Origin of the sequence: Streptomyces sp. NPDC013457 (genome assembly GCF_043089925.1) — a bacterium.
In the GTDB taxonomy this organism is placed as follows: Bacteria; Actinomycetota; Actinomycetes; order Streptomycetales; family Streptomycetaceae; genus Streptomyces.
Map to the genome: position 1 here is coordinate 1 of NZ_JBICBL010000005.1, position 226737 is coordinate 226737.

Sequence of the window (226737 nt, forward strand, 5' to 3'; positions counted from 1 at the left end):
TTCTTCATCGCGGGCGTGGCGTTCTACCTCATGTACCGCTTCCGCCCGAACCTGATGCTCTTCGGCGTCGTCGCGGTCTCCTACTGCGCCTCGCTTGCACCCACCATCGACCGGTTCAAGCAGATCAGCATCCTCGAGGACCGGCCGGCCTGGCCCGTGCTCGTGCTGCTCGCGGTCTTCTTCGGACTGATGGCGCTCGTCGCCACGGGCAGGCTCTCCGGCATGCGGTGGAAGTGGCTGCCGATCGCGGGGGCGCTGACCTACCCGCTCTATCTGCTGCACGAGTTCATCGGCTGGGAGTTCTTCAAGTACTTCAGCCACGTCACGCCGCAGATCTCGCCGTGGACGCTGGTCACAGCCGTCTTCCTCGGCATGCTGGTGCTGTCGTACCTGGTGCACCGCCTGGTCGAGCAGCCGGTCGGCCGGTACCTGAAGCGCAATCTCGCCCGTATCTGACCCACCACGCGCAGAGCCCCCGCCCGGCAGTGCCGGACGGGGGCTCTTTTCGGCCATCGAGGCCGGCCGGACGGAGTCGAGTCGGACGGAGTCGAGTCGCACGGCGTGGGGCCGGACGGCGTCGGCTCAGACGGCGTCGCCCGGCTTCGGGAGCGGCTTGCCGTACCAGAGCTCGATCAGGCGGGAGGCGATCGAGATGCCGTACGGGGGCAGCACCTCGCCCGACTCGAAGCCGGCGGCCAGCTCCTCGCGCGAGAACCAGCGGGCCTCGTGGATCTCCTCGCCGTCCACGTGTATCTCCGAGGACGTGGCGTGCGCGAGGAAGCCCAGCATCAGGCTCGACGGGAAGGGCCAGGGCTGGCTGGCGACGTACTCGACCTCGCCGACCGTGACGCCCGCCTCCTCGAAGACCTCGCGCACGACCGACTGCTCGATCGACTCGCCGGGCTCGACGAAGCCCGCGAGGGTCGAGAAGCGGCCCTCCGGCCAGTGGACCTGGCGGCCCAGGAGGATGCGGTCCTCGGCGTCCGTGACGGCCATGATGACCGCCGGGTCGGTCCGCGGGTAGTGCTCCGCGCCGCAGGCCTGGCAGCGGCGGATGTGCCCGGCGGCCGCGATCACCGTGCGCTCGCCGCAGCGCGAGCAGAAGCGGTGGAGCCGCTGCCAGTTCTCCAGGGCGACGGCGTGGACCATCAGGCCCGCGTCCCGCGGCGAGAGCAGCAGGCCCGCCTCGCGCAGCCCCGCCGGCCGGGCCGACTGGTCCATGCGGCCGGGCAGGGCGTCCTTCTGGAGGGCGAAGTAGGAGACACCGTCGGCGTCCGTGCCCAGGAAGTAGCGGTGGGTCTCGGTGACGGGTGCCTCGAAGGCCGGGGTCATGACGAGTTCGGTGCGGCCGTCGGGGGTGTCGTCGATCAGCACCTGGCCCCCGGAGACCACGAAGACGCGGGTCGTGGGGTGGCTCCAGGCAGCCGCCAGCCACGCCTCGTCGAGACGGTGGTGGGCGGCGCGGTCGATACCGCTCGGGGCGGTGAGCGAGATCGGCCGGTCCGCGAACTGGCTGTTCAAGGTGGACACAGGTACTTCCAACTCCCCCGGGTCGTTGTGTGGGTTCATCGCGCGGCGGTGGGCAGGGCGGCGGGCAGGTCGCCCCACAGGTGTGCGGCGGTCTCGACGCCCTTCAGGAGGAGATCGAGCTCGATCTTCTCGTTTGGCGCGTGCCAGCCGTCGGACGGAACGGAGATGCCGAGGAACAGCACCGGCGCGCCCAGGACGTCCTGGAGGTCGGCGGCCGGGCCCGAGCCGCCCTCGCGGGTGTAGCGGATCTTGGCGCCGTCGAAGGCGCGGCTCATCGCTCCCGCGACGGCCTTGAGGGCCGGGTGGTCCAGCGGCGTGAGGCAGGGCCGGGTGGGGGCGCCGAAGACGATCTCGTACCGGATCCCGGCGGGTACGCGGGCGGCGAGCCACTCCCGTACGGCGAGCTCGATCTTCTCCGGGTCCTGGCCGGCGACCAGCCGGAAGGAGAGCTTCAGCTGGGCGGAGGCAGGAACGATCGTCTTGCCGCCGGGACCCTGGTAGCCGCCGCCGATGCCGTTGACCTCGGCGGTCGGGCGGGCCCAGACGCGCTCCAGGGTGGAGAAGCCGGCCTCGCCGAGGGTGCCGTGGGACTTGGCCGTGGTCAGCCAGGCGGCCTCGTCGAAGGGCAGCTCCGCGATCAGGGCCCGCTCGGCGTCGGAGAGCTCGGTGACGCCCTCGTAGAAGCCGGGGATGGCGACGTGCTCGTCCTCGTCGTGCAGGGCGGCCACCAGGCGACCGGCGACGGTGGCCGGGTTGGGCACGGCGCCGCCGAAGGAACCGGAGTGGATGTCCTGGTCGGGGCCGTACAGCTCGATCTCGCAGTCCGCGACGCCCCGCATGCCGGTGCAGACGGTCGGGGTGTCCTCGGACCACATCCCGGTGTCGGAGACGATCACGGCGTCGGCGGCGAGCCGGTCCGCGCGGGCCTCGACGAGGGCACGGAAGTGCGGGGAGCCGGACTCCTCCTCGCCCTCGACGATCAGCTTGAGGTTGACGGCGGGCGCGGTGCGGCCCGTCGCGGCGAGGTGGGCGCGGACCCCGAGCGTGTGGAAGAAGACCTGGCCCTTGTCGTCCGCGGCGCCGCGCGCGTACATCCGGCCGTCGGTGACGTGCGGCTCGAAGGGGTCGGTGTGCCAGCCGTCCTCGCGGGCGGCGGGCTGGACGTCGTGGTGACCGTAGACGAGGACGGTCGGGGCGTCCGGGTCGCCGGAGGGCCACTCGGCGAAGACGGCCGGCGCTCCGGCCGTCTCCCAGACCTCGACCGTGGTGAAACCGGTGCCGGTCAGCTTGTCCGCGAGCCACCGCGCACTGCGCCGGACGTCCTCGGCGTGGGCGGGCTGAGCCGACACCGAGGGGATGCGCAGCCAGTCCATGAGATCGCCGAGGAAGGCGGCACGGTGCTGCTCGATGTACGTGCGCACAGCCTGGGTACGTACGGTCTGGACGGCGCTGTCCGGGGTCTCGCTCATGCTCCTGAGCCTATCCGGCGTCCGGGGCCGGTCTGTCCGGGGTCGGTCCGCCCAGCAGCGTCGCCTCCAGCTCGGCCCGTCCGGGAAGCGCCCGGGGGCGGACGACCGCGCCCGTGCGTACATAGACGAAGGCGGCGGCGACGTCGTCGGGGTCGAGGCCGTGCTGTTCGGCCCAGGCGAGGCGGTAGATCGCCAACTGGAGCGGGTCGGCGGTGCGGAGATGGCTCGTCTTCCAGTCGACGATCTCGTACGCGCCGGTGTCCGGGTCGCGGTACACGGCGTCGATCCTGCCCCGGACGACCCGGCCCGCGAGGGTGAGGTGGACGGGGACCTCGACGCGGTACGGGGTGCGGTGGGCGTACGGGGTGAGGGCGAAGGCCTCCTTGAGCGCGTCGAGGTCCCGCTCGTCGGCGATCTCCGGTTCGCCGGCGAACTCCTCGCCGCCGGGGAGCTCGTCCGGGCCGAGCATGGGGAGCGGAAGCTCCTCGAACCGCGACTCCACCCACGCGTGGAACCGCGTCCCGCGCCGGGCGGCGGGCTGCGGCGGCCGGGGCATGGGCCGGGCCAGCTCCTGCGCGAAGCCGTCGGGGTCGGCGGCCATGCGGAGGACCTGGGAGGCGGACAGGTAGGCGGGGAGCAGGACGTCACGTGTGGTGGCGCGGGAGCGGCGGAGTTCTGTGGTGAGGGCGGACAGGTCGCGGTCCCAGGAGGCGATCGTTCTGGCCTCCTCGGGGGTGGCGACGGCCTCCGGCGCCCGGGGCGCGGGGATCTCGTCGGCGACGGAGGGCGCGTCGTCCCGGAGGAGCTCATCGTCCCGGAGGAACTCGTCGTCCCAGCGAGGCTCGTCGTCCCAGACGGGCTCCGCCTCGGGCCAGAGGTCCTCGGGGCCCTGGGGGTCCTGGGGGTCCTGGGGCTCCCGGGGGTCCTCGGGGTCCTGGGGTGCGGGCTCCTGGGCGGGCAGCGCGTTCGTGGCTGCCCACAACTGGGACCGGACCCGCTCCGCCGCCTTGCGGCGTCGGGCGAACGACTCCGGGTCCAGGGGCAGGGGCCAGGCCTCGTCGGGGCGGTTCTCGGCGAGGGCCGGGTTCTCCGCGTCCTTCTCCGGCTCGTCGGCCCACGCCTCGATCTCGCCGAAGCCCGCCGCGCAGTGGTCGTACAGGGCGTGGAGGAAGTCCGAGGGGCCGCGCGGCTTCTTCTGGGCCGGACCCCACCAGTGGGCGGAGCCGAGGAGGAGGGAGCGGGGGCGGGTGAAGGTGACGTAGCCGAGGCGGAGCTCCTCGGTGTGCTGGTGGTCGCGCATCGCCTCCTTGAAGCCCTTCAGGGCGGCGGCGTCCCAGCCGTCGATCCGCGGCAGGGTCGGGGCGTCGCCGCGCAACGCGTGCGGGAGCACCTGAGGCTGGGAGGTCCACGACTCGCGGGCCCTGGTGCTCGGGAACTGGGCGGAGACCAGGCCGGGCACCGCCACGACGTCCCACTCCAGGCCCTTGGACTTGTGCGCCGTGAGGACCTTGACCGTGTTCTCGCCGCCCGGGAGCGCGTTGTCGAGGCCCTTCTCGTACTGCGCGGCCGTGCGCAGGAAACCGAGGAAGGCCAGCAGCGTCGCCTCGCCGTCGAGGGAGGCGAAGCCGGCGGCGATGTCGAGGAAGTTGGACAGGGTCTCGCGGCGCCGGGCGGCGAGCGCGTGCGGGGAGGCGGAGAGTTCGACCTCCAGGCCTGTGGTGGCGAGGACCCGGTGGAGGACGTCCATGAGCGGGTCGGCGAGCGAGGAGCGCAGGCTGCGCAGCTCGGCGGCGAGCCGGGCGAAGCGGACCCGGGCCTCGGCCGAGAACGGCAGGCCGTCGTCCTCTCCCCCGGAGTCGAGGAAGGTGTCGAGGGCGTCGGCGAGCGAGACGACCTCGGCCGGGTCGACACCCTCGACCGCCGCGGCGAGCCGCGCGTCGGCGTCGGCGTCGTCCCCGCCCCGCTCCCGGTGGACGAGCACGCGGGCGCGGCGGCCGAGGAGGGCCAGGTCGCGGGGGCCGATGCGCCAGCGGGGGCCGGTCAGGAGGCGGACCAGGGAGGCGTTGGCCCCGGGGTCCTGGAGGACCTCGCAGACGGCGACCAGGTCGGCGACCTCGGGGAGGTGGAGCAGCCCGGAGAGGCCGACGACCTCGACCGGTACGTCACGGGCGACCAGCGCGGCCTGGATGGCGGGGAAGTCGGTCGCCGTCCGGCACAGGACGGCGATCTCGCCGGGCTCCCTGCCCGCACGGACCAGGTGGGCGAGGGAGTCCGCGAGCCAGTCGATCTCCTCGGCGTGCGTGCGCAGAAGGGCGATCCGCACCGAGCCGTCGCGCTCCGCGCCGGGCGCCGGGCGCAGCGCCTCCACGCCCTCGTGCATCGCGCGCAGGGGCTCGGCCAGGCCGTTGGCGAGGTCGAGGAGGCGGCCGCCGCTGCGCCGGTTCTCCGAGAGCGCGTAGCGGGTGGCGGGGCTGCCGTCCGCGTAGGAGAAGTGGGCGGGGAAGTCGTCCAGGTTGGCCACGGAGGCGCCACGCCAGCCGTAGATCGCCTGGCAGGGGTCGCCGACCGCGGTGACGGCGTGGCCCGTGCCTCCGCCGAACAGGCCGGAGAGCAGGAGCCGCTGGGCGACGGACGTGTCCTGGTACTCGTCGAGCAGCACCACCCGGAACTCGTCGCGCAGGAGGGCGCCGACCTCGGCGCGCGTGGTGGCGAGTTCGGCGGAGAGGGCGATCTGGTCGCCGAAGTCGAGGAGGTCGCGCGAGCGCTTGGCGGCGCGGTAGCGGACGACGAGGTCGAGCAGCTCGCGGCGAGCGGCGGCCGTCTCGGGAACCTTGCGCAGGTCGGCGTTGGTCAGTCTGGCGCGGGAGAGCGCGTCCAGGAGCTCGGAGTCGTACGCCGTCAGCTCCTCGGGGCGTACGAGGTGTTCGGCGAGCTCGGCGTCGAGGGCGAGGAGGTCGCCGACGAGGGTGGGGAAGGACTTGGTGAGCGCGGGGTAGGGCCCGGGCGCCTCTCGGAGCACGCGCGCGGCGAGCTGGTAGCGGGTGGCGTCGGCGAGGAGGCGGGAGGTGGGCTCCAGGCCGATGCGCAGGCCGTGGTCGGTCAGGAGCTGCCCGGCGAAGGCGTGGTACGTGGAGATGCGGGGCTCGCCGGGGGCATCGTCCAGGTCGTACGCGTCGGGGTCCGTGACGCCGGCGCGGACGAGGGCGGTGCGGACGCGCTCGGCGAGTTCGCCCGCGGCCTTGTTGGTGAACGTCAGGCCGAGGACCTGTTCGGGCGCGACCTGGCCCGTGCCGACCAGCCAGACCACCCGGGCGGCCATCACCGTCGTCTTGCCGGAGCCGGCTCCGGCCACGATGACCTGCGGCGCGGGCGGCGCGATGATGCAGGCCGTCTGCTCCGGGGTGAACGGGATGCCGAGGAGCTCCTTGAGCTGCTCGGGGTCGGTGATGCGTGCGGTCACCCCAGAGAGGCTAACCGGCACCACCGACAGCACCGACCGCCACGTGCGGCGGGGGCGCCGGGGGCCGCCGGCCGGACGCGGCGGTCGGGGGCCGCCGTCGGGCAGCCGGGGGCCGCCGTCCGGCCCGCCAGGGGGCGCCCGGGCGCCGTCCGGGCGCCGGAGAGCCGCCGGGGGCCCGCCGTGGGCCGCCGCCCGGCCCGCCCGAGGGTCGCGCGGGAAGCGCCGTCCGGCCGCCGGGGAATCGCCATGGGCCGCTGGGGAATCGCCATGGGCCGCCGCGGGCGCCGGAGAGCCGCCGGGGGCCCGCCCGAGGGCCGCCCGGGAGGCGCCGTCCGGGCGTCGGAGGGTCGCGCGGGAAGCACCGTCCGGCCACCGGGGAGCCGCCGTGGGCCCGCCGCCGGCCCGCCGGGGGCGCCTGGGCGCCGTCCGGCCGCCGGAGAGCCGCCGTCCGGCCCGCCCGAGGGCGCCCGGGAGGCACCGCCCGGCCGCCGGGGAGCCGCCGTCCGCTCGCCGGGGAACCGCCGTGGGCCGCCGTCGGGCCGCCGGGGGCCGCCGGGAGGAACCGTCCGGCACGCCGGGGGCCTGGGAGTCTCCGGGGGCGCCGTCCGGGCGCCGGGAGCCCCACGAGGGGGCGCCCGCTCAGGCGCTCGTGCTCTGGTCCAGCTTGGCGATGTCCACCGTCTCGTCCGCCGGCGGTACCACGACCTTGACGGGCTTGTCGTAGTCGGAGAGGACGAGCGTGCTCGGCTCCTCGCCGCCCTTTTTGACGATCTTGAGGATGTAGGGCTTGCCCTCCTGCGCGACGGAGACCGTCGTCGTCTCGCCGCCCGGCCCTCTCTTCACCAGGGTGGCGACGGGGGTCCCCTCGACCTCGGCGTCCGGCCCCCGGGTCATGCCCTTGCGGTCGTCCCTGTCGTCGCCGAGGTCACCCAGCACGGCGTCCAGGTCGCAGATCCCGCTCACATCGCTGCCGCCGGGCTGGCCTGGCGTGAGTTTCAGCCAGCGCCCCTGGACGAGCTGGATCGTCGCGTCGATCTGGGGCGGCGGCACGCCCTGGGAGGACATGGAGACCCGCCAGAACTTCGCGTCGCCCTTCAGATACGTGATCCGGTCGGCCTGGCGCAGTTCGCCGGTGCCGCCGTCCACCTTCATCAGCCCCGTGCAGTCGTTCTGGTCGTCTAGGGCGATGTCGAGGTCCAGGGGCTGCCCCTCGGACACGACCCGCCCGGCCATGCGCAGGGAGGTCGCGGACTGGGTGGCCTGGACGGCCCGGTCGGCGATCGCGTCGGGCGTGAGGTTCTCGAAGGGGTCGGGGGTGGGGGCGAGGGAGGGCGCCGTGACCGGCGGCGGCGCTGCCTGTGCCCAGGCGGCGGGGCCGGCGAACCCGGCCGTCGCGACCGCCGCAGCCGTGCAGACGGCGGCCGCCGCGGTACGGGCCCTGTGGTGGGTGGACGGCGCCATGCGAGCCTCCTCGCGGATTCCCCGTTCACCCACCAGGGTGAGCCCCGCCGCGTGTGCCCGCGACTTCGCCGGTGCGGGCGCTTCGGCTCCCACGGGGCGGGCGCGCCCCCGTGCGGGCGCTGCCGCTCTCATGGGGGCGGGCGCTACTCGACGATGTGGCGGCCCTCCGGCTGGGCGCTGCACGCGGACCGGAACGTGCAGTGGGTGCAGTGCTGGCCGGTGGTGGGGGTGAAGCGCTCGTCGAGTACACGGCCTGCCGCGGTGGCCAGGAGGTCGCCGACCCACTCCCCCGCCAGGGGCTCCTGCGCCTGGACCTTCGGGAGCGTCTCCCCGCCCTCCTTCTTGGGAGCGGGCTGGCGGAGCTGGACGAGTTCGGCGCCGCCGGGCTCGGGCCGGTGGCCGTCGAAGACCTCGTCCAGGGCTCCTTCGCGTACCGCGAGCTGGTAGACGGCGAGCTGCGGGTGGTGCGCCACCTCGTCCCTGGTGGGCGCGGACTTGCCGGTCTTGAAGTCGACGACGTAGGCGCGGCCGTGCTCGTCGGTCTCCACGCGGTCCATGGAGCCCCGGATCCGGACCTCGTACGCACCGGCTTCGAGCGTCACGTCGAAGTCGTGCTCGGTGGCGGCGGGTGTGCGGCCGCCACGGTCCATGACGTGCCAGCGCAGGAAGCGTTCGAGCGCCACGCGCGCGTGCTCCTTCTCCTGCCCGGACTTCCAGGGCGCGTCGAAGGCGAGCGCGTCCCAGACCGAGTCGAGCCGCGCCATGAGGACGTCGAGGTCGGCGGGGGTACGGCCGGAGGCGACCTCGTCGGCGAGGACGTGGACGACGTTGCCGAAGCCCTGGGCGGCCGTCGCCGGGGCGTCGGCCTTGACCTCACGGCCGAGGAACCACTGGAGGGCGCAGGTGTTGGCGAGCTGGTCGAGCGCCGAGCCGGAGAGGGCGACGGGGTGGTCCCGGTCGCGCAGCGGAACCCGGCTGCGGGTGGGCTCGAACAGGCCCCACCAGCGGTCCGGGTGGGCGGCCGGGACCAGCGGCTGGCCCTCGTCGTCGGTGAGCGCGGCCAGCTGCGCGAGGCGCTGTGCGGCGGCGGCGCGGAGCGCTTCGGAGGCGGCCGGGTCGACGGTGGTGGCACGCAGTTCGGCGACGAGCGCGGCCACCGCGAGGGGGCGGCGGGGGCGGCCGGCGACGTCCTTGGGTGCGGCGCCGAGTTCGGTGAGGAACCGGGAGGGCTGGTCGCCGTCGTCGGCGGGGGCCTTGACCGCGGTGACGACGAGCCGGTCGCGGGCGCGGGTGGCGGCGACGTAGAAGAGGCGGCGCTCCTCGGCGAGGAGGGCGCCGGGGCTGAGGGGCTCGGCGAGGCCGTCACGGCCGATGCGGTCCGCCTCCAGGAGCGAACCGCGCCGCCGCAGGTCGGGCCAGAGTCCCTCCTGGACACCGGCGACGACGACGAGGCCCCATTCGAGGCCCTTGGAGCGGTGGGCGGTCATCAGGCGGACGGCGTCGGGGCGGGACTGCCGCTTGGAGAGGGTGTCGGCGGCGATGTCCTGGGAGTCGAGCTCTTCGAGGAAGTTCAGGGCGCCGCGGCCGCCGACGCGGTCCTCGGCGCGGGCGGCGGTCTCGAAGAGCGCGCAGACGGCGTCGAGGTCGCGGTCGGCGTTGCGGCCGGCGGCGCCGCCGCGGAGTGCTGCGCGCTCCAGGCGGCCGGCCCACGGGGTGCCGTTCCAGAGCAGCCAGAGCGCCTCTTCGGCGGTGCCGCCGGCGGCGAGACGGCGACGGGCCTGCCGGAGCAGCTCCCCGAGCCGCCTGGCGCCGCGGGCGTACGACTGGTCGTGCGCGACGAGCCGCTCGGGCTCGGCGAGCGCGCGGGCGAGCAGGACGTCGGAGGGCGGCGGCACCTTGTTGCCCCCGGCCCGCTCCTCGTCCCGCAGGGCGCGCCCGAGCCGCCGCAGATCGGCGGGATCCATCCCGCCGAGCGGCGAAGCGAGCAGTGCCACCGCGACGTCGACCCCGAGCCACCCGCCATCGCCGGTGCCCGCGCCGGACGCACGGGCGTCGAGCGGCTCCGCACCGGTCCGGCCGGTCCCGGCGGGACCGTCGGCACCGACCGGGTCGGCGCCGACGGTGTCCGTGCCGGCCCCGTCCGAACCGGACCGGTCCGCGCCGGCGGCGACCGTGCCCAGTCCGTCCGCGCCGAGCTCGCCCGCGCCGGACGCATCCGGGCCGAGCGCGTCGGATTCGGGCCGCTCGGCACCGACAGGGTCCGCCCCACGTCCGTCCACGCCGGGCCGGTCCGTACCGGGCCCGTCCGTGCCGGGCCGGTCCATGCCGGGCCGGTCCGTACCGGGCCGGTCCGTACCCGGCCCGTCCGTGTCGGGCCCGGCCACGCCGGAGGCATCCGGCTCCTGGAGCCGCCCCTCGGCGTCCGACGGGGTCGCCGCCGCGCGGAGGGCGAGGAGGAGGGGGGCCACCGCCGGTTCGTGGCGGAGGGGGGTGTCCGCGGTGTCGGTCTCCAGGGGGACGCCCGCCGAGGTGAGGGCGCGTCGCAAGGCGGGGACGGAGGCCGTCGCCCGCACCAGGACAGCCATCTCGTGCCAGGGGACGCCGTCCTCCAGGTGCGCGCGGCGCAGGAGGTCGGCGATGTTGTCGGACTCCGCGGAGGCCGTGGGGTACGTGAAGACCTCCACCCGGCCTCCGCCGCGCACCGCCCCCAGGTCGCGGTGGGCACGCACCGCGTCCGCGGGCAGCCGTGTCAGCGGCATCCGCCGCGTCAGCTCGCGCGTCGCGCCGAGCAGGTTCTCTCCCGAGCGCCTGGACCGCGTCAGGACCCGGACCTTCGCCGGCCGGCCGTCCGCGCCCGGGAACGTGTCGGGGAATTCCAGGATGCCGTTCACGTCGGCACCCCGGAACGCGTAGATCGACTGGTCGGGGTCGCCGAAGGCGACCACCGTCCTTCCGCCGCCCGCCAGCGCCCTCAGCAGCCGCACCTGCGCCGGGTCCGTGTCCTGGTACTCGTCGACGAAGACCGCGTCGTAGCCGGGCAGCGTCGTCCGCTCCGACAGCAGCACCGCCCGGTGCACCAGCTCCGTGTAGTCGAGCACCCCCTGGAGGTCCAGGACGTCCAGGTACTCCGCCAGGAAGCCCGCCGCCGCCTTCCAGTCGGGCCGCCCCACCCGCTGCGCGAACTCCGCCAGCGCCCGCGGCCCGAGCCCCAGCTCCCGGGAGCGCGCGAGGACCGCCCGTACCTCGTCGGCGAAGCCGCGCGTGGTCAGGCAGGCGCGCAGCTCGTCGGGCCAGCGGATCCCCGCGAGGCCCGACTTCTCCAGGTCGAGCTGGCCCGCCAGCAGCTCTCGTACGAAGAGGTCCTGCTCGGGGCCCGACAGCAGCCGCAGCGGCTCGGCGAAGAGCTCGGCGTCCTGGTGCGCGCGGATCAGGGCGTAGCAGTACGAGTGGAAGGTGGTCGCCTGCGGCGGCCGCACGCCGCCCGCCCGTCTCCCACTGCCGCTGTCGCCATCGCCGTCGCCGTCCCCGGAACCGTCGCCGGAGACCGGCGCGCGCCCGCCGCCTCCGATGCGCGTCGCCATCCGGTCCCGCAGCTCCACCGCCGCCTTGCGGCTGAAGGTGAGGACGAGGATCCGCTCCGGGTCCGTGCCCTTCTCGATCCGGGCGGCGACCGCCTCCACCAGCGTCGTCGTCTTTCCGGTGCCAGGTCCGGCCAGCACCAGAAGCGGGCCGCCCGCGTGGTCAACCACTTCCCGCTGCGCTGCGTCAAGGACAGGGGGATCCACCCGCTCCGGGGCGGTACGCACCAGTCGGTACGCGCCCGTGGTCCGCCCCTGGTACGGCGTACGCCGGGTGGTGGAGGAGGAACTCACGTGGATCGACCGGTCCTGAGCGAAGTGTGTGTGGAGAGGCGGAGAGGTGTACGGGGCGAACGACGACGTTACGGGATACGGAGGGGGCCCGTGCCGTACTCCGTACGGGCCTCCGTACCGTCATCGGGCCGCCCGGCCCGTCCGGTCAGCGGTGGAGCTGTCACGTGTGAGTTCCCGCACGCGGCTCCGCGTCCCCGCCGCACACCTCGTCCCCGCCGCACGCCTTGTCCCCGCCGCCGCCCGCGTCGTGCGCACCGCCCGTGCCGTCCCAGCGCGCCCGCCGCATGTCGAGCTTGGGCACGTGCCCCTCGGCGGAGCGGCCGGCCTCGCGCAGGGGGGTGCCCTCGTCCCGGTAGTGACCGAGGGCGCGCAGCTCGTGGCCCGGCAGCAGCGTGCCGTCCGCGCGCACCACGCGCCACCACGGCACCGCCCCGCCGTAGAGGCCCATCACCCGGCCGACCTGGCGCGGCCCGCCCTCACCCAGCCATTCGGCCACGTCGCCGTAGGTCATCACCCGGCCGGAGGGGATCAGCTCCGCGACCTCGAGGACCCGCTCCGCGTACTCCGGAATCTCCTCCACGCTCATCCGCCCCATCCTGCCTCACCGCACCGACAGTGCCCCGTTGCCTCCGGAGACCGCCGCTTCATGCCACCATCGTCCGGGCGGTGACTGGTGATACGAGATCAAGAGCGACAAGACGAACAAGAAGAACAAGAATTCGTACAAGCCGACGAACGCGCGGTACGTACGACACGGGCAGAGACGGACATGGTGATGGGGCACGACGCTCAGCCTCCTGAGGAGGAGGCGCGCCCCGGCATGCCCGCCCACGGCACGCCCACCTCCGGGAGCGCCCCCGGGAGCGCCCCGGAAAGCGCCCCCGAGACCGTCCCCGGCGGCCGTCGGGGTCACGGGCACAGGCTCGTCCACGGCCGCGGACACGCGCACGGTCCGTCCCCCGAGCTCCTTCCCGACACCGTCACCGAGGGCGAGCCCAGCGAGCGCGTCTCCCAGGACGAGCCCCTGCTCGCCGCCCGGGTGCACCGCCCCTCCGACCTGATGCGGCTGCTCATCGGTGTCGTCGCGATCGCGCTGGTCATCGCCATCGCCGCCTTCGCCCACGGCACGACCTCCGGCCTGGAGGAGGACATCAACAAGGGCGCCGGCGGCGCCCCCGACGTCTTCGTCAAGATCGCCGGACTGGTCTCCAGCATCGCCGTGCTCCTCGTGCCGGTCGCCTTCGCCATCGAGCGGCTGATCAAACGGGACGGGCTGCGGATCGCCGACGGCGTCCTCGCCGCCGTCCTCGCCCACGGAGTCACCCTCGCCACCGACCTCTGGGTCGCCAAGGCCGCGCCTGGCACCATCCAGGACGCGCTGACCCAGCCCGCGACCGGGGGCGGGCTCACCGACCCGGTGCACAACTACCTGGCGCCGGTCATCGCGTACATGACGGCCGTCGGCATGGCCAGGCGCCCGCGCTGGCGGGTGAGCCTCTGGGCGGTGCTGCTGCTCGACGCGTTCACGATGCTGGTCGCCGGGTACACCACCGCGTTCTCGATCATCCTGACCGTGCTGATCGGCTGGACCGTCGCGTACGGAACGCTGTACGCGGTCGGCTCCCCGAACGTCCGGCCCACCGGTCAGACCCTCCTCGCCGGTCTGCGCCGGGTCGGCTTCCGGCCGGTCACGGCGCTGCGCGCCGAGGGCGCGGGCGTGCCCGACGCCGCCGACAGCGGGGACCGGGGCCGCCGGTACATCGTCACGCTGGAGGAGGGGCCGCCGCTCGATGTCACGGTGGTGGACCGCGAGCAGCAGGCGCACGGCTTCTTCTACCGGGCTTGGCGACGGCTGACCCTGCGGGCGATCACCACCCGCCGCTCGATCGTCTCGCTGCGCCAGGCGCTGGAGCAGGAGGCACTGCTCGCGTACGCGGCGATCGCCGCCGGAGCCAACGCGCCCAAGCTGATCGCCACCTCCGAACTCGGTCCGGACGCCGTGATGCTCGTCTACGAGCACCTGGGCGGCCGGACCCTGGACTCCGTGGAGGACGACGAGATCACCGACGAGCTGGTGCGCAGTGCCTGGCGCCAGGTCCGCGCGCTGCAGTCGCGCCGGATCGCGCACCGCAGGCTCGCCGGGGACGCGATTCTGGTGGATCGTTCCGGCAAGGTGATCCTGACCGATCTGCGGGGTGGCGAGATCGCCGCCGGCGACCTGATCCTGCGGATGGACATCGCGCAGCTTCTCACCACTCTCGGTCTGCGGGTGGGCGCCGAGCGCGCGGTCGCCGGAGCCGTGGAGATCCTCGGCCCGGACGCCATCGCCGACTGCCTGCCCCTCCTCCAGCCGATCGCGCTGAGCCGCTCCACGCGAGCGACGCTCAGACGGCTGGCGCGGGAGCGGTCGCAGCGGGAGCGCGAGGCCGTACTCGCGGCCTCGGAGGCGGCGAAGCGGGCCCGGGTGGAGGCCGCGGCGGCCGCGCCGGAGGCCGCGACCGCCACCGAGCTCAAGGCGGAGCGCAAGTCCGACCGGAAGCTGGAGAAGGCGGAGAAGCAGGCCGAGAAGAGGGCCATCGACGAGGCGCTCGACGACGCCCGCGAGGAGGACCTGCTGGCGCAGATCCGCCGCCAGGTGCTGCTGATCCGTCCGCAGGCTCCGGTCGAACCGGTCAGGCTGGAGCGGATCAAGCCGCGGACCCTGATCAGTCTCATCGCCGGCGCCGTCGCCGCGTACTTCCTGCTCTCGCAGATCGCCCGGACCCCGCTGTCGACGATCAGCTCCGCCGACTGGCGGTGGGTGGCGGCCGCGGTGCTGTTCTCCGCGCTGAGCTACATCGCCGCCGCGATGAGCCTGCTCGGCTTCGTACCGGAGCGGGTCGGGTTCTGGCGGACGGTGATCGCGCAGGTGGCCGGGTCGTTCGTGAAGATCGTCGCTCCGGCGGCGGTCGGCGGTGTCGCACTGAACACGCGGTTCCTCCAGCGTTCGGGTGTGCGACCGGGACTCGCGGTGGCGAGCGTCGGCGCGTCGCAGCTCTTCGGGCTCGGGGCGCACATCCTGCTGCTGCTCGCGTTCGGCTATCTGACGGGTACGGAGAAGTCGCAGTCGTTCACCCCGTCGCGGACGGTCATCGCGGGGCTGTTGACGGTGGCGGTGCTGGTGCTCGTGGTGACCGCGATCCCGTTCATGCGGAAGTTCGTCTCGACGCGGCTGCGGTCGCTGTTCGCGGGTGTCGTGCCGCGCATGCTGGACGTCCTCCAGCGGCCGATGAAGCTGCTGACGGGCATCGGCGGGATGCTGCTCCTGACCGGTGTGTTCGTGCTCTGTCTCGACGCGTCCATCCGGGCCTTCGGGCACGACAGCCAGGGGCTGAGCTACGCGAGCGTGGCGGTCGTCTTCCTGGCCGGCAACGCGCTCGGCTCGGCGGCTCCCACGCCGGGCGGTGTGGGTGCGGTCGAGGGTGCGCTGACGTTCGGTCTGGTCGCGGTCGGCCTCCCGCTGGAGGTCGCGACTCCGGCGGTGCTGCTGTACCGGCTCCTGACGCTCTGGCTGCCGGTGCTGCCGGGGTGGCTGTGCTTCAACTGGCTGACGAAGCGGGGTGCGCTCTAGCCTCCGGCCCGGGCCCTCGGCGGTCACGCCGCCGGAGGGCCGGTCGACACCCGTGTGGGTGTTCCCCCGCGCGGGGGTGGTCCGTACGGCTCACCATGGGTTCATGCCGATCTCCGCCGCGCGCCGCGCCGCCCTGCTCCTCGCGACCACCGTGCTGCTCGCCGCCGGGGCCACGGGATGTTCGGACGACGGCGGCAACGCAGGCGCGGCCTCCGACGCGCCCACGGATCTCACCGAGCTCACCACGCAGACGCTGGAATGGGCACCGTGCCCGCCCCCGTCGCCCGCCGAGGGCGGCGGCCCCGCGCCCTCGCCACTGCCCGGCGGCACCCCCTGGGAGTGCTCGTTCATGGACGCCCCGCTCGACTACTCCGAGCCGGACGGCGAGACCATCGAGCTGGCCCTGATCCGCGCCCGGGCCCGTGACCAGGCCAACCGCATCGGCTCCATGATCTACAACTTCGGCGGCCCCGGCGGCTCCGGCGTCACCGGCCTGCCGTCCTTCGCCCCGGACTACGAGAAGCTCCGCTCCCGCTACGACCTGGTCTCCTTCGACCCCCGGGGCGTCGGACGCAGCGAGCCCGTCGAGTGCCTGTCCGACAAGGAGCTGGACGCCTACTACGCCATCGACTTCACCCCGGACGACGCAGCCGAGGAGCGCACCCTCTCCGACGCGCAGAAGAGGTACGCCGCGGGCTGCGAGAGGGAGTCCGGCGAGATGCTCCCCCACGTAGGCACCGAGAACGCCGCCCGCGACATGGACCTGATGCGCCAGGTCCTGGGCGACGACAAGCTCCACTACTTCGGCATCTCGTACGGCACACAACTCGGCGGCGTCTACGCGCACCTGTTCCCCAAGAAGGTCGGCCGCGCCCTCTTCGACGCCGTCATCGACCCGAGTTCCGGCACCGAGGGGGGCGCCCTCGGCCAGGCCAGGGGCTTCCAGCTCGCCCTGGACAACTTCGCGAAGGACTGTGTGGAGCGCGGCGACGAGTGCACGCTGCCCGGCTCGACGGTCGCCGAGATCGAGGCGTACATCCTCGCCCTCCTCGCCGAGCTCGACAAGAAGCCGATCCCCGGGATCGGCGACCGTGACCTCACCCAGACGCAGGCCACCAACGGCATCGCGCAGGCGCTGTACTCCAAGGAGTTCTGGCAGTACCTGGAGCAGGGTCTCGACGCGGCCGACGGCGGCGACGGCGCACTGCTCCTCGCCCTCTCCGACTCCATGAACGGGCGGGACCAGAACGGCAGCTACAGCAACATCCAGGCGGCCAACGCAGCCGTCAACTGCGTCGACTTCAAGGAGCGCTACACCCTCGGCCAGGCCAAGGAACGGCTCCCGGAGTTCCGCGAGACCTCGCCCGTCTTCGGCGCATACATGGGCTGGGGACTGTCGAGCTGCTCCCAGTGGCCGGTCCCGGGCACCTGGGAGCACCCCGACGTCTCCGCGCCCGGCTCCGCCCCGATCCTGGTGCTCGGCACGACCGGCGACCCGGCGACGCCGTACGAGGGCACGCGCGCGATGGTGAACGCGCTCGGCAAGGGCGTCGGCGTGGAGCTCACGTACGAGGGCGAGGGCCACGGGGCGTACAACGGCGGCAACGCCTGCGTGCAGAACACCGTCAACGCCTACTTCCTGGACGGCAAGGTGCCGGTCTCCGGCACCGTCTGCAAGTAGCCCCCGCGGGCCGCCTAGGATGGCGGCTTTCCGGTACGGATCACGGGGGTTGCGCGACATGTCCACACGGATACGGGTGGCGGCACTGGCCGTCACCGGAGTGCTGGCCGCCGGGTGCGCGGGCCCCGGCGCCCCCGCCGGCCCGCCGGCCACCGACGCCGAACCGTCGCGGGGAGCCGCCGCCTCGCCCTCCGCCCGGCCCTCCGTCCCGCTCCCCGCCTCGCTCACCGGCCAGCGCCCCTCGTGGAAGCCCTGCGCGGCCCCGGAGGGCGGCGAGAAGCCCGGCGCCGACTGGCGCTGCGCCGGTGTCCGGGTCCCGCTGGACCACGCCCGGCCCGACGGCGAGACGATCGAGATCGCGCTGATCCGCAAGGAGGCCCGCGACAAGGGCGGCCGGATCGGCTCGCTGCTCTTCAACTTCGGCGGCCCGGGCGCCTCGGGCGTCGACATCCTCCCCCGTGCGGCCCGCGAGTACGACGGACTCAACCGCCGTTACGACCTCGTCGGATTCGACCCGCGCGGCGTCGCGCGGAGCTCCGGTGTGGTGTGCCGGGACGACAGGGAGCTGGCCGCGTCGGAGGGAACGGACGTCACGCCGGACACGGCGGCCGAGGAGGCCGCGTTCGTCGAGGACGGCGCCTCCTTCGGCGCGGGCTGCGCCCGCCGCTCCGGCACGGTCATCCCGCACACCACCACGAGCAACACCGCCCGTGACCTGGACCTGATCCGGCACGTCCTCGGCGACGAGAAGCTGAACTACTTCGGCATCTCCTACGGCACCCAGCTCGGCGGTGCCTACGCCCACCTCTTCCCCTCGCGTGTCGGCCGTACCGTCCTCGACGCGGTGGTCGACCCGACGGCCGACGCCACGGGACACGCCAGGAACCAGACCATCGGCTTCCAGCGGGCCCTGGACAACTACTTCAAGAGCGCCGGCGGGAGCCCCGCCGAGGGAACCGCCCGGACCGTCCGTCTCCTGGAGCGGCTGGACCGGAAGCCGATGCGCGTCGGCGACCGCACCCTGACCGAGGGCCTGGCCGTCACGGGGATCGCGATCACCCTCTACGCGGAGAGCAACTGGCCCCTGCTCACCTCCGCCCTGGAGAAGGCCGAGCGCGGCGACGGCTCGGAGCTGCTGCGCCTCGCCGACTGGTACAACGACCGGGACGAGCAGGGCCACTACGGCACCCAGTCCCACTCCCAGCGGGCGATCTCCTGCGCCGACTCCAGCGAACGCCCCACGGGCGCGCAGGCGAAGGCACTGCTCCCCGAGTTCCGCGGGCTCTCACCCGTCTTCGGCGCGTTCCTGGCCTGGGACACGGCCGGCTGGTGCGCGCGGTGGCCCGTGAAGGGCGAGCGGGCCGACCAAGACGTGAGTGCCCCCGGCGCGGGTCCGGTCCTGGTCGTCGGCACGACCGGTGACCCCGCGACGCCGTACGAGGGCGCCGAGCGGATGGCGAAGGAGCTGGGCGCGGGCGTCGGCATCCTGGTGAGCAACGAGGGCGAGGGGCACGGCGCGTACGGCACGTCCTCGTGCGTGACCAGGACGGTCGACGCCTATCTGCTCGACGGCAAGGTCCCGGCGTACGGCAAGCGCTGTTCCTGACGGCATGCGGAAGGGCCCGGACCCGATGTCGGGTCCGGGCCCTTCTCGTTCGCGTGCGCGGGTCCAGGGCGTGTGGCGAAAGTCCCGCCTGCCTAGTAGACCGGCTTCTCGGGCTCGATCTGGTGCACCCAGCCGATCACGCCGCCGCCGACGTGGACCGCGTCCGCGAAGCCCGCGGACTTGAGCACGGCGAGGACTTCCGCACTGCGGACACCCGTCTTGCAGTGCAGGACGATCCGCTTGTCCTGCGGCAGGTCCTGGAGGGCAGTGCCCATCAGGAACTCGTTCTTCGGGATCAGCCGCGCGCCCGGGATCGAGACGATCTCGTACTCGTTGACCTCGCGGACGTCGATGATGTCGATGTTCTCGCCCTCGTCGATCCACTCCTTGAGCTGCTTGGGAGTGATCGTCGAGCCGAGCGCCGCCTCCTGGGCCTCCTCGGACACGACGCCGCAGAAGGCCTCGTAGTCGATGAGCTCGGTGACGGTCGGGTTGTCGCCGCAGACCGCGCAGTTCGGGTCCTTGCGGACCTTCACCTGGCGGTACTGCATCTCCAGGGCGTCGTAGATCATCAGCCGGCCGACCAGCGGGTCGCCCACGCCGGCCAGGACCTTGATCGCCTCGGTGACCTGGATGGAGCCGATGGACGCGCAGAGCACGCCCAGGACGCCGCCCTCGGCGCAGGAGGGGACCATGCCCGGCGGCGGGGGCTCCGGGTAGAGGCAGCGGTAGCAGGGGCCGTACTCGGACCAGAAGACGGAGGCCTGGCCGTCGAAGCGGTAGATCGAGCCCCAGACGTACGGCTTGTTCAGGAGCACGCACGCGTCGTTGACGAGGTAGCGCGTGGCGAAGTTGTCCGTGCCGTCGACGATGAGGTCGTACTGGCTGAAGATGTCCATCACGTTGTCGGCCTCGAGCCGCTCTTCGTGCAGGATCACGTTCACGTACGGGTTGATGCCGAGGACCGAGTCCTTGGCCGACTCCGCCTTGGAGCGGCCGATGTCCGCCTGGCTGTGGATGATCTGGCGCTGCAGGTTCGACTCGTCGACCTCGTCGAACTCCACGATGCCGAGCGTTCCGACACCGGCCGCGGCCAGGTACATGAGGGCCGGCGAACCGAGGCCACCGGCGCCCACACAGAGCACCTTGGCGTTCTTCAGCCGCTTCTGCCCGTCCATCCCGACATCCGGGATGATCAGGTGGCGGGAGTACCTGCGGACCTCGTCTACGGTGAGCTCGGCAGCCGGCTCGACCAGGGGTGGCAGCGACACGGGGACTCCGTTGGTCGGTATGTCAGTACGGTTGTTCTCCCCGTAACACTGCCACGGCCCTCCTCATTCCGAGACACCCGGTCCAATGCGCGAGACGATTTCGTCCCAGTAGCCGGGCAGAGTCTGGAAAGCACCGGTCTGTCCGAAGCGGTCGTTGTGACCGGGATGACCCGTGTGGTCGGTGAAGAAGATCGTGCCCGCGCCCTGCCAGCGGGCGATCCGCATCGCCTCGTCGAGATGGCTGCGCGGCACCCCGTGGACGAGGTGGACGAACTTCTCCGGCGGGTACTCGGCCGTCCACTCGGCCACCTGCGACCAGCGGTAGTCGGTCCACGCGCCGGAGAAGGTGACCAACTGGTCGGCGGCCTCGGCATAGCCCGGGTACGGATGGGTGCCCTGGCTCAGGACGAGGTGCGCCTCGCCGTCGAGCACCGCCTCCAGGGTCGCCGTGACCCGCCTGACCTCGGGCAGGTCGGCACGGTCGGTGGGGGCACGGTCCAGATAGAACCCGTCGACCTTGTACCAGTCGAGGAAGCGGTGGGCCTCCGAGACGATCTCACCGAAGTCGCGCGAACCGTGGCGGAGGTCCAGGTGCCCGAGGACCTTGACGCCCGCGTTGGTGAGCCGGCCCGCCGCCTCCAGGCAGTGCGGGTCGGGCCGGTCCCCCGGCCCCTCGGAGACGTTGAGCACGGCCCAGTGCAGAGGGGTGCCGGGGCGGGTCAGTTCGGCCCATTCGACGGGCGCGAGCAGCGGATGGGCGTAGCCGGGGACGCCGACGCCCATCTCCTGCTCCTCGACGGCCCCGGCGGTCGTCGTGGGCGTGGTCAGATGCGACATGCCGCCTCCATCCAGATGTCGGCGAGCGATTCCTCGAGGTTGATCCGGGGCCGCCAGCCGAGCCGGTCGCGGGCGGTGCGCACGTCGGCCTGCTGCCAGCTGCCGCAGCCGTCGGGGTACGGGTAGGGCGCGGCGGCCAGTTGCTCGGCGATGCTCTCCGTGCGGGGCGCGCCGATGACGGGGCGCTGGGGCGGGCCGTCGAGTTCGTGCAGGGTTCCCGCGTAGCCGGCGACCCTGGCGAGAACGGCGGCGGCGTCGCGGAGCCTGACGGCGCGCCCGGTGCCGATGTTGACGACGCCCTGGGCGGCGGAGAGCGAGGCCGCGTGGACGGCGCGGGCGACGTCGCGTACGTCGACGAAGTCGCGCTGCACGCCGAGGCCGCTGAGCTTGAGCTCGCCGTCGCCGGCCTGCATGGCGCGGCGCATGGCCTCGGCGAGGCGGCCGAGCGGGGACCCGGCGGGGGTGCCGGGGCCGACCGGGGAGAAGACCCGGAGGACGACGGCGTCGAGTCCGGACCCGAGGACCAGCTCGGTCGCGGCGAGCTTGGAGACGCCGTACGGGCCGCCGGGGCGGGGCACGGCGTCCTCGGCCGTGGAGGAGCCGGGCTGGGAGGGGCCGTACTCCGAGGCACAGCCGACCTGGACGAGCCGGGCGCCGCAGCCGCTGCGGCGCAGGGCCTCGCAGACGGTGGCGACGGCGACGGTGTTGTGCCGGGTCAGGTCGCGGGCTCCGCCGCGGGTGGCACCGGCGCAGTTGACGACGACTCCGGGGTGGACGGCGTCCAGGAAGCGCGTCAGGGCGCCGGGGCTGCCCCCGGCGAGGTCGAACCGTACGTCGGCGTCGTCGCCCCGGCCGAGGGCGGTGAGATGGACGGCCGGGTCGGCGAGCAGCCGGTCGGCGACGAATCGTCCGAGGAATCCGTTGGCTCCGAGCAGCAACACCCTCATCGTGCGGCCCCTTCGTGCCGACCGGCCGTTGCTGGAAGTGGGGAGGTCATGTCTCTTTCGTCTCCTTGGGATGGGTCCTGCGTGGTGGGTGCGCCCGCGGCGTCGGCTCCGCGGGTGCGCCTGGGTTCAGGGGTGGGTGCCGCTCGGGCGGCGGCTGGGGGGCCGCGCCGGCGTGGCGGCCCCCTAGGGGGTGGCGTGGGCCGAGGCCCGGGAAAGGGTGGCGGTGGCGTGGGCGAGGAGTCCGAGTGCCGCGCCGCCGCAGACGAGGGCGGGTACGGCTCCGGGGCCCCAGGTGTCGACGAGGGAGCGGACGGGGGCGGCCAGGAGGTCGCAGCCGGGGACCCGGCCGGCGAGGACGCTCGCGAGGGCGAGCGCCTCGGCGGCGCAGGCGGCGGCCAGGCAGCTCGCCGCGGTCTCGGGGAAGCCGTGGACGGCGAGGAGCCGGGCGAGCAGGAGCAGGGTGCCCAGGGCGAGGGCGCCGGGGGCGAAGCCGGTCAGGGTCAGCAGGCCCGCGAGCACGGCGAGATGGAGGGCGACGGCGGCGAGGAGCACGGGGCGGGTGCCGGCGGCGAAGTCCTCGAGCCCGCGGCTGGCGGCGAGCCTGCGGCGGGCCCTGGTGGCGAAGAGCCGGGCGCACCAGGCGGCGGGGGCCACGGCGAGGGCGAGGCCGAGGAGCGGGCCGGGGGTGACGGGCCAGGCACCGTCGGGTCCGCCCGCGAGGGTCGCCTGGAGGAGACCGTCCCCGCCGAGCGCGTACGCGAGGAGCCAGAGGGTCCAGACGCGGGCGGCGGGGACGGTGCGGCCGGCGGCGCGCAGGGGGCCGCGCCGTACGGCGACGGCGAGCGCGGCGGCCAGGCCGAGGGCCCCGGCCGCGCCGACGGCGAGGCGCACGGGCCCTTCTGTGAGCGCGAGTCCGGTGACGGTGAGGGCGGCGACGGCGCCGGGTGCCAGGGCGGCCAGGGTCCACCCGGCCCACCCGGTGTGCGCCGCACCCTCCTGCGCGGGGCGCGCGGGCGCCCCGTTTCCACGCGGCACGCGCGCGTACAGCTCTTCGGCGAGCGAGAAGACGTCCCGGTGCCTGAACCGCGCGGCGGTCCGGTCGGTGACGCCGTGCGCTTCGAGCCCGGCGGCGATCTCCAGCGGGTCGACGGCCCGCTCGCACAGCTCCCGGTGCCGGTGCATGAGCGCCCTGACGGGGTCGGCCGGCCCCCGCCGGGCGGGCTTGGCCGAGAGGCCGGGGGCCGTGACCTCCGGGGCGGGGGGAACGGTGGCCGGCTCCTCGGCCCTGGGGCCCGGGAGCTGCGCCCCGCCCGCCCGCAGATCGAGCCCCGTCCCCTCGCCCGGGTCCGCGGCGACCGAGCCGACCGCCGGGAGCGCGGCCTCGGACGCGGGCGCCGCCGGAAGCCGCCACTCGGGGTCCCGGGGCGCGGGGGTCACCTGGCGCGGGTCCCCTGGCGCGGCGCTCTCCGCCGCACCCGTCCCCGTATTCGTACTCGTACTCGCCCTCGTATTACTGCCTGTACCCGTGCCCGCGTCCGCCGTTGCCGCGTCCGACGGGTGCGCCTCGGTGCCGTGGCCCAGCGGGCCCGGCCTCTCAGGGGCTTCCGTCGTCACGGAGACCGTCACGGCCACCGTCAGGGCCTTCGTCCCGAGGAGCGCCTCGGAGTGGGAGTCCCAGGAGCCGGGGGTCGTGGGGGCGGCGGGGCCGCGCATGGGGGTGCCTCCTTCAGGCATCGTCGTCTCCCGGTCCGCTGGTCGCGCTCACGGGCTGGTCCGCCCAGGCGCCGGGGACGTACGCCTCCGGCGGGTGCGCGAAGGGGACGCCCTCCGCGGCACGTCGGCGCACCGGCGAGTGGGAGAGGAGTTCGAGGTAGATGCCGCGGAACGCGGCCAGGTTCTGCTCGATCGTGAAGAGTTCGAGCGCGCGCGCCCGCGCCGCCGCCCCCAGCCGGTACCGGCGCTCGGGGTCGCGCAGCAGCGCCAGGCACGCGTCCGCGAGCGCCCGCGGATTGCGCGGGGGCACGACGAGTCCCGTGCCGCCGATGACCTCGACGACCGCGCCGACGTCCGTCGAGACCGTCGCCCGCGCGCAGAACATCGACTCGACCAGGCTGATCGGGAACCCCTCCACGACGCTGGAGAGGACGACGACCGCCCCCGCCGTGTACGCCTCGGCGAGCGTGGGCGCCTCCGGCCCGCCGATCTCCTCGAACGAGACCGGGTTCTCGCCGACGGCGTGCGCCCCCGGCGCCTCGTCGGGGAAGAGCTGGGCCGCGAGCGCCTTGCAGTGCGCGATGTACGCGTCCGCGCCCGGCTCGCGCACCGGCGCGGCGATGATCCGCAGCCGTACGTCCGGCTGCGCCTTGCGCACCTCCGCGAAGGCGTGCAGCAGGGCGATCAGGTCCTTGGCTGGTTCCACCCGGCCGACCCAGACGAGGGTCGCCGGGTCGCCGCTCTCCTCGTCCTCGCCGACCTCGGTGAACCGGTCGGACTCCATCCCCGGGTAGACCGTGCGCAGCTTGGCGCGGTCGGCGCCGCACCGCTCCTGCCAGCGCCGGGCGTGGGTGTTGCCGGGGGTGAGGAGCGAGGCCTGCCGGTAGACCTCGCCGGCGAGCCGGCCGTGGAAGCCGGCGAGCAGCGCGCGGACGGGCGACGGACGGGGCGCCTCGCCGGTCGCGAGGTAGTGCGCGCGCAGCTGGACGCCGTACTCGGTGACCAGCAGAGGTGTGCCGAAGAAGCGTTTGGCCAACAGGCCGGGCAGCGCCGCCGATCCGCCGGATGCGGCGTGGCAGAGGTCGACCGCGCCGAGGCCGTCGTCGCCGTACCAGTCGAGCGAGAGCGGCCGCAGGGCGCGCTCCAACTGGTCGACGGTGTCGAGGTAGTCGGGCACGGTGGCGTCGGCAACGCTCCGGCGCGCGCCGGGCGCGTGGCAAGCGGACTCCAGGGTGCGGACGGCGAGTTCGGAGCGGAGGGCCGCGTAGAGGCCGCCCCGCTCGCCGGCGAGTTCGGCCAGCCCGTGGAGTCCGTCGGCGAAGCGGTCGGCGGCGGTCGTGTCGTCCTCGGCGCAGATGCCGGTCACGAGCGCGCCGAAGTGCTCGGCGAAGCGGCGCCGTTCGCGCCGCCCGTAGGTGTGGCCGTCGTCCTCGGGGGCCCAGAGCGAGGCGGTGCGGACCCGCCGGACCTGCGGGGGCAGGTCGACCCGGCCGGTCTCCTCCTGCCGGGCGCTGCGGCTGAGGGCGTACACGTCGAACTCGTGCGACGCGAGCCCGCGCACGAGCCGGTCGCACCAGAGCCTGGACTCACCCGTGGCGTACGGGTAGCCACCCTCCGTCAGCAGTCCGATCCGCATGAGTACACCCCCGATCTCGCTTCACTCCCGGCCGCCGTGGTGACGGCGACTCTCAGCGGGATGAACGTAAGCGGATGTGCCGGTGGCGCGACGGACGGTTGTCCGTCGCGCCACCGGAAGGGGTGAATGCACGTAACTTTCGCACCCTGGTCGCGTTCCGTCGCGCTACGAGGCGATTCGCGTACGCAGAGTCAGGCCCCGGCCTGCCATGGCGCCGCCCGGGAACACCGGCCGCGGGGCGGACCGGTGGACGTCAGTTCCCGGGGTGGACCCAGGGGTTGGGACGGCACTTGATGCCGTCGATGTCCAGGGACTTGGTCTGCTGCTGCATCACGGGGGCGAGGGCGCCGGGGGTGCGGCAGCTGACATGGTTGTTGCCGAGCCGGTGCCCCACCTCGTGGTTGATGAGCATCTGGCGATAGGGGAGCATCGCCTGCGCTCCGAAGGTCTCCGAGCCCTGCGCCCAGCGGAACGCGTTGATCATGACGCGGGAGGTGGAGGCCGAGTCGCAGGAGACGTTGTCGACGGTGGTGTCCAGGTCCGACTTCGCGCACCAGACGCCGGTGGTGCCGGGGCTGGCGAGAGTGATCACGAACTCGGGGTCGCCGCTGGAGATCCGCTCGAAGGTCATGGCGCCCTTGCCGGCCCAGCTCCGCTCGTCGTTGAGGGTCTTCTGCACGGCCTCGGCGAACAGCTTCGGGTCGAGCCCGAGCCCCTTCTCCACGTCGACGCGGTACCGGATCTTGCGCCCCTTGCCCGGCGCCCTCTCGAAGCCGCCCACGGCCTCGAACTCGCCGGAGCCCTTCAGCTTGGGGTCGATGGGGAACTGGCGCGCCATCAGCTGCTCGTACGTGGCCGGCTTGGCGGGCGCCACGGGCGCCGTCCTCGGGGGTGCGGGACGCTCGTCGGAGCGCGAGGCACCGCCCTGGTCGACCGCCCGGTCCGTGGGCCCCTCCGCCGAGCGGGCGACGGCGGTACCGGCGTCCCGGTCCGCGACCTGACCGGCCACGACGACGGCGAGGACGGTGGTGACGGCGGCGGCCGCGATGCCGGTGAACGCCCGGCCCTTGCCGCCCGACTTGGCCGGCGCCTCCTCGGGCTGCTCCTCCGGCAGGTCGTCGGGCAGGTCCTCGGGCTCCCGCTCCCTGCGAGGGGCGGGGATGAAGGGGGTACGCGCGGTGGCAGCGGCGGCGGGGCCGGTCCCGTCCGAGGCGTTCCCGCGGGTGCCCGGCCGGTCGCCGTAGCCGCCGGGCGGCCTGGGCATCGTCTCGGTGTGTTCGGGGTGCCCGCCTCGTACGGCCGCGTCGGCGGGGGCGGTGTGGACCGGGGTGCCGTGCATCGGCGTGTCCCAGACGGGACGGCCGCCGCCCTGTCCGCGCGCGCCGGGCTGCGGCGCCCCGTACGCGCCGGGTCGCTGCCCGTAGGTGCTCGGGCCGTTCTCGTAGGTGCTCGGGCCGTTCCCGTAGGTGCTCGGTCCGTTTCCGTAGGTGCTCGGCGCCTGCCCGTGGGGGCCGGACCCCGGCCCGTACGGACGCGGGTTCCGCCCGTAGCCGCCCTGGCCGTTCGGATCCGGCGGGTTCGTGCCCCGCGGCTCCTCGTACCGCTCCTGCGGTCCCGTGTCCTCGACGCCCTGCGCGCGCCTTCGGCGCCCCGTCCCCTGCCCCGCGGCCTCCCGCCGCCCCGGATCAGCGGGGGGTGCGGGCGCGGGGCCCTTGCGACTATGTCGTCCCACGCCCCGGATCAGCTCCCGCCACTGTCGCCGCTGTCGCCACTGCTGCCGCGCTTCTCTGCGTTCTCTACGCGGCCTTCGCTCTGTTCGTTCAATTCGATCAGTTCCCGTACGGCCTGGGCGACCGTCTCGGGGTACTCCATCATGGCCACATGTCCGGCGTCCGGGAGCGTCAGGAGGCGCGAGCCGCGGAACGCGGCGGCCGCCCTGCGCGCCATCCGGTAGGAGACGAGCTGGTCACGGCCACCGTAGACGAGCAGCGTCGGGGCGAGCACCCGTTCCGCCTGCCGCCACAGTCCGTGTTGACCGCCCAGTGTGTACGCGTCGACGATGCCGCGCGAGGAGCGGGCCATGACGTCCCAGAAGTACGGGAGCTCCAGGCGTCGCTCCATCTCCTCCACGGCGTGCCGGAGGCCTTCGTCGGAGACCCTGGCGGGGTCTCCGTAACAGAGGGCGAGCATCCCGCGGACCCGCTGCTCCGGCGTCCAGTCCCTGGTCAGCCTCGCGAAGAGGGGCGCGACGCCGGGCATGGCCAGGATCACGGTCGGCCACGCGGTGCGCTGGGCGCGCAGCTCGGGCAGGGCCGGGGAGACGAGGGTGAGCGTGCGGACCAGGTCGGGGCGGACGGCAGCGACCCGGGTGGAGACGGCTCCGCCGAGCGAGTTGCCGATCAGGTGGACCGGGCCGCGGCCGGAGGCGTCGAGGAACCGGATGACGGCACGGGCGTGTCCGGTGACGGAGTAGTTGCCGTCGTCGGGCGGCGGGGAGTCGCCGAAGCCCGGCAGGTCGACGGCCTCACCGTCGACGAGGTCGGCGAGCAGCGGCATCAGGGCCGACCAGTTCTGGGACGAGCCGCCGAGGCCGTGGACGTAGAGCGCGGGCGCGAGTCCCGGCCGGTCGCCGGGGCGGGCCCGGACGGTGAGCGTGAGCCCGGGCAGCGAGACGGAGCGCAGCTGCTCGCCGTCGGCGACCCGTACGGCGCGGGTCCGCGACGAGGACGGTGCGGCGGCGGTCCGGGTCTCCGGCAGCTCGGTCGACGACATGGCCGCAATATTACGAGACGATCACGCGGGGGCGCGTGTGTGTGGCGTCACAGGTTCGGGTGCGCCGCGCGGAGTGTGCTCCTACGCTCATAGGTAGGGCCATCGGAGAGGACCCGCATGCTGGAAGGAATCCGCATGACTGTCGATCCGAACGAGCCGGACACATTCGCCGAGGAAGAGGACGACGTGCTCGACGAGGAGATCCCTGAGGCCGACGCGGCGGAGCAGCGCGCCGAGGTGCAGCAGCGCGAGGACGAGCCGCACACCCATGTCGAACGGGACTCCGCGAACGAGGCGGACTCGTCCGAACAGGCGCGTGTCGTCGCTCTCGACGAGGACGACTACCGCTGATTCGTTCGGTTTAATGTTGGATCGCCTATCGCCCTCGGCGTCCGGTCCGTGAAATTCTGCGTCCGCACCGCGCACAGCCGGGTTACCCAAAAGTACGATGGCGGGCGCGGCGCCACACAGCGCATGGATCGATTTTTGGGAGGCGGCGTGACAGCCATCGAGCAGACAGAGGCAGCACGCCCTCGGGGCACGCGCCTGCCGCGCCGAGCCCGAAGGAACCAGCTGCTCGGGGCGGCCCAGGAGGTGTTCGTCGCCCAGGGGTACCACTCCGCCGCGATGGACGACATCGCGGAGCGCGCGGGCGTCAGCAAGCCCGTGCTCTACCAGCACTTCCCGGGCAAGCTCGAGCTCTATCTGGCCCTGCTCGACCAGCACTGCGAGGCGCTGCTCCAGGCCGTGCGCACGGCCCTGGCGTCGACGACGGACAACAAGCTCCGGGTCGAGGCGACGATGGACGCGTACTTCGCGTACGTCGAGGACGAGGGTGGCGCGTTCCGGCTCGTCTTCGAGTCGGACCTGACCAACGAGCCCGCCGTGCGTGAGCGCGTGGACCGGGTCAGCCTGCAGTGCGCCGAGGCGATCTCGGACGTGATCGCCGAGGACACGGACCTGTCCAAGGACGAGTCCATGCTGCTCGCCGTGGGTCTCGGCGGTGTGTCGCAGGTCGTGGCGCGCTACTGGCTCTCCAGCGAGTCGACCATCCCGCGCGACAAGGCGGTGGCGCTGCTGACCTCGCTGGCGTGGCGCGGTATCGCGGGCTTCCCGCTGCACCCGACGGACGGCCAGCCGCTCGCCGACGGCCGCTGAGCCCCGGTTCGGCGCGCTTCCGGCCGCCGGGCTCCGGGGTGTTCGATCCCGGATGTTCGCTCCTGGCGTTCCGCCGGTGCGCCGTGCGGATCGCCTCACCGGGCTAATGTGTGCAGCGTACGGCGCGGTAGACGCGCAACGCTGACCGTTCGGAGGGACATAGCCGTGGAGGTCAAGATCGGCGTGCAGCACGCACCCCGGGAGATCGTTCTGGAGAGCGGGCAGTCCGCCGAGGAGGTCGAGAGCGCGGTGGCCGACGCGCTGGCCGGCAAGGCGCAGCTGCTCAGCCTCACGGACGAGAAGGGCCGCAAGGTCCTGATCCCGGCCGACAAGATCGCGTACGTGGAGATCGGCGAGCCGGCGGTGCGCCGGGTGGGCTTCGGCGCGCTCTGAGACGTACGGCGAAACAGGGGAAGGGCCCGGCGGATTCGATCCGCCGGGCCCTTCGTCCGTCCGGGTGGGCTCGGGGTCCGGTCCGGTGCGCGGACTCGGGCAGAAGGTGCAGGTGAGGCGGGCGAGGAGGATTGCGTCGGAGTCGGTTCGGGTAGGACGGCCTACGACCGAATGTCCCGCCCCGCACCGCACGCGAGGTGATCCCGTGTTCCTGGAAGCCCTCGGCTCCGCCCTGCTCGGACTCGCCCTGGCCTGGGCCGCCGTGCACCGGCTGCCCGACCGCCTCCCCGCACGTGGAGTCGTTCTCACCACGGGCACGCTCGGCGCCGTCTTCGGCGCGCTGGTGACCCATGGCGCGCTCGGCCCCGGCCACGCCCTGGCGACGCTCCTCGGGGCCGTGGCGATCGCGACGGTCCTGCTCTCCCTGCTGATCCGCCCGGCCGCGCGCCGTCTGCGCCGATCAGCGGCGGCGTGAACAGCGCCCACCCCCGGCACACCACGAACAGGCCCCCACGAACAGACGTCGGCGGCCCCGCGGCTCGATCCGCGGGGCCGCCGACGTCTGTGTCGCGCGGTGCGTGTCGCGGGTGTTACGCCGCCAGGCCCAGCGCGGCCATCCGCTTGGTGTGCGCCTCGGTGATCCGGGAGAACATCCGGCCGACCTCCGCCAGGTCGAAACCGGCGGCCATGCTGTCGACCCCGCCGACGAGCATCGTGGACAGGGCGTCGCGCTCGGCGACGACCCGCTGGGCCTGCGAGAGCGCCTCGCCCATCAGCCGGCGCGCCCAGAGCGCGAGCCGGCCGCCGACGCGCGGGTCGGCGTCGATCGCGGCGCGGACCTTCTCGACGGCGAAGTTGCCGTGGCCGGTGTCGTCGAGGACCGACAGCACGAGCCGGCGCGTGTCGGAGTCGAGCCGCGCCGCGACCTCCCGGTAGAAGTCGCTCGCGATCGAGTCGCCGACGTAGGCCTTGACGAGGCCCTCCAGCCAGTCCGAGGGCGCGGTCTGGCGGTGGAAGTCGTCGAGGGCCTTGGCGAACGGCTCCATCGCGGCCGTCGGCTCGGCGTCGACGGCGGCCAGCCGGTTGCGCAGCTGCTCGAAGTGGTGGAACTCGGCGGAGGCCATCTTCGCCAGCTCCGCCTTGTCCGCGAGGGTCGGCGCGAGCTTCGCGTCCTCGGCGAGCCGTTCGAAGGCCGCGAGCTCGCCGTAGGCCAGCGCGCCGAGCAGGTCGACGACCGCGGCGCGGTAATGCGGCTCGGCGGACGCGGTGGCCCAGTCCTGGGCGGCGATTCCGGTGAGCTCCTCGGTGGTCTCTCCGGTGGTCGCTTCCGCGTTCTCTTCGGCGGGCGTGGCGTTGTCAGGCGTCTCCATGAAGCGCACAATAGCCCGCTCCCCGACGCGCCCAGGGCGCCGGTCAGTCACTGTGACGGCGCCCTCATCATCAATTGTCCCAACACACATGCGCGAATCCGGGGTACAGTGGTAAAGCGCCTGCTGAGTATGCGGACAAGTTTTCGCACGTTCGGACGTACTCGGTGGGCCGACTCATGAATGAGGATGCCCGGTCGGTGGCCCGACTGGCTCCGACCCGACAGCCCTCCCAGCGCACCCGCAGGAGGGTCCCTCAAGCGGCACGACGCTCGAGCGACGGCAGTGGTCCCGCGCCACCCGGCTGTGATCCTTACATCGATCCGGCCGGAAGCGAATCGGCACGGTACGACCCCCAGCGTTCGCCTCGCGCCGCGTCTCACAGAAGAGGCAGCACCCTGACTACGACTTTCCGAGAGCTCGGGATCCTTCCCGAGACGGCCGAGGCGCTCGAAGCCGTCGGCATCGTGTCCCCCTTCCCCATCCAGGAGATGACCCTCCCGGTCGCCCTCTCCGGCACCGACGTCATCGGCCAGGCCAAGACCGGCACCGGCAAGACCCTCGGTTTCGGTCTGCCCCTCCTGGAGCGCGTCACCGTCCCCGCGGACGTCGAGGCCGGCCGGGCCCGGCCCGAGCAGCTGACCGACGCTCCGCAGGCCCTGGTCGTCGTCCCCACGCGCGAGCTGTGCACCCAGGTCACCAACGACCTGCTGACCGCCGGCAAGGTCCGTAACGTCCGCGTGCTCGCCATCTACGGCGGCCGGGCGTACGAGCCCCAGGTCGAGGCGCTCAAGAAGGGCGTCGACGTCATCGTCGGCACCCCGGGCCGCCTGCTCGACCTGGCCGGCCAGCGCAAGCTGGACCTGTCGCACGTGAAGGCCCTCGTCCTGGACGAGGCCGACGAGATGCTCGACCTGGGGTTCCTGCCCGACGTCGAGAAGATCATGAACATGCTTCCGGCGAAGCGTCAGACCATGCTGTTCTCGGCGACCATGCCAGGCGCCGTCATCGGTCTGGCCCGTCGCTACATGACGCAGCCGACGCACATCCGCGCCACGTCGCCCGACGGCGAGGGCGTCACCGTCGCCAACATCAAGCAGCACGTCTTCCGCGCGCACTCCATGGACAAGCCGGAGATGGTCTCCCGCATCCTGCAGGCCAACGGCCGCGGGCTTGCGATGATCTTCTGCCGTACGAAGCGCACGGCCGCCGACATCGCCGAGCAGCTGCAGCGTCGCGGCTTCGCCTCCGGCGCGGTCCACGGCGACCTCGGCCAGGGCGCGCGCGAGCAGGCCCTGCGCGCGTTCCGCAACGGCAAGGTCGACGTGCTCGTCTGCACCGACGTCGCCGCTCGCGGCATCGACGTCGAGGGCGTCACGCACGTCATCAACTACCAGTCGCCCGAGGACGAGAAGACGTTCCTCCACCGCGTGGGCCGCACCGGCCGCGCCGGCGCCAAGGGCACGGCCGTCACCCTGGTCGACTGGGACGACATCCCGCGCTGGCAGCTCATCAACAAGGCGCTCGGACTGGACTTCCACGAGCCGGTGGAGACGTACTCCAGCTCCCCGCACCTGTACGAGGAGCTGGACATCCCGGCGGGCACCAAGGGCGTCCTGCCCCGCGCCGAGCGGACCCGTGCGGGTCTGGGCGCGGAGGAGCTGGAGGACCTGGGCGAGCCCGGCGGGCGCGGTCGCAAGAAGGCCGCCGCACCGGTGGCCGAGGAGCGTCCGGAGCGTACGCGCACCCCGCGCCAGCGTCGCCGTACGCGTGGCGGCTCCACGGCCGGCGAGGCGGTGGAGACGACCACGGCTCCGACCACGGCCGCGGCTCCGGCCGCCGTCGCCGACCCGTCGGCGGAGGACGCGACGGCCACGCCGCGCACCCCGCGCCGCCGTCGCCGGACCCGCGCCACGGCCGTGTCGAACACCGCCGTGTCGAACACCGCCGTCTCCAACGCCGCCGCGCCGGCCGTCGAGGCCGCCTCCCCGGTCGTACCGGCCCCGGTCGCGGAGGCGTCCGCCCCCGTCGCCAAGGCTCGGGTCGCCAAGACCCCGGTCGCCGTGGTCGCGCAGGCCAAGCCGGTGGACGAGGCCCCGAAGGCGGCCCCGCGCCGCCGTCGTGCGCGCATCGTGCCCGAGGCCGAGACGGTCACCTTCCAGACCGTGGAGACCGCGGCCGCCGCCCTCGCTGCGGCGAAGCCGGCCGCCGAGGTCGTCGAGCCGGTGACCGAGACGGTCGAGGAGCCGAAGAAGGCGCCCCGCCGTCGCGCGGCGAAGAAGGCCGTCGCGGCCGAGGTCGTGGAGGTCGTCGAGGCGGCCCCCGCCGCCGAGGTTGCCGAGGAGCCGAAGAAGGCGCCCCGTCGCCGTACGGCCAAGAAGGCCGTCGCGGCCGAGGCCGTCGCGGTCGTCGAGGCCCCGGCCGTCGAGCCCGTCGCCGAGGAGGCCCCCAAGGCCCCGCGCCGCCGGACGACGAAGAAGGCCGTCGCCGCCGAGGCCCCGGACGCGTCCGAGCCGAAGACGGCGCCCCGCCGCCGTACGACGAAGAAGGCCGCCGCCGCTCCGGCGGAGGCCGCGGTCGGCGAGACCGCCGAGGCCCCCAAGACCCCGCGTCGTCGTACGACGAAGAAGGCCGCCGCCGCGCAGCCCGAGAGCTGACGCGCCGACGCACCCCCGTAGTGGCCCGGTCCCTCCCCAGGGGCCGGGCCACTGCGCTGTCCTGCCCCCGCTGAACAGCGGTTACAGTCCCCTTATGAGCAAGCCCCGGTCCCTGGCGCTGCCGCCGCGCACCCGTGCCTACCGGCTTCGGACCACGCGCGGCGACTTCGCCGTACTGGACACCGTGCCCGCGGGCGAGACCCGCGGCACAGTGCTGCTGCTGCCCGGCTACACCGGCAGCAAGGAGGACTTCCTCGCCCTGCTCGGCCCGCTAGGCGAGGACGGTTTCCGTGCCGTCGCCGTCGACGGGCGCGGCCAGCACGAGACCCCCGGGCCGCGCGGACGCCACGCCTACAGCCGCCGCGCCCTCGCCCTCGACGTGGTGGCGCAGGCCGCCGCGCTCGGTGACGGTCCGGTGCATCTGCTCGGCCACTCCTTCGGCGGACTGGTGGCCCGCGCCGCGGCGGAGCTCGCGCCAGCCGCGTTCCGCTCGCTGACGCTGCTCTCCTCGGGGCCCGGCCGGGTCGCCCGCCCGCAGCGGATCAGGGTCCGGGCGCTGCGCGGTGCGCTCGCCGTGCTGCCCAAGGAGCGGGTCTGGCTGGCGACGCGCTGGCTGGACAGCCGGGGCGAGGAGCCGGGGGCCACCGACCCGCCGGAGATCGTACGGTTCCTGCGGCGCCGCTGGATGGGCACCCGGATCGCCCAACTTGCGGGCGCGGGGCGGCTGTTGCTGCGCGACCCGGACGGTACGGCACGCCTCGCCGCGCTGGCGCTGCCGGTGCACATCGCGTACGGCGCGGAGGAGATGGTCTGGCCGGTGCCGGGCCTTGCCGCGGCGGCGACGAGCGTGGGCGCGCACCACACGGTGGTCGCGGGCGCGGGCCACTCCCCCAACGTCTCCCACCCGGAGGAGCTGGCGGCGCGTCTGGCGGCCTTCTGGTCGCACGTGGACGCGACCGCGGCCGGAGCGGTCGGCTAGGGCGGGGCTGGAGCCGCCGGCCAGGACCACGGCTGGAACGGGTCGCCTAGGACCGCGGCTGGAGCTGCGTCTGCAGGTGCTGCCAGAAGCCGTCGCGCAGCGCCCTGCGCAGCGCCGCGTGGCCACGGAGGGAGCGGCTGAGGAGCTTCTCCGCCTCGATGAGCAGGTCCTGGTCGACCGGTCCCGGCAGGTACGGGTGTCCCGGCAGCAGCTCGGCCATCGCGTCGCCGCCCCGTTCGGCGAGCCAGACCGCGGCGATCTGGGCGCCGACGAAACGGACCTCCTCGCGGGAGGGCGGGGGCTCGCCCTCGTTCTCGTACGTGGTGACGGGGCGTCGCGTGACGTACGGGCGGCAGAAGTCGAGGTCGAAGGTACGGCGGCTGTCGACCTCCCAGAGCAGCGGCTCGGCCTGGTTGCGCCCTTCGGCGGCCTCGATGCCCCAGAGGTGGACGCGGGCCCCGTAGCCCTGCGCGGCCTCGACGGCGGGCACGAGGTCCTCGTCGCCGCCGACGAGGGCGGCGTCGCTGATGGCACGGTGCCGGGCGAGGGACTCCAGGTCGGAACGGATGAGGGAGTCGACACCCTTCTGCTGGTTGTTGGCGTTGAGGTTGCCGAGCCGGACCTTGACGTCGGGAAGCTCGGCGATGGTCTGCTGCTCGGGCGTGTGGATGCGGCGCCGGGCGCCGTCGTACCAGTAGACCCGCAGCAGCCGGCTGTCCGCGAAGATCGTGCGGGCCTTGTCGATGAAGGCCTCGATGAGCCCCTCGGCGTCGAGGTCGAAGGAGCGCCGGTCCTCGGTGCCCGCCACAAGCAACCCGGCCGAAGCGTAGACGTAACCGGCGTCGACGAAGATGGCATGGGTCGAGGGGGTCTTCGCCACCTCGGCCAGCATCCGCCGGAGGAGCTCATTGGTGAGCTCCAGGCGGTCGCGCAGGTCGTGGACGGGGTCACCGGACGGCGTGGGGGAAAGCTCGGCGTCGTTCATACGGGCCTCATTCTGCGCCGGTCGCGGGGTTCCCGCCAACGTCCCCTACCGCTTAGTAGTTAGCCATCCAAAAAATTTCCTTAGCGTAGGGAATGTTTGCAGGATGCATCCCGTTGGATGTCTATGTAGCACGCAACACAGTTCTCCAACAGGAGGATCAACTCCAGACGAAGGGAGAAGCCCATGCGCTTCGAAATCCTGCGACTCGACGACATCGACGGCACGCCCGTCGACCGGACCGTCGTGGACGCCGCCTCCGTCAACCGGATCGTGCAGCAGGCCGCCTCGATCGGCCAGCGCATCTGGATCCGCCCGGCCGACACCTCGGCCTCATAACAGGCACCGCTGAGACGCACCGCGCCCCCGCATGGACTCCGTGGAAACGGAATCCGTACGGGGGCGCAGTGGCGTGCGGGGCCTCGCGGGTCACGCCCCCTGGATGACCTGGGTGACGCCGTTGATGATCTGCTGCACGGCGATGGCGGAGAGCATCATGCCGGCGAGCCGGGTCACGAGCACGACGCCGCCGTCCTTGATGACGCGGATGATCAGCAGCGAGTAGCGCATGGTCAGCCAGAGGACGACGTGCATGGCGACGATCGCGGCCCAGACGGAGACCTGCGCGCCGACGCCGTCGGCGTGCTGCACGGCGAGGATCACGGACACGATCGCACCGGGCCCTGCGAGCAGCGGCATGCCGAGGGGCACGAGGGCGACGTTGACGTCCTTGGTCTGCTTGGGCTCGTCGGTCTTGCCGGTGAGGAGGTCGAGCGCGATGAGCAGGAGGAGCAGACCGCCGGCGATCATCAGAGCCGGTACGGAGACGTGGAGGTAGGCGAGGATCTGCTGCCCGAGGATCCCGAAGACGGTGATGACCCCGAAGGCGACGGCGACGGCCTGCCAGGCCATGCGCCGCTGCACCTTGGCGGGGCGGCCGGAGGTGAGGCCGAGGAAGATCGGGGTGATCCCGGGCGGATCCATGATCACAAAGAGGGTCAGAAACAGCGAGCCGAATACGGCGACGTCGAACACGGTGTGCCTTGCGTGATGGGGTGTACGAGTGGGTGATGGGGTGGTGGGGGTGCGCGCACCGGGGGCCCTCGACGACTGGACCGCTCACCGGCCCGAGCCGCCCCCAACGGGAGCCGGGCCCCGCCCGGCGGCCGTGCCCGGCCGGGGACCGGCCCTTACCTGGGCCGGACGCCAGCGCGAGCCTGCCCCGGCCGAGGACGCATGCCTGCCCGGAGACCGGTGTCCGGCCCGGGCCGGACACCGGCCGGAGCCAGATCCCTGTCGAGCCGGACACCAGCGCCGAGCCGGACCCCAGCGCGGAGCCGAACCCCAGCCGGAGGCAAGCGTCTGCCGGAACCAGACCCCTGCCGGAACCGGGCCCCGGCCAAGGTCGAACCCCGCCGGAGCCAGACACCAACCGAAGCCGAACCCCTGCCGGAGCCAGACCCCCGCCGGAGCCGGACAGCAGCGCGGAGACGGACACCAGCGCGGAGGCGAACTCCGGCCGGAGGCAGGACCCGGCCGAGGACCGACCCCGGCGATGCCGGGGCCCTGTCGAGGGGCGGTCTGCTCTGGGGAGCCTGGCCCTTTCGGCGCCAGGTGGCCTGCGGGGGCTGCGCTCTGACGGGGTGCCGGGGCGCTGGAGTCGCCCGGGGCGCCGCGTCGGACACGGCGGGCGGGCGCGGGCCGGCCCCTGACGAGGCAGGTGGCGCGGTGCGCTAGCGGTGTCCTCCGCCGGCGCCGGGGACCGGGAACGCTCCCGTGGCACGGCGGGTGATCTCGCCGTAGATCTCGGGATCCGTCACGTACTCGCCGAGCCCGCACGTCTTCCGGCTGCCGTGGTAGTCGCTGGACCCGGTGGTCAGCAGTCCGAGCTCCTTCGCCAGCCCCCGCAGCCGCGCCCGCGTCGGCTCGTCGTGGTCCATGTGGTCGACCTCGATGCCGTCGAGGCCCGCCTCGGCGAGCCGCGCGATCGCGGACTCCGGGACGACCTCGCCGCGCTTGACCGCCGCCGGGTGCGCGAAGACCGTGACTCCGCCGGCCGCCTTGACCAGACGGACCGCGTCGAACGGGTCGAGCTCGTGCTTCCGCACGTAGGCCCGGCCGCCGTCCGCCAGCCACTCCGGCGTGAACGCCCCGGACACGTCCCGTACGACGCCGAGTTCGACCAGCGCCTCCGCCACGTGAGGACGGCCCACCGAGCCGTCTCCCGCGATCCGGGCGACCTGCTCCCACGTGACCGGTACGCCGAGCTCCTGGAGCTTGCCGACCATCGCCCGCGCACGCGGCACCCGGTCGTCCCGGACCAGCTCGCGCTCGGCGGCCAGCTCCGGCTCCTCGGGGTCGAAGAGGTAAGCGAGCATGTGCAGTCCGACCCCGTCCACGCGGCAGGACAGCTCCATGCCGGTGACGAGCGTCAGCCCCTCGGGCAGCGCCGCGATCGCGTCCGCGTACCCGCGCGTGGTGTCGTGGTCGGTGAGGGCGACGACGTCCAGCCCGGCGACCGCCGCGTTGCGGACGAGCTCCGCCGGGGTGTCCGTACCGTCCGACGCCGTGGAGTGGGTGTGCAGGTCGATGCGCACGACGCGATGCTCCAGGGCTCGAGGGGCGGACGAAGGGGACGCTCCAGCATAACCGGCGCACCGCGCACGCCCACCCGTGCGCGCACCCGGCCCCGCACCCCCGCGCGCACCCGCCCGCACCCCATGTCCGGGCGAGCACCCCGGCGCCGCGACGCCCCGCCCCCGCCTTACGTCAGCAGACGCGGCGTCAGCGCCCCGCACGGCAGCAGTTCCACCTCGGCGCCCGCGTCCCTCAGGTCCGTCAGCACCAGTTCGTCGTACATCAGCAGTCCCGACTGCTCCGGCCACACGATCGCCCACAGCCACAGGCCGCGCGCCTCCCCCGCGAAGACCGCACGGTCCTGCGGGGTCCCGGTCACGTGCCACAGCGGCGTCGGCCGACCCGCCGCGAGCACCTTGGTCTGGGCCGGCTTGTCGATGGCCATCCCCGCACCGGGGTCGGGCCCGTCGATCCCCGCGTACCGCGCTCCGAGTCCGACGCCCAGCTCCTCCGCCACGAGCAGCAGCTCGCCGATCCCGCCCAACGGCCCGGGACCCGAACAGGCGACGGCGGTCGCACGGCCCCCGCTGCGATCGTCACCGGCGTACGCGACCCCGGTGAAGAGCCAGCCGACCGGCAATGGCCACGGCATCCAGACCGGCACCTGAGCCCGGTGCACCACGACACCGAGGGCCTCGACGCTGGGCGGGATCACGGGCTGCAGCGGGTGCACCGAACCATGCACGTCGCACTGCCAAGAATCGGCAAAAAGACCGGGCGCCCTGACCCGGCCACCGCACTTCGGGCAACTGGGTTCGCCCCTCATAGAGCCCAACGGTCCTACCCCGCCGCGCCCGCGTCAAGGACGATCACCCGTCCGGACCGACCAGTTCACCCCGAGTGATACGCGCCACAGCGCACCCGTCAGCCCGGCACCTCTGGCATCCCCGGCACCTCCGTCATCCCCAGCGCCTCTGGCATCCCCGGCATCCCCAGCACCTCCGGCACCTCCGCACCTCCGGCAGCAGCAGGCAGCGACAGGCGGTGCGGGCATCCCCTGCGACGGGGGCCCCACCGGTCAGTCCAGCGTCACCGACCGCCGCAGCGGGTCACGCAGGTCCGTGCCGTTCGTCAGCCAGCGCTCCTGGAGCGCGTCCGCCCCGTGCACCCGCTTCCACGCCGCCTCGTTGGACGTCATCGGCAGCAGCGGCAGGAACCGGACCGGATCCATCGGGTCGTCGAGGTCCAGGTCCTCCACCAGACCTCCCGGCTCCGCGACGAGCACCGAGCTGAACGGCGCCCCGGGCCAGAGGGGTTCACCCACGTCGAGCGAGGCGCCGGCGGCCACGACGACACCCTCGACCTGCGGGGTCGAAGCGAGCACGGCGAGCGGCCGCAGCACCTTGTCGGTGTCGGCGAGCCCGGCCCGTACCGAGAGCACCAGCTCCGCGCGCGGGCCCTTCACCGGATCGGCGAGCGCGGCCGTCGGGTCGGTCATCGGGTACGCGGACATCCCGAGGGTCGCGTACCTCACGACGTCGCCGTCGATGAAGCGGAGCACCTCGATCCGGTCCGTGCCGAGAAACGTCACCGCGGCGCGCGCGTCCGGTTCACCGAGCGCCGAACGCAGCCGGGCCTCGACCAGAGCAAGAACTTCTCCCATGCGGTGAGCATAAAGCGCGTAGGAAACGGGCAATGAAAGGGATTGACCCTCTGTCGGCTGATAGTCTTGGCCGCTGGTCGGTACTCCCGACCAACTCGTCATCCCCCAAGGGGGACCGGCCGGAGGAGGTGGGGCTGCGTGGATCGAAGTCGATCGGGCAGTACCAACCGCTCTTCCGCCCCCGCACCACAGCCCGGTGCGTTCCTCCCGGTGATCTGAGGCCTTCCGCATCCGGTCCGCCCACCGTCACCCGGCATCTCGCACGACGGAAGAGCACTTCGCCTTTGCCTGTCTGTAGCGAACGCCGTCACCGCGATCCCGCGGTGCCGCCCGCTTTGTGGACGACGTAGCACCACGTCCCCATTCCGGGCTGTGCCACGCCTCGCCGACGGCTTCTCCGTGAAGGAGCATGCCAAATGTCGATGATCCGTGACCTGCGAGCCGCGGTCCGCCCCTCCCTGCGCACCTCCCTGCGCAAGCCCACCGCCGGCAGCGCCTCGCCGTACGCGAACTACGACGCGACCCGCGACCCGTCCGCCTCCAGCGCCGTCGTCGACTGCGCGGTCTACCGCGACGGACGGCGCGTGGACGACCGCGCCTGCCTCACCCCGCGCGGCGCGATGCGCCAGGTACGGGAGAGCGGCGGCTTCGCCTGGATCGGCCTGCACGAGCCGACCGAGGCCGAATTCGCCGGTATCGCGGCCGAGTTCGGGCTCCACCCGCTCGCCGTCGAGGACGCCGTCCACGCCCACCAGCGACCGAAGCTGGAGCGGTACGACGACACCATCTTCACCGTCTTCAAGACGATCCACTACGTCGAGCACGCCGAACTCACCGCCACCAGCGAGGTCGTCGAGACCGGCGAGGTGATGTGCTTCACCGGCCCCGACTTCGTCATCACCGTCCGGCACGGCGGGCAGGGCTCGCTGCGCAACCTCCGCCACCGCCTCCAGGGCGAGCCGGAGCTGCTGAGCAAGGGCCCGTCGGCTGTGCTGCACGCGATCGCCGACCATGTCGTCGACGGCTACATCGCGGTCGCCGACGCCGTCGAACTCGACATCGACCAGATCGAGATCGACGTCTTCTCGCCGCCGGCGAAGGGCTCCACGCGCGGCACGGACACCGGGCGCATCTACCAGCTCAAGCGTGAGGTACTGGAGTTCAAGCGGGCCGTCACCCCGCTGCTGCGCCCGATGGCGCTGCTGAGCGAGCGCCCGATGCGGCTGGTGGACCCCGACATCCAGAAGTACTTCCGCGACGTCGCCGACCACCTCGCGCGCGTCCAGGAACAGGTCGTCGCCTTCGACGAGCTGCTCAACTCGATCCTCCAGGCCAACCTGGCGCAGGCGACCGTCACGCAGAACGAGGACATGCGCAAGATCACCTCCTGGGCGGCCATCATCGCCGTCCCGACGGCGGTCTGCGGTGTGTACGGCATGAACTTCGAGCACATGCCCGAGCTGGAGTGGAAGTACGGCTACCCGATGGTGCTCGTCGGCATCACGGCGATCTGTTTCGCCATCCACCGCACCCTCAAGCGCAACGGCTGGCTCTAGCCGTCCGGCCGACCGGCTCTCGATAGGCTGCGGGGCATGACAGACACGCTGCTCGGCCCCGCCCTCGTCGAGGAGGCCACGAAGAAGTCCGGCCTCATCTGGGTCCGGGGGGCCCAGGGCGACGCCCCCGCCGCCCGTGCCCTCTGGCACGTCTGGCACGAGGGCGCGGCGCACGTCGTCGGCGACGGTCCGGGCGAGCAGCCGCTGCCGGGGCTCGTCGCGGGCTCCACGGCCGAGGTCACGGTCCGCAGCAAGGACAAGGGCGGCCGTGTCGTCGCCTGGACGGCCGCGGTGAGCGAACTGACTCCCGGTACGGAGGAGTGGGACGCGGCGGTCGCCGAGCTGAAGGGCAAGCGTCTGAACGCGACGGACGGCGAGGCGATGCCGCAGCGCTGGGCGCGCGAGTGCCGCGTGCTCCGGCTGGCCCCGCTGGACTCGACGACGGACCTGCCGACCGGCTCGCTCGCGGCGGTCCCGCAGCCCTCGGACGCGCTCACGCGCCGCCCGGTGCCCGCGGCGCTCCCCCGCCTGCTGTTCAAGCGCCGCAAGCGCTGACCCCGGGGCCGCGCCCGCCCGGAGGTCAGGTACGCGGCAGCTGCTTGCCGTAGTCCAGCGTCTGGCCGGGCGCCGGGGCCTCCAGCGGGAAGTCCTTGTCCCACTCGGAGAGGACGACCACGCCCGCTCCGCCGCCGCGGGCGAACTGGAGCGGGAACGGGGTGCCCTCCAGGGCGACGTCCAGCGTGCCGCCCTCGCCGTCCTCGCCGCCCTTGACCTTGACCGTACGGATGCCGCCGATCCTGTCGCGGTCGCCCTTCACGACCTCCCCGTGCAGGCCGAGGAGGCCGTCCAGGAGGAGGTCCATGTCGGTGAAGCCGCGGAGCTGCTTGTACGAGGGGTCGTCCTGCGGCACCTTGACGTACTTGTCCTGGAGCTTGTCCGCGGCCTCGCTGTCGGCCTCCGAGGGGGTCTCGGCCCCCTGGCCGCCGCCGTCGCCCGCGCCGTCACCTTCGCCGCCGCCCTCGCCGTGCGTCCAGAACGCCGCGTCGGCCTTCATGTAGAGCGCGTCGCCGACCCGCAGCAGTTCGAACGTGCTGTTCTTCGTCACGACCGAGCCGGTCGCGCCGTCGTCCTTGAGGCGCATGTTCAGCTTGAACGTGCCGCCCTTGCTGACCAGCGTCCCGGCGAGCCGGACGGCCTTCGCCGCGTCCGCCGCGGACTGCGCCTTCTCCTCGATCGCGTCCGGAGCCAGCTTCCCGATCCCGTTCGTCCCCTCGTCGGGATCCTCCGCGCAGCCGGTGAGTCCGGCCGCGAGACCGGCGCAGAGCGCCAGCGGCAGGACGGCCCTACGGATGCGCGCCCCGGGGACGCGCGCGGCGGTGGGGAGAAGGGGCACCTGCGCTGCCTCTCGTCGTCGTGGGTGGGAGAAACGGCAGACCGCAGCGTACCCGGGCGGCGCGCCGTCGCCGCAGGCAGCCGTACGGGCGCTCTGCCGGGGCGCCACGGATGGGCACGGGCTAGCCTGAACCCGGCATACCTCAGCAATGACCCGAATCGAGCGGTACCGAGGAGGCGCGTGGCATGGCGGCAGGCGCCCCCCGGATCTTCGTCTCCCACCTCGCCGGCGTGCCGGTCTTCGACCCCAACGGTGACCAGGTGGGACGGCTCCGCGACCTCGTCGCGATGCTCCGGGTGGGCCGCCGTCCGCCCCGGCTGCTCGGCATGGTCGTCGAGGTGCTCAGCCGGCGCCGGGTCTTCGTCCCGATGACCCGGATCACGGGCGTCGAGTCCGGTCAGGTCATCACCACGGGCGTGGTCAACATGCGCCGCTTCGAGCAGCGGCCCACCGAGCGGCTCGTCCTCGGCGAACTCCTCGACCGCCGGGTGCGGCTCGTCGGCACGGACGAGGACGTCACGGTGCTCGACGTGGCCATCCAGCAGCTCCCCGCCCGCCGCGAGTGGGAGATCGACAAGGTCTTCGTGCGACGTGGCAAGCCCGGCGCGCTGCGCCGCAAGGGCGAGACGCTGACCGTGGAGTGGTCCGCCGTGACCGGCTTCTCCCTGGAGGAGGAGGGTCAGGGCGCGGAGAACCTGGTCGCCACCTTCGAGCGGCTGCGCCCCGCCGACCTGGCCAACGTGCTGCACCACCTCTCCCCCAAGCGGCGCGCGGAGGTCGCCGCCGCCCTGGACGACGACCGGCTCGCCGACGTCCTGGAGGAGCTGCCGGACGACGACCAGATCGAGATCCTCGGCAAGCTCAAGGAGGAGCGCGCCGCGGACGTCCTGGAGGCGATGGACCCGGACGACGCGGCCGACCTGCTCTCCGAGCTGCCGGAGGAGGACAAGGAGCGGCTGCTCACGCTGATGCGGCCCGACGACGCGGCGGACGTCCGCCGGCTGCTGGCGTACGAGGACCGGACGGCCGGCGGTCTGATGACCACGGAGCCGATCGTGCTGCGGCCGGACGCCACGGTGGCGGACGCGCTGGCCCGCGTACGGCAGCAGGACCTGTCCCCGGCGCTGGCGGCGCAGGTGTACGTCTGCCGCCCGCCGGACGAGACGCCGACGGGCAAGTACCTGGGCACGGTCCACTTCCAGCGGCTGCTGCGTGATCCACCGTTCACCCTGGTCAGCTCGCTGGCGGACAGCGATCTGCCGCCGCTGGCCCCGGACACCCCGCTGCCCGGTGTCGCCAGCTATCTCGCCGCGTACAACATGGTCGCGGCGCCGGTGGTGGACGAGAGCGGCTCGCTGCTCGGCGCGGTCACCGTCGACGACGTGCTCGACCACCTGCTGCCGGAGGACTGGCGGGAGACCGAGTTCCACGGCGAGGAGGCCGGACATGGGGGCTGAGCGCGCGCCGGAGAGGGAGCGGGAACGGGAGCGCTCCCTGCCGCGGATCCGGCTCGATCTCCCGCGCGAGCGGCGGCCCAGGTTCCTTCCGGAGTACGACCCGGAGGCCTTCGGCCGGTTCTCGGAGCGGATCGCGCGCTTCCTGGGCACGGGCAGGTTCATCGTCTGGATGACGATCACCATCATCGTCTGGGTGCTGTGGAACATCTTCGCGCCGTCGTCGCTGAAGTTCGACGAGTACCCGTTCATCTTCCTGACGCTCGCCCTGTCGCTCCAGGCCTCGTACGCGGCGCCGCTGATCCTCCTCGCCCAGAACCGCCAGGACGACCGGGACCGGGTCAATCTCGAACAGGACCGCAAGCAGAACGAGCGGTCCATCGCCGACACCGAGTACCTGACCCGGGAGATCGCGGCGCTGCGGATGGGCCTGGGGGAGGTCGCGACCCGCGACTGGATCCGCTCGGAGCTCCAGGACCTGATCAAGGAGATGGAGGAGCGGAGCGACGGCCACCGGGGTCCTCGCGATCTATTCCCCTCCGCCGGCGATCGCGGAAGTGACGTACCCGACCGCTGACAGACTTTCCGGCGCCGGTGGTCCGCGCCGTACCATCTCCGTATGGCTACGGAAGACGCGGTGCGCGAAGCACTGGCGACGGTGAACGACCCCGAGATCAACAAACCGATCACCGAGCTCGGCATGGTCAAGTCGGTGGAGATCGGATCCGACGGCAGGGTCGCCGTCACGGTCTATCTCACCGTCTCCGGCTGCCCGATGCGCGACACGATCACGCAGCGCGTCACGGACGCGGTCGCGGAGGTGGAGGGCGTCACCGGCGTCGACGTCTCGCTGGACGTGATGAGCGACGAGCAGCGCAAGGAGCTGGCCTCGGCCCTGCGGGGCACGACGGCCGAGCGCGAGGTCCCGTTCGCCAAGCCCGGCTCGCTGACCCGGGTGTACGCGGTCGCCTCCGGCAAGGGTGGCGTGGGCAAGTCCTCCGTGACCGTGAACCTGGCCGCGGCGATGGCCGCGGACGGCCTGAAGGTCGGTGTCGTCGACGCCGACATCTACGGCCACTCGGTGCCCCGCATGCTGGGCGCGGACGGCCGGCCGACCCAGGTCGAGAACATGATCATGCCGCCGTCGGCGAACGGCGTGAAGGTCATCTCCATCGGCATGTTCACCCCGGGCAACGCCCCCGTGGTGTGGCGCGGCCCGATGCTCCACCGCGCGCTGCAGCAGTTCCTCGCGGACGTGTACTGGGGCGACCTGGACGTCCTGCTCCTCGACCTGCCCCCGGGCACGGGCGACATCGCGATCTCCGTGGCGCAGCTCGTGCCGAACGCCGAGATCCTCGTCGTCACGACCCCGCAGCAGGCGGCGGCCGAGGTCGCCGAGCGGGCCGGCTCGATCGCCGTCCAGACGCACCAGAAGATCGTCGGCGTCGTCGAGAACATGTCGGGCCTGCCGTGCCCGCACTGCGACGAGATGGTCGACGTCTTCGGTACGGGCGGCGGCCAGAAGGTCGCGGACGGCCTGACGAGGACCACGGGCGCGACGGTGCCGGTCCTGGGCTCCATCCCGATCGACGTCCGTCTGCGCGAGGGCGGCGACGAGGGCAGGCCGGTTGTCCTGAGCGACCCGGACTCCCCCGCGGGCGCGGCGCTCCGCGCCATCGCCGGCAAGCTCGGCGGCCGCGCCAGGGGCCTCTCCGGCATGAGCCTGGGCATCACCCCGCGCAACAAGTTCTGAAAGCCGAAGGGGCGCCGCTCACATCGAGCGGCGCCCCTTCGTCATGCCTCGCGCCTACGCGTACGCGTCCAGGTCCTTGACCCCCGCGAACCCCAGTCCGTACGCGCTCATGCCACGCCCGTACGCCCCGATGTGCACCTCACCCGCGGAGCCGGCCAGCACCCAGCCGAACTCGGACTCGCGGTAGTGGAACGGCACCGGCACCCCGTCCACTGGCAGCGAGAGCGTCGACCACTCCGCCCCCTCCAGGTCGTCCGCGAGCTCGAACGCCGTCTCCGTCTGCTGGTCCAGCCAGTCGTCGCGCAGCGTGTGGTCCAGCTGCGCGGGCCAGGTGTACGCCAGGAGCCCCGAGCCGGCCAGCCAGGCCGCGGAGGCGACCGTGGTCGCGTCCAGCACCCCCGTACCGTCCGCCGACCTGCGCACCGGGCTCGCCGCGACCGTCACGACGACGGCGAAGCGCTCCTTCTCGGCCCCGCTCGCGTCGGACTTTATGGACGGCTCGCCCCCGTGGCCCATCGAACCGTGCTGGACGGTCCCGTCCGCCGCCGTGCCGACCTGCATCAGCCAGCGCGGTCCGGTGAACGCGTCGTCGAGTCCGTACCAGGTGAAGGGTGCGCGCAGATAGCCTTCGGCCGTACGCCGGGCTGCGGGCACTCCCTCCACCCGACTCGTCGTCTCCATCTCGGCCGCCTCCTCGATCCGTCGTGCCCGCGTCGGCGGACAACAGAGGGAGGATATCCACCGGTTGGCGTCAGGTCGTGTCAGCCCAGGCCGTCAGGTCGCGTCGGAGTCGTACGGCGGCCGCTCGTCGGTGCCCGGCTTGTCCTGCTTCTTCAGCAGGTCCGGCGACGATCCGTTGACCGCCGCGGGGACCGGAGCGGGGGCGGCGGACGGCTCCGGCTCGCGCCCGTTCACCGCGTCCGCGACCTCGTTCATCTCCTTCTTGAGGTCGAAGCTGCTGCGCAGATCCTTCAGCTCCTTGAGGTCCTCGTTGCCGTCCAGCTGCTTGCGCAGGAACGTCTTGGGATTGAGGTCCTCGAACTCGAAGTCCTTGAACTCCGGCCCCAGCTCGGAGCGGATGTCCTGCTTCGCGCTCTCGGAGAACTCACGGATCTTCCGGATGAAGCGCGAGACGTCCTGGATGACCTTCGGCAGCTTGTCCGGGCCGAAAACGAGTACGGCGAGGACCACGAGCGTCACGAGCTCGAGTATGCCGATGTCGTTGAACACCTTTGCTGCTCCTTACACGGGGTCCGGGGCCCGCTCCACGGTACCCGCCGAAACCGCCGGGCGGGTACCTTGCGGTGTCCCCCACATGGCGTTCAGTCGCCCTGCGAGGAACCGAGCGTCAACGTCCTGGTCTGTTCCTTGCCACCGCGCATGAGCGTGAGCTCCAGCCGGTCGCCGGGGCGGTGGGCGCGGATCTTGACGATCAGCTCCTCGCCGCTGTGGACCCGCTGGCCGTCGACCTTGGTGATGACGTCACCGGCGCGGACGCCGGCCTTGGCGGCCGGGCCGCCCGGGGTGACCGAGGCGGAGCCGTCCTTGCCCTTCTCCCCGACGCGGGCGCCGTCGCCGTTGAACTGCATGTCGAGGCTCACACCGATGACGGGGTGGGTGGCCTTGCCGGTGTTGATGAGCTCCTCGGCGACCCGCTTGCCCTGGTTGATCGGGATGGCGAAGCCGAGGCCGATGGAACCGGACTGGGCGCCGCTGTCGCCGCCGGAACCGTCGCCGGCCGCACGGATCGCGCTGTTGATGCCGATGACGCGGGCCTTGGAGTCGACCAGCGGGCCGCCCGAATTACCCGGGTTTATCGGTGCGTCGGTCTGGAGGGCGTCGACATAGCTGACGTCGCTGCCGTCACCCTTCTCGCCGCCCGCCGTGATGGGGCGCTCCTTGGCGCTGATGATGCCGGAGGTGACGGTGTTCTGGAGGTCGAAGGGGGCGCCGATGGCGACGACGGGGTCGCCGACGCGGACGTTGTCCGAGTTGCCGAGCGGCAGCGGCTTGAGACCCGATACGCCGGTGACCTTGACGACGGCGAGGTCGTAGCCGCTGTCCCTGCCGACCAGCTTGGCGTCGGCGGTCTCGCCGCTGCTGAAGGTGACGGTGATCTCGCCGGAGGAGGCGGCCGCGTCGACCACGTGGTTGTTGGTGAGGATGTGGCCCTGGGTGTCCAGGACGAAGCCCGTTCCGGTGCCGGAGGAGCCCGCGCCGCTGACGTGGAGGGTGACCACGCTCGGCAGGGCGCTGGCGGCGATGCCCGCGACGCTGTCGGGTGCCCGGCCGGAGTCCTCGGCGCCCGCCTGGGGCAGCTCGACGGTCGTGATGCCGCCGTTCCGCTCGACGTACGCGCCGATCGCGCCGCCGACGACGCCGGTGAGGAGCGCGAAGACCAGCACGCCCGCGAGCACGAGCCCACGGCGGGAGCGACGGCTCTCGGCGGGCGGCACCGAGCTGACGGTCAGCGGGGCGACCTGGGCACCGGGTGCTCCCCAGGGGTCGTACTGCACCCACTGCGCGGGCGGGGCGGGGACCGGCTGCGGGGCGGGGACCGGCTGCGGGGCTTGGGGCTGCGGGGCGGTCTGCTGCTGATGCGGTACGGGAACCTCGTGGGCCGGAGTCGCCACGGGCCGCTGCACCGGCGGGGCGGGGGCCCAGGGCCCCGGCCCGCCGTACGGCGGGGTCCGGTACTCGTCGGGCTCGTGCAGGGGCTGCGGGGCCGGGCCCTCGCCCCGGCCGTGTACGTCAGCCGGCGCCTGCTGCGGCACCGCGACGGCGCCGGGCGCGGGCTCCGGCACGACGGCACCTGGAGCCGGCACCTCCGGAACGGCTGTCCCCTGGGCCCGGGCCTCCGAGGCGGCGGTCTCCGCGGCCGGGAACTCCGGCGTCCCGGTCACAGGCGTCCCGGTCACGGGCGTCGCGGTCTCAGGCGTCCGGGTCTCCGCGGTCGCGAGCGCCGGGGCCGGAGCCTCGGCCCGGTCCTGCGGCTCGGCTTGGGCCTGCTGCGGTACGGGGACGGCGGCGGGCGCGGGGTCCGGAGCCGGGGCCACCGGCGTCGCGGGCGCGGCGAGGGTGAAGTCGCCCTCGTCCGCGACCGGCGCCGCCGGTTCCGGTATGGCCGCCGGCGGCGTACTCGTCGGCCGACTCCACCACTTCGGCTTCTCGCCGGTCGGCTTCCCGTCGTTCATGCTCTCCCCGCAACAGCTGGCCTGTCCGTGCCCGCCTCGCGGCGGGCACTCGTGCCCTGGATTCAACCAGGTCCGGGGTCAGCGGTGGGAGGTGAGCGGTGTGGTCGTCGGACTCGGGGCCCCGAGCGGGGTCGGAGCCGGGGTGACTCCCGTACCGCTCAGGGCGTCGAACCCGGAGGTGAACGCCAGCCGCAGGGCCGGTCCCGTGGGCCGGACGAACGGCGAGAGCTCCAGCACCGACGGCGCGGGCGTCCCCTGGAGACCGACGGTCTCCGTGGGCGTCACGCCGCCCGGCAGCAGGGGTCCGGCGGACACCGTTCCCGTGGTCGAGCCGAAGCCGATGCGCCTGGTCGAGGAGTCGGCGGCCGCACGCTCCGCCGTACGCCCACCCCTGCCGGAGGCCGTGCCCACGGCCGTGCCCGTACCGGATCCGCTGCCCGAGCCGGTGCCGGAGAGCGAGCCCGTGAGGGAGGGGCCGCCGGAGGCCGTGGCCCTCAGCGGGGTGACGTTCGTACCCGTGCCCTCGCCGCGCGCGCCGATGTTCGGCGTCGTCTCCAGCGGAAGGGCGCCGCCGAGTGCTATCGCTGCGAACGAGACGGCACTGGCGGCCGCGATGCCGAAGCGCCGGCCACGCCAGGACGAGCGGTCCTGGTCGGGCCGCCCGCCGACGGCGTGGATGCGGAAACCGGAGTGCGGGGAGACCGCCCCGGCCGTCGCGAAGCCGTCCGACCTCACTCCGCCGAGGTCGCCGAGACCGCCGGCGCCCGGACCGGGGCCGACGGAGCCGCCCAGGGCGAAGATCTCGTCGAAGGGTCCCCCCCGACGCTCATCACCCCCCGGAGGGCCCCCGGGCAACCCCTGGAGGCGTGCGAGGAGCCCCTCCGAGGGCGGAGGGGGTGCGGTGGAGGCGAAGACGCTCTTCAGCCGACGCTGGGCGTCGGCCTCCGCCTTGCATTTGGCACAGGTCGCGAGGTGCGCGAGAACCCGCTCACGGGCGTCGTGGCCGAGCTCCCCGTCGACCAGCGCGGCGAGCCGGTCCCCGAGGTGCTGCTCCGCGGGGGTCGGGCCGGCAGGACTGCTGTTCACGCCGTTCCGCCCTCCCAACCGACGGTGGCCAGGGCACGCTCCGCCCGGGCCTCGGGGGAACGGTGCTTGAGCGCCTTGCGCAGGTGCGAGCGGCCCCGGTGGATACGGCTGCGGACCGTGCCGAGCTTCACGCCGAGCGTGGCCGCGATCTCCTCGTACGAGAGTCCTTCGATGTCACAGAGGACGACCGCGGCACGGAACTCGGGCGCGAGGGTGTCGAGGGCCTGCTGGACGTCGGCGTCGAAGTGCGTGTCGTTGAACGCCTGCTGCGGGGAGGGCTCACGGCTGGGCAGCCGCTCGGCCGCGTCGTCGCCGAGGGCGTCGAAACGGATCCGCTGCTTGCGGCGGACCATGTCGAGGAAGAGGTTCGTGGTGATGCGGTGCAGCCAGCCCTCGAAGGTGCCCGGCGTGTACGTCGACAGCGAGCGGAAGACGCGGACGAAGACCTCCTGCGTGAGGTCCTCGGCGTCGTGCTGGTTGCCGGTCAGCCGGTAGGCGAGGCGGTACACGCGGCCGCTGTGCGTGCTGACGATCTCCTCCCAGGTGGGCGGAGTCCACGCCTGCGATTCCGCATCCGATGCGAAGGTCGCGGTGGCGGGAGCGGAGTCTGCGGTGTGGATTCGGTCAGCGGTGTCGGTCACGGATTTCGGCTCACCCGCCGACCTGAGAAGACGCCGAAGCACTCCTCCCCGATCCACAGGCGCAGCCGCACCTCCCCTATCGGCTCTGGTGGTGTCCAGTGGAGCCCCTACCATAGCCACCTCGCCCGTTAGCTCCGGATAAGAATCTTTACGCGAATTTGGGGACCGGTCACCCGCCGCCCTCATCGACGTCCTGCCCTGGTGAACGCGCGGTCCCATCTGCGGGTTCCCGTGCGCAGCGGATACAGTCACCGTTGCGCCAACTACGGGGACAGGAGAGGGCCATTACCGCCAACCGGCAGACGAGCTGGGCGTTCGCCGACGCCTTTGTCGCCGAGGACGAAGCGCTGCGCTGGGCCCGCGACCGGGCCCGGGAGACAGGGCTGCCCTCGGTGTCGCCGGGCACCGGCGCCGCTCTGCGCCTGCTGGCGGCGACGGCGGACGCGAAAGCGGTGGCCGAAATCGGTACCGGGACGGGCGTGTCCGGGATCTATCTGCTGCACGGCATGCGGCCGGACGGCGTGCTGACGACCGTGGACCTGGAGCCCGAGCGCCAGCAGTTCGCGAAGACGGCCTTCCGGGCGGCGGGATTCGCCGGGAACCGGGCGCGCTTCATCCCCGGCCGCGCCCTGGACGTGCTGCCGCGGCTCGCGGACGGCGGATACGACCTGGTCTTCTGCGACGGCGACCGGCTGGAGCTCCTGGACTACCTCGCTGAATCGTTGCGCCTGCTGCGACCGGGCGGTCTTGTCTGCTTCGAGGGCGTCTTCGCGGACGGCCGCACGGTCGACTCGGCGGCGCAGCCGGCCGAGGTGCTGCGGATACGGGAGCTGCTGCGGGCGGTCCGGGAGAGCCAGGAACTGCTTCCGGCGCTGCTCCCCGTGGGAGACGGTCTGCTGTGCGCGGTGCGGCGCGGCTGACGGCACCCCCGCCGCCCCTCGAACCACCCGGCCCCGTGAACCACCCGGCCCCTCGAACCACCCGGTCCCGTGAACGGCGCCGCGTCCCACGAACCACCCCCGACACACCCCTGCCCCGGCGCGGTGGGTACCGTGCCGGGGCAGGGGCGGACAATCCTGGCTTGTCGCGTCAGCCGACTACCTGCTTCAGGGCGTCGCCGAGGGCTTCGGCCTCGTCCGGGGTCAGCTCGACGACAAGCCGACCGCCGCCTTCGAGCGGAACGCGCATGACGATGCCCCGCCCCTCCTTGGTCACCTCGAGCGGGCCGTCGCCCGTCCGCGGCTTCATGGCCGCCATGCTTGTTCCCCTTCCTGAAACCAGCTCTTCGTCAGCCGACGGCCCCTGATCGGGAGCACACGTCACCGGCATCGAACACATTGCTTCCAGGTCATTATCCCGCATCACAGGACCCGATGACCAACATCAGGTTGCATCGCTTGCGCAACGCGCTTCCGCAAAACCGCCCATTTCGGCGATCGGCCTGCGATACTTCGCCGCTCGTTCGCCACCGGGCTTTGACGCAGGTCACATGTGCGGGTCGGGTGATCTCCGTCATGCTGAGCGCATCAGGGACGCAACGACGCGAAGGGAAGCCCCGATGGCCGACACCGTGCTGTACGAAGTGACCGACGGACTCGCCACGATCACGATCAACCGGCCCGAGGCCATGAACGCGATGAACGTGGAGGCCAAGGTCGCCCTGCGGGACGCGGCGGAAGCCGCCGCCGCGGACACCGCCGTACGGGCGGTACTGCTCACCGCGGCGGGCGACCGGGCCTTCTGCGTGGGCCAGGACCTGAAGGAGCACGTGGGTCTGCTGATGTCGGACAAGGAGACCGGCTCGCAGGCGACGATGAACACCGTCCGGGACCACTACAACCCGATCGTCAAGGCGCTGACCGGCATGAAGAAGCCGGTCGTGGCGGGCGTGAACGGGGTCGCGGCGGGCGCCGGCTTCGGCTTCGCGCTGGCGGCGGACTACCGGGTGGTCGCGGAGACGGCCGCGTTCAACACCTCCTTCGCGGGGGTCGCGCTCACCGCCGATTCCGGGATGTCCTGGACGCTGCCCCGGCTGATCGGCGCGAGCCGCGCCTCCGACCTGCTCCTCTTCCCGCGTTCGATCAGCGCCCAGGAGGCGTACGAGCTGGGCATCGTGAACAAGCTGGTCCCGGCGGCCGACCTGGCCGAGGAGGCCCGGAAGATCGCCCGCACCCTGGCCGAGGGCCCGACGGTGGCCTACGCGGCGCTGAAGGCCTCTCTCGCGTACGGCGCGGACCACTCGCTGTCCGAGGCCCTGGAGAAGGAGGACGAGCTCCAGACGGCGGCGGGCGCCTCCGAGGACCACACGATCGCGGTCCAGGCCTTCCTGGCCAAGGAGAAGCCGAGGTACGTCGGCCGCTAGGGCCTCCGGAGCCCCGCTGGAACCCCGTCGATCGAGTGGTGTGCGCGTCTATATGATCCGCACACCACTCGATCTGTTCGAGTGCGTTCTCATCGACTTCACACGCACATCACCTGGGGGGTTCCGTGCGTTCTCCTTCCGCGTCGCGATCCGTTCGCGGCGCACTCACCGGCGCTCTGGCACTGGGCCTGGCGTCGACGGCTCTGACCACCCCGGCTCAGGCGGCGGACGGCTGGGACCGCTGCCCCTCCGGCAAGGTCTGCGCCTTCAGCAAGCCGCTGTACCAGGGGGACATGCTGGTCGTCAGCAAGCCGATGTACTCCCTCGGCGCCTGGGACAACCGCATCCGCTCCTTCGTGAACCTCAGCGCCGACGCGGTCTGCTTCTATCCGCAACCCGGCTTCGCTCCCGAGGGCTCCGTGCACTTCTACACCGCGGAGTCCTTCGACGAGAGCGCCTACCCCGAGCTCGACCGCGCCGCCAGCTCGATCGACGTCGGGCCCGAGGCGGACGACTTCTGCGGGTCCGAGAGCCGGATTCCGACCTGGTACGGCACCGACGCCGGTCCGAAGCTACGTCCGGCCTCGTCGTCGGCGCTCGGCGCGTTCGGCGACATCGACAACGACGGCTACGCCGACCTGCTCACCCGCGACGCGATCGGCGGACTCTGGACCTCCCACACCTGGGAGAGCACGGGCACGACGCAGCGCATCGGCGGCGGCTGGAACAGCATGACCAAGCTGGTCCGTCACGGCGACCACGACGGGGACGGCAACGAGGACGTGCTCGCCCGTGACTCCGCCGGCGTCCTGTGGTTCTACCCGGGCAACGGCAAGGGCCTGTTCAAGCCCCGCGTCAGGATCGGCGCGGGCTGGAACAGCATGCGCGACATCGCCGCCGCGGGTGACCTCACCGGAGACGGCAGGGCGGACCTGCTCGCGGCCGACGGCGCCGGTGACCTCTGGACGTACCCCGGCAACGGCCGCGGCTCCTTCGGGGCGCGCAAGAAGGTCGGCGGCGGCTGGAAGGTCATGAACGAGCTCGTCGGTGCCGGCGACATGAACTCCGACAAGCGGGCCGACCTCATGGCCCGTGACACGGCGGGCAGGCTCTGGCTCTACCCGGGGACCGGCCGGGGCACGTTCGGCGTCCGCAAGCTCGTCGGCTCCGGCGGCTGGAACTCCCTGAAGGAGCTGGCCGGTCTCGGCGACCTGACGGGCGACGGGCGGCCGGACCTGGTCGCGCACGCCCCGGGCACCGACTCCTGGGACCGGACCACTCCCATGTACCTCCGGGTCTACCCGGGCAAGGCGGACGGCGGCCTCGGAGCCCCGAAGCCGTTCGCTCTGCTCCGCTCCTCCCACTTCGTCTTCTGATGCCGACCCTCACTCCTCCATCGAAGGGAGTCCGATCCATGGTCGGAACCTCTCGGGCCCGGCGCGCCCTCGGCGCGGCCGTGGCCACCCTGGCCTCGCTGGCCACCCTCCTCACCGCGGCGCCGAGCGCCGCGGCGGACTCGTCCCGGTGCCCGGCGGGCAAGCTCTGTGTGTTCCAGTACCCGGAGTTCGGTGGAGAGATGAAGATCATCTCGTCCAGCCAGCCGACCCTGGGCGTGTGGAACGACTCCATCTCCTCCCTGGTCAACAACTCCGGGCTGTACGCGAGCGCCTCCACGGGCCCGAACTACACCGGCGAAGACTCGCTGCACGTCAGCCCGCACAACGGCCCGATCGACCTGGGCGGCGGCGCGTTCGACGGCAGGCTCGACAACAAGATCAGCTCGATCCGGGTCGCCGCGACCGACTGGGAGCTCTCCTACGGCTACCCGTGGATGGACTGGCTGGCACCCAGCGCGCGCCCCGAGCCCACGCCCGTGACCTCGTTCGGTGACCTGGACGGCAACTGGGTCCCCGACCTCCTCCACCGCGCGGAGGACGGCAGGCTGTGGTTCCTTCCCGGCTACGTCCCCAGGGGGAGCACCGCCGCGCCGAAGGGACGGCTGATCGGGGGCGGCTGGAACGCGATGACCCAGCTCGTCCGGCACGGCGACTACACCGGCGACGGGTACGAGGACGTCTACGCCCGCGACAGGGCAGGTGTGCTCTGGCTCTACCCCGGCAACGGCCTGGGCTCGCTCCGGACCCGCGTCAAGATCGGCGGCGGCTGGAACTCCATGCGTGAGATCGAGGCGGTGGGCGACATCACCGGCGACGGCCGTCGCGACCTGGTCGCCCGGGACACCGCGGGTGTGCTCTGGACGTACCCGGGCAACGGGCGCGGCTCCTTCTCCACCCGCAGGACGGTCGGTGGCGGCTGGAACGCCATGAACCGGCTCGTGGCGCCGGGCGACATGAACGGGGACGGCAGGGCCGACCTCGTCGCCCGTGACGGCTCGCGCTCGTTGTGGCTCTACCCGGGCAACGGCCGTGGCGCCTTCGGATCCCGCACGAAGCTGCCGTACGCCTGGGGGACCAACGAGGAGCTGCTGACGGTGGGGGACGTGACCGGGGACGGCGTGTCCGACCTCATGCGCACGATCAACTACCGCGAGCTGTACGTCGACGCCGGCAACGGCCGGGGAGGCATCGGCGCGCCGTCGTACCTGACGTCCTACGACTCCGCCGAGGGCGTCCACGTCTTCTGACGCACTCCCACCGCGGACGGCGGCCACAGCTCTGCGTGGCCCGCGGCCGCCCCTAGCGGGCGCCGCGGCTCACGCAGTTCGTCAGGTGGTCGTCGACGAGGCCGCAGGCCTGCATCAGGGCGTAGGCCGTCGTCGGGCCGATGAAGCGCAGGCCGCGCTTCTTCAGGGCCTTGGACAGGGCCGTCGACTCGTCGGTCACCGCCGGGACGTCGGCGATCGTCACAGGGGCGGGGCGGGACGCGGGGTCCGGGGCGTACGACCAGATCAGGGCGTCCAGCTCGCCGGGGGCCCACTCCGTCAGCGCCTTGGCGTTGGCCATGGTCGCGTCGATCTTCGCCCGGTTGCGGATGATGCCCTCGTCGGCGAGGAGCCGCTCCCGGTCCGTCTCGTCGAAGCGCGCGACCGAGGCGATCTCGAAGCCGGCGAAGGCCCGGCGGAAGCCCTCGCGACGGCGCAGGATCGTGATCCAGGAGAGACCGGACTGGAACGCCTCCAGACAGAGCCGCTCGAAGAGCGCGTCGTCCCCGTGGACCGGGCGTCCCCACTCCTCGTCGTGGTACGTGACGTAGTCCCCGGTCGACAGGCCCCAGGGGCAGCGCAGGCGCCCGTCCGGGCCGGGGACGGCCTCGCCGGTCACCGGCCCTCGCCTTCGTCCTTACGGAGGGACGGGCCGTCGGACGCGGGGCCGGGTCTGCCGGGCCCCGCAGCCAGGGCCGCCTCCAGCTCCGCGATGCGGGCGTCCCGCTCCGCGAGCTCGGCGCCCAGGCGTCCCAGGACATCGTCCACGTCGGCCATGCGGTACCCCCGCGCCGTCACCGGCAGCCGGAGCGCCTCGACGTCGTCGCGGTCGACCGGGCGGGCCGCCGGCAGCGGGTCGACCAACTGCTCGGGCGCCACCTCGGGCAGCACCTCGCTGTCGCCCCCGCCGACCACCGCGAGGGTGACCGCAGCCACGACCACGACCATCGCGATCAGCAAAAACCAGAACACCAGCGCGCCTCTCCCCGAAGTGGATTTCGTCCCGTGGTCGATCGTGCCATGCGCCACCGACAGTTAGGGTCGCAGGCGAACGGACGCGAGGGAGGACAAAAGGGATGCTGCGCTTGGGACGGCGTGAATTCGGGCCGAACGAGCCGGTGATCATGGCGATCGTGAACCGGACCCCGGATTCCTTCTACGACCAGGGCGCCACCTTCCGCGACGAGCCCGCTCTCGCCCGCGTCGAGCAGGCGGTGGCCGAGGGCGCCGCCATCATCGACATCGGCGGGGTGAAGGCGGGTCCGGGCGAGGAGGTCTCGGCCGAGGAGGAGGCGCGTCGCACGGTCGGTTTCGTCGCGGAGGTACGGCGCCGGCACCCGGACGTCGTCATCAGTGTCGACACCTGGCGCGCGGATGTCGGCGAGGCGGTCTGCGAGGCCGGCGCGGACGTCCTCAACGACGCGTGGGGCGGGGTGGATCCGCGGCTCGCGGAGGTCGCGGCGCGGTACGGCGCCGGGCTCGTCTGCACCCACGCGGGCGGCGCGGAGCCACGGACCCGGCCGCACCGGATCGCGTACGAGGACGTGATGGCCGACATCCTGCGGGTGACCGTCGGACTGGCCGAGCGGGCGGCCGGACTCGGGGTGCGGCGGGACGGGATCATGATCGACCCCGGCCACGACTTCGGGAAGAACACCCGGCACAGCCTGGAGGCGACCCGGCGGCTCGGCGAGATGACGGCGACGGGCTGGCCGGTGCTCGTCTCGTTGTCCAACAAGGACTTCGTGGGCGAGACGCTGGACCGGCCGGTGAAGGAGCGGGTGCTGGGGACGCTCGCGACGACCGCCGTCTCGGCCTGGCTCGGCGCGCAGGTGTACCGCGTCCACGAGGTGGCCGAGACGCGGCAGGTGCTGGACATGGTCGCGTCCATCGCCGGGCACCGGGCACCGGCCGTGGCCCGGCGCGGACTCGCCTGAGCCGGCCTCCCGGGGGACCGGCGCCCGAGTCAGGGCGCGGGCGCCGGCTCCCGGGGGACGACCGCTACCTGCTCGTCTCCTTCGACACCAGGGCCACGGCCTCGTCCACGTCGTCGGTCACGTGGAAGAGCAGGAGGTCCCGCTCGGAGGCCTTGCCGCCGGCGACCACCGAGTCGCGGAGCCAGTCGACGAGGCCCTTCCAGTACTCCGTACCGAAGAGCACGATCGGGAAGCGGGTCACCTTGCGGGTCTGGACCAGGGTGAGCGCCTCGAAGAGCTCGTCCAGAGTGCCGAGGCCGCCCGGAAGGACGACGAACCCTTGCGCGTACTTCACGAACATCGTCTTCCTGACGAAGAAGTAGCGGAAGTTCACGCCGATGTCGACGTGCGGGTTGAGCCCCTGTTCGAAGGGGAGCTCGATGCCCAGGCCGACCGAGATGCCCTGGGCCTCCCGCGCACCCTTGTTCGCGGCCTCCATGGCGCCCGGGCCGCCGCCCGTGATCACCGCGAAGCCGGCCTCGACCAGCGCGCGGCCGAGCCGTACGCCCGCGTCGTACTCCGGCGTGTCCGGCAGTGTGCGGGCCGAGCCGAAGACGCTGATCGCGCTCGGCAGTTCGGCGAGCGCGCCGAAGCCCTCCACGAACTCGGACTGGATGCGCATGACCCGCCAGGGGTCGGTGTGCACCCACTCCGAGTCACCCTCGGTGTCCAGCAGACGCTGATCGGTGGTGCCGGGCTGGACCTGATCCCGGCGCCTCAGCACCGGTCCCAGCCTCTGCTCCTCCGGCTTCGACCCTCCCTCGGGGACACCCATGGTCTGCTCCCTCCGCCGATCCTCTGATCTTCTGATTCGGTCAGGGTAGGTCCACAGACGTGACAAAAGGCCGAATGACGGCTGTCACGCAGTGAGCCAGTCGCGGAGACGTTCCTCGCACTGGAGGATCCGCTCGACGACGACGTGCTCGTCGACCTTGTGCGCGTAGATCGGGTCTCCGGGGCCGTAGTTGACGGCGGGGACGCCGAGGGCGCTGAAGCGCGCCACGTCGGTCCAGCCGAACTTCGGGTGGGCCGTGCCTCCCACGGCCTTCATGAACGCCTCCGCGGCAGGGTGGGAGAGGCCGGGGAGGGCGCCTCCGCTGTGGTCGTCGACGACGAACTCGGCGACGCCGCAGTCGGCGAAGACCTCGCGGACGTGCGCCTCGGCCTCCTCCGGGCCGAGGTCGGGCGCGTAGCGGTAGTTGACGACGACGGTGCAGGCGTCGGGGATGACGTTGTTGGCGACGCCGCCCTCGATCCGTACCGCGTTGAGGCCCTCGTGGTACTCCAGGCCGTCGATGACCGGCTTGCGCGGCTCGTACGCGGCGAGGCGGGCCAGGATCGGGGCGGCGGCGTGGATGGCGTTGGAGCCCATCCAGGAGCGCGCGGAGTGGGCGCGCTCGCCCTGCGTGTGCAGGAGGACGCGGAGCGTGCCCTGACAGCCGCCCTCGACCTCGGCGTTCGATCCTTCGAGGAGGATCGCGAAGTCGCCCTCCAGCCAGTCCGGGTGGGCCTCGGCGACCTTCCCGAGGCCGTTGAGGTGGGCGGCGACCTCCTCCTGGTCGTAGAAGACGAAGGTGAGGTCCCGGTTGGGCTCGGGAACGGTGGCGGCGATCCGGAGCTGGACGGCGACGCCCGACTTCATGTCGGAGGTGCCGCAGCCCCACAGGATGCCGTTCTCGTCGAGCCGCGAGGGCACGTTGTCGGCGATCGGCACGGTGTCGATGTGCCCGGCGAGGATCACGCGCTCCCCGTGGCCGAGCCGGGTGCGGGCCACGACGTTGTTGCCGAAGCGGTCGACGGTGAGGTGCGGCAGGGCGCGCAGGGCGAGCTCGATCGCGTCGGCGAGCGGCTTCTCCGTCCCGCTGACCGAGGGGAAGTCGACGAGGGCGGCGGTGAGCGCGGGGCCGTCGAGCGTGAGGTCGAGGGGAGCGTTGTCAGCCATGTGCCGACCCTAACCCGGCCTCCAGTACGGTGGGCCCCGTGTCCGAGCCCAGCCGTTCCCCCCACACTCGCCGCAAGGGCCGTCTCGCCAGGTTCACGGCGGCCCTCGTCGTGCTCTGCGGCCTGATCGCCTATGTGGCCGTACACCAGTCGACGGGCTCCAGAGGCGCACCCCGGTGCACCGTCGGCAGTGGCGAGAACACGTACGAGTTCACCCTGGAGCAGGCGTCCAACGCGGCGACCATCTCGGCCGTGGGCACCACACGCCGGATGCCGGAGCGGGCGGTCACGATCGCCCTGGCGACGGCGCTCCAGGAGTCCGCGCTGCGCAACATCAGGCACGGTGACCGGGACTCCCTCGGACTGTTCCAGCAGCGCCCGTCCATGGGCTGGGGAACGCCGGCGCAGATCATGGATCCGGTGTACTCCTCGGGAAGGTTCTACGAAGGCCTCGCGGAGGTTCCCGGCTATTCGCGGCTCCCGCTGACCGTGGCGGCGCAGAAGGTGCAGCGCAGCGGTTTCCCGCAGGCCTACGCGAAGCACGAGCCGGACGCGACGCTCCTGTCGGCCGCGCTGACGGGCCGCTCGGCCGCCGCCCTCCGCTGCATGACGGACCCGGCGCGGGACGGCGCCGCGGGCGATCCGGCGAAGCTGCGGGCGGAGCTGGTACGGGCCTTCGGCGAGAAGGCGGCGCCCCGGACGACGGCCGGCGGCAGCGCGAGGACGAGCGTCGGCTCCTCCTCCGCCGTGATCACCGTGCCGGTCCTCGCGACCACGGGGTCGGACGCCCGGCGCGGCTGGGAGCTCGCACACTGGGCCGTGGCGCGCGCGGAGGATCTGCGGGTCGTGGAGGTGGCGTACGCGGACAAGGTCTGGCGGGCGGGCAACTCCGCGGGCGCGTGGACGAAGACGGCCGACGCGGCCGGTGAAGGAACGGTTCGCATCCGCCTCGCGCGCTGAGGCGGGCACTAGGGCGCGCGTACGGGGCGTCACCCGACCGGGTATTCGCCGACGGACGTCGCCGGCCACCCGAACCCAGCTGCGCTCACGCCCTCGCTTCCCTTGCCCGGCAAGGGAAGTGACGGTTCGGCAGAGGTTGGATCTTCATCGCCTTCGTCCGCTTTCCTCCCCACCCGATAATGCGATGCATTGCGGAGCCTTTACCTTCGGTCGCCGCAACCTCTCCCTCCCTCGCCTCGGTTGTCACGGCGTCAGTACGTCGTCTTCGTCGAAGGAGCACCATGTCCCTCCCCCTGACCCGTCGGATCGCCCGCGCCGCCCTTCTCGTCGCGGCCGGAGCAGCCCCCGTGGTCGGTGCGGCCGGCTCCGCGAGCGCCATGGACCACAGCATCGCCCCCACCGGTGCGCTCTCCGGCATCAGCTCGCTGGACGGCGCCGGTGTCGGCAACGCCGTCGACGGCGCCTCGCAGACCGCCACCGGTGTCGTCGGCGACACCGGTACCAAGGCCGTCGGCAAGGCCGTCCCGGCCGCGGGCAAGACCGTGGGCTCGGCGGGCAAGACCGCCACTCCGGCCGCGCAGCAGGTCGCGGGCGACACCGCGGGCAGCGCGGGCGAGGTCCTCGGCGAGGCCGCCCCGGCGGCGGGCGGCCTCGGCAAGAACCTGCCGACCGGCGGGGTGCCCTCTCTGGGCGGTCTGCCGATCGGCGGCTGAACCCCCGGTACCGGTTCTCCGGCACCGGTACGGGAAAGGGCCCGGGGAGCGTCACGCCCCCCGGGCCCTTCCATGTCCGTGCGGCGGTCAGCCCAGGCGCTTGACCGCGGCCTCCACGCGCTCGTCCGTGGCCGTGAAGGCCACCCGGACGAACCGCTCCCCCGCCGTCCCGTAGAAGTCGCCGGGCGCGACGAGGATGCCCTTCTCGGCCAGGTACGCCACGGTCTCCCAGCACGGCTCGTCGCGGGTCGCCCACAGGTAGAGGCTCGCCTCGCTGTGCTCGATCCGGAAGCCGTGCGCCTCCAGCGCCGTCCTCAGCGCGGAGCGCCGGGCCGCGTACCGCTCCCGCTGCTCGGCGACGTGGCCGTCGTCGCCCAGCGCGGCGACCGTGGCGGCCTGCACCGGGGCGGCCGTCATCATCCCGCCGTGCTTGCGGATCAGGAGCAGCTCGCCGAGGACGGCCGCGTCGCCCGCGACGAACGCGGCGCGGTAGCCGGCCAGGTTGGAGCGCTTGGAGAGCGAGTGGACGGCGACGATCCCGTCGTACGAGCCGCCGCAGACGTCCGGGTGCAGCACGGAGACCGGGTCGGCCTCCCAGCCCAGCTCCAGGTAGCACTCGTCGGAGAAGACGAGGATCCCGTGCTCGCGGGCCCAGGCCACGATCCGGGTCAGCTCGTCCTTGCCGAGGACCTTGCCGGTCGGGTTGGAGGGCGAGTTGAGCCAGAGCAGCTTGACCGCGGCAGGGTCCAGGTCGGTCGTCGGGTCGTCGTAGACGACGGGCTCCGCGCCACAGAGCCGCGCGCCGACCTCGTACGTCGGGTAGGCCAGGCGCGGGTAGGCGACCTGGTCCCCGGCGCCGAGGCCGAGCTGGGTGGGCAGCCAGGCCACCAGCTCCTTGGAACCGACGACCGGCAGCACGTTGTGGTGGGTGAGCGCGACCGCGCCGAGGCGCCGCTCGCACCAGCCGGTGAGGGCGTCCCGCAGCTCGGTGGTGCCCCAGACCGTGGGATAGCCGGGCGAGTCCGCCGCCGCGACCAGCGCGCTCCGGATCAGCTCCGGCACGGGGTCGACCGGCGTGCCGACGGACAGGTCCACGATGCCGTCGGGGTGGGCGACCGCCGTCTTCTTGTACGGCTCCAGCTTGTCCCAGGGGAAGACGGGCAGGCGCGAGGAGACTGCGCCCGAGACTGCGCTCACGGTTTGGCTCACTTCGTCGTACGGACGGGAAACGCGTCGGTCCCGTACAGCGGGCGAGGCCGTACGGGACCGAGGGCGGTAGGTCAGCCGTTCTGCGGCGGCAGAGCGGCGATGAAGGGGTGGTCGCGCTCGATCAGGCCGAGCTTGGAGGCACCACCGGGCGAACCGAGCTCGTCGAAGAACTCGACGTTCGCCTTGTAGTAGTCCTTCCACTCCTCCGGGGTGTCGTCCTCGTAGAAGATGGCCTCGACCGGGCACACCGGCTCACAAGCACCACAGTCGACGCATTCGTCCGGGTGGATGTACAAGGACCGGGAGCCCTCGTAGATGCAGTCGACGGGGCACTCCTCGATGCATGCCTTGTCCTTGACGTCGACACAAGGCTGCGCGATGACGTAGGTCACGCTGTCGTTCCTCCTCGGTAGGGCTGGTCTGCGCGGGAGCGCGGCGTCGTCGATGCCCGCCCCTAGTATCTCCGTTCTTGGGGTCGATCCGAACAGGAGGGGCGGAGAAGCTGTGGAATTCACCGCAGGAGGTCGCCTTGAGGTACGTATTACCCGCGCTGACGTGGGAAAACGTGTCTCAGTTCGGTACGTGACGGATGCGGGTGACCACAGTGCGAAATTCACCGACGCGGTTGGAGTTCTCACATCCTGGGCCCACGGTGTGCTCTTGATCACACGCAGGACCGGTGAGACCGTCCGGATCGCGGAATCCGCCCTCGCCGCCGGCAAGGTCGTGCCGGCCGCTCCGGCCCGCAGGCGCGGCCCCGCCGCCTCCTTCGAGGAGCTGGCGCGCACGATGGCGCGCGGCTGGCAGCCGGTGGAGAGCGAGCCTCTGGGCGAGTGGACGCTGCGGGCGGCGGGCGGGTTCACCCGGCGCGCCAATTCGGTGCTTCCGCTCGGCGACCCCGGCCTCCCCCTGGACGAGGCCCTCGCGCGGGTGCGCGACTGGTACGGCGAGCGCGGTCTTCCCGCGTACGTACAGACGGCGACCGGCGCCGAGGGCGCGCAGGAGCTGCTCTGCGCCGACCTGGAGCGGCACGGCTGGCGCTCGGAGGTCTCGGCGGAGGCACGGATCGGGGGGCTCGCCCCGGTCGGCGACCTGGACGCGGACGTGTCGCGCGTCCGGCTCACGCGGAGCGTGGACGAGGCGTGGCTCCGCCGCTACAACCGGTCCGGCGAGGTCGGACCTCATGTGCTGAGCGTCCTGACCGGCGGCCCGAGTGTGTGGTTCGCGTCCGTACCGGGCACGGAAGACATACCGGCGGCGATCGGACGGTGTGTGGTCGACGGCCGCTGGGCCGGGTTCATGGCGGTGGAGGTCGACCCCGCGCAGCGGCGCAAGGGCCTGGCCACGGCCGTGATGGCGGCGCTCGCCCGGCAGGCCCTGGACGAGGGCGCGTCGGCGGCCTGGCTGCAGGTGGAGTCGGACAACGACGGCGCCCGGGCGCTGTACGAGCGGATGGGCTTCGCGGTCCATCACCACTACCACCACTACCGGGCGACCGAGGCGTGAGCGAGGTGACCGACGTGACCGGCGCGGGCGACTGGCGGCGCGAGTTCGCGGAGGAGGCGCGTTCGCGGCGCCCGGACCTGGCGCGGCTCTGCCTGCTGATCGGGGCGGTCGCGGACGGGTCGGTGACCTCGGCGGACCTGGACGCGGCGGAGATCGAGCTGGACCGGCTGGCCGGGGAGCTGCCGTACGGCCTGCGTGAGCCGGACGACTGGGTGGCCGCGCTGGCCCGGCTGCTCGGCGGCCGGTACGGCTTCCAGGGCGTCCCCTCGGACTACCAGCGGCTGGAGTCCTCGCTGCTCCACGAGGTCCTGAAGCGCCGGCGCGGTCTGCCGATCCTCCTGTCCGTGCTCTGGATGGAGGTCGCCCGCCGGGCGGGCGCGCCGGTGTACGGCCTCGGACTGCCGGGCCACTTCGTGGTGGGCTTCGGCGACCCCTCGGTCCAGGTCTTCGCGGACCCGTTCGCGGGCGGTCGGCCGATGACGGGCATGGACGCCGAGCTGCTGGTGGCGGGTGCGACGGGCGAACCCCTCGAACCGTCGATGCTGCGCCCGGCGGACCCGCTGGAGATCGTCCTGCGCATCCTGAACAACATCCGGGCCTGGGCCGCGCCCCGCCCGGAGCGCTCCGGCGTGGCGCTGTGGGCCGTGGAGCTGTCCCTGATGCTCCCCGCCCACCCGGCCAGGCTGCGCTACGAGCACGCGGAGCTGCTGGTGCAGCGGGGCGAGTTCGAGGCGGGGGCGGCGGAGATGGAGGCGTACGCCTCGGTGGTCGACGCGGTCGAGCCGAGCGCGGCGGCGTCGATCCGGAACCGGGCGCAGGCGGCGCGGGCGCTGCTGAACTAGGGCGGGGTCCTCAGGGTGTCGACTTGATAGGCAAGTGAACACTTGCCTATCCTGGAGCCGTGGCCGACGACGTCTTCAAAGCCTTGGCCGACCCCACCCGCCGCACGATCCTCGACGAGCTGACGGAGAGGTCCGGACAGACACTGTTCGAGATCTGTTCGCGACTGAGCATGAAGCACCAGCTCGGCATCTCGCGCCAGGCGGTCTCCCAGCACCTCGCGGTGCTGGAGGCGGCCGGCCTGGTCGAGACGAGGCGGGAGGGGCGCTACAAGTTCCACGACCTGAACACGGCCCCGCTGCGGCAGATCGCCGAGCGGTGGCTCGTGCCCGACACCTCCGGACCGCGGGAGAGCACCCCATGAAGATCCGTCTGACCAGCGTCTTCGTCGACGACCAGGCGAAGGCCCTGCACTTCTACACCGAGATCCTCGGCTTCGTGAAGAAGCACGACGTCCCGGTGGGCGAGAAGGACCGGTGGCTGACCGTCGTCTCCGCCGACGAGCCCGAAGGCACCGAACTCCTCCTGGAGCCCGCCGGCCACCCGGCCGTCAAGGCCTACCGTGACGCGCTCGTCGGCGACGGCATCCCGCTCGCCCAGTTCGCCGTCGACGACGTCCACGCGGAACACGAGCGCCTGACCGCCCTGGGCGTCCGCTTCGTCCAGGACCCCCTGGAGATGGGCCCCGTCACCACGGCGGTCCTCGACGACACCTGCGGCAACCTGATCCAGATCGCGACGCAGCCGTAGGGGGCGCCGTCCCGCCCGCCCACGGCTGACGGGTTCAGCTCATGTGGTTGTACGTACGCCCCGCGTGGATGTCGGTGAGCGTGCGGGCGCGGAACGGCCGGTGGCGGTCGCCGGTGCCGGAGTAGACGTAGACGGTCTTCGAGCCCGGGTGGGTGGCGAAGAGGTCGGCCCTGCCGTCGTGGTCGACGTCTCCCGCGCCGATGAGCTGGGCGTAGATCTGCCAGCCGCCGCCGATGCGGGTGCGCTGGGTGAAGGTGCCGTCGCCCTTGCCGAGGTAGAGCCACAGCACGCCCTCCCTGTCACGGGCGACGAGATCGCCCGCCGGACCGCCGGCGAGCTCTCCCACGGCGGCGAGCTGGTCGTAGATCTGCCAGCCGGTGCCGATCCGCTTGCGGGCCTCGAAGGGGCGGGAGGTGAGGCCGGTGCTCTCGTAGAGCCAGAGGGTGCCGGCCTTGTCGCCGGCGACGACGTCCGGTCGCCCGTCCCCGGTGAGGTCGCTGCCGCCGGTGATGGTCGCGTACGTCTGCCAGCCTCCGCCGATCTGCGTGCGCGAGAGGAAGCCGCTGCCTGAAGGCTGGTGGAGCCAGAGGACGCCGTCCTTGTCACGGGCGATCACATCCGCGGTATGCCCATAGCCGGCGATGTTCCCGACGACCTCGGTCTTGTCGTAGATGTGCCAGCCGGAGCGGATCGCATATGCCTGGCGGCCGTCTCCCGGGCTGTCCCTCCACAACGTGCCCGAGGAGTCACGGCCGAGCAGGTCCGGGGAGCCGTCGTTGTCCAGGTCGTGGGTCACCGAGGCGTCGGTGCCCAGGTGGGCCAGGAGCTGGACGCCCGGCCGGCCCTCCGCGGTCGGGGCGATACGGAAGACACCGGCGCCGTGCGCGGCGGAACGGCCCTCTGTGATCTTGGCCGTGCCGTCGGGGGTGGTGTGCGAGGTGGAGGTGTGGTCGAGCACCTCGACGGTCTCGCCCGACCGCAGGTGGCGGGCGGTCCCGTCGTACATCAGCCAGTCACCGAGCAGTTCGATGTCGGGTCCGTGGTCGGCCGCGGTCCCCGGGACCGTCACGGTGCTCTCGGCTCCGCTCGCGCGGTCCCGGACCACGACCCTGAGCGTGTTCGTGGCCGTGTCGCCCTCGACCCAGGCGAAGCGTTCGCCGGAGACGGCGGCATCGCGGCCCCACGGGCCCGCCGGATACGGGAAGGTCTCCGTGACGGAGGCGGTGGCCAGGTCGATGAGCCCGCGCCGGCGTTCGCCCGCCGCGGTGCTGTAGGTGAGCAGGCCCTGCCCGGCGGCGGCCGGCACCACGCGTTCGTACCGTGTCCCTTCCGGCAGGCCTGTCACGCGGCGCTGGCCGGAGTCCTGCGCCTTCATGAACAGCTCCGCCTTCGCGAGGACGAACAGAGCCTCGCCGGCGGTGCCCCGGTACTCCAGATCCAGCGTGCCGGGTACCTCGTCCGGGCCGAACGACTCCCCCGTGGCCAGGTTCGTGGCCGTGGCCCCGAACCCCTCGGAGGACACGACCAGGAGGTCCCCGGACGTGTCGGTGATGTGCACGTCCGTTCTGAAGGACATGTCACGGGACGGGCCCGGACCGTAGGGGGTCCAGCGCACCGTCTTGCTCATGTCATCGTCGCCGACGGACACGCTCGTGAAGTACCCCGCGCTGCCCCCGCCCAGCAGGTGGGTGCCCGGCAGGAGCGATCGGACCTCGACCGGGTCCGCCGCCGAGGACGTCCGGGCGGAGACGAGGGCACCCGCCGGCGCGGCGGTCAGAACGCCCGCTCCGAGGGTGACGGCAAGGACGGCGGCGACGGCGGCGCCGAGACGGCGCCTGGGCATGCGGCTGGACATCACGTCACTTCTCCTGAACGGGCGGGCAGACACGCACCGGTGCGCGCCACCCGTTCGACCACCGAACAGGAGAAGGGGTTGTACGAGCCGCTGCTCAGGTCTGCGGCACCGTCCTGCGCAGTGCTCGCAGGAACCAGTCGACGGCCGGGGCCGGAGACTCCGGGGGTGGCCAGCCGTTGATGCGGGCGAGGAGCTGGAGGTACCGAACGCGGCGGGGGTCGGTCGCGGCCTTCAGGTACGCGGGGAGGTCGTCCGGGCATGCGGGGTGGGCCGTGACGTGGGCGACGATCGCCCCGGCCTCCGGCGAGGCGGGGTCGAGGGCGAGGTCGGCCCTCTCGCGTACGACGGCCACGATGTCGGGACGCGGGGGCGCGCCGCCGCCGGCCCGGGCGGCGGAGACCCGCTCGGTCAGGCGCCGCGTGTCGGCCACGAACTCCGGGTCCTGCGTCAGCTCGGCCAGCTCCACCCACGCCGCGACCTGCGCGTCGTCGGGATCGTCGGGCAGATCCGGCGTCATGGAGCGGACGACGCCCGGGTCGAGTCCGGTGCAGGCGGCGTCGAGGAACTCCGCGATCAGACGTTCACGTTCGGCTGCGGACAGTTTCGCCAGCTTGTGCATGAGGTCCATCTCCTCCGGGGTAGAGCCCCGACCGGCCACCGCCGTCAGCACCGCGCGCCGCAGCCTCAGCGTGCGGATCTGCACGTCGAGCGCCTCGGCGTGGGCGGCGGCCACCTCGGCGAGCGAGGCCTCCCGGTCCAGGACCTTCCGGATGCCGGGAAGCCCGAACCCCAGGTCGCGAAGCGTCCGTACGAGGTCGAGGCGTGCGACGGCGTCGACGCCGTAGAGGCGGTGGCCGGCGGGGGTGCGGTCGAGGGGCGGCACGATCCCCTCGTCGGAGTAGAACCGCACGGCCTTGACCGTCACACCGGTCCGCCGCGCCAGTTCACCGATCGAGAAGAGCGTGTCGCCGTCCATGCGGACCACTCTGGGACCTCCCCTTGGGGGAGACGCAAGGCCGCCGGTCGATACCTTGACCCCAGGCTCGACGTACTCCGAAGGGATCCCGGCATGTCCAGCGACCGGCTCATGCGCATCCACAGCGACGAGTTCCAGGCCATGGCCGAGAGGGTCCTGCGGGTCACCGAGCTCACCTCCCGCCTGAACGTCCTGCCCTTCGAGGACGAGGTGGGCAAGGCGGAGCTGTTCGCACTGATCCTCGGCAAGCCGCTGCCACCGAGAGTCACGATCTATCCGCCCTTCTACACGGACCACGGCTTGAACCTCGACCTCGCCGAGCGGGTCTTCATCAACCAGAACTGCACGTTCCTGGACTACGCCGGCATCCGCCTCGGCGAGCGGGTGATGGTCGGACCGAAGGTCACCTTCATCACCGGTGGCCACCCGGTCGATCCCGAGGAGCGGCGGCTGTACCTCACCGGCGCGCCCATCGACGTGGCGGAGAACGTCTGGATCGGTGCCGGTGCCACCATCCTGCCCGGCGTCAGCATCGGCCGTGACGCCGTGATCGCCGCCGGCGCGGTCGTGGCCGACGACGTTCCGCCGGCGAGCCTGGTGACCGGTGGGAAGGCGACCGTGCGGCGCACGTGGTGAGGGGGGCCCCTTCGAGGCCGCATATCGCGTTGTGGGCGCCCTGGCGCGCGCATAGGGTCGCCGACATGTCGATACGCCTTCGTATGCGTGAAGCCCTGCCCGTCGCCATGCGCGCCCGCGACAAGGCGGCGGTGAGCGCCCTGCGTTCGACGCTCGCCGCGCTCGACAACGCCGAGGCCGTTCCCCTGACCGAGGACCAGCTCCGTGGCACCGCCCTCGAGGCCTCTCCGGCCGGTGTCGGGGCCACGGAGGCCGTACGGCAGGAGCTGAGCGAGCACACCGTGGTGGAGCTTGTCCGCGCCGAGGCAGCAGAGCGTCTGGAGGCCGCCGAGCAGCTCACCGCGCCCGCCCACGCCGACCGGGCCGCGCGACTCCGCGCGGAGGCCGAGGTGCTGCTCCGCTTCCTCGACTGTCCCGGCCCGCGCGCGGCGGCCACCCCATAAGATCGGCCCCGGATCCAGGGGAGGTCCGAGGGGGCCGTGATGAGACCGCTTGACGCAGGCATGCCGATGGAGGCCGGACCGTACCGGCTGCTGACCGAGCTGGGAAGCGGCGGAATGGGCCGGGTCTTCCTCGGAGCCGCTCCCGACGGCCGCCTCGCCGCGGTGAAGCAGGTGCACCGGCGGTTCGCCGCCGAGGACGGCTTCCGTACACGGTTCCAGCGCGAGGTCGTCGCCTCGCGCCGCGTCTCCGGCGCCTATACCGCCGCCGTCATGGACGCGGACGCCGATGCCGAGCTGCCGTGGCTCGCCTCGGTGTTCGTGCCAGGCCCCTCCCTCGGAGCGGCCGTGAACTCCACCGGTCCGCTGCCCGCCGAGACCGTACGCCGGCTGGCGCTGGGCCTGGTGACGGCGCTCGACGAGATCCACCGGGTGGGCCTCATCCACCGTGACCTCAAGCCGGAGAACGTCCTGCTCGCCGAGGACGGCGTCCGCGTGATCGACTTCGGCATCGCCCGTGCGGCCGAACCGGAAGCGGCCACCGCACTGACCCAGACCGGCTGGGTGATCGGCTCGCCGCCGTTCATGTCGCCCGAGCAGGCCGAGACCAAGGACCTCACCCCGGCGAGCGACGTCTTCTCGCTCGGCGCCGTCCTCGCCTTCGCGTCGACCGGGCGCTCGCCCTTCGCGGCGGACTCGACCCTGATGACCCTGTTCAACGTGGTCAACTCCAAGCCCGACCTCGGCGGAGTACCGAAGGACCTGCGCGGAACCGTCGCCCGTTGCCTCGCCAAGAACCCGTCGGAGCGCCCGTCCCTGGCCGACCTCAGGAAGCTGCTCGGTCCGGTCTCCCCGGCGACCCGTCCGTGGCCGCCCGCCGTCCACGAGCTGATCGCCGAACAGAAGGACCGGCTGGAGGCCCTGTTGGGCGGCGACGACGACGTCGAGGACGGTACGCCCCCCTCGCCCCCACCGGCACCCGAGCCCGTCCCGGCACGGGAGCCCGCCCCGGCACGGGAGCCCGCCCCGGACGCCGAGACCGTCACGGCGACGGCATCGGAACCCGCGCCCGCCCCCACCACCCGCGCGCCGCGCAGGCGCGGCAGGCTCGTGGCCCTGGTGGCGGCGGTCACGGTACTGGCGGGCGCGGGAGTGGGCACGTACCTCACGCTCCAGAGCGACGACGGCGGGGACGGTGGTACGGGCGGCTCGGCGAAGAACCCGGCGGACAGGTACACGAAACTACCGACCTGCGCGGACGCGGCCCCGACCCTGCCCCTGCCGGCCCGGCGCACGGACCAGGACAGCAGCGTCGAGAACAGCCCCGTCTACGTGACCCGCTGCTCCTGGTACACCAAGGAGACGGAGCTGTACGCGGGGGATACGCCGGACGCGGTCGTCCGCTGGACCCTGATAAGGACGACCAGCGCGGACGGGAACGGTACCGAGCGCGCCGACGAGACCTTCGACCAGGATCAGTTCGTCCGCGCGGAAGGCGTCGACTTCGGCGACGAGGCCACCTGGGACCCGTTCCGCGGCGACTGGAACTGCTCCTTGAACGTCCGCGACGGCAACCTCACCGTCTGGGTCATGCTGACGGGCGACCGGCACCCCAACTCGACGTGTGAGGACGAGGCCGTCCGGATCGCCAGGGCCGCCGTGTCAGCGATGCCCAAGTGACGACCGCTTGACCCCGTCGACGAACACCGCCCAGGCGGGAGCGGGGAAGAGGAGCGCAGGGCCGGAGGGGTTCTTGCTGTCCCGGACGGGGACGTGAGCGGGACAGGCTGCGTCGTTGACTTCGAGGCAGTTGCCGCTGTCGCCACCGCTGTAGGAGGACTTCCGCCAGGCGGGGACGACCGAGGCGTCAGGGATGCTCGTCGTGCTGCTGTGATGCATGTTCGTATTCCTTCGCAACGGACCTGATCAGAGCTAGCGACTCGCAGTGGGACAGCGCGTCACCCAGTGCGTGATCGTAGTCGAGCTGACATGCCCGAACCATGTCCGGAGACTCCCAGACACGACCGCTGTTGAGCCCTTCCACGTACGCGATCGGGGGCTGGTCCTCGAACCACATCAAGGAGACAAACCCCTCCAGAAGCGTGTGTGCACCCGCGCTGAACGGCAGTACGTGCACTCGAATCCGGCGGCGCTCCGCCAGGCGCACGATGTGACAGAGCTGCTCGCACATCACCGCCGGGCCGCCTATCCTCCGTCGCAGCACGGCCTCGTCGAGGATCACCCAGAACATCGGGGAGTCGAAGTTCTCCAGGATGCGGGCCCGTTCGAGCCTTGTGACGAGGAGCCTGTCACATTCGTCGTCGCTCTTGGGTTCGGGGCCCGAGGTGAGAACTTCTTCGGCGTACGCCCGGGTCTGGAGCACGCCGGGGACCAGCGTCGGCGCATACACCCGGATCGTCGTCGCCTGGCCCTCGAACTCCAACGCCTCCGCGAAGTGCTCCGCCACCGCCTTCCCGTCCAGCGCCGGCAGGAACCGCTCGAAAAAGCCCCCGGCGTCCAGCACCTGGTCCAAACGCCGCGCGTCCCCCACGTCCGGGCGGCGTCTGCCCGCCTCCATGTGGGCCAGGTGGGTGCGCGAGATGATCGTCAGTTCGCTGAGGCCCTCCTGGGTGAGCCCCGCCGCTTCTCTTCGGCGTTTCAGCTCTTCACCGTATTTTCGGCGCGACTCGGGATTGTCCTCGATTGCCATGGCCAACTCCCCGACGTGCTGGTTGCGTTGTCACATGCGGACCCCTGTCGAGCGTAACGTGATCCACGCCACTGTGTGACCGGAGCAACACACAGAGCGAAAGGGCTCGCACTCAATGCAAACCCCCCATGGTCCAGGCGCCTTCGTCGCCCATACCGGAACCGACGTCTACGGCCCCGGCAAGGTCATCGGCGTGGACGGAGTCCACCGGCGCGTGCGGTTCGTGCACTTCGTGGCCACGATCCGCTCCTCCGACCTCCGGCCCGCCACCCCCCGCGAGACGCGGGAGATCCAGGACTGGCTGCGCGAGAAGCAGCAGCGGTACGGCGGGGAGTGGTGATGCGGCTGCGTGTCTCGCGCGACGGCGGGCGGACCTGGTCCGAGGCGAGGACGTACACGCCCCGGCGGGCAGACGTGCCGGTCGAATCGATTCTCCGATTTCCGCCCTGCCGGTGCGACCTGTGCACTGTCACACCAAGTGACCATCCGGTCACGGAGCTTGCGGTACGGTGAGCACAAAAGCGGCCCCCGAGCTGGTTGCAGCCAGCGCCGAGGGCCTTCACTTCGAGTGCCACGGGAGGCACCCGGAATGCTTCGTCATGCTAACGCGCCCACTCGGCGCTTCAGTCAGATCCCCCACGAGATCCTGCGCCACCCCGATCTCAATTCCGACGCGGTACGGCTGCTGTGCTGGCAGCTCTCGCTGCCCGACGGCGTCAACGAGCCGCTCTCCAAGACCGCCGAACGGGCGGGCATCCGCAAGGTCGCCTTCCTGCGCGCCAAGGGGCAGTTGAAGGCGGCCGGCTATCTCCACGAGTGGCGCGAGCAGGGCGCACGCGGGCTCTGGGCCACCCGGCAGCTCGTCTCCAACGTGCCGTTGAGCCCGGCCGAGGCCTCGGCGGCGCGCTGCGGCGCTCCGACGGACACCCGTCCGGCCGCCGGTGAGCCGACCGGTCGGGCCGTCGGCCGTCATCCAGAAAGGACATCCAGGGAGAACACCTCCATCCCTCCCCCGCCCCTGGTGCCGGAAGACGCCGAAGCCCGCCGTCTCGTCGACGAGCTGCCCGACCTCGATCCCCGGCTGCGCGTTCCGCGCGCCATGCTTCCCGAGCTGACGGGCCTCGCGGCCCGCTGGCTGGAGGCCGGGCACATGGCCGACGCCGTACGGGACGCCGTCGCCCGTTGCCTGCCGGGCCGCGGCAGTCCCATCCACCGCCCCGGCGGGCTGTTGCGGTACATCCTCCGCGAAGTGCCGCCGGTCGCGCCGGCGCCTCCGGCCCCCCGGGTGGCCGCGCTCCGCGAGTGCGAGAGCGGGCTTCACGTACAGCCGTACCTGTTCCTGCCGTTGGCCGACGAGGACCATTGCGGGGGCTGCCGTCGGCCCTCCACGGCCTCCTCCGCCACCGCCACCGCACAGACCGGCCCTTCCCTGGCCCGCGCGGCCCTCCGACGGCGCCTGTAGGGCGTACGCGTCGGCGACTTCCTGCCTACTCTCCGGCCCACCATTTACGGGGTGCACCCGTCTCGAAGTGCAGTCCGTCGTGGCCGCGCGGCAGCTCGCAGAAGAAGTTGCCCTGAAGGAAGAGGTCCCAGCTGTCCGGTCCGGGCTCCATGCAGCGAGGCGTGGGCGCTGCGGCCGCGGCCGATACGGGATTCTGCTCGTCGGTCATACACACATTCTCTCGCGCAGCGGGTATCGATGCGACAATCACCCTTCCCTACCCGAGAGTTGTCTGTACAACTCGCGGTCGCCGTTCCCCGATCGGACGTCGAGAGTTCACTCCCGAGTGCTGCGATACACGCGCCATTTGTACGACGAACAGCGCTTGATCGAGGAGGCTCGAGTGAATCTCGTAGTCAACGGAGACGCGGAGAGCGGGCCCGGCGGGTCCGCCGAGCCGGTCACCGGTGTGACCGGCTGGGAGGTGCGGGAAGGAGCGCCCGCGCTCATCGCGTACAGCCGGGGCAACGGCTACCCGGGGCCCGCGGACCCCGGGCCCGCCGCCCGTGGCACGCGGTTCTTCTCCGGCGGCAACAGCCCGCGCACCGCTCTCGTCCAGGACATCGTCCTGCCGCGGACGGGCACCACGGGGTGGCGGCACATCGACGCCGGGCGGGTGCGGTACACGCTCGCCGGCTGGCTGGGCGGGTACGCCACGCAGGAGGACGGCGCCCGGCTGTCCGTGGAGTTCCGCAACGCCCAGGGGACCCCGGTCGCCCTGTCCGTGCTCGGCCCGGTGACCGCGGGCGAGCGGCTCTCCCGTACCGCGCTCCTGGAGCGCACGGCGACCGCGCAGGTGCCGCGTACGGCGCGCTCCGCGCGGGTCCTGCTCGTCTTCACCCGCAGCGGCGGCGGGACGTCCAACGACGGCTACGCCGACTCCATATCGCTCACGCTGCACGCCACGGAGGGACGCAAGTGACCAGGCTCAACCGACGCGATCTGCTGAAGGCCGCCGGAGCCGCCGGTGCCCTGAACCTCGCCTGGCCGCTGGCCGCCGGGCTCTCGCCCGCGCAGGCCCTGGAAGCCGCCCAGGCGCTGGGCGCCGACTACGACCCGGCGCCCTTCACCCTCGGCGTCGCGTCCGGCGACCCGCAGCCCGACAGCGTCCTGCTGTGGACCCGGCTCGCCCCCGAGCCGCTGGCAGCCGAGCAGAAGCTGTCGGAGATCGTCGAGGTCCAGTGGGTCGTCGCCACCGACGCCCAGCTCAGGCGCATCGTGGCCGAGGGCACCGTGCCCGCCTCGGCGACGCTCGGCCACAGCGTGCACGTCCCGGTCTCCGGACTTCGGCCGAACACCCGCTACTGGTACGCCTTCAAGGCGCTGGGCCGGCGGAGCCGCATCGGCCGCACGAAGACCGCGCCCGTCGGCCGCGTCTCCTCGGTGCGCTTCGCCGCCGCCAACTGCCAGGCGTTCCACGACGGTTTCTACGCGGCCCACCGGGGCATCGCCCGCGAGAACGTCGACTTCGTCGTCCACCTCGGCGACTACATCTACGAGCACGGCCAGGTCGGCGGAGTCCCGGCCGACCACGTCCGCGACCACGAGGGCCCGGGGATCTTCACGGTCGCCGACTACCGCCGCCGGCACGCGCTCTACAAGGGCGACGCCTCCCTGCGCGAGGCTCACGCCGCGCACCCGTGGTTCCTGACGTGGGACGACCACGAGGTCGTCAACGACTACTCCGGTACGGGCGGGGGCGCGCCGTTCATGCAGCGGCGGGCGGCCGCGTACCAGGCCTGGTACGAGAACATGCCGCACCGCGAGGGGGGCGCCGGCGGCGCGACCGCGCTGCCGGACCCCGAGATCCACCGGGTGCGCCGCTGGGGCGACCTGCTGGAGCTGACCGTCCTCGACCTGCGGTCGTACCGCTCGGCGCAGAACCTCGCCGACGGCACGATCCTCGGTGCCGGGCAGAAGGGGTGGCTGAAGCGGAACATCGACCGGGCCCCGGACACCTGGCACGTCTGGGCCAACTCGATCATGCTGAGCCAGCTGCGGTCCCGTCCCGGCGGCTCGTACATGTTCACCGACCAGTGGGACGGCTTCCTCGCCGAGCGCAAGGAGGTCCTCGGCCATGTGCACAGCACCGGTATGGAAGACCTGGTCGTCATCACGGGCGACTGGCACTCGGCGTTCGTCGACGACATCCGGCCGGACTTCGACGACGTCTCGTCGCCGGTCATCGGTACGGAGTTCACGGCGCACTCGGTGACCTCGGGGGCGTACTCGGCGAGCTGGAACGCCACGAACGGCCCGGTCATGGGCGCGGGCAACCCGCACCTGAAGTACTTCGAGGGCAACCGCTACGGCTACGACGTCTACGAGGTCACGCCGGAGCGTTTCAGCGCCCACATGCGGGTGATCGACGACCGCCGTGACGCGGTCTCCCCCGTCTCGACGCTGACCACGTTCCATGTGGACCGCGGGACGGCGGGCTCGTACGAGGACCCGGCGACGAAGAACTCGCCGGCGCAGTACCGCAGGGACTGACCACGCGAAGACGCCCGTCCCGCCGGTCGTGACCGGCGGGACGGGCGTCCGCGCGTGCTCGCGGCTCCGGGTGATCAGCCCTGGCCGGTGAGGTCGATGGTCTTCGTCCGTTCGGCGGTCGTCTTGCCCAGCAGCGCGTCGCGCATGACGAAGGCGACGTCGTCGGCGGAGACCTGGTGCTGCTTGCCGTCGGCCTTGGTGATCATGATGCCGTCGAAGACGCCGTCGAGGAGCCGGTCGATCGCCTTCTTGTCGTAGACCTCGACCAGACGGCCGTTGACGGCCTTCATGGAGAGGATCTGCGGCAGCGACCGCGCCGGACCGAACTTGATCTCCTTGGGGCCCGCCTTGATCAGGATCACGTCGGACATGGCGGGCTTGGCGAACTCCTTCATGGCCCGATCCAGCTCCGCCTTGGTGATCGTGGGCTGGCGGGTGACGACCGGGAGTTCGACCGGCTTCGTCTGGCCGGTCTCGACCTGGGCGCGGAAGGCGTCCTTGACGAAGATCATCGAGCGGCCGACGTCCAGGCCCTTGCCCGGCTTGCCCTCCACGGCGGTGACCTTGCCCGGGGAGAACGTGATCGTGCCCTCGGTGGCCGAGCCGGAGGCACCGGCCACGTCGGAGAGGGCGACGGCCAGCTTCTCCTCGTCGACCGGCAGCTTCGGCTCGGCGACGCGCTCGCCGCCGAAGAGGGAGCCGATCACGGAGACGGGGTTGTAGTCGCTGCCCGCGGCGGCGCGGACGGTCTCCTGGCTGTCCAGGGTGAGGCCCGCCTTGTCGGGAGCGAGCTCGACGTTCTTGCCGCCCACGTTGAGCTTGAGCGGGGCGTGGGCGCGCTTGCCGAGGGCGGCCTCCAGCCTGTTGACCGCCTCCTCCTTCGTACCGCCGCCGATGTCGACGCCGAGGACGGTCGTGCCCTTGGGGACGTCGGAGTGGTTGAGGAGGAGTCCGGCGCCGTAGGCGACACCGGCCAGGCCGAAGACGCCGACACCGACGAGGACCAGCTTGGAGCGGCCCTTCTTCGCCGGGGCGGAACCGCGCCCCGAGGAGGAGGGCGCGGGGCGGGGCGCGGCCGGGGCCGGTGCGCCGCCGACGAACTCCGGCTCGGAGAAGCCGCGGTCGGGGAGCCTGGGCGTCAGGTCGGGGCCCGAGGGCACGACCGGGATACCGCTGGTGAGCGTGTCCCCGGAGACATGGCCGGCGGGGCCGGGGGGCGGGGTCACCGGACCGGGCTTCTGCGGCGTCAGGACCGCGGTGTCGTCGGACATCACCGGGGCGCCCGGGAAGGGGTCACCGCCCATGGGGGCGCCGCCCATCGGAGCGCCGCTCATCGGGGCACCGCCGGTGGGGCCGCCTCCGGCCGGTCGTCCGCCGGCCGGAGCGCCGCCGATCGGGCTGCTGCCCGTGACCGGGCCCGTGGTCGGGCCGGACGGCGCCTGCGGGCCGCCACCGGCGCCCTGGGCGTAGGGCGCCCCGCCGGGGCCGTACGCGGCCTCGTCCTGGGGCGGGGTCGCGAGGAACATGGGCGTACCGGACGCGGGGGTGGCCGAGATCGACGCGCCGCCGACGCGCGGGATGCCACCCGTCGCGGGACCGGCGAAACCGGCACCGCGGTTCGGGCCGGAGCCCGGGGCCGGAGGCCGTACACCCGCGGGAGGCGTACGCCCCGGACCGGAGGCACCGGGTCCGGACGGGCGGGGGCCGGGAGCGCCTGGGCCGGGGGCCGACTGGGACAGCTCGGACAGACCCGACTTTCCGGCCGGAGGGGACGGAGCGCCCGAAGCAGCCGGATCCGCGGGGCCGGCCGGAGCGCCGGGCGCCGCCTTGCGCGGGGCGAACCAGTCGCTGGTCGGCTTCTCCTCCGCCTGGGGCACCTCGGCCTCGGCGGGAGCGGGTGCGGGCGCGGGAGCCGGGGCGGGAGCCTTCGGCGCGGGCGCGGGCGCCTTCTCGGCGGCCGGGGCGCTCGCGGACTCCGAGGAGGCGTCACCGACCGGCTTGCGGACCACCACGGGCGGGATCGGCCGCGAGCCCGGGATGTTGATCCGGATCCGCGTGGTCAGCGTGGTCTCGGTCTTCGGCTCCTCCGGCAGCGGCGGAGCGGGGTGCGTGCCGGTGCTTCCGGACGTCTCGTCCGTTCCGTCCTGCGTGGGGTGGAGCGACGGATACTGACGGGATCCGTACGGCGGCGTGCCCGACGGGTACGCGGCTCCACCGCGCCCCTGGGCGCCGGAGGACGAACTATCAGTCTCTCGACCAGTTTCACGACTCAAAGCAGGATCTCCCGGTTGGCTCCACCGCCCGCTCTTGCTGGTGCTCGTGTACCCGGGCGGCTCGGCGGCGCGCACCACCATACTGGCCGTCGCCGAATCGCACCCGATCGCAGGGGATCCAGTACGGGGCATTCCGGCCGAAGTCGGGGCACTCCTTCACCGAAGCTCCCCCCAAGTCACCCTGGTCACACGGTCGGTCGAGGAATCCTCGCCACCGTGGCACACATCACAGCGATCGCCAGGCCTCCGAGAAGATAGATCATCTCCGAGACTCCGCCGCCGAAGAGCCCGTCGCCCTCCGGGCGTCCGACGCTGAGCAGCACGACGGCGACGAGCCAGCCGACCGCCGGGGCCAGGATGCCCAGCTGGGTGTCGGTGGCCCGCAGCCCGCCGTAGAAGACTCCGGCGGTGGCGAGCAGGGCGAGGAACAACCCGCCGGGGAACCAGGCGGGTTGGGCGATCGAGCCGGCCACGCCCACGAGGGCGCCGAGGACGAGGAACACGACGTACCAGACGATCCGGAGGTTCACGCGTCCTCACCCACACCCGCGAAGAGGTCGTTCTCGCGCACGCCGGCCGGTGCGCCGGGCGTACCCCGCACCAACTGGTAGTACTCCGTGGTGAGGATCGGCTGCCCCAGGTCGTTGGAGAGAGCGAAGAAGGGGCCTTCGACGGCGATTTGGGTGGCATGGGCCCGCATCGCGGCGGTTTTCCGGGCCGCCCAGGCGGTGTCGCCGTCGATCTCGGCGGTGATCAGGGACTCCTCGACGACACCCGGTACGTCGTCGATGTCCGCGATGCCGGGGAAGCCGGCGCCCTCGGCTCGGAGGCGGGCGAACGCGGCCTCGGCGACGGGGCGCGGGACCCGGTTCCAGTAGATCTTCGCGATCGCGTGGGCGGGGCCGAGGTCGGGGCGGTACGCGGCGTCCGCGGCCAGCTCGGCGGCGCGCATGGCGACGCGGTGGGCCTGGATGTGGTCGGGGTGTCCGTAGCCGCCGTCGGGGTCGTAGGTGACCAGGACCTGGGGGCGGGTCTCACGGATGATCTCGACGAGGTACGCGGCGGCGGTGTCGATGTCGGTGTTCCAGAAGGCGTTCGGGCGCCGGTTCTGCTCGACGCCCATCATTCCGGAGTCGCGGAAGCGGCCGGGGCCGCCGAGGAAGCGGTGGTCGGTGACGCCCAGCTCCTTCATCGCGTCGGCGAGCTCGCCGACGCGATGGGCGCCGAGCCGGTCCTCCCGGTCGGGTGCGAGGTGGGCGAGCGCGGGCGGGATGACCTCGCCCTCCTCGCCGAGTGTGCAGGTCACGAGCGTGACCTGGGCGCCCTCGGCCGCGTACCTGGCCATGGTGGCGCCGTTGTTGATCGACTCGTCGTCGGGGTGCGCGTGCACCAGGAGCAGACGACGGGCTGGGAGAACCGTCATGGCCCCACCCTACGAGGCGGGGCCGGGGACCGCCGGGCACCCCCGAGCACGCGGCTCAGAACTTGAGGCCGCCGATCATGCCCGCCACGTTGGTGGTGAGCGTGCTGATGGACGGGGCGATGGACGAACTCGCCAGGTAGAACCCCAGGAGCGCGCAGACCGCCGCATGTCCAGCCTTCAGCCCGGATTTCCGGATCAGCAGGAAGACGACGATCGCCAGCAGCACCACCGCCGAAATCGAGAGTGCCACGGCGGTTCACCTCCACACTTCTTCGGTCGGATATTCGGACGGTCAGTTCGGCGAGCATGTGCCAGATGTCAGGAGACCCCTACCCACCTAGCGCTACGGATCATAACTATGTGTGGCTCCGTATTGATGGTGTACGGAGGCACAGAGGGGGCGCACAGCGCTAGTTTCGGTCGCATGACCTCCACGCAACTGCCGTCGTCCCCCCTGTCGTTCCCCCGCCAGTACGCCCGGACCCAGCGCTTCACCCTGGGAGTTCCTCGCGCCTTCACGGTCTCCCCCGACGGTGAGAGGGTCGTGTTCGTCCGCTCGTCGTCCGGCACGGAACGCACCCACGCGCTGTGGGTGCTCGATCTCGCGAGCGGGGCCGGCGGCACGGCGGGGGACGCTCCGCGCGAGCGGCTCGCGGCGGACCCGGAGGCCCTGCTCGCGGGCGCGGCCGAGGAGTTGTCGGCGGAGGAGCGGGCGCGGCGGGAGCGGAGTCGTGAGGGCTCGGGCGGGATCGTGGCGTACGCGGTGGACGCGGCCGTGGAGTTGGCGGCGTTCGCGCTCTCCGGGCGGCTGTTCGCGGCGGAGCTGAGGGCGGGGACGGCCGGGGAACTCGCGGTGCCGGGGCCGGTGGTCGACCCGCGCCCCTCGCCGGACGGGCGGCACATCGCCTACGTGACCGGCGGCGCGCTGCGGGTGACGGGCGCGGACGGGGTGGGCGACCGGGCGCTAGTGGAGCCGGAGGACGCGCACACGACGTACGGGCTGGCGGAGTTCATCGCCGCCGAGGAGATGGGCCGGTACCGCGGCTTCTGGTGGTCGCCCCACTCGGACCGGCTCCTGGTGGCCCGCGCGCACGACCGGTCGGTGCGGCGGTGGTGGATCGCCGATCCCGCACACCCGGACCGGGAGCCGCAGGTGGTGCCGTATCCGGCGGCGGGGACGGAGAACGCGGAGGTCCGGCTCTATGTGGTGGACCTGGCGGGAGAGCGCACGGAGGTCGTGTGGGACCGCGAGCGGTACCCGTATCTGGCCCGGGTGCACTGGTCGGCGGACGGGGCTCCGCTGCTGCTCGTCCAGGCGCGCGACCAGCGCACGCAGCTGCACCTGGCGGTGGACGTGGCGAGCGGGGCGACACGGACCGTGCACGCGGACGAGGACCCGGTGTGGCTCGAGCTGCTGCCGGGGGCGCCGGCGTGGGCTCCGGACGGGCGGCTCGTGCGGATCGCCGACGAGGGCGGGGCGCGGGTCCTGGCGGTCGGGGACCGGGCGCTCACCGGTGGGGCGCTCCACCTGCGCGCGGTCCTGGACGTCGGCGATGACGACGTCCTGGTCTCGGCGTCGGCCGGTGAGGAGCGGGCGGAGCCGGAGACCGGGGAGATCCATGTGTACCGGGTGAACGAGCGGGGCGTGGAGCGGGTCTCGGAGGGTGTCGGGGTGCACTCGGCGGTGCGCTGCGGCACGGTGACGGTGCTGGTCTCCGCGCGGCCGGACGCGCCGGGGAGTGTGGCGCGGGTGCTGCGGGACGGCGCCCAGGTCGCCGTGATCGCCTCGTACGCGGAGACGCCGGCGCTCTCCGCGGGCGTGCGGCTCGTGGAGGGGGGCGCACGACGGATTCCGTGCGCCGTCCTGCTCCCCTCCGGCTACACGGAAGGGGACGGGCCGCTTCCCGTACTGATGGATCCGTACGGCGGTCCGCACGGTCAGCGGGTGGTGGCCGCCCACAATCCGCATCTGACGTCACAGTGGTTCGCCGACCAGGGGTTCGCCGTGATCGTGGCGGACGGGCGGGGTGCGCCGGGCCGGTCGCCCGGCTGGGAGAAGTCGATCAAGAACGATCTGACGCCGACCCTGGACGACCAGGTCGAGGCGCTGCACGGGCTCGCGAAGGACTTCCCGCTCGACCTGGGGCGGGTGGCGATCCGTGGCTGGTCGTACGGCGGCTACCTCGCCGCGCTCGGGGTGCTGCGGCGGCCGGACGTCTTCCACGCGGCGATCGCGGGGGCGCCGGTGACGGACTTCCGGCTGTACGACACCCACTACACCGAGCGCTATCTCGGGACGCCGCAGGAGGCTCCGGAGGTGTACGCGGCGAACTCGCTGGTGACCGACGACGGGCTGTCGGCGCCGGAGGAGCCGGTCCGGCCGATGATGATCATCCATGGTCTCGCGGACGACAACGTCGTGGTGGCCCATACGCTCCGGCTCTCCTCGGCACTGCTGGCGGCGGGCCGTCCCCATGAGGTGCTGCCGCTGACGGGCGTGACCCATATGACGCCGCAGGAGCAGGTGGCGGAGAACATGCTGCTCCTCCAAGTGGAGTTCCTGAAGCGGACGCTCGGCCTGAACCCGTAGCTCACCAGCCGGGAGGGCGGGGGTGCGGCGGGGCGGGCGGCAGCGCGGCCACCGGGCGGCCGTGTGCGGAGCGGGGTGCGCCGCGCAGGGAGAGCAGGACGAGGACGGCGGCGCCGGCGAGGAGCCCGTAGCCCGAGGTGGCGAGGGTGAGCCGGCCCTCGTCGTCGAGCGCGGCGAGCCGCTCGGCCCGGTCGGTCCGTGACGCGAGGGCGACGGCGGAGAGCCCGCAGCCCGTCATGAGCAGCCCGGCGAGCAGGCCGAGGGGGCGGGCGTGCGAGGAGCGGGCGAAGGCCGTGGCGGCGGCCGTCAGGAACAGGACTGAGAGGGTCAGGTTCAGCCAGGCCGGGGGGACCGCGAGGGCGGGCAGCAGGAGCGAGCGGCCGCCGGTGAACCGGTCGACGGTCGCCTCGACCGGGAGCGCGGCCGCCCGGTGCACCTCCCAGGCTGCCCAGGCGAGCCCGGCGACGGTGCAGAGGACCCCGGCGGCGACGGCGGGCCGGGTGCGGGGCCGGCCCGGCAGCTCGCGGCGGGTCTCGGCGGGGCGGCGGCCGGCGACGGCGGTGACGACGAGTCCGGTGGCGAGGGCGAGCGTGACCAGGGTCGTGACGAGGGCGTCGACACCGGTGGCCCAGAGGCCGGGGAGCCGCAGCGTGAGGGTGACGGCCCCGGTGACGGCGAGGGCGGGCGCGGCGAGGGAGGAGCGCAGGGAGGCGACGGCGGTGGCGGCGTACGCGGCGAGCAGCAGCGGGTCGACCAGCGAGGTGGCGGCCCGCCGGCGTAACGGGAACGCCTCCTCCCCTGCCCAGTACCAGGCCAGCCGGGCGGGAGAGCCGAAGGCCGCGAGGTCCCGCAGGACCCAGACGACGATGACGAGTGCGAGCGCACCGCACAGCGCGGCGCCGGTGAGACGTGCCGGTCGTGTCACTGTCACGACGCCGATACTCACCGCTACCACGCGCCGAAACAAGCGGTTCCGCATATTCACCGGGCAAGACACGAACACTGGGTGGCCGACCGGGCGTCTGGTGATCCCGGTCGGCCTACGGCACCCGCACGGCCGTACGCTCGTGAGCATCCCGCGTTCGTATATCGGATCCAAGTCGCCCGCGTTGCCCCGGCGTTAACCCTCGCTACGGCGTCTCGTCGTCCTCCGAGGGGACCACGTGCTTCTCCTCCGCGAAGTGGCACGCGGAGTCGTGCTTCGCCGGGGTGTCCGCCAGCCGGAAGACCGCCGGGACCGCCAGTTCCGGGACCTCCAGCTCGCAGCGCTGCTGCGCCTTCCAGCACCGGGTGCGGAACCGGCAGCCCGAGGGGATGTTGGCCGGCGAGGGCACGTCCCCGGTGAGGATGATGCGCTCGCGGTGCTCCCGGGCGTCGGGGTCGGGCACCGGGACCGCGGAGAGCAGCGCCTGGGTGTACGGGTGCGTGGGGTGGTCGTAGATCTGCGCGTCCGAGCCGATCTCGACGATCCGGCCGAGGTACATGACGCCGACCCGGTCCGAGATGTGACGGACGATCGACAGGTCGTGCGCGATGAAGACGTAGCTCAGCGAGAACTCGTCCTGGAGCTTCGCCAGGAGGTTCACCACCTGCGCCTGCACGGAGACGTCGAGAGCCGAGACAGGCTCGTCCGCGACGATGATCTCCGGCTGGAGCGCGAGCCCGCGGGCGATGCCGATGCGCTGGCGCTGGCCGCCGGAGAACTGGTGCGGATAGCGGTTGATGTACTCCGGGTTGAGCCCGACCACGTCCAGCAGGTCCTGGACCTTGCGCCGCCGGTCCCCCTTCGGGGCGACCTCGGGGTGGATCTCGTACGGCTCTCCGATGATGTCGCCGACCGTCATGCGCGGGTTGAGCGAGGTGTACGGGTCCTGGAAGACCATCTGGATGTTGCGGCGGACGGCGCGCAGGGCCTTGGCGGAGAGCTTGGTGATGTCGTCGCCCTTGTAGCGGATCGACCCCGAGGTCGGGCGCTCCAGGTTGACGAGCATCTTGGCCACGGTCGACTTGCCGCAGCCGGACTCGCCGACGATGCCGAGGGTCTCCCCCGCCCTGAGGTCGAAGTCGACGCCGTCGACGGCCTTGACCGCACCGACCTGCTTCTTGAAGAGGACGCCCTGGGTCAGCGGGTAGTGCTTGTGCAGGTCCCGGACTTCGAGGATCGACTCAGCCACGGAGGGCCTCCTGCCAGAAGTGGCACGCGCTGCGGCGTTCCTCCGACACTTCGTACAACGGCGGCTCGTCCGTACGGCACACGTCCCTGGCCAGCGGGCAGCGCGGGTTGAAGGCGCAGCCGGGCGGGATGGCGAGCAGGTTCGGCGGCAGGCCCTTGATCGCGTACAGCTCCTGGCCCTTCTGGTCCAGGCGCGGGATCGAGTCGAGCAGGCCCCGGGTGTAGGGGTGGGCGGGCGCCTTGTAGATCTCGTGGACGGGGGCGGTCTCGACGATCCGGCCCGCGTACATGACGGCGATCCGGTCGGCGACGTCGGCGACGACGCCGAGGTCGTGGGTGATCAGGATGAGTCCCATGTTGAGCTCGCGCTGGAGCTCGGCGAGCAGGTCCATGACCTGGGCCTGGACGGTGACGTCGAGGGCGGTGGTGGGCTCGTCGGCGATGATCAGGTCGGGTTCGAGGGAGAGCGCCATCGCGATCATGATGCGCTGGCGCATGCCTCCCGAGAACTGGTGCGGGTACTGCCCCACCCGTTCCTTGGCCGCCGGGATGCGGACCCGGTCCATCAGCTCGACCGCCTTGGCCCGGGAGTCCTTGCGGGACATCCCCTGGTGGACCTGGAACATCTCGCCGAGCTGGTCGCCGACGCTGATGACGGGGTTGAGGGAGGACAGCGCGTCCTGGAAGATCATCGCCATCTTCGCGCCGCGGACCTTGCGCCGCTCCTCCTCCTTGAGCTTCAGCAGGTCCTGGCCCTGGAAGAGGATCTCGCCGCCGGTGATCTTCCCCGGCGGGATGTCGAGGATGCCCATGACGGCCTGCGCGGTCACGGACTTGCCGGAGCCGGACTCGCCGAGCACGGCCAGCGTCTCGCCCGCGTCGACCGAGTAGCTGACCCCGTTGACCGCCTTCGCCACTCCGTCCCGGGTGTGGAACTCCACGTGCAGATCGCTCACTTCGAGCAGCATGGGCGGCTACCTCAGCTTCGGGTCGAGGGCGTCGCGCACCGCGTCGCCGAGCATGATGAACGCGAGCACGGTGATGGCGAGCGCGCCCGCCGGCCAGAGCAGCATGTGCGGGGCGTTGCGGATGTACTGCGAGGCCGAGGAGATGTCGATGCCCCAGGAGACGGTCGGCGGCTTCAGGCCGACGCCCAGGTAGGACAGGGTCGCTTCGAGCGAGATGTACGTACCGAGGGCGATGGTCGCCACGACGATGACCGGCGCGACGGCGTTCGGGGTGATGTGGCGCAGCAGAATGCGGGAGTTGGAGGCGCCGAGCGCGCGGGCCGCCTGCACGTAGTCGTTCTGCTTGGCGGTGATGACCGAGCCGCGGGCGATGCGGGAGATCTGCGGCCAGCCGAGGAGCACCATGAAGCCGATGACGGGCCAGATGGTGTTGCTGGTGACGACCGACAGCAGGACGAGTCCGCCGAGGACGACCGGGATGGCGAAGAAGACGTCGGTGATCCGGGAGAGGAAGGCGTCCGAGCCGCCGCCGAAGAAGCCGGCGATGCCGCCGAGGAGCGAGCCGAGGACCGCGACGCCGAGGGTGGCGAGGACGCCGACGCTGACGGAGGTCCGGGCGCCGTAGACCGTACGGGTGTAGACGTCGCAGCCCTGGCCGTTGAAGCCGAAGGGGTGGCCGGGCTGGGAGCCCTCCTGGGCCTTGGAGAGGTCGCACTGGAGGGGGTCGCCGCTGGCGATCAGGGACGGCCAGATGGAGATGATCACCAGGAAGATGATGATCAGGCCCGAGACGATGAAGACCGGGTTGCGGCGCAGGTCGTGCCAGGCGTCGGACCACAGGGAGCGGGGCTTGCCCGCGGGGCCGGTGCCGAGGGGGCCGCCGGGGGTCTTCTCCAGCGACTCGCCCTCCTCCATGGCGAGGTCCGTCGCGCCGCCCGCCCCCGTGTGGTCGATGGCGCGCCCGTCGTCGAACGGCTCATGCGGCGTAAGAGGCTCAGGCATAGCGGATCCTCGGGTCAAGGACGGCGTACAGGAGGTCGACGATCAGGTTGGCCACCAGGAAGACGAGGACGAGGACGGTCACGAAGCCGACGACGGTCTGGGTGCTCTGGCGGACGATGCCCTGGTAGAGCTGGTAGCCGACGCCGTGGATGTTGAAGATCCGCTCGGTGACGATGGCGCCGCCCATCAGCGCGCCGATGTCGGCGCCGATGAAGGTGACCACCGGGATGAGCGAGTTGCGCAGCAGGTGCCGGGAGATGACCCGGCGGCGCGGGAGGCCCTTGGCGACGGCGGTGCGGACGTAGTCGGCGCGCTTGTTCTCGGCGATCGAGGTCCGGGTGAGCCGGGTGACGTAGGCGAGGGAGACGGAGGCGAGGACGAGGCCGGGGACGATCAGCTCGTTGAAGGGGGCCTCGGGCGAGACGGCCGGCTTGATCCAGCCCCACTCCACGCCGAGCAGCAGCTGGAGCAGCAGGCCGGTGACGAAGGTCGGGATCGAGATCACGACGAGGGTGAGCAGCAGCACCGTGGTGTCGACCGGGCGGCCTCGCTTCAGGCCCGTCAGGACGCCGAGGCTGATGCCGATGACGATCTCGAAGAGGATCGCGACGATGGTGAGCCGGATGGTGACGGGGAAGGCGCTGGCCATCAGCTCGGTCACCGGCTGGCCGTTGAAGGCCGTACCGAAGTCGCCGGTGAAGAGGTTGCCCATGTACGTCAGGTATTGCTGCCACACCGGCTTGTCGAGGCCGAACTCCTTCTCCAGCTGGGCGGCGGTCGCCGGGTCGCAGGCGCGGTCGCCGCAGAGGCCGGCGATGGGGTCGCCCATCACGTTCACCATCAGGAAGATCAGCAGGGTGGCGCCGATGAAGACCGGGATCATCTGCAGCAGACGCCGGATCACATAACGACCCATGAGGGGCTCCGGGGGTGTGAGGACGTCGTACGGCCCGGCGCGCGGAGGGACGCGGGGCCGGGCCGTACGCCGACGAGCTGCGTCAGTTGACCTTGATCTGGTCGTAGACGGGGACGCTGAAGGGGTTCAGCAGCACGTTGGAGACCCGCTCGGAGTAGCCCGCGCTGCCGTTCTGGTACCAGAGCGGGATCGCGCCCATGTCGTCGCGCAGGACCTCCTCGGCGCTCTGGAAGGTCTCGACGGCCTTGGTGATGTCGGACTCGGCGTTGGCCTGGTCGACGAGCTTGTCGAACTCCGGGTCGGTGTACTTCCCGTCGTTGGACGAGGCGTTGGTGTAGTACAGCGGCTGCAGGAAGTTCTGGATGAGCGGGTAGTCCATCTGCCAGCCGGCGCGGAACGGGCCCTTCATCTTCTGTGTGCTGACCTGGCTGCGGAAGTCGGCGAAGGTGCCGACGGGGTTGCCGACGCAGGCCCGGTTGTTGCCGAGGGCGTTGTTGATGGAGTTGCAGACGGCGTCCACCCACTCCTTGTGGGAGCCGGTGTCGGCGTTGTACGTGATGGTCATGGTGCCGCCGGGGATGCCGCCGCCCTCGGCGACCAGCTTCTTCGCCTCTTCGGCGTTGTACTGGCAGAAGTCGCCGCAGATGTCCTTGAAGCCGCCGTCCTCGCCGAGGACCGGGGAGGTCCAGTCGACGGCCGGGGTGCGGGTCTTCTGGAAGATCTGGTCGGTGATCTGCTCGCGGTTGATCGCCATGGAGAGCCCCTGTCGGAGCTTCTCCTGCCCCGGCTTGTTCCACGCCGGGTCGTAGAACGGGAAGCCGAGGGTCTGGATGATGCCGGCCGGCACGTTGATGTACCGGTCGCCGAGGTCCGCCTGGACGTTCTTGAGCTGGGAGGCGGGCACGTCGTCGACGAGGTCGAGGTTGCCGGCCGTCAGGTCCGTGTAGGCGGTGTTGTTGTCGGTGTAGACCTTGAGGGTCACGCCGCCGTTCTGCGCCTTGTCCTGGCCGGGGTAGTCGTCCCACCGCTGGAGCTCCATCTGCGAGCCCTTGGTGTACGAGGAGACCGTGTACGGGCCGTTGCCGACGGGCTTGTCGAGCCAGGCCGCGTGGTCGGTGAAGAAGGACTGCGGCAGCGGGGCGAAGGCGGCGTAGCCGAGGGTGTCCGGCCAGGTGGAGAACTTCTGGGTGAGCTTGACGGTGAACGTCTTGGGGTCGACCACCTTGAGGCCGGACATGGTCTCGGCGGTCGGCTCGCCCGACTCGGGGTGGACCTTGTCGTAGCCCTCGATCTGGCCGAAGAAGAACGCGTTCTTCTGGTTGTTCTTCAGGGAGGCGCCGTAGTTCCACGCGTCCACGAAGGACTGCGCGGTGACCTGCTCCCCGTTGGAGAAGGTCCAGCCGTCCTTGAGGGTGATGGTGAAGTTCGTCGAGTCGGTCGTCTCGATGTTCTCGGCGAGCATGTTCTTGGCCTCGCCGGTCTTCGGGTCGTACTGCTTGAGCCCGCGGAAGATCATGGACAGGACCTTGCCGCCCTGGACCTCGTTGGTGTTGGCGGGCTCCAGCGGGTTCTGCGGGTCCCCCCAGGACGAGCTCACGATGCCGTCGGCGCCACCGCCTCCGCCGTCGCCTCCGCCGCCGCAGGCCGTCACCGTGAGGGCGACGGCGGCGGCCAGTGCGGTCCACTTGGCGTGCGTGGCTCCACGCATCAGGTGCCTCCCGAGGATCTCTGGTCACTACCAAGAGCCCCAATATCACCCCACTGGGGGCGGTATGCACCTTTACGACACCCGTAAGAAGAAACGCGTGAGGCGCCCGGCCGAATCGGCCGGGCGCCTCACGCGTCGAACTCGGTCATCCGGCGTGGACGACGTCCTTCTCCTCGGCGAAGTGACACGCCGACTCGTGCGCGGCCGGGGTGTCCTCGCCCTGGAAGCGCTCGGGGATCGCCAGCAGCGGGACCTCCGTGGAGCACTTCTCCTGCGCCTTCCAGCACCGGGTGCGGAAGCGGCAGCCCGACGGCGGGTTGGCCGGCGAGGGGACGTCACCCGTGAGGATGATCCGCTCGCGGCCCTCGCGGGCCTCCGGGTCCGGAACCGGGACCGCCGACAGCAGCGCCTGGGTGTAGGGGTGCGTCGGGTGGTCGTAGATCTGCGTGTCCGTACCGATCTCGGCCATCTTGCCGAGGTACATGACGCCGACCCGGTCCGAGATGTGCCGGACGATCGACAGGTCGTGCGCGATGAAGACGTAGGAGAGGTTGAACTCGTCCTGCAGCTTCTCCATCAGGTTGATGACCTGCGCCTGGACGGAGACGTCCAGCGCCGAGACCGGCTCGTCGCAGATGATGATCTCCGGGTTGAGCGCGAGGCCGCGGGCGATGCCGATGCGCTGGCGCTGACCGCCGGAGAACTGGTGCGGGTAGCGGTTGATGTACTCGGGGTTCAGACCGACCACATCGAGCAGCTCCTGCACCTTGCGGCGCCGGTCACCCTTCGGGGCCACCTCGGGGTGGATGTCGAAGGGCTCACCGATGATGTCGCCGACCGTCATCCGCGGGTTCAGCGAGGTGTACGGGTCCTGGAACACCATCTGGATGTTCCGGCGGACGGCCTTAAGGGCGCGGCCGGACAGCTGGGTGATGTCCTGGCCCTTGTAGAAGACCTCGCCCGCGGTCGCCCGCTCCAGGTTCATCAGGAGCTTGGCGACGGTGGACTTGCCACAGCCGGACTCGCCGACGATGCCGAGGGTCTCGCCCTGGTAGAGGTCGAAGGAGACCCCGTCCACGGCCTTGACCGCGCCGACCTGGCGCTTGAACAGGATGCCCTGGGTCAGCGGGAAGTGCTTGACCAGGTTGCGCACCTGCAGGATCGGCTCACCGCGCTCGACCGGCGCCTCGATGGCGGCTACGGCCTCCGCCTCGCTCGCGGCGTCGACCGTGTGCACCTCGGTGACGTTCGGAGTCGCGTCCGCGGCCTCGTCCTTCTTGCTGAGCTCAGCCATGGATCGTCTCCTTCCAGAAGTGGCAGGCGCTGCCGCGGCCCGGCAGCTCCGTGCCGTCCCGCTCGGTGACCGGCACGAGCGCCGGGATCTCCGTACGGCAGACGTCGTCCGCCTTGGGGCAGCGCGGGTTGAAGGCGCAGCCCGACGGGATCTTGAGCAGGTTGGGCGGCAGACCCTTGATCGCGTACAGCTCCTGGCCCTTCTGGTCCAGGCGCGGGATCGAGTCGAGCAGACCCTTGGTGTACGGGTGGGCCGGGCGCGCGTAGATCTCGTGCACCGGCGACTGCTCGACGATCCGGCCCGCGTACATCACGGCGATCTTGTCCGCGACGTCGGCGACGACGCCGAGGTCGTGGGTGATCAGGATCAGACCCATGTTGAGCTCGCGCTGGAGCTCGGCGAGCAGGTCCATGACCTGGGCCTGGACGGTCACGTCGAGCGCCGTGGTGGGCTCGTCCGCGATGATCAGGTCGGGCTCGAGGGCGAGCGCCATCGCGATCATGATGCGCTGGCGCATACCGCCGGAGAACTGGTGCGGGTAGTCGTTGACCCGCGCCGCGGCGGCCGGGATCTTCACCCGGTCCATGAGCTCGATCGCCTTGACCTTGGCCTCCTTCTTGGAGAGGCCCTGGTGCACCCGGAACATCTCGCCGAGCTGGTAGCCGACGCTGAGCACGGGGTTGAGCGAGGACAGCGCGTCCTGGAAGATCATCGCGATCTTGCTGCCGCGCAGCTTGCGGTGCTCGTCCTCGGACATCTTGAGCATGTCCTGGCCGCGGAAGAGGATCTCTCCCTTGGTCACGAACCCCGGCGGGGTGTCGAGGATGCCCATGATGGCCTGCGCGGTCACGGACTTGCCGGAACCGGACTCGCCGAGGACGGCGAGGGTCTCGCCGGCGTTCACGGAGTACGAGACGCCGTTCACGGCCTTGGCGACACCCTCACGGGTGCGGAACTCCACGTGGAGGTCGCGTACGTCGAGCAGCGGACCGTCGTGGGTCGCGCCGTCGCGCGGCGCGGGGACGCTCGCGGTTTTGTCGATGGTGGTCACTGCGTTCGTCCTTACTCTCAGCGCAGCTTCGGGTCGAAGGCGTCACGGACCGCGTCGCCGAGCATGATGAAGGCGAGCACCGTGATGGTGAGCATTCCGGACGGGAACAGCAGCGGGTGCAGCCCCTGGGAGATGCGCTGCTGCGCCTCGGAGATCATCACGCCCCAGGAGATGGCCGGGGGCCTGATGCCGATACCGAGGAAGCTCAGCGTCGCTTCCGCGCCGATGACGACACCGAGGGAGATCGTGGCGACCACGATCACCGGGGTGACGGAGTTCGGCATGACGTGACGGAACATCAGCCGCCAGGTGGAGGCACCCAGCGAACGGGCCGCGGCGACGTAGTCCGCCTGCTTCACCTGCATGACCGCGCCGCGCATGACGCGCGCCATGGACATCCAGCCGACGACGGAGAGCGTGATGACCACGGCCATCACACCGGCGTTGCGCATGCCCTTCTCGTCACGGAAGTTGTTCAGGATGACGATCGCGGCGAGCAGCAGCGGCAGTCCGAAGAAGACGTTGGTGACGAACGAGAGGAGGGCGTCCGTCCACTTGCCGAAGAAACCGCCGAGGACACCGACGAGTCCGCCGATGAGCAGCGAGAAGATCGTCGTCAGCACACCCACGATCACCGAGTTGCGGGTGCCGTAGATGGTCTGCGAATAGACGTCGCAGCCCTGGAAGTTGTAGCCGAACCACGCATCGCCGCTGGGGCCGGCCATCGAGTTCTTCAGGTCGCAGTCGAGCGGCTCGACGCTGGTGAAGAGGCCCGGGAAGGCGGCGATGGTCAGGATGGCGAGGATGAGGAACGCCGAGACGAGGAACATCGGCCGGCGTATCAGGTCCCGGAACGCGTCCTGGGCGAGACTGCGCGCCTTGTCCTGCTTGGCGGAGGCCGGACCGGGCACGACAGTGCCGGCGACGCTCTCGGTGTAGGCCTCTTCGGGCGTCTTGAGCGGGTTACTCATAGCGAATCCTCGGGTCAAGCACGGCGTACAGCAGGTCGACGATCAGCGCGGTGAACAGATAGACGAGCACCAGCAGGCTGACGAATCCGACGACCGCCGGCCCGTCCTCCACGTTGAGCGATTGGAAGAGCTGATAGCCCACACCGGGAATGTTGAAGATGCCCTCGGTGACGATGGCACCGCCCATGAGGGAGCCGAGGTCGGCGCCCAGGTAGGTGACCACCGGGATCAGCGAGTTGCGCAGCACGTGGATGCCGATCACTCGGCTCTTCGGAAGGCCCTTGGCCTTCGCGGTCCTGATGTAGTCGGCGCGGAGGTTCTCCGCGACCGAGGCGCGTGCGAGTCGTGCGATGTACGCGAGCGAGACCGAGCCGAGCACCAGACCCGGCAGCAGGTAACTGCTGAATCCGTCGTCCGTTCCGGAGACGGGGAACAGGCCCCATTCCACGCCCAGGAAGGTCTGGCCGACGTTGCCGAGCACGAAGATCGGGATGGCGATGACGGTCAGGGTGGAGACCAGCACCAGGTTGTCGATGAAGCTGCCGCGGCGCATGCCCGCGAGCACACCGGCGACGACACCGACGACGAGCTCGAAGGCGAAGGCCACACCGGCGACCTTCAGCGTCTCCGGCCAGGCCTCGGCAAGCAGCTCGGCGATGGGCCGGCCCTGCGCGATGGACTCACCGAAGTCGCCCTGGAGCAGCCCCTTGAAGTAGTACCAGTACTGCATCCACCACGGCTCGTCGAGGTGGTACTGAGCGGTGAGCGTCGCTCTGATGTTGTCGGGTACGGGCTTCTCGCCGTACAGGTTCTGGATGGGGTCGCCACCCATCTGCGTGACGAGCACGTAGACGATCAAGGTGGTGCCGATGAAGACGGGCACCATCTGAAGGATTCGTCGAATGACGAACCGGCCCATGGATCCTCCTCGCGAGAAGCGGCGGGGGCCGGTGTTGCCGGCCCCCGCCGCCGTTCTCGACTATTCGTTTGGGTCAGATGCCTGAGGCTGTTAGGCCTGCGAGATCTTGGTGACGTCGACCCGGTTGAAGAGGTCCATCTCGACGTTCGCGACCTTCTTGCTGTGCGCGAACACGTTCTTGCCGAAGCGCAGCGGGATCACCGGCATGTCCTGGACGAGGACGTCCTCGGCCTGCTGCCAGAGCTTGATGGCCTCGGCGGGCGTCTTGGCGGCGCGGCCTTCCTCGACGAGCTTGTCGAACTGCTTGTTGCTGTAGCCGTAGTAGTTCGAGGAACCACCGGTGGTGAACAGCGGGCCGAGGTAGTTCTCCATGGACGGGTAGTCCATGATCCAGCCCATGCGGAACATGCCGGAGAACTTCTTCTGCTCGACCTGGGTCAGCAGCTCGGCGAACTGCGGGACGGCCTGGCCGACGCAGTCGACGCCGAGGTTCTTCTTGACCTGGTTGCAGGTGGCGTCCACCCACTCCTTGTGACCGCCATCGCCGTTGTAGCCGATGTTGATCTTGTTGCCCTCGATGCCGCCGGCCTTCGCGAGGAGAGCCTTGGCGGCGGCCGGGTCGAACTTGCAGGACTCACCGCAGGTGTTGTCGCGGTAGCCGCCGACGACCGGGGAGACGAAGGAGCGAGCCGGGGACTGCGAGTCGTTGAAGATCACCTTGGTGATCTCCTCGCGGTCGATGGCCATGGAGATCGCCTTGCGGATCTCCGGCTTCGAGTACTTCTTGTCGTAGGTCGGGAACGACACGAACTGGAAGGTCGAGGCCGGGGACGACTTGAAGCGGTCACCGAACTGCTTGGTGGCGTTGGCCAGCTCGGAGGTCGGAACCTGCGGGATGACGTCAAGGGCGCCGGCGACGACGTCCTTATACATCGTCTCCTGCTTCTGGTAGATCTTGTACGTCACCGAGTCCACGTTGGGCTTGTTGGTGCCCGTGTAGTCAGGGTTCTTGACGACCTTGATCGCCTTGTTGTGGTCCCACTTGCCCTCGATCTTGAAGGCACCCTGGCCGATCGGAGCCTCTTCGTACGCCTTGATGTTGGCGATCGCGGCGTCCGGCAGCGGGTAGAAGACCGTGTAACCGAGGACGGTCTTGTAGTCGGCGAAGGGCTTCGCCAGCTTGACGGTGAAGGTGGTGTCGTCCACGACCTTCAGGCCCGACAGCTCCTTGGCGGAGGGCTCGGGAGCCTTCTTCGGGCCCTCCTCGCCGTCCGGGTCCGCCGGGTTGAGGGCGTCGTAGCCGTCGATGGTGGCGAAGAAGTAGTTGCCGTCGGCCGCGTTCGGGCCGTAGGCACCCCAGTTCCAACCCTGGACGTAGCTCTTGGCGGTCACCGGGGTGCCGTCGTGGAACTTCTGTCCCGGCTTGATCTTGATGGTCCAGAGCTGGTTGTCCGTCGTCGTGATCGACTCGGCAGCGTCCTCGACCGGCTGGTTCTTGTCGTCATAGCTGACGAGCGGACGGAACAGCGCGTCCAGCACCTGCGAGCCCTCGGACTCGGTCGTCGTCTGCGGGACGAGGCGCTTCGGCTCGGAGATGCCGACGCTCACAGCGCCGCCGGCCTTCGCCTTGCCTTCACCCTCCCCACCCTTGTCATTGCTGCCGCCACAGGCGGTTGCTGCCAGGGCCACGACGATCGCGCCCGCTACCCACTTGGCGCTCTTGGCACCGCGCATGGGTTCCTCCTCATGAGTCCACTTGTCACTACAAGGGGGGCACTTCGAGTTCGCCGACACCCCTGACGGCATTGGACTCAAGTGCCCCTAGTGTGCTCGTGAGTCGACACTCCCCACAGTGCGTGACCCATTGACCCGAGCTCAATGGAGCCAACTATTAAGTACGTCCGGGCTGTAAACCACACTTAAGTGGTCTCGTTTTGGCAACATCAGCAAGGGCCTTGAGACCGAAATCCGGACAAACTGATCACAGACAGACACCCCCGAAACGGACCGTTAACACACGTTCCGGAGAGCGACGTCCGGAAATCGAACAGTGGGACGGGAAATCGGTTTGACGGCTTCCCGCCCATCCGAAGTGTCAGATTCGCCACGCTGTGCCCCTCCGACCGGTGGGTTCCGGGAGGGTCTGGGGAGTCGTCCCGGGAGGTCCCGGGAGGTCCCGGGAGGGCTCCGGGAAGGTTCCGGAACAGGCGACGGCCCCCGCGGGAATCCCGCGGGGGCCGTCGCCGGTGTGGCTCAGGTCAGCCGTTCTTGGCGCGCGACGCCGTGCGACCGCGCTGGTTCTGGTCCAGGACGACCTTGCGGATGCGCACGGCCTCCGGGGTCACCTCGACGCACTCGTCGTCGCGGCAGAACTCCAGCGACTGCTCCAGGGAGAGCTTGCGCGGCGGGACGATCGCCTCGAAGGAGTCGGCGGAGGAGGAGCGCATGTTGGTGAGCTTCTTCTCCTTGGTGATGTTCACGTCCATGTCGTCGGAGCGCGAGTTCTCGCCGACGATCATGCCCTCGTACACCTCGGTGCCGGGGTCGGTGAACAGGACGCCGCGCTCCTGGAGGTTGGTCATCGCGAAGGCGGTGACCGCACCCGCGCGGTCGGCGACCAGCGAACCGTTGTTACGGGTCGTCAGGGTGCCGAACCACGGCTCGTGGCCCTCGTGGATCGAGTGGGCGATGCCCGTACCACGGGTGTTGGTCAGGAACTCCGTACGGAAGCCGATGAGGCCACGGGACGGAACGACGAACTCCATGCGGACCCAGCCGGAGCCGTGGTTCGACATGTTGTCCATGCGGCCCTTGCGGACACCCATGAGCTGCGTGACCGCGCCCATGTGCTCCTCGGGCACGTCGACCGTGAGGCGCTCGACGGGCTCGTGGATCTTGCCGTCGACCTCCTTGGTGACGACCTGCGGCTTGCCGATGGTGAGCTCGAAGCCCTCGCGGCGCATCTGCTCGACCAGGATGGCGAGCGCGAGCTCACCACGGCCCTGGACCTCCCAGGCGTCGGGACGCTCGGTGTCGAGGACGCGGAGCGAGACGTTACCGATCAGCTCGCGGTCCAGACGGTCCTTGACCTGGCGGGCGGTGACCTTGCGGTTCTTGACCGCGGCCTTGGCGTCCGCGCCCTTGCCCGTGCCACCGCGGCCGACGAGCGGCGAGGTGTTGGTGCCGATGGTCATGGAGATGGCCGGCTGGTCGACCGTGATCAGCGGCAGCGCGATCGGGTTCTCCGGGTCGGCCAGGGTCTCGCCGATCATGATGTCCGGGATACCGGCGACGGCGCAGATGTCACCGGGGCCCGCGACCTCGGCGGGCTTGCGGGTGAGCGCCTCGGTCATCATCAGCTCGGTGATGCGAACGTTGGAGATCGAACCGTCACGCTTGATCCACGCGACCGTCTGGCCCTTGCGCAGCTCGCCCTGCTCGACGCGGAGGAGCGCGATACGGCCGAGGAAGTTGTCGGCGTCCAGGTTGGTGACGTGCGCCTGGAGCGGGGCCTCCTCGTCGTACACCGGAGCCGGGACGTGCTCCAGGATGGCGGAGAAGAACGGCTCCAGGTTCTCGGAGTCCTGCGGGACCGTGCCGTTCTCCGGCTTGGTCAGCGAGGCGATGCCGTCACGGCCGCAGGCGTAGACGATCGGGAACTCGATCTGGTCCTCGTCCGCGTCCAGGTCGAGGAAGAGGTCGTAGGTCTCGTTGACGACCTCGTCGATCCGAGAGTCCGGGCGGTCCGTCTTGTTGATGCAGAGGATGACGGGCTTGCGCTGCTGGAGGGCCTTGCGCAGCACGAAGCGGGTCTGCGGGAGCGGACCCTCGGAGGCGTCCACGAGGAGGACGACCGCGTCCACCATCGACAGACCACGCTCGACCTCGCCACCGAAGTCGGCGTGACCGGGGGTGTCGATGATGTTGATCGTGATCGGGGCCCCGCCGTCCTTGGGGTGATACTTCACCGCCGTGTTCTTGGCGAGGATCGTGATGCCCTTCTCACGCTCCAGGTCGTTCGAGTCCATCATGCGGTCGTCGAGCTGCTGGTGGGCGGCGAAGGCACCGGCCTGCTTGAGCATGGCGTCGACGATGGTCGTCTTGCCATGGTCGACGTGGGCGACGATGGCGACGTTACGGATGTCGTGGCGCGTGGGCATGGGTGCTTGCGCTTCTCTCGGATCGTGGGATGCGGCGTCAGTTCCTCTTACGCCCGCCGGGCGGACGCGCCACGGCTATGTCCTATGGTACGGGGCCGCCGCGCAAGGGGCTTCCCCGCCTTGATTCGAGAAGGTCTGCCGGAGGCGTGGGGACGCCTCGGTGGTGCGGTGCACTGGGGATGAGGAGGGGCACTGGTCGTGCGGAGACGGCCGGGTCAAGGGGCCGGACGTGATCCTGCCCGCCGGGAGCGCCGGCGGGCAAGGAAATTGAGCTGCATCTGAGGTTGTGACCTGCGGTTTCGCCTACTTGGTGTTGCGCTCCGCACCCTTGGCGGATTCGGGCTTCTTGAACCCGATGTCCTGGTAACGCGGGGCCGCGAAGCCCCAGGCGCCGGCGTTCACGAGCTCGGGCTTGGCCGCCACCAGCTGGGGGCGCTGGTAGAGGGGAATCGATCCGGCGGCGGCCCAGATCCGGGCGTCGGCCTGGCGGACCAGGTCCAGCGCCTCCTTCTCGTCGAGCGTGGACACCGCCTGGTCGAACAGCTGGTCGATCCGGTCGGTGCCGACACGGGAGTAGTTCTGCTCGACCAGGAGGGAGCCGTCCGAGGCCGCCTCGGGCTTGGCGTAGATCGGCCGGGCGTCGGTCGCGGGGAAGGCGGAGGCGGGCCAGGAGTAGAGGGCCAGGTCGTAGTCGCCGGAGGCGATGTGGTCCTTGAAGAAGCTCTCGTCGGCGACCTTGGTGACCTCCGTGCGGATGCCGACCGCGTCGAGCATCCGGACGATCTTGTCCCCGACGGCGCGGAGCGACTCCGAGCCCGGACCCGAGGGCAGGACGAAGCGGAGGTTCAGCGGTTCGCCGTCCTTGCCGAGTGCCTGGGACGCGCCCGCGGGGACGGCGGGGGCCGCGGTGCCGCGCGGGGCGTAGGCCCCGGGGGCGCCCTGGTCGGGACGGGCCGGGTTCTGCGCCTTGGCCTCGGTGCCACCGGAACCGTCGGCGCGGGCGGCGGGCTCGTTGTCGAGCAGGGCGGCCCGGTGCAGCAGCCCGGGGGCCGGGGCGACGACGGTGGTGCCGTTCTCCGGGCCTTCGGCGCCGATCACGGGCTCGCCCGCGGTGGCGGCGGCCGGCTTGTCGTCGCCGACGATGTAGAGGCCTTCGTCGGAGGCGGCGTCGGCGGCCTCGGGCTTCCCGGCCTCCTCGGCCGAGCCGGCCTTGTCCTTCGGGTCGGCCTTCTCCGCCTTCTCGTCCTTCTTCTCCGACTCGGCCTTCTTCTCGTCGGCCGCCTTCTCCTTGGCCTTCTTCTCCTCGGCCTTCTTCTCCTCGGCCTCGCTGCCGGCCTTCGTCCCGGCGGGCTTCTTGTTCGCGCCGCCGGGGACCCAGCCCGCGTCCGCGAGCAGCGCCCGCGCCTCCTTGGCGTCCTGGTCGCCGAGCGCGTCGCTGCTGTCCGCGTACGCCGCCTGTCCCGCGAGCGCCAGGTGGCTGCCGGGGGGACGGGCGGGCAGCCCGAGCGGCTTGAGTACGGCTTCGGCCAGTTCCTGGCGGTCGAGGGCGCGCGCCACCGCCCGGCGTACCCGCTCGTCCGAGAGCGGACCGCTCTCGCCGTTCAGGGAGAGCTGGGTGTACGCGGGCTCCAGGGACTTGCGGACCACGAACGTGCCCAGGGCCCGCTGCTCGGCCGCGTACCCGTCGATGGCCTGCTGGTTCTTCTCGCGCGCGGCCTGGACGGCCTGCGCCTTGCCCTCGTCGGAGCCGTTCGCCAGCGCCCAGGACTTCAGGGCCGCCGACGGGGTGATCGCGGCGCCCGGGCCGTGGGCGAGCGGCTGTCCCGCACTCCGGCCGGCCTGGGCGTCCCGCGCCGCGAGGGCGATGCGGTCGGCGGCCGACCGATCGATCTCGGCCAGATCGAGCTTGCCCGCGACCAGCGCCGCAAGACGCTCGTCGCGCGGCACGGCACGCAGGACGACCTGGTCGAGCTTGGCGGACTGGCCCCACCAGCGGGGGTTGCGGACGAGCGTGACGGTGGCGGCCTTGCTGTCGGCGGCCTTCAGAAGGAACGGTCCTGCGGTCGCCTTCAGGGTGGTGCGGGCACCGTCGTTGAAGGCGTTCGGGGTCCCCGTCACCTCCTTCGGGTAGAGGGGGGTGAAGAGGGACTGCCAGTCGGCGTACGGCCGGGCGAAGGTGACCCGTACCTCCAGGTCGTCCTTGCCGCGCTCGATCTTCTCGATCCGCTCGTAGCCGGCGTTGCGGGCGGTCCAGTACGCGGTGTCCCGGCCGTTCAGGGCCCGCCACTGCGCGACGAAGTCGGGCGCGCCGATCTCCCGGCCGTCGCTCCACACCGCCTGCTGGTTGAGCTTGTAGAGGACGACCTGCTTGGGCTCCGTCTCGATCACCTGCGCGGACTCCAGATAGTCCGCGTTGCGCCGGGGCCGGCCCCGCTCGTCGAGGGTGTAGAGCGCGGGGAGCACGGCTCCGGCGACGCGCGACGTCGCTCCGTCGGCGTCGGCCTGGAAGGCGTTGAGCGTGGTCGGCATCGCGTCCACGGCCCAGTTCAGCGTGCCGCCGTCGGCGACCTTGTCGCGGGCTGCCGGAGCGTGGTCCGGGGCGGCGGCCGGGGCCTCGTCGGCCTCGTCGCCGGAGCTGCATCCGGCGAGGACGGTGATGGCGAGCACCGCGCTGGTGAGCGTGGCGGCGGAGCGGAGCGTGCGGGAGCGGGGGCTCCTGGAGCATGTCCTCCCGCGAGGGGCGCCGACCTGGGACATGACTTGTACCCCTTCGTCCAGTTTTATGGCATTTGGAGATGATCACACCTATTGCTCATACACTGAAAGCGACGTAACGGATCCGGCCGCGCCGACACGGCGGCGTGGCGGCCAAACCCCACCCGTGCGGCCCAACCGCCGGGCGGCGCGGCTCACCGGACGAGTGGAATCCCGTACACATGGCTTCACAAGCGGGATGTGACGCGCGACACTCTCAGGCGCGTGTTCGCCACCCGCACTCGCGGAAGTGAGGGCAACCCATGTCCGTTCAGGATGATTTGGCGGCTGTCAAGCGCTGCCTCGAAGACCTGGTCCGCACGGTCGGACAGCTGGAACGCAGCGTCGCGGCGGAACGGGGCGCCACCGCGCCACCGGCCGCCGGCCGGCCCGAGAACCTCGTGACCATCCCCGACACGCCGTACGACAGCGCGCTCTGGGGATCGGACACGGACGACGAGGGCCTGGGGGCCCGCGACCGGCGGGCACCCTAGGGCCCGCGGCCTCCGGGAGAGCGGCAGCCGCTGGAGGCCCCAGGAGACCGACAGTCGGAACGCTCCCGAGGAGACCGACCTTGGCCACAGGAACCGAACCGCCGTCCACAGGAAGGGGGGTGCGCGCCACCGGCGTGCACTCCCCTTCCCGTGCGGCCATCGCCCCGCGCCATCTGCGCACCGACCGCTGGTGGCTGGCGCCGGCCGCCACCGCCGCCGGACTGCTCGCCTTCGTCGCCTACTCCACCTGGCGAGCCTTCGCCAACAGCGACTACTACGCGGCCCCGTACGTCTCGCCCTTCTACTCGCCCTGCCTGGCCGAGAACTGCGTCCCCATGAAGGGCGGGCCCAACTGGGAGATCTTCGGCAGCTGGTGGGGCCTCTCCCCCGCCCTGCTGATCCTGGTCTTCCCCCTCGGCTTCCGGCTGACCTGCTACTACTACCGCAAGGCGTACTACCGGGGGTTCTGGGCCTCGCCCCCGGCCTGTGCCGTCGCCGAACCCCACCGGACGTACACCGGCGAGACCCGCTTCCCGCTGATCCTGCAGAACATCCACCGGTACTTCTTCTACACCGCGCTGCCGGTCGCCGCGATCCTCACGTACGACGCCGTGCTGACCTTCCGGGACTCGTCGTACGCCTGGGGGCACGCGGGTCTGGGAACCGTGATCTTCCTGATCAACACCGTGCTGATCTGGGCGTACACCCTCTCCTGCCACTCCTGCCGGCACATCGTCGGCGGGCGGCTGCGGCACTTCTCCCGGCATCCCGTGCGCTACCGCATGTGGAACCTGGTCGGGAGGCTCAACGCCCGTCACATGCTGCTCGCGTGGGCCTCTCTGGTCTCCGTCGCGGTCTGCGACCTGTACGTGTACCTGCTCGCCACCGGCACCTTCGACGACCCGAGGATCTTCTGACATGGCGCAAGTCGAGCGGCAGCAGTGGGACGTGGTCGTGGTCGGCGCGGGCGGCGCCGGCCTGCGCGCCGCGATCGAGGCGCGCGAGCGGGGCGCGAGGACGGCGGTGATCTGCAAGTCCCTGTTCGGCAAGGCCCATACGGTGATGGCCGAGGGCGGCATCGCCGCCTCCATGGCCAACGCCAACCCGCACGACACCTGGCAGGTCCACTTCCGCGACACCATGCGCGGCGGGAAGTTCCTCAACCAGTGGCGGATGGCGGAGCTCCACGCGCGCGAGGCGCCCGAGCGGGTGTGGGAACTGGAGGCCTGGGGCGCCCTCTTCGACCGTACGCCGGACGGCCGGATCTCCCAGCGCAACTTCGGCGGCCACGAGTACCCGCGCCTCGCGCACGTCGGCGACCGGACGGGGCTCGAGCTGATCCGTACGCTCCAGCAGAAGACGGTCGCCCTCCAGCAGGAGGACTTCCGGGAGAGCGGGGAGTACGAGTCCCGGCTGAAGGTCTTCCAGGAGTGCACGGTGACGCGCGTCCTGCGGGACGGGTCGGGGCGGGTCGCGGGGGTCTTCTGCTACGAACGGGAGACCGGCCGCTTCTTCGTCCTGGAGGCGCCGGCCGTCGTCCTGGCGACCGGCGGGATCGGCAAGTCCTTCAAGGTCACGTCCAACTCCTGGGAGTACACCGGCGACGGGCACGCCCTGGCGCTGCTCGCGGGCGCGCCGCTGGTGAACATGGAGTTCGTGCAGTTCCATCCGACCGGGATGGTCTGGCCGCCGTCGGTGAAGGGGATCCTTGTCACCGAGTCGGTGCGCGGCGACGGCGGGGTGCTGCGCAACTCCGACGGCAAGCGGTTCATGTTCGACTACGTCCCCGACGTCTTCAAGGAGAAGTACGCGCAGACGGAGGCGGAGGGCGACCGCTGGTACGAGGACCCGGACAACAACCGGCGCCCGCCCGAGCTACTGCCGCGCGACGAGGTGGCGCGGGCCATCAACGCCGAGGTGAAGGCGGGGCGCGGCTCGCCGCACGGCGGCGTCTTCCTCGACGTGTCGACCCGGATGCCGGCCGAGGTGATCAAGCGGCGGCTGCCCTCGATGTACCACCAGTTCAAGGAGCTGGCGGACGTCGACATCACGGCGGAGGCGATGGAGGTCGGGCCTACCTGCCACTACGTGATGGGCGGGGTCGCGGTCGAGTCCGACACCGCGGCGACCGTGGGCGTGCCGGGGCTCTTCGCGGCGGGCGAGGTCGCGGGCGGGATGCACGGCTCGAACCGGCTCGGCGGGAACTCGCTCTCGGACCTGCTGGTCTTCGGGCGGCGGGCGGGGTGGCACGCCGCGGAGCACGCGGCCGCCGCCTCCCGGGAGGGCGTGTCCGAAGCCGGGGTCGCAGAGGCGGCAGCGGAGGCGCTGGCTCCGTTCGGGGCGGCGGAGGAGCCGTCGGCGGAGAATCCGTACACCCTCCACCAGGAGCTCCAGCAGACGATGAACGACCTCGTCGGCATCATCCGGCGGGAGGGCGAGATGGCCGAGGCCCTGGAGCGGATCGCCGCGCTGCGCGATCGGGCCCGGCGCGCCGGGGTCGAGGGACACCGGCAGTTCAACCCGGGCTGGCACCTGGCGCTCGACCTGCGGAACATGCTGCTCGTGAGCGAGTGCGTGGCCCGGGCCGCGCTGGAGCGGACCGAGAGCCGGGGCGGGCACACCCGGGAGGACTACCCGTCGATGGACCGGGCGTGGCGTCCGGTGAACCTGCTGTGCCATCCGGCGGAGGAGGGCATCGCCCTCGAACGCACCCGTACGGAACCCATTCGTCCGGACCTCCTCGCGCTGTTCGAGAAGGAGGAGCTGGTCAAGTACCTGGCCGAGGAGGAGCTGTACGAGTGAGTACCTATGACGCGCACTTCCGGGTGTGGCGGGGCGACACCGACGGCGGGGAACTGAGGGACTTCACGGTCGAGGTGAACGACGGCGAGGTGGTCCTCGACATCGTCCACCGGCTGCAGGCCACACAGGCCCCGGATCTGGCCGTGCGCTGGAACTGCAAGGCGGGCAAGTGCGGTTCGTGCTCGGCCGAGATCAACGGGCGGCCCCGGCTGATGTGCATGACCCGGATGTCGACCTTCGACCGCACGGAGACTCTGACGATCACGCCGCTGAGGGCCTTTCCGGTCGTACGCGACCTGGTGACGGACGTGTCCTTCAACTACGCGAAGGCGCGCGAGATCCCGGCCTTCGTGCCGCCGGAGGGGGTCGCTCCGGGCGAGTACCGGATGCGGCAGGTGGACGTGGAGCGCTCGCAGGAGTTCCGTAAGTGCATCGAGTGCTTCCTGTGCCAGGACACCTGCCATGTGGTCCGTGACCACGAGGAGAACAAGGGGGCGTTCGCCGGGCCGCGCTTCCTGATGCGGGTCGCGGAGCTGGACATGCACCCGCTGGACTCGGCGGCGGAGGCCGGCCTCGACCGGCGGCGGACGGCGCAGGACGAGCACGGGCTCGGGTACTGCAACATCACCAAGTGCTGTACGGAGGTGTGTCCGGAGGACATCAAGATCACGGACAACGCCCTGATCCCGCTGAAGGAGCGGGCCGTGGACCGCAAGTACGACCCGCTGGTGTGGCTGGGCAACAAGATCCGGCGCCGCGAGGGCTAGGGCATCATCCGGAGGACGGGCCCTGGGGCCGTCCCGCCCGCGCGGCGCCGGCCGGTGTGGAGCGGGCGGGTCAGTGCCAGCCCTCGCGGTAGGCCGTCCAGTCCCCCTCCTTCGCGGCGAAGTCGACGTAGAGCGCGACTCCGAACCGTTCGCGGTCGCGGTCCGTGCGCCCCAGGCCCAGCCGGGTGCCGCGGATCGCGGCCGCCACGGTCTCCGCCGAGTCGTGGTGGCCGAGGTCGTCCTCGTGGAAGAAGGGCAGGCCCATGAGCAGGTCGGTGTCCTTCGGCGTGACCTCCAGGGCGAGGCTCGTCTGCTGGGCGACGTATCCGCCGTAGAGGCTCTCCAACGGCATCCACGTGTCGTACGACATGACGGCTATCTGGTCGACCCTGCGCGCGACCTGCCCGAAGAACTCCTGCGACCACCACTTCTCGCTGCCGCTGACCGCGCCGTTCACCGAGTGCAGGGCGGGCAGCGGGTCGATCTGGTGGGCGGCGACGGAGAGCGGGACCTTGCGCGCCCGGGTCAGCTCACCGAGGTCGTCGAGGAGGGACAGGTAGTGCGCGTCGTCCGAGAGCAGCGGCTCCAGGTCGAAGTGGACCCCGTCGAAGCCGGCGTCGAGGATCTGCCGGGCGGATCCCACCACGGCGGTCCGTGAGGCCGCGTCCTCCAGACGGAGCCCCTCGGGCCCCTCGGTGGCCAGGATGTCGCCGAGCCAGGCGTGCACGCGTATGCCGGGCATCGTGCGGTGGACGCTCTGGATCAGCCACGCCGCCCGGGGGTAGCGGGCGGCGGGCAGCGTGCCGTCGTGCTCCAGCGGCCCGGCGTGGACGTAGAGGTCGCGTATGCCGGTCCCCTTGACACGGGCGGCGAACTCGGCGAGGTCGGCGTCCTTCTTCCGGCCGTCCACCCAGGCGTGGCCCAGCCAGATCGCGTCCTTGCCGCGGGTCTTCGTCCCGTCCTGGAGGTCGCCCGCGTAGTTGACGCGCAGGGCGACGGCGCTGCCTGCCAGGGGCAGGACCAGAAGCAGGACGAGACCGAGAGCGATCCATCGCCCCCGCCTCCACCAGCCGCGTACGCGTCCGTTCACCCGAGCCCCCCGAGATCGTCGATGTCGTGATCACCACCCTAGGAGCGGCTACTGACAGTGACGCTCGGGGCCGAGGATGCGGTTCCGCCCGGTCGCGGGCTAACAGACCGGGACATAACCTCCCCATGTGACGCGAACAGCCAGCCGAGCCCTCCTCGCGGTGCTGGTGGCGGCGTGGTGGCTGACCGTGCCCGCCGTTCACGGCGCCCGCGCCGACGACCCCGTCGTGCTGTCCCGCGAGGGGCAGATCACGGACACGGTGGACGCGCTCGGGGACCGGCGCGGCGCGGTCGTCCGGGCCCTGGACCAGCTCTACGACGACCGGCGCGTCCAGCTCTTCGTCGTGTACGTACGGGACTTCTCCGGTCGCCCGGCCCAGAGCTGGGCCGACGCCACGGCCGAGCGCAACGGCCTGGGCGTCGACGACCTCCTGCTCGCGGTGGCCACACACGACCGGCAGTACGGCTACTCGGCCGACCCGGCCTCCCGCTTCACCCAGGCGCAGCTCGACGACGTCGCCCGGACAGCGATCGAGCCGCCCCTCCGGCAGAACGACTGGGCGGGGGCGGCGATCGGCGCGGCGAACGGCTACGACGCGGTCCTCGCCGGGCAGCCGGTGATCACCCCCACGATCACCCCGGGCGACGCCGATCCCGGCGGCACGGTGGACGACGGCACCTCCGGGTCGGACCTCGTCCTGCCCGTCGTCCTCGTCGGCGGGGCCGGCGTCGTCGCCGCGTACGCCTGGAACAAGCGCCGCCGGCGGCCCGCAGCGGGCGCGGGTCCGGGCCACGGCACGAAGGCGGGGGCGGGCGGGGGCACGCCGGGCGGCCAGGGCTGGGGCGCTCCGAAGGAACCCGCGCCGCCGACGCTCGCCGAGCTGGACGGGCGGGCCCGGCAGGCGCTGGTCGCCACGGACGACGCCGTCCGGACCAGCCAGGAGGAACTCGGCTTCGCGACCGCCCAGTTCGGCGAGGAGGCGGTCGGGCCCTTCACCGAGGCCATGGCGTTCGCGAAGGAGGAGCTGACGGCCGCGTTCCGGCTCCGCCAGAAGCTCGACGACGCCTTCCCCGAGGACGACGCGACCCGCCGCTCGATGCTCGAGGAGATCGTCCGGCGCTGCGCCGACGCGAACGCGCGCCTGGACGCCCGGTCCGAGGACTTCGACCGGCTCCGGGCCCTGGAGCGCGACGCCCCCGAGGCGCTGGCCGCCGTCGAGGCCGCGTTCCGCGAGCAGTCGGGACGGGTCGGCACGGCGGAGGCGGCGCTGACCGCGATGCGGGAACGGTACGCCGAGTCCGCGGCCTCCCCCGTGGCGAGCGACGTCGAACAGGCCAAGGACCGGCTGGTGTTCGCGACGACACACGTGGAGCGCGCTCGGCAGGCCGTCGAGGCGGGCGACAACGGCGCCGCGGCCGTCCACATCCGGGCGGCCGAGGGCGCGGTCGACCAGGCGGCCCGGCTGAGCGAGGCCGTCGACCGGCGCGCCAAGGAGCTGGCGGAGGCCGTGGGCAAGCTGACGACCGCCCTCTCGGAGACCGAGGCCGACCTCGCCGACGCCCGCGGACTGCTCCAGGGCACGGCCGAGGGGGTCTCCACCGCCGACCTCCAGGGCCGTATCGCCCGCGCGGAGGCGGTCGTCGCCGATGTACGGCGGACGGTGGACGCGGGCCGCCACGACCCGTTGGACGCGCTGCGCCGCATCGAGGAGGCCGACGCGGCGCTCGACGAGGCGCTGGCGGGCGCACGGGAGCGGGAGTCGGGCGCGCGGCGCGCCCGCGCCCTCCTCGACCAGACGATGCTGACGGCCCGTTCCGCCATCGGGGCGGCGGCCGACTACATCACCACCCATCGCGCGGCCGTGGGCAGCGAGGCCCGCACGCGTCTGGCCGAGGCCCAGCGCCGGCTGGGGAAGGCGGCGGCCCTGGGTGAGGCCGACGACCCGCAGGCGGGCCTGGGCGAGGCCCAGCAGGCGGACGCGCTGGCCCGGCGGGCGCAGGACCTCGCCGAGCAGGACGTCCGGACGTATGGGAACCCGAACGGGCTGGGCGGTGTAACAGGGGTGGGAGGTGGCGGCGGCGGGCTCGGCGGAGCGGTGCTCGGCGGCATCATCCTCGGCGGGCTGTTCGACGGAGGAAGGGGAGGCGGGGGTCATGGCGGGGGATTCGGCGGGGGCGGGTTCGGTGGGGGCGGTTTCGGTGGCGGACCCGGGCGTTTCGGCGGTGGGGGGACCCGCGGCCGGCTGGGCGGCGGCGGCCGCTTCTGACCCTTCACGGCTCATCGCGCTCATCGCGCGCACCGTGCACCTCGTGCTCACCCTGCTCACCACCCTCAAGGAGAAGGACCATGACGAAGCAGACCGTCCTCGGCCGCGTCACCCAGCTGGCGAAGGCCAACATCAACGCGCTGCTGGACCAGGCGGAGGACCCGCAGAAGATGCTGGACCAGCTGATCCGCGACTACAGCGACAACATCACGGAGGCGGAGGAGGCGGTCGCGGCGACGATCGGCAATCTGCGGCTGATGGAGCAGGACCACCAGGAGGACACGGCCGCGGCGAAGGAGTGGGGCGACAAGGCGCTGGCCGCGAGCAGAAAGGGCGACGAGCTACGGGCGGGCGGGCAGACGGCGGAGGCGGACCGGTTCGACAACCTGGCGAAGGTCGCGCTGGGGCGCCAGCTCCAGTCGGAGAAGGAGGCGAGGACGGCCGAGCCGACGATCGCGGCCCAGACCGAGGTCGTGGAGAAGCTCAAGACCGGCCTGGACCAGATGAAGGCCAAGCTGGGCGAGCTGCAGGCGAAGCGCGACGAGCTGGTCGCCCGGGCCGCCTCCGCGCAGGCGCAGAACCGGATGATGGACGCCGTGAAGAACATCGACGTGCTGGACCCGACGAGCGAGCTGAGCCGGTTCGAGGACAAGGTGCGGCGGGAGGAGGCGAAGGCGATGGGCAAGCAGGAGCTGGCCGCCTCCTCGCTGGACGCCCAGTTCGAGCAGCTGGACACGCTCGGCGACAGCGCGGAGATCGAGGCGCGGCTCGCGGCGCTGAAGCGGTAGCGCCCACCCCGCCCGCACGCGGGGTGGTGCGGCACCGGTCAGAACATGCTCAGGAGCTGCTCCACCGTAGGCTCAGCGGCCCCCTCGCCGTCCGGCAGGGGCAGTTCGAACCAGACGGTCTTGCCGCGGGGGGTGCGGCGCGAGCCCCAGGCGGCGCTGAGCAGCCCGACCAGCTGCAGTCCGCGCCCGCCCTCGTCGGTGTCCCGTGCCCGGCGTCGCCGTGGCTGCACGAGCCCGGAGTCCCAGACCTCGCAGACGAGGGTCCGGTCGCGGAGCAGCCGGAGCCGGATCTCGCCCTCGCCGTACCGCAGGGCGTTGGTGACCAGTTCGCTGACCAGGAGCTCGACGGTGTCCACGAGCGGCTCGAGGTCCCAGGCGGTGAGCTGGGCGCGCGCCAGTTCGCGGGCCCGGCCGACCGAGCGGGGCTCACGGGGCAGCCGCCAGTCCCCGACGGCGTCGGCCGGCAGTCCCTGGATACGGGCCATCAGGAGGGCGATGTCGTCCTCGCCGTGCTCGGTGTCGAGGGTGGACAGCACCCGGTCGCAGACGTCCTCGAGGGGCAGGGCCGAGTCCGTGAGCGCGCTGCGGAAGGCGCTGAGCCCCTCGTCGAGCGGATGGTCGCGGGACTCGACGAGCCCGTCGGTGTAGAGGGCCAGCAGGGCGCCCTCGGGCAGTTCGACCTCCACCTCTTCGAAGGGCTCTCCGCCGACGCCGAGCGGCATCCCCGGCGGCACGTCGAGGAGCAGGGCCTTCTCGCCCGGTTCGACGAGGACCGGCGGAAGGTGGCCGGCGTTGGCGAAGGTGCAGCGCCGGGTGACGGGGTCGTAGACGGCGTAGACGCAGGTGGCGAGGTAGACCTCGGAGAGCTCCGGCCCACGGGGCTTGTGGGCGCGGGCGCTCTGCTGGGCTCCCACGGGTGCGCCGAGGCCGCGGGCGATCTCGTCGAGGTGGGAGAGCACCTCCGCGGGTTCCAGGTCGAGCTGGGCCAGGGTGCGGACGGCGGTGCGCAGTTCGCCCATGGCGACGGCGGCGCGCAGGCCGCGGCCCATGACGTCCCCGATGACCAGGGCGGTGCGATGGCCGGGGAGTTCGATGACGTCGAACCAGTCGCCGCCGACCTCGGTGGCCGTGGTGCCGGGGAGATAGCGGCAGGCGATGTCCAGACCGGCGGCCTCGGGATCGCCGGGCGGAAGCAGGCTGCGCTGGAGGATCAGGGCCCGCTCGTGCTCGCGGCGGTAGAGGCGGGCGTTGTCGATGCAGACCGCGGCGCGGGCGGCCAGTTCGACGGCGAGGGCCCGGTCCCGCTCCCCGAAGGGCTCGCTGCCCTTGGTCCGGGAGAACTGGACGAGGCCGACGACGGTGTCGTGGGCGACCATCGGCACGACGAGGGTCGAGTGGACGAGACCGCCCTCGGCGCCGGGGACGGTTCTGACCTGTCCGGTGCGGAGGGCTCCGGCGCAGGGCGAGTTGAACGGGTAGCGGTGGACGGCGCCGACCTCGACGGGGCCGGTGCCGCAACAGCCGCCTTCGGCGTCGGTGCCGGCCGTTCCGTCGGGGTTGCGGAGCGGGGTGTCGGACACCGCGCTCGCGAAGGCGACCCGGCGCAGCTCGGCGCTGCCCGCGCCGTAGCCGACGTCGTGGGAGCTCCCCCACCGTCCGGGCGGAGCCTCGTCCCCGGTCAGCAGCCCCTGGTAGAGATCGACGGAGGCGAGGTCGCAGAAGCCGGGGACGGACACGTCGAGCAGTTCCCGGGCGGTGGCCTCCAGATCCAGGGAGTTGCCGATGCGGGCGCCGGCCTCGTTGAGGAGGGCGAGGTTGCGGCGGGCGCTGGCCGCCTCGCGGGCCGCGTTGTGGCGGCGGGTCACGTCGATGCCCAGTCCGGCGACGCCGACGGGCCGGCCGGATCCGCTGTGCACGCGGTAGAGGTTGATCGACCAGTGGCGCCGGTCGGTGGAGCCCGGAGGGGCACCGACGATCTGCAGTTCGGTGACGGACTCACCGGTCTCCAGGACGCTCTGGAGCGCGGCCGTCATCCGGTCGGCCTCGGGCCGGGAGAGGTAGTCGTGGACGGTGCGGCCCCGGTGGTCGTCCGCCGAGCCGCCGAAGACGGTGGCGAAGCGCTGGTTGGCGCGCTTCACGGTGAGATCGGTGCCGAAGAGCAGAAAACCAAAAGGGGATTGGCCGAAAATCGCCTGCGAAGCGGCGAGGTCGGTCTCGATGTGCCGCAGCGCCCGTACGTCGACGACGATGCAGAGCGCGGCCCGTTCCCCGGTCGTGGTCCGGCTCGGCATGACGTACATCTCGGCGATGCCGTCCCGGCTCCCGCTGCGGTCCTGGCCCGGGATCCGGAAGGGGACGAGGCCCGTCCACTCACGGCCGTCGAGGATCTCGGCGACCCTGAGCCGCCCGCGTTCACGCAGGTCGGCAGGCATGAAGGCCTCGACCGGATCCTTGCCCATGGCCTCTTCGGCAGGCACGCCGAAGAGGTCGACGGCCCGGCGACTCCACTGGTCGACGAGCCCGTCGGGCCCTATCGAGAAGGAGGCGACCCTGATGTAGTCATAGATCGAGCCGGGCGGGCTGCTCTGCCACACGAAGCCGCTCGCCGTCTCAGGTATCTCGCTCACGCGACCGTCCCCTCCAGCTCACCGCACCGGACCGGCCATGCCCGCAGTATTCAGCACTACGGCCCCCGACGGCACGACGTTCACGATCACAGGGTGGTCTCGTTCATTTCCGGCCGAGCCCTCGGTGATCGTTGTCCCAACCCTCTCTTAACCCGGCAGGGCCAGCTCGAACCACACTGTCTTGCCCGTTCTGTCTTGACGGGTCCCCCAGCTCCGAGCGGAACCGGCCACGAGCTGGAGACCGCGACCCCCCTCGTCGTCGGGTCCTGCGGGGCGTTCGGTGGGCGGATCCGGAAGCGGATCAGAGACCTCCACGAGAAGGGCGGGGCGGTGGGCGTCGCCGTCCGGCTCCGGATGGAGGTGGACGAGGCGGACGCCGATGGGGCCGGAGGCATAGCGGAGGGAGTTGGTCACCAGCTCGCTCACCAGGAGGACCGTCAGGTCACCCACCGTCGAGTCGATCCGCCAGGTCCGAAGCGTGTCGCGCACCGCGTGGCGGGCGGTGCGCACGGCATTGGCCTCAGCCGGGAAGTTCCACTCGACGCAGTCGCCATCGGTGTCGATCACTCCCGATCACTTCCCCAACCCATCACCAGAAGGAAGGCCCACGTCCTATTTCGGGGGGTTAATCAGCACATACCCGAATTGAGGGCGCGGTATCGCGGGAGTGGGCCAAGGGGAGCACCGTGGCACGAACGGGTTAAGGCCTCAGCCCCGCGCCCCGTCGGCGGCGACGGGCGGCAGACGCAGCCCGGCCTCGGCGACGGCGGGCCGGTCCTGGTCGAGCCAGTCGACGGAGTCCAGCTCATGACGGGCCAGCCAGCGCAGTTCGTCGTGGTCCTCCAGCGGGCGGGGCTCACCCGAGAGCAGGCGGGCGGTCCACACCCGGAGGACGTAGCCGGGCTTCAGCGGCCACTCGCCCGGGATGCGCTCACCGGGCTCCGTCTCGACGCCGAGTTCCTCGCGCAACTCACGGACCAGCGCGGCTTCGGCGCTCTCGCCCGGCTCCACCTTGCCGCCGGGGAGCTCCCAACGCCCCGCCAGCTCGGCGGGGGCACTGCGGCGCGCGGCCAGCAGACGCCCCCTGTCGTACACGGCGCCGGCGACCACGACCACGTGGTCGGCCACGTGGTCGGAGTGGGGTTCTGTCATGGGCCGGAGCGTATCCCGCGGAGGTCAGACCGCGGGTTGTCCGATCCGCTCCACCCAGTAGAGCTGCTTGTGCCCCCGGTCATCGAGACTGTCGGCGACCTTCTGCGCCTCGTCCCTCGTCGCGTACCGCCCGACCCGATAGCGGTTCCCGTTGTCGTCCTGCCGTATCACCAGCCAGGGCAGGACAGGGCCACTGTCGGTCATCGACCATCTCCCTCCGCCGGTCCGGTCGTCTCTAAGGATCTCCCTGAAATGGCAATCCGCATATGCCCGACCTTACGCCTGACCTTTACACAGCGGATATGAGATTTCACAAAGAGGTACGGATCCGGCCGGGAATTGACGAAGGGCGGCCGAAGATCAGACCCGGGCGGGGGCGCGGGGCGGCCCGGCGCCGACCGACTCCGTCCGGCACGGGTGCCGCGGGCCGCCCCCGGCAGGCTCGGGCGTCGCCGCACGCCTCAGGCCCGACCCGGCCGCGAGGCGACTCCGGCGGGCGCGGGCGCCGGGGCGGCTCCGGCGGGCGCGGGCGCCGGGGCGGCTCCGGCGGGCGCGGGCATCTGGCTGGCTCCGGGCCAGGCGCGGGCGCCGGGGCGGCTCCGTCACGAGGGCAGCCGACCGGGGCCCGCGGCGCTCTCGGGCACGAGGGTCACCGGCACAACGGCAGGCGCGGTTCCTTCAGCGCACCGGGAGGTGGTAGGCGATGCGGTAGCGGTCGGCCGGGACGACGACCTCGGCGGTCTCCACCGCGCGGCCCGAGGCGTAGTACGTCCGCTCGACGACCATCACCACATGGCCGGGGACGCCGCCGAGCGCCAGGAGCTCCTCCGCGAGGCCCGGGCGGGCGCCGACCTCCTCCACCACGTTGTCGACGACGACGTCGATCGCCGCCATGCGCTCCACGACTCCGCAGCCGCCGAGCGGCCCCTCCTCGGGCAGCATCACGGGCGTCCGCCCCGTGACCGCGAGCGGCTCCCAGGAGGTGGAGAGCATCATCGGCTCGCCCCCGTCCCGGTAGACGTAGCGCGTGCGCATCACCCGCTCCCCCGGCTCGATGCCGAGCCGCTCCGCCACGACGGCGCTCGCGTGCTCCTGCTCGCTGCTCGACTCCCAGGTACCGCGCGCCCCGTCCGCCGCCTGCTCCTGCCGGAAGGGATTGGCGCCGGACGGCGGCCGGTACCCGGAGCGGGCGATCCTGCGCGGCACCGGCCGCTCCCGCACATACGTCCCCGAGCCGGAGCGGCCCTCGACGAGTCCCTCTGCCATCAGCACCTTGCGGGCTTCGAGGGCCACGGTGTCCGAGACCCCGTACTCCTCGCGGATGCGCGCCTGCGAGGGGAGTCGGGTATGCGGCGGAAGCGAGCCGTTGGCGATCTTCTCTCGAAGATCGCTCGCCACGCGAAGATAGGCGGGCTGCTCACCGAACGTCACTGGACACTCCCCTCAGGTTGACGGACAGCTACAGCCTGACAACCCTCGGTGGCCACCCGCAAGCATGGGCCAGAGTTTCACCCGAAGTGATGACTTGCCTTTACGCCTGCGCTTACCGCAGGTATGGCCGCCGATTCCCCGCCGGAGTCTTGACCGTAATGGTCCAGACCAATACGTTCCTGTGAGCACAGCTCCCTTCCGGCACACGCACAGGAAACGAGCCCCATGCGTCGTAGAACCCTTTCCCGGCTGACGACCGCCGCCCTCTCCCTCGGCCTCGTGGCCGGACTCGCGCCCGCAGCGGGCGCCGACTCCGCCTCGCACAGCACCAGCCGCCCCTCGTACAAGCGCGTCGGCTACTTCACCCAATGGGGCGTCTACGGACGCGACTTCCAGGTGAAGGATCTGGAGACAAGCGGCACGGCGGCCAAGCTCACCCACATCAACTACGCCTTCGGAAATGTCAGTTCCGACGGCAAGTGCTTCACCGGCAACGTGCCGGGAGAGGCCGACGCGTGGGCCGACTACGTCCGTCCGCTCGACGCGGCCGGCTCCGTGGACGGCGTCGCCGACACCGCCGAGCAGCCTCTCGCCGGCAACTTCAACCAGCTGCGCGAACTCAAGGCGAAGCACCCGGGCCTCAAAGTCCTGATCTCGCTGGGCGGCTGGAGCTGGTCCACCCACTTCTCCGACGCGGCCCGCACCCCCGCGTCCCGCAAGGCCTTCGTCTCCTCCTGCATCGACCTCTACATCAAGGGCAACCTCCCCGTCGACGGAGCCCGTGGCGGCGCGGGAGCCGCCGCGGGTCTCTTCGACGGCATCGACCTCGACTGGGAGTGGCCGGCCTCCGCCGGCGATGTCGACACCGTCTTCCGCCCGGAGGACAAGCAGAACTTCACCGCCCTGGTACGGGAGTTCCGCAGCCAGCTCGACGCCTACGCCACGTCCCGGCAGGGCCACGGCAAGCGCAAGCACTACGAGCTGACCGCCTTCGTGCCGACCGCCCCGGCCAAGATCGACGCGGGCTTCGAAGTCCCGAAGATCATGCGGGACTTCGACTTCGTGAACCTCCAGGGATACGACTTCCACGGCTCCTGGGAGTCCACGACGGCCCAGCAGTCGGCGCTCTTCGCGAAGAGCGGCGACTTCAGCGTCGACCAGACCGTGAACGACTGGCTGCGGCGCGGCGCGCCCGCCCGCAAGCTCGTGGTGGGCATGCCGTTCTACGGCCAGGGCTGGACGGGCGTCACGGGCGGCGGTGACGGGCTCGGACAGCCGGCGACCGGCCCCGCGCCGGGCACCTGGGCGAACGGGAGCGAGGACTACAAGGCCCTGAGGAAGCTCGCGGACTCGGGGACGTACAAGGTGCACCGCGACTGGCGCACCGGCCACGCCTGGCTCTTCGACGGCACGACCCTGTGGACGTACGACGACCCGCAGGTGCTGCGCACCAAGTCGACGTACGTACGCGCCAAGGGGCTCGGCGGCGCGATGTTCTGGTCGCTGGACGGGGACACCCCCGACGGCGAGCTGATCACCGCCGTGGACCGCGGACTCGGCCGCCGCTGACCCACCGGCGCGCAGACCGCCGGCCCGGCGCACAGCGCCGACCCACGGGCGCACCCGCACGCGCGCGTGCACGGGGCCGGGTCCCCTTCGGGAGACCCGGCCCCTGTTCACGCGCACGCCCGACAGGGACGTCTCAGGCGGACGTGCCGGACTCCAGCGTCGCGGCGAGGTCCAGGGCCCTGCGGGCCCCGGACTCCGACTCCCAGTAGGTCCCGTCGTACGCGGCGTCGTAGTGCTCCCAGAAGACGTCCGCGTCGGCGGCCTTCGCCAGCTTGTCCCAATCCTTCGCGGAGGAGTCCAACTCCTTCACCAGCTCGGCGACGCGGGGCGCGGCGGCCGACGACCAGGTGTGGCTTTTCAGGTTCCGGCTCGCCCCGGTGAGGGCGCCGTGGACCTTCCCGGCCCACTCCTTGTTGCCGGCCAGATCCTCGTCCGCGTCCTCCTCCGGCTCCTCGTTCAGCGCGTCGTCGATCGGGTTCATGGTCGTGAGGTAGTGGAGCTGGTGGGCGTCGAGGGTGGTCTTGTCGCTGCGCAGCGAACCCTTGATCGGTTCACCGCCGTCCACGATGAACGCGCAGGTCACGGCACGGTCGCCGGCCCGCCAGCTGGCACGGCTCGGCATGTAGTAGAAGTCGTAGACGTCCTCGGGGAAGGCCCAGCTGTCCAGCGCGTACGCCTTGCCGATGTCCTCGCAGCGCTTCTCCGCGACGCCCTCGATGGAGCTCTCGCCCGGCCACTTGGTGAAGCCGGTGAGCTTGAAGCCGCCGGTGACCTCGCCCTCGTGCGGCCGGTCGCAGGGGACGACCAGGACGTCCGAGGTCTCGGCCTCCATCTCGCCGTCGACGTTGTAGCACTGGCCGGTGCGCAGAGAGAACGCCGAGCTCGAACTCGCCGCCTCCTCCATGCCCTTCTGGAAGCCGCGCCACGCCTCGCCGAAGACTCCGGTGACCAGACCGACGGCCATGACGACGGAGCTGAGCGCGGACAGGATGATGCCCGCGATCGCGAGTCCCTTGCCCGTCTGGTTCCTCTTCCTGATCTGCGGGAGGGCGATCAGGCCGAAGATCAGGCCGAGCGGCGGCAGACAGCACACGACACCGGAGACCAGGGACGCGATGGCCAGACCGTTGGTGGTCTGCTGCGGGGTGGCGTAGGCGGCGGGACCCGCCGCACCCGGGCCGTAGGGCCCGTACGGGGCATAGGGGTTGGCGTTGTACGGCCCCGGCACCACCGGAACCCCGGGAGGCCCGGGAGGAGCCGTCGGAGCGCCCGGGGGAGCCGTCGGGTCCGAAGGCTCCGGGGCGGGCCACGCTCTGTGGGGTGGCTGAGAGTCCTGGGGCGGCTGGGAGGGCTCCACGAGTACGGTGCTCCTGTGCGGGCGGATGATACGAAGGTGCGATCAGGCGCGCGCATCGTACGTGGTCCGGGGGCGGGGGCGGTACAGGGATGACATCTACGGCGATCAGGACACCGGCGGCGTGGAAGGGACTCGCGCTCAACCCGGCCGCTCCCCCCGGCATCCTCCTGCGGCTGCTCGAACCGCCCTACGAGGCGGCCTGGTCGGCCCTCTGCCGCCACCGCCGTGAACTGCCCCCCGAGGTCGTGGACGCGATCGTCGCGCATCCGCACCCCCGCGTACGTGGCGCGCTCGCGCGCAACCCGCATGTGCCCGGAGAGGTGCGGGGCCGGGTCGTCGACGACGAGATGTGGATCGTGCGGGCGCATCTGGCCGACGGGCCGGGGCAGGACGCATGGCCCCGGCACCTGCCCGACCACGTGATCGAGCGGATGTACACGACCTACGACGGTCAGGAACTCAGCTCGCTGCTCTTCTCCCGCCAGGTCCCGTTCCGCTTCCAGCTCGCCACCGCGACCCACCCGGTCGCCGCGATCCGCGCCTACGGGACAGGCGTGTGGCGGCACCTGTCCGAGGAGCGGAGGGCCGCGCTGCTCGCCGACCCGGACCCGGACGTGCGCGCCTCGGCCGAGCGGGCGCTGGCCCGGGTGACGGCGGAGGACGACGCGGAGGAGATGGACCGCTGGCTGCGCACCACGCACCGCCACGGTCACGGCCGCAGTCACGTCCTCGTCAACTGCCGGCTCTCCCGTGCCGTCGTGGACGAGCTGCTCGAGGAGCGCGAGAACGGCGACCTGTGGTGTCTCGCGCACAACTACAGCACCCCGCCGGACGTCGTCGCGCACGTGGCCCGCGTCGGCGACGCCGCGAGCCGCCTGGAGGTCGCCCGGCGCGCCGACCTCCCCCGCGAGCTGGTGGACCTCCTCGCGGCCGACCCGGACCCCGCGGTCCGTACAGCCGTCTCCGTACGGCCCGAGCTGACCGAGGACGAGCGGGCGGCCGTCGACTACGTCGTCGAGCCCCACGAGGTCGTGCAGGTGAGCGCGGACCCCTACCGGGCGCCCCTCTCCCACGCCCGGTCGGCGCACCCCCTGCTGCGCCGCCGTGTCGCGCACAACCCGGAGCTGCCGGCCGAGCTCGTCGCGCTCCTCGCCGCCGACGAGGACCCGGGCGTACGGATCGTCCTCGCGCAGCACCACCCGGAGGCCCCCGCCGAGCTGCTCCTGCGCTGCTATCTGGAGTACCGGGGGATGAACCGCGACCGCCTGCTCGGTCTGCCGCGCTTCCCGGTCGCCGGGCTCGCGGCGCGCTTCGGAAGCGCCGAGGACCCCGCCGTACGCCTGCTGGCCACGCTCGACCCGGGGGCGGACCCGGCGCTCGTGGACGCGCTCACACGCGATCCGGACGCACGCGTGCGTGCCGGGGCGGCCCGCAACCCCGCCCTCCCCTCCGACGTGCTTCTCCGACTCCTCCAGGACGAGGAGCTGTCCAGGGAGGCTGCCGCGAATCCGGCGCTCCCCAGGCAGACCATGGACGCGCTCCTCGACCTTCCCTGACGACGACGGAGGGGCGGCCGCCGAACCCGGCGACCGCCCCTCTCAGGCACCTACGTGCTACTCACCCGCTCAGAACTGGAGCGCCCAGGAGTCGATCTTCCCGGTGTCGTAGTTCGCGTTGTCGCTGACGCGCAGCTTCCACGTGCCGTTCGCGACCTCGGAGGAGGCGTTGACCGTGTAGGTGGTGTTGATGTTGTCGGAGCTGCCGCCGGTGCCGTAGCCCTTCAGCGTGTACGCCGTGCCGTCGGGGGCGATCAGCTGGACCTGAAGGTCACCGATGTAGGTGTGAACGATGTTCACGGGCACCTGGAGGGCGGAGGGGGCGTTGCCCGTGACACCGCTGACGGTGACCGGGGACTCGACGGTCGTGTTGTCGGCGATGGCGAAGTCCGCGGTGTTCTCGAACTTCTTGCCGGGCGGCGGGGTGGTGCCGCCACCGACGAAGAGCAGCCGGTTCGGCGAGCCGGAGCCGGGGTTGCCGACGACGTTGGGGGTGGCGGCGCTCGTCAGCGCGGACGAGACCTGGGCCGGGGTGGCCGACGGGTTGTCCGCGAGCCAGACCGCGGCCGCGCCCGCGACGTGCGGGGTGGCCATCGACGTACCGGAGATGGTGTTGGTGGCGGTGTCGTTCGTGTTCCAGGCCGAGGTGATGGAGGAGCCCGGGGCGAAGATGTCGAGCACGGTGCCGTAGTTGGAGAAGCTGGAGCGGGCGTCGGTGTTGGTCGTGGAGCCGACCGTGATGGCCTCGGAGACGCGCGCCGGCGAGTAGTTGGAGGCGTTGGAGTTGTCGTTGCCCGCGGCCACGGCGTAGGTGACGCCCGACGCGATCGAGTTGCGCACGGCCGTGTCGAGGGCGGAGTCGATGCCGCCGCCGAGGCTCATGTTGGCGACGGCCGGCTTGACGGCGTTCTGGGTGACCCAGTCGATGCCGGCGACGACCTGCGCGGTCGTGCCCGAGCCCTGGTTGTTGAGGACGCGGACGCCGACGATCTTGGCCTTCTTCGCGACACCGTAGGAGGATCCCGCGACGGTGCCGGCGACGTGCGTGCCGTGGCCGTGCCCGTCCTGGGCGACGTTGTCGTTGTCGATCGCGTCGTAGCCGTTGAAGGCCCGGCCGCCGAAGTCGCTGTGGGAGATCCGTACACCGGTGTCGATGATGTACGCCGTGACGCCCTGGCCCGCACTGTCCGGGTAGGTGTAGCTCTGGTTCAGCGGGAGGGCCCGCTGGTCGATCCGGTCCAGGCCCCAGGACGGCGGGGAGGGCTGCGTGCCGTCGACCGTGAAGACGCGGTTCTGCACGACGGAGGCCACCGCGGGGTCGCCGGCGAGCTTCTTCGCCTGCGCCTCGGAGAGCTCGACGTTGTAGCCGTTCAGCGCCGAGGTGTACGTCTTCTTGATCTTCGCGCCGTGCTTGGCCGCGACCGCCCGGCCCTTCGAGGTCTCCGCCGGGGCGGACTCCTTCAGGGTGACGATGTAGCTGCCGTCGATCGTCCCGGGGGCCCCGGCGTTCTGGATCACGCCTTCGGGAGCGGCCTCGGCCGCCGTGGCGGGGAAGGTGGCGGCGGTGCCGAGAGCCAGGGCGGCGACGGCTATGGCACTGGCGGCGGCGAGTCTGCGCCGCGAGTCACGCATCACTGACATGTGAGGGATCCTCCTCATAGGTGGTGCGTTGCTGTGGGGGTACGGCAGGGACATGACAACAAGACGTGAAGTGTCCACGCCGTTCGCACATCCGGCTGCCGAGCGAAAGATTGACGGATCCATAGGAATCCCACAAGAGTCCTGAGCGCCCCGACACACGTGCGCCACACGGCTGACATGCTGGCGCCCATGACGCCGTACGTGTGCCCCCGTTGCCGGCTCCGGTCCCCCGCCGACGCTCTCACCTGGTGTTGTCCGCAGTGCCGCGGCCCCTGGGATCTCGAGTTCACGAGCGCCCCGGTTTCACTCACGTCCCTTGCGTCACGTGTGAATTCATTGTGGCGTTACGAAGAGGCGCTGCCGCTGGCGACCGGGGCGCCACGGGTGACGCTCGGGGAGGGCCGCACTCCGATCGTCCCGCTCACCGACGGGGTCTCGGCCAAACTCGACTTCCTCATGCCGACGTTGTCCTTCAAGGACCGGGGCGCGGTGATGCTCGCCGAGCTCGCCCGCCGCCTCTCCCCGTCCCGTGTCCTCGCCGACAGCAGCGGCAACGCGGGCACGGCGATCGCCGCGTACTGCGCGCGGGCGGGCCTCGACTGCGTCGTCTACGTACCGGAGGGAACGTCCGCCAAGAAGCTCGAGCAGATGCGGGCGCACGGAGCGCACGTGACGGTCGTGCCCGGCGACCGCGAGGCCACGGCGCGGGCGGCCCGGGACGCCGCCGACGAACCGGACACGTTCTACGCCTCGCACGTCTACAACCCGCACTTCCTGCACGGCACGAAGACGTACGTGTACGAGCTCTGGGAGGACCTCGGCGGCAGGCTCCCGGACACCCTCGTCGTCCCGGTCGGCAACGGCACCCTCCTCCTGGGCGCCGCCCTGGCCGTGGAGGAGCTGTACGGCCACGGGCTGATCGACACCCGCCCCGCGCTGATCGCCGTACAGGCGGAGGCGGTGGCTCCGCTGGCCGAGGCGTTCGCGGCGGGGGCGGACGACCTCCTCGAACCGGCGGACGCCCGCCCCACCCTCGCCGAGGGAATCGCCATCCCGAACCCACCACGCGCCGCCCAGATCCTGCGAGCGGTACGGGCGACGGGCGGAACGTTTCTCACGGTGACGGAGGACCAACTCCACTCCGCCCAGGTGGACCTGGCCCGCCGCGGACTCTTCGTCGAGGCGACGGGCGTGGCGTGCTGGGCGGCAGTCCGCGCGTCACCCCCACGTGCGGGCCTGACGGTGCTGCCACTGTGCGGGGCGGGGGCGAAGACGGGGCTGGGTGGGGGGCGGGGGTGAGTGAGGGGCGGGGGTGAGTGAGGGGCGGGGTGAGCGGGGTCCCGGGTCCGAGTCCGGCAGTCCTCACCTTTTCCTTGCGCGGGGTCCTCCCGCCCTGACCAGGTACGGTCACATCCACCGGGTACAACCCACGACCGTGAAGGGCAGTACGTGAGCACGAGTCCCGAGGGCGGGCAGGAGAACGGCGAGGAAGCGGAGTTCTACTTCGCGGACGTCTTCGTCTTCGTCTCCGAGTACCTCGTCCCCATGATCCGCCGCAGGGTGAACGGCTCCTCCGCCACCTGGTGCCCCCGATGGTGGGAGCACCCCGAGGCCGGGGCGCGGCTCAGCTCGATGTGGCTGGCCTGGGAGCATCTGCGCCAGGACCCGGCCCTGGGCATGTCGACGTGGTGGCTGCACCACGCCGACCCTCACCTACGGGTGCTCATGGACACGGACCTGGGTCCGTTCGCGGCCTGCTCGCCCAAGGTGGGCGGGCACACGGCCTACCCCTTCGACCCGCTGCCTCTGGAGCCGTACGACCCCCAGTCGTAGCCCCGGTAGGACATCGGTGGCGGCGCCCGGCCTCAGTCCGTCCAGTACGTGTCGTGCTTGAGGAAGAACTCCGTCCGCTCCTCTTCGGTCATCCCGGCGACCGTCCCGACCTTCTCGAAGTACTCCTCGCGGGGGGCGCCGGGCGCGAAGAGGATCAGGAACGAGGCCGGGTCGTCCGACTCGTTGCGGAAGGCGTGCAGCCCGCCCGTCGGCACGTAGAGGAAGTCGCCCTTCTTCGCGTCGACCCACTGCTTGCCGTCGAAGAGCCGCACGGTCCCGTCGAGGACGAAGAAGCTCTCGGAGATCGTCCGGTGGAAGTGCGTGGCGGGGCCGCCGGCGCGCGGGGTCATGTCGACCTGGTAGAGCCCGAACTCGCCGCCTGTGGAGGCGGTGGTGGCGAGGTAGTGCGTCTGCGTCCCGTTGGCGACGGTGAGGTCCGCCGGGGTACCGACGGGGCGGAAGGAGGCGCTGACCTCACCGTTCTCGCCGTGGTAGCGGTCTGACGGGTAGGACACGATGATCTCCGTTCGTCGCAGACGGCCTCGGCAACGCCCTAGTCGAGCGCTTCCGTCGTGCCGTCCGGGTGGATGAGCAGACGGATCCCGCCGCCGAACCGGTCGTCGGTGATGGTGGCCGCGGCGGGCGCCCCGAACTGCTGGGCGCGCTGCTGGAGGATCGAGATGACGACCTCCTGGATGTCACCGTACGGCGGCGCCGTGACCGGGACACCGTCGATCAGGCCGGCGTTGGGCGAGAAGATACGGACTTCGGCCGCCGGGGGCATGGGCTGCACGACTCGGGTCCTTTCAGGAGTGTTCGGCGAGGTCGTCCCCGGCGAACGGAACGACGGGGGATTCCGCGGGGTCCATGGTGTACGTACCACGCGACACCCGCTGCAGGCGCCCGGACTTGACCAGGGCGGAGAGGACGTTGCTGATCGACTTCGCCGACTCCTGGTACACCTCCGGAGGCAGTGCGAGCAGGACGTCGCGGGCGGTGAACGGCCCGGGGAAGGAGGCGACGGCCCGGTCCACGGCCTGACGCAGACTCGTCGAGGGGTGCAGGGCACGTACCACGGCACCTCCGACGTCCGGGCCCCCGTGGCTGCCGACGGGCGGAACGGAGGTGGGCGCGACAGCGCCGTACGCCGCGATGTGCGCGGCAAGTTCGCGCAGCGCGGACCGGAGATCGGCCAGCAGCGCGCGTCCGGACCTACCCGTGTCGGCTGCGTCCTCCTGCCCGGTCATGAGGACCGACATGACCTCCTCGATCCGTGCGGTCGAGTCGGAGACCCGGCGCAGCAGAGGCTCGAAGAGGTCCTGGCGCAGGGCGGTGATCGGGTCGCTGGTCGCGAGCTCGACGCTGACCGAGCCGACCAACCCGGTGTCCGCCGCAAGGCGGGGAACGTCCTCGGTCAGCTCCGCGCGCCAGGCCTCCAGAGCGAGACGCGCCCGTCGGCACGATGCGGCCAGCTCCGGCGCGAGGCCGGCGGACGGCGCGTGCGCCAGCATGCCGGCGAGCCGCTCGGAGGCTTCGAGCGCGGGCAGCGTGGCGAGCAGCAGCGGCGTGAGGACGGCGTTCTGCACGGCGAGCACGGGATCGTCGAGTGCGAAGGTGATCCGTTCACCTGCCGGCGCCGCCATTGATTCCTCTGCTACGTGATGTGTCTTCTGAGGTGGGACCACCGACCGCGGTCCCGGTCGGCCCTGCGTACGCGGGCGAGAGCTCCGGGAGGTGCGCCCCGGCGCGAACGCGTCCAGTACGGCCTCGAGTTCGGCGTCGAAGCCTTCGCCGAGGCCGACGGCCCCCTGTCGGGGATCCACCGGGGCCGTCAGGTCCCCGTGCGGGGTGCCGATGCCGAGCCGGCGGCGGATGAGCCGGCGGTCCTGCTCGGTGGTGCCGGCGAGGTACCCGCCCGGGTCCGGGCGGAGGACGGAGTCCCGCAGGCACTCCCGCCGGACCGGGCAGGAGGCGCAGAGCTGCCGTGCCGCATGGGCGAGCGCCTGGAGCCGCCGTCCCTGGATGGGCAGCTCGGCCGCGCTGACGGGCGGGTTCTCCAGGAGCGGATGGCGGAAGATGTCCGGCCGGCGGTGGCAGGGCAGTGGAGCGGCGGCCGTGCCTGGCGTTCCGGATATGGTCGCAGAGTGAGTCCTGCGCATGGTGGTGACCATGTAAGTGCCCCCCGTGGCAATTTTTGATACCTGGGGACTCTAGAGCAGTGCAAATGGCGACAGCAAAGCCGTTCCGAACTGTAACCATGTTGCTCAGAACTGATCTGATGTGACATCAGGCTCCCTTGGCACGTCTCGCTACGCGCCGCACGGCCCGGCGGAGCGCCGCTGCGCCCCCGCCCCGGACCATGAGAACGGCGACCACACCGGCGAATCCGAGCGGCACGGCGACCGGGGGCGCGACCGTACCCAGCCCCGCTGCCACGAGGAGGACGACATCGGCGATCACGACGGTGAGCCCGCGCCGCCCGGGATGGTCCTTGACCATCCACGCGCCGAGCAGCGCCATCCCGGCGATCGCCCAGTGCCCGAACACGGCCTGCCCGCTCACCCATCCGGCCGGAATACCCCGGGCGATGTCCGCCACGGCCGCGAGATAGCCCGCGAACGCGGCGGTCACCACCGTCGACCCGATCGCCAGCAGCAACTGACCGCGCTTGCGCAGCAGGAACACCAGCAGGCCGAGCACCAGGAGCGCGCAGATCGTGACGAACGAGCTCATCGAGGAGGAGGCGAGGATGAAGAGCGTGTACGCCCCGGCGATCCCGAAGACGAGCCTGGGCAGCAGCCGGACGGCCCAGGCGTCGCTCTTCTCCTGCCGGACAAGGCGCCGCACGGCCTCGACGACCGAGTCGGTACGTGACATGAACGGTCCTCCTATCGGGGCATGCGGTTGTCGTCACCCGGCGGCCGCTGCGGGGGCAGCTGCGGCGGGTTCGGCTGCGCGGGCTGCTGCGTCACCGGCTGCTGCATCGGCTGCGTACGGGCCGGCCGGGGCGTCTCGGCCGGCGGTGCGGCCTGCTGCGGCACGCCCTGCTGGGGCGTAGGTGCGGCGGTGGGCGTCGGGTTGGCGGCCGGGGGCGGAGTGGTGTTGCCCTGGCTGACCCGGCCGGTACGGCGGGCTCCCTGCGACGCAGGCGACTGGTCCGACGCGTTCGCCTCGCGCTCCTTGGTCCTCTCCTCCGCCTGCTTGAACGAGTCGTTGTGAATCACCCGGGCCTCGCGCTCGGTCTTGCGCTGGCGTCGAGCAGAGTTGTTCTGCGGGATCCAACCACCCTTGCGCAGGCGTCCCTTGAGCAGAGCGTTGTCCATACCACGGGCGACGCTACCGGCGACGCGTCCCGTGCCCTTGGCGGCAGTCTGACCGACGGAGCCGACCATCGGCACGGCCTTCCCGGCGACGGCACCCGGCATGTCCCCGACGCCCAGGTCGGCGGCGCCGGCGATCTTCGGGCTGAACTCCCCGCTGATGAGGCGCTTGAGCATCATCACGACGGCGACGGTGACGAGGAGGAGCATGAGGAGCTGCATGCCCAGGGGAATCCGGGCGGGCAGGATCATCTGGTAGAGCAGGAGCAGGACGGTCAGGATGATGCCGAAGCCGGCTCGCAGCACGAAGCTGTGGATGAACGTCTGCAGCCAGCCCTTGAGCAGCTTCTGCTGGGAAGGGTGGATGCCGAGCGTGGCGACCAGCGGGAGCAGAATGATGAGGATCAGGGTCACCGCGTGCCAGAGCAGCGTGAGGGCGCTGAGCACGATGACCATGATGCCGACGATGAGGGCGGCGACGAGGGAGTAGAAGGCGAGCCCGACCCGGCCCCCGGCGTTGCGACCTGCCCAGTCATTGAAGGGAACCGGGTAGACGTGTTGGTCGGCGACGCGAGGGGTCTTGTCCGGATAGCCCAGTCCGTAGCCGCCCGCGACGTCGATCCGGATGGGCATCCACTGCTCTACCTCCTTGTCGATGTCCTTTCTGTCCCCCTGGAGCGGGTACTGGTCGAAGTTCGTCGTCGACTGCGACACGGCCTGCTTGACCCGGAGGTCCTCGCAGCGCACCCCCTTTCCGAAGTCACATTCGCCCTTGGCGCTGCCGAGGTCGCACACGCCCTTGTTGACCTTGGCCCCGCCGTCCTTCCGGAAAATGCAGTTCGCGCCGCTCTCGCCGAACTGCCCGAGGGCCCACGGCCGGAAGACGAGGGTGTCGTACATCGCGCAGCTGGAGGACCGGAGTCCTCGGTTGTACTCCTCCGTGTCGGCGAGGTCACAGGGCGGCTGCATCTTGCCGGAGACGCCCGCCAGGACCACCTCGGCCAGCCTCGAGTTGAAGTCGGCGATGCCGGAGTCGGCCTGGTTGATGAACTTGTTGTAGTTGCTGTTGTCGCCACCACCGGCGAGAAGGGCGATGACGGCGATGGTCGTCAGACAGGCCCATCCGACACCTGACCAGACCTCACGCATCTCCTGCTTGCGCCATTTGGTGAACACCCAGATACCGGTGAGAAGGATCATGACGGGCACCGCCGGGCGGAAGACGTTGTCCTCCAGCGTCGTCACGGCGTTGTTGCGCCCCTCATAGAGGCCTTTGAGGGGGCTGGGGTTGGATGCCAGTTCCTTGATGGAGATGGCCGAGCGCGAGAGGATCTTCGTACCGTTGAAGACCATGTTGGCCACGCCGTTGTTGACGAAGTCCATGACCGAGCACTTGTCGGCACCGGTGTCGTCCTCGCCGTTCTTGCGAGAGGCGTCGCCCCGGCCCTTGAAGGTGGTCGTCCAGACCATCCCCCGCATACCGTTCATCTCGTAGAACGTGTACCTGTCGGGGGAGTTGGGCATCTTGACGGCGCCTGTGATCATCCCCGACGTGTCGTTGATGTCCTCACCGGTCTGACCCGAGTCCGACCACTGCTGGACCGCCGGAATGATGGACTCACCGCTCGCACCCGGGCTGTCGTGGCTGTATCCGTCGTCCCCCGTGATCTTGCAGCTCAGGTTGAGGTCGATGGCCTGCGCCGTGCTCGGGACGGAGAACGTCAGCGCGAACAGCGCGAGAACCAGGAACAGGCCGGCTCTGACGAACCGTCCGGCACCGCGCACCAGTCTGCCCGGTGAACGGGGAACGGTACGGGTTCCGCGTGACATGGCCCTACGGCGCACGGGTATCGATTTCCTTCCGGGGGTCCGGGATTCCGGAGCGGTAGCGGCTACGCGTTGTGGTTGGTGGTGAAGCAACCCTTGACCTGGCTGTCGTGGACCTCGTAGCCGCTGGGCACGCTGTCGCGCTTGCCCTGGTTGCACGACAACGTCAGCAGACCGCCCTGATTCAGCGTCGCGCCGAAGCCGTCACTCTCGCCGGCGAGGGCGAAGTTCTGACCGACCGTGAAGCTGCCGCCGCCCTTGGCCAAGGACTCCTGGAACTTGGTCATGTCACCGATGAGCAGCACCGTGACGGAGCTGCCCCCACTGTCGAAGCAGACAGCTCGCTCCTTGATGCCCCAGGCGGGATCCTCCGCCTCGTCCTTCATGTAGGTGTGCCCCTCGCGGCTCGACTCCAGCGGACTGCAGTCCTCTCCGCGCTCCTGGACGGCCTTCTGGACGTCCGCCATGGTCTCCGCCTTCGGCAGACTGCTCAGGCCACCACCGGCGGCCGCGTCGCCACCCTCGTCACTCCCGCCGCAGCCCGTCAGGGTCGCGAGCGCGACGAGCGCGACGGCTCCGGCAGCGAGGTTCTTGGTCAGACGCATCGGGATGCTCCTCGGGGTCGATTCGGTCGATTCGGGTGGCCGGGCAGGTCAGACCGCGGCCGACGCTTCCTGCACGGGCGTCGGGTCCGGGTCGTCGACCTCCTGGAGGAACGTCCAGTCCCACACGCTCAGTGGCGGGTTCACGCCCTGCCTCGACGGGCGGGTCGTGCCGTTGGTGTCCGTGGCGGCGAGGATCTCCTTGAAGACCAGGTCCACCGCCACCGTCCCGACACGCTTGTCGGCGTCGCGCTGGAGGCAGACACCCGTGCGGAGTTCCTGGAGCGCCGCCACCACCTTCGCGTCCGACTCCGGACGGCCCAGCAACGGTGCCACGAGGGACGCCTCCTGGGCGGACTTCTGCTTGAACGCGAACACCGTGTGAATCTGGTTCGCGCCACCGCTGCGCGCCTCGGAGTCCTCGATCTGGACCAGGTCGATCGCCTGCTGCGTGATCAGCACGGTGACCGCCAGGTACGAACGGCCCTGCTTGAGCGCCCGTCGCATCAGGTCCCGGCCGCTCTCCGTCGCCGTGACGACGTACGCCTCGTCGACGAACAGCGCCTTCGGACGGAGCCCGATCTCACCCGTCACCGGATTCTTCTCGTACCCGACGTCGAGCATCTGGCTGCCGAGCTCGACGACCGCCATCAGCGCGGTCGCCGCGAGCCGCTCGGCCGGGTTCCAGTTGCGGGGGTCGGAGGCCGCCGGCGACTGGAAGCCTCGCAGCGTGATGACCGTACGGCGCTTGCGCATCGCTGACAGCGTCTGCGGCTTCTCCGCGAACGCGAGTCGCGCGTACGGCAGCGTCCGCAGCTCCGTCAGCAGCATCTGTGCCAGCTTCAGGTCCTTCGCCGCCTCGCGGTCGTTCGTCGCGAGGGCGTGCTCGTACGCCCGCACCACCTCGTCGACGACGTTCCACAGCGTCGGCCTCGGCACCTGCGCCTCGGCGTCCCGGGCGCTCAGGCCCTGCTCGGTCGCCTGTCGGATCGCCGAGTTGTACCAGCCGACGACCGTCGCCATCGCCTCGATGACGGGCAGACGCACGCGCTGGTAGTCCTCGTCACCGAGGAAGCCCCGCAGCATCGACTCGGCCAACAGCCGGCCCGACGGCACGTCGCGCGCGATCACCCACGGGTCGAGCACGCCCGCCTGGCCCTTGAGAAGGTCGACGACCTCCGTCTCCGCCCAGAACTCCGGGTTGACCGGCTGGAACCGGCTCTCCGGCGTCCCCAGCACGCCCCGCTCCGCGTCCGACGCGAAATCGGGGTCGTTCACCTGGGCGCCGTAGCCCAGGTAGTAGCAGAGCTGCGCGAAGTCGGTCTTCGGGTCGATGACCAGGCAGCGGACGCCCGACTCCGACTCCTCGTAGAACTTCTGCAGCGCCAGCGAGGACTTTCCACCACCGGACGCGCCGACGATGGCGAGGCCACCGCCGTCGTTACGGGCGGGGCCCACGTGCAGCGAGTAGTGGACCGGCATCTTGCCCGCCCAGCCGACCAGGTTGCCCACCCAGCCCAGCTTCTTGCCGGACCGCTGCTCGGGGTTGTCGCCCAGCTCCGTACCGGCCGTCGGCAGCCCGGCGCCGAGCTGCTCCACCTCCTGCAGCCGCAGGTACGGCGCGATCGGCAGCTTCGGCGCGTTGCCCGGCAGCTGCGACTGGAGCAGCCGCCACTGCTGACGCGTCGGGCGCAGCAGCGTCACCTTCAGGTCCTGCTTGAACTGCATCTCCAGGATGCGGCGCCGCCGCTCCAGCTCCGTCGGATCGGACGCGGAGATGGTGAAGCGGATCTGCGCCTCCATCCCCGGCATCTTGTGCTCCTCGATGTCGTCCACGAGGTGCTGGGCACGGGTGACCTGGTTGGCGAGCCGGGTGTCCGGGGAACGGCCCGAGTTGGCCATGTCGTTCATCTCGTCGACCAGGTTGCCGCTCATCTTCCCGGCGCGGTCCTTGAACTTCAGGTACGGGATGAGCGTGAAGCGCATGTCGATCTCGACCGGGAACTCCACGTTCTGCGCCGCGTACCGCGCCCAGGCGGTCGACTGCCGGAACCGGGTCTCCGTAGGCCAGTTGGCGGCGACCAGCGTCGTCGTGTAGCTGGTGTGCTGCTCGCCGGTGACCTCGTCGTACTGGTGCAGCACGATGTGCGTCTTGCGGTTCTCGCCGGAGAAGTCGACCACCAGGTCGAACTGGTCCGGACCCCAGGACCGCGAGCCGAGCACCGGCTCGGGCGGCACCGGCAGGTCGCCGTGGAGCGGCTTGCGGATCAGCCAGACCAGCTCCTCGCGGGCCAGCGGCGCTCCGCCGAGGCTCTCCAGGCTCTCGTGCACCTCGCGCGCGACCTGCGTCCACTGGGCCAGCAGGACCGGCGACAGGTACTCCCCGTGCACACCGGTCGCGGCGGCCGCGGCCTTGTCGGCCGTACCCGTCAGGGCTCGGGACAGGGCGAGGTCCTCGACCGGGTCGTCCCCGCCGGGCAGCACACCGCTGCCGTCGCCGGAGCCGCGCTTGAGCGAGCCCAGCTTGACCAGGAGGATGTTCCGCTCGCGCATCGCGCCGATGCGCTCCTGGTACTCGGCCTTGCGGAAGTTGTACGCCTTGTAGTTCTCGGTCGGGTCCCAGGCGACGGCGTTGAGCTCCTCGGCCCAGCCGACGGCGGTGATCGGCCGGTACACCTTGCGGTAGTGGCACTCGACGTTCCGGTCGCCGCGCGCGAGGTTGAGCAGCGCACGGGCCGGCGCCTCGGCCATGGCCTGGAGCTCGGTGGCGTTCAGGTACTCGTCGATCGAGGTGGGCAGGACGATGCCGGTCCACACCGAGTCGCCGTGCACGAAGATCATGTCGTCGGCGTAGCGGTACGGCAGCCGCATCTCCTCGCGCCGGGTCTTCGCCCGGTCGCCCTGCGACTTCCCCCGGTTGCCGGAGCCGGAGCCCCGCTTTCCGTCGCCCTGGCCGCCGTTGGCGGCCTTGGTCTTGGAGGAGGAGGCGGCCATGATCATGGCGATCACGAAGAAGGCGACCGCCCCGCCCAGAAGGATCATCATGAACATGGAAGGGTCATCCTGCGGTCTCGGAGGAGGGTGAGCTTGCGGTGGGTACGGCTGACGGCGCGGGGATCACCGGGCCCGTTCCGGCGTACGACGATCCGTGGCGCGCCGCCTCGGCGAGCGCCTGCTCGTAACTCTGCTGCCAGCGCCGCGAACCCGGCTGCCAGAGGATCACCTGCCAGTGCAGCTGCTCCGGCTCACGGTCGGCGGCCAGGCCCTGCAGCCGCTTGGGCTGCCACCAGTAGTCGGCCCAGACAACCAGCTGCTGGCTGAGGGTGAGGGCGGAGGGGAGCGGCCGGCCCCAGACGAAATAGACGCCGACAGGCGGTCCCAAGTAGAGCACCGCCGTCATCACCGACATGCCGAGGATGGGCACGAAGGCGGAGAGGGAGAGCAACGCCACCATCCACACCACACCGAAGCCGAACGCCGCGCCGAGCGCGGGCAGCAGCAGTCCGGGAAGCGGGATGTTGCCCCAGTTCCAGATGCGCTTGGGACGGTTGAGCAGATCCGTGTGGTCGTAGGCGACCATCGGCTCCGGCTCGCCGTTCACTTCCTGCGCCATGGGTCACTCCCCCTCTCTCGTCGGCTGTGGCCCATCCGGCGGCCGGGACCGCACGGTCCCGGCCGAGTGGCTCAGTTGCCGTCGCCGCCGACCTGCTTGCCGAGTTCGATGAGCACACCGGCAAGACCGGTCGCGCCACCGATGATCAGGGCTGCCAGCGCGATCATGCCGAAGCCCTGGAAGGCCTCGCGCATGCCGTCGCCGCGCTTCATGGACAGCAGCATCCGGATGCCGAGGATGAGCAGGGCGATCACCGCGACCATCGTTCCGATGGTCGTGAGGATCTCCTGGATCTCGCCGAACATGCCCTCCAGCGAGGTCGCTGCCAGGTACATGGGGTGTCCTTTCGGTTCTGGGGGTCGTGAGAGGAAGAGCGGGAAAGTCGGAAGGGTCCGGCAAGAGGCGGGCCGCGCCCGGGAAGACGGCTCCCGGAGAGCCACGCCCCGTCAGGGCTTGGGCGGCTGGGGCTTGCCGGCGGCCGGCTTGCTGGCCGGCTTCGTGGCGGGTGGCTTGGCCGCGCCGGTCGCGGGCGGCGGAGTGGCGGTACCGCCGGCCGGTGGGGTCTGCTGCCCGGGCGCCGGCGTGGCGCTCGGGGCGTCGGTAGAGGCGTCACCCTGCCCGCCAGCCGGGTCGAGGATCGCGCCGCGGATGTCCTTGATGAACCAGCCCTGCGCGGTGTTCACGACGGTCAGCCGATAGGAGCGCTTGACCTGCGGGGTGGTCTCCTGGCCAGGCGTGCCTTCGGCACCTGCACCTGCCCCGCCCCAGACGACCATCACCCGCACCGGCACGGACTGCCCGTACTTGTACGTGATCGCGCCGCTGTCGTCCGTACCGGCCGGGGCCAGCGCCTCGACCGTCTGGACCTGGGGCGCGGACAGCGCGCCGGCCAGCCCGGAGGTGGCGGCGGGCGTGGCGTCGGGTGCCGTGAACCGGGACATCGAGGTGGTGTCGGAGGCACCCCAGGCCGTGAAGTAGCCGGGCAGGACCTGCGCCTTGAGCTGGTCCGAGAGCGCGTCGTCGACGATCTCGTCGCCCCGGTCCACCTCGGGCGCGGTGCCGCGGCCGGGCAACGGCATCTCGCCGACGTCGCCGACGACCCGCAGCCCCGAGCCGGCCGCGAGATTCGCGACGTACACAGGCACGGAGACGGTGGTGACCCGTCCGGTCGAGAGAGTGACCTGCACGCCGAAGTAGCGGCCGTTCTTCCCGTACTCGGGCAGGTCCTCGACGCTGCCGTCCCAGACGGCGCCGGTCACGCTCTGCGTGCCCTGACCGTTCCAACCGCAGTCGCGGTCCACCCCGGACGTGGCGTAGCGCGCCAGCTCGTCGCGGCGCTGCTCTGCCGTCTTCGGGTCGTACGTCAGACAGAGCGTCGCGTACTTCTCCGCGAACGTCCCCGCCGCCTGGGTGGGGAACTCGGTGAGCCGGTACTTCTGGACGTCCTTCTTGCCGAGCGCGGCCGTCGGCGCACTGGAGGACTTCCCGATCGCCAGGCCGACGACCCCGCACGAACCGAGCGCGAATGCGCAGGTGGTGAAGAGCAGGGTGGCGCGGAGGGCGACGTGGGTACCGCGGCCCGTCGCGGGCAGCCGGCCACCGGGGCGGGGTACGTCGAACCCGGCACGCGCGGAGGACGGCGAGACTGACGCGGGGGGTGCGGCGTTCCCGGCGCCCGCGGGGGCTGCGGCACCGACGGGCGCGGCGGTGCCTACCGGTGCGGCGGCGCCGGGCGCGGGTGCCAGTGCCGGTACTCCACCGCGCTTACGGCTCTCCCGCTCGGCCTTCTTCGCCTCGTACGCGGCCTTCCGCTCGGCCCTGGCCTGCTCGCGGCGGTCCTTCTTGTTCTGCTTCGCGGCGTCCGAGGACGAGCCCTGGCGAGGCGGAAGGGCCGGTACGGCGGCTTGGGCGGGCGGTACGGCCGCCTGCGGGGCGCGTCGCGTCCACGCGGCGGCGACCTGGGCACGGGCGGCCTCGGACGCCATCGGCGGCTGGGCCGTGACAGGAGTGGCGGGCGCGGCCGGAGCGTGCACCGCCGGGTATCCGTACGGCGCCTGGCCCTGTGCCTGCTGGTGCTGCTGTGCCTGCTGATGCTGGCCCGGCGCCTGCTGAGGCTGCTGGGTCTGCTGCTGCTGTTGCTGCTGCGGTGCGTGCGGCTGCTGTCCGGCGGCCGTGTGCGGCGGCCCGAACTGGCCCGGCTGCGCGGGCGGTTGGCTCTCGCCGGCACCACCGGCGGGACTGCTGTGGTCCGTCATCGGCTCGGTCTCCCCCCGCGTGTGATCCCCTGATCCCCGGCCGGCCGGATTCGGACGCGGCGGGCCCTGGTGAGGCCAGGTGCGGAGGGCAGTGTGGCAAACGGACCGGACGGGAACACCGCCGTTTCCTCGCCGGGGAAAGGACGAGGAAAACGACGAGGAAGCGAGGAAAGCGGAGATGTCCCTTGAGCGACACCTCCCGGCCTAGTTCCCGGAGGCTCGGCACAATGCGGGGGTTGTGCCCGCGCACCGGGCCGCGCCGTACCGTCCCCGACCTTGCCAAGGACGAGAGTTGAGCGACCAGACCGCAGGACCTCAGCACGCCGCCGCACCGGCCGTGCCCGTGCCACCCGCGGCGCCCGCCGCACCCGTACCCATGTACAACGCCCAGCACGCCTGGATCGACGGCTACGAACCCGGCAACCCCTGGCAGTCCCGCCTCTGCTTCCAGACCGAGTTCGGCACTGTCGCATACCCCCTCACCCCGAACACCATGCCCGAACTCCTCGAGGGCCTGGTGGTCGTGGCCCAGGAGCAGCAGGGCATCACGGGGGACCTGGCCCCGGACACCCCCGAGGCCCCCGACGTGGCGGACGCCCCCCAGTCCTCCGCCACGAGCATCCACGACGGCCGCGCCGCCCGGCTGACGGGCTGGGCCGTCGTCCACGACCTCTGGGAACGCGAGGACCCGAAGGCCCGCCTGATCATGGGCGCGGTCGTGGTGGTTCTTCTGCTCCTCGGGATCCTCCTCAGCTGACCGGGGAATCGGGGTGTCGACAGAAATGACAGGGCGTACCCCTCAGGACCTGGCTGCCGAGCTGCGGGACGCGCTGGCGGTGGAAAGGCTGCCGGCGTGGCAGGGGCTGCCGCAGCTCGGAGGGCCGGAGTTCCGGCGGTTGTTCGACACGTACGGCTGGGAGTACGAGGTCCCGGTCCATGAGCGCGAGAGCCTGACCGTGCGCACCCGCACGGGGGTGCACCTCACGATCGGGCTGGGCACTCTCCGGGGCGTCCAGAGCGTGAGCCACTACGCCTGGCACGTGAAGGCCGGTGACCCGTCCCAGAAGAGCGCCGTCCTCACCCGTGCCGCGGAGGCCTGGTCACGTCTCACCGGGGAACGACCGGCAGGTGCCGACGGCGACGCGCGACGGCCGGCCGGTGAAGACCCGGCCCGGCCCGCCTGCACCAATTCCCCACACGTCCCCTCGGCCTCTTCCGTTCACACGAATTCCTCAGCTTTCCTCGACCGCTCCCCCGCTTTCCCCATCCGGGAAAACAGGTGATCGCCCGCCCGCCTCTCCCCCTACCGTGACCCGGCAACCTTGACTGAGGGAGGCCCGGGACGGTGGAGTCACCTGCCGACAACAAGCGAACTGCGGCACTCGCCCTGGCGATTCTGGGGCTCCTGATGATCGGCGCCTTCGTGGTGCTGATCCTCTTCGACGGGGACGACGACTCCTCGGGCGAGGCGACCGGGGGCTCGTCCGCCACCTCCGCGCCCTCCGGCGGGAACACAGGGGCGTCCGGCTCCTCCGACGGCAAGCCCTCGGGCGACGCCAACGCGGTCGATCCGATCCTCACCGAGGCCGAGGCCGCCTCGGCGCACCAGCGGATGACCGAGTACATGGTCGGGCTCAACACGTACACGTACGCCGACAAGAGCGCTGCCTGGGCCGAGCCGCTCCTCGCGCTGACCGTCGCCGACCGGCAGCTGAAGCAGGACACGGCCCTGCCCACCGGCAAGACGTGGGCGACCTGCGTTGCCGCCAAGTGCACCTCGCGCGGCACGGCCACCGTGGTCCGCGACGCGATGGTCGCCGACGATCTCGTACGCGGCGGCGGCAAGTCGGTCTCCAGCCTCGTCGAGGTGAAGGCAACCCGGAACGAGAACGGCAAGGAGAGCGGCACGGAGAGCAACTCCTGGCTCGTGACGGTGCGCGACACCGGCGGCGGCGCGTGGAAGGTCTCCTCGGTCTCCCTCTTCGGCCTCGGCAACGTGGGCTCGTCCGACCAGGCGGGAGGGTAGGCACCCATGGTGGCTCCAGCCGTTCTCGCGGCCGCTGCAAAGGCGGCGAAGGTCGCCAAGGCGGCCAAGGCCGCCAAGAACGTCGCCCAGAACGCGCGGGGAGGCGGCGGACAGGGCCCCGGTGGAGGGAAGAAGAGCAACCTCAAGCTCTGGCTGCTCCTCGGCGGCGGCGGACTGCTGCCGATCGGCGGCCTGGGCTTCGTCATCCTCGTCCTGATCGGCGGATTGATCGGCGGCATGGGCGGCGGTGTCGCCGCCGCGGCCTGCGGCGACTACGGCGAGAACACCCAGGCCGGCAACACCGGTGACGCGGCTGCCACTTCGCCGATCATGCCGGCGGGCAAGATGTACATGCCCAGCGAGACGGCACGGAACGAGATACCCCCGAAGATGATCCTCGCCGCCATGCGCGCGGCGGCCCGCTACGACGGGCTCGACTGGACGCTCATCGTCGGGCAGATGTACCAGGAGACCAAGTACGGGCAGGATCCCTCGGCCGCGCCCGGCGGCAAGAACAGCGCCGGATACATGGGCATCCTCCAGTTCGGTCACCCCGCCTGGAAGGACTACGGCGCCGACGGCAACGGCGACGGCAAGAAGGACCTGTACAACATCGACGACGCGGCCTTCGCCGCCGCCAACTTCCTGCACGCGATGAAGGCGGAGACCAACGCCTGGAACGCGCTGATGCGGTACTCGGGCTCCCGCCCCAGCAACACCATCTACATGCGCGTCGTTCTCACGCAGGCCGCCCGCTACCGGGGCAACCTCACGGGCGAGAAGGACCTGATCCAGGACTGGTACGCGCATCTGAAGGCCACCGTCGACAAGAACCCCACCTTCCCGACGCTCGGACAGCAGTCCGACATCCCGGAGCCCATCGGCAACAACGCCGACCCGAACACGGCCCTGAGCATCGCGAGTTCCCCCGCCCGCTCCTGGTCCACGCCGCCACTGAAGGGCGACGGTGCGACGACCACGCAGGCGATGGCGGCCTCCTACCGGCTCGAGGACGCCCAGGGAGGATCCGGCATGGTGCCGCTGTCCCTCGCCGCCGCTCCGCTGGAGCCCGCCCCCTCGTCCGGCAAGGACTGGCAGTGGCCGCTGAAGGAGGGCACGTACAAGGTCGGCACCAAGTACCGGAAGCAGGGCAGCATGTGGAGCCTCGGCTACCACACAGGTCTCGACCTGGAGGCCCCTGTCGGCACCGCCATCTACGCCCCGGCCGACGGCAAGATCGTGAAGGCCGGCAGCGGCGGCGCCTACGGCAACGAGACCCACATCCAGCACGCGAACGGCGTCATCACCCAGTACGCCCACCAGTCCCGGTTCGACGTCAAGGTCGGCGACCAGGTCAAGCGCGGCGACCGGATCGGCGCCGTCGGCATGACCGGCAACACCAGCGGACCGCACCTCCACTGGGAGGTCCGCGTCCCCGGCGTCGACAACCCCTTCGTCGGCGGCCAGGACAACGGCCCCGGCATGGTCGACCCCGAGGCCTGGCTGGACGGCAAGATCTCCGCGAGCCCCGACTACGGCGGCGTGCCGGGCGGCGGCGACGGCGACGGGCGGGACGCCGAGTACGCCGAGTGCGCCAAGGGCAGCGGCGGCACCCCGGTCGCCCCCGACGGCGCCGGAGTGACGGGCGTCCTGCCGGACTCCAACGACCCGGTGGTCCGCGCGGCGCTCGGCTGGGCTCAGCGGGGCATCGGCCTGCCGTACGTGTGGGGCGCGCCGCGCCTGCAGGGCGACAGCCCGGTGTCGTTCGACTGCTCCAGCTTCACGCAGTGGGCGTACTACCAGGCGAGCGGCGGCAAGATCAACATCGGGGCGACGACGTACGTCCAGGAGGACAAGCTCGCCGCGTCCGAGGTCGACCTGTCGAAGTCGCAGCCGGGCGACCTGATCTTCTTCCGCCCGGGCCGCAACGGCTCGGAGCACGTCGGGATCATCTGGGACCCGAAGACGAAGAAGATCCTGCACGCACCGCGCAAGGACAAGAACGTCGAGTTCAGCACCTGGGATGTACAGGGCGAGATCACCGGCGTGTTCCGGGTGCCGATCCCGGCCGGTACCAACCCGGCGGAGGCCGGCGGTCACAAAGATGCATGACGTGAGGAAGGTCTGGAAGAGAGATGGCCGCTGAGCAGAAGAAGAAGCCGCGCGCCGAGGACGACTGGACGTACGAGATAGCCGGTCTCGTCGCCGTCGTACTGGTCGTGCTGTGCGGCGCCTGGGGCGCCGCCCACCTCGGCGCGTCCTTCGACGACGCACCGGCCCCGCCGGGCAACCCCTTCTCGTTCGCGGTGGCCCTCGCGAAGAGCGACTACGCGTGGCCGGGCAGCGCGGCGAGCGCCATCGCCGCCGGCGAGGCCGTGCTGCTCCTCATCCTCGTCCTCTGGGCCTACCGACTGCGTCAGCGCGCGAAGCGGAAGCCGGACGTCGACACGGCCGCCCAGCACCTGGCCAAGGGTGAGCAGCTCGGCAAGCTGACGATGAAGGGCGCGGCGGCCATCGCCGAGCGCCTGGGCGTACAGAGCCGGGTCCCTGGTGTCTTCATCGGCCGCTCGGTGAAGGGCAAGCAGCCGCTGTTCGGTTCCTACGAGGACATGCACGTCGACATCTGGGGTCCGCGTACGGGCAAGACCACGCGGCGCGCCATCCCGGCGATCCTCGACGGCCCCGGCGCGGTGCTCGTGACCTCCAACAAGCGGGACATCGTGGACGCCACGCGCGGCCCGCGCCAGGCCCTCGGCCCGGTCTGGGTGTTCGACCCGCAGCAGGTGGCGACCGAGCCGCCGGAGTGGTGGTGGAACCCGCTGTCGTACGTCACGGACGTCGCGAAGGCCCGCAAGCTGGCGGACCACTTCGCGTCCGGCTCGCGCGACCCGAACGCCTCCACCGACGCGTTCTTCGACCCCGCCGGCCAGGACCTCCTGGCGAACCTCCTCCTGGCGGCGGCCACCGGGAAGGCCTCGATCACCCAGGTCTACACCTGGCTGTCGAACCCCAAGGACGACACCCCGGAGCGCATCCTGCGCGGCGCCGGGCACACCATGCCGGCCGACGCGCTGAACGGCGTGATCACCGCCCCCGACAAGCAGCGCAGCGGCATCTACGGCGTGGCCCAGCAGATGGCGTCGTGCCTGATCAACCCCGAGATCAACAAGTGGGTCACGCCGAACGGCCCGGAGGACACGCGCCCGCAGTTCAACCCGCACGAGTTCGTCCGTACCCCGGGTACGCTCTACTCCCTCTCCCGCGAGGGTACGGACTCGGCGGGCCCGCTGGTCACGGCCCTGACGGTGGCGACGGTCGAGGCCGCCGAGGAGTACGCCACCACCCAGCGCGGCGGCCGGCTCCCCCTGCCTCTGGTCGGCGTCCTCGACGAGGCGGCGAACGTCTGCCGCTGGCGGGCCCTGCCCGACCTGTACTCGCACTACGGCTCGCGCGGCATCATCCTCATGACGATCCTCCAGTCCTGGGCGCAGGGCGTCGAGGTGTGGGGCGACCGCGGCATGGAGAAGCTCTGGTCGGCCGCCAACGTCCGCGTGTACGGCGGCGGTGTCTCGGACACCCGCTTCCTGGGCGACCTGTCGGACCTGGCGGGCGAGTACGAGCTGCGCGAGTACTCCACGACCCGCGAATCGGAGCACGGCCACTGGTCGGGCAACCGCACGGTCAACGAGTCGGTCCGCCGCGAACGCGTCCTGCACGTCTCGGACCTGGGCTCGATGCCCCCGGGCCGCGCCCTGGTCCTGGCCTCGGGCACGAAGCCGGTCCTGGTGGAGACGATCCCCTGGTGGGAGGGCCCGTACGCCCAGTCGGTCTCGGCGTCCCTGGCGAAGTTCGACCCGGGCGCGAGGCGCTGACGACACCGCTGACCCCCGGGGCGGCGGGGCGAGAGCCTCGCCGCCCCGGGGGTCAGTTCGCTTCGCTCGGAGGGCCGCCGGCCTTGTCGATGTTGGCGAGGACGGCACGCGCTTCCTCGACGTTTCCTTCGAGGATGTCCCGGTCGAAGTTCCCCGGTTCGCGCTGGTACTGGGCCTTGCCCACCTCGGAGGTAAAGGCACTGGACGGCACGGAATCCTCGCCCGGAGGGAGAAACTTGAGGATCTCCTCGAAGGCCGCGACGGTGTAGGCAACCGTGTCGCGCAGCTTGTAGTGCTCACTCTTGGGAGAGTTGAGCAGTCGAAGACCGACGGATTCCGAGATACGGAAGGCGACATCGGCGAATTCCCCGGGATCAATGATCTCGGAGGGCCGTGAACCACCGAAAGCCGGCGGCGGCGGGGGAATCTCCTCGGCCATGCGGAAGGCGAAACGGCGGGTCGTCCCGCACTGCCTGCACGCGCCTTCGTACACGGCCACCATGTCGTCGCCGTGCAGCTCCAGTCGGTGCTGGCGGTCGAAGTCGCCGGAACCGCAGGTGCAAGGGTGCAGATCCATGTACAGGTGTGCTTCGAACGAGGAGCGCGCTGTCAACATGACATGATCTTACGGTCTGTTCGATGAATGCGAAGAGAAGAGCACGGGGGAGCATCACGTGAACAGGTCCACTGATCCCCGCTTGCAGGCGGACATGCTGGCCCCGGAGGGCGAATCAGCCCCCGCCGCCGACTTTCTCGCCCAGCAGGCAGCACTGATAGCAGTAGCCAACAGCGAATTGAACCGTGTCGCGCGGGCTGTCATGGGAGAGCGCTTCGGAGCGACCCGACCCGGGCGCACCGAGCAGGACGGGCGGGAGTTCACCGTCCTCACGGACAGCCACGGCAGGGAGGTGACTCTCTGGCTGGACTCCATCCCCATGCCGACGGGGATGGTTGCCAATTCCGTGGCGAACACGACGTCGAACAATTACATCGTCCAGGTGTCGGATCGACTGTCCAGCGAGCATCTGACCCGAGTCCTCGCTCACGAGGTCGGGGAACTCCTCGCTGTACGCGACCGGTCCAGTGAAGGACTGGCACCAGTGCGAGAGAGCCTCCTGGAGCGCGCGGCGGAGATCGGTGAACAGCCGGAACTGTCGAGCCAGGACCACGGCCGTATCGGCGAACTGAACTGGCTCGCAGAGCGCACCAACGACGTCGGCCTGTCGGAGCTGCAGCGGGCGGGGGCACGAGCCGAGCTCTCCGCCATGCTCGACCACTGTGGCCTTCGCCCGGTCGCGCCCACTTCCGAGCGGGAAGCATACGAAACCGATCTTGAGACGGCTCAAACGCGACGTTACGTTTCGAGGCCCTTCCTCACGCCCGGCGCGAAGCGCCTGGTTCGCGAACTAGCGCGCCCCATCGAGCAGCTCGACCCCTCCGACGCCTCCGCCCTCCAGGCATCCCGCGACGCCGCTCTCGTCGCCCAGCGCCAGGTCGAGGCGTTCATCGGGCGTCGTGAAGTGACCATGCCCATGCCGGGCTACGCCGAGAACGGGTTGCCCTATCCCCGCGACGCGTTGGAAGGCGCCGCTCCCCAGTGGGCCGAGTACCGCGCGCAGGTCAGCGACCACACCGTGGAGAACCTCCAGCAGGAGACTACGGACGAGGCACTCCCCCGGCGGCAGGTCGTGATCGGGGGCGGCGCGAGCCTCGCCGGGCGGAACCCGGAGGCCCTGCTCGTGGACGGCGTGGGCCGTTGGCACCTCGACCCGGGCGCCGGCATCGTCCAGTCCGCCGACCAGGACCGGGACCTGCAGCAGTGGATGGGTGTCGACCCGTACCAGGCGGTGTCGAAGCCCGGGGAACGGGTGTCCATCGACGCCGTACGCCTCTGGGAGGACCAGCTGGCCACCCAGGGACCGGTGGTGAACGGACATGCGCAGCTGAGGCTCGGGCAGGACGGGCTGGAGGCCGAGGTCCAGCCGTTCGACAGGGACGGCAACCCGAGCGGTGCGGCTCTGCGCGTGGCGTGCGACGGCATTCCCAGTGTCGCGACCGGCCTGCCGCCCGAGGTGGTCCCCGGCATGCCGCGAGGTGCGAACGGCGTGGAAAGCCGTAGTGAGGCCGTGCGGCTGATCAGCGAGCGGCTGCGCGAGTTGGAGAGTGCGGGACTCGCGGGGGCCGAGGAGTTGCGCACCCGCCTCACCGGGGCCGACCGGGGAGGTCAAGACGCTGCGACCCTGCTCGACACTCTGCAGTCCTCCCCGTTGAGGGATGCCCTGACGGCGGGTCTCGGGGAAGGGCCCGCCGCACGCATGGAGAACTGTTTCACCATCCTCGACGCGACGCAGCGGTGGGAGTCGGCCCGAGAGGCGGCGCCGGGCCGGGCGCTCATGGGCGATGAGGTCGCGGAGAGCCGCTTCAACCCGGGGGACGCCCAACACTGGATCGTCGCCGGTTCGGGAGGGACCGGCGTCGCCAACGCGGAGATCATCCTGCTGAAGGACCCCGAGGCGAAGGTGACGATCATCGGCGCGGCCCCGCCGCCCGCTCTGGTGCACCAGGTGCAGTACCGGGAAATGCTCGAGACGTATCAGAAGTCGGGCCGCCTGACCTTCATCGAGGCGCGCGTCGGTGCGATCGAGACGTTCCAGGACGAGAACGGGCAGACGTCGTTCAGCGTCCCCTACACGGAGGGCGAACCGCCTCAGCAGAAGGAACTACGAGGCGACGGCTACGTCGCCAGCCTCGGCCGCACCAACCCCCTCCCGGCCGCCGTCCAGTCGCTGGCGAACGACGTGCGGGACCAGGGCGGCGAGATCAGCGGGGACCTGCGCTTCGACCGCGACGACCAGTACCTCGGCTACGGTCTCACCTTCCGTACGAAGGACGGCCAGGAGCACCGAGTCGACGTGGACGGAGCCGCGTCCTGGCAGCTACCGCGCGAGGTCTTTCCGCCGGAGGAGGGCCTCCAGGGGCGGCTGAACGAGATGGGCGGCCGCGCGCTGCCCGCCGAGACAGGCAACGCCGCGCCCGGCTTCTCCCCCATCGCCCGGCAGAGCGCGCTCAAGGCGCGCGCCGTGGCGGCGGCAGAGGCCGGTGACGAGAACGCCGTACAGCGAAGGACGGACATCCCCGACCGATGGAAGCGTCCGGGGCCGGCGGCGGAGTCCACGAACGTCCCGGCGCCCTCGCCGGGGCCCGGACCCGCGCCCACCCTCGCGCCGACAGCGCCACAGCGGGAGCCGGCCGCCCAGGTACCGAAGCAGCCGGAACCTCCCGCCCCCAAGCCGGCCCCTGGCCGCGGGGCTCCCGACGCGCACCTCTGGCAGATGGGCGTGCCCCAGGCCCGTAAGAGCAACAGCGCCGCCCCGCCCCAGCCGCAGCAGCTTCCCCCGGACCAGCAACGCCCCGGTCCGACCCGCGGACCCGGCTTGGGCGACTGACTCCGGCACCGGGAAGGCTCCTGCTCGACCAGCCGTGGACGGCGACGGAGCTGACGGGGGCCACCCGGCCGCCGGCCGAGACGAGCCCTTGCCCGGAACGGGCACCCCGCCCGATTGAACCGAGAGCCGGGCGGCATCCGCTGGGCCCTGACGGAGCTCGGCGGATGCCGCCCGAATCCCTGTAGTCCCAACTGGACCGGACCGGGAACTCGACTGGACCGCGCCCTGGGAGCACCTGGTCGAGGAGTCCCGCACCTGGTCCCTACTGGAAGCCTCCGAAGCTCCCACCGGCAGTAGCATCTTCTGCGCCCCCACCTGGATCGACCGTACCGACCTGCACCCGGAGAGGTGACCGATGCCGTCCCAGCACCCCGCGGAAGTCGGCTACGGCCATGTGGTCAAGAGCTACGTGACGAGGACGTACGGCGGCCTCCCGCGCTATCTCGTACTGAACGGCGGGCGGTTCCTGGGCCCCCGGTGGTGGCACACCACACGCTTTACCCGGCACCTGATCGCCGACGCCGCCGCGATCGACGACGAGGAACTGGAAGCCCTCCTCGGGTACGAATGGCGCGCACGGCTCACCGCCGGCTGGCTGATCGGCGTCGACCGCCGCGAACGGTTCCGAGCACGCATCGGCGACCTGCTCCTGGCCAGCGAGGTCTGCTTCTCCGGCGGCGCCTACTGCTTCGCCCTGGCTCGCTTCGGTACACGCGCGGACGCCGAGATCCTCACCGCCTACCTCGACCGCTACCTCCCCCGCACCGACCTCCACTACGACCAGCCCGCCGCCCTGGGCGCCCTCCTCCGAATCGACGCCCTCCTTGGTACCCGCCACGCCGATCGCTTCACGGAGCCCGACGGCCTCTGGGACGAGTGGGTCACGGGCATGGGACGCCTCGGCTACCCCAGCTACACCCCCGCCGAACAGCGCCACTGGACAGACCTGACCTGCGAGTTCGCCAACGGCTGGACCCGGCCGTAGCCGCAGCCGCCGGACTCCGACCACGTGAAGTCCGCCGATGCCCAGCCGCAGTTCGACGAAGCGGCGTGGCCGCCCTCCCTCGCGCCGACCGAAGTCAGCACGCTGCGGACTCCCTGCGGACCACAAAGGCCGCCCGACCCGCTCCACCGCAGGTCGGACGGCCTTTCGCCGGACGTGCTAGACGTTGAAGCGGAACTCCACCACGTCGCCGTCCTGCATCACGTACTCCTTGCCCTCCATGCGGGCCTTGCCCGCCGCGCGGGCTTCGGCGACCGAGCCGGTCTCCACGAGGTCGGCGAAGGAGATGACCTCCGCCTTGATGAAGCCCTTCTGGAAGTCCGTGTGGATCACGCCGGCCGCCTCGGGGGCCGTCGCGCCCTTCTTGATCGTCCAGGCGCGGGATTCCTTCGGGCCGGCCGTCAGGTAGGTCTGCAGGCCCAGGGTGTCGAAGCCGACGCGGGCCAGGATCGCCAGGCCCGGCTCCTCGGCGCCGACGGACTGGAGGAGCTCCATGGCGTCCTCCTCGTCCAGCTCGGCGAGGTCCTGCTCCAGCTTCGCGTTGAGGAAGATCGCCTCGGCCGGGGCGACCAGCGCGCGCTGCTCCGCCTTGAAGGCGTCGTCCGTCAGCTCGTCCTCGTCCACGTTGAAGACGTAGAGGAACGGCTTGGTCGTCAGGAGGTGCAGGTCGTGCAGGAGCTCCGCCTTCTCCGAGCCCTGCAGGATGCCCTGCGAGAAGAGCGTGTCGCCGCGCTCCAGGATCTCCTTCGCCGCCTCGACCGCAGCGACCTTGGGGGCCACGTCCTTCTTGATCCGGGCCTCCTTCGCCAGACGCGGCAGGACCTTCTCGATCGTCTGCAGGTCCGCGAGGATCAGCTCGGTGTTGATCGTCTCGATGTCGTCCTTCGGCGAGACCTTGCCGTCGACGTGCACGACGTTCTCGTCCTTGAAGGCGCGGATGACCTGGCAGATCGCATCCGACTCGCGGATGTTCGCCAGGAACTTGTTGCCGAGGCCCTCACCCTCGCTCGCGCCGCGGACGATGCCCGCGATGTCCACGAAGTCGACCGTCGCCGGGAGGATCCGCTGCGAGGCGAAGATCTCCGCCAGCTTCGTCAGACGGGCGTCGGGGACACCGACGACGCCGACGTTCGGCTCGATCGTGGCGAACGGGTAGTTGGCCGCCAGGACGTCGTTCTTGGTCAGGGCGTTGAACAGGGTCGACTTGCCGACATTCGGCAGACCGACGATTCCGATCGTGAGCGACACGGTGGCGACTTCCTGGAGTACGGATGGGGGTGCGAAGGGGGTGCGGTGGTGGGGCCGATCCCCCAGTTTACGGGCGGTCCGAACCGGCCTGTGACGCCGACCTTCGGCCGTTCTCTACGGCAACGTCACCCAAAGGGCGTGTCCTGTGCCGCTCCCCCGGGCCTTCCCGACCTACGTTGGTGTAGTGGAGCAGCAAAGGACAAGTCAGCCGCAAGGCCGCCGACGGCCGCAAACCCCTCTCACGCCGCCCGGCGCGCTTGTGGAGGGCGCCGCCGTCTATCGCGTCGCCGCCCGCCCGGGCCGCCCGGGCCGGGGCCGCGTCGAGCGGGCCACCGCGCCCGTACGACGGCCCGCACCGCCCGTGGCACCCGTCGTCCTCGCCCTGCGCCGGCTGCCCAATCCGCGGCTGACCGGCCTCGGGGCCGGGCTCTTCGCCTCCGCCACCATGCTGGTGCTCGGTTTCCTCGACTGGCTGATCCTGGACGGCTCCCCGCTCGCCTACGGCCTGCTGTTCCTGCCGGTCAGCGCCCTGACCGCGCTCTGGGTCCGTACCGCCGACCTGGTCACCGCCCCGATCAGCGTGCCCATCGCCTTCGCCGTCGGGGTCGTGCCCATCTCGGGCGGCACCGGCGGCCTCGGCGGCCAGGCGATGGCCGTCGTCACGGCGCTCGCCGTGCAGGCCGGATGGCTGTACGGCGGCACGCTCGTCGCCGGACTGATCACCAGCGTCCGGAAGGTACGCGACATGGGGCGCCGCCAGCGCCCCACCGCGAGGCCGGCCGCCCCGCAGAGGCGGCCCGCTCCGTAGAGCCGACGCGGCGTGGGCGCCGGCGGCGTGCGCTCGCGTGGGCTGACGTGGCGTGCGCTGTCGCGGCGTGCGCTCGCGGGGGCCGGCGCGCCGTACGCCGTCGTGTCCTGGGCCGTCGCGGTTCGGCCAGGTGCGGCGCCGCACGCGCGCTCCGTACCGCGTCCCCTGCCTCCGCGCCGCCGTCGCCCCGCCACCTACCCCCGCGCCGCCATCGCCGCGCCCACGATCCCCGCGTTGTTCTGCAGCTCCGCCGGTACGATCTCCGCCCTGATGCCCTCGATCAGCGGCAGGAACCTGTCCGCCTTCCGGCTCACTCCGCCGCCGATGATGAACAGCTCCGGCGAGAAGAGCATCTCCACGTGCGCCAGGTACTTCTGCACGCGCCGCGTCGCCCAGTGCTCCCAGCTGAGGTCCTCGTCCTCCTTGGCCTTCGTCGACGCCCGCTTCTCCGCGTCGTGGCCCTTCAGCTCCAGGTGGCCCAGCTCCGTGTTCGGGACGAGCCGGCCGTCGACGAAGAGCGCCGAGCCGATGCCCGTACCGAGCGTCAGCAGGATCACCGTGCCCGTACGGCCCCGGCCCGCGCCGAAGGTCATCTCGGCGATCCCGGCCGCGTCCGCGTCGTTCAGGACCGTCACCTGGTTGCCGCCGAGCCGGTCGCTCAGCAGCTTGCCCGCGTCGACGCCGATCCAGCGCTTGTCGACGTTGGCGGCCGTGCGGATCGTCGAGCCGGTGACCACGCCGGGGAAGGTCACCCCCACCGGGCCCGTCCAGCCGAAGTTCTCCACGACCTCGACGACACATCCCGCCACACCGTCGGGTGTGGCGGGATGCGGGGTCAGTACCTTGTGGCGGGGCTCGGCCAGCTCTCCGCGCTCCAGGTCGACGGGAGCGCCCTTGATGCCCGAGCCGCCGATGTCCACTCCGAAGACGTTCATGGACCCCACCGTAAGGGCTGCGGCCGGGAGTTACTCCTTGTACGCCACTCCCCGGAGGGGTGTCGCTACTCCTTGCCGAGCTTGGCCGCCTCGGCCCGCAGGTCCTTGTTGCGGAGCTCCTTCGGCAGCGAGAAGGTCAGCGACTCGTCGGCCGTCTTGACGATCTCCACGTCCGCGTAGCCGCGCTCGGAGAGCCACTCCAGGACCTCCTGGACGAGGACGTCCGGGACCGAGGCGCCCGACGACAGGCCGACCGAGGTGACGCCCTCCAGCCAGGCCTCGTCGATCTCGCTCGCGAAGTCGACCAGGTACGCGGCCGGCACGCCCGCCTGCTTGGCGACCTCGACCATACGGATCGAGTTCGAGGAGTTCTTCGAGCCGACGACGATCACCAGCTCCGCCTGGCCCGCGAGCTCCTTGATGGCCAGCTGACGGTTCTGCGTGGCGTAGCAGATGTCGTCGGACGGCGGGGAGATCAGGTTCGGGAACTTCTCCTTCAGCGCGTCGACCGTCTCCATCGTCTCGTCCACGGAGAGCGTGGTCTGCGAGAGCCAGACGACCCGGTCGGGGTCGCGGACCTCGACCTTGGCCACGTCCTCCGGGCCGTCGACGAGCTGGATGTGGTCGGGGGCCTCGCCGGAGGTGCCGATGACCTCCTCGTGGCCCTCGTGGCCGATGAGGAGGATGTCGAAGTCCTCCTTGGCGAACCGCACGGCCTCCTTGTGCACCTTCGTGACCAGCGGGCAGGTGGCGTCGATGGTCTTCAGACGGCCCTCGCGGGCCTCCTCGTGCACGGTCGGGGCGACACCGTGGGCGGAGAACATCACGATGTTGCCGGCCGGGACCTCGGTCGCCTGGTCGACGAAGATCGCGCCCTTCCGCTCCAGGGTCTGTACGACGTACTTGTTGTGCACGATCTCGTGGCGCACGTAGATCGGCGCGCCGTACTGCTCCAGCGCCTTCTCCACGGCGATCACGGCACGGTCCACACCCGCGCAGTAGCCGCGGGGAGCGGCGAGCAGGACACGCTTCGGGCGGTTCGTCGTGGTCGCGTTCTCGGGCGTCGACGCGGGCGTAGCAGTCATGCGTCCCATCGTAAGGCCGCGTGATACCACGGCCGGCTACGGCCATGTCGGTGCGGCGGGTGATCGAGAACGTGGCCGAGACTGGGGCGCATGGCCGAGGAAGCTCAGGTGGCAGCGCACACCGGACTGCGGCGGAGCCTGGGGTTCCGCGACCTTGTCGTCTACGGGCTGCTCTTCATCGCGCCCATGGCGCCCGTCGGCGTGTTCGGCACGCTGGACGCGAAGTCCGGCGGCGCGGTGGCGCTGGTGTACGTCGTCGCCACGGTCGCGATGGCGTTCACCGCTTTCAGCTACGCGCAGATGGTGCGGGTCGCCCCGTTCGCGGGCTCCGTCTTCACGTACGCCCGCAAGGCCCTGGGTGAGGGGCCGGGGTTCATCGCCGGGTGGATGGCGATGCTCGACTACCTGCTGATCCCGGCCGTGGCGTACCTCTTCGCCGGCATCGCGATGGAGGCGCTGGTCCCGGAGGTGGACCGGTGGGTGTGGACGGCGATCGCGGTGGTCGTGACGACGCTGCTGAACCTGTGGGGGGTGCGGGCGGCGGCACGGGTCGGTTTCGCGGTGCTGGTGATGGAGATCGTGGTGCTGCTGGTCTTCGTGGTGTCGGCGGTGGTCGTACTCGTACGGGACGGGGCGCGGCGCGACTGGTGGTCGCCGCTGGCCGGGGACGCGACGTTCTCGTTGGCGGCGGTGATCGGCGCGGTGTCGGTGGCCGTGCTCTCGTACCTGGGGTTCGACGCGATCGCCTCGTTCGCGGAGGAGGTCACGGGAGGCTCGGAGAAGGTGGCGCGGGCGGTGCTGTTCTGTCTGGTCCTCGCGGGTGCGCTGTTCGTGGGGCAGACGTATCTGGTGGCGCTCCTGGAGCCGGTCTCGTCGGCGGAGCTCGCGTCGGATCCGGCGAAGCAGGGTTCGGCCTTCTACGACGCGGTGGACGTGTCCGTGGGGACGTGGCTGCACGACCTGGTGGCGGCGTCGAAGGCGATCGGCGCGGCGTTCGCGGCGCTGGCGGGGCAGGCGGCGGCGGGGCGGCTCCTCTTCGCCATGGCCCGTGAACGGCGCCTCCCGCGGCAGCTCGCCCGTACCGACGGAGGTGTGCCGCGGGTGGCCCTGCTGGTGGCGGCGACGGTGACGATGGCGGCGGCGGTCTGGGCGGCCGACCGGGACGACGGCCTCGACCACCTGGTGTCGGTGGTCGACATCGGCGCGCTGACGGCGTTCGTGCTGCTGCACGCGAGCGTGGTGGGGTGGTTCGCGGTACGGCGGATGGAGGGGCCGCCGCACTGGCTGCGGCACGTGGCGATGCCGGTGGTGGGGGCGGCGATCCTGATCGCGGTGATCGTCGAGGCGTCGACGACGGCTCAGGTGGTCGGTGCGATCTGGCTGTGCGTGGGTCTGGCGGTCCTGGCGGTCCAGGGCGCGACCCGCAAGGCCTGAAGGGGGCCCCGGGGCGGGCGGGCCAGGAGGCGGGCAGGCCGCGCACCGCCCGGCCACCTCCCCCGGCCGCCCCCGGCCACCCCCCGGCCGCCCCCCGCCGACCTTCCGCCCATCTTCCGCCCCGGCTCGGCGCCCGGCTCCGGGATGTCCGTGGCCGCCACTACGCTCGGCGCATGGGTCTCAACACGTCCGCCGAAGCGCCGCTGCCCGTCGGAGAGGTCTCCCGGCTGATCGGGGGGTGGATCGACCGGCTCGGGGCCGTCTGGGTCGAGGGGCAGATCACGCAGTTGTCGCGGCGGCCCGGTGCCGGGGTCGTCTTCCTGACGCTGCGCGATCCGTCGTACGACATCTCCATCGGCGTGACCTGCTACCGCCAGGTCTTCGACGCCGTCGCCGACATCGTCTCCGAGGGCGCCCGCGTCGTCGTGCACGCCAAGCCCGAGTGGTACGCGCCGCGCGGGCAGCTGTCGCTGCGGGCCGTGGAGATCAAGCCCGTCGGGATCGGCGAGCTCCTGGCCCGCCTGGAGCAGCTCAAGCGGAGCCTGGGCGCCGAGGGGCTCTTCGCGCTCGACCGCAAGAAGCCGCTGCCCTTCCTCCCCCAGCTCGTCGGCCTGGTCGTCGGCCGTGCGTCCGCCGCCGAGCGGGACGTCCTGGAGAACGCGCGCCGCCGCTGGCCGGCCGTCCGCTTCGAGGTGCGGAACGTGGCGGTCCAGGGCGTGAAGGCCGTGCCGCAGGTCGTCCAGGCCGTGAAGGAGCTGGACGCGCACGAGGGCGTGGACGTGATCATCGTGGCCCGGGGCGGTGGCAGCGTCGAGGACCTGCTGCCGTTCTCGGACGAGCAGTTGATCCGTACCGTCGCCGACTGCCGCACCCCCGTGGTCTCGGCCATCGGGCACGAACCGGACTCGCCGCTGCTCGACCTCGTCGCCGACCTCCGCGCCTCGACGCCGACCGACGCCGCCAAGAAGGTGGTACCGGACGTCGGCGAGGAGCTCGACCGGGTTCAGGGTCTGCGGGACCGGGCCCTGCGGACCGTGCGCGGGCTGCTCGACCGGGAGGAGCGCGGCCTCGCGCACGCGCTCGCGCGGCCGGTCATGGAGCATCCGCAGCGGATGGTGGAGCAGCGCGAGGACGAGCTCGACGCGCTGCTCGCCCGCAGCCGCCGGACGCTCGGGCATCTGCTGGACCGGGCCGACTCCGAGCTCTCGCACACCCGGGCCCGCGTCCGCGCGCTGTCGCCCGCCGCGACGATGGAGCGCGGGTACGCCGTGCTGCAGAAGGCGGACGGGACGGTCGTGCGGTCTCCGGAGGAGGTCGCGGTGGACGAGGAGCTGCGGGCGCGGGTCGTGGCGGGCGAGTTCACGGTGCGGCGCGCTGTCGGACCCGGCGCTTAGGGTGGTCGCCATGGCAGCCACCACGGAAGAGGCGCTCGGATACGAGCAGGCACGCGACGAGTTGATCGAGGTCGTTCGTCGTCTGGAGACGGGCGGGACGACGCTGGAGGAGTCGCTCGCGCTCTGGGAGCGTGGCGAGGAATTGGCGAAGGTGTGCCGGCGTTGGCTCGAAGGCGCACGAGCCCGCCTCGACGCCGCGATGTCCACGCCCGACGACGGCGACGAGGCCGAAGACGCGGACCGCTCCGAATAGGGGCCCCGCTGCGGCCCACGATGTGAACCGGATCACTATCCGGTTATTTGGTTGAAAGTTAACCAATCTCCGTCGTACGGTGAGGGCATCGCTTGAACCCCTTTGCCCGGAAGGTACGCAGCATGTCCCTCGCCCTTGACCCCGCCGCCCAGGACCTCCTTTTCCGTGAGGCCCGCACCGCCAACACCTTCGCCGACGAGCCGGTGACCGACGAGCAGGTCCAGGCGATCTACGACCTGGTCAAGTACGGCCCCACGGCCTTCAACCAGACCCCGCTGCGCATCACGCTGGTCCGTTCCCCCGAGGCCCGCGAGCGCCTGGTGAAGCACATGGCCGAGGGCAACCAGGAGAAGACCCGCACCGCGCCGCTGGTCGCGATCCTCTCCGCCGACAACGAGTTCCACCACGAGCTCCCGACCCTGCTGCCGCACTTCCCGCAGGCCAAGGACATGTTCTTCGCCGAGCGCCCGGCCCGCGAGGGCTCGGCCCTGCTGAACGCCGCCCTCCAGGCCGCGTACTTCATCGTCGGCGTCCGCGCCGCCGGCCTGGCCGCCGGCCCGATGACCGGTCTCGACTTCGCGGGCCTCCAGAAGGAGTTCCTGGACGACGACCACACCCCGCTGATGGTCGTCAACATCGGCAAGCCGGGCGAGGACGCCTGGTTCCCGCGCTCGCCGCGCCTCTCCTTCGACGAGGTCGTCACCACCGTCTGATCGACACCGTCCGATCGACAGCGTCTGATCAAGGCCGTCCGATCAACGCGGTCCGATCAACGCGGACAGGAGAAAGCCCCCGGACTCCACGAGTCCGGGGGCTTTCCCGTCGCCCAGGCTCTCCGCCTAGACCTTCTTCGACTGCAGGGCGCCCGCCATCTCGGCCAGCCGCTCGAACGAGGCCGTCCCGGTCACGACCGTCGTCGCGCCGCCGTCCGTACGGACCAGGGCGTCGTACTTCGGGCCCTCCCAGCGCTGCCAGACCTGACCGGCGACCGTCTGGGTCTTCCCGGAGTCCTCGGCCTTCTGCGTGACGTCGGGAACGTACTTGTCGGGCTCCTCCGTCGACTGGTGGATCGCCACGTACTGCGCGTCCGGGTCGAGGAAGCCGAGCTTCCAGGCGTCGTGCTGCTCGCGCTTGTACGAGACCACGGTCGCCTTCCACCCCTCCCCGAGGCCCTCGGGGGCCAGCACCGCGTACGGTGCCGCCCGCTGCGCCGTCACCAGCTCGACCCGGTAGTCCTTCGCCTTGACCGGGTCCGCGTCCTCGTCGTGCGGGATGAAGAGATACATCACGCCCGCGGCGACCATGATCACCGCCAGGGACTGGAACATCCCGCGTACCGTCTGCCTGCCTCGCATACCTGCCACGCCCACCATGGTCGCATCATGGTGTTGTGCTCATACGTGGGCCCCTCTGCTCAATTTGTCGACGTACCGATAGAGTCGCAGCACCCTCTTTTTTCCGGCCGTCGCCGTACAGAAAGGTGCGCTCCGATGACCGAGCACTCCCTGCCGTCCGAGCTGGAGGTCTCTCCCGAGGCCCCCGACCGCAACCTCGCCCTGGAGCTGGTCCGCGTCACGGAGGCCGCCGCCATGGCCGCCGGCCGCTGGGTCGGCCGCGGCGACAAGATCGGCGCGGACGGCGCCGCGGTGAACGCCATGCGGACGCTGATCTCCACCGTCTCGATGAACGGCGTCGTCGTCATCGGCGAGGGCGAGAAGGACGAAGCCCCGATGCTGTTCAACGGCGAGCGGGTCGGCGACGGCACCGGCGCCGAGGTGGACATCGCCGTGGACCCGATCGACGGCACCACGCTCAACGCCAAGGGCATGCCGAACGCGATCGCCGTCCTGGCCGCCGCCGACCGCGGCACCATGTTCGACCCGTCCGCGGTCTTCTACATGGACAAGCTGGTCACCGGCCCCGAGGCCGCCGACTTCGTCGACATCAACGCACCCGTCTCGGTCAACATCCGCCGTGTCGCCAAGGCCAAGAGCATGGCCCCCGAGGACGTCACGGTCGTCATCCTGGACCGTCCCCGCCACGAGGGCATCGTCAAGGAGATCCGCGAGACCGGCGCCCGGATCAAGTTCATCACCGACGGCGACGTCGCCGGCTCGATCATGGCCGTCCGCGAGGGCACCGGCGTGGACCTGCTCCTCGGCATCGGCGGCACGCCCGAGGGCATCATCTCCGCCTGCGCCATAAAGTGCCTGGGCGGTGTCATCCAGGGCAAGCTGTGGCCCAAGGACGAGGCCGAGCGCCAGAAGGCGATCGACGCGGGCCACGACCTGGACCGCGTGCTCTCCACCAACGACCTGGTCAGCGGCGAGAACGTGTTCTTCGTCGCCACCGGCATCACGGACGGCGAGCTGCTGCGCGGCGTCCGCTACCGCTCGGAGACCGCGACCACGTCGTCGCTGGTGATGCGCTCGAAGTCCGGCACGATCCGCCAGATCGACTCCACGCACCGGCTCTCGAAGCTCCGCGCGTACAGCAAGATCGACTTCGACCGGGCCAAGTGACCCGGACCGCGACAGGCGCCCCGTAGCGGGCGCCGCGGTACGGCAAGGGGCGCCCCCATGTGCGGTGGGGGCGCCCCTTGCCGTACGTACGGCCGACGTCGACGAGCGCTCGGGCCCGTCAGCCGGCCGCGGCGATCGGGCCGGGCGACGCCTTCTTGAGCTCCACCTCGCGCCGCCTGCGCCGGGCGAGCACGACGCGGCGCTCGGCCGCGGTGAGCCCGCCCCACACCCCGTACGGCTCGGGCTGGAGCAGCGCGTGCTCCCGGCACTCGACCATGACGGGGCAGCGGGCACAGACCCGCTTGGCGGCCTCCTCGCGGGAGAGCCGCGAGGCGGTCGGCTCCTTGGACGGGGCGAAGAACAGTCCGGCTTCGTCCCGGCGGCACACCGCCTCCGTGTGCCAGGGACCGGCCTCGTCCTCCCGAGCGGGGGCACGCTGGGGCGGGGCGGCGGCGACCTGGAGGGGCTGATGCGGCAGTTGCAGCACGGTCTACTCCTGACGACGGCTTCGCGAGCGAGAGACGATGCAGCAGCCCTACCCGCTGTACGCGCGCCTATGCACTGCGTGCCGCCGAGTTCCGGAGTGCGGAATCCGATGGGCGGAATCCGGTCACTCCGTCACCCCTGGTCAGGAGGGGGGACCGGCCGGCGCACCAGGAGAGGTGGAACAGGCCCGGCGATCAGTGGCCGAGGTGCTTGCGCAGCTTGTCCTGGACGTGGTTCTGGAGATCCGTGATCCACTTGCCGCGCTTGGGCTTGGCCTCGACGTTGCCGAAGAGCGAGTAGCCGTTGATCACGACCACCGGGGCCTGCGGGTCGGCGGCCTCCAGGGTCACGACCTCGAAGTTGCCGAAGATCCCGGTGCCGTTCCCCCGGAGGCTGATGTTCTCCGGGACCCGCACCTCGACGTTGCCGAAGATCGAGGTGGCGTTGACGGTGGTCAGCCGCTGGGCGAAGAGCGCCTCGGTCAGGTCGATCTCGATGTTGCCGAAGAGCGCGAAGGCGTTGGTCCTGCGGCCCACGCGCCAGCGGCCCTTGCGCGTGGTGCTGGAGAAGACGGCGATCAGGTTGTCGGCGGGACCCGCCGTGTCATCGGGGCCGTACGCGTACGCCGGGTCGGGCTCCCGGCGGCTGCGGCTTCCCGCGGGGAGGTCGCGGACGATCGGCTCCAGCTCGCCCACGGTCTTCGCACGATAGACGGCGTCGATCCGCTCGGAGTGCTCCTCCGCGTCGATCCGCCCCTCGGCCAGCGCGTCCCTGAGGATGTCCGCGATCCGGTCCCGGTCGGCGTCCGAGGCACGCAGGGAGTCCCCCGGAGCGGCGGCGGGAACGGCCGGGGCGGGGGCGGGCTCGGCGGGGGCGACCGGCTTCTGGGGCTGCTTTTCGAGGTCCACGACCCCAGCCTAGCGAAACGCGATAGATCGCGACTAGTGGGCGCGACCGGACGCCTCGAACAGGACACCCCGGCCGCGCACCCGACCACCCCGCTCCACACTGATGGACACCTGTCCAGCTATCCTGGACACATGTCCATCATCGCGAACGTCGCCGTCGGCCTTGTCGCCGCCCTGCACGCCTACATCCTCGTTCTGGAGATGTTCCTCTGGGAGCGCCGCCCGGGCCGCGGACTCTCCGGTTTCGACGCCCCCATGGCCCGCGCGACCGCGCCCCTCGCCGCCAATCAGGGCCTGTACAACGGCTTCCTGGCGGCCGGTCTGGTCTGGGGCCTGATCGCCGGCGACCCCACCGGACACCAGGTCCAGGTGTTCTTCCTCTCCTGCGTGGTGATCGCCGGGGTGTACGGCGGCCTCACCGCGAACCGCCGGATCCTCCTCGCCCAGGCGCTGCCCGGGACCCTCGCCCTCGCCGCCGTACTGTGGGCGGGATGACCGCCTCAGCCGCCGACCCCGCCGACCCCGGTGCCACCGGCCCCGCCCCCGCCGGCCCCGGATCCACCGACCCCCGCGCCGCCCGCACCCGCGCCAGGCTCCGCGCCGCGCTCTGGGAGGAGTGCGCCGAGCGCCCCCTCGACGAGGTCGGCGTCGCCGCGCTCGTCCGCCGGGCGGGCGTCGGCAGGGCCACGTTCTACCTGCACTACCCCGACCTCCAGGCCCTCGCCGTCGACGCCTGCGCCGATGTCGTACGGGACGCGGTCGAGGCGCTCCACGCCTGGCGCGGCACGCCCGACCCGGCCGCCCCGCCGCCCGCCCTCGCCGCCTTCTTCGCCGACGTCGCTCCCCGGGCGCCGCTCTACCGCGGCCTGCTGCGGCCGGGCGGTGGCGGGCCGCTCGGCGAGCTGCTCCACCGTGAGCTGCGCGCGTACAGCCGGCGCGAGCGGGAACTGGCCGGGGCCCCCGAGCCCGACCTCGTCGCCTCCGCGGTCGCGGCGGCCTTCGGAGGGCTGCTCGCGGACTGGGTGCACGGCCTGATCGAGGCCTCCCCCGACCGGATCGCCGGCCGCACCTGGCGGCTGTTGATCTCCCTCCACCGCACACCGCTGCCGGAGGGCAGGCCCTAACTGAGCCTTACCTCACAGGATCGGCCCCCCGGCCGCGCTCTACGCTGGAGGAGGCGCCGCCAACGGAGGTGGCGCCGCTGTCTGCCGAGTGAGGAATGGCTGCCGTCATGCCAGAGTTTTCGTACTCCGATCTGCTCCCCCTGGGAGAGGACACCACGCCCTACCGCCTGGTGACCGCCGAAGGTGTCTCCACCTTCGAGGCCGACGGCCGTACGTTCCTCAAGGTCGAGCCGGAGGCGCTCCGCACGCTCGCCGCCGAGGCGATCCACGACATCCAGCACTACCTGCGCCCGGCACACCTCGCTCAGCTGCGCCGGATCATCGACGACCCGGAGGCGTCGAGCAACGACAAGTTCGTCGCGCTCGACCTCCTCAAGAACGCGAACATCGCCGCCGCCGGCGTCCTCCCGATGTGCCAGGACACCGGCACGGCGATCGTCATGGGCAAGCGCGGCCAGAACGTGCTGACCTCCGGCCTCGACGAGGAGGCCCTGTCCAAGGGCATCTACGACGCGTACACCAAGCTCAACCTGCGGTACTCGCAGATGGCCCCGGTCACCATGTGGGAGGAGAAGAACACCGGCTCGAACCTGCCCGCGCAGATCGAGCTGTACGCGACCGACGGCGGCGCGTACAAGTTCCTCTTCATGGCCAAGGGCGGCGGCTCGGCCAACAAGTCCTTCCTCTACCAGGAGACGAAGGCCGTGCTCAACGAGGCGAGCATGATGAAGTTCCTGGAGGAGAAGATCCGCTCGCTCGGCACGGCCGCCTGCCCGCCGTACCACCTGGCGATCGTCGTCGGTGGCACCTCCGCCGAGTTCGCGCTGAAGACCGCGAAGTACGCCTCCGCGCACTACCTGGACGAGCTGCCCACCGAGGGCTCGGCCGAGACCGGCCACGGCTTCCGGGACAAGGAGCTGGAGGAGAAGGTCTTCGAGCTCACGCAGAAGATCGGCATCGGCGCGCAGTTCGGCGGCAAGTACTTCTGCCACGACGTCCGTGTCGTCCGGCTGCCGCGCCACGGCGCCTCGCTGCCCGTCGCGATCGCCGTGTCCTGCTCGGCGGACCGCCAGGCCGTCGCGAAGATCACCGCCGAGGGCGTCTTCCTGGAGCAGCTGGAGACCGACCCGGCGCGCTTCCTGCCGGACACGACGGACGAGCATCTCGACGAGGCCTCCGACGTCGTGAAGATCGACCTGAACCAGCCGATGGACGAGATCCTCGCCGAGCTGACGAAGTACCCGGTCAAGACCCGGCTCTCGCTCACCGGCCCGCTGGTCGTGGCGCGCGACATCGCGCACGCCAAGATCAAGGAGCGGCTCGACGCGGGCGAGGAGATGCCGCAGTACCTGAAGGACCACCCGGTCTACTACGCGGGCCCGGCGAAGACCCCCGAGGGCTACGCCTCCGGCTCCTTCGGCCCGACGACGGCCGGCCGGATGGACAGTTACGTCGAGCAGTTCCAGGCGGCGGGCGGCTCCAAGGTCATGCTGGCCAAGGGCAACCGCTCGAAGCAGGTCACGGACGCGTGCGGCAGCCACGGCGGCTTCTACCTGGGCTCCATCGGCGGCCCGGCGGCGCGCCTCGCGCAGGACTGCATCAAGAAGGTCGAGGTCGTCGAGTACGAGGAGCTCGGCATGGAGGCGGTCTGGAAGATCGAGGTCGAGGACTTCCCGGCGTTCATCGTCGTCGACGACAAGGGCAACGACTTCTTCCAGAACCCGGCCCCGGAGCCGACGTTCACCCACATCCCGGTCCGCGGCCCGGGCCTGGTCTGACACGGCTGCGCATCACGGCGTTCCCCTCTCCGAGGCCAAGTAGGACGGAATCAGTCCTACTTGGCCCCTACGGTGACGACACCGGACGAGGAGAGGGGAACACCATGCTGCGAGGACTCACCACGGTCAGCTTCTGGGCCGACGACCTGACGGCCGCGAAGGCCTGGTACACGGAACTGCTCGGCCTGGAGCCGTACTTCGAGCGGCCCGGGTACGCGGAGTTCCGTATCGGCGACTATCAGCACGAGCTCGGGCTGATCGACCGCGCCTACGCGCCGGCCGGTCCGGCGACCGGCGAGCCCGGCGGCGCGATCGTGTACTGGCACGTGGACGACGTGCGCGCGACGCTCGACCGTCTGCTGTCCCTGGGGGCGAAGGAGTACGAGCCGCTCACGCCCCGCGGCCCGGGTTTCGTCACGGCCTCGGTGACCGACCCCTTCGGGAACGTCCTGGGCGTCATGCAGAACCAGCACTACGTGGACGTTCTGCGGGGCCGCCGGTGAAAAACCGCGAGGGGTGCCCTGGCCGTCCCGGCTAGCCTGCGCCCATGAGACATCCGATACGGGTCATGGGGACGGCGCTGGCCGTTCTCACGGCCGTCGGCGCACTGACCGGCTGTGGCACCACGGCGAAGCCCGTCGGCACCGCGCCGCCCGTCACGACGCCCACCACCACCGCAGCGGCCGGTTCCGGCGCGGGTGCCGAGGCCTCGACGTCCGTGGGGGCCTCCGGGTCCGCCTGTGCGCTGCCGGTCTCCTTCGGTCTGGCCGCCGATTGGAGGCCGAAGGCCGTCGAAGCCACCGACGACGAGCTGTTCGCCGCGCTCGCCGTGCAGGGTCCGGCGACGATGACCTGCGAGATCGACGCGAAGCCGGCCGGCAACATCGGCTATCTGCGGGTCTGGACGGCGGACAGGGGCGCGGCGCGTACCGCACTCGAAGGGTTCGTGAAGGCGGAGGAGAACACCTCGAAGGTCACCTACAAGGAGACCGAGGCGGGCACGCTGCCGGCCGTCGAGGTGACGTACACCGTCTACAACAAGCTCATGGAGGAGTCGAAGGAGGAGCGGGCCTTCGCCGTCGCCGCGCCGAAGGGGACGGTCATCGTCCACCTCGGCGGGCTCGACACCGAGGAGCACCGGGAGATGCTCCCGGCGTACGAGCTGGCCCGGACCAGCCTCAAGGCCCTCTGACAGCAGGATTCGCAGCAGGCGTGACCGTGGCCCCCGTCCCGCACCGGACGGGGGCCACGGCGTCGTGGGCCCGGCTCTACGCGAACCGCTGGTTCGCCGAGCCGTCGCAGTTCTGCAGCCGCAGCGGCTGCTTCGCGGCCGCCTGCGTCAGGCAGAGCCCGGTCGCGGCCGCGGGCCTGATCACGGCCCCGTCGCGTACGAACCTCTGGTTCGCGGCGCCCGAGCAGTTCCAGACGATCAGCGCCTCGCCCGCGCGGTAGCGGGCGCCCGGCACGTCCAGGCAGCGGTCCTGGGTCAGCTCCGTGTGGAGGGTCTGCCGGGCGGAGTCGTACCACCACCCCTGGTTGCGGCCGCCGTGGCAGTCCCAGCCGAGCACGGCGGTGCCGTTCCTGGACGTGGCCGCGTCGACGTCCGCGCAGTTGCCGGTGGCCTGGTTCTTCAGCGGCCGGTAGACGTCGTCCCAGGCGTACGGGAAGAGGGTCGGCGTCCCGCTGGAGTTGACGTCCGCGCAACCGGCCTCGCGGAGACCGGAGCCGTAGAGCTGGGTGAGGCACGACGCGAAGGCGCGGTGACCGCTCGCGTTCGGGTGGAAGGACTGCCTGAGCGAGTTCTCGTCGGGGGTGCCGGGCTTGGAGAGGTCGATGTACAGACCGCGGGCCCAGGTGTCCTCCATGCACACCTCGTGGCCGTGGAAGAGCCGCGAGTTGTCGAGGTAGGTCGCGCCGGTGTTCGCCGCCGCCCTGCGCATGCCGCGCTCGAAGGCGGGCACGGCGGTGTTGCGGCCCCAGACGGTGTCGGAGTCGTAGCCCAGGCCGCCGCAGACGAGCTTGCCGGGGAAGTTCGGGTTGTCGGGGAAGTCGGGGCCGATGGGGCTCGGGTAGCCCATGACCACGAGCTTGTAGTCGCCGTCGGCGTAGCCGGCGTCGCGCATCACGGTCCTCAGGTCGCGCACCGTCTGCTCGACCTTGGGGACGAGGGCGTCGACGCGGGCCTGCCAGCCGGGGGCGTACTTCGGCTCGCACGCGCCCTGGAACGTGAGGTAGCGGGTGACGCAGTCGGTCATGACGGGCCCGAACTGGAGGTCGTCGTTGGCTCCGGCCACGAGCAGGACCATCTTGATCCGGGTGTTGCGGGCCTTGACGGCCAGGTTGTCGCTCTGGACCAGCTCGTCGGCGTACTGCTTCGAGCCGCCGATCCTGATGTTGCCGCTGTAGGCACCGGAGCAGGACACGTTGAACGTGAGGTCCGCGGGGATCCCGGTGCGGTGGATGGCGGCTTCGGGCGAGCGGTGGCACCAGTTGCTCGGTCCGTTGGTGGGCGGTTCGTACGTGCCGACGCCCTCGCCGGAGATCTCGCTGTCGCCGAGCGAGATCAGGCCGCTCTTGCGCTGCGCGAGCGGGCGTTCCTCGGGGCTGCCGTAGATCCTGATCGCCTCGGCGGCCCGGACGGCTTCGAGCTCGGGCGGCAGCGGTACGGCGGAGACCGCCGCCCGGGGTGTGCTCGGGGCCGCGCCGGCGGGGGCGGCGGCCCCGGTCGCTCCGAGGACCGCGGCGGCCGCGGCCGAGGCCGCGATCGCCCAACGGAGTCTGTACCTGGTGCGCCTCATTGCGCCTCCTGGAAGTGGGGTTACCCACGGTTTTTACTGGCTGGTAAGCGCAAGGGGAATAGGCGGAACAAGACAAGTGCTCACCTTTGTATGGAGGTTGACGTCATGAGCGACGACACGAGCGGCTACCGGATCGAGCACGACTCGATGGGCGAGGTGCGGGTTCCCGCGCACGCCAAGTGGCGGGCCCAGACCCAGCGGGCGATGGAGAACTTCCCCGTCTCGGGGCAGCGCCTGGAGCGCGCCCACATCGAGGCCCTCGCCCGGATCAAGGCCGCCGCGGCCAAGGTCAACGCCTCGCTCGGGGTGATCGACCAAGACCGCGCGAAGGCCATCGCGGAGGCCGCCGCCGAGGTCGCCGAGGGCCACTGGGACGAGCACTTCCCGGTGGACGTCTTCCAGACCGGCTCGGGCACCTCCTCCAACATGAACACCAACGAGGTCATCGCCACGCTCGCCACCGAGCGGCTCCCCGAGGGGCGCGAGGTCCACCCGAACGACCACGTGAACGCCTCGCAGTCCTCCAACGACGTCTTCCCGTCCTCGATCCACATCGCCGCCACCGCCGCCGTGACCCACGACCTCGTCCCCGCCCTCGACCACCTGGCCGCGTCGCTGGAGCGGAAATCGGCCGAATTCGCGACGGTGGTGAAGTCCGGCCGGACGCATCTCATGGACGCCACGCCGGTGACCCTCGGCCAGGAGTTCGGGGGCTACGCGGCGCAGGTCAGGTACGGCGTCGAACGGCTGCGCGCCTCCCTCCCCCGGCTCGCCGAACTCCCCCTCGGCGGTACGGCGGTGGGCACCGGCATCAACACGCCGCCCGGCTTCTCCGCCGCGGTCATCGCCGAACTCGCCGGCACGACGGGGCTGCCCCTCACCGAGGCCCGCGACCACTTCGAGGCCCAGGGCGCCCGGGACGGCCTGGTGGAGACGTCGGGCCAGCTCAGGACCATCGCCGTCGGTCTGACGAAGATCTCCAACGATCTGCGCTGGATGGCGAGCGGCCCGCGCACCGGCCTGGCCGAGATCAACCTCCCCGACCTGCAGCCCGGCTCCTCGATCATGCCGGGCAAGGTGAATCCGGTCATTCCCGAGGCCGTCCTGATGGTCGCCGCGCAGGTGACCGGAAACGACACCACCGTGGCGGTGGCGGGCGCGGCCGGCAACTTCGAGCTCAACGTGATGCTCCCGGTGATGGCCAAGAACCTGCTGGAATCCGTACGGCTCCTGGCCAATGCCGCGCGTCTGCTGGCGGACCGCACCGTCGACGGCATCACCGCCAACGCCGAACGGGCCCGGGAGTACGCCGAGTCCTCACCGTCCGTCGTCACCCCGCTGAACAGGTACATCGGCTACGAGGAGGCGGCGAAGGTGGCCAAGAGGTCCCTGGCCGAACGGAAGACGATCCGCCAGGTGGTCCTGGAGGCCGGCTACGTCGACCGGGGCGACCTCACCGTCGAACAGCTGGACGAGGCGCTGGACGTGCTGCGTATGACTCATCCGTGACCTGCATCGCAGCGGTCGAGGAGGCGCACCCCTAATATCTGTGCATGACAGGATCGGGTGGTTCTCAGCACTGGGCGCCGGGGGATCACATCCTCTGGCGCTACCTCGACAACGCCTCCGGCGACGTGCACATCTGCCGTCCCGTGACCGTCGTGCGCGACACCCCCGACCTGCTCGCCGTCTGGATGGCGCCGGGCACCGAGTGCGTCAAGCCGGTGCTCGCCGACGGCACCCCCGTCCACCAGGAACCCCTCGCCACCCGCTACACCGCGCCGCGCACCACGGTCCGCTCGCGCTGGTTCGGGACGGGTGTGCTGAAGCTGGCCCGGCCGGCCGACCCCTGGTCGGTCTGGCTGTTCTGGGACCGCGGCTGGCTCTTCCGCAGCTGGTACGTGAACCTGGAGGAGCCGCGCACCCGGTGGTCCGGCGGCGTCGACTCCGTGGACCACTTCCTCGACATCTCCGTCTACCCCGACCGCAGTTGGCTCTGGCGGGACGAGGACGAGTTCGCGCAGGCCCAGCGGTCCGGCCTGATGGACGCGGCGCAGGCCGCGCGCGTCCGGGCGGCCGGCAGCGCGGCCGTCGACCTGATCCGCGCCTGGGGGGCGCCGTTCCGCGACGGGTGGGAGGACTGGCGGCCCGATCCCGGCTGGACCGTTCCCGAACTGCCGTCGGACTGGGATCGCACCCCGGCGCACACGGCACCGTGAGACCCTTGATGCGCCCCCGGGGTGCAAACGTAGGATCGTCCTCCGCACGACGATGATCCACCGAACACGGTGTCAACCACAGAGCACAGCGCAGGACCTGACCGTAAGTCATTCTTGAGGGGGAGAGCAGTGCCGGACGTCTGCCCGGGTGTGCCGACCCCTGTCGTAGCCGCTGCTCGCGGGGCTTTCAGATCCACCGCGCGCCAGGGGTTTATCCCCCGTGAAGGCGCGGCATCGGCGAGAAGAGCGAGTGCATCGCACCACCGGCCCGGACGGACGGAATCCCACGCGTGACGGAGCATCCCACCTCCCACGAAGGCCGGCAGCCGCTGGCTGCCCGGCCGCACGAGCGCACCCGCCCCCGGCAGCAAGCGGCCGAGGCGCCGGTGCCGGCGCAGCCCGGTTCGGCAGGTCCCCGGTCCGCCGCCGCCGGCAGACGCCCCGAGGACACGCCGGGCGCCGACCGTGAGCACACCCCCGACGGCACGGGCGACGGCGGAGGCCGGCCCGTGCCCGGACAGGTGACGCCGCCCGCGGCCGCCGCCCCGGGCTCCACGCCCGCACAGGCGGGTGCTCCGGCGGCCGCGATGGCCGTGACCGCCACCCCGGCGACCCCGGGCTCCCCCGGCTCGCCGCAGTCGCAGGACGGCGCCGCGACCCGGCGCGAGGGCGACCGGCTCCGGTTCGTGGGCGCGGCGACCCGGCGGATCGCGCGCGGGATAGACCTCGACGAGATCGTGCTCGGGCTCTGCCGGGCGACCGTGCCGACCTTCTCCGACGCGATCCTGGTCTATCTGCGCGACCCGCTCCCGGTCGGCGACGAACGGCCGGTCGCGCCGTTCGTGCTGCGGCTGCGCCGCACCGACCGGCTCCGTTTAACGGACGTGGAGGGCGAGGAGCTGACCCTCGTCCCCGACCCGGACCCGACCCCCGCGGCCGAACTCTGCGAGGTGCGCTCCGGCGGGAACCTGGCGGAGGTGCTGCGCGGCGTGCGGCCGGTCTTCGGCGACTCCGCGGCCGCTCGCGCCGCGCTGTCCGAGCTGCTCGGCCGTGACCACGTCCTGCCGGGCGGCCACCGGGCGATCCTCGCCCCCCTGCGGGGCCGGCGCCGGGTCATCGGCGCCGCCGTCTTCCTGCGCCGCCCCGAACGCCCCGCGTTCGAGCCGAACGACCTGCTCGTCGCGGCCCAGCTCGCCACCCACACCGCGCTCGGCATCGACAAGGCCGTGCTCTACGGCCGTGAGGCGTACATCGCCGACGAACTCCAGCGGACGATGCTCCCGGACTCGCTGCCGCAGCCGACCGGCGTCCGGCTCGCCTCCCGCTATCTGCCGGCCGCCGAGACGGCCCGGGTGGGCGGTGACTGGTACGACGCCATCCCGCTGCCCGGCAGCCGGGTGGCCCTGGTCGTCGGCGACGTCATGGGCCACTCCATGACGTCCGCGGCGATCATGGGCCAGCTGCGGACCACGGCGCAGACGCTCGCCGGGCTCGACCTGCCGCCCCAGGAGGTCCTGCACCACCTGGACGAGCAGGCCCAGCGGCTCGGCCAGGACCGGATGGCGACCTGCATGTACGCGGTGTACGACCCGGTCTCGCACCGGATCACCATCGCCAACGCGGGCCATCCGCCGCCGATACTGCTCCACCTCGGGGGCCGCGCCGAGGTCCTGCGCGTCCCGCCGGGCGCGCCGATCGGCGTGGGCGGGGTCGACTTCGAGGCCGTCGAGCTGGACGCCCCTGCGGGCGCCACGCTGCTGCTGTACACGGACGGTCTGGTCGAGTCGCGGCTGCGGGACGTGTGGACCGGGATAGAGCAGCTCCGCGAGCGCCTGGCGGCGACCGCCCAGCTGACCGGCCCGGACCACTCGCCGCCGCTGGAGGCCCTCTGCGACGACGTCCTCGACATGCTCGGCCCGGGTGACCGGGACGACGACATCGCGCTGCTCGCGGCCCGTTTCGACGGGATCGCGCCGAGTGACGTGGCGTACTGGTTCCTGGAGCCGGAGGACGCGGCGCCGGGACGGGCGCGGCGGCTCGCCCGGCGGGCGCTGGCCCGCTGGGACCTGGAGGAGCTCTCGGACTCGGTCGAGCTGCTGATCAGCGAGGTCGTGACGAACGCCGTCCGGTACGCGGAGCGGCCGGTGACGCTGCGTCTGCTCAAGACGGACGTGCTGCGCTGCGAGGTCGGCGACGACTCGCCGCAGCTGCCCCGGCAGCGGCGGGCGCGGGACACGGACGAGGGCGGGCGCGGGCTGTTCCTGGTGAATCGGCTGGCCAGGCGGTGGGGTGCGACCCGGCTCTCGGGCGGCAAGGTCGTCTGGTTCGAGCTGCCGACGCGTATCTGAGCGTGACACGGCGCATGGCATGACACGGCGAAGGCCGGACCCGCTTCGGGTCCGGCCTTCGCCGTGTGGCCGCCCGGTGCCGGCGGCCTGTGTCAGCGCTCCGTGTCAGCGCTCGGGGCGGAGGTTCTCGCTGCCGACGTCGCCGTCGACCGGTGGTTCGATCGTCGGCGGCACCGGGTCCGTCGTCTGCGTGGGCGGCGGCGGCACCGTGACCGTGTCCGTCGGCTGTGGCGGCGTGGTCGCCGTCGAGGTCGGCGGGGGCGTCGGGTCCGGGGACTGGGTGACGGGCGGCGGGGTCGACGTCGGGGCGTCGCCGGTCGGCGTCGTGGTCGGGTCCGGCTCCACGACGTCGCCGAAGCCGTCGGTCTCCAGATCGAAGCGGGCGTCGGAGCCGCCGTCGAGCGCCGCTGCGGTGTAGTCGCCCCAGATCTCGGCGGGGGTGCGGCCACCGTTGGCGCGGCCCGGGTTGATCGTGTCGGTCAGGGTGACCTGGTTGCCCTTGGGGTCCTCGCCGAAGAGGCCGACGGCGGTGACCAGTTCGGGGGTGTAGCCGACGAACCAGGCGGAGCGGTTGTTCTCCGAGGTTCCGGTCTTGCCGGCGGCCGCGTAGTCGCCCGCGGCCCGGAAGCCGGAGCCGCTGCGGACGACGCCGGTCATCGCCTTGGTGACGGTGTCGGCGGCCTCGCGGCTGATGACCTGGCCGCCGATCGACTTCACCGGCTCGGCCTTGCGGTCCTTGTGCTCGGCGGACTTCACGATGGTCGGGGTGACCTTGACGCCGTGGTTGTCGAGCGTGGCGTAGACGCCGGCCATGTCCCAGGTGGAGGCGCCCATGGTGCCGAGCGACATCGCGGGGGTCTCCCCGAAGTCCGCCCCGTCCTTCATGCCGAGGTCGATCGCGGTCTTCTTGGTGGTGCCCGGGCCGACATCCACGATCATCTGCGCGTACACGGAGTTGATCGAGCTGTTGGTGGCCTTCTGGACGGTCACCGGTCCGTAGCTGCGGTTGTCCTCGTTCTCCGGCTTGAACGCGATGGAGCTGCCGACCACGGGACGCTTGCTGGTGCCGTCGTAGATCGTGCCGAGGCCGATCTTCCGGCCGTCCTGGGTCAGCGCGCGGTTGTCGAGCGCGGAGGCGAGGACGATCGGCTTGAACGTCGAGGCGGGCTGGTAGTCGCGGCGGGTGGCGTTCGACGTCCAGTGCTCGGTGGCGCCGACGCCGCCGTACATCGCGACGACCTTGCCGGTCTTCGGGTCGACCGAGGTGGCGCCCGCCTGGACGGTGGCGTCCTTCTTGTCGCCCTTGCGGTCGAGCTTCTTCTCCAGCTGCCGCTCGACCGCCTTGACCAGGTCCTTCTGCTTCTGCTCGTCGATGTTGAGGGTGATCGTCCAGCCGCCGGCCTTGATGTCCTCGGTGCTGATGCCCTGCCGCATGAGCTCCTGGTTGGCGGCCTCGACGAGGTAGCCGCGCTGGCCCTCCATGCCGGGGGCGGCCTTCTCCTTGCGCGGGGCGGGGAACTTCAGCGTGGCGCGCTCGGCCGGGTCGAGCCAGCCCTCCTCGACCATGTTGTCGAGGGTGTAGTTCCAGCGCTCCTCGACCAGCTTGCGGCCGGTGGGCGTGGCGGCGGTCCAGTCGTACTGGTTGGGGGCCTGGAGCAGCGAGGCGAGGTAGGCGCCCTGGGCGACGTCCAGCTTCGCGGCGTCGACACCGTAGTACGACTGCGAGGCGGCCTGGATGCCGTAGGCGCTGCGGCCGTAGAAGCTCGTGTTCATGTAGCCGGCGAGGATGTCGGTCTTCGACATGCGCTGGTCGACCTTGAGCGCGATCACCATCTCGCGGAGCTTGCGGGTGACCGTCTGGTCCTGGTCCAGGTAGTAGTTCTTCACGTACTGCTGGGTGATGGTCGAACCACCCTGCTTGCCCTTGCCGGTGATCGTGTTCAGGGCGCCGCGCGCGGTGCCCTTGATGTCGATGCCGTTGTCCTTGTAGAAGGACTTGTTCTCGGCGGCGACGAAGGCGTGCTGCACGTCGAGCGGGATCTTCTCCAGGCCCACGATCTCGCGGTTGATCTCGCCGGTACGGGCGAGGATCTTGCCGTCCGCGTACTTGTAGACGTTGCTCTGCATGGTCGCCTGCGCGTTGGCGGTCGGCACCGGGACCATCAGGTAGATCGCGTAGAAGGCGCCCATCACGAGCAGGCAGCCGACGAAGAACGTGCCCAGGATCTTCTTCCAGGTGAAGAGGCGGCGTATGCGCCCGCCCTTCTTCCCCTGGCCCTTGTCCGCTCGGCCCATGTTCTCCGTCGCTCCGCTCGTCGTGGTCTCGTCGTCGTGGTGTCGACGCCGTGGTGTCGCCGTCGGTTCTCGGGCGGGTGTCCGCTCCGGATCAGCTCAGCAAGCTAACACCGCCGATGCCGACAAAGTGCACTCGATCCGGTCTTTTCCGGACGTGAGAATCAGCACCTGCTTACGGTGAAACCGACGCTTCTGGGCGACGGATGGTTGTGCGTCGCGGGTCACATTGCGTGTCATCGCTGGTCACCGCAGCTATACAACGTGCGTATACACGGGGTGTAGAGTGACAGCATGTCAATCGGACACACCCTTCTCGGGCTCCTGGAGTCCGGCCCGCGCCACGGCTACGACCTCAAGCGCGCCTTCGACGAGAAGTTCGGCCACGACCGTCCGCTGCACTACGGGCAGGTCTACTCGACGATGTCCAGGCTCCTGAAGAACGGCCTGGTCGAGGTCGACAGCATCGAGGCCGGCGAAGGCCCCGAGCGGAAGCGGTACGCCATCACCGAGGCCGGCGTCACCGACGTCGAGCAGTGGCTGGGCCGCCCCGAGAAGCCGGAGCCGTACCTCCAGTCCACGCTCTACACCAAGGTCGTCCTCGCGCTCCTCACCGGACGCGGCGCCGCCGAGCTGCTCGACGTCCAGCGCGCCGAGCACCTCCGCCTGATGCGCGAACTGACCCGGCGCAAGAAGGGCGGCGACCTCGCCGACCAGCTGATCTGCGACCACGCCCTCTTCCACCTCGAAGCCGACCTGCGCTGGCTGGAGTTGACCGCCGCCCGGCTCGACCGCCTCGCCGAGGAGATCCGCCGATGACCGCCACCCCCCTGCTCCGGGCGAGCGGCCTGGACAAGGCCTACGGACCGACCCCGGCGCTCTCCGGCGCCGAGTTCGCCATCCGGGCCGGCGAGGTCGTCGCCGTGATGGGCCCCTCCGGCTCCGGGAAGTCCACGCTCCTGCACTGCCTCGCCGGCATCGTCCGGCCCGACGCCGGAACCATCGACTACGACGGGCGCGACCTCACCGCGATGTCGGACGGCGAACGCAGCGCCCTGCGCCGCACCGACTTCGGCTTCGTGTTCCAGTTCGGGCAGCTCGTGCCGGAGCTGACCTGCGTCGAGAACGTCGCCCTTCCGCTCCGCCTGAACGGCGAGCGCCGCAAGCGCGCCGAGTCCCGTGCCCGGGAGTGGCTGGACCGCCTGGAGATCGGCGACATCGCCGGCAAGCGGCCCGGCGAGATATCCGGCGGTCAGGGCCAGCGCGTCGCGGTCGCCCGCTCGCTCGTCACCGCCCCGCGGGTGCTCTTCGCCGACGAACCCACCGGCGCCCTCGACTCCCTCAACGGCGAACGCGTCATGGAGCTGCTCACGGACGCGGCCCGCGACACCGGCGCCGCCGTCGTCCTCGTCACCCACGAGGCCCGCGTCGCCGCCTACTCCGACCGCGAGGTCGTCGTCCGCGACGGCGCGGTCCGCTCCACGGAGTGGGCGGCATGAGGCTCCGTACCTGGTCCCGCGACCTGACGCTCGGCGCCCGGTTCGCGGTCACCGGAGGCCGCTCGGGCCTGCTCCGCACCCTCCTGACCGCGCTCGGCGTCGGCATCGGCGTGGCCCTGCTGCTCGCCGCCGCCTCCCTGCCCGGCATGCTCTTCCAGCGGGAGGTCCGCGAGGCGACCCGCTCCGTCGACGGCAGCGAGCAGGAGACCGGCCCCCGCCCCGACACCTTTCTCCACCTCGGGCAGACCACGCTCTACCGGGACCAGGCCGTCACAGGGCTCCTGCTGCGCCCCGAGGGCACCGAGACCCCTGTCCCGCCCGGTACGGCGAAGCTGCCCGCGAGCGGCGAGATGCTGGTCTCGCCCGCGCTCCGCGAGCTCCTCGACTCCCCCGAAGGCGCCCTCCTCAAGGAGCGGCTCCCCTACAAGGCCGTCGGCACGATCGGCGAAGCCGGCCTCATCGGCCCGGCCGAACTGCGCTACGTCGCCCACGTCGACTTCCTCACCACGGACAACTACGACGGGCGCGCCTCCCGCTACGGCTGGTCGGTGCCCGAGGAGCCCTTCAACGCGTTCCTGATCCTCCTCGTCCTCGTCGCCTCCGTCGTCCTGCTGCTGCCGGTGCTCGTCTTCATCGCCACCGCCGTCCGCTTCGGCGGCGAACAGCGCGACCGGCGCCTCGCGGCCCTCCGGCTCGTCGGCGCGGACACCGCGACGACCCGGCGGATCGCGGCCGGCGAGTCCCTGGCCGGCGCACTCGCCGGCCTCGCCGTCGGCATAGGACTCTTCGCGGTCGCACGGCAGTTCGTGGGCACGGTCACCATCTGGGACGTCAACGCCTTCCCCTCCGACGTCGTACCGATGCCCGCCCTCGCCGCGCTCGTCCTCGCCGTCGTCCCCGTCGCCTCCGTCGTCGTCACCCTCTTCGCCCTGCGCGGAGTGGCGATCGAACCCCTCGGCGTCGTCCGCTCCGCCACGCCGCGCCGCCGCCGGCTGTGGTGGCGGCTGCTGCTCGTGGCGGCCGGCGCGGCCCTGCTCGTCCCGCTGTTCGGGACGTTGGAGATCGGCCAGACCGCCCTCGACACCGTCGGAATCGGAGCCGGAGTCACCCTCTGCCTGACCGGCCTCACCAGCCTGCTGCCGTGGCTCGTCGAAGCCGGCGTGAAGCGGCTCCACCGGGGGCCGGTCTCCTGGCAGCTCGCCGTGCGCAGGCTCCAGATGAGCAGCGGTACGGCGGCCCGTGCCGTCAGCGGCATCGTCGTCGCGGCGGCCGGCGCAATCGCGCTCCAGATGCTCTTCCAGGCGATGGAGGGCTCCTTCACGCAGGCCACGGGCGAGGACTCCACGCGGGCCCAGCTCGTCGCCGCGACCGAGGCGAAGACCGGCGACGAGGCCCGGGAGATGATCACCCGGTTCAGGGACACACGGGGCGTCGAAGGGGTGTCCGGCACGATCACCTCGCACGCCTGGCGGCCCGGCCCCCTGAAGGACGGCGAGGACTTCGCCCCGATCACCTCGGTCAAGGTCGGCGACTGCGCCTCGCTCCGCGAGTTCGCGAAGCTGCCCTCCTGCACGGACGGCGACGTCTTCGTCGCCCTCGCCCACGGTACCCAGGGAGGAGCGCCCGACAGCTGGGTCATGGAGACCGCGAAGCCGGGCAGAACGGTCGCGCTGCGCGACCCCGACGCGCACAAGGGCACGCTCCCGACGTGGCGCATCCCCGCCACCGCCCGGATCGTCGACTCCCGCCCCGACCCGACGGGCATGTACGAGTTCGGAATCCTCGCCACGCCGTCGTCGGTCGACGCGGCCCGGCTCGACGACCCCGCCGCGCTCGCCATGGTCCGGCTCGACCCGGCCGTACCGGACGCCGCGGAGTACGTACGGAACACGGCGGCGGCCCTGGACCGGACCTCATGGGTCCGCACACTCAAGAACACCGAGCGGAGCGCCCAGTTCGCCAGCGTCCGCACCGGCATCCTCGTCGGCTCCACCCTCACGATGCTCCTGGTGGCGGCCTCGCTCCTGGTCACCACGCTCGAACAGCTGAGGGACCGCAAGCGGCTGCTCTCCTCGCTGGTCGCCTTCGGCACCCGGCGCACCACCCTGAGCTGGTCGGTGCTGTGGCAGACGGCGGTGCCGATCACGCTCGGCCTCGCCCTGGCCGTGGCGGGCGGGCTCGGCCTCGGCGTCGTCCTGCTGAAGATGACGGACCAACAGGTCCTGGACTGGTGGGTCTTCCTGCCCGTCACCGGCGTCGGTCTCGCCCTGATCGCGGCCGTGACCCTGCTCAGCCTGCCGATGCTGTGGCGCCTGATGCGCGCGGACGGGCTGAGGACCGAGTAGGACCGACCAGGACCGGTCCAGGACCGTCCAGGGCCACAGGGCCGACCAGGGCCACCAGGGCCGAGTAACCCTTCGAATCCTTGTACGACGCGTGGGCGTCGGTTCCCGCAGCCGGGGGGCTTCAGGAACCGGCGCCCACCACGCGTACCGGAAGGCGCCGCATCGCACCCCGCAGCGCCACGGCCAGCTCCTCGAACTCCGCCTGCCGGGCCGCGCCCGTACGCATCGCGAGGGCGACCTGCCGCGAGGGCGCCGGATCGGTGAAGCAGCCGGTGAACAGGGCCGCGTTGCGCGCGGTCTCGACCTTCACCGCCGTCCGCGGGAGCAGCGTCACCCCGAGACCGCCCGCCACCAGCTGGACGAGGGTGGAGAGGCCCGCCGCGGTCGTCGTGACCGGCGCCCCCTCCGTGCGCCCCGCCTCCCGGCAGATGTCGAGGGCCTGGTCACGCAGACAGTGCCCCTCGTCGAGGAGCAGCAGATTGAGCTCCTTCAGCGCCTCGCGCGGAATGTCGTCCCGGCCGGCCAGCGCATGGCCACGCGGCGTGACGAGCACGAAGTCCTCGTCGAAGAGCGGGAGTTCGGTGACACCGGGCACACCGAGCGGCACCGCGAGCAGCAGCAGGTCCAGCCGTCCGGCCGCGAGCCCCTCCAGGAGCGAGGACGTCTGCTCCTCGTGGACCTGGAGGTCGAGCTCCGGATAGCGCTCGTGGACCAGGCTCAGCACCGTGGGCAGCAGATACGGCGCGACGGTCGGGATCACACCCAGCCGCAGCACCCCGGTGAACGGGGCCTGCGCCGCCTCCGCCTCCTCCATCAGCTCCGACACGGCGTCCAGGACACCCCGCGCCCGCACCGCGAGCCGCTCGCCCGCGGGCGAGAGCAGCACTCTGCGCGTCGTACGCTCGAGGAGCTGGACACCGAGTGCCTCTTCGAGAGCCGAAACCGCGCCCGAAAGCGCCGGCTGGCTCATACCGATCGCCGCCGCCGCATCACGGAAGTGCAGATGCTCCGCGACCGCCGCGAAGGCTCTGAGCTGGGACAGGCTGGGTTGTTTCACACGTCGTGCCGGGATCACTGATAACCACCTTCGATCAACCTGAGGCAGTCTAGCTATTTCACTGATCAATGCACTCCGTGCCAGGATGAAGCACGTCCAACCCCTCACGGAAGACCCCAAAAGGGACCCTTCCCACTGCAAGGAGAGCGCGTGCTCACTGTCGGTGACCAGTTCCCCACCTACGACCTGACCGCCTGCGTGTCGCTGGAGAGCGGCAAGGAGTTCGAGCAGATCAACCACAAGTCCTACGAGGGCAAGTGGCGCGTGGTGTTCTTCTGGCCCAAGGACTTCACCTTCGTCTGCCCGACCGAGATCGCCGCCTTCGGCAAGCTGAACGACGAGTTCGCGGACCGCGACGCCCAGATCCTCGGCGCCTCCGGCGACTCCGAGTTCGTGCACCACGCCTGGCGCAAGGACCACGCGGACCTGCGTGACCTGCCCTTCCCGATGCTCGCCGACTCCAAGCACGAGCTCATGCGCGACTGCGGCGTCGAGGGCGAGGACGGCTTCGCCCAGCGCGCCGTCTTCATCGTCGACCCGAACAACGAGATCCAGTTCACGATGGTGACTGCCGGTTCCGTGGGCCGTAACCCCAAGGAGGTCCTGCGGGTCCTCGACGCCCTGCAGACCGACGAGCTGTGCCCGTGCAACTGGACCAAGGGCGAGAACACCCTCGACCCGGTCGCGCTCCTCTCGGGCGAGTGATCTGACATGGCTCTCGACGAACTCAAGTCCGCCATACCGGACTTCGCCAAGGACCTGAAGCTGAACCTCGGTTCGGTCATCGGCAACAGCGAGCTCCCGCAGCAGCAGCTCTGGGGCACGGTCCTCGCCTGCGCGATCGCCTCGCGCTCGCCGAAGGTCCTCGCGGAGCTGGAGCCGGAGGCCAAGGCCAACCTCAAGCCCGAGGCGTACACGGCGGCCAAGTCCGCCGCCGCGATCATGGCGATGAACAACGTCTTCTACCGGACCCGGCACCTGCTGTCGGACCCCGAGTACGGGACGATGCGCGCCGGTCTGCGGATGAACGTCATCGGCAACCCGGGCGTCGAGAAGGTCGACTTCGAGCTGTGGTCGCTGGCCGTCTCCGCGATCAACGGCTGCGGCCAGTGCCTGGACTCGCACGAGCAGGTCCTGCGCAAGGCCGGTGTCGACCGCGAGACGATCCAGGAGGCCGTCAAGATCGCCTCGGTGATCCAGGCGGTCGGCGTGACGCTGGACGCGGAGGCGCTCATCGCCGAGTAGGCGAGCGCGCCCGACAGGAAGGGCCCCGGGGTCTCCACCCCGGGGCTCTTCCGACATCTCCCGGGCCCCACCCGCCATCTCCCGGGCGCTACTGGCCGTCTCGCGCGGGGCCGTCAGGGCTTCTTGAGCGCGGCCATCAGAGCCGTCATGTCCTGGGCGAGGACGGTCTCGACGCCGGAGAGGTCGACCGCCGGGGCGGGGGCGGCCGGCTTGTCCGTCTCCGGGTCCCAGTCCGCCTGCCGGCGGAAGGAGATCATCAGCTCGGCCTGACCGTCGAGGACGCGGATCCACGCGCTCCCGTTCTCCGCCTCACGGTGGACGAACGCCCGCTCGCCGAGCCCCTCCACCGACTCCGCGCCCTCGTTCCAGACGCCCAGGCGCGGCTCGAACTCCGGCTCGGGGTCGGTGACCTTGTGCAGGTCGTACGCGACCTCGACGCTGAACCCCGTCTCGGGCGACCCCATCGTGGCGAAGCAGAGGGCCTGGTCGAGAGCGGGGTGCTTCGTCGTCGGGATCTCGTGGTCCACGGACTTCGCCCCGAGCACCACGGACAACGCCTTCAGTTCGGCCTTCTCGCAGAGCTCGTCGACGGTGCGGTACCCCCTGAGGTCCGGCGCCTCGTCCTGGCTCCGCTCATACGCGTACAGCCCGCCGGCCCACACCGCAGAGGCCACCACCGCACCGCCGAGCGCCCACGGCCAGGAGCGGCGGGGGCGCGACGCCTTCGGCTCGCGCGGCTCTCCGGGCTCGCGGGCCTCCGGATCGAGCACCTGCGCCGTCGGGAACGCGACACCGCCCACCAGCTCCGGCTCGGAAATCACGCGTCGCTCCTGTCCCTGGAGCCGGGCGCCTTGACGGGCGCCACGGCGAAAGCGGTCGCCCCACGCGGCTCCGGCGTACTGAGCAGGGCCTGTTCGTGGCTGTACGCGCGCAGATAGCCGACCACGGTGTTGGTGACGGCGACCAGCGGTACCGCGACCACCGCGCCGCCGATGCCGGCGGTCAGCCCGCCGGCCGCGACCGCGAGGACCACGGCGAGCGGGTGGACCCGGACGGCCCGGCCCAGGATGAACGGCTGGAGCACATGGCCCTCGATCTGCTGCACCGCCAGGACCACGAGGAGGACCATCAGGGCGGTGAACACCCCGTTGGTGACCAGCGCGACCACGACCGCGAGGGCACCGGAGATGACGGCGCCGACGAGCGGGATGAAGGCGAAGAGGAAGATGAAGACGGCGAGCGGGACGGCCATCGGGACTTCGAGGAAGTACAGCCCGAGGCCGATGAAGACCGCGTCGATCAGAGCGACGAGCACCGTCCCCCGCACATACGCGGTCAGCGTGCGCCAGGCCCGCGGCCCCGCGCCCGCGACACCCGGGCGGGCCTGGGCGGGCACCAGCTTCAGCGTCCACTGCCAGACCTTCTTCCCGTCGTAGAGGAGGAAGAGGGTCGAGAACATCGCGAGCAGTATCCCGGTGATCGCCTCGATGATGACGGTCACGCCCTGGAGTCCCGCGGAGGTGATCTGCTCGGTGTTCGCGCCGATCGTGTCGCTGAGGTTCTTGGCGATGTCGTTGATCTGCTTCTCGGTCACATGGAAGGGGCTGTCGAGGAGCCAGCGCTTCAACTCCTCGATACCGTCCCGGACCCGGTCCGAGAGGTTGTCGATGTTGTCCATGACCTGCCAGACCACGAACCAGCCGACCAGCCCCATGATCACGAAGCCGGAGACGGCGGTGACCGCCGTGGCGACCCCGCGCGGCAGCCCCATCCCGCGCAGCCGTGCGACGGTCGGCTGGAGCAGGGCGGTGATGAGGAGCGCGGCGACGAAGGCGAGGACGACCAGCTGTACCGAGCTGATCACCTTCATCAGGACCCAGACGGTGCCGGCGAGCACGAGCAGACGCCAGCCCGCCTCGGCGGCGACCCGCATGCCCCACGGGATCGCGGCGACGGGATCCGGCCGGGCGGCGACGGCGGGGGCGTAGGCGGGCGGCGCGGGAACGGAGACGGCCGCGGCGGTCTGCTGCGGCGCCCGCCGCTTCCCGGGCCACCGCTCGGCCTCGCGGCCCGCCTCGGACGCGGTTTCACGGCCGGGGTCGCGGCCGGGGTCGCGGTCTGCTCCGGACACGGGGGCGGCGGCCGCCGGTCCCGACGAGGACGTCCCCGTGGGGTACCCGTCGCTGCCGGACACCGACCCGGATGCCGACCCGGACACCGGCCCCGATGCCGACCCGGACGCCGATCCGGGTGCCGACTCCGGGCCGTGGCTCAAGGCCGGTTCGTCGCCACGGTCCGGCCCGACGCCCTGGCCGGTGGACACGGACGCGTCGCCCGCGCCCAGGTCGTGCGCACGCTCCGCGCGGACCCGGCGCTCGTCCAGGCGCTCCCCCATGCGGCTCAGCTCGTCGCCCAGCCGGCTCAGCCATCCTGGCAGTCTCGACATCTCTTCTTCCTCTTCCCCCGCTCACTCCCCCGGGGAGCACGTCTGCCCGAACCTACACGCATGAAGCCCCCCACCGTAGGACGGTGAGGGGCTCAGCAGGGTTGAGAGCGCCGGTACTAGTACCAGCGGTTGGCCTGCCAGAAGTTCCACGCGCCGCAGGGGCTGTCGTAGCGGCTGTTCATGTAGTTCAGGCCCCACTTGATCTGGGTGGCCGGGTTCGTCTGCCAGTCGGCGCCGGCCGACGACATCTTCGAACCCGGGAGGGCCTGGACGAGACCGTACGCGCCCGAGGACGGGTTGGTCGCCCGGTAGTTCCAGCCGGACTCGTGGTCCACGATGTTGCTGAAGCACTGGAACTGCGAGGCCGGGATCATCTGGCGGGCGATCGCCTTGACCTCGGAGATGGAGTACGAGCCCTGGGCCGAGAAGCTGGACGCGTCACGGACGGAGGAACGCTCGGCGCGCTCGGCGGCCTCCTTGCGCTCCTTCTCCGCCTTGTCGGCAGCCTTCTTCTTCGCCTCGGCGTCCTTGGCCGCCTGAATACGGGCAGCCTCCTCCGCGGACTTCTTCATGGCCGAGTCGGCCGCGGCGGCCTGGACGGCGGCCTGCTCCGAGAGCGAGGAGACCTGTACCTGGGCCTGCTCGCCCGCGGGAATGTCCGCGAGCAGCGTGGTGTCGGCCGCGGTGGCCTCGAAGTTGTCGTCAGAGGGCTGGGTGTTGCCCGAGGCAACGCCCACGACGGCGCCGACGGTGGTGACCGCAGTGGCCGAAGCCACCGCGAATCCCCGGACCGAGATCCGGCTCACACGGTTTCCTTCCAGCATCGTCCACAGAGGTGACCACGTGGGCGAAATCGTGCCCCTGGCGCTGGTCTCCGACGTACTGGGTCACAGAAGACACGGGCCCGTGGTGCTGTGGGCGGCATACGGCGAACGAGTGTTGAGTTGTGTGGTGCAGCACCTCTGGAGGTGCACGTGTGCCGTATGCGGGGCCTGACGGAAGCAAGACTTTGCCGGACGCCGACACCGCAAGGCAATTCTGAGTTGCGTGTGAAAGCTCACACCTCGTAAGTCGCAGGAGTTTTGGCCGATTTCCCGGACAGCACGACGCCGCCCGGCTAAGCTCCTGCGCTCTGCCGGGCGGCGCCAACTCCCGTACCCGTACGGGACCATGCGAATCGGGTCAGATCTGAACGTCCTCCAACATTTCGGTCACCAGGGCGGCGATCTGCGACCGCTCCGAGCGGGTCAGCGTGACGTGCGCGAAGAGCGGATGCCCCTTCAGCTTCTCGACCACGGCGACGACTCCGTCGTACCGGCCGACCCGGAGGTTGTCGCGCTGGGCGACGTCATGTGTCAGCACCACCCGCGAATTCGCCCCGATACGGGACAGAACGGTCAACAGGACGTTCCGCTCCAGCGACTGGGCCTCGTCCACGATCACGAACGCGTCATGGAGCGAGCGACCCCGGATGTGGGTGAGCGGCAGGACCTCCAGCATCCCGCGCCCGAGCACCTCCTCGATGACCTCCCGGCCCGCCACGGCCGAGAGCGTGTCGAAGACCGCCTGCGCCCAGGGGCTCATCTTCTCGGCCTCGCTGCCCGGCAGATAGCCGAGCTCCTGGCCGCCGACCGCGTACAGCGGACGGAACACCATCACCTTCTGGTGCTGCCGCCGCTCTAGGACCGCCTCCAGGCCCGCGCACAGGGCGAGCGCCGACTTGCCCGTACCGGCCCGGCCGCCCATCGAGATGATCCCGACGTCCGGGTCGAGGAGCAGATCCAGCGCGATCCGCTGCTCGGCGCTGCGGCCCCGGATACCGAAGGCCTCCCGGTCGCCGCGCACCAGCCGGACGTTGCCCTCCGCCGTGATCCGGCCGAGCGCCTTGCCCCGCTCGGACTGCAGGACCAGACCCGTGTGCACCGGAAGCTCGGCGGCCTCCGGCACGTACAGCGTCTCCTGGTCGTAGAGGATGTCCACCTGGTCGGCCGAAAGGGCCAGTTCGGACATTCCGGTCCAACCGGAGTCCGTGATGGCCAGCTCCGCGCGGTACTCCTCCGCGAGGAGACCGACCGAGGACGCCTTGATGCGCAGCGGCAGGTCCTTGGAGACGACCGTGACGTCGTACCCCTCGGCCTGCAGATTGCGCGCGACGGCCAGGATCCGGGAGTCGTTGTCCCCCAGCCGGTAGCCGGCCGGGAGCACTCCGGGGTCGGAATGGTTCAGCTCGACACGCAGGGTGCCGCCCAGCTCCCCGATGGGGAGCGGGGCGTCCAGGCGCCCGTACCGGACCCGGAAGTCGTCCAGGAGGCGCAGGGCCGCCCGGGCGAAGTAGCCGAGCTCGGGGTGGTGCCGCTTGGCCTCCAACTCGGTGACCACGACGATCGGGAGCACGACCTCGTGCTCGTCGAACCGTGACACGGCGTTGGGGTCGGCCAGCAGGACGCTGGTGTCGAGTACGTAGGTGCGCCTGTCGGACAAGCGGCGCTTAGTGCTGGTCACCACGGAAGGACAGACCCCCTTTGACGACCCCTGAGAGGTCGGGGCGCGACGGAAGCGGTGTCGCTGCGGGATGGGACCGGGCTCTGGCCACGATGCGCGGGCCGAGCTCCGGCCCTCCGCTCCGTCCGTACATGTCCTGCACGGTCGTCCTGGTGCAACGGGCCTCCCGGGTGGCGGTCTCCGTGCCGCTCACTCTGGAAGGGGTATTCCCGCGAAAAGACTCAGCCATGCCATGGCATATGACGACGTGTTCGTGAACAGAGTCGAACGTCCGGTGATCGTCCGGCGACGGAGCCCGTGCTTCCGTGCTGCTTCCGTGCTTCTCCGTGCTGCGTCCGGTGGGTTTCCGCGCCGCTTCAGGCCGCTCGTACGGACCTCCGCGGTGCCTCCGCGCCGCTTCCGGGCCGCTTCCGGGCCGTCTCCGCGGCCCCCCGTGGCGCTGCCGAGGTTCGCTCAGGTGCCGTAGCGGCGATGACGGGCGGCGTAGTCACGCAGCGCCCGCAGGAAGTCGACCTTGCGGAAGGCCGGCCAGTGGACCTCGCAGAAGTAGTACTCGGAGTGCGCGCTCTGCCACAGCATGAAGCCCGACAGGCGCTGCTCGCCGCTCGTACGGATCACCAGGTCCGGATCGGGCTGGCCGCGCGTGTAGAGGTGCTCCGAGATGTGCTCGACGTCGACGATCTCGGCGAGCTCCTCGAAGCTCGTCCCCTTCTCCGCGTGCTCCAGGAGCAGCGAGCGGACCGCGTCCGCGATCTCCTGGCGGCCTCCGTAGCCCACGGCGACGTTCACGAGTATCCCCGTGTTGTCGTGCGTGGCCTGCTCGGCCTCCTTCAGTACGGACTGGGTACGGGCCGGCAGCAGGTCCAGCGTGCCCACGTGGTGCACGCGCCACCGGCCGTCCGAGGCCAGGGCGCGCACCGCGCCCTCGATGATCGAGAGCAGCGGGCCCAGCTGGTCCTCGGGCCGGTTCAGGTTGTCCGTCGAGAGCATCCAGAGCGTGACGACCTCGACGTCCGTCTCGGCGCACCAGCCGAGCAGCTCCTGGATCTTGTCCGCGCCGGCCTTGTGGCCCTGCTCGGGGGTACCACCGGAGGCCTTGGCCCAGCGCCGGTTGCCGTCGAGGATGACACCGATGTGCTTCGGCACCTGGGCGTGATCGAGGCGGCCTTCCACCCGGCGTGCGTAGAGCCCGTACACCAGGTCGCGCAGGTTCACTGTTCTTAACCCCTCCATGCTGCGGCGGCCCCCGAAGCCGACACACTACTGCGGACGGGTAACAGGCTCCCAGCCCGGGACTGTCACAAGTCCGTGATAAGCAGAGATACGTGACTGATTCCCCGATCTACCGCGCCTCCGCGGACCGCTACGAGCACATGGAGTACCGCCGCACCGGCCGCAGCGGACTCAAGCTTCCCGCCGTCTCCCTCGGCCTCTGGCACAACTTCGGCGACGACCGCGCGCTCGACGCGCAGCGCGCGATCCTGCGCCGCGCCTTCGACCTCGGCGTCACCCACTTCGACCTGGCGAACAACTACGGACCGCCCCCGGGCTCCGCCGAGCTGAACTTCGGCAAGATCTTCGCCCAGGACTTCACCCGGTACCGGGACGAGCTGATCGTCTCCACCAAGGCCGGCTACGAGATGCACCCCGGCCCGTACGGCGAGTGGGGCTCCCGCAAGTACCTGATGTCCTCGCTCGACGCCTCTCTGAAGCGGATGGGCCTCGACTACGTCGACATCTTCTACTCGCACCGCTTCGACCCGCACACCCCGCTGGAGGAGACGATGGGGGCGCTCGCCTCCGCCGTCCAGCAGGGCAAGGCGCTGTACGTCGGCGTCTCGTCCTACAACAGCGAGCAGACGGCCGAGGCCGCGCGGCTCCTGAAGGAGATGGGGGTCCCGGCGCTCATCCACCAGCCGTCGTACTCGATGATCAACCGCTGGACCGAGGAGGACGCCCTCCTCGACACGCTGGAGGCGGCCGGCATGGGCTGCATCTCCTTCGTGCCGCTGGCGCAGGGGCTGCTCACCAACAAGTACCTGAAGGGCATCCCGGAGGGCTCGCGGGCCACGCAGGGCAAGTCCCTCGACCCGAACCTGCTCTCCGACGAGGTGCTGCGGCGGCTGCACGGCCTGGCCGACATCGCCGAGCGGCGCGGACAGTCGCTGGCGCAGCTGGCGCTCCGCTGGGTCCTGCGCGACGAGCGGATGACCTCCGCGCTGATCGGCGCGTCCAGCGTCGCGCAGCTGGAGGAGAACGTGGCCGCGCTGGCGGGGCCGCCGCTGACGGAGGAGGAGCTGAAGGAGATCGACTCCTTCGCCGTGGACACCGAGGGCACCAACATCTGGGCCGGCCGGGGCTGAGCCGTCCGGTCCGGCCGGGGCTGAGCCTGTCCGGTCTCGTTGGGGCTGAGCCTGTCCGGGCCGGCCGGGGCTCGGACGCGAGGCCCGCGTCACGGGGGCGCGAGGCCGACGCCTCAGGCCGGCTCCACGGGGGCGCGCCAGGCCGTGGGGAAAGAAAACGGGCCGGTCCGTGGGGGGGATACGGACCGGCCCGAGGGGGGGTTTCCACCATAACCCTTCAGAAGCCCTGCTGCGCGCCAAGCGGTGCCGCCGACCTGTGCCGGATGACGCGGAGCCCAGTCGGGACAAGGCTCTTGGGGTGCGCTGGCGGGTTTGCGCCCCGGCGTGGCGGCGGGTTCCGTACCTCCCAAGAGGGACCCTCCCCGAAGGGTCCCAGGTTGACGGCGCTCCCCGTCACGCGGCCTCCGCGGACCTCTGCGCCTCCTTGGCGGCGAGGATGTCGGCCATGAAGCGATCGCCCCACTCCCCCAGCGGCATCAGCGCGGTGTTCAGCGCCTCACCGAGCCCCGTGAGGGAGTACTCCACCCGGGGCGGGACCTCCGGGTAGACCTCGCGGTGGACGACCCCGTCCGCCTCCAGCTCCCGCAGCTGCTGGATCAGCACCTTCTCGCTGACGCCCGTGACCTGCCGCCTCAGCTCCCCGAAGCGGATGGCGCCGTGCGCGTGCAGAGCCCACAGGATCAGCGGCTTCCACTTCCCCCCGACCACGTCGACGGCCACCTCGATCCCACAGCCGTACGTCGTCTTCCCCTTGGCCATGCCAACTCCTCGTCTGTCCCGGCTCTTCGACGCGTCGACGCGTCGCCCCTTCGGCCCTTCGACTCTCCCCCTACTCCGCCAAGGCGGACAGGACCTGACCTATTCCGGGCCTACGGTCGACGCATGACGACCTCCACCCCACCACAGGTCACCTGGGCGCAGGCCGACGCCCGCAGGATCCACCGGCAGTTCCTGGACGAGCCGACGGACGCCCCGCCGGCGGCGGTCGCCGCCGCGATGCTCGGCGCGCACGCCCAGGTCCTGTCTGCGGCGGAGCTGTCCGTCGCCCTGCGCACCGCCGACGCCACCCGGGCGGACGTACGGGCGGCGCTGTGGGAGACGGGCACGCTGGTCAAGACCTACGGCCCGCGCGGCACGGTCCATCTGCTGCCCGCCGCCGACCTGCCGATGTGGACCGGCGCCCTGTCGGCCGTCCCCGGCGGGGCGAGCCCGATGCCGCCGGACGTACGGATGACGGCCGAGCAGACGGACCAGGTCCTGGCCGCCGTCGCGGACGCCCTGACGGACACCGAGCTGACCGTCGACGAACTCACGGACGCCATCGTGGCGCGCACCGGGCCCTGGGCGGGCGAGCGGGTGATGGAGGCCTTCCAGGACAAGTGGCCCCGCTGGCGGCAGATCACCCATCTGGCGGGACACCGCGGGGTGCTGTGCTTCGGCCGGGACCGGGGCCGGAAGGTCACGTACACCAACCCAGGGGTGCGTCCGGCGGAGGGCACGACGGCCCTCCGCGAGCTGGTGGAACGCTACCTGTACGCCTACGGGCCTGCGTCTCCCCAGCACTTCGCGAAGTGGCTGGCGGCACCGGCGGGCTGGGCGACCGGGCTGTTCACCTCGCTGGCCGAGGCCGGCCGGATCGAGGAGGTGTCCTTCGACGGCGCGACCGGCTGGGTCGTCGCACGGGACACCGACTTTCCGGACCCGCGGCCGGCGCGCGGGGTGCGGCTGCTGCCGTACTTCGACGCCTTCACCATCGCCTCGCAGCCCCGCGAACGGCTCTTCCCGGGCGCCGCCCACGGCCGGGCGCTGGCGGGCGGCCAGGCCGGGAACTACCCGGTGCTCCTCGTGGACGGAACGGTCTCGGGGGTCTGGCACCAGCGGCGCTCGGGGAAGCGGATCACGGTGACGGTCGAGCCGCTGAAGCCGCTGAGCGCGACCCGCCTCCGGGACGTGGAGGCCCAGGCCGACCGCGTGGCGACGATCCTCGAGGGTCGTCCGGACCTGGTGGTGGGCACGGTGCCGGTGGGCCCGCACGCCTAGGAGGCGCGGCGGAGGAGGGTGATGCCGTCGCGGGCGGCCACGACCTCGTAGCCGTGCGACTCCCGGGCCGCCTTCAGCTCCCTCTCCTGCTGCTCCTTCGGGTACGGCCACGGGCCACTCTGCTGGGGCCAGGCCTCAGGCGGTACGGCGTCGTAGACGATCCACTCCGCCGTAGGGGCGGGCAGCGGGCCGGTCTCCCGGAGGTCGAGACGGGTGTCGACCGGGAACGTCGGGAAGATCACGACCTCGCAGCGCGAAGTGAGCTGCGGGGCCAGCCGGTTGGAGGCGGCGACGGTGGCATCGTCCGGGATGCGGTCGAGCAGCGCCCGCGCGGCCCCGATGTGCGGCGTGGTCCGCCAGGTGGGCCGCTGGGCGAGCTGGGCCAGGGGGAAGGACGGGATCATCACCACGGTCACGGCGAGGACGATGACGAGCGAGGCACGCACGTTCCGGGCGGGCGCACCGGGGGACGGCGACTCCGTGGCCGCCTGGCGTTCGCGGCCCAGGACGTCGATCAGACCGGCGAAGACGACCGGCATCAGGATCGCGCTGTAGTGGTACGCCGTGCCCCAGTGGAAGGTGTTCTCCGAGACCATCCGCCAGCCGAGCGTGGGCACGGCGATCAGCGAGAGCGGCGAGCGCAGGGCGAGCAGCGCGGACGGTGCGAAGACCAGGATCAGTGTCATCGCCTTGACGTCCGGGCGCAGTGCGTCGATCGGGGCGTGGGCGAGAGTGGAGAGCAGCGAGCCGTGCCCGTCGGCGAGGTGACCACCGTGCGCGTAGGCGCCGCCCGGGTTGAACGCCGGCAGCAGCAGCTTCACCTCGATCAGCGAGCCGAGCAGACCGACCGCCGCCGTGGCGGCCCCGAGCCGCCGCGGCCCCTTCAAGGCGACGTAGACACCGACAGCCGCAAGGGTCAGCCCGAGGTCCTCCTTGACGAGGAGCAGGGGCGCCGCCCAGGCGACGGCGACGCCCCAGCGCCGGCGCCCCAGCGCCTCGAGCGCGAACGCGAGCAGCGGCACGGCGAGCGCGACCTCGTGGAAGTCGAAGGCGGCCGCGGAGGCCACGCCCCAGCTGAGCCCGTACCCGGCGGCGACCACGTGTGCGGCCCGGGTGCCGAGCGCGCGCCGCGCCCAGCGCGCCAGGGGGACGACGGCCAGGGCGAGCAGGGCCGACTGGGCGACGAGCAGACAGAGGGGCGAGGGCCAGAGGCGGTAGAAGGGCGCGAGGGCTGCGAGGAGCGGGTGGAAGTGATCGCCCAGGAGATGGAAGCCCGGGCCGCGCAAGGGGACGACGGGGGCACGGAGTTCGGCGTACGCGCGGACGGCCTGCTCGAAGATGCCCAGGTCGTAGCCGGTGGTCCGCAGGAGCTGGTGGCGGCGTACGGCGACGGTCGCGTAGAGAAGACACAGGCCCGCTGCCCACGCCCAGGGGAGGACGGCGGGCCGCCGGTACCAGCGCACGGGAGGCGGAGTGGCCTCCCGTTGCGACACCACGGGCAGTTTGTCAGTCATTGTCCGCATGTGCCTGAATGCTAGGCCGCGGACCTCAGGGCGAGGCGGAGAGCGCGCCGAGGAGCAGCCCGACCAGGGCGCCGCCGATCATGAACGGCCCGAAGGGGATCGCCGACCTCCCGCTCCCGCGCCGGAGAACGACGAGACCGAGCCCGTACAGCGAACCCGCGAGGAAGGCCGCGAACGTACCGACGAAGAGAACACCCCAGCCGTACCAGCCCAGAGCCGCGCCCACGCCGAGCGCGAGCTTGACGTCGCCCAGGCCCATGCCGCTCGGACGGATCAGGAACAGCACGAGATACCCGGCGCCCAGGGCGACTCCGCCGAGCAGCGCATGGAACCAGGAGCCGGCGTCGTACGGCAGGAGTTCGGCACCGAGCAGGAGCAGCGGGACGGCCGCGGCGAGCGGGAGCGTGAGCGGGTCGGGCAGCCGGTGCACGCGCACGTCGACGGTGGCGAGGAGCACGCCGAACGGTGCGAGGAGCAGCCAGACGGCGAGTTCGGGACGCGGCCCGGTGACGGCGGCGAGGGCGGCACAGGCGAGCGCCGTGAGGAGGGGCGCGGTGAGGACGGTGCGGAGGGGGACGGTGAAGGCAGTGCGGAGGGGAACGGTGAAGGCAGTGCGGAGGGGGGCGACGCGACGTGGGGCGGTCCGGGGGCGCGTGGAGGTTGCGGGAGCCGTCGGGCCGGACTCGGACGACGGATGGGTCGCGCAGGCCGCGCACGCCGGAGCGCCCAGCCAGCCGCGCGCCGGTCCCACCAGCGCGTGACCCGCCCCGCAGGTGTCCCGCCACGGCTCCTCCGGATCGACCGACAGCCGGTACGCGGCGCGCGGCACCAACAGCCCGGTGGCGGCACCCCACAGCGCGGCGACGGCGACGGCGATCAGCGTGGCTAACACCCGCCGCACCCTACCCAGCCGCACCGCTACCGTCTCCCCCATGGGGAGATGGCAGGACGGGACGGGAACACTGACCGTGCCCACGGGGCAGGTCGGGCTGGAGATCGCGGCCACCTACCGGGCACGCCGAAAAGGCCTGCTCGGCCGGGACGGGATCGAGGGCGCGATGCTCATCACCCCGACCAACAGCATCCACACCTTCGGCATGCGCTTCCCCGTCGACGTGGCCTACCTCGACCGGAACCTCACGGTCCTCGCCGTGGTGACCATGCGGCCGGGCCGCCTCGGCATGGTGCGCCCACGCGCCCGGCACGTCCTGGAGGCCGAGGGCGGGGCGATGGCGGGCTGGGGTCTGCGCAAGGGCGTCCGGGTCACGGCGGTCCCGACCCCAGCAACGTGAACGCGCCGTACGCGCCCGACGCGAGCGCGAGCCCGGTGAGCACCAGGACGCGGTTGCGCACCCGAAGGCGTACGAGCGCAGCCGCGGCCGGCAGCAGAAGGCCGAACGCGGGCATCATCAGGCGCGGCCGGGAGCCGAAGTAGGCGGCGCCGATGAGCGACACGACGACGACCCCGATCGTGTACACGAGCAGCGGCAGCGGCTGCCCCTGCCGTACACACAGCACGACCAGCCACCCGAGCAGGCCGAGCGCCGCGCACAGCCCGAGCGCGGCGAGCGGCGGCAGGCCCCAGATGAAGCGGGCGAGGGCGACACCGCCGTCGATGGAGTTCCCCCAGGCCGCCTGGACGTCGAAGTACGCGGTGGCGCTGCCCTCGCGCACGCCGACGTAGACGATGTACGCGAGCCAGCCGAGGGGCGCGAGGAGGACGCCGGCCACCATGCGGGCGGGCAGCTTCCGTTCGCGTACGACGGTGACGAGGGCCGTGATCCCGAGGGCGGCGATCAGCGCGGCGGCCGTCGGCCGGGTGAGCCCGGCGCACGCGCACAACGCTCCGGCGAGGATCCAGCGGCCGCGCAGCACGGCCAGGACCGACCAGGCGGCGAGGGCGGTGAAGAGCGTCTCGGTGTACGCCATCGACTGCACGAACGCGGTCGGGTACACGCCCCAGAGGACGGCCAGCACGACACCGGCCGGCCGGCCTGCGACATGGGAGCCGACCGCGTAGATGCCCCAGGCGGCGGCGAGCGAGGCGGCCCAGGAGACGAGGAGCCCGGCGGTGGCGGCGTCGACGGGGAGGACGCTGGACAGGGCCCGTTCGAGCGCCGGAAAGAGGGGGAAGAACGCCAGGTCGGAGTGGACGCTGCCGTTGGGGAGGGTGACCTCGTACCCGTAACCGTTCTCCGCGATCCGGACATACCAGACGGAGTCCCAGCGGCCCGACAGCCGGTGCAGCCCGTCCTTGCCGGTCGCGACGGCGGCGAGGGCGAGGATCCCGAGGCCGATGAGGCGGGTGGCGGCGTAGCCGCCGAGGGCCACGGCGGGCGAATCGGGTGCACGGAACGACAGAGACGAGCGGGGCGAAGGGGGCCGGTCTGGGGACATGCGCTCGATTATGTCCGGCGGCCGGGAGCGGTCGGCGACCCCGGCCGGGAGCGGTCGGCGACCCCGGCCGGGGGCGGTCGGCGACCCCGGCCGGGGGCCCGGCCGGGGGCCCGCTCGGGACCCGGGCCGGGAGGTGGTCGGTGACTCGCCCGGGGCCCGGGGCGCGGGCCGGGAGGTGGTCGGTGTGCCCGGGGCCCGGGGCGCGGGGGCGGCGCTCACCCTGAGGGGCGGATGCGGCCGAAACGCGCGGCCATGACCGGGCCGAGCTCCCTGACGATGGCGTACCCGGGCTCATGGGGGTACGGCAGGTCGTTGAGGAACGAGGTGACGATGACCTCGTCGACGCCCATTTCCCCGCGGGCGCTCTGCTCCTCCAGGAAGTCCAGCGTGCGTCGCCAGTCGGCTGCCGCCGGGTCCTCCCCGAGGAACGAGCGCACGGTGTTCTGGACGACGTCCCAGAAGAACACGTGCGGAAGCACGCCGCCCTGACTGAACACGTGGTCGTCGTACGTGCCCCGGAACTCGGGGATGCGCGCCACAAGATCGCTGACCAGTCGCACGCTGGGGGATGTCGTTTCCATCGGCAGTCCACTTCGGAGCAGCAGTCCCGGCGCCCGTTCCGCCCGTTCCGACCAGGATGCGGCATAGAGGCACAAGTTATCCACAGGGGATGCGAACGTTCGCCCGTCCGTGGATCGTTGGGGCATGAGAGGAGAGACGGAGGAACTGGTGAGGGTCGCCCGGGGCGGGGTGCTCCTCACGGTGTGGGCGTACGGAGCGGGCTGGTCGCGTGGCCGGGCGACGAGAAGGCTCCGCGCGGACGGATGGCAGCCCATCTGCCAGGGAGCCTGGGCGGCCCCCGGCAAGGAGGTCGACTGGCGCGTCCGCGCCAGAGCCCACCAACTGCTCCGCCCGGAGCTGGTGTGCAGCCACGGCACGGCGGCGGCACTGCACCGGATCGAGGTACTCGGGGGGATCGGGGGGAGGGGGATGGGGGCGGGGGTGGGGCCCCCGGGGGGACCGGACGCCTCGGAGGTGCTGGACTTCACCGTGCCCCGCCCCGGCCGGTCCTCCCGTACCGCCGAAGGGGTACGCGTCCACTCCACGGAGTTCCTCACCGCCGGCGATTGCGTCATGCGCGGGGGCCTGCGGGCGACAAGCCCCGCGCGGACGGTCGGCGACCTGATACGGAGCTGCGGCACCCGCGAGCACGTGGTCGTGGTCGCGGACTCGGCCCTGTCGCGCCGCACGGTCCGGGGCGTGCGCCGCGAGCCGCTCGTCCACCGCGAGCAGCTGGTGGCCGAGCTGTCCGCACCCCGGCCGGGCGCGACCCGGGCCCGCCGCTGGCTGCCGTTCGCCGACCCGGCGTGCGGCTCCCCGGCGGAGACGGTCGCCCGCCTCCGTATGCGGGACGCGGGCCTGCGCCCCGAGTCCCAGCCGCTGCTCCACACCCGCGGGGGCCGTTCCCTGCGCCCCGACTTCCTCTTCCGGGCTCAGGGCCTCGCGGTCGAGATCGAGGGGTACGCCTTCCACGGCAGCCGCCAGGCACACGACCGGGACATCCGCCGCTACAACGACCTCGCGGACTGCCCGGAGGTCCGCCGGGTCCTCCGCTTCACGGCGCGGGACGTGTTCCTCCGCCCGGAGGCTGTGATCGCGACGATCCGGGGGGTGCTGGGGCAGTTGGGCACGTGAGCGAAGGCCCGGAGCAGGCGGGGGGAAAGGTGGTACGGGAGGGAGGGGGTACGGGCGGGCGGTAGTACGGGAGCGCGGTACGGCAGGGGTGCGGGAGGCGGTACGGCGAGCGGTACGGGACTTCAGCGCTTAGCGTGCCGGATCTCCATCCGCCCGTACCCCATGGCCCCGGAGATCCGGATCGTGGGTCCGGTGCGATGGGAGCCGGTCCGAGGCCTGTAGCGCACGTCCTTCCACTCGGTGCGGGCCGTCATCGAGCATTCGACCGTCGAGATCGAGCTCCAACTCGGCACCGGCTGAGCCAAGATCACGGCGCCGCGCGACGCGATCGTCGACGTCGAGGGTCTGTCGCGGTCGTCCTCGCTGATCGGTCGCGGTCGGCCTTCCGGCAACGCTGTCACCTTGGCACCCTGCTCACGGGGCGACGGGTCGGTAGACGAATCCGCTCAAGGGCGAGAGGACCTTCCAGCCGAGCGCTTCGTAGAGCGCCCGGCCCTGGACGGTCGCGCCGAGGATGCCGGTGGACACCCCGTTCTCGACGGCCGCGTTGGTGAGTGTGTCCATCACCATCGTTCCGAGGCCTCGGCGCTGGTGGGCCGGTTCGGTGACGATCTGGTCGAAGACGCAGGCGGTACCGGTCAGACCGGTCTGGCCGCACGCGGCGAGTTCCCCGTCGGCGCTCAGGATGCGTACGTAGGTGACGCCACTGGCGGTCTCGACGGCGGCGGTGTACCCCTCCGGCCCCTGAACGCGCGAGGGGCGCAGGTCGATGGCCATCAGGTAGCAGGGATCGGTGGGTTCCCAGGCGGACGAGAACCAGGGTTCCATGGCGTGCGGTGGGAGAAACGCCTTGACGCACGTGGTGGGTTCGGTGACCGAGCCGATGAGCCGGCGGGCGGTTCCGGCGTCGGTGTCGGTGTCGGGGTCGGTGCCGAGGAGGACATGCCGGACCGCCTGGGTCGGCTGCCCGACCTCGATCCGGAGTCCCCAGGGCACGTCCACCGGCTTGGGTGTCCCCCGGGACACGGCCCAGCCTTCGGCCCACGACCGTGCAGTCGCCCACATTGACCCCACCCCGAGACACGTCTGCCGACACGAGGCGAGAGAGTCCACGGCCGGTGTGTGAAGACTGACCCGTACTCCCACGCCATCGCACTGTACGGGACGACGACCGACAGCGAATCGCCCACGGACGCAGGCCGCTTGGGCGGATCCCGCTACGCGCTGGTGCGGGGGAAGGAGATCTCGACGCGGCGGTTCTTGGTACGGCCTTCCTCGGTGGCGTTGTCGGCGATCGGGTAGTCCTCGCTGTACCCGCGGATGTCGAAGGTCTTGCCCGGGTCGAGCGTCTTGGACAGCTCCTGTTGCACGGCGTCGGCGCGCTGCTTGGAGAGCTTGAGGCCGTGCTCGTACGTCCCGAGGTTGTCGGTGAACCCGAAGACGCGGACGCGGCTGGAGTTCTGCTTGTTGATCTCCACGGCGATGGCGGCGATACGGGCGGTGGCGGCGGGACTGAGCTTGGCGCTGTCCTTGCCGAAGAGCACCTCGGCCTGGAGGGCGAAGGTCACGTCGACATTGGTGTCCTCCCGCCGCTGTTCCCCGCCTTCCTCCTCGACGACCTGCTTGATGTCGAGGACCTTGGGCGCGGCGAGGGTGGCTCCGTCGGGAAGCATGAGTTCGGGCGAGTTGGCGTCGATCTCGGGGGGCGGGGAGGCGCTGGAGGTGGAGTTGGGGGGATCGTCGGCGAGTGCGGGGGTGGCCGTACCGGCGACGAGGAGCAGGGAGGCGGCGGCGAGGGCGACGAGGCGGTGGGGAGTCATGGCGGCGTCCGTCAGGAGAGTTTGATGGTGCCGGGCTCGAAGGTGGGGAGCTGGAAGGTGACCTCGGTGGTCTGTTCTGCGGGGGCGGGGAACTGCATGAAGACTTCGGCGGAGGCGTCGGCCCGGAAGATGTCGAGGCCCGTCGTTGTGAGGGGCCTGCCGTCCGTGTCCCGGAGCACGTAATAGCGCTTCTTCGCAGCCCCGTCCACCAGGGTCGCGCCGCCCAGAGAATCGCCGTGCTTCAGCACTTCGGTCTCGTTGCCCTTCACGGCTTGAGGAAGGGCGCGCCCCTTGTCGGACGTATTCTTCAAGAATCCCTTGACCGTGAGAAAGCCTCCGACATCCCGCTTGGCCGACGTGATGGTCAGCTCGAATCCGTCCTGCCCCTTGAGTACGGCCAGAGTCTCCTCCGGCGCCTCCGACTGAGGCTTCTCGTTGCCCTCGCTCCTGTCGGGAGCCGAGGAGCTCGCGGATGACTGAATCTTCGGAGGCTCATCCTCGCTGCCGCAGCCGGCTACGCCGAGGACCAGGCCGGCCGCGGTGACCGCCACGGCCCACCTCCTGAGGGCCGTCGTTGCGTACCGAACACTCATGAACGGGAATCCTTCGCTTGTCAGTCGGCCAGTCGAACGATGAAGAGGTCTGCCGCGCCCGGGAGCTCCGGCCGGTCGGGGTCGATCGTCCACGGAACACCGTCGCATGTGAGACCGAGGATCGGAGGGGGTTCTGTCGGCGTGGGCCTCGGGTCCGGCTCAGGGTCCGGCTCGGGATCGGGATCGGCCGGCGGCTCGGGTTCCTCGGTCGGTTCAGGAGCCTCGAACGTGCACAGCGGCTCGATGACGGCCGTGGCCGACGCCGTGGCGTGCTGGTTCTCCGTACCCGGGATCACCGAACTTCCGACGCTGTCGCTGTTGCGCACTTCCACTCGGAAGCCGTGCTCGCCGACGGCGAGCGGGACACACCCTTCACCCGTGAGGCTCGCGTCGTTCTTGGCTGCGAACGAAGCCGCTTGCTGACACGCGGCGTACTCGTCGTACTCGCCACCCGAGAGGAAGTCGTTCCACTGTGTGGGGTCGAGAACGACGGTCAACCAGCCGTCCCGCAACTGGTCGCGAGCGTCCTGGGCCGCTGCCAACGCGGCTGCGTCGGCGGCAGTCTGAGCACCGTTCCGGTTCGCCGCGGCCTGGCCGACGGCGAAGTATGCGAACGCCAGAAAGAGCAGGCCCGCCATCACCGTGATGTAGACGGGGAATGCCTGCCCGGAATCCTTCTGCGCGCCGACGAGCGCTAGTCGAGGAGATCGGCGATCTTGTTCGAGATCGCGGTCCTGATGGTGTTGCCGATGCTCGTCCCGCTGATCGCCACCACGATCGCCACGACCACCACGATGATCCCCAGGTACTCGACCGCCGTCTGGCCCCGGTCCCGGTCCCGGTCGTTCGCCGCCCTTGTGCGCATCCATCCGCCGAGGTGGACCTTCGCCCTCGTCACAGCCTTCAGCAGCGCGTCGCTCATGGTGGTCCCCTCCGGATGTGTAGGCACGTGCACCGTACGCCCCCGTGCCCTCCTCCCCACAGGGCCCGTAGGCCCAAACACGGGCCCACCTCGTCATGTGTGTCATGACGCCGCCCGGGTGCCCAGCCAGGCTGCTATGGCTTCGCTGCGGGAGGTGGCGTGGAGTTTGGCGAAGATGCGGTTGATGTGGTTCTTGACCGTCTTCTCGCTGATGAAGCATGTGCAGGCGATCTGACGGTTGTTCAGTCCCGACGCGATCAAGTCCATCACCTCCCCCTCCCTCACGCTCAGTCCAAACCGTGCCACATTTGGTTGCACCTGCGAAGCCATTCTGCCAAATCGCAATGAATCCGAGACGATTGGCCTTTCGCAACCATGTGCAGTCGCACCCCTAACCACCCCCACCAAGGCGTTCGCCGCCGTCGGTGTGAAGCGCGCCCGGCCCGCGCGTACGTCGCAGACCGCCGTCACCAGTTCCTCCGCCGTGAACTCGCCGTGGACCAGGTAGCCCCCCGCGCCCAGCCGCAACGCCTCCTGGACGACCTCGCTCTCGCCGCTGTACGTCAGCATCAGCACCGGCGCCACCCGCACCAGGTGCGGCAGGGCCGTGAGGCCGTCGACGATCGGCAAGCGGACGTCGATGAGGACCACGTCCGGGCGGTGGCGGCGCGTCTCGTCCATCGCCGTGCGGCCGTCGGGGGCCTCCGCGACGACCCGGATGCCCGTGCCGGCGGCGTCGAGCAGGGCCCGCACGCCCGCCCGTACGACAGGGTTGTCATCCGCGACGACCACCGTCAGCGTCATCGTGCGTCCACCTCCTCGGCCCCGCGCGGGGTCGTCGTCACCGCGTCACTCCCCCGTGATCGAGCCGAGGTTCGTCCCCGTGCCCAGGAACAGGCCCGCGCCCAGCAGGATCATCGTCGCCGGGACCATCAGCGTCGTGATCACCATCGTGGCCTTCGGGACCGCCTTCGCCGCCTTGCGGCGGGCGTTCTGCGCGTCTGTCCGCCGCATGTCGTTGGCGATCTGTATCAGCGTCTCCACGATCGGCGCGCCCAGCTCCTCGCCCTGCTGGAGCGCCGTGACGAACTGGGCGACCTGTTCACTGTCGTTGCGCCGGCGCAGTTCGTCGAAGGCCTGCCGCCTGCTCACACCCATGTCCATCTGGCGCAGTGTGATGCGGAGTTCGTCGGACCAGGGTCCTTCGTACTGGTCCGCCACCCGGTCGAGTGCCTGGCGGAAGCCGAGCCCCGCCGACACCACCACCGCGAGGACGTCGAGGAAGTCCGGCAGCGTCCGCTCGATCTGGTCCTTGCGGATGCGGATCGCCGACCAGATGCCGACCTCGGTCCAGAGCGCGGCGAAGGCGAAGAGCAGCAGCGCGACGAGGACGTCGCCGTTGGAGAGCATGACCAGGCCGCCGAGGCCGCCGAGGAAGCCGTAGACGGCGCGCCTGGCTCCGTACCGGTCTATGGTCAGCCCGCCGGGGTTGCCCGCCAGGTCGATACGGCGGCGGACGGCGTTGACGCGTTTGGGTCCCATCGCGCGCAGGACGGCGGCGGAGTAGCGCATGCCGAGCCGGTCGACCACGGAGTAGACGGCGCCGGTGCGCGTGGAGCCGACCTCAAGGGCGAGTTGCAGGTCGTCGGGGAGTCTGGCGTCGGCCCGGTAGAGGCGGATGCCGTAGAAGATGCCGGCGACCGAGATGCCGGCGGTCAGGGCGAGCAGAAGTTCCATGTCCGGCCCCTCACACGTCGATCTTCGAGAAGCGGCGGATGACGACGAAGCCGACGACGTACAGTGCGAAGGCGGTGACGACGGCGAACTGGCCGAGGCCCGAGCCGGTCATCCGGTCCAGGGCGCCCGGCTGCATGTTGTCGATGAGGAGCAGCGAGCCGACGCCGATGACCGGGACCGCGTACGCCGTCATGCTCACCTGGGACAGCTGTGTACGGACCTCCCTGCGCGTCTCCTTGCGCTCCTCCAGGGTCTCCGTGAGGTTGCGCAGCGAGGAGACGACGGTACCGCCCGCTTTGTTGGCGAGGACGAGCGTGGTGACGAGGACGACGAGTTCGCGGGAGGGCAGGCGTTCGGCGAGTTCGCCGAGCGCGTCGTCGATCGAGGTGCCGACGGCGAGCTGCTGGGCGACCTTCTCCAGTTCGTCGCCTGCCGGTGCCTCCATCTCGTCGGCGGCCATGCTGAGCGCCATCCGCAGGGCGAGGCCGGCCTGGGTGGCGTTGGCGAGGATCCGCGACAGCTCGGGCAGCTGGTTGATGAACTTCTCGATGCGCTTCTGGCGCTGCCAGTTGAGGAAGCCCATGGCCACCCAGAGGCCGAGGAGTCCGCAGATCGGGCCGAAGAACGGGGAGAGCGCCGCCTGTCCTGCGATCCACAGCGCGACCACGAGCACCGCCATCGCGACGACGAACTCGCCGGGTGTCACGTCGAGGCCGGTGGCGGAGATCCGCAGCTCCAGTTTCCGGCCGAACGCGGTACGGCGCAGGCGCCGGTCGATTCCGCGGAAGCGTCGCCTGCGGCGGCCGGTGCCGTCCGGGCCGCCGCTCTGGGTCAGCCGGGCGACGAGGGCGGCCCGGTCGGCGGCCCCGCGCGCGTACAGGCGGATGCCGAGCACGCCGAGGACGCAGGCGAGCAGCGCGACGCCGGTCACCAGCCAGGTGAGTGGGTTCATCTCCGCCTCATCTCCGTCCCTCTGCCTCTGCCTCTGCCGCTAGCTCTGCCTCTGGCTCCAGCTCCGCCTCTGCCTCGGTCATGTCGCTTCCCGGGTGGCGAGCTGGTCGTCGGACGCGGCGACACCGAAGGCCTGCGGTATCGGCTGGCCGGCCAGGTAGAGCCGGTCGGCGACCCGGCGGGGCAGCGGGTGGTACTCGTACACGCCGTAGACCCGTCCGTCGGCCGCGAGCGGCTGGGCGCGGAAGGCGCAGACGGTGGCGAGGGTGAAGCGCTCGCGCCCGTTCGACGCCAGGACGGCGATCTCGGTGACGCGGCGCGTGCCGTCGGCGTGCCGGGTGAGCTGGACGAGGACGTCGACGGCGCTGTTGATCTGGTCCCTGAGCGCTTCGAAGGGGACCTTGACCTCGGACATCGACGCCAGGGTCTGGAGCCGCATCAGGGCGTCCTCGGCCGAGTTGGCGTGGACGGTGGCGAGCGAGCCGTCGTGTCCGGTGGACATGGCCTGGAGCATGTCGAGGGTCTCGCCGCCGCGGACCTCGCCGACGATGATGCGGTCGGGGCGCATGCGCAGGGAGTTGCGGACGAGGTCGCGGATGGTGACCTGGCCGCGCCCCTCGATGTTCGGGGGGCGGCTCTCGAGGCGGATGACGTGGGACTGCTGGAGCTGGAGTTCGGCCGAGTCCTCGATGGTGATGACCCGCTCGCCCTCCGGGATCAGCTCGGAGAGCGCGTTGAGGAGGGTGGTCTTGCCGGTGCCGGTGGCGCCGGAGACGATCACGTTGAACTTGGCCTGAACGAGTCCGGCGAGCAGCAGGACCATCTGTTCGTCGAGCGAGCCGAGGCCGACCATCTCGCGGAGCGTGTACGCGCGGGGGAAGCGGCGGATCGTCAGGGTCGCCCCGGTGAGGGAGAGGGGCGGGATGATGACGTTGACGCGCTCGCCGGACGGCAGCCGGGCGTCCACCATCGGGTTGGACTCGTCCACTCGTCGGTTGACGGTGGAGACGATCCGCTCGATGGTCTGCATCAGCTGCTCGTGGGAGGCGAAGCGGAGCGGGAGGAGTTCGACGCGGCCCGCGCGCTCGATGTAGATCTGGTCGGGGCCGTTGACCATGATCTCGGTGATGGAGGCGTCTTCGAGGAGCGGTTCGAGGACGCCGAGGCCGAGCGCCTCGTCGACGACGCGGCGGATCAGCTGGGCCCGTTCGGCGGTGGAGAGGACGGGGCCTTCGCGGCTGATGATGTGGCCGAGTACGCGTTCGAGCCGTGCGCGCCGCTCGGCGGCGGCGAGCGCGGACATCTCGGTGAGGTCGATCTCCTCGAGGAGTTTGGCGCGGAAGGAGGCGACCAGGTGGCCGTCCTCCCTGGTTCCGGCTCCGCCTTCCTCGGGCGTGTGGATACGGGCCCGCAGGCTCATGGCTGCTCGTCCTCCTCGGGCTGCGGCAGGGTGGCACTCCTCGTCACGGCCCCGAAGCCGTCCCAGAAGGGGACGACGGACGGGATCCGTACCCTCACGGTCGCGGTGAACTCGCCGGACCCTTCGGAGGTGGTGACGACGCTCCGTTCGGCGATCCAGTCGCTCATCGCGGCGCGCCCCGCCTGCTGCGGGCCGAGGGTCGCCTCGTCGTGGGTGGCGGCCCGCGCGGCGGCCCGCGCGCCGGTGCCGGCCTGCTGGGCGGCGTACGCGGCGATGCCGAGCTGGATGCCGGCGAGGCCGACGAGCAGCAGGACGGGCAGGAATCCGAGGTACTCGACGGCGACCTGCCCCAGGTCACGGCGCCCGGCACCGCCTGCGACGCGGTGGGTCGTGGTCCGCTTGTCGCCACGTCCCGCACCACGGACAGCCGGGTGGGCCTCGGTCCCCCGGTCACGGCGCCCGGCACCGCGTACGGCGCGGTGGGTGCCCGTCCCCCGGTCGTCGTGCCCTCCGGTGGCCGCGTCTCGTCGTGTCATCCTCCGGCCTCCTTCTCCCGTACGGCTCCGGCCTCGCTCGTCACCGTGAAGGGGAAGTCGATCGCACCCGGGAAGAGCACCGGTACCTTCAGCCTCACCCTCGCCTGGGCGAGGTCGCCCGAGGCGTCGCAGTCCACCTGCGCCGACCACGATTCGCCCACGTGCCGCTTCCCCGCCTCGCGGTAGTCGCCGTCGACCGCGCAGACCCGGGCCGCCTCGTCCGCCGCGTTGCCCGCGAGCGTGAACGTGTAGCCGACCAGGACGCACTGCCAGAGCAGGACGAGCGTGAGCAGGATGAGCGGCACCATGCCGAGGAACTCGACGGCCACCTGCCCCCTGTCGTCCCGCGGTGTACGCCCGGTGGCCGGCATGGCTCAGCGCCCGCCCTTGCCGCGGGTCAGCCGTGCGAGCTGCTTCCCCGACCCGACCGCGATCGCGCCCTGCCCGCCCCGGCCTCCCCGGCCGCCCCGCCCGGCGTGGCCGTCGCGCCCGCCCTCGCCCGGCGCGCCGACCAGGCCCAGTTCGCCCGCGAGGGACCAGAGGGCCTGCTTCACGCTGGAGCGGGCGTCCAGTTCGTGCATGCGGCCCGCGTCGACGACGCCCTGGAGCTCCTTGAAGTTGGCGGGGACGACGACGCCCGAGATCCGCGTTCCGGTGATCTTCTGGATGAGCGCGGGCTGGATCTCGGTGGCCCGGGTGTACCGGTTGACCAGGAGCGTGGTCTCCTCCGCCTTGCGGATCTGGAGCCGGTCCCACATCCGTACCGTCCGCTTCGCCGCCCGCACGGTGACGACGTCGGGCGTGGTGACCAGGATCGCCGCGTCGGCCATCTCGACGGCGGCCGCGTTGGCGCCGTTGAGGTACGTGCCGCAGTCGACGACCACGACGTCGTAGCGGGAGCGCAGGGCGCTGACGATCTGGCGGGCGGAGCGGTCGGCGACGTCCTCGGCGCGTTCGCCCTCCGCCGGCGCGAGGAGCAGGGCGATGCCCGTCTCGTGGACGTACAGGGCGTCCTGGAGGACGCGGGGCGAGATGTCGTCGACGGCCGCGAGGTCGGCGACGGAGCGGCGGAACTGGACGTCGAGGTACGAGGCGATGTCGCCGCCCTGGAGGTCCATGTCGACGAGGGCCACGTTGCGGCCGGAGGCCCGGGAGGCGAGGGCGAGCTGCACGGCGGTGACGGTGGTGCCGACGCCGCCCTTGGCGCCGCTGACGGTGACCACCGTGCCGCCGGGGCCGGTGAGGACGTCGGCGCCGGTGCCGAGGTGACGGCGGACTCCGACGGACCACTGGGCGGCGGCCTGCACGCGGCTGGCCAGTTCCTCGTATCCGAGCGGCAGGGTGACGAGGCCTCGGGCGCCGGAGTCCATGGCGGCGGAGAAGAGCACCGGGCTCGCGTCGGCGGTGATGAGGACGACCCCGACGGCGGGGAAGCGGAGGGCGACCTCGCGGACCAGTTCGAGGGCGGGGACGGGGCCGATCCGCTCGTGGACCAGGACGACTTCGGGGAGTTCGGCGACGGACTCGGCGGCCAGCCGGGCGAGGGTGTCGACGAGCTGGGTGGAGTCGGCGACGGGCGGGGCGGGTTCGGCGTCGGGGAGCTGGCTGAGCAGGCTGGTGACGGCCCGGGCAGCGTCGGGGTCGGCGACGGCAGGCAGGATCCTGGTGGTCATACCGGCCTCACTTGTCCTTGTCGAGCGTGTAGGTGCGGTCGCCGGGGGCGAGGGTGGGCTCGCCGCCGGGCGCGACGAGGGCGAGCCGGACGTGTTCGGCGAAGGACTCGGCGTACGCGACGCGCTGGGTGTCGATGGTGGAGAGCGCGAAGGTGATCGGGACGGCTTCGGTGGGCCGGCTGGTCCGGTCGTTGCGCTGGGAGATGGGGGTGAGTTCGCCGACGTCGAGAACCCGGGCGTTGCTCACGATGACCTTGGACTGGGCGGCCTGGCCGCCCTTCTCACCGGCGAACGTGGCGTAGATGTTGACCGTGGCGCCGGGGGTGATCTTGCCGGCGACTCCCGTGGCCGCGTCGATCATGATGGCGATCTCCTGCTGGCCCGGCTGGAGGGCTGGGCGCGCGACGATCATGTCCGACTGGAGGAGCGAGCCGGAGGCGAGCGTGGTGACGGCGATCTTGCCGTTGATCTGGTCGAGGTCGGTGACGGCGGTGTCCGGGAGCCAGCGCTCCGGCATCGAGATCTTCTCGAACTGCCCGGCCTTCAGAGGGGTGTAGGGCGCCACCCTGTCCTTGATGCGGTACGCCGTCACCTCGGGTCCGACCTTGGAGTTCACGTCGTCGATCACCGAGAGGACGCCGGCGAAGGCAGCGAGGGCGCACAGGACGGACAGCAGCAGCAGGATGACGCCACGACGCTGGCGGGAGTTCATTGCCGGACAACCTCGATCGGGGGTACGTGTGGCTCAGCGGACGGGGGACGTGAGCGCCCTGGGCGCTCGGGACGACCGGAGCGCCCGCGGTTCCGACCTGTCGGAGGGCGGACCGGCGGCGTGGGATCCGCCGCCCTGGGACCCGGCGGCCTGGGATCCTGCGGCTTGGGATCCTGCGGCTCGGGCCCCTGTGGCATGGGCCCCGGTGGCGTGGGGTCCTGCGGGCACGGGGGCGGCCAGCGGGGCGCAGCAGAAGGCGCAGCGGTCGCCGATGAGCTCCATTTCGCACCAGTGGCAGGTCTCCCGGCGTACGGAGGAGACCAGTTGGTGGAGGACGGCGATGTCCGACAGGTACGCGGCGAACTCGACCAGCCGCCCCGTCCCCCACCATCCGGGCGACTCGGCGGGCAGCGGCGCCTCCTGCACTCCCTGGACCTGCCAGCGCGGCGCGAGGGTGCCGGTGGGCCAGTCGGTCTGCAGGTGTCCTCTGGCCAGCAGGAGCTGGGTGGCGAACTCGGGGCCCGTGGGCGGTTCGACTCCCGGTCCGACGCGGACGAGCTGCGGGACGGGTCCGGCCAGCACGGCGAACTGGGAGCCGGGCAGCCAGCCCTTGAGGTGCGACTTCAGGCCGACGGGTACGCGGTCGAGCCTGGCGACCGAGCCGAGGACCGCGCCGGCGTAGACGTAGTGCGCGAGCAGCCGGGCCGCGGAGGCGACGACGCCGGGGCTGAAGTCGCAGACGGAGAGCTGGCGCAGCTGCCGGGCGAGGACGGCGACACCCAGGGGCGGCAGATCGGTCTTGACCAGGGCGATCCGGTCGCTCTCCAGGAGGGCGCGGCCGGCGTGGAGCCGCTGTTCGGCCGCCTTGGGCAGGGAGGTCGGGCAGACGACGATCACATGACCGTAGCGGTCGAGGAGGAGTTGGAGGTCCGCGACGGCGGAGGCGAGCGGCCGGGTGTCGAGTGCGGGCAGGACGGCGGCGGTGGGTGTCTGCTGGTCGGTCGGTGGCAGCACCAGATCGGCGCTGGTGACCGCGATCGCTGTCGGCACGTCGGGCTCCCCGTCCCCATGTCCCCATGACTCACTGCGTTCACCGCGTCACTGCACGGCGGTGCTTCTGCACTTTATCCACGTCCCGCGGGGTGGTGAACACACAATCCGCCAAGCACAACGAGAAATCTGGGCCCGGGCGGGTCGCGTGGGACCCCTGCACCGGGCCCGGCCCTGGTCCCGCCCTGGTCCCGCCCCCGGATTCACCCCGGGGGCCCCTCATGGGCCCACCCCTGGGTCCACCCGTAGGTCCACCCGTAGGTCCGCCTATAGGCCCTCTCCTGGGCCTCGGCGTAGGCCCACCCCTGGGCCCGGGGACCCACCGCGCCAACTCCCCTACGCCACCAGAGGTCTTGACAAGTCGATTGGTCTGGACCAGCTTGTTCCCCCAAGCGGTGGCCACCGTTCCCGACCCCTCCCACACTCCCCCACCGGAGGCAGCAAGTGGACCGCACCACCACACGCTCGCGCAGATGGATCGGCAGCGCCCTCGCGCTGGCCGTCGGCTCCGGGCTCGTACTCGTCGGCGGCGCGGGCACCGCCCAGGCCGCGGACGTCAACGTGGCCAAGAACGCGGGCTTCGAGTCCGGCACCGCCAACTGGACCTGTACGGCGGGCAGCGGCGCCGCCGTCTCCTCGCCCGTACGGACCGGGGCGGGCGCCCTCAGGGCGACCCCGGCCGGGCAGGACAACGCCCGCTGCAGCCAGGTCGTCACCGTCAAGCCCAACTCGACGTACACGCTGAGCGCCTGGGTCCAGGGCGGGTACACCTACCTCGGCGCGACCGGGACCGGAACCACGGACGTCTCCACCTGGACCCCCGACAGCTCCTCCTGGAAGCAGCTGACCACCAGCTTCACCACCGGCGCCAACACCACCTCGGTGACGGTCTACACCCACGGCTGGTACGGCCAGGCCGCCTACCACGTGGACGACGTCTCCGTCTTCGGCCCGGACGGCGGGGGCGGCACCGACCCCGACCCGGTCGTCCCGTCGACCCCGGCGGGCCTCGCCGCGGGCACGGTCACCTCGTCCTCGGTCGCGCTGAGCTGGAACGCCGTCTCGGGCGCCACGGGCTACAAGGTCTACCGCGACGGCGCCCTCGCACAGACCGTCTCCGGCACCTCGGCCACCGTGACCGGTCTGGCCGCGAACACCTCGTACCAGTTCCAGGTCTCCGCGACCAACGCGGCGGGCGAGTCGGCCAAGTCCACCGCCGTCTCTGCGCGGACCGGTACCACCAATCCGGGCCCCGGGCCGTCCGTGCCCAAGCACGCCCTGACCGGCTACTGGCAGAACTTCAACAACGGTGCCACCGTCCAGAAACTGCGGGACGTGCAGGCGCAGTACGACATCATCGCCGTCTCCTTCGCCGACTCGACGACCACACCGGGCCAGATCGTCTTCAACCTCGACCCGGCCGTCGGCTACGCCTCCGTCGCCGACTTCAAGGCCGACGTCGCGGCCAAGAAGGCGGCCGGCAAGTCGGTCGTCATCTCGGTCGGCGGCGAGAAGGGGAACGTCACGATCAACAGTGACGCGTCCGCCACCACCTTCGCGAACAGCGCGTACGCCCTGATGCAGGAGTACGGCTTCAACGGGGTCGACATCGACCTGGAGCACGGCATCAACTCGACGTACCTGACCAAGGCACTGCGCCAGCTCTCCGCCAAGGCCGGTTCGTCGATGGTGCTCACGATGGCCCCGCAGACCATCGACATGCAGAACACGGGCACCGAGTACTTCAAGACCGCGCTGGCCGTGAAGGACATCCTCACGGTCGTCAACATGCAGTACTACAACAGCGGTTCGATGCTCGGCTGCGACGGCAAGGTGTACAGCCAGGGATCGGTGGACTTCCTCACCGCGCTCGCCTGCATCCAGCTCCAGGGCGGTCTGGACGCCTCCCAGGTCGGACTCGGCGTGCCGGCCTCGACCCGCGGCGCGGGCAGCGGCTACGTCGACCCGTCGATCGTGAAGAACGCCCTCGACTGTTTGACCCGCGGCACGGGCTGCGGCTCCTTCAAGCCCTCGCAGACGTGGCCGAATCTGCGCGGTGCGATGACCTGGTCGACCAACTGGGACGCGACGGCGGGCAACGCCTGGTCCAACGCGGTCGGCCCGCACGTCCACAACCTCCCGTAACCCGCACCCTGCGCCCACGCGAGCAGCGCCGCCGCTTCCCCCGGCGGCGCTGTCCGCGTTCCCGGCTCACCAGGGCAGCCCGCTCACCAGGGCAGCTCGCGCACCTGCTGGACGCAGAGCACGACGAAGAGCAGGCCGGCGGCCGCGAGCATCGTGTTGCTCACCGGTCCGTTGCGCCATTCGGCCGGGGTGCGGGAGGAGTTGAGGAGCCGGATCAGGGTCAGCGCCAGGAACGGCATGAAGAACGCGCCGATCACGCCGTACACGATGACGAGCCCGAACGGCTGGTCGAGGAAGAGCAGCGCGATCGGCGGAAAGGTCAGCCAGAGGAGGTACGCGCGGAACGGCAGGGACCTGTCGCGGGGCGTTCCCGCGGGTACGAGGCCGGGCCGGTAGTGCGCCACGAAGTCGGCGAACATCAGGCTGACGCCGTGCCAGACCCCGATGAGCGAGGTGAAGGAGGTGGCGAAGAAGCCGATCAGGAAGAGCTTGGCGGTGGCGTTCCCGTACCGCTCGGACAGGATGCCGCCGAGGTCGAGCAGCCCCTTGTCGCCCTTGGCGATCGCGAGCCCGGAGGCGTGCAGCAGCTCGGCGCCGACGAAGAGCATCGCGACGACGAAGATGCCGGTGGTGACGTAGGCGACGCGGTTGTCGAGCCGCATCACCTTCATCCAGCCGCTGTCCCGCCAGCCCTTGGCGTTGATCCAGTAGCCGTACGCCGCCAGGGTGATGGTGCCGCCCACGCCGCCGATCAGGCCGAGGGTGTAGACGAGGGAGCCGTCGGGAAGGGCCGGGACCAGACCGGCGACGGCGTCGCCGAGGTGAGGGGTCACCCGGACGGCGAGGTAGACGGTGACCACGAACATCACGCCGACCAGGACGGTCATGACCTTCTCGAAGACGGCGTACCGGTTGAACCAGACGAAGACCAGGCCGACCAGGCCGCACAGCACGGCCCAGACCTTGAGGTCCATGAGGCCGGGGAAGAGGGCGCCGAGCGGGAGGGCGCTGGAGGACATCGCGGCCGCTCCGTAGACGAAGCCCCAGACGACGACGTAGCCGACGAAGTAGACGGTGGTCCATGAGCCGAGGCTGCGCCAGCCGTCGAAGAGGGTCCGGCCGGTGGCCAGGTGCCAGCGGCCGGCTGCCTCGGCGAGGGAGATCTTGACGAGGCAGCCGATGACGGCGGCCCAGAGCAGGGTGTAGCCGAACTTCGAGCCCGCCACCAGGGTCGCGACGAGGTCTCCGGCGCCGACGCCGGTGGCCGCGACCACGATGCCGGGGCCCACGTACCGCCACGAGGCCTTTCGCGGGCGGGCGACCGTGTCATCGGCGCCCTCCTCCCGAGCGATCTCCGCCATGTCCGACCGCCTTTCACCCGTCCTGTGTGATCTGCTGGTTGGCCCAGACACCCAAGCGGGTGGGACGCGACAGCACAAGAGGGCATGGCCGAACTCCCTCTTGACCAGTTCATGTCATCGCCGGACGATGTGCCGGGACACCCGCACAGCCTGTCGCACACCCCCACACTCCCCACCCAGGAGACAGCATGCGACTTCGAACCCGCGGAAGAAGGTCCGCCACTCTCGCGGCCCTTCTGGCGCTCGCCCTGGCGGCGCCGCTCTCCGCCGGCGCGTACCAGGCCGGAGCCGACTCGGAACCGACCCCCGCCGCCGAGGAGGTCATCCGTCAGTACGAGATCCACGGCCCGTCCACGGTCGCCGAACGCACCGCGCTCGCCGCGACCGGCGTCTCGATCGACGAGGCGGACGACCACAGCGTCGTCGTCAGCGCCAACACCGCCCAGCTGCGCAAGCTCCGCGCGCTCGGCCACCGCCCCGAGGCGCTGCCCGCGCCGCCGGACCGGTCCGTCAAGGGCCTGGCCGCCAAGCCCTTCGACTTCCCCTCCACCGACGCGAGGTACCACAACTTCGCCGAGATGAACGCGGAGATCGACCAGCGCCTCGCCCAGTACCCGAACATCATGAACAAGCGGGTCATCGGGAAGACGTACCAGGGCCGGGACATCGTCGCCATCAAGATCAGCGACAACGTCGGTACGGACGAGGCCGAGCCCGAGGTCCTCTTCACCCACCACCAGCACGCCCGCGAGCACCTGACCGTCGAGATGGCGCTGTATCTGCTGCGTGAGCTGGGCGCGGGGTACGGCTCGGACACCCGCGTCACGAATCTGGTGAACAGCCGCGAACTCTGGATCGTGCCGGACCTCAACCCGGACGGCGGCGAGTACGACATCGCCTCCGGCTCCTACCGCAGCTGGCGCAAGAACCGGCAGCCCAACTCCGGTTCCTCCTACGTCGGTACGGACATGAACCGGAACTGGGACTACAAGTGGGGCTGCTGCGGCGGCTCCTCCGGCTCCAAGAGCTCCGAGACCTACCGGGGCGCGGCCCCCGAGTCGGCCCCCGAGGTCAAGGTCGTCGCCGACTTCGTCCGCTCGCGCGTGGTGGGCGGCAAGCAGCAGATCAGGGCGGCGATCGACTTCCACACGTACAGCGAACTGGTCCTCTGGCCCTTCGGCTGGACCACCGCGAACACGGCGCCGGGCATGACCCAGGACGACCGCGACGCGTTCGCGACCGTCGGCCAGAAGATGGCGGCCAGCAACGGCTACACGCCTGAACAGTCCAGCGACCTCTACATCACGGACGGGTCGATCGACGACTACCTCTGGGGCGCGCACAGGATCTTCGGCTACACCTTCGAGATGTACCCGGCCTCGTCCTGGAACGGCGGCTTCTACCCGCCCGACGAGGTGATCGAACGCGAGACGAGCCGCAACAAGGACGCCGTCCTCCAGCTCCTGGAGAACGCCGACTGCATGTACCGCTCGATCGGCAAGGCCTCGCAGTACTGCACGGCCTGACCCGGCACACGGGCAGGAGGGGCGCCCCGGAATCTCCGGGGCGCCCCTCGCCGTGCCGGAACCCGGCATGATCCGGGAGGCAGGTCCTAGACCGCCAGGCTCAGGGCGGCGGCGACGGCGAAGCCCGCCAGGGAGAGGACCGACTCCAGGACGGTCCAGGACTTCAGGGTGTCGCGCTCGGAGATGCCGAAGTACTTGCTCACGATCCAGAAGCCGCCGTCGTTGACGTGCGAGGCGAAGATCGAGCCCGCCGAGATGGCCATGATGACCAGGGCGAGGAACGCCTGCGAGTGGTCGCCGCCCTCGACCAGGGGCAGGACGATGCCAGCCGTGGTGACGATGGCGACGGTCGCCGAGCCCTGCGCGACCCGGAGGACGAGCGAGATCAGGTAGGCGAGGACGATCACCGGCAGGCCGACGTCGTTGAAGGTGTCGGAGAGGGCCTGCGCGACACCGCTCGCCTTGAGGACCGCGCCGAAGACGCCGCCCGCGCCGACCACCAGCAGGATGTTGCCGACCGGCTTCAGCGAGGAGGTGGACACCTGCTCCAGGGACTTGCGGGACCAGCCGCGCCGGATGCACAGCAGGTAGTACGCGAGGAAGAGCGCGATCGTCAGGGCGACGAACGGGTTGCCGAAGAACTCGATCACGGAGCGGGCCGTCGACGCGTCCAGGGCGATGGAGGAGAACGTCGCGGCGAGGATGAGGACCAGGGGCGTACCGATGATGAGGAGCACGGTGGCAAGGGAGACGGGCGCCTCGGAGGCACCGCCCTTGCGCTCGGCGGCGACCTGGGCCTTGGCGTCCTCCGCGGCCTCGACCATGTCCTGCGGGACCTCGACGAAGATGCGCCTGCCGATCCAGGCGGCGTAGGCCCAGGCGGCGAGGACGGCGGGGACGCCGACGACGACGCCCATGAGGATGACCCAGCCGAGCGAGACGTGGAGCATGCCCGCGGCGGCGACGGGGCCGGGGTGCGGCGGCAGGAAGGCGTGGGTCATGGAGAGACCCGCGAGGAGCGGCATGCAGTAGAGCAGGATCGATTTTCCGGACCGCTTGGCGGCCGCGTAGACGATCGGGGCGAGGACGAAGATGCCGACGTCGAAGAAGACCGGGATGCCGAAGATCAGTCCGGTGAGGCCCATCGCGAGCGGCGCGCGCTTCTCGCCGAAGAGGCCGAGCAGGCGGGAGGAGAGCACCTCGGCGCCGCCGGAGACCTCGAGGATCGCGCCCAGCATGGTGCCGAGGCCGATGATGATCGCGACATGACCGAGGATGCCGCCCATGCCGGTCTCGATGACGGAGGTGGCGGCGGACTTCTGGACGGTGCCGAAGAGTTCGGTGACGGAGAGGCCCGCGGCGAGGCCGACGCTGATGGAGACGGCGAGCAGCGCGACGAACGGCTGCAGCCTGACCTTGATGATCAGGAAGAGGAGGAGGGCGATGCCGAGGGCGGCGACGGTGAGCAGTCCGGCGGTGCCCGGTATCAGCAGCAGGAGACCGCCGGTGTGGGGCGGCGTCTCGGCGGCGGGGGGCGCGGCGGCGAGCAGCAAGGGGGACCTCGTTTTTGGGTAGGGGGGAGCGCGGCACGGCGTCCCGGGGCGGACGCCGTGCCGTGGAGCGGCGGTTTCAGGAAGATCAGTCCGGTCAGCCGAGGACCGCGAGGGCGTCGATCTCGATGAGGAGGCCCTGGGGGAGGCCGACGTAGACCGTCGTACGGGCCGAGGCGGGCGCCTTGAGGCCCTGCTCCTCGAAGTACGCGTTGTAGATCTCGTTCATCTCGGCGAAGTGGTCGACGTCGGTGAGGTAGACGCGCATCATCATCACGTCGTCCCAGCTCGCGCCGCCCTCCTCCAGGATCGCCTTGACGTTGGCGAAGGTCTGGAGGGTCTGCTCGCGCAGCGTGGGGCCGGCGGGCGTGGGCGGCTTGCCCTCCTCGGCGGGCAGGAAGCCGACCTGGCCGGCGACCTGGAGGATGTTGCCCTTCTTGACGCCGTGCGAGAACTTCGCGGGCGGGGCGGTGTGGGTGGCGGGCGTGAGTGCGGTCTTCTCGGTCATGTCCGGTCCTTGGTAGGGGTGTTGCCTGAGTAGTCCCGGCTGATGGCGTCGGCGGTGCGGCGCACCAGCGGGAGCAGGGTGAGGAGTTCCTCGGCCGTCACGACCACATTGGGTGCCGAGACCGACATGGCGGCGGCGACGCGGCCGTCGGCGCCGCGGATGGGGGCGGCGACGCAGTTGATGGACTCCTCGTGGCCGCCGAGGTCGGTGGCCCAGCCCTGTTCGCGTACGGTCGCCAGCTCCTTGAGGAACGCGGCGGCGCCGGGGGTCGAACGGGGCGTGTACATGGGGTAGTCGAGCTTGGCGGCGACGGCGCGCCGCTCGGTCTCGGGGAGGTCGGCGAGCAGCAGTTTGGCGACGGCGGCGACGGTGATCGCGACGGGCTTGCCGATGCGGGAGTACATCCGGACGGGGTAGCGGCTCTCGACCTTGTCGATGTAGAGGACCTCGCTCTCCTCGTACACGGCGAGGTGGACGGTGTGTCCGATCTGCTCGTTGAGGGCGGCGAGGTGGGGGTGCGCGATCTCCCGGATGTCGAGGTTCTCGACGGCCTCCTGCGCGAGGGCGAAGAGGCGGGCGCCGAGGCGGTAGCGCTGGTCCTGCTGGCGGTAGACGAGTCCGTGTTCGTGCAGGGTGCGCAGCAGCCGGAGCGCGGTGGACTTGTGCACCCCGAGCCGGTCGGCGACCTGCCCGAGGTCGGCGGGACCCTGGGCGAGCAGCGGCAGGATGCTGAGCGCGCGGTCGACGGTCTGGCTCATGGCGTACGTACCTCCTGGTCCGCCCCGGTCCAGCCGGGGGCGAGGTGCAGTCTCCCCCAGCTCTCGTCGTCGAGTGCGACGAGACGGTCGGCGTCTTCGGTACGGCCGGGCTCGCCGAGGTCTCCGGGGACGGTGAGCGCTGCGGCGGCCATGAGGTGGCCGTGCCTGATCCGGGCCCTGGCGTCGAGCCCGCGGAGGGTTCCGGAGAGGAACCCGGCGGCGAAGGCGTCGCCGGCGCCGACGGGGGCGACGACGTCGACGCGGGGGGCGGGGACGGCGGTGACGGTGTCGGGGACGGGGGTGTCGGGTGCGGGGGCGGCGGTGACGGTGTCGGGTGCAGGGGTGTCGGGTGCGGGTGCGGGGGCGCTGCGCGGGGCTCCTTCTCCGCCCCGCCGCTTCCCGAACTGGGGCTCCGCCCCAGGCCCGGTAGGGCTTCCGGCCGTGTCCTCAGACGCCGGACGGGCCGGCATCGCGGCCCGGGCGGCGAATCCAGCCCCGCCGGCGTTTGAGGCTCGGGGGTCTGGGGGCAGAGCCCCTGGTTCGGGGAGGGGCCGGGTGGGGAAGGAAGCCGCGCAGCGCTCGAAGACGACCGCACCCGCCGCACCCCGCTTGACCACCAGCACGGCCGGCTCGGGGAGCGCCTCACGGATCGCCTCCACGCCCTTGATACCCCACGCCTCCTCCGCCTCGTCCTCCCCGACGAACACCAGATCCGCTCCCCGAGCCAGTTCCAGCAGCACCCGCCCCCCGGCCGCCGCATCCCGCCAGAGCCCGGCTCGGAAGTTCACGTCGAACGACACCAGCGGCCGCCCGGCGCGCGCAACGGTGAGCGTCCTCATCAGCTCCAGGCAGTCCGGGGACAGCGCGGCCGTGATGCCCGAGAGGTGGAGCACCCGCCCGTCGCCCACGGAGTCGTACGGGACCGTCGCGGGCGACATCGCGGACGCCGCCGACCCGGCCCGGTAGTACGCGACCTCGTGTCCGGCGGTCGCCCGGTCGGTGGCCGTACGGAAGTAGATCCCGGTCGGCCGCCCGGGGTCCCGGCCCACCGCCGACACGTCGACCCCGTACGCCCCGATCGCCTCGACCAGGTGGTCGCCGAAGCCGTCCGCGCCGACCCGGCTCACCCACTTCGCCCGGTGGCCCGCCGTGGCCAGCGCGCAGGCCACGTTGGACTCGGCGCCGCCTATGGCGCGGGCGAACGAGGGGACGTCGGCGAGGCGGCCCGGCCGGGACGGCAGAAAGGTGACCATGGACTCGCCGAGGCAGACGACGTCCACGGGCGGCGCGTCCACGGGCGGGGCTCCGGTCACGTGCGGACTCCTCGTCGGTCATGCGGGTCCATTGACCCGGCGTTGGCCCGGATGTTAGACAGCCGTAAGCGATATGCGCAATGACCGTTGCACATCGTGCAACACCTCGACGAGGAGGACCCCATGCCCGCCGACCGGCCCACCCCGCAGCTGGCCAACGAGCGCGTCGACCACCGCTTCAAGGCCCTGCCCCCGGACGCCGAGGGTCTGACCGTCGGCGAGCTGGCCGCCCAGCGCCGCAACCTCTTCACGGGCGGCTTCACCACCCCCGTCCTCGCCCTCTCCGCCGAGTCCGTCGAGCACAACCTGCGCCTCCTGGAGACCTACTCCGAGCGCCACGGCCTCGCCTTCGCCCCGCACGGCAAGACCTCGATGGCGCCGCAGCTCTTCGACCGCCAGCTGGAGCACGGCGCCTGGGGCATCACCGCCGCCGTCCCGCACCAGGCCCGCGTCTACCGCGCCCACGGCATCGCCCGGATCTTCCTCGCCAACGAGCTCGTCGACGCCCCCGCCCTGCGCTGGCTGGCCTCCGAACTCGACGAGGACCCCGACTTCCGCTTCGTCTGTTACGTCGACTCCGTGCGCGGGGTCGAGCTGATGGACGCGGCGCTCACCGAGGCAGGCGCCCGCCGCCCGGTGGACGTCGTCGTCGAGCTCGGCGCCGGCGAGGGAGCCCGTACCGGAGCCCGTACGGAGGCCGACTGCACCGCCGTCGCCGACGCCGTCGCCACGACGACCACCCTGCGCCTGGTCGGTGTCGCCGGGTACGAGGGCGAGGTCCCGCGGGCGGACGCCGACCGCGTCCACGCCTGGCTGCGGCGGCTGACCGCCCTCGCCGCGGAGTTCGACAAGGCGGGCCGCTTCTCCCCGGAGATCGAGGAGATCGTGGTCAGCGCGGGCGGCAGCGCCTGGTTCGACGCGGTCGCCGACGTCTTCGCGGAGATCCCCGAACTCTCCCTCCCCGTACTGAAGCTGCTCCGCTCTGGGGCGTACGTCTCGCACGACTCCGGTCACTACCGCACGCTCACCCCCTTCAACCGGGTCCCCGAGGAGGGGGAGCTGCAGCCCGCGTTCAGGCTCTGGGCGCAGGTCGTCTCCCGCCCGACGCCCGAGCAGGCGTTCACCAACGCGGGCAAGCGCGACGCGGCGTACGACCTCCACCTCCCCGAGGCGCAGGTCGTCCGCGACGCCCGCACCGGCGCGGTCCGCCCCGCCGACGGCATCGCGGTCACCGGCCTCTCCGACCAGCACGGCTGGGTACGGACGGAGCCGGGCGCCGGGATCGAGGTCGGCGACTGGCTGGGCATGGGCCTCTCCCACCCCTGTACGTCCTTCGACAAGTGGCAGCTGATCCCGCTGGTCGAGGCGGACGGCACGGTCGTCGACTACATCCGCACCTTCTTCTAGAGGAGCCGGTCACCATGGACCTCGTCATCCGCGACGTGGACGTCATCGACGGCTCGGGCGGGGACTCGTACCGCGCCGACGTCGCCGTCGAGAACGGCAGGATCGCCGCCATCGTCAAGGAGGCCGCGGCGGCGGGCTGCCAGCGCCCGACCGCCCGGCGCGTCCTGGAAGCCGAGGGCCTCGTCCTCTCCCCCGGCTTCATCGACATGCACGCCCACAGCGACCTCGCGCTGCTGCGCGACCCGGAGCACACCGCGAAGGTCGCGCAGGGCGTCACCCTCGAAGTCCTGGGCCAGGACGGGCTGTCGTACGCGCCGGTCGACGACCGCACGCTCGCGGAGGTCCGCCGCTCGATCGCGGGCTGGAACGGCGGCGCTCCGGGTGACACGGCCGTCGACTTCGACTGGCGCACGGTCGGCGAGTACCTGGACCGCCTGGACCGGGGCGTCGCGGTGAACGCCGCCTACCTGATCCCGCAGGGCACGGTCCGGATGTACGCCGTCGGCTGGGACGACCGCCCGGCGACCGAGGCCGAGCTGAACCGGATGCGGCAGCTCGTCGCGGAGGGCCTGGAGCAGGGCGCGGTGGGCATGTCCTCCGGCCTGACCTACACCCCGGGGATGTACGCGAAGGACGCCGAACTCACCGAGCTCTGCAAGGTCGTGGCGGAGTACGGCGGCTACTACTGCCCGCACCACCGCTCGTACGGCGCCGGCGCGCTCCAGGCGTACGAGGAGATGGTCGCCCTCACCCGCGACGCGGGCTGCGCCCTGCACCTGGCGCACGCGACGATGAACTTCGGCGTGAACAAGGGCAGGGCGCCCGATCTGCTGGCCCTGCTGGACGAGGCGCTCGCGGGCGGCTCCGACATCTCCCTGGACACCTACCCGTACACGCCCGGCTGCACGACCCTCGTGGCGATGCTGCCGAGCTGGGCGGGCGAGGGCGGCCCGGAGGCGACGCTCGCACGGCTCCAGGACCCGGAGACCTCGGAGCGCATCCGCCACCACCTGGAGGAGCTGGGCTCGGACGGCTGCCACGGGGTGCCGATCGAGTGGGACACGATCGAGATCTCCGGGGTGGGCGACCCGGCGCTGGCGTCCTACGTCGGCAGGACGGTCCTGGAGTCCGCGGAGGTGCGCGGCGAGGACCCGTGGACCACGGCCCGGCGGCTGCTGATCGGGGACCGGCTCGGTTCGACGATCCTCCAGCACGTCGGCCATGAGGAGAACGTCCGCGCGATCATGCGCCACCGGGTCCACACCGGCGGCTCGGACGGCATCCTCCAGGGTGCCAAGCCGCACCCGCGGGCGTACGGGACGTTCCCGGAGTACCTGGGGAAGTACGCGCGGGACGAGGGCGTCCTGTCGCTGGAGGAGTGCGTGGCCCACCTGACCTCCCGCCCGGCGGCCCGCCTCCGCCTCCCCGACCGCGGCCTGGTCCGCGAGGGCCACGTCGCGGACCTGGTCCTCTTCGACCCGGGGACGGTGGCGGCGGGCTCGACGTACGAAGCCCCCCGCACGCTCCCGGTGGGCATCCCGTACGTCCTCGTGAACGGCGAGTTCGTGATGGAGGACGGCACACGGACGAACGCCGTGCCGGGCCGGTCGATCAGACGGACACCGGTGGGGTGACGCCCCCCGTGCGGGCCACCGCCCCGCCAGGGGGTGGGGGTGGGCACACGGGACGGCGCCCTTACAGGCGCGTCCGCTCCAGGTGCCCGCCCGCCACGGGTTCGGCGTCCGTGGCGGGCCGGGCCCACGGCGACCGCCGCACCCACAGCAGCCCCACTCCCAGCACCACGCCCGCCGCCACGAACCCGTACCAAGGCGTGGCCCCCGACGGCGCCGTCTCGTACACGAGCGCCGCCGACAGGACGGCGAGCACCTGTCCCGCCCGCCCCCGCCACGCCGGTGTCGCCGCCACCACGCACACCCCCCACAGCAGGTACCACGGCTGCACCATCGGCGAGAGCGCGACCAGCGCCACGAGCGAGAGCCCGAGACCCAGGACCGGATCGATCCGCCCCCGCCACGCCCGCCAGGCGAGCGTCAGGACGACCGCCACCGCCGCCAGCAGCCCGAGCTTCTGGACCACGCCCTTCACCGGGTCGGGGTCGTCCGCGAGGAGCAGTCCGAGCCCGAGCCCCACGTCGCTGGTCAGCGACAGCGCGGTATGGATCGCCCCGGCGACGCTCTGCGTGCGCAGCCAGCCGAACCCGGTCCCGGCCGCCACCGTCGCGCCCACGGCGACCGCGCCCGCCACGAGCCCCGGCAGGACGAGGCCTTTCGCCACGCCCCGGCCGCCGCCCTCCCGCCGCGCGATCGTCACGCCGATGAAGAGCAGTGCGACCGCCGCCGGTGACTTGATCATCATGGCGAGTCCGACGAGCACACAGCCGAGCACCCACCGGCCCCGCACCGCCAGCAGGACCCCGCCGAGCATGAGTCCGGCCATCAGCCCGTCGTTGTGCGTCCCGCCGACGACATGGATGAGGAAGAGGGGGTTGAGCGCGGCCAGCCACAGCGCGCCGCTGTCGCCGCCGAGGCCCCGGACGGCCCGGACGACGAGCAGGAGCGCGCCGAGCGCGATCAGCCGCATACCGATCACGGCCGGCACGATCTCGCCGCCGGTCAGCTTGACGACAGCCTGGGCGAGGACGAGGAAGACCGGGCCGTACGGGGCCGGGGTGTCCGTCCAGTGCCCGCCGACGCTCGCCGCGGCGTCCGCCCCGAGGTCGCCGGGGCCGAGGACCGACGGCCCCGCCCCGTACACGTCGTACCCCTCCAGGACCATGCCGCCCTGCGCGATGTAGCTGTAGACGTCGGCGCTGTACAGCGGCGGCGCGAGCACCAGCGGCGCGGTCCACCACGCGAGCGTGGAGAGCACCCGCTCCCGCGCGTCCCGTACGCCACGCGCCAGGAGCGCCCCGTACCGCCACCAGGCCACGACGAGCAGGGTCAGGCCGAGGTACGCGAGGAGGGCGCCGGCCGGCGCCGCCGCGGACTCCCGGGGCACCCACACGCCCCACGGCTCACGCGCCGGGAGCGTCCCGGCGGTGTAGCCGCCCACGGTGACGGCGAGCGCGCCGAACGCCCCCAGCCACCGGCAGCCGTAGGCGCTCCCCAGGCGGCTCCACGTCGCCGCGACCGCTCCCGGCCTCACCTGGGACGCTTCGTCTGCCCGGGGGCCCCGCCCGACTTCCCCGGCTTGCCGCTCCCGGAGCCCCCGGTCGCGGTGGGCCCGGGTGCCTCCGTGGCGGAGGAGCTCCCCGGGACGGACGCCGAGGCCGACGTGGCCGCCGACGCCGAGGGGGACTCGGACGCGGACCGGGCCGCGGCGGACGAGGACGCCGAAGGCGTACCGGTCGCGTCGCTCTCCTCCCCGTCGCCGGAGGGGTCGGCCCGGATCAGCGAGGGCATCCCCGGCCGGCCGTCGTCGACCGCCGGCGCCCCGCCGGTCTGGCCCGACCGGAACGCCCCGGAGACGACCGCGACCAGCAGCCCGACGCCGACGACACCGGCGCCCGCCAGCAGTCGGCGCGGGCCCGGGGTGCGCCGCTTCGTGGCATGACGGCGGCGGCCGGGGGCGTCTGCGGCTCGGTCACGCTGGTGGCTCATGGCCGCGCATTCTACGGAGCGGACAGCGGGCCGAGTCGCGCCAGGTCACCTCCCGGGGCCGGCCAGGACACGGCTCGGGGCACCGGCCGGGACACGGCCTGGAGCACGGCCCCGGAGCACGGCCCCGGAGCACGGCCCTGAAGTGCACCTTCCAGCCCCCGGGCCAGGCTCCGATCTGCCCGACGTGTCCCAAAACACGAGGCGACCCGCGCCACACCCCCGTAAGCTCTCGACATGCAGGTGATCCAGTCCACGAAGCTCGCCAACGTCTGTTACGAAATCCGGGGCCCGGTGCTCGAAGAGGCGATGCGGCTTGAGGCTGCGGGTCATCGCATCCTCAAGCTCAACACCGGAAACCCGGCCGCCTTCGGGTTCGAGTGCCCGCCGGCGATCCTCGAGGACGTGCTGCGCAACCTCGCCGACGCGCACGGCTACGGCGACGCGAAGGGCCTGCTCGCCGCCCGCCGCGCGGTGATGAGCCACTACGAGACCAAGGGCATCCCGCTCTCCGTCGAGGACATCTACCTCGGCAACGGCGTCTCCGAGCTGATCCAGATGTCGATGCAGGCGCTGCTCGACGACGGCGACGAGGTCCTCGTCCCCGCCCCGGACTACCCGCTGTGGACCGCCTCGGTCTCGCTGGCCGGCGGTACGGCCGTGCACTACCGCTGCGACGAGCAGTCGGACTGGATGCCGGACCTCGCCGACATCGAGCGGAAGATCACCGACCGCACCAAGGCGATCGTGATCATCAACCCGAACAACCCGACGGGCGCCGTCTACGACGACGAGATGCTCCGCTCGCTCACGGAGATCGCCCGGCGGCACAACCTGGTCGTCTGTTCGGACGAGATCTACGACAAGATCCTCTACGACGGCACCACGCACACCCCGACCGCCGCCATCGCCCCGGATCTCCTGGTCCTGACGTTCAACGGGATGAGCAAGAACTACCGGGTGGCCGGATTCCGTTCCGGCTGGCTCGCGGTCTGCGGCCCCAAGGCACACGCCACCTCGTACATCGAGGGCCTCACGATCCTCGCCAACATGCGACTGTGCGCCAACATGCCGGCGCAGCACGCGGTGGCGGCCGCCCTGCAGGGCCGGCAGTCGATCGAGGACCTGGTGCTGCCGGGCGGGCGGCTCCTGGAGCAGCGCGACGTGGCGTACGACCTGCTGACGCAGATCCCGGGCGTAACCTGTGTGAAGCCGAAGGGCGCCCTGTACCTCTTCCCGCGGCTCGACCCGAGCGTCTACAAGGTCAAGGACGACCGGCAGATGGTCCTCGACCTGCTGCGGGCCGAGAAGATCATGGTGGTCCACGGGACGGGCTTCAACTGGCACGAGCCGGACCACTTCCGGATCGTGACGCTGCCGAACGCGACGGACCTGGCGGACGCGGTGACCCGGATCGGCACCTTCCTGGACGGCTACAGCCAGCACTGACCCGCCACGCCGGGCCGTAATCCCGGACCACGCTCAACTTTAGATTGAATCCAAGCTAGGATGGATCCAGAGATACCTCAGGAGGCCGTCCCATGTACGAACCGATCCGCACGAAGTCGGTCCACCGGATGGCCGACGACGCCCAGGACGCGTACCCGCACCGCTCCCGCGAGGAGGAGCTGGACATCCAGCTCGCCGGTCACCTCGCCGCCCTCCTCGCCGTCACGGACGAGCTGGGCGACGCGGAGGCCGGTGACCTCATCGCCCGGCAGGTCGCGCGGCTGCGCGGCGCGCCGCCGGCCCGGCACGCGGGACTGAGCGGCTCGGGCGCCCCGTCGCTGCACCGGCGCGCCCACGCCCTCGCCGGCCGCGCCCTGGTGGTCGCCGCCTCCCGGGCCGACACGGCCGCCGCGATCCTCGCCGCCGAGCGCATGGACGCGCACACCGCGGCGCTGACCTCCACCGAGCTGGTCAGCGCCCCCTGACGGCCCCGGGCCGCGTGCCGGGGAGGCGCGCGGCCCGGGTGCCACACACCCCACGGCCAGTCCCGCTACGGCGAGACGGTCGCCGCCGGCTCCGTCGACTCGAACCGCGCCTCCATCACCACGCACCGCAGCTCGCCGCCCTCGTACGGCCACCTGCCCACGAACGCGGCCCGCCCCGTCGCCCCCGGCGCCAGGTCCTCGACAGCCGGCCGGCCCGTCTCGACGAACCGGCCGTCCCCGTCCTGGAAGTCGATCATCAGGTGGTACGTGCCCGTGCGGGCCGCCTGGCTGGTGACCGCCAGTTCGGCGACCGGCCGCCGTGTCACCGGGTCCACCGCGCACCGCGTGACCGACACGTCGTCCTCGGGGAACCGCATGTCCGCGTGATTCTCGCCGTAGACGTAGAAGAACCCGACGAGCAGGCCGACCGGCGCCAGCACCACCGACGCCCCCACGACCACCAGCAGGACGATCACCCATCGCGGCATGCCGCCACCCCCTCCCCAGAGGCGATCACCGTACACGGCGGGTGCTCGTCCTCCGGTTCTGTACCGGGATCACCACTTCACCCCCCGTCCACCCGACTCCCCCTGGAATGTGGGCTTCCGTGAGCAGCCTGCCCTCGTGAGACGCATCCTGGGAATCGTCCTGGCCGTCCTGCTCCTGGGCGGCGTGGCCGTCGTCCTCGTGGCGGGCGGCGACAAGGACAAGGGCACGGCAACGAAGACCGTGCGAGGAGTGATCGGGTCGGAGAAGGCGGAGTTCTTCGCCGACCCGGAGGTCGTGAAGGCCCTGGCCGACAAGGGCTTCACCGTACGGACGGAGACCTCGGGGTCCTGGGACATGGAGGAGCTGCCCCTCACGGGCTACGACTTCGCGTTCCCGGCCTCCAAGGCGCCCGCCGACGAGCTGCGTTCCAAGGCGGGGGTGAAGGGCGCCGCGCTGCGGCCCTTCTACTCGCCGCTGGTCGTCGTCGCCCATCGCGCCGCCGCCGAGGTCCTCGCCGACAACGGCCTGGTACGGCTGGGCTCCGGGGGCCAGACCGGCACCCTGCTCATGGACCCCTATCTGAAGGCCGCGAAGGCCGACAGGACCTGGCAGCAGCTCAAGGGCGCGAGCGCGCATCCGGAGCTGAGCGGCACGGTCTTCGTCACCTCGACCGACCCCGTCGCCTCCAACTCCGGGGCCCTCTACCTCGCCGCGGCCGGCTATGTCGCCGACGGGGGCAGGGTCGCCGGCGACAAGGCGGCCGTGGACCGTACGGCACCGCTGCTGCGGAAGCTGATCGGCGTCCAGGGCGCCCAGCAGTCGAGCTCCGACGCGCCCTTCCGGGACTTCGTCAGCGGCGTCGGCAACCAGCTGGTGCTCGTGTACGAGTCCCAGGTGGCCTCCCCGCTCATGGCGAAGCAGCAGATGGGCGATCTCGTGGTGCTCTACCCGGACACCACGGTGATCAGCGACCACACGGTCGTACCGCTCACCGAGAACGGCCGGGCGCTCGGCGAACTCCTCACCTCCGACCCGGAGCTGCGCAAGCTCGCGGTACGTCACGGCTTCCGCCCGCAGGGCGCCGCCGCCGAGTTCACGGCCGCGACGGCGGACCTCGGGGACCGCCTCAACCAGACACTGACCGGGGTCCGCCAGGCGCCCGTGCCCACCAGCGAGGTGCTGCACGAGATGGCGCGGCGGGCCCGCAACCAGGGGGACTCCGCATGACCACACCCAACGACCCCGCCACCGCGCAACTGGTCCTCACCCCGCCGGAACCGGTGCCCCCGGTCCGCACCGAGCAGGCCTCGGGCCTGGTCCCGCTGGACGAGTCCGTCCGCACGGAGATGAGCCGGCGCGCGGTCGAGTACGTCGACTCGCTCGCCGGGCTCGACGCCCGCTCGCCCGAGTTCGCGGGCCGCATCGGGGAGATCGCGGCGCTCGGGGCGGGCGACATGCGCAGCGCGGCCGCCCAGTCGAACCGGATGCTCGACCGGACGGTCCGGTCGCTCGCCGAGGGCGGCGACGCCCAGTCCCGGGTCGGCGCCTCGCTCGTCGAGCTGCGCCGCACGGTCGAGGACCTCGACCCGCGCGACACGCCGGGCAAAGGGGCCCGCCGGTTGCTCTCCAAGCTGCCGGGCGGCAACAAGCTCCGCGACCATGTCGCCAGGTACGCCTCCTCGCAGGGGACGTTGACCGGGATCGTGGGCGCGCTGCGCGGCGGCCAGGACGAGCTGCGCCGCGACAACGCGGCGTTGCAGACCGAGCGGGCGCGGCTCTGGGAGACCATGGGCAAGCTCCAGGAGTACGCGGTGCTCACCGAGGCTCTCGACGGGGCCGTCGAGGAGCGGATCGCCCTGACTCCGGACCCGGCCGCGGCGGACGCGCTCCGCTCGGACGTGCTCTTCCCCGTCCGCCAGAAGCACCAGGACCTGCTGACCCAGCTCGCCGTCTGCGCCCAGGGGTACCTGGCGATGGACGTGGTCCGGCGGAACAACGACGAGCTGATCAAGGGCGTCGAGCGGGCGGCGACGAGCACGGTCTCGGCGCTGCGGATCGCGGTCATGCTCTCCTCCGCGCTGGAGAACCAGCGCAAGGTGGCCGAGCAGGTCAATGTGCTCCGCTCGACGACCGAGGACCTGATCCGCGGGAACGCGGAGATGCTGTCGACCCAGAGCGGCGAGATCCAGCGCATCGCGGCGGACCCGGCGGTGGGCGCGGAGACGCTGCGCTCGGCGTTCCAGCAGATCTACCGGACGCTCGACGCGATCGACACGTACAAGGTGCAGGCGACCGAGTCGATGGCGGCGACGGTCGAGTCGCTGACCGCCGAACTGCAGTCGGCCGGCTCCTATCTGGCCCGTACCCGCCGCACGAGCGCCCTGGAAGGCGGCCTCGAATGAGACACCCGCACCGCCGCGCCTCGGCCGCCCTCGCTCTTCTGGCCACCCTGACGGTGGCCGCCTGCACCGCCGACGGCACGGACGCGGGCGGTACGGGGGACGACGGGGCCTCCTCTCCCCGTACGCTCCGCGTCCTCGCCTCCTCCGAACTGTCCGACATGGAACCGGTCCTCGAAGAGGCCCGGAAGGCGACCGGGGTGACAGTCAGGCCCACGTACGCGGGCACGCTCGACGCGGTCGAGCAGATCGCGTCCGGTGACGCGGAGAAGTCGTACGACGCGGTCTGGCTCTCCTCCAACGATTACCTGCGGCTGCGCCCCGACACCGCGGGGAAGATCACGGGCGAGACGCCGATCATGACCTCTCCGGTCGCGCTCGGCATCCGCCCGGCCGCCGTGAGCCGTCTCGGCTGGGACCCCGCCGAGGTGACCTGGTCGCAGATCCACCAGGCCGTCGCCGACAGGAAGCTCGGTTACGGCATGACGGACCCGGCGCGGTCCAACTCGGGCTTCTCCGCCCTGGTCTCCATCGCCTCCGGTCTCTCCGGCGCCCAGTCCGCGCTCACCGAGAAGGACGTGGCCGCGGCCACGCCGAAACTCAAGGAGTTCTTCGGCGGCCAGAAGCTGACGTCGGGCTCCTCCGGCTGGCTGGCGACCGCCTGGGCCCGCCGCACGGACGTCGACGCACTGATCAACTACGAGTCGGTGCTGCTCAATTCGCCCGAGAGGCTGACGGTCGTGCGGCCCGCCGACGGAGTCGTCACCGCCGACTACCCCTTCACCCTGCTCACCTCCGCGAGCGCCGACGCGAAGCAGGCGGCCGCGAACCTGACCGCGCATCTGCGCACCCCGGCCGCCCAGCGCATGATCACCGACCGGACCCTGCGCCGCCCGGTCGTCCCCGGGGTGGAGCTCGCCGGGCCGCTCACCTCCGACCAGCGCCGTGAGCTGCCCTTCCCCGGCAGCCGCGCCGTCGCCGACGGGCTGCTCGACGCGTACGAGAACAAGCTCCGCCGTCCTTCCCGCACGGTCTACGTCCTCGACACCTCCGGCTCGATGGCGGGCGACCGGCTCACCCGCCTGAGGTCGGCGCTGGCCGAACTGACCGGCGACTTCAGGGACCGGGAGACGGTCACCCTGATGCCCTTCGGCTCGTCGGTGAAGCAGGGGGAGGTCCGTACGTACACGGTCGACCCGGCCTCCCCGGACCTGGCCATCGGGGCCATGCGCGCACAGGCGAACGGGCTCACCGCCTCGGGCGGCACAGCGGTCTACTCCAGCCTGAAGGAGGCGTACGCGCGGCTCGGCAGCGGCAGCGAGGACGACGCCTTCACGTCGATCGTGCTGATGACCGACGGCGAGAACACCGACGGCGACCCGGCCGACGCGTTCGACGCCTTCTACCGGAACCAGTCGCCCGCCCAGCAGCGGACGCCGGTCTTCCCGATCGTCTTCGGGGACTCCGACCGCGCCGAGCTGGACCACATCGCGACCCTCACCGGCGGCCGGCTCTTCGACGCGACCAAGGGCTCGCTGGACGGAGCCTTCGAGGAGATCCGTGGCTACCAGTAATCCGGTCCTGCGGTTCCTGGAGTCCCGCAAGAACCTCACCGGCTGTGCCTGCGGCATCGTGGGCCTCGCCCTCGCGTTCACCGGCGCGGCCGGCTCGCTGTGGCCGCTGGTCGTCGCGGGTCTGTACGCCGCCGGCGCGCTGATCGCGCCGCCCGAGCGGCCGCCCGCCCCGGCGTTCCCGGACGCGGCGGAGCGGCTCGACGCCCTGCGGGCGGACTTCGCGCGGCTGCGGGAGTACCTGGGCGAGGTGGAGCTGCCCGCGGCGGCCGCCGGCCGTCTCGCCGAGCTGGACGAGCTGGTCGAGGCGCTTCTCGCGCCGGGGTGGGTCAGCGACCCCGAGCAACTGCACGTGCTGGCCAGGGCGGTGCGCCAGGACGTTCTGGAAGCGGTGGACACGTTCGTACGGACGCGGTGGTGGGACCGGGTCGTGCCGGGCTCCGAGCCGCCCGAGCGTCATCTCGAACGCCAGCTGACCGCGCTCCACGAGGAGGCCGCGGCGCTCGCCGCGGCCCTGCAGGACGCGGAGGCGATCCGGCAGCAGACGCACACGCGCTATCTGGAGGAGCGCGGAAGGTCCTGACCCGCCTCCTCTCCGCGGCATGTCCGGGAAGAATCCACCTCGCACCGTCACGATCGGTTATGTTCCGGCCATGACCACGGATCATGCTTCAGCACCGCGTTCCGCCTCCCGCCGCACGGTCCTCACGGCGCTCGCCGCCGCCGCGGCGACGGGCTCCCCGCTGCTCGCCCAACTGGCGTCCGCCGCACCGGCGAACGCGGCGGAGGCGGAGTACCCCTCGAACACCGCGCTCTACCGCGAGCTGGCGGGCCAGGAGGGCACCACCTTCGGCCGCCGGTTCCGCCGCCACGAGCAGTTCGACACCTCGTTGACCGCCGTCGCCCCTTTCCGGCGCACCGCGATCCTCGCCCTGCACGGCGGCGGCATCGAGATCGGCACCAGCGAACTCTGCCTGGGCATCGCCGGATACAGCCCGGGCGACGCCGCGGGTGCCCCGGTCCTGCCCACCGTGCACGACTACTGGATGTTCGAGGGCCTGCTCTCCGCCGGCAACAAGGACCTGCACGTCACCTCGAAGAACTGCGACGACCACGTCGCCCTGGCGACCGCGGCGAGCCATCTCAACGTACTCAGCCTGCACGGCTGCCAGTTCGACCAGCTGCGGCTGCCCACCGGCACCTACCCGCCGACCGGCGACCGACGGATGGCCGTCGTCGGCGGCCTCGACAAGGCGTTCCGTACGGCACTCGTGGCGGAGCTGAACGCGGCGGGCTTCCCGGCCATCGACTCCCTCGCTCCCGCCTGGGCCCCGCTCCTCACGGAGTTCAACGGCGACCACACCGCGAACCCCTGCAACCGGACGATGCTCGGCAGGGGCGCGCAGCTCGAACTCACCACGGAGCTGCGCAAGAGCCTCTTCGACGACCCCGACAGCCGGGGCGGCCGGGCGAGCAGCTGGAACGCCGACTTCGTGAGGTTCCGCGACGCCTGCCGCCGGGCGATCGCCACGGTCGAGGCCGGTCAGCCGCTGCTCTGAGCCGGGAATGCACCGGCCCCCGGAGCCGTGAGGGGGCTCCGGGGGCCGGTGTGCGTCGCAGCGAGCCGTTCGTGACCCCACTGGTCAGGGCGGTGTTCGGGGCGACTCGCCACGAGTCTTTCGGTGGTACCTCGGTGGTACGGGGATCAGCCCAGGCGCTCGACCAGCGCGCGGTACTCGTCCCACAGCTCCTTCGGCGTGTGGTCGCCGAAGGTGTTGAGGTGTTCGGGGACCAGGGAGGCCTCCTCGCGCCAGACGTCGCGGTCGACCTTGAGCAGGAACTCCAGGTCCTCCGCGGGCAGGTCCAGGCCCTCGGTGTCGAGCGCTTCGGCGGTCGGGAGGATGCCGATCGGGGTCTCGACGCCCTCGGCCTTGCCCTCCAGACGCTCCACGATCCACTTCAGGACGCGGCTGTTCTCACCGAAGCCGGGCCAGACGAACTTGCCGGCCTCGTTCTTGCGGAACCAGTTCACGTAGTAGATCTTCGGCAGCTTGGACTGGTCCGCGTTCGCGCCGACCTTGATCCAGTGCGCCATGTAGTCGCCCATGTTGTAGCCGCAGAACGGCAGCATGGCGAACGGGTCGCGGCGCAGCTCGCCGACCTTGCCCTCGGCGGCGGCCGTCTTCTCGGAGGCGACGTTCGCGCCCAGGAAGACACCGTGCTGCCAGGTGAAGGACTCGGTGACCAGCGGGACGGCGGAGGCGCGGCGGCCACCGAAGAGGATGGCCGAGATCGGCACGCCCTTCGGGTCCTCCCACTCCGGGGCGATGGTCGGGCACTGCCCGGCGGGGACGGTGAAGCGGGCGTTCGGGTGGGCGGCCGGGGTCTCGGACTCCGGCGTCCAGTCGTTGCCCTTCCAGTCGGTGAGGTGGGCGGGCGCCTTCTCGGTCATGCCCTCCCACCAGACGTCGCCGTCGTCGGTGAGCGCGACGTTGGTGAAGACGGAGTTGCCCCACAGGGTCTTCATGGCGTTGGCGTTGGTGTGCTCGCCGGTGCCGGGCGCGACGCCGAAGAAGCCGGCCTCGGGGTTGATCGCGTAGAGGCGGCCGTCCTCGCCGAAGCGCATCCAGGCGATGTCGTCGCCGATGGTCTCGACCGTCCAGCCGGAGATCGTGGGCTCCAGCATGGCGAGGTTGGTCTTGCCACAGGCGGACGGGAAGGCGGCGGCGACGTACTTCGACTCGCCCTGCGGCGGGGTGAGCTTCAGGACGAGCATGTGCTCGGCGAGCCAGCCCTCGTCACGCGCCATGACGGAGGCGATGCGCAGCGCGTAGCACTTCTTGCCGAGCAGGGCGTTGCCGCCGTAGCCGGAGCCGTAGGACCAGATCTCTCGGGTCTCCGGGAAGTGCGAGATGTACTTGGTGGAGTTGCACGGCCACGGCACGTCCTCCTCGCCCTCCGCGAGCGGGGCGCCGAGGGTGTGGACGGCCTTGACGAAGAATCCGTCGGTGCCGAGCTCGTCGAGGACGGCCTGTCCCATGCGGGTCATGGTGCGCATGGAGGCGGCGACGTACGCGGAGTCGGTGATCTCGACGCCGATGGCGGAGAGCGGGGAGCCGACCGGGCCCATGCAGAAGGGCACGACGTACATGGTGCGGCCCTTCATCGAGCCGCGGAAGATCCCCTTCTCGCCCGCGAAGATCTCTTTCATCTCCGCCGGGGCCTTCCAGTGGTTGGTCGGGCCCGCGTCCTCCTCCTTCTCGGAGCAGATGAAGGTCCGGTCCTCGACGCGCGCGACGTCGGACGGGTCGGAGGCGGCGTAGTAGGAGTTCGGGCGCAGCGTGGGGTCGAGCTTCTTGAACGTGCCCTTGGCGACGAGCTCCTCGCACAGGCGCTCGTACTCGGCCTCGGATCCGTCGCACCAGACGATGCTGTCCGGCTGCGTGATCTCGGCGATCTCGTTCACCCAGGCGACCAGTTCCTGGTGCTGGGTGGGGACGGCGGTGGTGGGAGCCGCGTTGTCGCGCGCCACGATTGCTCCTTGATGAGGGGTTTTGAAGATGTCTGCCCCGTGGGGGCTGCGACCCGGATGCGTCGTAGCTGCTCATCCGGTGCCGACCACACTCATTTGATCATCCGACGCATGCGCCCATATGTCCAGAGGGCCGCACACGTGAGCATCGCCACTCCTTTCCGTGCCCTACGGGTCCGTAGGTAGCATTCGGCTCATGACTTCTGCTGTGCCGGACCTGAACGAGATCGAGCAGTTCGTCAAGCCACGGCTCAGGGGCTGGCTGCACGCGGGGATGTTCCCCGCGGTCGTCATCGCGGGCCTCACCCTCGTCGCGCTCTCCGACTCGCCGCGCGCGCGGATCGCCTGCGGGATCTACGTCCTCACCGCCTGCCTGCTCTTCGGCATCAGCGCGCTCTACCACCGCGGCAACTGGGGTCCGCGCGGCGAGGCCGTCCTGCGGCGCCTGGACCACGCCAACATCTTCCTGATCATCGCGGGCACCTACACCCCGCTGACCCTGCTCCTGCTCCCCGAGTCCACCGGCCGGCCGCTCATGTGGGCGGTCTGGGGCGCCGCCGTCGCGGGCATCGCCTTCCGGGTCTTCTGGGTCGGCGCACCTCGCTGGCTGTACACGCCCTGCTACATCGCGATGGGCTGGGCCGCCGTCTTCTTCCTGCCCGACTTCATGCGGACCGGCGGCATCGCCGTCCTCGTCCTGGTGATCGTCGGCGGCGTGCTCTACAGCGCCGGCGGGGTCGTCTACGGCATGAAGCGCCCGAACCCGTCCCCGCGCTGGTTCGGCTTCCACGAGGTCTTCCACTCCCTCACCCTCGCGGCCTTCATCGTCCACTACGTCGGCATCTCCCTGGTCGCCTACAACGCGTGAGCCTCACGGCCCGCCCAGCGCGCCCCTGACCACCTCGCCCGACTCCGGATTGTCCGCGCACCCGTACACCCCGTGCGGGCAGTAGTCCGTGAAGGTCTGGTAGACGGGCCGGTACCGCGCGAACCAGTCGAGCATCCCGCGTACGTAGGCCGGGTTGTCCCCGTTGCGGAAGAGTCCCCACTCCGGGTACGAGACGGGCTTGCCGTGCGCCGCCGCGAACCGCACATGGTGCGCGAGGCCGAACTCCTCGGTCACCTGCTCCTCGAAGCCGACCCCCTCGGGCTGGTCGTAGGCGTCGAGGCCGATGATGTCGACGTACGCGTCGCCCGGGTAGCACCGCGGCCACTCGACGGCGTCCCGCCCCCGGCTCGCGGTGAAGTCGAAGCGGAACCGCTGCCCCGGCACGTCCCGCAACACGCCCACCACCCGCTTCCAGTACGCCTTCCAGGCCTCGGGGTCCGGCCCGCAGCGATGGCTGTAGGTGGTGCCGTTCATCTCCCAGCCGAGGACGAGGACGGCGTCGGAGAGCCGGTGCGCGACCAGCCGCTCCCCCAGGGTCCGGAAGTGCCCGTCGTACGCGCCCGCCGCCCCGCTGCGCAGTCCCGACCGGACCTCGCCGTCCGTCAGCCCCTCCTCGCTGCGGTCGAGCAGCGGCACGTTCAGGACGAAGAGCCGCCCCGGCCCCTCCTCCTTCCACCGCGCCCAGGGCTCGAAGAGCGCGGGGTGCCCCTCGATGTTGGACCACCGGTCGCCGGGCAGGTAGGTGTGCCCGACGGTCAGGTCCGCACCGCCGAGCCAGCGCTGCACCTCGGCGATCCGCCGCACCCCGCTCGCGTCGGAACCGGTGAAGAACCCGGACGGCACGTCCGGCCGCCCCGGAACGGGCGCGGGCGCGCGGTCCCCGGGCGCGAGCCGGCCGCCGGGCAGCAGGACGAACGCGAGAACGGCCGCGAGCAGCACGGTCAGTGCGGCCCGCGGCCAGGAGGGGAGGCTCACGTCAGCTGGTCCAGAAGTCCCACCACCGGGTCAGGATCAGCATCCCGATGATTCCGATGTGCAGCACCGGCAGCACGAAGGTGAACTCCTCGAAGAAGCCCCTCACGGCGGCGGGCGCCGGCAGCACCCCCGTACGGACGTTGTGCGAGGTCACGTACCAGAACATGAGAAGCGTCGCGGTCCAGGCCAGGCAGCACCACAGGCAGAGCGCGTTGATCTCGTACAGGGACTGCTGCATCAGCCAGGTGCAGAAACCGACGCCGAACAGCATCCCGGCGTTCAGGCCGAGCCAGAACCAGCCCCGGTAGCGGGCCCCGGCGAGCAGGCCGGCGCCGATCGCGACGACCATCCCGTACGTCACGAGACCGAGCATCGGGTTCGGGAAGCCGAACACCGCCGCCTGCTCGCTCTTCATGATGTTGCCGCAGGACACGACCGGGTTGAGGCTGCAGCCCGGCTGGAAGTTCGGGTCCTCCAGGAGCTTGAACTTGTCGATCGTGATGACCCAGCCGGCCAGCACCCCGGCCGCCCCGGTGATCACGAGCAGCAGCCCGAGAGCCCGGCTCGCGCCGATCGTCCCGGCGCTCTCCGGGGACTCCTCCTGCCGCTGTCCCGGGACCCCGCCGCGTACGTTCACCGTCGCCATGCCGCCACCCCCACTCTCCGCCGCTTCCCGCTCAGCCCTGCAGGCGCCGGACCGGCAGCAGGAGGTGGGCGGCGGAGCCGACCACCTGGTCGTCGGTGACGAAGCTCTTCAGCCGCTCCTCGGTGACCGCCTCGCCGGGCACCGCGTCGGGCCAGGGGCGTACCGAGCAGAT

Annotated in this window: 204 protein-coding genes and 1 pseudogene (1 of these 205 only partly in view); 87 read left to right on the forward strand and 118 right to left on the reverse strand. The window is 71.6% G+C overall.

Annotation, left to right across the window (positions count from 1 at the left end):
• The coding region (locus ACF1G2_RS14505; RefSeq protein ID WP_391798583.1) for an acyltransferase family protein at nt 1-456 on the forward strand (456 nt) is incomplete at its 5' end.
• Between the two features lie 126 nt (nt 457-582).
• Here ACF1G2_RS14505 and nudC read toward each other — a convergent pair.
• The 6 genes from nudC to ACF1G2_RS14535 form a co-directional block, all read right to left on the reverse strand.
• On the reverse strand, nt 583-1530 hold the full coding sequence (gene nudC / locus ACF1G2_RS14510; protein WP_391798584.1) for an NAD(+) diphosphatase: 948 nt from the start codon (nt 1528-1530) through the stop codon (nt 583-585).
• A gap of 35 nt (nt 1531-1565) precedes the next feature.
• Nucleotides 1566-2999 carry a dipeptidase gene (locus ACF1G2_RS14515; RefSeq protein ID WP_391798585.1) on the reverse strand — a complete coding sequence of 478 codons (1434 nt, stop codon included), beginning with the start codon at nt 2997-2999 and terminating at the stop codon, nt 1566-1568.
• 10 nt (nt 3000-3009) lie between these two features.
• Complete coding sequence (locus ACF1G2_RS14520) at nt 3010-6459, reverse strand: UvrD-helicase domain-containing protein (protein WP_391798586.1); 3450 nt, start codon at nt 6457-6459, stop codon at nt 3010-3012.
• 639 nt (nt 6460-7098) lie between these two features.
• Nucleotides 7099-7920 carry a hypothetical protein gene (locus ACF1G2_RS14525; protein WP_391798587.1) on the reverse strand — a complete coding sequence of 274 codons (822 nt, stop codon included), beginning with the start codon at nt 7918-7920 and terminating at the stop codon, nt 7099-7101.
• 143 nt (nt 7921-8063) lie between these two features.
• Entirely contained in the window at nt 8064-11792 is a 3729-nt protein-coding gene (locus ACF1G2_RS14530; protein ID WP_391798588.1) for a UvrD-helicase domain-containing protein, read from the reverse strand.
• Nucleotides 11793-11952: 160 nt separating this feature from the next.
• A complete protein-coding gene (locus ACF1G2_RS14535) occupies nt 11953-12387 on the reverse strand; it encodes an MGMT family protein (protein WP_391798589.1) in 435 nt (144 codons plus the stop codon).
• 174 nt (nt 12388-12561) lie between these two features.
• Here ACF1G2_RS14535 and ACF1G2_RS14540 point away from each other — a divergent pair, with 174 nt between their 5' ends.
• The 3 genes from ACF1G2_RS14540 to ACF1G2_RS14550 all read left to right on the forward strand — a co-directional run bounded on the left by ACF1G2_RS14540 (nt 12562) and on the right by ACF1G2_RS14550 (nt 18689).
• On the forward strand, nt 12562-15402 hold the full coding sequence (locus ACF1G2_RS14540; RefSeq protein ID WP_391798590.1) for a lysylphosphatidylglycerol synthase domain-containing protein: 2841 nt from the start codon (nt 12562-12564) through the stop codon (nt 15400-15402).
• Between the two features lie 103 nt (nt 15403-15505).
• Entirely contained in the window at nt 15506-17083 is a 1578-nt protein-coding gene (locus ACF1G2_RS14545) for an alpha/beta hydrolase (protein WP_391798591.1), read from the forward strand.
• Between the two features lie 58 nt (nt 17084-17141).
• Nucleotides 17142-18689, forward strand: coding sequence for an alpha/beta hydrolase (locus ACF1G2_RS14550; RefSeq protein ID WP_391798592.1), 1548 nt, complete (start codon nt 17142-17144; stop codon nt 18687-18689).
• A gap of 92 nt (nt 18690-18781) precedes the next feature.
• Here the strand turns inward: ACF1G2_RS14550 and moeZ are convergent, their stop codons facing one another.
• The 7 genes from moeZ to ACF1G2_RS14585 form a co-directional block, all read right to left on the reverse strand.
• Entirely contained in the window at nt 18782-19960 is a 1179-nt protein-coding gene (gene moeZ / locus ACF1G2_RS14555) for an adenylyltransferase/sulfurtransferase MoeZ (RefSeq protein WP_352191274.1), read from the reverse strand.
• Between the two features lie 63 nt (nt 19961-20023).
• On the reverse strand, nt 20024-20797 hold the full coding sequence (locus tag ACF1G2_RS14560) for a spherulation-specific family 4 protein (RefSeq protein WP_391798593.1): 774 nt from the start codon (nt 20795-20797) through the stop codon (nt 20024-20026).
• A complete protein-coding gene (locus tag ACF1G2_RS14565; protein ID WP_391798594.1) occupies nt 20785-21744 on the reverse strand; it encodes an NAD-dependent epimerase/dehydratase family protein in 960 nt (319 codons plus the stop codon). The genes ACF1G2_RS14560 and ACF1G2_RS14565 overlap by 13 nt, the downstream gene beginning before the upstream one ends.
• A 183-nt stretch (nt 21745-21927) precedes the next feature.
• On the reverse strand, nt 21928-23181 hold the full coding sequence (locus ACF1G2_RS14570; RefSeq protein ID WP_391798595.1) for a hypothetical protein: 1254 nt from the start codon (nt 23179-23181) through the stop codon (nt 21928-21930).
• Between the two features lie 289 nt (nt 23182-23470).
• Nucleotides 23471-25093 (reverse strand): GT4 family glycosyltransferase PelF, encoded by a 1623-nt coding sequence (gene pelF / locus ACF1G2_RS14575; RefSeq protein WP_391798596.1) that lies wholly within the window; start codon nt 25091-25093, stop codon nt 23471-23473.
• Nucleotides 25094-25346: 253 nt separating this feature from the next.
• Complete coding sequence (locus ACF1G2_RS14580; RefSeq protein ID WP_391798597.1) at nt 25347-26825, reverse strand: DUF3152 domain-containing protein; 1479 nt, start codon at nt 26823-26825, stop codon at nt 25347-25349.
• An 8-nt stretch (nt 26826-26833) separates the two neighbouring features.
• A complete protein-coding gene (locus ACF1G2_RS14585; RefSeq protein WP_391798598.1) occupies nt 26834-27865 on the reverse strand; it encodes an alpha/beta fold hydrolase in 1032 nt (343 codons plus the stop codon).
• Nucleotides 27866-28000: 135 nt separating this feature from the next.
• On the opposite strand from ACF1G2_RS14585, the gene ACF1G2_RS14590 reads away from it, so the two are divergent.
• The 4 genes from ACF1G2_RS14590 to ACF1G2_RS14605 all read left to right on the forward strand — a co-directional run bounded on the left by ACF1G2_RS14590 (nt 28001) and on the right by ACF1G2_RS14605 (nt 29891).
• Entirely contained in the window at nt 28001-28216 is a 216-nt protein-coding gene (locus ACF1G2_RS14590; protein WP_391798599.1) for a hypothetical protein, read from the forward strand.
• A 147-nt stretch (nt 28217-28363) separates the two neighbouring features.
• Nucleotides 28364-29023 (forward strand): TetR/AcrR family transcriptional regulator, encoded by a 660-nt coding sequence (locus ACF1G2_RS14595; RefSeq protein ID WP_391798600.1) that lies wholly within the window; start codon nt 28364-28366, stop codon nt 29021-29023.
• Nucleotides 29024-29188: 165 nt separating this feature from the next.
• Nucleotides 29189-29416, forward strand: a complete 228-nt coding sequence (locus ACF1G2_RS14600) for a DUF3107 domain-containing protein (protein WP_352193002.1) — start codon at nt 29189-29191, stop codon at nt 29414-29416.
• A 205-nt stretch (nt 29417-29621) separates the two neighbouring features.
• The gene (locus ACF1G2_RS14605; protein WP_391798601.1) at nt 29622-29891 is read left to right on the forward strand and encodes a hypothetical protein; all 270 of its coding nucleotides are present in this window, start codon (nt 29622-29624) and stop codon (nt 29889-29891) included.
• 115 nt (nt 29892-30006) lie between these two features.
• On the opposite strand, the gene ACF1G2_RS14610 is transcribed toward ACF1G2_RS14605, so the two are convergent.
• Complete coding sequence (locus ACF1G2_RS14610; RefSeq protein ID WP_391798602.1) at nt 30007-30786, reverse strand: ferritin-like fold-containing protein; 780 nt, start codon at nt 30784-30786, stop codon at nt 30007-30009.
• Nucleotides 30787-31274: 488 nt separating this feature from the next.
• Here ACF1G2_RS14610 and ACF1G2_RS14615 point away from each other — a divergent pair, with 488 nt between their 5' ends.
• A complete protein-coding gene (locus tag ACF1G2_RS14615; protein WP_391799027.1) occupies nt 31275-33440 on the forward strand; it encodes a DEAD/DEAH box helicase in 2166 nt (721 codons plus the stop codon).
• A 94-nt stretch (nt 33441-33534) separates the two neighbouring features.
• The gene (locus tag ACF1G2_RS14620) at nt 33535-34419 is read left to right on the forward strand and encodes an alpha/beta fold hydrolase (RefSeq protein ID WP_391798603.1); all 885 of its coding nucleotides are present in this window, start codon (nt 33535-33537) and stop codon (nt 34417-34419) included.
• A 46-nt stretch (nt 34420-34465) separates the two neighbouring features.
• Here the strand turns inward: ACF1G2_RS14620 and ACF1G2_RS14625 are convergent, their stop codons facing one another.
• Nucleotides 34466-35404 carry an NYN domain-containing protein gene (locus ACF1G2_RS14625; RefSeq protein WP_391798604.1) on the reverse strand — a complete coding sequence of 313 codons (939 nt, stop codon included), beginning with the start codon at nt 35402-35404 and terminating at the stop codon, nt 34466-34468.
• A 183-nt stretch (nt 35405-35587) separates the two neighbouring features.
• Here ACF1G2_RS14625 and ACF1G2_RS14630 point away from each other — a divergent pair, with 183 nt between their 5' ends.
• Entirely contained in the window at nt 35588-35740 is a 153-nt protein-coding gene (locus tag ACF1G2_RS14630; RefSeq protein WP_391798605.1) for a hypothetical protein, read from the forward strand.
• 90 nt (nt 35741-35830) lie between these two features.
• Here the strand turns inward: ACF1G2_RS14630 and ACF1G2_RS14635 are convergent, their stop codons facing one another.
• The 4 genes from ACF1G2_RS14635 to ACF1G2_RS14650 all read right to left on the reverse strand — a co-directional run bounded on the left by ACF1G2_RS14635 (nt 35831) and on the right by ACF1G2_RS14650 (nt 39641).
• Nucleotides 35831-36436 carry a MarC family protein gene (locus tag ACF1G2_RS14635; protein ID WP_361436347.1) on the reverse strand — a complete coding sequence of 202 codons (606 nt, stop codon included), beginning with the start codon at nt 36434-36436 and terminating at the stop codon, nt 35831-35833.
• 698 nt (nt 36437-37134) lie between these two features.
• The gene (locus ACF1G2_RS14640) at nt 37135-37998 is read right to left on the reverse strand and encodes a PHP domain-containing protein (protein WP_391798606.1); all 864 of its coding nucleotides are present in this window, start codon (nt 37996-37998) and stop codon (nt 37135-37137) included.
• A gap of 167 nt (nt 37999-38165) precedes the next feature.
• Nucleotides 38166-38804 carry a DUF6758 family protein gene (locus ACF1G2_RS14645; RefSeq protein ID WP_383228897.1) on the reverse strand — a complete coding sequence of 213 codons (639 nt, stop codon included), beginning with the start codon at nt 38802-38804 and terminating at the stop codon, nt 38166-38168.
• Between the two features lie 252 nt (nt 38805-39056).
• On the reverse strand, nt 39057-39641 hold the full coding sequence (locus tag ACF1G2_RS14650; RefSeq protein WP_391798607.1) for a suppressor of fused domain protein: 585 nt from the start codon (nt 39639-39641) through the stop codon (nt 39057-39059).
• A 416-nt stretch (nt 39642-40057) separates the two neighbouring features.
• Here ACF1G2_RS14650 and ACF1G2_RS14655 point away from each other — a divergent pair, with 416 nt between their 5' ends.
• Nucleotides 40058-41197 (forward strand): magnesium and cobalt transport protein CorA, encoded by a 1140-nt coding sequence (locus ACF1G2_RS14655; protein WP_391798608.1) that lies wholly within the window; start codon nt 40058-40060, stop codon nt 41195-41197.
• 36 nt (nt 41198-41233) lie between these two features.
• Nucleotides 41234-41752 (forward strand): hypothetical protein, encoded by a 519-nt coding sequence (locus tag ACF1G2_RS14660; protein WP_391798609.1) that lies wholly within the window; start codon nt 41234-41236, stop codon nt 41750-41752.
• A 25-nt stretch (nt 41753-41777) separates the two neighbouring features.
• Here the strand turns inward: ACF1G2_RS14660 and ACF1G2_RS14665 are convergent, their stop codons facing one another.
• Entirely contained in the window at nt 41778-42590 is an 813-nt protein-coding gene (locus tag ACF1G2_RS14665; protein WP_391798610.1) for a hypothetical protein, read from the reverse strand.
• 185 nt (nt 42591-42775) lie between these two features.
• On the opposite strand from ACF1G2_RS14665, the gene ACF1G2_RS14670 reads away from it, so the two are divergent.
• The 3 genes from ACF1G2_RS14670 to ACF1G2_RS14680 are packed head-to-tail and all read left to right on the forward strand — an operon-like array spanning nt 42776 to nt 45797.
• A complete protein-coding gene (locus ACF1G2_RS14670) occupies nt 42776-44047 on the forward strand; it encodes a magnesium transporter MgtE N-terminal domain-containing protein (protein ID WP_391798611.1) in 1272 nt (423 codons plus the stop codon).
• Complete coding sequence (locus ACF1G2_RS14675; protein ID WP_391798612.1) at nt 44037-44621, forward strand: DUF1003 domain-containing protein; 585 nt, start codon at nt 44037-44039, stop codon at nt 44619-44621. Before ACF1G2_RS14670 ends, ACF1G2_RS14675 begins: the two co-directional genes overlap by 11 nt.
• Before the next feature lie 42 nt (nt 44622-44663).
• Nucleotides 44664-45797 carry an Mrp/NBP35 family ATP-binding protein gene (locus ACF1G2_RS14680; protein WP_391798613.1) on the forward strand — a complete coding sequence of 378 codons (1134 nt, stop codon included), beginning with the start codon at nt 44664-44666 and terminating at the stop codon, nt 45795-45797.
• 54 nt (nt 45798-45851) lie between these two features.
• On the opposite strand, the gene ACF1G2_RS14685 is transcribed toward ACF1G2_RS14680, so the two are convergent.
• The 5 genes from ACF1G2_RS14685 to sigE form a co-directional block, all read right to left on the reverse strand.
• A complete protein-coding gene (locus ACF1G2_RS14685) occupies nt 45852-46478 on the reverse strand; it encodes a hypothetical protein (RefSeq protein ID WP_391798614.1) in 627 nt (208 codons plus the stop codon).
• Between the two features lie 93 nt (nt 46479-46571).
• Nucleotides 46572-47027, reverse strand: coding sequence for a sec-independent translocase (locus ACF1G2_RS14690; RefSeq protein WP_391798615.1), 456 nt, complete (start codon nt 47025-47027; stop codon nt 46572-46574).
• Nucleotides 47028-47119: 92 nt separating this feature from the next.
• The gene (locus ACF1G2_RS14695) at nt 47120-48991 is read right to left on the reverse strand and encodes a trypsin-like peptidase domain-containing protein (RefSeq protein ID WP_391798616.1); all 1872 of its coding nucleotides are present in this window, start codon (nt 48989-48991) and stop codon (nt 47120-47122) included.
• Nucleotides 48992-49069: 78 nt separating this feature from the next.
• Nucleotides 49070-50077, reverse strand: a complete 1008-nt coding sequence (locus ACF1G2_RS14700; RefSeq protein WP_391798617.1) for an anti-sigma factor family protein — start codon at nt 50075-50077, stop codon at nt 49070-49072.
• A complete protein-coding gene (sigE, locus tag ACF1G2_RS14705; protein WP_391798618.1) occupies nt 50074-50832 on the reverse strand; it encodes an RNA polymerase sigma factor SigE in 759 nt (252 codons plus the stop codon). Before sigE ends, ACF1G2_RS14700 begins: the two co-directional genes overlap by 4 nt.
• 140 nt (nt 50833-50972) lie before the next feature.
• Between sigE and ACF1G2_RS14710 the strand changes: the two genes are divergently transcribed.
• Nucleotides 50973-51638 (forward strand): O-methyltransferase, encoded by a 666-nt coding sequence (locus ACF1G2_RS14710; RefSeq protein ID WP_352191174.1) that lies wholly within the window; start codon nt 50973-50975, stop codon nt 51636-51638.
• Between the two features lie 169 nt (nt 51639-51807).
• Here the strand turns inward: ACF1G2_RS14710 and ACF1G2_RS14715 are convergent, their stop codons facing one another.
• Nucleotides 51808-51975, reverse strand: coding sequence for a DUF3117 domain-containing protein (locus ACF1G2_RS14715; protein ID WP_006346801.1), 168 nt, complete (start codon nt 51973-51975; stop codon nt 51808-51810).
• Between the two features lie 301 nt (nt 51976-52276).
• Between ACF1G2_RS14715 and ACF1G2_RS14720 the strand changes: the two genes are divergently transcribed.
• From ACF1G2_RS14720 to ACF1G2_RS14730, 3 genes are all read left to right on the forward strand, one after another.
• On the forward strand, nt 52277-53080 hold the full coding sequence (locus tag ACF1G2_RS14720; protein WP_391798619.1) for an enoyl-CoA hydratase/isomerase family protein: 804 nt from the start codon (nt 52277-52279) through the stop codon (nt 53078-53080).
• A 125-nt stretch (nt 53081-53205) separates the two neighbouring features.
• The gene (locus ACF1G2_RS14725) at nt 53206-54456 is read left to right on the forward strand and encodes an FG-GAP-like repeat-containing protein (protein ID WP_391798620.1); all 1251 of its coding nucleotides are present in this window, start codon (nt 53206-53208) and stop codon (nt 54454-54456) included.
• A gap of 38 nt (nt 54457-54494) precedes the next feature.
• Entirely contained in the window at nt 54495-55724 is a 1230-nt protein-coding gene (locus ACF1G2_RS14730; protein ID WP_391798621.1) for an FG-GAP-like repeat-containing protein, read from the forward strand.
• 52 nt (nt 55725-55776) lie between these two features.
• On the opposite strand, the gene ACF1G2_RS14735 is transcribed toward ACF1G2_RS14730, so the two are convergent.
• Nucleotides 55777-56361 carry a DNA-3-methyladenine glycosylase I gene (locus ACF1G2_RS14735; RefSeq protein ID WP_391798622.1) on the reverse strand — a complete coding sequence of 195 codons (585 nt, stop codon included), beginning with the start codon at nt 56359-56361 and terminating at the stop codon, nt 55777-55779.
• Nucleotides 56358-56714 carry a hypothetical protein gene (locus ACF1G2_RS14740; RefSeq protein ID WP_391798623.1) on the reverse strand — a complete coding sequence of 119 codons (357 nt, stop codon included), beginning with the start codon at nt 56712-56714 and terminating at the stop codon, nt 56358-56360. Before ACF1G2_RS14740 ends, ACF1G2_RS14735 begins: the two co-directional genes overlap by 4 nt.
• Nucleotides 56715-56818: 104 nt before the next feature.
• Here ACF1G2_RS14740 and folP point away from each other — a divergent pair, with 104 nt between their 5' ends.
• On the forward strand, nt 56819-57679 hold the full coding sequence (gene folP / locus ACF1G2_RS14745; RefSeq protein ID WP_391798624.1) for a dihydropteroate synthase: 861 nt from the start codon (nt 56819-56821) through the stop codon (nt 57677-57679).
• Between the two features lie 64 nt (nt 57680-57743).
• On the opposite strand, the gene ACF1G2_RS14750 is transcribed toward folP, so the two are convergent.
• Complete coding sequence (locus ACF1G2_RS14750) at nt 57744-58493, reverse strand: TIGR00730 family Rossman fold protein (protein ID WP_352191178.1); 750 nt, start codon at nt 58491-58493, stop codon at nt 57744-57746.
• An 84-nt stretch (nt 58494-58577) separates the two neighbouring features.
• On the reverse strand, nt 58578-59660 hold the full coding sequence (gene dapE, locus ACF1G2_RS14755) for a succinyl-diaminopimelate desuccinylase (RefSeq protein WP_391798625.1): 1083 nt from the start codon (nt 59658-59660) through the stop codon (nt 58578-58580).
• A 38-nt stretch (nt 59661-59698) separates the two neighbouring features.
• Here dapE and ACF1G2_RS14760 point away from each other — a divergent pair, with 38 nt between their 5' ends.
• Together ACF1G2_RS14760 and ACF1G2_RS14765 are read left to right on the forward strand one after the other, a co-directional pair.
• Nucleotides 59699-60619, forward strand: coding sequence for a hypothetical protein (locus ACF1G2_RS14760; protein WP_391798626.1), 921 nt, complete (start codon nt 59699-59701; stop codon nt 60617-60619).
• 281 nt (nt 60620-60900) lie between these two features.
• Nucleotides 60901-61332 carry an ATP-binding protein gene (locus tag ACF1G2_RS14765; protein WP_391798627.1) on the forward strand — a complete coding sequence of 144 codons (432 nt, stop codon included), beginning with the start codon at nt 60901-60903 and terminating at the stop codon, nt 61330-61332.
• Nucleotides 61333-61419: 87 nt separating this feature from the next.
• On the opposite strand, the gene ACF1G2_RS14770 is transcribed toward ACF1G2_RS14765, so the two are convergent.
• On the reverse strand, nt 61420-62529 hold the full coding sequence (locus ACF1G2_RS14770; protein WP_391798628.1) for a bifunctional succinyldiaminopimelate transaminase/glutamate-prephenate aminotransferase: 1110 nt from the start codon (nt 62527-62529) through the stop codon (nt 61420-61422).
• An 83-nt stretch (nt 62530-62612) separates the two neighbouring features.
• Complete coding sequence (fdxA, locus tag ACF1G2_RS14775) at nt 62613-62933, reverse strand: ferredoxin (RefSeq protein WP_003985062.1); 321 nt, start codon at nt 62931-62933, stop codon at nt 62613-62615.
• A gap of 112 nt (nt 62934-63045) precedes the next feature.
• On the opposite strand from fdxA, the gene ACF1G2_RS14780 reads away from it, so the two are divergent.
• Genes ACF1G2_RS14780 through ACF1G2_RS14795 form a run of 4 tightly spaced genes read left to right on the forward strand, consistent with a single transcriptional unit; the run spans nt 63046 to nt 65637 of the window.
• Nucleotides 63046-64047, forward strand: a complete 1002-nt coding sequence (locus ACF1G2_RS14780) for a GNAT family N-acetyltransferase (RefSeq protein ID WP_391798629.1) — start codon at nt 63046-63048, stop codon at nt 64045-64047.
• Nucleotides 64044-64889, forward strand: coding sequence for a tetratricopeptide repeat protein (locus ACF1G2_RS14785; RefSeq protein WP_391798630.1), 846 nt, complete (start codon nt 64044-64046; stop codon nt 64887-64889). Before ACF1G2_RS14780 ends, ACF1G2_RS14785 begins: the two co-directional genes overlap by 4 nt.
• 59 nt (nt 64890-64948) lie before the next feature.
• On the forward strand, nt 64949-65251 hold the full coding sequence (locus tag ACF1G2_RS14790; protein WP_391798631.1) for an ArsR/SmtB family transcription factor: 303 nt from the start codon (nt 64949-64951) through the stop codon (nt 65249-65251).
• The gene (locus ACF1G2_RS14795; RefSeq protein WP_391798632.1) at nt 65248-65637 is read left to right on the forward strand and encodes a VOC family protein; all 390 of its coding nucleotides are present in this window, start codon (nt 65248-65250) and stop codon (nt 65635-65637) included. Before ACF1G2_RS14790 ends, ACF1G2_RS14795 begins: the two co-directional genes overlap by 4 nt.
• Nucleotides 65638-65671: 34 nt before the next feature.
• On the opposite strand, the gene ACF1G2_RS14800 is transcribed toward ACF1G2_RS14795, so the two are convergent.
• Nucleotides 65672-67492: an FG-GAP repeat domain-containing protein gene (locus tag ACF1G2_RS14800; protein ID WP_391798633.1), complete on the reverse strand. Its 1821-nt coding sequence runs from the start codon at nt 67490-67492 to the stop codon at nt 65672-65674.
• A gap of 94 nt (nt 67493-67586) precedes the next feature.
• Nucleotides 67587-68468 (reverse strand): MerR family transcriptional regulator, encoded by an 882-nt coding sequence (locus ACF1G2_RS14805; RefSeq protein WP_391798634.1) that lies wholly within the window; start codon nt 68466-68468, stop codon nt 67587-67589.
• Nucleotides 68469-68561: 93 nt separating this feature from the next.
• Between ACF1G2_RS14805 and ACF1G2_RS14810 the strand changes: the two genes are divergently transcribed.
• From ACF1G2_RS14810 to ACF1G2_RS14820, 3 genes are all read left to right on the forward strand, one after another.
• Entirely contained in the window at nt 68562-69104 is a 543-nt protein-coding gene (locus ACF1G2_RS14810) for a DapH/DapD/GlmU-related protein (protein ID WP_391798635.1), read from the forward strand.
• A 107-nt stretch (nt 69105-69211) separates the two neighbouring features.
• Nucleotides 69212-69547 (forward strand): hypothetical protein, encoded by a 336-nt coding sequence (locus ACF1G2_RS14815; RefSeq protein WP_391799028.1) that lies wholly within the window; start codon nt 69212-69214, stop codon nt 69545-69547.
• 39 nt (nt 69548-69586) lie between these two features.
• Nucleotides 69587-71224 carry a protein kinase gene (locus ACF1G2_RS14820; protein ID WP_391798636.1) on the forward strand — a complete coding sequence of 546 codons (1638 nt, stop codon included), beginning with the start codon at nt 69587-69589 and terminating at the stop codon, nt 71222-71224.
• On the opposite strand, the gene ACF1G2_RS14825 is transcribed toward ACF1G2_RS14820, so the two are convergent.
• Nucleotides 71207-71443, reverse strand: a complete 237-nt coding sequence (locus ACF1G2_RS14825) for a DUF397 domain-containing protein (RefSeq protein ID WP_391798637.1) — start codon at nt 71441-71443, stop codon at nt 71207-71209. The genes ACF1G2_RS14820 and ACF1G2_RS14825 overlap by 18 nt on opposite strands.
• A complete protein-coding gene (locus ACF1G2_RS14830; protein ID WP_391798638.1) occupies nt 71412-72254 on the reverse strand; it encodes a Scr1 family TA system antitoxin-like transcriptional regulator in 843 nt (280 codons plus the stop codon). The genes ACF1G2_RS14825 and ACF1G2_RS14830 overlap by 32 nt, the downstream gene beginning before the upstream one ends.
• Before the next feature lie 115 nt (nt 72255-72369).
• Here ACF1G2_RS14830 and ACF1G2_RS14835 point away from each other — a divergent pair, with 115 nt between their 5' ends.
• Both ACF1G2_RS14835 and ACF1G2_RS14840 read left to right on the forward strand, forming a co-directional pair.
• Entirely contained in the window at nt 72370-72594 is a 225-nt protein-coding gene (locus tag ACF1G2_RS14835) for a hypothetical protein (protein ID WP_391798639.1), read from the forward strand.
• 249 nt (nt 72595-72843) lie between these two features.
• Nucleotides 72844-73716 (forward strand): hypothetical protein, encoded by an 873-nt coding sequence (locus ACF1G2_RS14840; protein WP_391798640.1) that lies wholly within the window; start codon nt 72844-72846, stop codon nt 73714-73716.
• Nucleotides 73717-73741: 25 nt separating this feature from the next.
• Here the strand turns inward: ACF1G2_RS14840 and ACF1G2_RS14845 are convergent, their stop codons facing one another.
• Nucleotides 73742-73924, reverse strand: coding sequence for a hypothetical protein (locus ACF1G2_RS14845; protein ID WP_391798641.1), 183 nt, complete (start codon nt 73922-73924; stop codon nt 73742-73744).
• A gap of 174 nt (nt 73925-74098) precedes the next feature.
• Between ACF1G2_RS14845 and ACF1G2_RS14850 the strand changes: the two genes are divergently transcribed.
• Together ACF1G2_RS14850 and ACF1G2_RS14855 are read left to right on the forward strand one after the other, a co-directional pair.
• Complete coding sequence (locus ACF1G2_RS14850; protein WP_391798642.1) at nt 74099-74677, forward strand: phosphoesterase; 579 nt, start codon at nt 74099-74101, stop codon at nt 74675-74677.
• Nucleotides 74674-76248, forward strand: a complete 1575-nt coding sequence (locus ACF1G2_RS14855; protein ID WP_391798643.1) for an alkaline phosphatase D family protein — start codon at nt 74674-74676, stop codon at nt 76246-76248. The genes ACF1G2_RS14850 and ACF1G2_RS14855 overlap by 4 nt, the downstream gene beginning before the upstream one ends.
• A gap of 74 nt (nt 76249-76322) precedes the next feature.
• On the opposite strand, the gene ACF1G2_RS14860 is transcribed toward ACF1G2_RS14855, so the two are convergent.
• The 4 genes from ACF1G2_RS14860 to ACF1G2_RS14875 form a co-directional block, all read right to left on the reverse strand.
• On the reverse strand, nt 76323-78521 hold the full coding sequence (locus ACF1G2_RS14860) for a hypothetical protein (RefSeq protein ID WP_391798644.1): 2199 nt from the start codon (nt 78519-78521) through the stop codon (nt 76323-76325).
• A gap of 185 nt (nt 78522-78706) precedes the next feature.
• Nucleotides 78707-79051 (reverse strand): DUF6113 family protein, encoded by a 345-nt coding sequence (locus tag ACF1G2_RS14865; RefSeq protein ID WP_391798645.1) that lies wholly within the window; start codon nt 79049-79051, stop codon nt 78707-78709.
• On the reverse strand, nt 79048-79944 hold the full coding sequence (mshB, locus tag ACF1G2_RS14870; RefSeq protein ID WP_391798646.1) for an N-acetyl-1-D-myo-inositol-2-amino-2-deoxy-alpha-D-glucopyranoside deacetylase: 897 nt from the start codon (nt 79942-79944) through the stop codon (nt 79048-79050). Before mshB ends, ACF1G2_RS14865 begins: the two co-directional genes overlap by 4 nt.
• Nucleotides 79945-79999: 55 nt before the next feature.
• Entirely contained in the window at nt 80000-80194 is a 195-nt protein-coding gene (locus tag ACF1G2_RS14875; protein ID WP_137993529.1) for a hypothetical protein, read from the reverse strand.
• 174 nt (nt 80195-80368) lie between these two features.
• On the opposite strand from ACF1G2_RS14875, the gene ACF1G2_RS14880 reads away from it, so the two are divergent.
• The gene (locus ACF1G2_RS14880) at nt 80369-82534 is read left to right on the forward strand and encodes a prolyl oligopeptidase family serine peptidase (RefSeq protein WP_391798647.1); all 2166 of its coding nucleotides are present in this window, start codon (nt 80369-80371) and stop codon (nt 82532-82534) included.
• Between the two features lies 1 nt (nt 82535).
• Here ACF1G2_RS14880 and ACF1G2_RS14885 read toward each other — a convergent pair whose 3' ends face one another.
• The 13 genes from ACF1G2_RS14885 to ACF1G2_RS14945 form a co-directional block, all read right to left on the reverse strand.
• Nucleotides 82536-83465, reverse strand: coding sequence for a hypothetical protein (locus ACF1G2_RS14885; protein ID WP_391798648.1), 930 nt, complete (start codon nt 83463-83465; stop codon nt 82536-82538).
• Between the two features lie 199 nt (nt 83466-83664).
• Entirely contained in the window at nt 83665-84708 is a 1044-nt protein-coding gene (locus ACF1G2_RS14890; RefSeq protein WP_391798649.1) for an ABC transporter ATP-binding protein, read from the reverse strand.
• Complete coding sequence (locus ACF1G2_RS14895; RefSeq protein ID WP_352191202.1) at nt 84701-85675, reverse strand: ABC transporter ATP-binding protein; 975 nt, start codon at nt 85673-85675, stop codon at nt 84701-84703. Before ACF1G2_RS14895 ends, ACF1G2_RS14890 begins: the two co-directional genes overlap by 8 nt.
• 6 nt (nt 85676-85681) lie before the next feature.
• Entirely contained in the window at nt 85682-86677 is a 996-nt protein-coding gene (locus ACF1G2_RS14900) for an ABC transporter permease (RefSeq protein ID WP_391798650.1), read from the reverse strand.
• Nucleotides 86670-87593 (reverse strand): ABC transporter permease, encoded by a 924-nt coding sequence (locus tag ACF1G2_RS14905; RefSeq protein WP_352191204.1) that lies wholly within the window; start codon nt 87591-87593, stop codon nt 86670-86672. Before ACF1G2_RS14905 ends, ACF1G2_RS14900 begins: the two co-directional genes overlap by 8 nt.
• Nucleotides 87594-87675: 82 nt before the next feature.
• On the reverse strand, nt 87676-89301 hold the full coding sequence (locus ACF1G2_RS14910; protein WP_391798651.1) for an ABC transporter substrate-binding protein: 1626 nt from the start codon (nt 89299-89301) through the stop codon (nt 87676-87678).
• A 145-nt stretch (nt 89302-89446) separates the two neighbouring features.
• Nucleotides 89447-90595, reverse strand: coding sequence for an ABC transporter ATP-binding protein (locus ACF1G2_RS14915; RefSeq protein WP_391798652.1), 1149 nt, complete (start codon nt 90593-90595; stop codon nt 89447-89449).
• A complete protein-coding gene (locus ACF1G2_RS14920; RefSeq protein WP_391798653.1) occupies nt 90588-91646 on the reverse strand; it encodes an ABC transporter ATP-binding protein in 1059 nt (352 codons plus the stop codon). Before ACF1G2_RS14920 ends, ACF1G2_RS14915 begins: the two co-directional genes overlap by 8 nt.
• A gap of 17 nt (nt 91647-91663) precedes the next feature.
• Nucleotides 91664-92617 carry an ABC transporter permease gene (locus ACF1G2_RS14925; RefSeq protein ID WP_391798654.1) on the reverse strand — a complete coding sequence of 318 codons (954 nt, stop codon included), beginning with the start codon at nt 92615-92617 and terminating at the stop codon, nt 91664-91666.
• A complete protein-coding gene (locus ACF1G2_RS14930) occupies nt 92610-93536 on the reverse strand; it encodes an ABC transporter permease (protein WP_391798655.1) in 927 nt (308 codons plus the stop codon). The genes ACF1G2_RS14925 and ACF1G2_RS14930 overlap by 8 nt, the downstream gene beginning before the upstream one ends.
• 90 nt (nt 93537-93626) lie before the next feature.
• Nucleotides 93627-95270: an ABC transporter substrate-binding protein gene (locus tag ACF1G2_RS14935; RefSeq protein ID WP_391798656.1), complete on the reverse strand. Its 1644-nt coding sequence runs from the start codon at nt 95268-95270 to the stop codon at nt 93627-93629.
• Nucleotides 95271-95794: 524 nt separating this feature from the next.
• Nucleotides 95795-97696, reverse strand: a complete 1902-nt coding sequence (gene typA / locus ACF1G2_RS14940; protein ID WP_391798657.1) for a translational GTPase TypA — start codon at nt 97694-97696, stop codon at nt 95795-95797.
• Nucleotides 97697-97999: 303 nt separating this feature from the next.
• Complete coding sequence (locus ACF1G2_RS14945; protein ID WP_391798658.1) at nt 98000-100453, reverse strand: ABC transporter family substrate-binding protein; 2454 nt, start codon at nt 100451-100453, stop codon at nt 98000-98002.
• A gap of 260 nt (nt 100454-100713) precedes the next feature.
• Here ACF1G2_RS14945 and ACF1G2_RS14950 point away from each other — a divergent pair, with 260 nt between their 5' ends.
• From ACF1G2_RS14950 to ACF1G2_RS14965, 4 genes are all read left to right on the forward strand, one after another.
• A complete protein-coding gene (locus ACF1G2_RS14950) occupies nt 100714-100944 on the forward strand; it encodes a hypothetical protein (protein ID WP_391798659.1) in 231 nt (76 codons plus the stop codon).
• 80 nt (nt 100945-101024) lie between these two features.
• Nucleotides 101025-101861 carry a hypothetical protein gene (locus tag ACF1G2_RS14955; RefSeq protein ID WP_391798660.1) on the forward strand — a complete coding sequence of 279 codons (837 nt, stop codon included), beginning with the start codon at nt 101025-101027 and terminating at the stop codon, nt 101859-101861.
• Nucleotide 101862: 1 nt separating this feature from the next.
• Nucleotides 101863-103746, forward strand: coding sequence for a fumarate reductase/succinate dehydrogenase flavoprotein subunit (locus tag ACF1G2_RS14960; protein WP_391798661.1), 1884 nt, complete (start codon nt 101863-101865; stop codon nt 103744-103746).
• Nucleotides 103743-104513 carry a succinate dehydrogenase/fumarate reductase iron-sulfur subunit gene (locus tag ACF1G2_RS14965; protein ID WP_391798662.1) on the forward strand — a complete coding sequence of 257 codons (771 nt, stop codon included), beginning with the start codon at nt 103743-103745 and terminating at the stop codon, nt 104511-104513. Before ACF1G2_RS14960 ends, ACF1G2_RS14965 begins: the two co-directional genes overlap by 4 nt.
• 70 nt (nt 104514-104583) lie before the next feature.
• Here ACF1G2_RS14965 and ACF1G2_RS14970 read toward each other — a convergent pair whose 3' ends face one another.
• A complete protein-coding gene (locus ACF1G2_RS14970) occupies nt 104584-105603 on the reverse strand; it encodes a hypothetical protein (RefSeq protein WP_391798663.1) in 1020 nt (339 codons plus the stop codon).
• A 127-nt stretch (nt 105604-105730) separates the two neighbouring features.
• On the opposite strand from ACF1G2_RS14970, the gene ACF1G2_RS14975 reads away from it, so the two are divergent.
• Entirely contained in the window at nt 105731-107869 is a 2139-nt protein-coding gene (locus ACF1G2_RS14975; protein WP_391798664.1) for a TPM domain-containing protein, read from the forward strand.
• Nucleotides 107870-107949: 80 nt separating this feature from the next.
• Nucleotides 107950-108657 (forward strand): PspA/IM30 family protein, encoded by a 708-nt coding sequence (locus tag ACF1G2_RS14980; RefSeq protein ID WP_391798665.1) that lies wholly within the window; start codon nt 107950-107952, stop codon nt 108655-108657.
• A 38-nt stretch (nt 108658-108695) separates the two neighbouring features.
• Here ACF1G2_RS14980 and ACF1G2_RS14985 read toward each other — a convergent pair whose 3' ends face one another.
• The 5 genes from ACF1G2_RS14985 to ACF1G2_RS15005 form a co-directional block, all read right to left on the reverse strand.
• Nucleotides 108696-111284: a SpoIIE family protein phosphatase gene (locus ACF1G2_RS14985; protein ID WP_391798666.1), complete on the reverse strand. Its 2589-nt coding sequence runs from the start codon at nt 111282-111284 to the stop codon at nt 108696-108698.
• 147 nt (nt 111285-111431) lie between these two features.
• The gene (locus ACF1G2_RS14990) at nt 111432-111851 is read right to left on the reverse strand and encodes an ATP-binding protein (RefSeq protein ID WP_391798667.1); all 420 of its coding nucleotides are present in this window, start codon (nt 111849-111851) and stop codon (nt 111432-111434) included.
• A 141-nt stretch (nt 111852-111992) separates the two neighbouring features.
• Complete coding sequence (locus ACF1G2_RS14995) at nt 111993-112436, reverse strand: (deoxy)nucleoside triphosphate pyrophosphohydrolase (protein WP_391798668.1); 444 nt, start codon at nt 112434-112436, stop codon at nt 111993-111995.
• Nucleotides 112437-112460: 24 nt separating this feature from the next.
• Nucleotides 112461-112640, reverse strand: coding sequence for an SPOR domain-containing protein (locus tag ACF1G2_RS15000; RefSeq protein ID WP_352192255.1), 180 nt, complete (start codon nt 112638-112640; stop codon nt 112461-112463).
• A 474-nt stretch (nt 112641-113114) separates the two neighbouring features.
• The gene (locus tag ACF1G2_RS15005; protein ID WP_391798669.1) at nt 113115-113867 is read right to left on the reverse strand and encodes a GntR family transcriptional regulator; all 753 of its coding nucleotides are present in this window, start codon (nt 113865-113867) and stop codon (nt 113115-113117) included.
• Between the two features lie 225 nt (nt 113868-114092).
• On the opposite strand from ACF1G2_RS15005, the gene ACF1G2_RS15010 reads away from it, so the two are divergent.
• Entirely contained in the window at nt 114093-115436 is a 1344-nt protein-coding gene (locus tag ACF1G2_RS15010; protein ID WP_391798670.1) for a glycoside hydrolase family 18 protein, read from the forward strand.
• Nucleotides 115437-115569: 133 nt separating this feature from the next.
• Here ACF1G2_RS15010 and ACF1G2_RS15015 read toward each other — a convergent pair whose 3' ends face one another.
• A complete protein-coding gene (locus ACF1G2_RS15015) occupies nt 115570-116664 on the reverse strand; it encodes a DUF4190 domain-containing protein (RefSeq protein WP_391798671.1) in 1095 nt (364 codons plus the stop codon).
• Between the two features lie 218 nt (nt 116665-116882).
• On the opposite strand from ACF1G2_RS15015, the gene ACF1G2_RS15020 reads away from it, so the two are divergent.
• The gene (locus tag ACF1G2_RS15020; protein ID WP_391798672.1) at nt 116883-118349 is read left to right on the forward strand and encodes a translation initiation factor 2; all 1467 of its coding nucleotides are present in this window, start codon (nt 116883-116885) and stop codon (nt 118347-118349) included.
• A gap of 69 nt (nt 118350-118418) precedes the next feature.
• Here the strand turns inward: ACF1G2_RS15020 and ACF1G2_RS15025 are convergent, their stop codons facing one another.
• Nucleotides 118419-119990 carry a S8 family serine peptidase gene (locus tag ACF1G2_RS15025; protein ID WP_391798673.1) on the reverse strand — a complete coding sequence of 524 codons (1572 nt, stop codon included), beginning with the start codon at nt 119988-119990 and terminating at the stop codon, nt 118419-118421.
• Between the two features lie 177 nt (nt 119991-120167).
• Here ACF1G2_RS15025 and ACF1G2_RS15030 point away from each other — a divergent pair, with 177 nt between their 5' ends.
• Both ACF1G2_RS15030 and ACF1G2_RS15035 read left to right on the forward strand, forming a co-directional pair.
• Nucleotides 120168-121289 (forward strand): threonine synthase, encoded by a 1122-nt coding sequence (locus ACF1G2_RS15030; protein ID WP_391798674.1) that lies wholly within the window; start codon nt 120168-120170, stop codon nt 121287-121289.
• A gap of 150 nt (nt 121290-121439) precedes the next feature.
• Nucleotides 121440-121823: a DUF4913 domain-containing protein gene (locus tag ACF1G2_RS15035; protein ID WP_391798675.1), complete on the forward strand. Its 384-nt coding sequence runs from the start codon at nt 121440-121442 to the stop codon at nt 121821-121823.
• 32 nt (nt 121824-121855) lie between these two features.
• Here the strand turns inward: ACF1G2_RS15035 and ACF1G2_RS15040 are convergent, their stop codons facing one another.
• From ACF1G2_RS15040 to ACF1G2_RS15085, 10 genes are all read right to left on the reverse strand, one after another.
• A complete protein-coding gene (locus ACF1G2_RS15040; protein ID WP_391799029.1) occupies nt 121856-122344 on the reverse strand; it encodes a cupin domain-containing protein in 489 nt (162 codons plus the stop codon).
• Between the two features lie 32 nt (nt 122345-122376).
• A complete protein-coding gene (locus ACF1G2_RS15045) occupies nt 122377-122607 on the reverse strand; it encodes a hypothetical protein (RefSeq protein ID WP_383571234.1) in 231 nt (76 codons plus the stop codon).
• 22 nt (nt 122608-122629) lie between these two features.
• Nucleotides 122630-123982, reverse strand: coding sequence for a WhiB family transcriptional regulator (locus tag ACF1G2_RS15050; RefSeq protein ID WP_391798676.1), 1353 nt, complete (start codon nt 123980-123982; stop codon nt 122630-122632).
• 127 nt (nt 123983-124109) lie between these two features.
• Nucleotides 124110-124700, reverse strand: a complete 591-nt coding sequence (locus tag ACF1G2_RS15055; protein ID WP_391798677.1) for a hypothetical protein — start codon at nt 124698-124700, stop codon at nt 124110-124112.
• A gap of 11 nt (nt 124701-124711) precedes the next feature.
• Nucleotides 124712-126973, reverse strand: a complete 2262-nt coding sequence (locus ACF1G2_RS15060; protein ID WP_391798678.1) for a hypothetical protein — start codon at nt 126971-126973, stop codon at nt 124712-124714.
• 62 nt (nt 126974-127035) lie between these two features.
• On the reverse strand, nt 127036-127575 hold the full coding sequence (locus tag ACF1G2_RS15065) for a hypothetical protein (protein ID WP_391798679.1): 540 nt from the start codon (nt 127573-127575) through the stop codon (nt 127036-127038).
• Between the two features lie 48 nt (nt 127576-127623).
• Nucleotides 127624-130623 carry an ATP-binding protein gene (locus ACF1G2_RS15070; protein ID WP_391798680.1) on the reverse strand — a complete coding sequence of 1000 codons (3000 nt, stop codon included), beginning with the start codon at nt 130621-130623 and terminating at the stop codon, nt 127624-127626.
• Between the two features lie 7 nt (nt 130624-130630).
• A complete protein-coding gene (locus tag ACF1G2_RS15075; RefSeq protein WP_391798681.1) occupies nt 130631-131185 on the reverse strand; it encodes a hypothetical protein in 555 nt (184 codons plus the stop codon).
• A 71-nt stretch (nt 131186-131256) separates the two neighbouring features.
• Entirely contained in the window at nt 131257-131520 is a 264-nt protein-coding gene (locus ACF1G2_RS15080; protein WP_391798682.1) for a TrbC/VirB2 family protein, read from the reverse strand.
• A 111-nt stretch (nt 131521-131631) separates the two neighbouring features.
• A complete protein-coding gene (locus ACF1G2_RS15085) occupies nt 131632-133440 on the reverse strand; it encodes a conjugal transfer protein (RefSeq protein ID WP_391798683.1) in 1809 nt (602 codons plus the stop codon).
• A 292-nt stretch (nt 133441-133732) separates the two neighbouring features.
• Here ACF1G2_RS15085 and ACF1G2_RS15090 point away from each other — a divergent pair, with 292 nt between their 5' ends.
• The 5 genes from ACF1G2_RS15090 to ACF1G2_RS15110 all read left to right on the forward strand — a co-directional run bounded on the left by ACF1G2_RS15090 (nt 133733) and on the right by ACF1G2_RS15110 (nt 139338).
• Nucleotides 133733-134197, forward strand: a complete 465-nt coding sequence (locus ACF1G2_RS15090; protein ID WP_391798684.1) for a hypothetical protein — start codon at nt 133733-133735, stop codon at nt 134195-134197.
• A gap of 25 nt (nt 134198-134222) precedes the next feature.
• Nucleotides 134223-134723, forward strand: a complete 501-nt coding sequence (locus ACF1G2_RS15095) for a hypothetical protein (protein ID WP_391798685.1) — start codon at nt 134223-134225, stop codon at nt 134721-134723.
• Between the two features lie 62 nt (nt 134724-134785).
• On the forward strand, nt 134786-135466 hold the full coding sequence (locus tag ACF1G2_RS15100) for a hypothetical protein (protein ID WP_391798686.1): 681 nt from the start codon (nt 134786-134788) through the stop codon (nt 135464-135466).
• Between the two features lie 6 nt (nt 135467-135472).
• Nucleotides 135473-137578, forward strand: a complete 2106-nt coding sequence (locus ACF1G2_RS15105; RefSeq protein ID WP_391798687.1) for a peptidoglycan DD-metalloendopeptidase family protein — start codon at nt 135473-135475, stop codon at nt 137576-137578.
• A gap of 23 nt (nt 137579-137601) precedes the next feature.
• Nucleotides 137602-139338 (forward strand): type IV secretory system conjugative DNA transfer family protein, encoded by a 1737-nt coding sequence (locus ACF1G2_RS15110; protein WP_391798688.1) that lies wholly within the window; start codon nt 137602-137604, stop codon nt 139336-139338.
• Between the two features lie 52 nt (nt 139339-139390).
• Here the strand turns inward: ACF1G2_RS15110 and ACF1G2_RS15115 are convergent, their stop codons facing one another.
• Entirely contained in the window at nt 139391-139954 is a 564-nt protein-coding gene (locus ACF1G2_RS15115) for a hypothetical protein (RefSeq protein WP_391798689.1), read from the reverse strand.
• Nucleotides 139955-140012: 58 nt separating this feature from the next.
• On the opposite strand from ACF1G2_RS15115, the gene ACF1G2_RS15120 reads away from it, so the two are divergent.
• Both ACF1G2_RS15120 and ACF1G2_RS15125 read left to right on the forward strand, forming a co-directional pair.
• Nucleotides 140013-142784 (forward strand): hypothetical protein, encoded by a 2772-nt coding sequence (locus ACF1G2_RS15120; RefSeq protein WP_391798690.1) that lies wholly within the window; start codon nt 140013-140015, stop codon nt 142782-142784.
• Nucleotides 142785-143139: 355 nt separating this feature from the next.
• A complete protein-coding gene (locus tag ACF1G2_RS15125) occupies nt 143140-143769 on the forward strand; it encodes a DUF6000 family protein (protein ID WP_391798691.1) in 630 nt (209 codons plus the stop codon).
• Nucleotides 143770-143946: 177 nt separating this feature from the next.
• Here ACF1G2_RS15125 and ychF read toward each other — a convergent pair whose 3' ends face one another.
• Nucleotides 143947-145035 (reverse strand): redox-regulated ATPase YchF, encoded by a 1089-nt coding sequence (gene ychF, locus ACF1G2_RS15130; RefSeq protein ID WP_391798692.1) that lies wholly within the window; start codon nt 145033-145035, stop codon nt 143947-143949.
• A gap of 184 nt (nt 145036-145219) precedes the next feature.
• Between ychF and ACF1G2_RS15135 the strand changes: the two genes are divergently transcribed.
• On the forward strand, nt 145220-145843 hold the full coding sequence (locus ACF1G2_RS15135; RefSeq protein ID WP_391798693.1) for a DUF6542 domain-containing protein: 624 nt from the start codon (nt 145220-145222) through the stop codon (nt 145841-145843).
• A gap of 194 nt (nt 145844-146037) precedes the next feature.
• On the opposite strand, the gene ppgK is transcribed toward ACF1G2_RS15135, so the two are convergent.
• Together ppgK and ACF1G2_RS15145 are read right to left on the reverse strand one after the other, a co-directional pair.
• Complete coding sequence (ppgK, locus tag ACF1G2_RS15140) at nt 146038-146778, reverse strand: polyphosphate--glucose phosphotransferase (RefSeq protein WP_391798694.1); 741 nt, start codon at nt 146776-146778, stop codon at nt 146038-146040.
• Nucleotides 146779-146843: 65 nt separating this feature from the next.
• Nucleotides 146844-147872: a 4-hydroxy-3-methylbut-2-enyl diphosphate reductase gene (locus ACF1G2_RS15145; protein WP_391798695.1), complete on the reverse strand. Its 1029-nt coding sequence runs from the start codon at nt 147870-147872 to the stop codon at nt 146844-146846.
• Between the two features lie 81 nt (nt 147873-147953).
• Here ACF1G2_RS15145 and ACF1G2_RS15150 point away from each other — a divergent pair, with 81 nt between their 5' ends.
• The 4 genes from ACF1G2_RS15150 (at nt 147954) to ACF1G2_RS15165 (ending at nt 151657) form a co-directional block, all read left to right on the forward strand.
• Nucleotides 147954-149297: an APC family permease gene (locus tag ACF1G2_RS15150; RefSeq protein ID WP_391798696.1), complete on the forward strand. Its 1344-nt coding sequence runs from the start codon at nt 147954-147956 to the stop codon at nt 149295-149297.
• Between the two features lie 173 nt (nt 149298-149470).
• Entirely contained in the window at nt 149471-150691 is a 1221-nt protein-coding gene (gene xseA / locus ACF1G2_RS15155; protein ID WP_391798697.1) for an exodeoxyribonuclease VII large subunit, read from the forward strand.
• 10 nt (nt 150692-150701) lie between these two features.
• Nucleotides 150702-150944, forward strand: coding sequence for an exodeoxyribonuclease VII small subunit (locus ACF1G2_RS15160; RefSeq protein ID WP_391798698.1), 243 nt, complete (start codon nt 150702-150704; stop codon nt 150942-150944).
• 122 nt (nt 150945-151066) lie between these two features.
• The gene (locus ACF1G2_RS15165) at nt 151067-151657 is read left to right on the forward strand and encodes a malonic semialdehyde reductase (protein WP_391798699.1); all 591 of its coding nucleotides are present in this window, start codon (nt 151067-151069) and stop codon (nt 151655-151657) included.
• 126 nt (nt 151658-151783) lie between these two features.
• On the opposite strand, the gene ACF1G2_RS15170 is transcribed toward ACF1G2_RS15165, so the two are convergent.
• Nucleotides 151784-152317 (reverse strand): DUF4245 domain-containing protein, encoded by a 534-nt coding sequence (locus ACF1G2_RS15170; RefSeq protein ID WP_391798700.1) that lies wholly within the window; start codon nt 152315-152317, stop codon nt 151784-151786.
• A gap of 117 nt (nt 152318-152434) precedes the next feature.
• Here ACF1G2_RS15170 and glpX point away from each other — a divergent pair, with 117 nt between their 5' ends.
• A complete protein-coding gene (gene glpX / locus ACF1G2_RS15175) occupies nt 152435-153466 on the forward strand; it encodes a class II fructose-bisphosphatase (RefSeq protein WP_391798701.1) in 1032 nt (343 codons plus the stop codon).
• 118 nt (nt 153467-153584) lie between these two features.
• Here glpX and ACF1G2_RS15180 read toward each other — a convergent pair whose 3' ends face one another.
• Both ACF1G2_RS15180 and ACF1G2_RS15185 read right to left on the reverse strand, forming a co-directional pair.
• A complete protein-coding gene (locus ACF1G2_RS15180; protein ID WP_391798702.1) occupies nt 153585-153953 on the reverse strand; it encodes a WhiB family transcriptional regulator in 369 nt (122 codons plus the stop codon).
• A gap of 193 nt (nt 153954-154146) precedes the next feature.
• Nucleotides 154147-154860: a DUF1707 domain-containing protein gene (locus tag ACF1G2_RS15185; RefSeq protein WP_391798703.1), complete on the reverse strand. Its 714-nt coding sequence runs from the start codon at nt 154858-154860 to the stop codon at nt 154147-154149.
• A 132-nt stretch (nt 154861-154992) separates the two neighbouring features.
• Here ACF1G2_RS15185 and ACF1G2_RS15190 point away from each other — a divergent pair, with 132 nt between their 5' ends.
• The 5 genes from ACF1G2_RS15190 to ACF1G2_RS15210 all read left to right on the forward strand — a co-directional run bounded on the left by ACF1G2_RS15190 (nt 154993) and on the right by ACF1G2_RS15210 (nt 158954).
• Nucleotides 154993-155355, forward strand: a complete 363-nt coding sequence (locus tag ACF1G2_RS15190; protein WP_391798704.1) for a DUF1304 domain-containing protein — start codon at nt 154993-154995, stop codon at nt 155353-155355.
• A complete protein-coding gene (locus tag ACF1G2_RS15195; protein ID WP_391798705.1) occupies nt 155352-155984 on the forward strand; it encodes a TetR/AcrR family transcriptional regulator in 633 nt (210 codons plus the stop codon). Before ACF1G2_RS15190 ends, ACF1G2_RS15195 begins: the two co-directional genes overlap by 4 nt.
• 107 nt (nt 155985-156091) lie before the next feature.
• Complete coding sequence (locus ACF1G2_RS15200; RefSeq protein WP_391798706.1) at nt 156092-157762, forward strand: fumarate hydratase; 1671 nt, start codon at nt 156092-156094, stop codon at nt 157760-157762.
• A gap of 104 nt (nt 157763-157866) precedes the next feature.
• Entirely contained in the window at nt 157867-158265 is a 399-nt protein-coding gene (locus ACF1G2_RS15205) for a VOC family protein (protein ID WP_391798707.1), read from the forward strand.
• 44 nt (nt 158266-158309) lie between these two features.
• Nucleotides 158310-158954: a lipoprotein gene (locus tag ACF1G2_RS15210; protein ID WP_391798708.1), complete on the forward strand. Its 645-nt coding sequence runs from the start codon at nt 158310-158312 to the stop codon at nt 158952-158954.
• A 76-nt stretch (nt 158955-159030) separates the two neighbouring features.
• On the opposite strand, the gene ACF1G2_RS15215 is transcribed toward ACF1G2_RS15210, so the two are convergent.
• Nucleotides 159031-160560 carry a ricin-type beta-trefoil lectin domain protein gene (locus ACF1G2_RS15215; protein ID WP_391798709.1) on the reverse strand — a complete coding sequence of 510 codons (1530 nt, stop codon included), beginning with the start codon at nt 160558-160560 and terminating at the stop codon, nt 159031-159033.
• 105 nt (nt 160561-160665) lie between these two features.
• Between ACF1G2_RS15215 and ACF1G2_RS15220 the strand changes: the two genes are divergently transcribed.
• The 3 genes from ACF1G2_RS15220 (at nt 160666) to ACF1G2_RS15230 (ending at nt 165127) form a co-directional block, all read left to right on the forward strand.
• Nucleotides 160666-162069 (forward strand): class II fumarate hydratase, encoded by a 1404-nt coding sequence (locus tag ACF1G2_RS15220; protein ID WP_391798710.1) that lies wholly within the window; start codon nt 160666-160668, stop codon nt 162067-162069.
• A gap of 44 nt (nt 162070-162113) precedes the next feature.
• Nucleotides 162114-162779, forward strand: a complete 666-nt coding sequence (locus ACF1G2_RS15225) for a DUF402 domain-containing protein (protein WP_391798711.1) — start codon at nt 162114-162116, stop codon at nt 162777-162779.
• Nucleotides 162780-163069: 290 nt separating this feature from the next.
• Nucleotides 163070-165127, forward strand: coding sequence for a SpoIIE family protein phosphatase (locus ACF1G2_RS15230; protein WP_391798712.1), 2058 nt, complete (start codon nt 163070-163072; stop codon nt 165125-165127).
• 105 nt (nt 165128-165232) lie between these two features.
• On the opposite strand, the gene ACF1G2_RS15235 is transcribed toward ACF1G2_RS15230, so the two are convergent.
• Entirely contained in the window at nt 165233-167422 is a 2190-nt protein-coding gene (locus ACF1G2_RS15235) for a transglycosylase domain-containing protein (RefSeq protein ID WP_391798713.1), read from the reverse strand.
• A 291-nt stretch (nt 167423-167713) separates the two neighbouring features.
• On the opposite strand from ACF1G2_RS15235, the gene ACF1G2_RS15240 reads away from it, so the two are divergent.
• From ACF1G2_RS15240 to ACF1G2_RS15250, 3 genes are read left to right on the forward strand one after another with little or no spacing between them, the layout of a single operon-like run.
• Entirely contained in the window at nt 167714-168238 is a 525-nt protein-coding gene (locus ACF1G2_RS15240; protein WP_391798714.1) for a PadR family transcriptional regulator, read from the forward strand.
• Entirely contained in the window at nt 168235-168918 is a 684-nt protein-coding gene (locus ACF1G2_RS15245; protein ID WP_391798715.1) for an ABC transporter ATP-binding protein, read from the forward strand. The genes ACF1G2_RS15240 and ACF1G2_RS15245 overlap by 4 nt, the downstream gene beginning before the upstream one ends.
• On the forward strand, nt 168915-171263 hold the full coding sequence (locus tag ACF1G2_RS15250) for an ABC transporter permease (protein ID WP_391798716.1): 2349 nt from the start codon (nt 168915-168917) through the stop codon (nt 171261-171263). The genes ACF1G2_RS15245 and ACF1G2_RS15250 overlap by 4 nt, the downstream gene beginning before the upstream one ends.
• Before the next feature lie 121 nt (nt 171264-171384).
• On the opposite strand, the gene ACF1G2_RS15255 is transcribed toward ACF1G2_RS15250, so the two are convergent.
• Nucleotides 171385-172320, reverse strand: coding sequence for a LysR substrate-binding domain-containing protein (locus ACF1G2_RS15255; protein WP_391798717.1), 936 nt, complete (start codon nt 172318-172320; stop codon nt 171385-171387).
• 150 nt (nt 172321-172470) lie between these two features.
• On the opposite strand from ACF1G2_RS15255, the gene ACF1G2_RS15260 reads away from it, so the two are divergent.
• The gene (locus tag ACF1G2_RS15260; protein ID WP_260229113.1) at nt 172471-173025 is read left to right on the forward strand and encodes a peroxiredoxin; all 555 of its coding nucleotides are present in this window, start codon (nt 172471-172473) and stop codon (nt 173023-173025) included.
• Nucleotides 173026-173031: 6 nt separating this feature from the next.
• Entirely contained in the window at nt 173032-173565 is a 534-nt protein-coding gene (locus tag ACF1G2_RS15265; RefSeq protein ID WP_137993612.1) for an alkyl hydroperoxide reductase, read from the forward strand.
• Nucleotides 173566-173678: 113 nt separating this feature from the next.
• Here the strand turns inward: ACF1G2_RS15265 and ACF1G2_RS15270 are convergent, their stop codons facing one another.
• From ACF1G2_RS15270 to ACF1G2_RS15290, 5 genes are all read right to left on the reverse strand, one after another.
• A complete protein-coding gene (locus ACF1G2_RS15270; RefSeq protein ID WP_391798718.1) occupies nt 173679-174386 on the reverse strand; it encodes a hypothetical protein in 708 nt (235 codons plus the stop codon).
• Nucleotides 174383-176011, reverse strand: coding sequence for an AI-2E family transporter (locus ACF1G2_RS15275; protein ID WP_391798719.1), 1629 nt, complete (start codon nt 176009-176011; stop codon nt 174383-174385). Before ACF1G2_RS15275 ends, ACF1G2_RS15270 begins: the two co-directional genes overlap by 4 nt.
• A gap of 116 nt (nt 176012-176127) precedes the next feature.
• On the reverse strand, nt 176128-176817 hold the full coding sequence (locus tag ACF1G2_RS15280) for a transglycosylase SLT domain-containing protein (RefSeq protein WP_391798720.1): 690 nt from the start codon (nt 176815-176817) through the stop codon (nt 176128-176130).
• A gap of 376 nt (nt 176818-177193) precedes the next feature.
• Nucleotides 177194-178516 (reverse strand): PhoH family protein, encoded by a 1323-nt coding sequence (locus ACF1G2_RS15285; protein ID WP_352190479.1) that lies wholly within the window; start codon nt 178514-178516, stop codon nt 177194-177196.
• A gap of 450 nt (nt 178517-178966) precedes the next feature.
• Complete coding sequence (locus tag ACF1G2_RS15290; protein WP_391798721.1) at nt 178967-179728, reverse strand: isoprenyl transferase; 762 nt, start codon at nt 179726-179728, stop codon at nt 178967-178969.
• Nucleotides 179729-179838: 110 nt separating this feature from the next.
• Between ACF1G2_RS15290 and mgrA the strand changes: the two genes are divergently transcribed.
• On the forward strand, nt 179839-180876 hold the full coding sequence (gene mgrA, locus ACF1G2_RS15295) for an L-glyceraldehyde 3-phosphate reductase (RefSeq protein WP_391798722.1): 1038 nt from the start codon (nt 179839-179841) through the stop codon (nt 180874-180876).
• Nucleotides 180877-181269: 393 nt separating this feature from the next.
• Here the strand turns inward: mgrA and ACF1G2_RS15300 are convergent, their stop codons facing one another.
• Nucleotides 181270-181635: a helix-turn-helix domain-containing protein gene (locus ACF1G2_RS15300; RefSeq protein ID WP_352190482.1), complete on the reverse strand. Its 366-nt coding sequence runs from the start codon at nt 181633-181635 to the stop codon at nt 181270-181272.
• 123 nt (nt 181636-181758) lie between these two features.
• On the opposite strand from ACF1G2_RS15300, the gene ACF1G2_RS15305 reads away from it, so the two are divergent.
• Complete coding sequence (locus ACF1G2_RS15305; protein WP_391798723.1) at nt 181759-182916, forward strand: winged helix DNA-binding domain-containing protein; 1158 nt, start codon at nt 181759-181761, stop codon at nt 182914-182916.
• On the opposite strand, the gene ACF1G2_RS15310 is transcribed toward ACF1G2_RS15305, so the two are convergent.
• Entirely contained in the window at nt 182913-184439 is a 1527-nt protein-coding gene (locus ACF1G2_RS15310) for a DUF2079 domain-containing protein (RefSeq protein WP_391798724.1), read from the reverse strand. The genes ACF1G2_RS15305 and ACF1G2_RS15310 overlap by 4 nt on opposite strands.
• Nucleotides 184440-184464: 25 nt before the next feature.
• Nucleotides 184465-185373: a prepilin peptidase gene (locus tag ACF1G2_RS15315; RefSeq protein WP_391798725.1), complete on the reverse strand. Its 909-nt coding sequence runs from the start codon at nt 185371-185373 to the stop codon at nt 184465-184467.
• Between ACF1G2_RS15315 and ACF1G2_RS15320 the strand changes: the two genes are divergently transcribed.
• Nucleotides 185372-185731, forward strand: a complete 360-nt coding sequence (locus ACF1G2_RS15320; RefSeq protein ID WP_391798726.1) for a DUF192 domain-containing protein — start codon at nt 185372-185374, stop codon at nt 185729-185731. The genes ACF1G2_RS15315 and ACF1G2_RS15320 overlap by 2 nt on opposite strands.
• On the opposite strand, the gene ACF1G2_RS15325 is transcribed toward ACF1G2_RS15320, so the two are convergent.
• Nucleotides 185703-186836, reverse strand: coding sequence for a hypothetical protein (locus ACF1G2_RS15325; protein WP_391798727.1), 1134 nt, complete (start codon nt 186834-186836; stop codon nt 185703-185705). The two genes, ACF1G2_RS15320 and ACF1G2_RS15325, sit on opposite strands and share 29 nt — an antisense overlap.
• Nucleotides 186837-187051: 215 nt before the next feature.
• Nucleotides 187052-187417: a hypothetical protein gene (locus ACF1G2_RS15330; protein WP_391798728.1), complete on the reverse strand. Its 366-nt coding sequence runs from the start codon at nt 187415-187417 to the stop codon at nt 187052-187054.
• Nucleotides 187418-187541: 124 nt separating this feature from the next.
• Between ACF1G2_RS15330 and ACF1G2_RS15335 the strand changes: the two genes are divergently transcribed.
• Nucleotides 187542-188531 carry an endonuclease domain-containing protein gene (locus ACF1G2_RS15335; RefSeq protein WP_391798729.1) on the forward strand — a complete coding sequence of 330 codons (990 nt, stop codon included), beginning with the start codon at nt 187542-187544 and terminating at the stop codon, nt 188529-188531.
• A gap of 414 nt (nt 188532-188945) precedes the next feature.
• Here the strand turns inward: ACF1G2_RS15335 and ACF1G2_RS15340 are convergent, their stop codons facing one another.
• The 14 genes and pseudogenes from ACF1G2_RS15340 to ACF1G2_RS15405 form a co-directional block, all read right to left on the reverse strand.
• Nucleotides 188946-189557, reverse strand: a complete 612-nt coding sequence (locus ACF1G2_RS15340; protein WP_391798730.1) for a GNAT family N-acetyltransferase — start codon at nt 189555-189557, stop codon at nt 188946-188948.
• Between the two features lie 191 nt (nt 189558-189748).
• Entirely contained in the window at nt 189749-190351 is a 603-nt protein-coding gene (locus ACF1G2_RS15345) for an OmpA family protein (protein ID WP_391798731.1), read from the reverse strand.
• 11 nt (nt 190352-190362) lie between these two features.
• Nucleotides 190363-190902, reverse strand: coding sequence for a hypothetical protein (locus ACF1G2_RS15350; protein ID WP_391798732.1), 540 nt, complete (start codon nt 190900-190902; stop codon nt 190363-190365).
• A gap of 62 nt (nt 190903-190964) precedes the next feature.
• A pseudogene (locus ACF1G2_RS15355) lies at nt 190965-191600 on the reverse strand (pilus assembly protein TadG-related protein); the annotation flags it as partial.
• A 38-nt stretch (nt 191601-191638) separates the two neighbouring features.
• Nucleotides 191639-191866 carry a Flp family type IVb pilin gene (locus ACF1G2_RS15360; protein ID WP_391798733.1) on the reverse strand — a complete coding sequence of 76 codons (228 nt, stop codon included), beginning with the start codon at nt 191864-191866 and terminating at the stop codon, nt 191639-191641.
• A gap of 102 nt (nt 191867-191968) precedes the next feature.
• Nucleotides 191969-192670, reverse strand: coding sequence for a response regulator (locus ACF1G2_RS15365; RefSeq protein WP_391798734.1), 702 nt, complete (start codon nt 192668-192670; stop codon nt 191969-191971).
• Between the two features lie 45 nt (nt 192671-192715).
• The gene (locus ACF1G2_RS15370; RefSeq protein ID WP_391798735.1) at nt 192716-193603 is read right to left on the reverse strand and encodes a DUF5936 domain-containing protein; all 888 of its coding nucleotides are present in this window, start codon (nt 193601-193603) and stop codon (nt 192716-192718) included.
• A 10-nt stretch (nt 193604-193613) separates the two neighbouring features.
• The gene (locus ACF1G2_RS15375) at nt 193614-194555 is read right to left on the reverse strand and encodes a type II secretion system F family protein (protein WP_391798736.1); all 942 of its coding nucleotides are present in this window, start codon (nt 194553-194555) and stop codon (nt 193614-193616) included.
• A gap of 78 nt (nt 194556-194633) precedes the next feature.
• A complete protein-coding gene (locus ACF1G2_RS15380; RefSeq protein WP_391798737.1) occupies nt 194634-195974 on the reverse strand; it encodes a CpaF family protein in 1341 nt (446 codons plus the stop codon).
• Nucleotides 195971-196510: a TadE family protein gene (locus ACF1G2_RS15385; protein ID WP_391798738.1), complete on the reverse strand. Its 540-nt coding sequence runs from the start codon at nt 196508-196510 to the stop codon at nt 195971-195973. The genes ACF1G2_RS15380 and ACF1G2_RS15385 overlap by 4 nt, the downstream gene beginning before the upstream one ends.
• Entirely contained in the window at nt 196507-196881 is a 375-nt protein-coding gene (locus ACF1G2_RS15390) for a TadE/TadG family type IV pilus assembly protein (RefSeq protein WP_391798739.1), read from the reverse strand. Before ACF1G2_RS15390 ends, ACF1G2_RS15385 begins: the two co-directional genes overlap by 4 nt.
• A 3-nt stretch (nt 196882-196884) precedes the next feature.
• Complete coding sequence (locus ACF1G2_RS15395; protein ID WP_391798740.1) at nt 196885-198183, reverse strand: CpaE family protein; 1299 nt, start codon at nt 198181-198183, stop codon at nt 196885-196887.
• A gap of 7 nt (nt 198184-198190) precedes the next feature.
• Entirely contained in the window at nt 198191-198895 is a 705-nt protein-coding gene (cpaB, locus tag ACF1G2_RS15400) for a Flp pilus assembly protein CpaB (protein ID WP_391798741.1), read from the reverse strand.
• Nucleotides 198896-198928: 33 nt separating this feature from the next.
• On the reverse strand, nt 198929-199945 hold the full coding sequence (locus ACF1G2_RS15405) for a hypothetical protein (RefSeq protein ID WP_391798742.1): 1017 nt from the start codon (nt 199943-199945) through the stop codon (nt 198929-198931).
• Between the two features lie 444 nt (nt 199946-200389).
• Here ACF1G2_RS15405 and ACF1G2_RS15410 point away from each other — a divergent pair, with 444 nt between their 5' ends.
• On the forward strand, nt 200390-202090 hold the full coding sequence (locus ACF1G2_RS15410) for a chitinase (RefSeq protein ID WP_391798743.1): 1701 nt from the start codon (nt 200390-200392) through the stop codon (nt 202088-202090).
• A gap of 83 nt (nt 202091-202173) precedes the next feature.
• On the opposite strand, the gene ACF1G2_RS15415 is transcribed toward ACF1G2_RS15410, so the two are convergent.
• Nucleotides 202174-203451: an Nramp family divalent metal transporter gene (locus ACF1G2_RS15415; protein WP_391798744.1), complete on the reverse strand. Its 1278-nt coding sequence runs from the start codon at nt 203449-203451 to the stop codon at nt 202174-202176.
• Nucleotides 203452-203639: 188 nt separating this feature from the next.
• Here ACF1G2_RS15415 and ACF1G2_RS15420 point away from each other — a divergent pair, with 188 nt between their 5' ends.
• Nucleotides 203640-204977 (forward strand): M14 family metallopeptidase, encoded by a 1338-nt coding sequence (locus tag ACF1G2_RS15420; protein WP_391798745.1) that lies wholly within the window; start codon nt 203640-203642, stop codon nt 204975-204977.
• A gap of 86 nt (nt 204978-205063) precedes the next feature.
• Here ACF1G2_RS15420 and ACF1G2_RS15425 read toward each other — a convergent pair whose 3' ends face one another.
• The 4 genes from ACF1G2_RS15425 to ACF1G2_RS15440 form a co-directional block, all read right to left on the reverse strand.
• Nucleotides 205064-206530, reverse strand: coding sequence for a GntP family permease (locus ACF1G2_RS15425; RefSeq protein WP_391798746.1), 1467 nt, complete (start codon nt 206528-206530; stop codon nt 205064-205066).
• A gap of 94 nt (nt 206531-206624) precedes the next feature.
• Nucleotides 206625-207035 (reverse strand): RidA family protein, encoded by a 411-nt coding sequence (locus ACF1G2_RS15430; protein WP_391798747.1) that lies wholly within the window; start codon nt 207033-207035, stop codon nt 206625-206627.
• Entirely contained in the window at nt 207032-207793 is a 762-nt protein-coding gene (locus ACF1G2_RS15435) for an IclR family transcriptional regulator (RefSeq protein WP_391798748.1), read from the reverse strand. Before ACF1G2_RS15435 ends, ACF1G2_RS15430 begins: the two co-directional genes overlap by 4 nt.
• Nucleotides 207790-209106, reverse strand: a complete 1317-nt coding sequence (locus ACF1G2_RS15440; protein ID WP_391798749.1) for a sugar kinase — start codon at nt 209104-209106, stop codon at nt 207790-207792. The genes ACF1G2_RS15435 and ACF1G2_RS15440 overlap by 4 nt, the downstream gene beginning before the upstream one ends.
• 123 nt (nt 209107-209229) lie before the next feature.
• Between ACF1G2_RS15440 and ACF1G2_RS15445 the strand changes: the two genes are divergently transcribed.
• Nucleotides 209230-210513 (forward strand): amino acid deaminase, encoded by a 1284-nt coding sequence (locus ACF1G2_RS15445; RefSeq protein WP_391798750.1) that lies wholly within the window; start codon nt 209230-209232, stop codon nt 210511-210513.
• 14 nt (nt 210514-210527) lie between these two features.
• Nucleotides 210528-212147, forward strand: coding sequence for an amidohydrolase family protein (locus tag ACF1G2_RS15450; RefSeq protein ID WP_391798751.1), 1620 nt, complete (start codon nt 210528-210530; stop codon nt 212145-212147).
• 61 nt (nt 212148-212208) lie between these two features.
• On the opposite strand, the gene mptB is transcribed toward ACF1G2_RS15450, so the two are convergent.
• Together mptB and ACF1G2_RS15460 are read right to left on the reverse strand one after the other, a co-directional pair.
• Complete coding sequence (gene mptB, locus ACF1G2_RS15455) at nt 212209-213678, reverse strand: polyprenol phosphomannose-dependent alpha 1,6 mannosyltransferase MptB (RefSeq protein ID WP_391798752.1); 1470 nt, start codon at nt 213676-213678, stop codon at nt 212209-212211.
• Nucleotides 213675-214133, reverse strand: coding sequence for a hypothetical protein (locus ACF1G2_RS15460; RefSeq protein WP_391798753.1), 459 nt, complete (start codon nt 214131-214133; stop codon nt 213675-213677). Before ACF1G2_RS15460 ends, mptB begins: the two co-directional genes overlap by 4 nt.
• Before the next feature lie 234 nt (nt 214134-214367).
• Between ACF1G2_RS15460 and ACF1G2_RS15465 the strand changes: the two genes are divergently transcribed.
• Nucleotides 214368-215579, forward strand: a complete 1212-nt coding sequence (locus ACF1G2_RS15465) for a pyridoxal phosphate-dependent aminotransferase (RefSeq protein ID WP_391798754.1) — start codon at nt 214368-214370, stop codon at nt 215577-215579.
• Nucleotides 215580-215671: 92 nt separating this feature from the next.
• Complete coding sequence (locus ACF1G2_RS15470; RefSeq protein ID WP_391798755.1) at nt 215672-216064, forward strand: hypothetical protein; 393 nt, start codon at nt 215672-215674, stop codon at nt 216062-216064.
• 65 nt (nt 216065-216129) lie between these two features.
• Here ACF1G2_RS15470 and ACF1G2_RS15475 read toward each other — a convergent pair whose 3' ends face one another.
• On the reverse strand, nt 216130-216552 hold the full coding sequence (locus ACF1G2_RS15475; protein WP_391798756.1) for a hypothetical protein: 423 nt from the start codon (nt 216550-216552) through the stop codon (nt 216130-216132).
• Nucleotides 216553-216661: 109 nt separating this feature from the next.
• Between ACF1G2_RS15475 and ACF1G2_RS15480 the strand changes: the two genes are divergently transcribed.
• The 5 genes from ACF1G2_RS15480 (at nt 216662) to ACF1G2_RS15500 (ending at nt 222082) form a co-directional block, all read left to right on the forward strand.
• Nucleotides 216662-217780, forward strand: coding sequence for a hypothetical protein (locus tag ACF1G2_RS15480; RefSeq protein WP_391798757.1), 1119 nt, complete (start codon nt 216662-216664; stop codon nt 217778-217780).
• Nucleotides 217777-218955, forward strand: coding sequence for a toxic anion resistance protein (locus ACF1G2_RS15485; RefSeq protein ID WP_391798758.1), 1179 nt, complete (start codon nt 217777-217779; stop codon nt 218953-218955). The genes ACF1G2_RS15480 and ACF1G2_RS15485 overlap by 4 nt, the downstream gene beginning before the upstream one ends.
• Nucleotides 218952-220526: a substrate-binding domain-containing protein gene (locus ACF1G2_RS15490; protein WP_391798759.1), complete on the forward strand. Its 1575-nt coding sequence runs from the start codon at nt 218952-218954 to the stop codon at nt 220524-220526. The genes ACF1G2_RS15485 and ACF1G2_RS15490 overlap by 4 nt, the downstream gene beginning before the upstream one ends.
• Nucleotides 220513-221106: a hypothetical protein gene (locus ACF1G2_RS15495; RefSeq protein WP_391798760.1), complete on the forward strand. Its 594-nt coding sequence runs from the start codon at nt 220513-220515 to the stop codon at nt 221104-221106. The genes ACF1G2_RS15490 and ACF1G2_RS15495 overlap by 14 nt, the downstream gene beginning before the upstream one ends.
• A gap of 70 nt (nt 221107-221176) precedes the next feature.
• The gene (locus ACF1G2_RS15500) at nt 221177-222082 is read left to right on the forward strand and encodes a poly-gamma-glutamate hydrolase family protein (protein WP_391798761.1); all 906 of its coding nucleotides are present in this window, start codon (nt 221177-221179) and stop codon (nt 222080-222082) included.
• Nucleotides 222083-222228: 146 nt separating this feature from the next.
• Here the strand turns inward: ACF1G2_RS15500 and ACF1G2_RS15505 are convergent, their stop codons facing one another.
• Nucleotides 222229-224055: a phosphoenolpyruvate carboxykinase (GTP) gene (locus ACF1G2_RS15505; RefSeq protein WP_391798762.1), complete on the reverse strand. Its 1827-nt coding sequence runs from the start codon at nt 224053-224055 to the stop codon at nt 222229-222231.
• Between the two features lie 196 nt (nt 224056-224251).
• On the opposite strand from ACF1G2_RS15505, the gene ACF1G2_RS15510 reads away from it, so the two are divergent.
• The gene (locus ACF1G2_RS15510; RefSeq protein WP_391798763.1) at nt 224252-224923 is read left to right on the forward strand and encodes a hemolysin III family protein; all 672 of its coding nucleotides are present in this window, start codon (nt 224252-224254) and stop codon (nt 224921-224923) included.
• 3 nt (nt 224924-224926) lie between these two features.
• Here ACF1G2_RS15510 and ACF1G2_RS15515 read toward each other — a convergent pair whose 3' ends face one another.
• The 3 genes in view from ACF1G2_RS15515 to ACF1G2_RS15525 are tightly spaced (at most 31 nt apart) and all read right to left on the reverse strand, a layout consistent with a single transcriptional unit that may run on beyond the window.
• Nucleotides 224927-225919 (reverse strand): glycoside hydrolase family 26 protein, encoded by a 993-nt coding sequence (locus tag ACF1G2_RS15515; protein WP_391798764.1) that lies wholly within the window; start codon nt 225917-225919, stop codon nt 224927-224929.
• Between the two features lies 1 nt (nt 225920).
• The gene (locus ACF1G2_RS15520) at nt 225921-226565 is read right to left on the reverse strand and encodes a vitamin K epoxide reductase family protein (RefSeq protein WP_391798765.1); all 645 of its coding nucleotides are present in this window, start codon (nt 226563-226565) and stop codon (nt 225921-225923) included.
• A gap of 31 nt (nt 226566-226596) precedes the next feature.
• On the reverse strand, nt 226597-226737 hold the final stretch of the coding sequence (locus ACF1G2_RS15525) for a DUF5949 family protein (RefSeq protein ID WP_391798766.1). It continues 363 nt past the right edge of the window; the window shows 141 of its 504 coding nt (coding positions 364-504); the start codon falls outside the window, past its right edge; its stop codon occupies nt 226597-226599.

Excerpts from the sequence above, each read along its gene's own strand:
- ACF1G2_RS14765 (WP_391798627.1), top strand. The coding sequence starts at position 60,901 with ATGTCCCTCCCCCTGACCCGTCGGATCGCCCGCGCCGCCCTTCTCGTC.
- ACF1G2_RS14815 (WP_391799028.1), top strand. The coding sequence starts at position 69,212 with ATGCGCGCCCGCGACAAGGCGGCGGTGAGCGCCCTGCGTTCGACGCTC.
- ACF1G2_RS14630 (WP_391798605.1), top strand. The coding sequence starts at position 35,588 with ATGCGCTTCGAAATCCTGCGACTCGACGACATCGACGGCACGCCCGTC.
- ACF1G2_RS14915 (WP_391798652.1), bottom strand. The coding sequence starts at position 90,595 with ATGGCTGAGCTCAGCAAGAAGGACGAGGCCGCGGACGCGACTCCGAAC.
- ACF1G2_RS15395 (WP_391798740.1), bottom strand. The coding sequence starts at position 198,183 with ATGACCACCAGGATCCTGCCTGCCGTCGCCGACCCCGACGCTGCCCGG.
- ACF1G2_RS15475 (WP_391798756.1), bottom strand. The coding sequence starts at position 216,552 with ATGCCGCGATGGGTGATCGTCCTGCTGGTGGTCGTGGGGGCGTCGGTG.
- ACF1G2_RS15305 (WP_391798723.1), top strand. The coding sequence starts at position 181,759 with ATGACGACCTCCACCCCACCACAGGTCACCTGGGCGCAGGCCGACGCC.
- ACF1G2_RS14805 (WP_391798634.1), bottom strand. The coding sequence starts at position 68,468 with ATGGACGGCGACACGCTCTTCTCGATCGGTGAACTGGCGCGGCGGACC.
- ACF1G2_RS15415 (WP_391798744.1), bottom strand. The coding sequence starts at position 203,451 with ATGGCGGAGATCGCTCGGGAGGAGGGCGCCGATGACACGGTCGCCCGC.
- ACF1G2_RS15390 (WP_391798739.1), bottom strand. The coding sequence starts at position 196,881 with ATGCCGGCCACCGGGCGTACACCGCGGGACGACAGGGGGCAGGTGGCC.
- typA (WP_391798657.1), bottom strand. The coding sequence starts at position 97,696 with ATGCCCACGCGCCACGACATCCGTAACGTCGCCATCGTCGCCCACGTC.
- ACF1G2_RS14650 (WP_391798607.1), bottom strand. The coding sequence starts at position 39,641 with ATGGGAGAAGTTCTTGCTCTGGTCGAGGCCCGGCTGCGTTCGGCGCTC.
- ACF1G2_RS15095 (WP_391798685.1), top strand. The coding sequence starts at position 134,223 with ATGACAGGGCGTACCCCTCAGGACCTGGCTGCCGAGCTGCGGGACGCG.
- ACF1G2_RS15325 (WP_391798727.1), bottom strand. The coding sequence starts at position 186,836 with ATGTCCCCAGACCGGCCCCCTTCGCCCCGCTCGTCTCTGTCGTTCCGT.
- ACF1G2_RS15010 (WP_391798670.1), top strand. The coding sequence starts at position 114,093 with ATGCGTCGTAGAACCCTTTCCCGGCTGACGACCGCCGCCCTCTCCCTC.
- ACF1G2_RS15460 (WP_391798753.1), bottom strand. The coding sequence starts at position 214,133 with ATGAGCCACCAGCGTGACCGAGCCGCAGACGCCCCCGGCCGCCGCCGT.
- ACF1G2_RS15380 (WP_391798737.1), bottom strand. The coding sequence starts at position 195,974 with ATGAGCCTGCGGGCCCGTATCCACACGCCCGAGGAAGGCGGAGCCGGA.
- ACF1G2_RS14545 (WP_391798591.1), top strand. The coding sequence starts at position 15,506 with ATGCCGATCTCCGCCGCGCGCCGCGCCGCCCTGCTCCTCGCGACCACC.
- ACF1G2_RS14515 (WP_391798585.1), bottom strand. The coding sequence starts at position 2,999 with ATGAGCGAGACCCCGGACAGCGCCGTCCAGACCGTACGTACCCAGGCT.
- ACF1G2_RS15065 (WP_391798679.1), bottom strand. The coding sequence starts at position 127,575 with ATGCGTCTGACCAAGAACCTCGCTGCCGGAGCCGTCGCGCTCGTCGCG.
- ppgK (WP_391798694.1), bottom strand. The coding sequence starts at position 146,778 with ATGAACGTCTTCGGAGTGGACATCGGCGGCTCGGGCATCAAGGGCGCT.
- ACF1G2_RS14660 (WP_391798609.1), top strand. The coding sequence starts at position 41,234 with ATGACAGACACGCTGCTCGGCCCCGCCCTCGTCGAGGAGGCCACGAAG.
- pelF (WP_391798596.1), bottom strand. The coding sequence starts at position 25,093 with ATGCGGATCGGACTGCTGACGGAGGGTGGCTACCCGTACGCCACGGGT.
- ACF1G2_RS14980 (WP_391798665.1), top strand. The coding sequence starts at position 107,950 with ATGACGAAGCAGACCGTCCTCGGCCGCGTCACCCAGCTGGCGAAGGCC.
- ACF1G2_RS14810 (WP_391798635.1), top strand. The coding sequence starts at position 68,562 with ATGTCCAGCGACCGGCTCATGCGCATCCACAGCGACGAGTTCCAGGCC.
- ACF1G2_RS14730 (WP_391798621.1), top strand. The coding sequence starts at position 54,495 with ATGGTCGGAACCTCTCGGGCCCGGCGCGCCCTCGGCGCGGCCGTGGCC.
- ACF1G2_RS14895 (WP_352191202.1), bottom strand. The coding sequence starts at position 85,675 with ATGCTGCTCGAAGTGAGCGATCTGCACGTGGAGTTCCACACCCGGGAC.
- ACF1G2_RS15385 (WP_391798738.1), bottom strand. The coding sequence starts at position 196,510 with ATGACACGACGAGACGCGGCCACCGGAGGGCACGACGACCGGGGGACG.
- ACF1G2_RS15085 (WP_391798683.1), bottom strand. The coding sequence starts at position 133,440 with ATGACGGACCACAGCAGTCCCGCCGGTGGTGCCGGCGAGAGCCAACCG.
- ACF1G2_RS15320 (WP_391798726.1), top strand. The coding sequence starts at position 185,372 with ATGGGGAGATGGCAGGACGGGACGGGAACACTGACCGTGCCCACGGGG.
- ACF1G2_RS15050 (WP_391798676.1), bottom strand. The coding sequence starts at position 123,982 with ATGCGCAGGACTCACTCTGCGACCATATCCGGAACGCCAGGCACGGCC.
- ACF1G2_RS14525 (WP_391798587.1), bottom strand. The coding sequence starts at position 7,920 with ATGGCGCCGTCCACCCACCACAGGGCCCGTACCGCGGCGGCCGCCGTC.
- ACF1G2_RS15070 (WP_391798680.1), bottom strand. The coding sequence starts at position 130,623 with ATGTTCATGATGATCCTTCTGGGCGGGGCGGTCGCCTTCTTCGTGATC.
- ACF1G2_RS14835 (WP_391798639.1), top strand. The coding sequence starts at position 72,370 with ATGCAAACCCCCCATGGTCCAGGCGCCTTCGTCGCCCATACCGGAACC.
- ACF1G2_RS15215 (WP_391798709.1), bottom strand. The coding sequence starts at position 160,560 with ATGAGGCGCACCAGGTACAGACTCCGTTGGGCGATCGCGGCCTCGGCC.
- ACF1G2_RS14845 (WP_391798641.1), bottom strand. The coding sequence starts at position 73,924 with ATGACCGACGAGCAGAATCCCGTATCGGCCGCGGCCGCAGCGCCCACG.
- ACF1G2_RS15375 (WP_391798736.1), bottom strand. The coding sequence starts at position 194,555 with ATGAACCCACTCACCTGGCTGGTGACCGGCGTCGCGCTGCTCGCCTGC.
- ACF1G2_RS14695 (WP_391798616.1), bottom strand. The coding sequence starts at position 48,991 with ATGAACGACGGGAAGCCGACCGGCGAGAAGCCGAAGTGGTGGAGTCGG.
- ACF1G2_RS15075 (WP_391798681.1), bottom strand. The coding sequence starts at position 131,185 with ATGGCGCAGGAAGTGAACGGCGAGCCGGAGCCGATGGTCGCCTACGAC.
- ACF1G2_RS15430 (WP_391798747.1), bottom strand. The coding sequence starts at position 207,035 with ATGACCGAGAAGACCGCACTCACGCCCGCCACCCACACCGCCCCGCCC.
- ACF1G2_RS15030 (WP_391798674.1), top strand. The coding sequence starts at position 120,168 with ATGCTGGCGCCCATGACGCCGTACGTGTGCCCCCGTTGCCGGCTCCGG.
- ACF1G2_RS14670 (WP_391798611.1), top strand. The coding sequence starts at position 42,776 with ATGGCGGCAGGCGCCCCCCGGATCTTCGTCTCCCACCTCGCCGGCGTG.
- ACF1G2_RS14795 (WP_391798632.1), top strand. The coding sequence starts at position 65,248 with ATGAAGATCCGTCTGACCAGCGTCTTCGTCGACGACCAGGCGAAGGCC.
- ACF1G2_RS15080 (WP_391798682.1), bottom strand. The coding sequence starts at position 131,520 with ATGTACCTGGCAGCGACCTCGCTGGAGGGCATGTTCGGCGAGATCCAG.
- ACF1G2_RS15500 (WP_391798761.1), top strand. The coding sequence starts at position 221,177 with ATGACCACGGATCATGCTTCAGCACCGCGTTCCGCCTCCCGCCGCACG.
- ACF1G2_RS15330 (WP_391798728.1), bottom strand. The coding sequence starts at position 187,417 with ATGGAAACGACATCCCCCAGCGTGCGACTGGTCAGCGATCTTGTGGCG.
- ACF1G2_RS15190 (WP_391798704.1), top strand. The coding sequence starts at position 154,993 with ATGTCCATCATCGCGAACGTCGCCGTCGGCCTTGTCGCCGCCCTGCAC.
- ACF1G2_RS14610 (WP_391798602.1), bottom strand. The coding sequence starts at position 30,786 with ATGGAGACGCCTGACAACGCCACGCCCGCCGAAGAGAACGCGGAAGCG.
- ACF1G2_RS14585 (WP_391798598.1), bottom strand. The coding sequence starts at position 27,865 with ATGTCGTCGACCGAGCTGCCGGAGACCCGGACCGCCGCCGCACCGTCC.
- ACF1G2_RS15490 (WP_391798759.1), top strand. The coding sequence starts at position 218,952 with ATGAGACACCCGCACCGCCGCGCCTCGGCCGCCCTCGCTCTTCTGGCC.
- ACF1G2_RS15125 (WP_391798691.1), top strand. The coding sequence starts at position 143,140 with ATGCCGTCCCAGCACCCCGCGGAAGTCGGCTACGGCCATGTGGTCAAG.
- glpX (WP_391798701.1), top strand. The coding sequence starts at position 152,435 with ATGACCGAGCACTCCCTGCCGTCCGAGCTGGAGGTCTCTCCCGAGGCC.
- ACF1G2_RS15170 (WP_391798700.1), bottom strand. The coding sequence starts at position 152,317 with ATGGTGGGCGTGGCAGGTATGCGAGGCAGGCAGACGGTACGCGGGATG.
- ACF1G2_RS15265 (WP_137993612.1), top strand. The coding sequence starts at position 173,032 with ATGGCTCTCGACGAACTCAAGTCCGCCATACCGGACTTCGCCAAGGAC.
- ACF1G2_RS15335 (WP_391798729.1), top strand. The coding sequence starts at position 187,542 with ATGAGAGGAGAGACGGAGGAACTGGTGAGGGTCGCCCGGGGCGGGGTG.
- ACF1G2_RS14910 (WP_391798651.1), bottom strand. The coding sequence starts at position 89,301 with ATGCGTGGAGCCACGCACGCCAAGTGGACCGCACTGGCCGCCGCCGTC.
- ACF1G2_RS15235 (WP_391798713.1), bottom strand. The coding sequence starts at position 167,422 with ATGGGCCGAGCGGACAAGGGCCAGGGGAAGAAGGGCGGGCGCATACGC.
- ACF1G2_RS15360 (WP_391798733.1), bottom strand. The coding sequence starts at position 191,866 with ATGAGCGACGCGCTGCTGAAGGCTGTGACGAGGGCGAAGGTCCACCTC.
- ACF1G2_RS15165 (WP_391798699.1), top strand. The coding sequence starts at position 151,067 with ATGTCCCTCGCCCTTGACCCCGCCGCCCAGGACCTCCTTTTCCGTGAG.
- ACF1G2_RS14820 (WP_391798636.1), top strand. The coding sequence starts at position 69,587 with ATGAGACCGCTTGACGCAGGCATGCCGATGGAGGCCGGACCGTACCGG.
- ACF1G2_RS15240 (WP_391798714.1), top strand. The coding sequence starts at position 167,714 with ATGTCAATCGGACACACCCTTCTCGGGCTCCTGGAGTCCGGCCCGCGC.
- ACF1G2_RS15045 (WP_383571234.1), bottom strand. The coding sequence starts at position 122,607 with ATGCCCCCGGCGGCCGAAGTCCGTATCTTCTCGCCCAACGCCGGCCTG.
- ACF1G2_RS14900 (WP_391798650.1), bottom strand. The coding sequence starts at position 86,677 with ATGCCTGAGCCTCTTACGCCGCATGAGCCGTTCGACGACGGGCGCGCC.
- dapE (WP_391798625.1), bottom strand. The coding sequence starts at position 59,660 with ATGGCTGACAACGCTCCCCTCGACCTCACGCTCGACGGCCCCGCGCTC.
- ACF1G2_RS15060 (WP_391798678.1), bottom strand. The coding sequence starts at position 126,973 with ATGTCACGCGGAACCCGTACCGTTCCCCGTTCACCGGGCAGACTGGTG.
- ACF1G2_RS14840 (WP_391798640.1), top strand. The coding sequence starts at position 72,844 with ATGCTTCGTCATGCTAACGCGCCCACTCGGCGCTTCAGTCAGATCCCC.
- ACF1G2_RS14590 (WP_391798599.1), top strand. The coding sequence starts at position 28,001 with ATGACTGTCGATCCGAACGAGCCGGACACATTCGCCGAGGAAGAGGAC.
- ACF1G2_RS15510 (WP_391798763.1), top strand. The coding sequence starts at position 224,252 with ATGACTTCTGCTGTGCCGGACCTGAACGAGATCGAGCAGTTCGTCAAG.
- ACF1G2_RS15465 (WP_391798754.1), top strand. The coding sequence starts at position 214,368 with ATGCAGGTGATCCAGTCCACGAAGCTCGCCAACGTCTGTTACGAAATC.
- ACF1G2_RS15055 (WP_391798677.1), bottom strand. The coding sequence starts at position 124,700 with ATGTCACGTACCGACTCGGTCGTCGAGGCCGTGCGGCGCCTTGTCCGG.
- mshB (WP_391798646.1), bottom strand. The coding sequence starts at position 79,944 with ATGACGGTTCTCCCAGCCCGTCGTCTGCTCCTGGTGCACGCGCACCCC.
- ACF1G2_RS14960 (WP_391798661.1), top strand. The coding sequence starts at position 101,863 with ATGGCGCAAGTCGAGCGGCAGCAGTGGGACGTGGTCGTGGTCGGCGCG.
- sigE (WP_391798618.1), bottom strand. The coding sequence starts at position 50,832 with ATGGTAGGGGCTCCACTGGACACCACCAGAGCCGATAGGGGAGGTGCG.
- ACF1G2_RS15200 (WP_391798706.1), top strand. The coding sequence starts at position 156,092 with ATGCCAGAGTTTTCGTACTCCGATCTGCTCCCCCTGGGAGAGGACACC.
- ACF1G2_RS14615 (WP_391799027.1), top strand. The coding sequence starts at position 31,275 with ATGACCCTCCCGGTCGCCCTCTCCGGCACCGACGTCATCGGCCAGGCC.
- ACF1G2_RS14675 (WP_391798612.1), top strand. The coding sequence starts at position 44,037 with ATGGGGGCTGAGCGCGCGCCGGAGAGGGAGCGGGAACGGGAGCGCTCC.
- ACF1G2_RS15275 (WP_391798719.1), bottom strand. The coding sequence starts at position 176,011 with ATGTCGAGACTGCCAGGATGGCTGAGCCGGCTGGGCGACGAGCTGAGC.
- ACF1G2_RS14750 (WP_352191178.1), bottom strand. The coding sequence starts at position 58,493 with ATGGGTGTCCCCGAGGGAGGGTCGAAGCCGGAGGAGCAGAGGCTGGGA.
- ACF1G2_RS14565 (WP_391798594.1), bottom strand. The coding sequence starts at position 21,744 with ATGAGGGTGTTGCTGCTCGGAGCCAACGGATTCCTCGGACGATTCGTC.
- ACF1G2_RS15195 (WP_391798705.1), top strand. The coding sequence starts at position 155,352 with ATGACCGCCTCAGCCGCCGACCCCGCCGACCCCGGTGCCACCGGCCCC.
- ACF1G2_RS14945 (WP_391798658.1), bottom strand. The coding sequence starts at position 100,453 with ATGTCCCAGGTCGGCGCCCCTCGCGGGAGGACATGCTCCAGGAGCCCC.
- ACF1G2_RS14830 (WP_391798638.1), bottom strand. The coding sequence starts at position 72,254 with ATGGCAATCGAGGACAATCCCGAGTCGCGCCGAAAATACGGTGAAGAG.
- ACF1G2_RS15145 (WP_391798695.1), bottom strand. The coding sequence starts at position 147,872 with ATGGGACGCATGACTGCTACGCCCGCGTCGACGCCCGAGAACGCGACC.
- ACF1G2_RS15150 (WP_391798696.1), top strand. The coding sequence starts at position 147,954 with ATGGCCGAGGAAGCTCAGGTGGCAGCGCACACCGGACTGCGGCGGAGC.
- ACF1G2_RS15205 (WP_391798707.1), top strand. The coding sequence starts at position 157,867 with ATGCTGCGAGGACTCACCACGGTCAGCTTCTGGGCCGACGACCTGACG.
- ACF1G2_RS14560 (WP_391798593.1), bottom strand. The coding sequence starts at position 20,797 with ATGTCGCATCTGACCACGCCCACGACGACCGCCGGGGCCGTCGAGGAG.
- ACF1G2_RS15300 (WP_352190482.1), bottom strand. The coding sequence starts at position 181,635 with ATGGCCAAGGGGAAGACGACGTACGGCTGTGGGATCGAGGTGGCCGTC.
- xseA (WP_391798697.1), top strand. The coding sequence starts at position 149,471 with ATGGGTCTCAACACGTCCGCCGAAGCGCCGCTGCCCGTCGGAGAGGTC.
- ACF1G2_RS14720 (WP_391798619.1), top strand. The coding sequence starts at position 52,277 with ATGGCCGACACCGTGCTGTACGAAGTGACCGACGGACTCGCCACGATC.
- ACF1G2_RS14995 (WP_391798668.1), bottom strand. The coding sequence starts at position 112,436 with ATGACAGAACCCCACTCCGACCACGTGGCCGACCACGTGGTCGTGGTC.
- ACF1G2_RS15110 (WP_391798688.1), top strand. The coding sequence starts at position 137,602 with ATGGCCGCTGAGCAGAAGAAGAAGCCGCGCGCCGAGGACGACTGGACG.
- ACF1G2_RS15365 (WP_391798734.1), bottom strand. The coding sequence starts at position 192,670 with ATGACGCTGACGGTGGTCGTCGCGGATGACAACCCTGTCGTACGGGCG.
- ACF1G2_RS15450 (WP_391798751.1), top strand. The coding sequence starts at position 210,528 with ATGGACCTCGTCATCCGCGACGTGGACGTCATCGACGGCTCGGGCGGG.
- ACF1G2_RS15160 (WP_391798698.1), top strand. The coding sequence starts at position 150,702 with ATGGCAGCCACCACGGAAGAGGCGCTCGGATACGAGCAGGCACGCGAC.
- ACF1G2_RS15225 (WP_391798711.1), top strand. The coding sequence starts at position 162,114 with ATGACAGGATCGGGTGGTTCTCAGCACTGGGCGCCGGGGGATCACATC.
- ACF1G2_RS14655 (WP_391798608.1), top strand. The coding sequence starts at position 40,058 with ATGTCGATGATCCGTGACCTGCGAGCCGCGGTCCGCCCCTCCCTGCGC.
- folP (WP_391798624.1), top strand. The coding sequence starts at position 56,819 with ATGCTGCGCTTGGGACGGCGTGAATTCGGGCCGAACGAGCCGGTGATC.
- ACF1G2_RS15115 (WP_391798689.1), bottom strand. The coding sequence starts at position 139,954 with ATGTTGACAGCGCGCTCCTCGTTCGAAGCACACCTGTACATGGATCTG.
- ACF1G2_RS14930 (WP_391798655.1), bottom strand. The coding sequence starts at position 93,536 with ATGGGCCGGTTCGTCATTCGACGAATCCTTCAGATGGTGCCCGTCTTC.
- ACF1G2_RS15370 (WP_391798735.1), bottom strand. The coding sequence starts at position 193,603 with ATGGAACTTCTGCTCGCCCTGACCGCCGGCATCTCGGTCGCCGGCATC.
- ACF1G2_RS15105 (WP_391798687.1), top strand. The coding sequence starts at position 135,473 with ATGGTGGCTCCAGCCGTTCTCGCGGCCGCTGCAAAGGCGGCGAAGGTC.
- ACF1G2_RS14925 (WP_391798654.1), bottom strand. The coding sequence starts at position 92,617 with ATGAGTAACCCGCTCAAGACGCCCGAAGAGGCCTACACCGAGAGCGTC.
- ACF1G2_RS15310 (WP_391798724.1), bottom strand. The coding sequence starts at position 184,439 with ATGCGGACAATGACTGACAAACTGCCCGTGGTGTCGCAACGGGAGGCC.
- ACF1G2_RS15420 (WP_391798745.1), top strand. The coding sequence starts at position 203,640 with ATGCGACTTCGAACCCGCGGAAGAAGGTCCGCCACTCTCGCGGCCCTT.
- ACF1G2_RS14540 (WP_391798590.1), top strand. The coding sequence starts at position 12,562 with ATGGTGATGGGGCACGACGCTCAGCCTCCTGAGGAGGAGGCGCGCCCC.
- ACF1G2_RS14535 (WP_391798589.1), bottom strand. The coding sequence starts at position 12,387 with ATGGGGCGGATGAGCGTGGAGGAGATTCCGGAGTACGCGGAGCGGGTC.
- ACF1G2_RS14800 (WP_391798633.1), bottom strand. The coding sequence starts at position 67,492 with ATGTCCAGCCGCATGCCCAGGCGCCGTCTCGGCGCCGCCGTCGCCGCC.
- ACF1G2_RS15520 (WP_391798765.1), bottom strand. The coding sequence starts at position 226,565 with ATGGCGACGGTGAACGTACGCGGCGGGGTCCCGGGACAGCGGCAGGAG.
- ACF1G2_RS14620 (WP_391798603.1), top strand. The coding sequence starts at position 33,535 with ATGAGCAAGCCCCGGTCCCTGGCGCTGCCGCCGCGCACCCGTGCCTAC.
- ACF1G2_RS15025 (WP_391798673.1), bottom strand. The coding sequence starts at position 119,990 with ATGTCAGTGATGCGTGACTCGCGGCGCAGACTCGCCGCCGCCAGTGCC.
- ACF1G2_RS15470 (WP_391798755.1), top strand. The coding sequence starts at position 215,672 with ATGTACGAACCGATCCGCACGAAGTCGGTCCACCGGATGGCCGACGAC.
- ACF1G2_RS14905 (WP_352191204.1), bottom strand. The coding sequence starts at position 87,593 with ATGGGTCGTTATGTGATCCGGCGTCTGCTGCAGATGATCCCGGTCTTC.
- ACF1G2_RS14645 (WP_383228897.1), bottom strand. The coding sequence starts at position 38,804 with ATGAGGGGCGAACCCAGTTGCCCGAAGTGCGGTGGCCGGGTCAGGGCG.
- ACF1G2_RS14680 (WP_391798613.1), top strand. The coding sequence starts at position 44,664 with ATGGCTACGGAAGACGCGGTGCGCGAAGCACTGGCGACGGTGAACGAC.
- ACF1G2_RS15250 (WP_391798716.1), top strand. The coding sequence starts at position 168,915 with ATGAGGCTCCGTACCTGGTCCCGCGACCTGACGCTCGGCGCCCGGTTC.
- ACF1G2_RS15020 (WP_391798672.1), top strand. The coding sequence starts at position 116,883 with ATGACATCTACGGCGATCAGGACACCGGCGGCGTGGAAGGGACTCGCG.
- ACF1G2_RS15435 (WP_391798748.1), bottom strand. The coding sequence starts at position 207,793 with ATGAGCCAGACCGTCGACCGCGCGCTCAGCATCCTGCCGCTGCTCGCC.
- ACF1G2_RS15220 (WP_391798710.1), top strand. The coding sequence starts at position 160,666 with ATGAGCGACGACACGAGCGGCTACCGGATCGAGCACGACTCGATGGGC.
- ACF1G2_RS14880 (WP_391798647.1), top strand. The coding sequence starts at position 80,369 with ATGACCTCCACGCAACTGCCGTCGTCCCCCCTGTCGTTCCCCCGCCAG.
- cpaB (WP_391798741.1), bottom strand. The coding sequence starts at position 198,895 with ATGAACTCCCGCCAGCGTCGTGGCGTCATCCTGCTGCTGCTGTCCGTC.
- ACF1G2_RS14935 (WP_391798656.1), bottom strand. The coding sequence starts at position 95,270 with ATGCGCGGTGCCAAGAGCGCCAAGTGGGTAGCGGGCGCGATCGTCGTG.
- ACF1G2_RS14625 (WP_391798604.1), bottom strand. The coding sequence starts at position 35,404 with ATGAACGACGCCGAGCTTTCCCCCACGCCGTCCGGTGACCCCGTCCAC.
- ACF1G2_RS15315 (WP_391798725.1), bottom strand. The coding sequence starts at position 185,373 with ATGGGGGAGACGGTAGCGGTGCGGCTGGGTAGGGTGCGGCGGGTGTTA.
- ACF1G2_RS14950 (WP_391798659.1), top strand. The coding sequence starts at position 100,714 with ATGTCCGTTCAGGATGATTTGGCGGCTGTCAAGCGCTGCCTCGAAGAC.
- ACF1G2_RS15000 (WP_352192255.1), bottom strand. The coding sequence starts at position 112,640 with ATGACCGACAGTGGCCCTGTCCTGCCCTGGCTGGTGATACGGCAGGAC.
- ACF1G2_RS14825 (WP_391798637.1), bottom strand. The coding sequence starts at position 71,443 with ATGCATCACAGCAGCACGACGAGCATCCCTGACGCCTCGGTCGTCCCC.
- ACF1G2_RS15245 (WP_391798715.1), top strand. The coding sequence starts at position 168,235 with ATGACCGCCACCCCCCTGCTCCGGGCGAGCGGCCTGGACAAGGCCTAC.
- ACF1G2_RS15485 (WP_391798758.1), top strand. The coding sequence starts at position 217,777 with ATGACCACACCCAACGACCCCGCCACCGCGCAACTGGTCCTCACCCCG.
- ACF1G2_RS14715 (WP_006346801.1), bottom strand. The coding sequence starts at position 51,975 with ATGGCGGCCATGAAGCCGCGGACGGGCGACGGCCCGCTCGAGGTGACC.
- ACF1G2_RS15445 (WP_391798750.1), top strand. The coding sequence starts at position 209,230 with ATGCCCGCCGACCGGCCCACCCCGCAGCTGGCCAACGAGCGCGTCGAC.
- ACF1G2_RS14685 (WP_391798614.1), bottom strand. The coding sequence starts at position 46,478 with ATGGAGACGACGAGTCGGGTGGAGGGAGTGCCCGCAGCCCGGCGTACG.
- ACF1G2_RS15345 (WP_391798731.1), bottom strand. The coding sequence starts at position 190,351 with ATGACTCCCCACCGCCTCGTCGCCCTCGCCGCCGCCTCCCTGCTCCTC.
- ACF1G2_RS15210 (WP_391798708.1), top strand. The coding sequence starts at position 158,310 with ATGAGACATCCGATACGGGTCATGGGGACGGCGCTGGCCGTTCTCACG.
- ACF1G2_RS14550 (WP_391798592.1), top strand. The coding sequence starts at position 17,142 with ATGTCCACACGGATACGGGTGGCGGCACTGGCCGTCACCGGAGTGCTG.